The sequence below is a fragment of the Serratia sp. EWG9 genome (assembly GCF_019913725.1).
In the GTDB taxonomy this organism is placed as follows: Bacteria; Pseudomonadota; Gammaproteobacteria; order Enterobacterales; family Enterobacteriaceae; genus Serratia; species Serratia ureilytica.
In genome coordinates this window covers 230,687-442,416 of record NZ_JADNRO010000004.1, presented here as the reverse complement: position 1 = coordinate 442,416, position 211,730 = coordinate 230,687, and the positions used below count along the sequence as shown (strand labels likewise).

Here is a 211,730-nt window from a genome sequence, read left to right as displayed (position 1 = left end):
GTCCGCCATGCCCATAGGGGCCCCCGGGTGGCCGGAATTTGCTTTTTGTACGGCGTCCATGCTGAGTGCGCGGATGGCGTTGGCAAGCTCTTTACGAGAGGACATGTTTTACTCCAGGTCGGATAAAAAAAGCAGTCAAGTTCCCTATTTTCTCAGACTCCACATCACAACGGCAATCCCTAATGCCAAATGAGAGCGAGTTCACCACTTATTAGCACGATTGGACGCTTTTTCGGAATAACACTATTCTCGCCCCGTCTGGCGTACACTAGGCTCTTGCGGCAAGATAGCCTCAAAGCAAAATGACTCTTTTACCTTGTTACCTTCACAGGAAGATGGCGTTATGAAGATCCGTACCTCTTTGATTGCGTTGGGCATTGCCACCTTGGCAACCGGCTGTCAAAACCTGAATACCGAAACCCTGATGCAGTCCGGCGCGCAGGCGTTCCAGGCGGCGACCCTGAGCAACAACGACGTTAAGGCCCTGAGTGATAAATCCTGCGCCGAGATGGACAGCAAGGCACAAATCGCGCCGGCCGACAGCACCTATGCCAAGCGTCTCAACAAAATCGCTGCGGCGCTGGGCGACAACATCAACGGCACCCCGGCCAACTACAAGGTCTACGTGACCAAAGACGTCAACGCCTGGGCGATGGCCAACGGCTGTATCCGCGTTTACAGCGGCCTGATGGACATCATGAACGACAACGAAGTAGAAGGCGTGCTGGGCCACGAAATGGGCCACGTGGCGCTGGGCCACACCCGTAAAGCGATGCAGGTGGCTTACGGCACCGTGGCGCTGCGCACCGCGGCGTCCTCCGCCGGCGGCGTTATCGGCTCGCTGTCGCAGTCGCAGCTGGCGGACATCGGCGAGAAGCTGGTCAGCGCCCAGTTCTCGCAGAAGCAGGAAAGCGAAGCGGATGATTACTCGTTCGATCTGCTGAAAAAGCGCGGCATCGATCCGAACGGCCTGGCCACCAGCTTCGAAAAACTGGCCCAAATGGAAGCCGGCCGTCAGAGCAGCATGTTCGACGATCACCCGTCTTCCCAAGCGCGCGCGCAGCACATTCGCGATCGCATCGCGGCAGAGAAGTAACAACGAGAACGCCCGGCAACCGCCGGGCGTTTTTTATCGTCTCAATACAGGGTTTTCTGCGGCGGCCCGGCGAAGGTCAGCGGCCCGACCTGCTTCATGTCCACCTCGACCACCGACGGCCCCGGGTAGTTGATCGCTTCGGCCAGCACGCCGTTGAACTGCGCCGCCGCCTCGACCTTCCAGGCTTTCAGCCCCATCGCTTCGGCTATTTGAGTAAAGGCCGGCGTATGCAGCTCGTTGTAATACTGGCGCCCGGCGAAATACTTGTCCTGAATGCCGCGCATCACGCCATAACCGCCGTCGTTCATGATCAGCAGGGTGATGTTCACCTGTTCCTGCGCCATGGTCGCCAGTTCCCCCAGGCCCAGCGCCAAACCGCCATCGCCCACCAGCCCCACCACCTTGCGCTGCGGGTTGGCGATCGCGGTGCCGATCGCCATCGGCAGCCCCATGCCGATAGCACCGGCCAGCGAGTGAATGTTGCACAGCGGCGAGATCGCGCGGAACAAACGGCTGCCCCAGACGCTGCCGGATACGGTGATATCGCGCACCAGCAATCCGTCCTGCGGCAGCGCGGCGTCGATGGCGTCGTTGAGTTTGGCGTATTCACCGGACTGCTGACGCAACGCGCTCTCCGCCTGCTGCACCGCCCCCGCGATCTCGACATCCCACTCGGCGTTGACCTTCTCGCCGGGGCTCAGCCGCGCCGCCAGCGCGGCCAGCAGCGCCGCACAGTCGCCATTGATCTGCTCATCGGCCAGGTAGTTGCGGTTGGCCGCCGCCGGATCGATATCAATCTGCACCAGCGGGCGCGGCAGCGGCAGCGTCCAGGTGCGGGTCTCATTACTGCGCAGCCGTGAACCGGCCACCAGCGTCAGGTCGCACTGCGTCAGGATAGCCTCGATGCTCGGCGAGTTGTGGAACGCCCGCAGGCTGCGCGGATGGCTGTCCGGCAGAATGCCACGCCCGTGGGTGCTGGAGATCACCGCCACGCCGGCGTCCGCCAGCTTGCGCACCGCATCGCCGCAGGCCAACGCGCCGCCGCCCAGCCACAGCAACGGGCGCTTGGCCTGTTTCAGCCGCTGATGCAGCCGCTCCACCGCCGCATCGTCCGCCTTCGGCAGCGGCGCCGGCGCCAACGCTTCGGTCAGCACCGAGCGGGAAACCAGGCTGCTTTGGATATCGATCGGGATCTCGACCGCCACCGGGCCGCAGGGCACGGTTTGCGCATCCAGGATCGCTCGCTGGATCACCGCCACCGCCTGTTCCGGCGAATTGACCCGGTAGGCGCGCTTGGAGCAGGCGCGCAGAAAACCGAGCTGATCCCGGGTTTCATGAATAAACCCGGCGTCGGCGTCCAGATAGGCTTTTTCTACCTGGCCGGTGATATGCAACAGCGGCGTGTTGGCGTTAAGCGCTTCAATCATCGCCCCCACCGCGTTGCCCGCGCCGGCGCCGGTGCTGGTCAACGCCACGCCCAGGCCGGAGAAGCGCCCATGCGCATCGGCCATGGTGACCGCGCCCGCTTCGCCGCGCGCCGGCACGAAACGAATTTTATCGCGCTGCCCCACCGCATCGGCGATCGGCAGATTATGAATCGAAATGATGCCGTACATCGCCGACACCGCGTACTGTTCCAGAGTCCGGGCTATCGCCTCGCCAACCGTGATTTTATCGCTCATCATCTGCCTTCTTAGGGTAGTCGTTATTAGGGTTATGCGTAGAGGTGTCGGCCTAGTCGCTCCAGCGGTTCACCTGATGGCTCAGCGCCAGATACACGCTTTTCTGCTGCATGTAGGCCTTGATGCCGTTCAGGCCCTTTTCGCGGCCCAGCCCGCTTTCCTTGAAACCGCCGAACGGCGTGGAAATCGAGAACGTTTTGTAGGTGTTGACCCAGACGGTGCCGGTTTCCAGCCGCTCCGCCAGCGCCATCGCCCGTGGGAAATCGCGGCTCCAGATGCCGGCCGCCAGGCCGTACACCGAGTCGTTGGCCTGTTCGATCAGCTGTCGCTCGTCGTCGAACGGCAGCGCCACCAGCACCGGCCCGAAGATCTCCTCCTGGCAGACGCGGGCGTCGTTGTTTAAACCTTCAATAATGGTCGGCAGGTAATAGCTGCCGCTCGCCAGTTGCGGATCGGCCGGCGCTTCACCGCCGATGACCACCCGGCCGCCCTCCTGCCGCGCCAGCGCCACGTAGTCCGCCACGCTTTGCCGGTGTTTGGCGCTGATCAGCGGGCCGAGATGCACGCCCGGCACCAGCGGGTTGCTGATGCGCAGCCCCGCCGTCAGTTCGGTCAAGCGCGCCAGCAGCGGCTGATACAGCGAACGATGCACGAACAACCGCGAGCCGGCGATGCAGGCCTGCCCGGCGGAGCTGAAAATGCCGTAGCAGATGCCGCGCGCCGCCTGCTCAAGATCGGCGTCCTCCAGCACGATGGTCGGCGATTTGCCCCCCAATTCCAGCGAGGTGGAGATCAGCTTGTCGGCGGCGATGTGCGCCAAATGGCGCCCGGTGCTGGTCCCGCCGGTAAAGGCGATCTTTTTCACCAGCGGATGGCGCGCCAACGCCTCGCCGATCACCGAACCTTTGCCCGGCAGCACGCTGAGCAGCCCGGCAGGAAGCCCCGCCTGTTCGAACAGCTCGGCCAGCTTTAGCGCCATCAGCGGCGTGGCTTCGGCCGGTTTGAGCACCACCGCGTTGCCCGCCGCCAGCGCCGGCGCCACCTTCTGCATTTCGCTGGCGATCGGTGAGTTCCACGGCGTGATGGCGGCGATCACCCCCATCGGTTGATACTGACTGAGCGTCATCACTTCGGCGCTGCGCGGGGTCGGCAGCTCGCCCTCCAGCACCTCGCAAGCGGCGGCGAAGTAACGCGCGGTCGCCGCCGCGCTGGCCACCAGGCCGCGGGTTTCCGCCAGCGGTTTGCCGTTGTCGCGCGTCTGCAACTCGGCCAGCTGTTCCTGCTGCGCCAGGATCAGGTTGCTCACGCGGTAGAGAATTGAGGCGCGTTGGTGCGGCACCAGCCCACGCCATTCCGGCGCGCGCCAGGCCTTTTCCGCCGCCTCAACCGCCTCGTTGACATCCTCGACGTTAGCGGCGCGCAGCCGCGCGTTGACGCTGCCGTCGGCCGGAAATACCGAAGCCATCTCTTCGCCGCGCCCTTCACGCCAGCGCCCGGCGACAAAAATATTCAATCGTTCCATGCTCCGCTCCTGCCGTTCAGGCAATAAAACCGCCGTCCACCAGACGGCGGCAGGCTTGTACCGCGCTCAGCGCCGCCAGGGTTGATGTTTTGGGATTGCTCGCCAGCGGGGTGCCGCTCAGCTCGATGTGAAACTCGCCAAAGTCGCCGCATACCTGCAGCCGATGGGTATTGCGCCGGGTGGCGGGATCGACCTGCAGGCGTACCCGAGTGGCGTCCATCCCCAAGCCGTTGAGCGCAATGGTGGCCGCCACGTTGGCGTTGGCCGGGAATAAACGCGCCGCTTCACGCGCCGACCCTTCAAAAAACACCTGGGCTTCACGCACCGCATCGAGATCGATCAGCTGCTCCGCCGGGCTGCCCCGCCAGCTGGCCGGACTTTTGCTGGCCTGATAGGTCACGCTTTCCAGCCCGCCTTCGCGCGCCGACGCCAGCCCGTCCATGCCCGCCACCGCGCCGGACAGCACGATCAGTTGCCCGTGATGGCTGCGGCAGGCCTGCTGCAACCGCTGTTGCAATGCGGCATCCGCCAGCGCGCCGGTTGAAATCAGCGCCAGCGGCCAGCCGCACTGCAGCACCGCTTCGCCAAACTCCGCCACCGCCTGCTGGCTGGCGCACTCCAACACCAGATCCGGCCGCTGCGAACACTGCTCCGGATGGGTCAGCGCCTGCACCCGCCCGCCAAAAGCCTCATCGATCGCCGCATGATGAGCTGCGCGCGCCAGGATCCAGCCGACCTCCACGCCTTCAGGCAAACGGGCGATCACTTCCTTCGCCATCGCGCCATAGCCAATCATCATGATCTTCTTCATCTTTTTCGGCCCCTGTTACACATGGCGGTTAAAGCCGCCGGAAACGTCCAGCGCCGCGCCGGTGGTAAAGGAAGCCAGCGGCGAAGCGAGGAACAGCAGCGCCTGCGCCGGTTCCTGCGGCTTGCCGAGGCGCTTCATCGGGATGCCGCGGCGTTCGGCGATCGCCGCCGTCCACTGCTCCCAGCTTTGATCTTTATCGCTGCGATCGTCGAAACGGCGGCGCCATTGGCCCGACTCCACCATCCCCAGCAAGATCGAGTTAACCCGAATGCCTTTGCCCACCAGCTCTTTCGACAGCGTCAACGTCATATTGAGCAGCGCGGCGCGCGCCGCCGAGGTGGCGATCATGTGTTCTTCCGGCTGCAGCGCCAGCAGCGAGTTCACGCAGGTGATAGACGCGATGTCCGATCGTTCCAGCGCCGGTAAAAACGCCTGCACCGGGTTGATCACGCCGAACAGCTTCAGCTCTGCCTCATGCAGCCAGGCTTCGCGCGGCGTCTGGTCAAAGTGGGCGACGAAGCCCTGACCGGCGTTGTTGATCAGCAGATCCACGCCGCCGAAACGCGCCGTCACCTGAGCGGCGAACTGCGCCACCTGCTGCGCATCCAGCACGTCGCAGCGCAGCGCCAGGATCTCCGCCTGCGGGAAGTCCGCGCGCAGGCTGGCCTCCGCGCCGGCCAGTTTGTCCGGATCGCGGCCGCAGAACGCCACCTTCGCCCCTTCGGCCAGCAGCAGTTTCAGGGTTTCTAAACCGATGCCCGACGAGCCGCCGGTCACCACCGCCACCCGATCCTCAAGCTGAAAATTCATCGTTGGATTGCTCCCGTAAAATCCCGCAGATAGCGGTTGAAACACGCCGGCGCATCGAGGTAGCTGGCGTGACCGGCGGCGGCAATCAGACGCAGCGTCGCGTCTTGCTCACGCGCCAGCTCGGCCGCCTTCTCCGGCGGCGTAATGCGATCCAGTTCACCGCACCACACCTCCAGCGGGCCGCGATAGCGCGCCAGATAGCGGCCAATATCATCGTTGGCCAGCATCCAGGCGGCACTCAGAAAACCGTCGGGATCGAGCTGCTGCATGCCGTTGCGCACCCAGGCGATATCCTGCGGATCCGCCCCTTCGCGCAGCAAGGCCGCCGCCCGCTGCTCGCCGTAGCCCACCGGCCCCAGCGTCTCCATCATCTGTTGGCGCTGGCCGTACACCTGTCGGCGTTTTTCCTCCGGCGCCGCGGCATAGCCCTGCGCCGGATCCGCCAACACCAGCCCACATAGCCCATCCGGATAGCCGGCGGCGTAGGCGCTGCCGATCAGCGCTCCCAGCGAATGGCCGACGATCAGCGGCTGCCCCAGCTGCAGCTCATCAATCAGCGCCGCCAACGCCGCTGCATAACCGGCGGCGTCAGCCTGCGGATCCGCCAACGGCAGGCTGCCGCCGTAACCCGGCGCATCCCACGCCAACAGACGATGACCGTCTGTCAGGCCGCTGTCGTTAAACTGCTTGATCCACGAGGCGGATCCGGAACTGATGCCGTGCAGCAACACCACCGGCCGCCCCTGCCCGGCCTCGCGCCAGCTCAGGGTATACGCCCCGCAGCGCGCCCGTTGGCGTTGCGCCAAACCATTCATCAGTTACGCTTCACTTTAGACAGCGGGTGGTCCGCCGGATAAGTCGGGATCTCCGGCTTAGCGGTGCCGAGCATCACGCACATCAGCGCCTCTTCCTCGCCGTGATTGAACAGGCCGCGATACACGCCCGCCGGCACCGAGATCAAATCGCGCTCTTTCAGCCTGGTTTCGTAATACTCTTCCCCATCCTGAATCATCAGCGTGATGCTGCCTTTCAGCATGAAGAACACTTCTTCCACGTCGTCGTGCAGGTGCAACGGGCCCTCGCACTTCGACGGCAACACCATGGTGGAGAAGGTGAAATTGCCCGCCGGAATGGTGTTGGCGTCGCTGGCCACGCCGGTGGCGCCGGTGCCGATGTAGCGCATCTGCGCGCGGCGGTATTTCGGGTCGAAATCGGCCTGGAATTTCAGCGCGTTCCAGTCGTATTTGCGGCCTTCAAAACGGGCGATGCGCGACTCCACCCAGTTTTCCATCGACAGATCCTGCGGCTTGACGCCGGCTTTGTTCTCAACCTGAGACATGTTGTCACTCCTCTGTTGAAACGATTGATTAATCAGTACTTTATCAGCAACGGCAGCAGAATGAGGCAGCCGACGAACGCCATCACCACCAGGAACAGCAGGCCGTTATCCATATTGCCGGTGGCGGCGATCAACGCCCCCATCAGCACCGGCGCCAGCGCGCCGGCAAAATTGCCCAGTCCGTTGAAAATGCCGCCGGCGGTGGCGCTGACCTTGCTGCTGGTCGCCTTCGCCAACAGCGCGAAAATATTCGGCGCGCCGGCGCCCCACATAAAGGTGCTGAAAGCCATGGCGGCGATCACGCTGTAAGTGCCCTGCAGGTGCAGCACCACCGCCAGGCCAAGGCCGGCGCCGCACAGCGACAGGAAGCAGGCCAGCGCGCGCCGATCCAGCTTGTCCGACAGCCAGGCGCCCAGCACTTCGCCGAGCAGCATGGCGATGAACGGCAGCGAAGAGAGGTAACCGGCATGCTCCAGATGAATGCCTTTGCCCTTGATCAGATAGCTCGGCAACCAGCCGTTCATGCCCCACAGGTAGGTCAGGAAGGCGATATTGAACAGGCAAATCATCCAGAAATGCGGGCTGCGCAACAGCTCGCGGCGATGCTGTTGGCGTTCGGACACCGCCGGCTTGGCCGCCGCCGCCGGACGCGACACGTTCAGGTGGCGCATGCCGAACAGCACCAGCAACATCACCGGCAGCGTCAGAAACGCCATAAAGAAGAAGGTGGCCTGCCAGTCGAAGGTATTGAGGATGTACAGGGTGACCGGGAAGCCGAGCGCGGCCCCGAGCGGCGTGCCGAGCAGCCACAGCATGGTGGCGCGCGCCTGCAGCTGCGGCGGGAAGGCCTGACGAATAATGGCGTAGGCCATCGGCAGCAGCGGCCCTTCGGCGATGCCGAGCAGAATGCGCAGCGTCATCATGGCGTGATAGGAGCGCACCAGCCCCATCAACACCATCAGCACGCCCCACACCACCATCATGCCAATCAATACTTTGACCGGATTAAGCCGATCGCCGATGCCGCTGAGCAGCATCGAGGAGATGCCGTAGGAGAACAGAAACGCGCTCATCAGCAACCCCAGCCGCGCCGGGTCAAAACCGATGCCCAGCGCCTGCTGAAACTCGGCGTCGGAAAACAGCGCCGCGATGCTGATTTTGTCGAAAAACGCCAGCAGCACGCAGGCGAACAGCGCGATCGGCACCGACCAGCGCACCCGCTGCTGTGGATTTTCGGCAACGGTTTCCCCCGCCCGTCCAGCGCGGGCGTCAATGTCTTGCGTAGTCATAAAACGCTCCCGAGGTTCGGGCGTTATTTCAACGCCATCAAAGAAAACTCCGCATCCGCCAGCTGCTGCGGATCCAGCACCCGGCCGCTCGCCAGCCAACGCTTGCCGAGCTTGATGGTGCGCGCGTCGTTGAACGCCACCATCTGCACCAGCTGCCGATCGGCGTTCAGCGTGAAGAACACCTGCGACTGCGGCGTGCGGCGCACCACATGGTGCACGCCGCCGCTCGGCACGCCGAGGATCTGGATATTGACGTCGTATTGATCCGACCACAGCCAGGCCACGTCGTCATACGGAGCGGCGAAGGCGTCGAGCATTGCGCAGGCGGTGCTGATGGCCTGATTTTGCGCGTAGGCCCAGGACTGCAGGCACAGGCCGAGCGTCGGGTGGCGCGCCACATCGCCCGCGGCGAAGATCGCCGGATGGCTGGTGCGCCCCTGGCCGTCGACCACAATGCCGGACTCGATAGCCAGCCCGGCGCTGCGCGCCAGTTCGAGATTCAGCTCGACGCCGATCCCCACCACCACCAGATCGAAGGCCTGCGGATCGCTGACTTCGCTGCCGATCCAGGCGACGCCGTCGCGATCTTCCAGCGAGATCTCGCCGCAGCCGCACAACACCGTCACGCCCTGCCGGCGATGCAGTTCGAGCAACGCCTGTGAGACATCGGCGCCGACGCTGCGCATGCACAGCGCAGGCTGGCGCTCAAACACCGTCACCTCAACGCCGAGACGGCGCGCAGAAGCGGCGATCTCCAGCCCGATCCAACCGCCGCCGACGATCGCCAGGCGACGGCAACTCTGCAGGCCCTGCCGCAACCGGGCCGCATCATCCCAGGAACGCAGCGTCATCACGCGCGGGTGCTGCGCCCAGGCGGCGCCCGGCAAACGCGGCCGCCCGCCGGTGGCGATCAGCAACTGCTCGAACTGCAGCCGTCGCCCGTCGCTGAGCGTGACGATTTGCTGTTCGGCGTCGATAGACTCGGCGCGCAGCGGGCGACGCCAGTCGATGTTCAGCTCCGCCACCGCCTGTTCGCTGAACAGCCGGCTCAGGGGAGCCGCGGCATCCAGCAGCGCCGCTTTCGACAGCGGCGGCCGCTCGTAAAAATCGTAGGGTTCGTCGCTTATCACCGTCAGCCGGCCGCTGTAACCCCGGTCACGCAGCGTCTTGGCCGCCCAACCGCCGGCCTGGCCGCCGCCGACGATGACAATGCCCGCCTGTTCCGGCCGGTTCATAACGCTTGCGCCTTTTTATGCTGGCGGCGCGTGTCGTGATCGATGCCGCCTTCTACCGCCCATTCGGTGAAGGAGACCAGCGAATGTTCCAGCTCGCGCGGCTGCCAGTTTTCCGTCAGATAATCGTCGTTGGTGTAGTACTCGAACGCGCCGCCGGTCGGGCTGTTGACGTACCAGAAATACGCCGAGGAAATCGGGTGGCGGCCAGGGCCGATGAAGGTGCTCCACTGCTCTTTGTTCATGGCGATGCCGCCGCCGATCACTTCATGGATATCGCGCACGGTGAACGCCACATGGTTCAGGCCGCGTGGGCGGTTAGGCAGCTTCAGCAGGAACAGATTATGGTGGCCGCCGCGCGCCTGGGTGCGCAGGAAGACGGCTCGATCGATATAGCGATCGGAAACCTGGAAATCCAACAGCTCGCGGTAGAAACGCTCGGTCGCCGCCAGATCGTCAACGAAGAACACCACGTGGCCGATATTGATCGGCTGCGCCTGCGAATAGACCGGGCTGGGTTGATCGATGCGGCGCACGTCGCCCCACTGGTTGATCGGCGTGACCGGCACTTCGACCGCCTGCTGGCGGCTGACGACAAAGCGCAGCGTCATGCCGTTGGGATCGCGGCATTCCAGCTCTTCCCCCACCTGACGAAAACCGGGCATCAACGCCAAACGCGGCTGCAGGCGCGCCAGATCCGCGGGCGATGCCACGCCCCAGGTCATGCGGCGCAGGGTGGAACCGCCTTCAAACGCCGCAGGCAGCGCCGCGCTTTGCAACGGGTGCAGAACGACCCGCGCCCCGCTCAGGGTAGTGAATTCGCGCTGCGGTTCGCCCCAATGTTGCGTGGCGGGCTGCAGGCCAAAGTCATGCATGAATTTTTCGCAGGTTGGCAGATCTTCGACGCCAAACTCCAGTTTTTCGATTCCGATTACGCTCATTGCTCAGCCTCACGTTCTCGCTGTATACGGTTTTCAGGCATGACTGAACCCCGGCCCCTGTTTGCTGTGGGCCTTATCCCTGCCTGAGTGAAAGAGTCGGTCCTGTCGGTTAGCCGACGTTGGCCTGCGGCGGCGCGCCGAGGAAGCCGGAAATTTTCTCCGCCGCATCTCGCACTTCCATGCGCAGCCGCTCGCGATCCGCTTTCGGGATCTCATCGGACGGCACCATGATGCTGACCACCGCCTCGACCCGCTGCTCACGGTTGAAGATCGGGTAGACGATCGAGGAGATGCCGTGGCGGAAGAACGATTCGCCGATCACATAGCCGCGCGCCTTGTCTTGCTGCACCATCTGCCACAGCGTTTCGCGATCCGCCGGGGTGCCCGGCGCGTTGCCCGGCAGCTGCTCGTCCGGATAGAGTTGTTCGAACTCGCTGCGGGTGGCGCTGGTCAACAACATGCGGCCGAGCGAGGTTTGGTGCACCGGCAAACGGGTGCCGACGCTGACCTGATTGATCTGAGAACCGGCGGCGCTGACGCGGGCGATATAGATAACGTCGCGCCCGTCGCGGATCGCCAGATGGCTGCTGCACTGGCTGCGATCGCGCAGCTGTTCGATCACCGGCTGGCCGGCCTGCGCGACGTCCAGCGACGCGATGTATTCGAAGCCGAGACGCAGCACCTTGATGCCCAGCGCGAAGGTATTGGTGCGCGGATTGCGCTCCAGAAAGCCCAGGTGCTCGAGCGTCTGTACCACGCGGTAGGCGGTGGCCTTCGGCATATCGACCAGGCGATGCAACTCGGCAAAGGTCATTTCCTTATGCTGCTCGCCAAACGCCAGCAGCAACTGCAATCCGCGATCCAGTCCCGGGATCAGATACTTACATGCTTGCTCGTCCGCCATCTCTCGCTCCTGCGCTGTGCGCCTGCCCTGCGGGCCGTCAGTTGAATACGAAGCCGCCGTTGACCGGCAGCAGTTGGCCGGTGACGAAATCCGCCAGCGGCGACAGCAGATAAAGCACCGTGCCGTTCACATCGTCCGGATGCTGCGCCCCGGCCAGCGCGCGCCCCTGTTCATACAGCTGATGGCGCTCGGCGGGCACATACTCGGTGGCTTCCACCCGCGTCAGGCCAGGCGCAATAGCGTTGACGCATATGCCCTGCGGGCCCAGCTCGCGCGCCATCGATCTCGTCATCGCGATCACCGCGCCTTTGCTGGCGACATAGGCCATCAGGCGCGGCGCGCCCCACAGCGCGGTGTCCGACGCCACGTTGACGATCTTGGCATGCGGGTTGCGCGCCAGCAGCGGCACTGCCGCCTGGCTCACCAACCAGGTGCCGCGCACGTTGACCTGCATTACCCGATCCCACAGATCGATGTCGTATTCCATCATGGTTTTACCGCCGACGCCGGTCGCCAGCGCCGCGTTGTTCACCAGCCCGTCGATCCCGCCGCCTGTGGCGATCTTCTCGAACGCCGAACGGATCGAATCCGGTGAGGCCAGATCGATGATTTGCATTTCCACCTGAGCGCCCTGCTCGCGCAGCGCGGCGCCGCTCGCCGCCAGCTCATCCGCCAAAATGTCGCACATCACCACCTGCGCGCCGCCAGCGGCGATGGCGGCGGCGAAGCTGTAACCCAGGCCGCGCGCCGCACCGGTAACCACGATACGTTTACCGTTCAACAGGCCGTTCACTGCGCCGCCTCCCGCTCGCGCAGCGTCGCCAGCTGTTTCTGCGCCTCTTTCTGCATCAGGCGGCGCAGGCGTGAAAGACCGACGTCGTGCTGGTACAGGTATTCGCGGCCACGGGCGTTAGGCGCCATGTTTTCAAGCACGATGCGATCCTGCTCGAGGACGTCCCAATGCAATGATTCCAGGCGATTGCGATACATGAAGCGCCACATGTCGCGCTGCCAGTCTTTGACCTTACGGATGCGCCAGAAGAATACCCGGCAGTGATCCTTGTCTTCCGGCACCACCATGCCGATGATCCAGAAGTGGCCGCCCGGCCCGAAACGTTTCTTGTACGGGATCGACAGACGCATCCAATACGCGCCGCTGTTGCCGAACTCCACCCAGTCGAAATTGACGCCGATCTGGCCGTTTTTCTTGAAGATAAACCCGCTGTCGGTCGGCTCCAGCCCCATGTCCGCCTTGCGATCACCTTCCGCCATCGAGTGCGAGGAAGAGTGCAGGTAGGTGCCGTGCATCGGATCCATCACGTTTTCCAGGGCGTATTGGTAGTTGCAGTTCCAACTGGCGGTACACAAGAAGTGGCTGTACGACGCTTCGTCCGCCAGCTCTTGCGGGAAAGTCAGCTCCGCCGGCGCTTCATCCGCCGTCACGCCAAAATAGAGGAACACCGCGCCGTAGGCTTCTTTGGCCGGGTAAGCGCGCAGGCATTTTTGCCCCACCAGCGGGCAGCGATCCACCGCCGGCACGTCTTTCACCGTCCCGTCGCCGCCGACTTCCACCCCGTGATACCAGCAGGCGATGCGATCGCCGAGGTTCCACCCCATGGAAAGCCGCGCGCCGCGGTGCGGGCAGCGATCTTCCAACGCGTGGATCTGGCCTTCACCGTCGCGCCACACCACGATTTGTTGCTCAAGGCGGGTGATGCCGACCGGATTGTTGCCCACTTCCCAACTGGCCAGCACCGGATACCACATGCCGCGCAGCCCCTGGTCAAGATAGTCCTGCAAGCTCTGTTCGGAGGATGTTGTGTTTGCTGTCATTGTCTTCTCCCGGGTGTCGATCAGAAACCGTTAACGTGAAGGAATTCGCGGAACGTCGCTTCATTCCACGGCTGGCCGCTGCGATCGAACAGGCGGCGCTGATTCAACGCGCTGACGATCTGTTCCAGCTCTTCCGCGCCCTGATCGAAAATCGTTTCCAGCGCCGCCACCAACGCGGTTTCGAAACCGTCCGGCACCCGGGCGCGGTTTTGCCACACAACGTTGCGGAACTGGCCCGGCTGATGGATTTGACCGTTGCCGCCTTCGCGGGCCGGCGTCACCTGTTGGGTGTCCGGCAGCCAGGGATTGAAATCGGTGATGTGCTGCATGATTACTCCTCCGCGATAAAGGTGATCTGGATTTGGTTGTCGACCACCCGGGTGGGATAGGTTTGCAGATCGCGGCCGCCCGGCTCGCGCAGGCACTGGCCGGTACGCACGTCAAACAGCGCTTCGTGCAGTGGGCACTCAACCTTGCCGTCGTCAACAAACCCCTGGCTGAGCAAGGCGTAAGCATGCGGACAGACGTCTTCCAGCGCATAGTAGTTACCGTCGAGCAGGTAAACCCCGATCTCTTTGCCTTCCACTTTGCCGGAGAAAGGAAAATCTTCTTTCACCTGAGACACTTCGCACACATTCTTCCAGCTCATTGCTTTTATCCTCTATCTGATTGTTTCATATATGAAACTCAGTTTCTTATTTAATACAGTCACTATAAGTCTGGCGAAACTTTCGTCAAGCGAGCGGCGCGGCAAATGTTAATGAAAGGTTGTTTAAAAATGACAAATGCGGGAAGGATCACGAAATAATGCACCGATATGAAAAACCTATGTCAGTTGTGCGCTCTTCAGCTAATTTATGGCAAAAATTGCGTTGATCCTGGCGGCGCATTGCGCGTAAAAGAGTTCTCTCGCTGTCTTTTACATCCAATTTTATAACAATAAATTTACATAAATCGGCCTCATCCCAGCGTTTGCGCGTAATGGCATCCGCAGGTGAGTTTACTGCTGCCTGAATTCGTCAACCGCTCGCACTGAGGAACGCGCCGTGCAACAACGTCAACGCTGGTTTGGGGTGATCGCCCTGCTGTTTCTGATCGTTATCGCCTATGCGGATCGGGTTAATATCGCCGTGATGTTGGTCAATCCCGACTTCCTGCAACACTTTCAACTCGGCGGTGACCGCGCCCATCAGGGCACGCTGATGACGGTGTTTTTACTCGGTTACGGCCTGTCCGCCATGTTGCTGACGCCGTTTCTGGAAACGCTGATGGGTTACCGCCGCGCGCTGACGCTGAGCGTCGTGCTGTGGGCGCTGCTCACCGCCGCGTCGCCGCTGGCGGGATCGCTGCTGTTGCTGTGCGCGGTGCGCGCGCTGCTTGGCGTCAGCGAAGGACCGCTGTTCTCGCTCAAGACCATGTACATCAGCGGTCATTTCGCCGCCGACGAACGCGGCAAACCCAACGCGGTCAGCGCGCTGGGCGTCTCGTTGGGGCTGGTGATCGGCTTTCCGCTGGTGAGTTTTCTGATGGCGCACTTCGGGTGGGCGATGTCGTTTCACCTGCTGGCGCTGCTCAACCTGCTGTTGGGCCTGGCGCTGGTGCGGCTGTTCGTTCATCCGCTCGCCTTACCCTCATCTTCACGCCCCGCCGATCCTCAGCCGGTGTTGAGCCGCGTCTGGCACACCTTCACGCTGGCCTGGCGCACGCCGATGCTCGGTTGGATCCTGCTGATCGAGATCGCCACGCTCAGCTATCTGTGGGGGTCCAGCGCCTGGCTGCCGGCCTACCTGACCGATGAAAAAGGATTCTCCATCAAGCAGATGGGGTGGATGGCCGCACTGCCTTTCATCGTCAGCATCGCCTCAAAATACCTCGGCGGCGTGCTGCTCGATCGTATCCGCCCCTATCAGGCGCCGCTGATCTTCGTCTTTGGCGGTGCGGCGACCGCGCTGTGCATCTATGGCGTAATGAACAGCCATCAGCTTGGCTGGATCGCGTTCTTCCTGCTGGCGGCCAACGCCTGTTGGGGCGCGCAGGGCGCGGCGATCCCCACGCTGCTCCAGCATTATGCGCGGCCGGAGGCGGTCGGCAGCGCCTATGGGCTGATCAACGGCATCGGCAATCTGTTCTCGGCGTTTGTGCCGATGGCGATGGGCATGGTGATGGCCAGCCAGGGCAAGGTGTCCTCGGGCTTTGCGGTGCTGATCGCCTCGCAGCTGCTGACGCTGCTGGCGGGCGGCGCACTGTTTGGCCGCATGTTGCTGGCGCGCCAGGTGAAGCGGGCATAGCCTGTTCCCGCACCGTTGCGGCAGAGAAAGCCAATGGCCTTGAGAGGGTGCTCATGGATCTGGACGCCAACAACCAGCAGACGGGGGACATCCCCCGTCGCCGGGTTGCCTTACCGTTCGGATTCGTAAGCCAAAATGGCCGCAACCTCCGTAGTGCCCGATCGGATACGCAGCTCACACAGCGTGCTGCGGGTTATCCATGCCAGTGATATTACCGTGGCACAAATAACCACCAATCTTAACAGGCTCCGTTTGTTCGGCATCATGCCTTCTTCTCCTTGCCTCGCGGCGGGTAAGAGGCTAACTTAACGTTGTCTGGCGTTAGAGTTGGCCTCGGGTTGATGAATATCGACTCGGGGCTTTTCTCTTTGTACCTTTCACGCAGGCTCTAGATACAAAGATCCAGAGCACCCGCCCGTAGTATATTCATCCTCCCCGTTATCCCGGTTCCTTTTTACTGACTCCGTTTCATTTCTGCGCAAAATTGCGCAAAGGCGTTGCAACAGACTGAAAATCGCCGCACGGATGGCGACAAATGAAATAAAAAAAGCGGCCCCCATACGATGGGAGCCGCTTTTTCAGCGAGGCGTGGCCTGGCGTCAGGCGTGTTTCTTGGCCGCCTGCAGGTACAGCATCTCCAGACCCAACGTCGCCGCGGCCAGCGCGGTGATCTCGGACTGGTCATAGGCCGGCGCCACTTCCACTACGTCCATGCCGACGATGTTCAGCGACTGCATGCCGCGCACCAGTTTCAGCGCGCGATCGGAAGTCAGGCCGCCGATCACCGGCGTGCCGGTGCCCGGTGCGAACGCCGGATCCAGGCAGTCGATGTCGAAGGTCAGGTACACCGGCATATCGCCGACGATGCCTTTGATCTGGGTCAGCAGGTCGTCCACGCTGCGATCGTTCACCTGCGCGGCGTCCAGTACGGTAAAGCCATTGTCGTGATCGAACTCGGTGCGAATGCCGATCTGCACCGAGTGATGCGGGTCGATCAGGCCTTCGTTCGGCGCATGATAGAACATGGTGCCGTGGTCGAACTTGCTGCCGTTGGCGTAGGTATCGGTATGGGCGTCAAAGTGCACCAGCGCCAGCTTGCCGAAATGCTTGGCGTGCGCGCGCAGCAGCGGCAGGGTGACGAAGTGGTCGCCGCCGAACGAGAGCATGCGCTTACCGGCCTTCAGCAGTTTCTCCGCGTGCGCCTGCAGCTTGTCGCTCATGTCCTGCGCATCGCCGAAGTTGAACACGATGTCGCCGCAGTCAACCACGTTCAGGCGATCGCGCAGATCGAAGCTCCACGGCCAACGGTTGCCTTCCCAAGCCAGGTTGGTGGACACCTGGCGGATGGCCGCCGGGCCATGACGGCCGCCGGCGCGACCGGAGGTCGCCATGTCAAACGGAATGCCGGTGATGACCCACTCTGCATCGCTGTCGTAAGGCATGAAGTTCAGCGGAAAGCGCAGGAAACCAAAGGCGTTGGACACTAATGAATTATCGGACTGATGGCCTAAGGTGCTCATAGTAAACCCTCGTAGTTCAACAAGTTGCCGGGCGCAGACGCCGGGCCGTGACAAAAAAAATCCCTCCCGCGTCGTTAGCCCGACGAGAAAGGGATTTATTCGATGTGTGTTTCGGTGCTACCGATACGGCAGATTATGGCCGCATTTTGTTCATGCTTCAAGGGGGCCGATATAGCCCCCCTGAAGAAGGCGGTTACTCGTCTTCCAGATACGTGTAGCCGTACAAGCCAGCTTCAAACTCTTCCAGGAACTGCGCCTGCAGCTCGCTGTCCAGATCGGTTTCTTTGACTTGATCGCGGAACTTGGACAGCAGCGCGCTCGGATCGAGCTGCACGTACTCCAGCATGTCCGCCACGGTATCGCCCTCGTCGGACAGCTCGGTCTCGACGCTGCCGTCCGGGAACACGTACACGTCAACCGAGGCGGTGTCGCCGAACAGGTTGTGCATGTTGCCGAGGATCTCCTGGTACGCGCCGACCATGAAGAAGCCCAACGCCGGCGGGTTCTCCGGATCGTATGGCGGCATCGGCATGGTGGTCGCCACGCCGTCGCCGTCGACGTAATGGTCGATGGTGCCGTCGGAATCGCAGGTGATGTCGAGCAGCACCGCACGGCCTTCCGGCGGCTTATCCAACCCTTCCAGCGGCAGCACCGGGAACAGCTGATCGATTCCCCAGGCATCCGGCATCGACTGGAACAGCGAGAAGTTGACGTAGAACTTGTCCGCCATGCGCTCTTGCAGTTCGTCGATGATAGGACGGTGTGCGCGGTTGCTCGGATCGAGCTGCTGCTGGATCTTGTTGCAGATGTTCAGATACAGCTGCTCGGCCCAGGCGCGCTTAGTCAGGTCCAGCATGCCGTGCGCGTATTGGGTATGCACGTCGTGCAGATCCATCTGGCTGTCGTGCAGCCATTCGCGCAGCGAGCGGCGGTTTTCCGGCTCGTTCATTTCCAGCCAGGTTTCCCACATGCTTTCCAGCGCGCGCGGCGCGTCGGCTTCCGGCGGCTGCGGTTCGCTGAACTCGTTGCGCTCTACGCCGATCACGTTGGAGACCAGCACCGTGTGGTGCGCGGTCACGGCGCGACCGGACTCGGTGATCACCGTCGGGTGCGGCAGGCCGTGTTCGTTACAGGCGTCGCCGATGCCCCAAATCACGTTGTTGGCGTATTCGTTCAGGCCGTAGTTGACCGAGCAATCGGACTGCGAACGAGTGCCTTCGTAGTCGACGCCCAAGCCGCCGCCCACGTCGAAGCACTGAATGTTGACGCCCAGCTTGTGCAGCTCTACGTAGAAGCGCGCCGATTCGCGCACGCCGGTGGCGATGTCGCGAATATTGGCCAGCTGCGAGCCCAAATGGAAGTGCAGCAGCTGCAGGCTGTCGAGGCGGCCCGCTTCACGCAGGGTTTCCACCAGCTTCAGCACCTGCACCGCCGCCAGACCGAACTTGGATTTTTCGCCGCCGCTCGACTGCCATTTGCCGGAGCCTTGCGACGCCAGACGCGCACGCACGCCCAGGCGCGGTATGACGTTCAGCCGCTCGGCTTCTTCCAGCACCAGATTGATCTCGGACATCTTCTCGATCACCAGGTACACCTTGTGCCCCAGCTTTTCCCCGATCAGCGCCAGACGAATATATTCACGATCTTTATAACCATTACAGACGATCACCGAGCGGGTCATGCCGGCATGCGCCAGCACCGCCATCAGTTCGGCCTTGGAGCCGGCTTCCAGCCCCAGCGGTTCGCCGGAGTTCACCAGCGATTCAATCACGCGGCGATGTTGGTTCACCTTGATCGGATACACCAGGAAATAGCCGCCCTGGTAACCGAAGGACTCACGCGCGCGTTTGAACGCGGCGTTGATAGAGCGCAGGCGATGCTGAAGGATCTGCGGGAAGCAGAACAGTGCCGGCAGACGTTGGCCGTCTTTCTGGCGCGTTTTCACCAGTTCTGCCAGATCGACGCGCGCCTGCGGGACATCCGGATCCGGGCACACGCTGATATGGCCCAGCTCGTTGACGTCATAGTAATTGTTGCCCCAGTAGGCGACGTTATAAGTACGCAGCATCTTGCTGGCATTACGATCATTCATGGCAACCTCCTGCATGGAGCGCAAAGATAAAGACTCGCCCGCAACCGGCGGACGGTGAATCAACAGATCATCAGACATGGTTCGCCTCACATTCCGTACTGACGAAACCGTCAGCCACTATCGCAGCTACAACCCGCGAGAACAACCCAACAAGCCGCGCCGGCGGCAGCGAAGAGAACTGCCGTTCGCGGTCAGCGATCGGTTTATCACTCATATAATTGTAAGACACCCTGTTCAAACCTCGTGAATCGGGCCAAGAAACATCCCACAGGAAGGCTGCAGGCTACCCTTGTTCAGTTCTTCAGACGACCGTTAGCCGGCCCGAGAATCCTGAGTAGCGGCCAAGTGTTTATCGCACCTGGTAAGTGACAGAGAGACAAGACGGGAAATAGCAGAAGAATGTGCGCCAGAACGGCACTGCTGTTGAGAACCAACAACCGGTAGACAACGGATCATTAATCCAACCACCTCCACGCGCGCCGTTCGGAGTGAACGACCCAGCCTCTAAAATAGTGTAAGAACGTGACCGTTCGATGAAGCGGCGGCGCCACGGCGAACGCCCGCGACGGATAATAGCGCAATGCCGGCGAATGCAAAGCGGAAGTTTATCGTACCTTCCCCCACGCCAGACCGCCGTACTGTGCAGCAAATGAACCGCGCGCGCAGTTTATACCGGTAAGCAGGTGAAAAAGCAAAATGAAAATTCGCCGAAAACTGTTTCAAGCGATGAAAATGGCGCCAACCCGTTTGCGCAAAAGAGCGAAAGCGCAAAAAATTACTGGCAATCTGGCTAAACCCTGACCTAAAATAGACGTCCAGATGTTAATCCATCTATACTGGTTAACTGATAAACTGCTTAACGGCTTTGCCTGAGGGGCGTTGCAGGATGCATCTCGCGCCATCAGCGGAAGACCCTTCGCTTCGATGCCGGATCTCCAGCGCTGTGCAGTAATTTCTAACCCGTCTTATGCAAGGTAAAGAACACAATGGCTAAACACCTCTTCACGTCCGAATCCGTCTCCGAAGGACATCCAGATAAAATCGCCGACCAGATCTCCGATGCCGTCCTCGACGCCATCCTGGAACAAGATCCGAAAGCGCGCGTCGCCTGCGAAACTTACGTGAAAACCGGTATGGTGCTGGTCGGCGGTGAAATCACCACCAGCGCCTGGGTCGATATCGAAGAGATCACCCGCAAGACCGTGCGCGAGATCGGCTACGTTCATTCGGACATGGGCTTTGACGCCAACTCCTGCGCAGTGTTGAGCGCCATCGGCAAGCAATCCCCGGATATCAATCAGGGCGTTGACCGTACCGATCCTCTCGAGCAGGGCGCCGGCGATCAGGGCTTGATGTTTGGCTACGCCACCAATGAAACCGACGTGCTGATGCCTGCGCCTGTCACCTACGCGCACCGTCTGGTGCAGCGCCAATCCGAAGTGCGTAAGAACGGCACCCTGCCGTGGCTGCGCCCGGACGCGAAGAGCCAGGTGACCTTCCAATACGACGACGGCAAAATCGTCGGCATCGACGCCGTCGTTCTGTCCACCCAGCATTCAGAAGACATCTCGCTGAAAGATCTGCAAGAAGCGGTGATGGAAGAGATCATCAAGCCGATACTGCCGGCGGAATGGCTGACGGCGGGCACCAAATACCACATCAACCCGACCGGCCGTTTCGTTATCGGCGGCCCGATGGGCGACTGCGGCCTGACCGGCCGTAAGATCATCGTCGACACTTACGGCGGCATGGCTCGCCACGGCGGCGGCGCCTTCTCCGGTAAGGACCCGTCCAAGGTTGACCGTTCCGCGGCATACGCGGCGCGCTACGTGGCGAAAAACATCGTCGCCGCCGGCCTGGCCGATCGCTGCGAGATCCAGGTGTCTTACGCTATCGGCGTAGCGGAACCGACCTCCATCATGGTGGAAACCTTCGGTACCGAGAAAGTGCCAACCGAACAACTGACGCTGCTGGTGCGCGAATTCTTCGATCTGCGCCCATACGGCCTGATCCAGATGATGGATCTGCTGCAGCCGATCTACCGCGAAACCGCCGCCTACGGCCACTTCGGCCGCGAACACTTCCCATGGGAAGCGACCGACAAAGCTGCGCAGCTGCGCGATGCCGCCGGCCTGAAATAAGCCCCGACATCAACATGAAAAACGGCGAGCCAAGGCTCGCCGTTTTTTTTGAACGGATGGGTGCTCATGGATCAACGCATCGACTGCCGGCCAGCGGAGGCAAAGCCCCCGCCGCCGGGTTGCCTTACCGTTCGGATTCGTAAGCCAAAATGGCCGCAACCTCCGTAGTGCCCGATCGGATACGCAGCTCGCACAGCGTGCTGCGGGTTATCCATGCCAGTGATATTACCGTGGCACAAATAACCACCAATTTTAACAGGCTCCGTTTGTTCGGCATCATGCCTTCTTCTCCTTGCCTCGCGGCGGGTAAGAGGCTAACTTAACGTTGTCGTGCGTTAGAGTAGGCCTCGGGTTGATGGATATCGACTCGGGGCTTTTCTCTTTGTTCCTTTCACGCAAGCTCCAGAGACAAAGATCCAGAGCACCCGCCCGCAGTATATTCACCTCCCCCTCTCTTCCCGCGTTCCTTTTCACGTTAAATGTCTTTCTTGCGCAGCGACACGCAACGCCTTGCAAGGCGTTGAAAAAAGGCCCAGCAGCGCTGGGCCCTTGATGGCGGAGAAAGCAAAGTAGGGGAGGGGTGAAGCTTACGACGTCTGCTTACGCAACAGATAAACGAAGTACGGCGCGCGATAAAGGTCGCCAGTAACCCGCGGGATCTGATACGGAAACAGCAGCATCCGCCCGCACCAGTCGGCAAATACCATCAGCAAACCGCCCAACAGCGCGGCGATCACCATTTGCGGCAGCGCGCGGCGGAAGCCCAACATGCGCGCCATGTGCGGCGCCATCAGCCCGACAAAGCTCAGCGGCCCCACGGTCAGGGTCGCCATGGCGGTCAGCGTGGCGGCCAACAACAGGATGGTCAATCGCGCAGGCGTCAACGCAATCCCCACCGAACGGGCGGTGGCCCCGCCGAGCGGCAGAATGGTCAGCCAGCGGCGGCACAGCGGCGCCAATATCATCAATCCGGCGGCGATCAGCGCGGTGCGCAGCGCCTGCGCAGGCTCCACCGAATAGGTTGAACCGGAGAGCCAGGTCAGCAAGCCCCCCATACGCGGATCGCCGCTGGCCAGCAGCAGGAAGATGACGGTGGTAAAGGCGGTGCTGAGCGCGATGCCGGCGAGCAACATGCGTTCGGTCGAGAAACCGCCGCGGCCAGCGGCAATCATGATGATCAGCAGCGTAACGGCCGCCCCCAGACTGCCGGCGGGCAACAGCCAAACGAAGGCGTCGCCCGGCACCATAAACAGCATCATCACGACGCCAAAAGCGGCGCCGGAGCTGATGCCCAACACTTCCGGGCTGGCCATCGGGTTGCCGGTCAGCTTCTGGATCAGCGTGCCGGCGACCGCCAGCATCATGCCCGCCGCCAACGCCGACAGCACCCGCGGCCAGCGCCACGGCAGCAAGGCGTCCAGCTCCGCGCCCAGGCTCCAGTGCCAGCCGCCGGCGTTTTTGCCCAGCATCAGCGCCAGGGTCAGGCCGATCAACAGCACGGCACCGGCCAGCGCTGCCCAGCCAGGCAGATTCCCGCGCTCGGCAGGCACCTTGTCGCCAAGGTTCATCGGCGGCGGCGTGGCGGCGCTGCGCAAACGCGGCAGCAGCCACAGCAGCAGCGGCGCGCCGAACAGCGCGGTGGCCGCCCCGGTCGGGATCTCACGCCACACCTGCGCCACCCCAATCATCACCTGATCGGTCAGCCACAGCAGCAACGCCCCCAGCAACGGCGCCAACATCATGCGATGCGCCAGGCGGCGAGCGCCCAGCATCTTCGCCATCAGCGGCGCAAACAGGCCGATAAAGCCGATAACGCCCACCGCGCTCACCAACATGGCGCTGAAGATGATGGCCAGCCCCAGGGCGCAGAAGCGCGCCATCGACAGCCCCAACCCCAGGTTGCGCGCCACGCCGTCGTCCAGCCCCAGCAGCGTCAGCGGGCGCAGCAATAGCGCCGCCAGCGCACCGGCCACCAGCAAACGCGGCAGGATAAACTGCACCGCGCTCCAGTCCTGTTGGTTCAACGCGCCGGTGCCCCACAGGAACATGCCCTGCAGCTGATCGTAATTAAACAGCGCCAACAGGCTGTTGACTGCGCCGCAGTACAACCCCAGCACCAGCCCGGCCAGAATCAGCGTCACCGGCGACATCCGCTTGCCCCAGGCGACGCCGAACACCAGCCCGCCCACCGCGATCGCCCCCGCCATAGCGGCCAGTTGACGAGTGAACTCGCCCCCCGGCAGCACCCACAGCGTGGCGATGGTCAAGCCGAGCTGCGCGCCGGCGGCCACGCCGAGCGTCGACGGTTCCGCCAACGGATTGCGCAACACCTGCTGGAACAATACGCCGACCAATCCCAGACCGGCCCCGGCCAACAGCGACACCGTCAACCGCGGCAGCAGGCTGTAATGGAACAGCATTTGCCGCACGTCGTCGATGTCCGGCGCGCTCAGCGCCCGCGCCCATTGCGCCGGTGGCAGCTGCTGCGTCAGGTTGTATATCGTCAAACCGCCGGCCGCCGCCAGCAACAGCAGGATCAGCGTCAGCGGCAATTTCCGGATGCCAGCATTCATGCCGCACTCTCCTGAGCCTGCGCCAACAGGCGGCAAAACCGCATCGTCGACAGCGTAGCGCCATAGAACCACACCGCCGGCACCTGCCGCAGCTGGTTTTGCCGCACAAAAGGCAATGACTGCCACAGCGGCGTCGCGCTGACCTTGTTCATCATCGCCTGATTACCGTGATCGAGATAAATGACCCGGGCGTTACGCACCGTGGCCAACCGTTCAATCCCCACCACCGCCGTGCCCCAAAAGTCGGTTTGCTCCTGCCAGGCATTGCGGATGCCGAGCTGATCCATCGCTTCCTGGAACAGGCTTTTTTGACCGATGATCAACGCATGGCGGGTGTCTATCAGGGAAAACAGCAGCAACGGTTGCCGGGTGTAGCTTTGCAGGCGCTGGCGCGCATCCTGCATAAAGCTGTCGAACTGCGCCAGGTGGTTTATCGCCCGGCTTTCTATGCCTAATCGTTGCCCCAGCGCCAGCAGCGACTGGCGGGCGACGGTCAGCGGTTTGCCGCTGCCGTCGTTGAAGCCGAAGCTCATGGTTGGCGCGATGGGTTTGATTTTGCGCGGCGTCGGGCCATAGCCTTGCGACAGCAACACCAGCGAAGGCTGGAGCTGCTGCAGCAGTTCGAGATTCGGTTCAGTGCGCTGGCCGACGTCGACGACCGTCGTCGGCAGCTTCGGCTCCGCCACCCACAGGTTGTAGTTATGGACATCGGCCACCGCCAGCGGCGTCACGCCCAATGCCAACAGCAGCTCGATCGGCAGCCATTCCAGCGCCGCAACGCGCGCGATATCCGGCGGCGCATCCGCCGCTCGCCCGGGCAACGATCCCAACAGCGGCGACAGCGCCAGCGCCATCAACAGGCGGCGGCGCAGCGGATCGTGAGAAGAAGTGAATGCAGAGGACATCAGTAGACAAAACTCACCGGCGCGCCGCCGCTCGGGTGCGGCAACGTGCCCATAGGAATACCGTAAATTTGCTCCAGCACCGGCCCCTGCATCAGTTCCAGCGGGCCGCCCTGGGCGATCATGTCACCGCCGCGCAGCGCCACCAAATGGTCGCAGTAGCGCGCCGCCATATTGATGTCGTGCAGTACGGCGATCACCGTGAGATCGCGTTCGCGGCTCAGGCGCTGGATCAGCGCCAGCACCTCGACCTGGTGCGCGATGTCCAGCGCCGACGTCGGCTCGTCGAGCAACAGGCAGCGGCTGTCCTGCGCCACCATCATCGCCAGCCAGGCGCGTTGGCGCTCGCCGCCGGACAGGCTGTCCACCAGGCGGTGGGCGAACGGCTTCAGCCCCACCAGTGCGATGGCCTCTTCCACCTGTTGGCGATCGTTGGCGCCAAAACGCCCCAGCGCGCCATGCCACGGATAGCGGCCGACGGCCACCAGCTCGCGCACCGTCATGCCTTCCGCCGCCGGCAACTGCTGCGGCAGGTAGGCCACCTGGCGGGCGAAGGATTTGCTGTCCCACTGCGCCAACGGCTGCCGATTGAGCAAGACCTGACCGCCGCTGGGCGCATGGTGCCGCCCGAGCAGTTTCAACAGAGTGGATTTACCGGAACCGTTATGGCCGATCAGGCCGCAGACTTTGCCCTGAGGAAAACGGAGCGACAGCGGTTGCAACAGCACCCGGCCGGGAACGGCGAAGCTGGCGTTATCCAGTGCGAAAGTCGCGCCGGGATTAAGAAGTTTGTCCTGCATAGATCCTGCTTTTTCCGGGGCGACGCGCCGCCGCCCCGGCTATCCGGTTAGAAACGGAAGGTTGCGGTGGCGACCACCTGGCGTTCTGCGCCCCAGTAGCAGGCGTAGTCGCGGTAGCAGCTCGATACGTAAGTCTTGTCGAACAGGTTGTTGATGTTGACGCCCACGGACGAACCCGGCAGGCCAAAGCGCGCCAGATCGTATTTAATGGTGGCGTCCACCAGCGTGTAGTCCGGCACCTTGAAGGTGGTGTTATCGCTGTTGAAGCTCGAGCTGGAGCCAACGTAACGCACGCCGGAACCCAGCGTCAAACCGCTCACCGCTGTTTCGTGGAAGGTATAATCCGCCCACAGCGACGCCATGTGTTTCGGCACTTCGACGGTCGGTTTGCCCTGATAGGTGTTGTCCTTGGTGTACTTCGCATCGGTGTAGGTATAGGAGGCGATCAGGTTGACGTTGGCATTCAACGCCGCCTTGGCTTCCAGCTCCACGCCGCGCGAACGGATCTCGCCGCTCTGCACGCTGAACTGCGCGTTATCCGGATCCGGCGTCAGGTTGTTGTTCTTGGTCAGCTGATACAGCGCGCCGGTCAGCACGATTGGGCGATCCTTCGGTACGTATTTCACGCCGGCTTCATACTGCTTGCCGATCGAAGGTTTGAACGTACTGCCCCCTTGCGTCGTGCCCAAATTCGGCTCAAACGACTCGCTGTAGCTGAAATACGGCGTCACGCCGTTGTCGAACAGATAGTTCAGGCCGCCGCGCCAGGTGAACTGCCGGTCGGTCTGCTGGCTCGTCGAACTCGCATCACGGTTGTAAGCGGAGGTCTTCGCCCAGTCATAGCGCCCGCCCAGCGTCAACAGCCACTGATTCCACTCCCCTTGCTCCTGCACATACAGGCCGGTTTGCTCCTGACGGTTCAAGAAGTTGTAATAAGAACCCACCTCAATAGCATCATTGCCATACTGCGGATGAGTCATGCTCAGAGGGCTGGCGCTGCCATAAATAGCATTAATGTCGTTACGCATGCGTGAGTAATCCACCCCAAACAATAAGGTGTGATCGATCTGCCCCGTTTTCACCTTCGCTTGTGCCTGAGTATCTACAGAGAAGTTGTTCAGGTGTTCCTTCGATTGAACATAGAGGCGATTGATCGTCGTCGGTGATGACAAGCCGAATCCGTAGATGCTCTTCATGTCGGTGTCCACCTGCAGATAGCGCAGATTCTGGCGCACCGCCCAGGTATCGTTGAAGGCATGTTCGAAGCTGTAGCCGATCATCCGCTGCTTGTGCGCCATATAGTTGCTGGCTTCGCCTTCGTTGAAATCGGTCGGCAGCTTACCGCCGTTCGGCAGCGGGATCAGCGTGCCCTGCTTCGGCAGCCAGCCGTAATAACCGGTATAGGGATCGTTTTGAATGTTGGCCAACAGCGTGAAGTTGGTCTTGTCATCCGGGCGCCAGCTAAAGGACGGCGCGATCGCATAGCGCTTCTCTTTGCTCATGTTTTGCTGCGCATCGCTGTCTTTCGCCAGGCCGGTCAGGCGATAGGAATAGATGCCCTGATCGTCCAGCGCGTCGCTGAAATCGAAACCGGTTTGGAACAGGTTATCGGTGCCCATCTTGAACTGGATTTCGCGCAGCGGCTCGGTGGTTGGCCGCTTGCTGACCAGGGCGACCAGGCCGCCGGGGTTGCTTTTGCCGTACAGCACCGAGACCGGGCCGCGCAGCAGCTCGGCGCGCTCGAGGAAATAAGGATCGATGGACGCTTCGCTGTAGTTATCGCCCAGCAGCCGCAGGCCATCCAGATACTGAGTGGTGTTGGTGGCCGGGAAGCCGCGGATCGCCACCGCGTCATAGGTCGTGGAGCTGCCGCGGCTGGCGAATACGCCCGGCGCATAGGCCAGCGCGCCTTTCACCGTATCCGGCTGGCGCATGTCCATCTCTTCACGCGTTACCACGGAAACGGACTGCGGGTTCTTCTCGATCGGCGTATCGGTTTTGGTGCCGGTGGCGCTGCGCTTGGCGACATAGGTGCCGACCGGCCCCCAGGCGCTTTCCTGCTGGGCGGTGTTGCTGCTGCCCACAACGGTAATCGTGTCTTCCTTGGCCGCCGGCTTGGCGTCGGCGGAAAAAGCCGGCATCGCCAGCGTACCCAACGCCGCAGCGACGGTGATCGCTAACGCGCTGACGGGGAGACGGCCCTGCTTGGCCGCGGATGATGAAAGACGCTTGGTCAGCATGATTTATTTCTCTGATGAATTATTAAATGACGAATGTAAACGATAATAATTATTATAAGCGTCGCATTTTATGCAGAAGCCAAATTAAACTGCAAGCCGAATTCATAGGGCAAATAGGTTAAGGATCAGGCGATTAGCCTTGCGGTTAACAGGGAAATAAAACGAGCGGAAAAATAAAAAAGCCCGCAACCAAGGTTACGGGCTTAATAACAAAGCAAAAATTTTCGCCGGGGCCGACGCCCCGGCAGCGATTACTGACCGAACATATCCTTGATCCAGCCGGCGACGCCATCGCCATCTTTTTGCTCACCCGCCGCCGGTTGCTGCTGTTGCTGCACCGCCGCCTGGCTGGCCTGACACAGTCCCTGCGGATTGTCGGTCCAGACCGGGATGGTGCGCCAGCTGCCGCCGCCGCAGATAAAGTTGCCGGCGGAGTCGATGCTCATCTGGTTAATGCCTTCCGGCGGCTGCAGCATCAGCGGCAGCGGCGTCTGATTTTCCAGATAGCGGCGATACAGGGTCAACGCGCCGTTGGCGCCGGTCAGCTTGGCCGGGCCGTTGTTATCGCGCCCGACCCAGGCGATCGCCACTTCCTTGCCGTCGATGCCGGCGAACCAGCTGTCGCGCAGATCGTTGGTGGTACCGGTTTTCGCCGCCAGGTTGTAGTTCGGGAACTTCACCGACAGCGAGCGGGAGGTCCCGCGCGCCACGCCCTGCTGCATCGCGTACAGCGTCAGGTAAGCGGCCTGCGCCGGCACCATGCGCTCCGCCTGCGGGAAGCTCTGGTACAGCACCGTGCCGTCTTCGGCGATCACCGAACGCACCGCCGACAGCGGCGCACGGTTACCGCCGCTGGCGATGGTCTGGTATTCCTGCGCCACTTCCATCGGCGTCAGGCCGATCGCCCCCAGCAGCATCGAAGGCACCGGATTGATCTCCGCTTTCGGGATCCCCAGGCGTTGCAGCGTGGCGCTGATCTGATCCAGCCCGACCGACAGGCCGAGGTTCACCGTCGGCACGTTCAGCGAGTTGGCCAACGCATCCACCAGCATCACCTGACCGCGGAATTTGCGATCGTAGTTGTTCGGCTGCCAGACGGCGCCGTTCGGCTGTTTCAGCGACAGCGGCGCATCCGCCAGCCAGGTGTTGAGGCGGTATTTGTCCGGCTCGGACAGCGCGGTCAGGTACGTTGGCGGTTTGGCCAGCGAGCCGACCAGGCGTCGCGCCTGCATGGCGCGGTTGAAACCGGCGAACTGCGGGTTGGCGCCGCCGACCATGGCGCGTACTTCACCGCTGAAGCGATCGACGATCACCATCGCCGCTTCCAGATCCTGCAGGTGACGCGCAGCGCGCAGCGCCGGGATGCCGTCTTCGACCGCTTTTTCCGCCGCGTCTTGCGACACCGGATCCAGCGTGGTGAAGATCTTCACGCCGGACAGGTCATTCACCTTATCGCCCAGCTTGGTCTGCAGTTCCTGACGCACCATCTGCATAAACGCCGGCTGCGGCGTAATGACGCCGCCTTTCGGCTGCACGCCCAGCGGACGCGCGCTCAGCATGTCATACAGCTCGCCGTCGATCACGCCCTGGTTCTGCAGCAGTTTGAGCACCAAATTGCGGCGTTCCAGCGCCAGTTTCGGGTTACGCCACGGGTTGTACAGCGACGCGCCCTTGACCATGCCGACCAGCAACGCCTGTTGATCGAGGCTCAGCTCATCCACCGGGCGGCCGAAGTAATACAGGCTGGCCAGCGGGAAGCCGCGGATCTGGTCGCTGCCGCTCTGGCCGAGGTATACCTCGTTCAGATACAGCTCCAGGATGCGGTCTTTGCTGTAACGGTAATCCACCAACAGCGCCATATAGGCTTCGTTGGCCTTACGCCACAGCGAACGTTCGTTGGTCAGGAACAGGTTCTTCACCAACTGCTGCGTCAGGGTGCTGCCGCCCTGCACCGCGCGGCCGGCGGTCAGGTTGGCCAGCACCGCGCGGCCGATGGAGTACGGGCTGATGCCGTCATGCTCATAGAAGTGGCGGTCTTCCGTGGCGATCAACGTATCCACCAACAGATCCGGGAAACCGGAGCGCGGCACGAACAGCCGCTGTTCGCCGTTCGGCGACTGCAGCATGGTGATCAGACGCGGGTCGAGGCGGAAGAAGCCGAAGCTGCGGCCGCTGTCCAGGTTTTCGATCTTCGCCAGGCGGTTATTCTGGAAATCGAGGCGGGCGCGGATCTGCCCTTCTTTACCATCCGGGAAATCGAACGGGCGGCGCAGCATCTCGATGCTGTTGGCCTGCACGGTAAACTCGCCCGGACGCGTCATGCGGCTGACCTGGCGGTACTGCATGCCTTCCAGCAGGTTAACCATCTCCTTCTTGCTGTACGGCATGCCCGGTTCCAGGTTGACCATGCGGCCGTACACCGCCGCCGGCAGCTGCCAGACTTTGCCGTCGATGCGGCTGCGGATCTGCGAGTCCAGGTAGACGCCATAGATCGCCAACAGGACGGCGAGCACCAGGATCAGTTTGATAAACAGGCCGAGCCAGCGGCGTTTTTTACGCGGCGGAGTCGCTTTCACCTTACGCGGCATGCGTTCCTCCTCCTCTTCATACTCGTCATCGTCATACTCGTCTTCTTCGTAATCGTCATAATCGTCGTCTCGGCGACGGCGCGGCGGCTTGCGCGACGCGGTGCTTTTTGGTTGTTTTCCTTTGCGCCCGATGGGCTCGCGGTCATCCCCAGCCATGGCTGTTGTTCTCCGAGCTTGCCGACACTGCCGGCCATAATGAGTCGCTTAATCTGTGCCGACGCCGTGGCGCTGAACAGAAGAAACATCTGAATTCCAAACCTTAAACGCTCGCGGCCTACTGATATTTCTTCGTTCGGCGCGTCGGGGCCGCCGTGGCCGGATCGTCCGGCCATACGTGTTTCGGGTAGCGGCCCTTCATCTCTTTTTGCACCTCGCGGTAGGCGCCTTGCCAGAAGGCCGCCAGATCGCCGGTGATTTGCAACGGCCGGTGCGCCGGTGAGAGTAACTCAAGCACTACCGGGATGCGACCCTCAGCCAACATCGGGCTGCGCTGCTCGCCGAACATTTCCTGCAAACGCACCGCCAGCGCCGGCGGTTTGCCGGCCTCATAACGGATCGGCAGGCGGCTGCCGGTCGGCACAGTGTAATGAGTGGGTAATGCATTATCCAGCCGCTGTTTTTGCTGCCAGTCCAACAGCCGGGACAACGCCTCGGCGAGGTTGACCTGCTTCAATCCGCGCAGATCGCGCACGCCGTTCAGCGACGGCAGCAGCCACTGCTCCAGCGCCGCCAGCAGCGGTTCTTCGTCCATCGCCGGCCACTCCGCCTCCGGCAGCCAGGCTTGCGCGCACTGCAGGCGCACCCGCAGTTGTTCAGCTGCGCCCTCCCAGTTGAGCACCGCCAGCCCCTGCGCGCGCACCCAGTCGAGCAGCGCCTGCTGCAGCTCTTCGTCCGCCGGCTTGGCCAGCGGCTGCGCGCGCAGCGTCAGACGGCCGATCTGCTGGCGTTTCCAGGCGCGCAGCGTCCCCTTCTCTTCATCCCACTCCACCGCCGTGCGTTGCATGACCATCGCCGGCAGCTGCGCCGCCAACGCCTCGATATCGACCGGCAACGCCAACAAAATACGCGCATCCGGGCTGTTGTGGCCCTGCAACAGGTTGGGGACAATCAACCAGGGCGCGCGCGACAGCGCCTCGTCCTGGTTCATCGCCGCGCCCAGGCCGTTGGCCAGCAGGTAGCGGCCATCCTGACCGCGACGCTGGGCGATGCGATCGGTAAATGCCAGCGCCAACAGCCGCGGCGCCAAATCGGCGTCAACTTGCCCCGCACGTTGCGGCAGACGTTTGGCCAACTGCGCGGCGCGCTGCCGCCAGTTCGGCTGCGGGCGGCTCAGCCAATAACCGATATCCATCTGTCCGCCGCGCGGCGGTTCTTCCAGCAATGCCGCCAGCAACGCGGCCGTCGCCAGGCCGTCGGCGCTCAGCGCCGCGCCGGCGACCAGCATCGCCGCCAGCCGCGGTTCACATCCCAGAGCGGCCATTTGGCGCCCCGGCGCGGTGAGTTTGTCGCCGTCATCCGTGGCCCCCAGCCGGTGCAGCAACGCCCTGGCCGCCGCCAATGCCGCTGCCGGAGGCGCGTCAAGCCAGATCAGCTGCGCCGGATCATGGCACCCCCACTGCAGCAGCTCGAGCCAGAAGCCGGTGAGATCGCTCTGTAAAATTTCCGGCTCAGCATGTTCCACAGCGCGCTCCGCCTGCTCTTTGGCGAACAGATGCCAGCAAATGCCCGTTTCCAGACGCCCGGCACGCCCGGCGCGCTGCACCATCGAGGCCTGACTGATGCGCTGCGTCGCCAGCCTCGTCAAACCGTTGCGCACGTCGTAACGCGCCACGCGCTCCAGGCCGCTGTCCACCACCAGCCGAATGCCCTCGATCGTCAGGCTGGTCTCGGCGATGTTGGTCGCCAACACCACTTTGCGGCGGCCCGGCGCCGCCGGCTGAATCGCTTTTTGCTGTTGCGCCAGAGGCAAAGCGCCATACAGCGGGCAAAGATCGGTATCACTCGCCACTTCGCCGGTCAAACGCTCCAACACCCGGTTGATCTCCGCTACGCCCGGCAGGAACAGCAGCAAAGACCCCGGCTGTTCGGCCAGCATGCGCTTCACCGCCGCCGCTACGCCATCCTCCAGCCGCTGATGGCTGGCCAACGGCTGATACAGGCGTTCAACCGGGAAACTGCGCCCCTCGGACACTACCACCGGCGCCTGCGGCAGCAGCTGCGTCATACGGGCGTTATCCAGCGTGGCCGACATGATCAGCAGTTTCAGATCGTCGCGCAGCCCTTGCTGCACGTCGAGCAGCAGCGCCAGCGCCAAATCGGCCTGCAGACTGCGTTCGTGAAATTCATCGAGGATCACCAGCGACACGCCCTGCAGCTCGGCATCCTGCTGCAGCATGCGGGTGAGAATGCCTTCCGTCACCACTTCCAGCCGGGTCTGCGGCCCGCTTTTGCTTTCGGCGCGCATGCGATAGCCCACGGTCTGGCCGGGCTCCTCCCCCAGTTGCTGTGCCAGGCGGTAAGCGACGTTTTTCGCCGCCAGCCGCCGCGGCTCCAGCATGATAATGCGCCCCGGCAACCCGGCCTTCGCCAGGAGCTGCAGCGGCAGCCAGGTGGATTTACCGGCGCCGGTCGGGGCGTGCAACAGCACCTGCGGGGCAGACTGCAGCGCAGCCAGCAACTCATCGAGCACTGCGCTGACGGGCAATGAAGACACTGAATTCTCCGTAGTGGTTAGCGTTAAACGGCGTACAGTGTAGCATTAGCTTTATACCCGTAACCTTTCAAACTGTTGCGGCGTTAGCTATAGTACGGAGCTCATTCGTGCGCCGCGCCCCTCGCGGGGCCGCTGCCAGTAACGTTTACCGCTGTTCCCGACCGTATTGTCATGCATTTGCCGAGCCTTTATGTCCAATTCGCGCCGCCTGTTTTTCGCCCTGTCCTTGCCTGACGCCCTGCAACAGCAGGTGGTCCGCTGGCGCGCCGAGGCGTTTGCACCGGAGGCCGGTCGGCCGGTGGCGGCGGCCAATTTACACCTGACGCTGGCGTTTCTCGGTGAAGTCAGCGCACAGAAAGAACTGGCGCTGCGTAAGTTGGCCGGCCGCATCGCTCAACCCGGCTTCAGCATGCGGCTCGACGATCTCGGCCATTGGCCGCGCCCCGGCGTGGTCTGGCTCGGCACCCGCCGCGCGCCGCGCGGGTTGCTGCAGCTGGCCGAGCTGCTGCGTTCGCAGGCCGCACGCAGCGGCTGCCATCAAAGCGCGCTGCCGTTCCATCCGCACATCACGCTGCTGCGCGCCGCCACCCAGCCGGTGGCGATCCCGCCGGCGACGCCGGGCTGGGCGTTCAGCGCCGACGCCTTTTCCTTGTATGAATCGGTGTTCGAAAACGGCCGCACCCGTTACCAACACCTTGAACAGTGGCCGCTGGCCAAGCAGGCATCCCCATGATTTTTTCTCCACCGCTGCGCTCCGCCACGCTGATCAAACGTTACAAACGCTTTCTGGCTGACGTGATCACCCCGGAAGGGGAAACCTTTACGCTGCACTGCGCCAATACCGGCGCCATGACCGGCTGCGCCACGCCCGGCGACACCGTGTGGTACTCCACCTCGGACAACCCCAAACGCAAATACGCCCACAGTTGGGAGCTGACCCATACCCAACAGGGGCACTGGATCTGCGTCAACACCCTGCGCGCCAACGCGCTGGTGCGCGAGGCGATCGAACACAATTTAATCAATGAATTATCCGGTTACAGTAAAATTAGCGGCGAAGTGAAATACGGCGGTGAAAACAGCCGTATCGATTTGTTATTACAGGCAGAAAATCGGGTTAACTGCTATATTGAAGTTAAGTCAGTCACATTACTGCAACAACAACGTGGTTACTTTCCTGATGCGGTAACGCTCAGAGGGCAAAAGCACCTGCGTGAGTTGCTCAGCGTGGTTGAAAGCGGGCAACGGGCGGTATTGTTCTTTGCCGTGTTACACAGCGGTATTGAGCAGGTCGCACCGGCACATCATATAGATGAGCGCTATGCGGCGCTGTTGGCACAGGTCCGGCAGTTGGGAGTGGAAGTGGTTTGCTATGGGGCAAAATTATCACCTGACGGTATTTATCTCTGCGATAAGCTGCCGTTTTTTATCGATTAGCGCAGCCGGGTCCCTATAAATAGACAACCGGCCAGCACGATCGCCAAATACGCCTTCCTTCACACGATTGTCAAGCGGGCGACAGGAATAATTGCCAACCTACCTTCCTTCTGTTATTTATAGCGGCCTGTTTTTCCCCCGCATTGGGGATTCGATAGTGCGTGTGTATGTAGGAGAAGCAACATGCAAGAAGGGCAAAACCGTAAAACCTCGTCCTTGAGCATTCTCGCCATCGCTGGGGTGGAGCCGTACCAAGAGAAGCCGGGCGAAGAGTACATGAACGACGCCCAGTTGTCGCATTTCAAGCGCATTCTTGAAGCGTGGCGCAACCAGCTCAGGGACGAAGTGGACCGTACTGTATCGCATATGCAAGAAGAGGCAGCCAACTTCCCTGATCCGGCCGACCGCGCTACTCAGGAAGAAGAGTTCAGCCTTGAACTGCGTAACCGTGACCGTGAACGCAAACTGATCAAAAAGATCGAGAAAACGCTGAAGAAAGTGGAAGACGATGATTTCGGCTACTGCGAATCTTGTGGCGTGGAGATCGGTATTCGTCGCCTCGAAGCGCGTCCGACCGCCGATCTGTGCATCGACTGCAAGACGCTGGCTGAGATCCGCGAAAAGCAGATGGCCGGCTAATACCGCTACTCTACATGATTGGAGCTGCATCAAGGCGGCAAGAATGCGCATCCCGATGAGCTTACTCAAGTAAGTGATTCGGGTAAGCAGGCGCAGCTAACACAGATGCAGTTTCAAGCATAACGAGTATGTTACCGCTGCGGCGTGCGCATCCGCGTGCGCCGCACAGAGAAAAGGGAACCCCTCCCCTCTGATATGCAAGAAAGTCATTATGTGGGGCGCTTTGCCCCATCGCCTTCCGGGGATCTGCATTTCGGCTCGCTGATTGCCGCTCTGGGAAGCTACCTTCAGGCTCGCGCCCAACGCGGGCAGTGGCTGGTTCGCATCGAAGATATCGACCCGCCGCGCGAAGTCCCCGGCGCCGCCGCTCGCATCCTGTCCGCGCTGGAACATTATGGTCTCCACTGGGACGGCCAGGTCATCTATCAATCCCAACGTCACGACGCCTATCGCGCCGCGCTGGATCTGTTGCAGCGCCAGGGGCTCAGCTATTACTGCACCTGCACCCGCAGCCGCATCCAGCAAATCGGCGGATTGTACGACGGCCACTGCCGCGATTTGCAGCTCGGCCCGCAGGGCGCCGCCATCCGCTTGCGTCAGACCGCCCCCGTTTACCGGTTCCACGATCGCCTGCAGGGAGAATTGCACGCCGATCCGGCGCTGGCGGGTGAAGACTTTATCATTCGCCGCCGCGACGGGCTGTTCGCTTACAACCTGGCGGTGGTGATCGACGACCATTTTCAGGGCGTGACCGAGATTGTCCGCGGCGCCGATCTGATCGAACCGACGGTGCGCCAAATTGCCCTTTACCGCCAGCTGCAGGCGCCGGTGCCCGCCTATGTGCATCTGCCGCTGGCGCTGGGCGCCAACGGCATCAAACTGTCGAAGCAAAACCATGCGCCGGCGTTGCCCGCCGGCGATCCGCGGCCGGTGCTGATCGCCGCGCTGAAATTTCTGCGCCAACCGCTGCCGGAAAGCTGGCAAGATCTTGACCTGCCATTATTATTGAGCTGGGCGATCGAACACTGGCGGTTGGAAAACGTGCCGCGTCAGGAGGCTATCCCTCTGGATGAAAACACGCCGGCATTCTCAAAGGAGCCATGGTGAGCTATGATTAGCCGCTATTTTTTGTTAGCTCCATTTTTATCAGTCACTATCGAGGTGTACCATTTTTACCCGAGTAGCCAACTTCTGTCGTAAGGTACTGACCCGCGATGACAAGCTGCCCCGCGACGACGCGGCGGCCGGCGATAAAAACGTAGTCCGCGAAGAGCGTGCCGCGGCGCCAAGCCGCCCTGCGCCGCAGCCGCGCGCCGCCGATAACGGCAGCAACGCCCCTGCCCGCCGCTCAACGCCGCGCAAGCGTCCGCCTTTCCCCCTCGCCGAGAGCAACGACTCGATGACCGTGATCCCGCGCGAACAGCACTCGATTTCGCGCAAAGACATCAGCGAGAATGCGCTGAAAGTGCTTTATCGCCTGAACAAGTCAGGCTACGAGGCTTATCTGGTCGGCGGCGGGGTGCGCGATCTGTTGCTCGGCAAAAAGCCGAAAGACTTCGACATCACCACCAACGCCACGCCGGAGCAAGTGCGCAAGCTGTTCCGCAACTGCCGCCTGGTCGGCCGCCGCTTCCGTCTGGCGCACGTGATGTTCGGGCCGGAGATCATCGAAGTGGCCACCTTCCGCGGTCACCACGAACAGAATCAGGAATCCGACAAGAATTCCTCCCAGCAGGCGCAAAACGGCATGCTGCTGCGCGACAACATCTTCGGTTCGATCGAGGAAGACGCCCAGCGCCGTGATTTCACCATCAACAGCCTGTACTACGGCGTGGCGGATTTCACCCTGCGCGATTACGTCGGCGGCCTGAACGATCTGAAACAAGGCGTCATCCGCCTGATCGGCGATCCGGAAACCCGTTACCGCGAAGATCCGGTGCGCATGCTGCGCGCGGTGCGCTTCGCCGCCAAGCTGGATATGCGCATCAGTGAAGAGACCGCCGAGCCGATCCCGCGTCTGGCTTCGCTGCTGCATGAGATCCCACCGGCGCGTCTGTTCGAAGAATCCCTCAAGCTGCTGCAGGCGGGTTACGGTTTCCAGACCTATCTGAAGCTGTGCGAATATCAGCTATTCCAACCGCTGTTCCCGCTGATCGCCCGCAACTTCACGCCGAACCACGATACGCCGATGGAGCGCATTCTGGTGCAGGTGCTGAAGAACACCGATCATCGCCTGCAGAACGACATGCGCGTCAACCCGGCCTTCCTGTTTGCCGCCATGCTGTGGTACCCGCTGCTGGAGCACGCGCAGAAACTGGCGCAGGAAAGTGGTCTGGCGTACTACGACGCCTTCGCGCTGGCGATGAACGATGTGCTCGACGAGCAGTGCCGCTCGCTGGCGATCCCGAAACGCATTACCACGCTGGTGCGCGATATCTGGCAGCTGCAGCTGCGCCTGTCTCGTCGTCAGGGCAAACGCGCGCACAAACTGATGGAACATCCGAAATTCCGTGCCGCCTATGATTTGCTGGCGCTGCGTGCGGAAGTGGAAGACAATCAGGAGATGCTGCGTCTGGCCGAGTGGTGGGGTGAGTTCCAGGACGCCACGCCGGCGCGGCAGAAAGCCATGTTGAGCACCCTGGGTGACGATCCGGCGCCGCGTCGCGCGCGTCAACGCCGTCCTCGTCGCCGGGCACCGCGTAAAGAAGGGGCATAATGATCCGCGTTTATATCGCGCTGGGCAGCAACCTGGCGCAGCCGCTGCAACAGGTTAACGCCGCGCTGGAGGCGCTGGAGCATCTCCCGCGCACCCGGCTGGTCACCTGTTCTTCGTTTTACCGCACCAAGCCGCTGGGGCCGCAAAACCAGCCGGACTTTCTCAACGCGGTGGTGGCGCTGGATACCCTGTTGCCGCCCGAACAGCTGCTCGACCATACCCAGGCGATAGAACGCAATCAGGGGCGCGTGCGCAAGGATGAACGTTGGGGGCCGCGCACGCTCGATTTAGACATCATGCTGTACGGTGACAAGGTGATCCATACCGATCGCCTGACCGTACCGCATTACGGCCTGAAAGAGCGCGAATTCATGCTCTACCCGCTGGCGGAAATCGCCCCCGATCTGATTTTCCCCGATGGCGAACCGCTCGCCAGCTGCCTCAAGCGCGTGCCGGAAAACGGCATGGCGCTGTGGCACTCGTCAAAACCGAAATCCTGACCCGCCTACAGCGCCAGCCGCGCGACGAACCCGCCTGTCGGGCGATTGGCGAAACTGACCTGTAAACCATGCAAGCCGGCGATACGCTGCACGATCGATAACCCCAGCCCGCTGCCGGTTTGCTCCTGTCCCGGCGGGCGATAGAAGCGTTCCCCCAACCGCGCCAGATGCTCTGTCGTCACCCCCGGCCCCTCATCCTCTACCGTCAGCGAGCGCTCGCTCAACGTCACGGTGACCGCGCCGCCCTGCGGGGTGTAACGCACCGCGTTGTCCAGCAAGTTGCGCAATAACAGTGACAGCAGCAAGGTCTGCCCCTGACGCACCGGCGGCGTTCCCTGCTGTTCATAACGCAGCGTCACGCCCGCCGCATGAGCCAGCCGATCCTGTTCCGCCAGGGTCATCATCACCAGTTCGTTCCAGTCAATGGGCGCCAGCTCGGCCAGATCCGACAGCGAATCCAGCCGCGACAGCGTCAACAGCTGATCCACCAGCCGGGTGGCGCGATCGATGCCGACCGTCAGATTGTCCAGCGCGTGCTCGCGCATCGGCGCATCGTCCCCCGCCAACTGCACCACTTCGGTCTGCACCCGCAATGCCGCCAGCGGGCTGCGCAATTCGTGCGCGGCATCGGAGGTGAAACGCCGCTCCCGCACCAGCAGCGCATTGATGCGGGCGAACAGCGCGTTGAGCGCATCCACCAGCGGGCGCACCTCGGTTGGCACCTGGCGCGCATCCAGCGGCGTGGCGTCATCGGGCGCGCGCCGGCGCAAACCGGCGGCTACCGCACGCAGTGGCCGCAGCTCGCGCCCAACCATCAGCGCGATCAGCAGCATCAGCACCGGCAGCGTCGCCAGCCAGGGCACCAGCTGGCCAGTCACCATGCCCAGCGCCATATCGCGCCGGTAATCCCACTCCTGGCCGACCACGATGCGGTAGCGCCCGTCGGGGCTGGTCAACCATACCAGGCGCCAACTGTCGTCATCGCCTTTGCGTTCGCCGTCGGTAAAACCTTCACGCTCCCCGTCAAACAGGAAGTCGGCACCGTTCTCGCCGTCGTTGAGCAGCATCTTGCCTTGGCGATCGAAGATGGCGAACGCCAGCGCGTCATCATCTTGCTCACCCCGTTTGCCATGATGCACCAGCTTCTTGGTTTTCGGCAGGCTGCGCGCGCTTTCATCGGCCAGCAGATCGCCGAGGTTAGCGGTCGCCAGCCGCTTGGCGAACAGCATCTGCTGGGTGTCGAACACTTCGTTGATGGTATTGCGCGACATCACCCAGGCCACCACGCTGGCAGTGCACCAGGTCAGCAGCGCCAGCAGGCTGAAAATCAGGATCAGACGCAGCCGCAGGCTGAGGCGCTTCACGGAGCATCCCCCAGCGTATAGCCCACGCCGTGGATGGTGCGGATGAAGCCGTTGCCCAGCTTGCGCCGCAGGTGGTGAATATGCACCTCCACCGCGTTGCTGCTCACCTCGTCGTCCCAGTTGTACAGCTTCTCCTGGATCAACGGCCGCGCCAACACGCGCCCTTTGTTGTGCAGAAACAGCTCCAGCACCGCCAATTCGCGCGGCGTCAGCGTCACCGGTTCGCCGTTGCAGCTCACGCTGCGGGTGGCGCTGTCGAACACCACGTTGCCGTGCGTCAGCTGTGGCATCAGTTGGCCGTGACGACGGCGGATCAGCGCCTGCAGGCGCGCCGCCACTTCGGCCAGCGCGAACGGTTTGCACAGATAGTCGTCGGCGCCGCTTTGCAACCCGCTGACCCGTTGCTCCAACGCATCGCGGGCGGTAAGGATCAGCACCGGCACATCCTGCCCGGCCTGGCGCCACTGGCGCAGGAGATCCAGTCCATCGAGGCCCGGCAGGCTGAGATCGAGGATCACCGCGTCATACGGCGCGCTGCCCAGGGCGTTTTTACCAACCGCGCCGTCGGTGAACCAGTCCAGATTGAAGCCGAGTTTGGTCAGCCCGGCCTTGATGCCGTCCCCGATCAGTTTGTCATCTTCGATCAGCAGAATTCGCATGAGTATCCCTTTTGAGTCATGACGCCATTGCACCACAAGGTTCTTAAGAACCGCTTAAGCATGGCGATCCGCGCTACCCACCCCGATAGGGTTACAGTAGAATGGCTGCACTTTTTTGCAGCCTGGGCCTGCGTAAGCCGCACGGCCCGTTTCAGGAGACGTTGTGATGAAACCCACCACCGTGACCCATTTGCGCCAGTGGAAACAGGAGCAACGCAAGTTTGCTACCCTTACCGCCTACGATGCCAGCTTTGCCAAGCTGTTTGAAGAGCAAGGCATTAAAGTCCTGTTGGTGGGCGATTCGCTGGGCATGACGCTGCAGGGCCACGACTCCACGCTGCCGGTCACCGTCGCCGACGTCGCCTACCACACGCGCGCCGTGCGCCGCGGCGCGCCGGCCTGCCTGTTGCTGGCCGATTTGCCGTTCATGAGTTACGCCACCCCGGAACAGACCTTCGCCAACGCCGCCGAGCTGATGCGCGCCGGCGCCAACATGGTGAAACTGGAAGGCGGCAGCTGGCTGTGCGACACGGTGAAAATGCTCGCCGAACGCGCGGTGCCGGTATGCGGCCACCTGGGGCTGACGCCGCAGTCGGTCAACGTGTTCGGCGGTTATAAGGTGCAAGGGCGCGACGAACTGGCCGCCAAACAGCTGCTGCAGGACGCGCGGAATCTGGAGCTGGCCGGCATTCAGCTGCTGGTGCTGGAGTGCGTGCCGACCGAGCTGGCACGCCAGATCACCGAAGCGCTCTCCATTCCGGTCATCGGCATCGGCGCCGGCAACGGCACCGACGGCCAAATCCTGGTGATGCACGACGCCTTCGGCATCACCGGCGGCCACACGCCAAAATTCGCCAAGAACTTCCTGGCGCAAAGCGGCGATATCCGCACGGCGGTGCAACACTACATTCAGGAAGTGGAGCAAGGCCTCTATCCGGCGGCTGAACACTCTTTTAACTAAGCGATGGTTCCAGGAGTCACCCAATGATTATTATCGAAACCCTGCCGCTGCTGCGTCAGCAGATCCGCCGCTGGCGCCAGGAAGGCAAGCGCATCGCACTGGTGCCGACCATGGGCAACCTGCACGACGGCCATATGACGCTGGTCGATGAAGCGCGCGCCCGCGCCGACGTGGTGGTGGTGAGCGTCTTCGTCAACCCGATGCAGTTCGATCGCCCGGACGATCTGGCGCGCTACCCGCGCACGCTGCAGGAAGACAGCGAGAAGCTGACCCGCCGCGGCGTCGATCTGGTGTTCGCGCCGGCCCCGGCCGCGGTCTATCCGCACGGGCTGGAGCAGCAAACCTATGTCGACGTGCCGGGCATCTCCACCATTCTGGAAGGCGCAAGCCGGCCGGGCCACTTCCGCGGCGTTTCCACCATCGTCAGCAAGCTGTTCAACCTGGTGCAGCCTGATTTGGCCTGTTTCGGCGAGAAGGACTACCAGCAATTGGCGCTGATCCGCAAAATGGTGGCGGACATGGGTTACGACATCGACATCGTCGGCGTGCCGACCGTGCGCGCCAAAGACGGCCTGGCCCTCAGTTCACGCAACGGTTACCTGACCGCCGAAGAGCGCAAGGTTGCGCCGCAGCTGAGCAAAATCATGAACGCGCTGGCGCAGCAGCTGGCCAATGGCGAGCGCCATGTCGAAACGCTGTTGGAACAGACCGCCGAGCAACTGCGCGCCGCCGGCTTTACGCCGGATGAGCTGTTTATTCGCGATGCCGACAGCCTGCAGCCGCTGACGGTGGACAGCCAACGGGCGGTGGTGCTGATGGCCGCCTGGCTGGGCAAAGCGCGGCTTATCGACAACCAGCAGGTTGACCTGACGCTGTAAGTCATTTTTTATACTGTCGTCATCCTGCCGCCCTGACCATAGGTAGACAATGGCGGAACGATCGGTGACGATAGAGATTGCAGGGATGCAGGAGAGATGTTCAACCCCAACGCCTGTGAAGGCCGATATTCAGTTAGGTAAAGCTATGATACGTACTATGCTGCAAGGCAAGCTGCATCGCGTCAAAGTCACTCAGGCTGACTTGCACTATGAAGGATCCTGCGCCATCGATCAGGACTTCCTGGAAGCGGCCGGCATTCTGGAATATGAAGCGATCGATATCTACAACGTGGATAACGGCCAGCGCTTCTCCACCTACGCCATCGCCGCCGAGCGCGGTTCGCGCATTATTTCGGTCAACGGCGCCGCCGCGCGCTGCGCCTGCGTGGGCGACAAACTGATCATCTGCTCCTATGTGCAAATGACCGACGCCGACGCCCGCCAACATCACCCGAAGGTCGCCTATTTCGAGGGTGACAACAACCTGCAGCGCAAGGCGAAAGCCGTGCCGGTTCAGGTCGCCTGACGGTAAAACGGGCGCCTCGCGCGCCCGTTCTTTTCCTTACTGCACCACCGTGCCCGGCTTGTTGGCTATCCGATCCGCCATGGTCTGGATCGAGTCGGTGCGCAGAATATACAGCCGCTTCAACGTATAGGGATTATCCCCCGGCTTCACCTTGCCCTGCACCGTGGTCACCGCCAGATGGAAACCGGCGTCCTGTGCCGCCTGGATAGCCCGCTGGTTATAGCCGCCGAACGGGTAGGACAGATACAGCACGTGCGGGTTGAACTGCGACAGCGCGCGGCGCGAGCGCTCAAAATCGAACTCGATATTATGCAGCGAACGGCTCAGCAAAATCGGCTGGCGATTGCCGTCGGTGCGGTGCAGGAAGTGGGTGTGCGACTGCACGTCGAACACGTCCTGAATCTGCTTCAGCTCCGAGACGCTCATAAACTGCAGCGAGTCCGGGTTCCATTTCTGCGGATGGCGCTTGATGCGCGAAGAGATGATGAACGCCGTCGCGCGGAAACCGTAATCCTTCAGCACCGGGTAAGCGTAGCGATAAACCGACTTCAGCCCGTCGTCGAAGGTCAGCACGATCGCCTTGCCCGGCAGGTTGATCTGGTTCTTCAGGTAGGCTTCCAGCTGATACAGCGAAATGGTGTCGTAACCCGCCTGCTTCAGGTAGGTCATCTGGTTGCTGAACGCCACGTCTGAGGTGGTGGTCGAGGTGTGGCGGAAGCGTTTATTCTCTTCGTTTTTCAGCAGGTGGTGGTAAGTCAGCACCGGGATGCCGTTATCGATCTCACAGTCCAGCTCATTGACGAACCCCAGCCGATCGCCGATGTTGACCTCGTACCAGGTATTGTTCAGCCGATCCTTCAGCTTGCCGATGATCGGATAACGCAGATTGCCTTCCAGCGTGCCGAAGACCTCGCTGTCCTTGTCCGCCGCGGTGTATACGTCGATCGCCTTTTGGGTGATCAGATTCTGGTTGGTCAGCGGCTTGTTCAGCTCGCCCAGATCGTCTTGCACCTTGCGCGACTTCTTCAGCTCGCGCACGTCGTCTTTATCGATAAAGCCGGTGCCGTGCCCGAATTTGAATTCGTAGTATTCCGCATCCGCCGGGAACACCTGGATCAGTTGCCCGCGCTTCACTTCCCCTACCGGGATCACATGCTCGCCCACCAGCGAATAGACTTCGCTGTCGCGCTGCGCTTCCATGTATTCAGATTTAACCGCGCCGTCTTCCGACAGCAGATTCGCCAGGCTCACAGGGGAAACCAACGACATCAGAATGCCGAGTAACCCAGTCGCCAACTTGTATTGAGGCCGCATGATGATGTTCTGCTTACGAGTGCGTAATGACAAAAATGAAGGAAATGTGGAGCGCCAGCATAGCACGATTTGAACAGCGGGGAACTAGCGGTTATTTGAGCGATTCTATTGATTTACGCGCCGCCTGCGCCAAATCGGGAAAAGCGCCCCCGCCGGGAAAACGAGGGCGCATCAGGATCAGCTGCGCAGGCCGCGGCCGCGTTCGATCAGGTACCAGGACAGCAGGTAGAACACCGTGATAAACGCCACCAGCACCGCCATGGTGAACGCCAGCGGCACGTCGTTGATGCCGAGGAAACCGTAGCGGAAACCGCTGATCATATAGACGATCGGATTCAGCTTGGACACCGCCTGCCAGAATGGCGGCAGCAGCGACAGCGAGTAGAACACCCCGCCCAGGTAAGTGAGCGGCGTCAGCACGAAGGTCGGGATCAGGCTGATGTCGTCGAAAGTGGTGGCGAACACCGCGTTGATCAGCCCCGCCAGCGAGAACAGGATCGCCGTCAGCAACAGCGTCAGCGCAATCACCCACCAGGCGTGCACCTGCAGCGGCACGAAGAACAGCGAGATGATGGTCACCAGCACGCCGACGCAGATACCGCGCGCTACGCCGCCGCCGACATAGCCGGCGATCACCACATGGGTCGGCACCGGCGCCACCAGCAGTTCCTCAATATTGCGCTGGAATTTGGCGCTGAAGAACGACGACGCGACGTTGGCGTAGGAGTTGGTGATCACCGCCATCATGATAAGGCCGGGCACGATGAACTGCATGTAGCTGAAGCCGTGCATATCGCCGATGCGCGACCCGATCAGGTTGCCGAAGATGATGAAGTACAGCGTCATGGTGATCACCGGCGGCACCAGGGTCTGGATCCAGATGCGCGCGAAGCGGTTCACCTCTTTGGCCCAGATGCTCTGTAAGGCCACCCAATACAAACGCGTCATGCTTTCTCTCCATTACCGTTAACCAGGGTGACAAACAGCTCTTCCAGGCGGTTCGCCTTGTTGCGCATGCTCAGCACCTGCACGCCCTGTGCGCTCAGCTGGGCGAACAGGCCGTTCAGCCCCTGTTCACGCATCACCTCCACTTCCAGCGTCGAGGTATCCGTCAGGCGGCTGCGGTAACCGTCCAGCTTCGGCAGCGGGCTTTTCGCCGCCAGATCGAGGATAAAGGTTTCCGACTTGAGCTTGGCCAGCAGCCCCTTCATCGAGGTGTTTTCCACCAGCTCCCCGTTCTGGATGATGCCGATGTTGCGGCACAGCATCTCCGCCTCTTCCAAATAGTGGGTGGTGAGGATGATGGTGGTGCCCTGGGCGTTCAGCTCTTTCAGAAAGCCCCACATCGAGCGGCGCAGCTCGATATCCACCCCGGCGGTCGGTTCATCGAGGATCAACAGCTTTGGTTGGTGCATCAACGCGCGGGCGATCATCAGACGGCGCTTCATGCCGCCGGACAGCATGCGAGCACGCTCGTTGCGCTTGCCCCACAGGTCCAGCTGATTGAGGTACTTTTCGGCGCGCGCCATCGCTTCACGCCGCGTGACGCCATAGTAACCCGCCTGGTTCACCACGATCTGCAATACGGTCTCAAACGGGTTGAAGTTGAACTCCTGCGGCACCAGGCCAAGCTGGCGCTTGGCGTTGACGATGTCTTTATCGATGTCGTAACCGAACACCCGCACGCTGCCGGCGGTTTTATTCACCAGCGAGCTGATGATGCCGATGGTGGTGGACTTTCCGGCGCCGTTTGGCCCCAGCAGGGCATAAAAATCCCCCGCCTCGACGCTCAGGTCGATGCCGCGCAGCGCCTTGACGCCACCGGCGTAAGTCTTGGTCAGCTGCGCTAATTCCAGTGCATAATTCATATGTAAAATAGTACCTTATAACGATGAGTATGCCGCCGCGCCCCCTGTTTGCGAGGCTTGAAACAATAACAATAATCCTAGCATCGACGGCGTTTTCACTGAGTCGAATCCGTGCGGTAAATGAGGTTGCACCACTGTTCCGATTTCCAAATTGTGACGCTTACCCTATATTACCCCAACGCAATCTGTTCGTTACGGGTCAATCACCTCCATGAAAGAAATCGAAGAGCTTATCGCCAACAACCAGGCCTGGTCGGCCAATATCAGTCAGGAAGACCCGGATTTTTTTGAACGTTTAGCCCAGGCGCAAAAGCCCCGCTTCTTATGGATTGGTTGCTCTGACAGCCGCGTTCCCGCAGAACGCCTGACCGGCCTCGAGCCGGGTGAACTGTTCGTCCATCGCAACGTGGCGAACCTCGTTATCCACACCGATCTTAACTGCCTGTCGGTGGTGCAGTATGCGGTAGATGTGCTGGAGGTCGAACACATCATCATCTGCGGCCACCTGGGCTGCGGCGGCGTGCAGGCCGCGGTGGAAAACCCGGAGCTGGGGCTGATCGACAACTGGCTGCTGCACATTCGCGATCTGTGGTACAAGCACAGTTCGCTGCTGGGCGAGCTGCCGCCGGAACAGCGTTTCGACATGCTGTGCGAGATCAACGTCATTGAGCAGGTATACAACCTGGGCCACTCCACCATCATGCAATCGGCCTGGAAACGCGGCCAGAAGGTGATGATCCACGGCTGGGTGTACGGCATTCAGGACGGCCGTCTGCGCGATATGGAAGTGCTGGCGACCAGCCGCGAGAGCCTGGAGATGGGCTACCGCAAAGCGATAGCCAAACTGAAGCAGGATAAAGGCGTATAATCCCGCCGCGGGCGCGGCAGGCCGCGCCCCACATCAATTACTCGTCCAGCAGCACCACTTTGCCGACGTACGGCAGGTGACGGTAGCGCTGGGCGTAGTCGATGCCATACCCCACCACGAACTCATCCGGGATCGAGAAGCCGACATATTCGACCGGCACCTGCACTTCACGGCGCTCAGGCTTGTCCAGCAAGGTGCAAATCGCCAGCGATTTCGGCCCACGCAGCGCCAAAATCTCGCGCACTTTGTTCAGCGTGTTGCCGGAATCATGATGTCTTCCACGATCAGCACGTCTTTGCCGCGAATGTCTTCGTCCAGATCCTTGAGGATCTTCACGTCGCGAGTGGTGGACATGCCGCTGCCGTAGCTGGAAGCCGTCATGAAGTCGACTTCATGCGGCACGTCAATCGCGCGGCACAGATCGGCCATGAACATGAAGGAGCCGCGCAGCAGCCCGACCAGCACCATGTCACTGCCGCTGTCGCGGTAATGTTCGGTGATCTGGCTGCCAAGTTCGGCGATACGGGTCTTAACTTCCTGCTCGGAAATCATTACGTCTACAGTGTGTTTCATAGTATTCAGGTCAGTTGCCGGAAGAAAGGCGCAGAGTTTAGCATAGCCTTTCGCCGGTGGCGACGCGAGCGCACCGCCACCTGAGCGATAGGCCGCGATCAATCGGCGACGGTAAAGCCCATCATCATGCCGGTATCTTCGTGTTCCAACAGGTGGCAGTGGGCCATATACGCATGTTCGCTGCTTGCCGGATGATCGAAACGCACCAGCACTTCGCTGCGCCAACCTTCGACGCGCACCGTGTCCTTCCAGCCGCTGCGATGCGCCGCCGGCGGTTTGCCGTTTTCCGACAGGATACGGAACTGGGTGCCGTGAATGTGGAACGGGTGCAGCATCATGTCGCCCTCGCCGGAAATGGTCCATTTTTCATACTGGCCCCGTTTGGCGGCGAACATCGGTTTGTTCATGTCGAAGGCCTTGCCGTTGATCATGTTGCCGTGGCTGAAGTCGAACGGTTTGGCGTTGCCCTGCGCGCCGCCATGATCCATCCCTGCCATCTTGCCATGATCCATGCCTTTCATGCTGCTCATGTCGCCGTGGTCCATGCCCTGCATGCCGCCCTTCTCCATGCCCTTCATGTTACCGTGGTCCATACCTTTCATGTCTCCAGCGCCCGTCGCGCCATGATTCATGCTCATGCCGGCCATCGCCTGATGACCATAACGATCCATCAGCGCCTGCATGCCGAGCATATCCAGCTGCGGATCCATCATCAGCTGCAGCCAACGCTCCTGGATGCCGGCGGTGGCAGGCAATGTCGGCAGCTTCACCAGGCTGTCCGGCATGGTTTTGATGCCCTGCGCCAACGACGGCTGAATGCGCAACACCGGCAGCGGCCGATCGAATGGCGCCAGCGTCATGCCCATCTGTTTCACCGGCAACGTCACGATGTCGAATGCTTTCCCGTCGGAGGCATCGACCAGCACTTCAAAGCGCTCGCCCATCAGCATCGGCAGCTCGGTCAGCTTCACCGGCTCCGCCAGAAAACCGCCGTCGCTGGCGATGACGTACAGCGGGCGGTTGTCACTGGCCGCCAGATTCAGCGAGCGGGCGTTGCAACCGTTGAGGAAACGCAAACGCAGCCAACCGCGCGGCGCCAGATGTTGCGGGTACTGCGCGCCGTTGGTAAACATGCGATCGCCAAACCAACCCACCGCCGCGCTCATCACGTCCAGCCGATATTCGATCTGGGCATCTTTGCCCAAGCGCTTATCCTGCAGGATCACCGGAATGTCATCCTGCCCCCAGGTTTTCGGCAGCGGCAGTTTGGCGCTTTCATCGTCTTCCAGCAGCACCAGCCCCGCCAGCCCCATCATCACCTGGCTGCCGGTTTTACCGTGGGTATGCGGGTGGAACCAGCAGGTGGCCGCCGGTTGATCGACGGTGAAATTCACCGTGCGCGTTGCGCCGGGATGGATCAACGCCTGCGGGCCGCCATCGACGTCGCCGGGGATTTCCAGGCCGTGCCAGTGGACGGTACTGGCTTCCGCCAGGCTGTTTTTGATATCGACCGTCACCGGCTGACCCCGCTGCAGCTTCACCGCCGGCCCGAGCAGCGCGCCGTTGAATCCCCAGGTTTTGGTGGCGGCGCCGGGCAACCAGCGGGTTTCCCCCGCCTGCAGCGCCAGCGCAATCTTTCCCTGCGCGTCGGGCGTTAACAACGGGGGCACCGGCAGAGCCGGCCGCTCGGCCGCTAAGGCGGCCCGGCTCCATAACGGCAATGCGCTCGCGGCGCCCAATGCAGCGGTCAATTTAATAAAATCACGGCGTAACATCGCTGACTCCCTTTTCTCAGTGACATAACTCAACGCAGCCAGCCTAAACCTTCCCCCAGGCGGAAGGTCAAGCCTTTCCTGGCGGTATTTTAAGCTATGCCTCACAATCAAGAGCGCGCCGTGGGTGAGCGCTATGGCAGCGCCCGTCAGCAATAAAATTTGGTGCCTTTACAGGCAAGTGTGGTAACGTCTGCAGACGACAAACAGGCCTATTTCATGATGAAAAAAACAACGTTAACGATGCTGTTGCTGGCGATGCTGGGCTTCTCCAACGCCAGTCTGGCGCTGAATGAATCCGAGGCGGAAGATCTGGCCGATCTGACGGCGGTATTTATTTATTTGAAAAATGATTGCGGCTACAACGATTTGCCAAATGCGCAAATCAAGCGCGCCATCGTCTATTTCGCGCAACAAAACCGCTGGGATTTGAGCAACTACAACAGCTTTAACATGAAGGCGCTGGGCGAAGACAGCTATCGCGATCTGAGCGGCATCGCCATTCCAACGCCCAAGAAGTGCAAATCGCTGGCGCGCGACTCCCTGAGCCTGCTGGCCTACGCCAATTAATCTTCCCCCTCGCCCGTCCGCCCTCCGCTCTCTCTGTCTGAAATTCAACCGTGCATCGCCAGGCAGAGTTAGCTATGATGTTGCGCCGATTTTTCATGGCTGTTATTACGGAGTTTCCCGCACATGACCCAGAAAGAAATTTGGTACGAAACGCTGCATACGGGCTTCGGCCAGTACTTTTCGGTAGAGAAGGTGCTGTACCGCGAGAAGACCGATCATCAGGATCTGGTGATCTTCGAGAACCCGGTGCTGGGGCGCGTGATGGCGCTCGACGGCGTGGTGCAAACCACCGAGCGTGACGAGTTCATCTATCACGAAATGCTGACCCACGTGCCGCTGTTGGCGCACGGCCAGGCGAAGAAAGTGCTGATCATCGGCGGCGGCGACGGCGGCATGCTGCGCGAAGTCAGCCGGCATCCTGGCGTTGAGCAGATCACCATGGTCGAAATCGACGCCGGCGTCGTCGAGTTCTGCCGCCAGTACCTGCCCAACCACAGCGCCGGCGCCTATGACGATCCGCGCTTCAAGCTGGTGATCGACGACGGCGTCAACTTCGTGAATCAAACCGACGAAACGTTCGATGTGATCATCTCCGACTGCACCGATCCGATCGGCCCCGGCGAAAGCCTGTTCACCTCGGCGTTTTATGAAGGCTGCGCCCGCTGCCTGAATGAGGGCGGCATTTTCGTCGCGCAAAACGGCGTCTGTTTCCTGCAGCAGGACGAGGCGGTCAACAGCCACGCCAAACTGAGCCGCTACTTTAGCGACGTCAGCTTCTATCAGGCGGCGATCCCGACCTATTACGGCGGCATCATGACCTTCGCCTGGGCGAGCCAGAACCCGGCGCTGCGCCAGCGCGATCTGCCAACCCTGCAACAGCGCTTTAACCAAAGCGGCCTACACTGCCGTTATTACAACCCGGCAATTCACGTCGGCAGCTTTGCCCTGCCGCAATATTTGCTCAATGCCCTGAACGTAACACGTTAAGCGAGAAGATAAAGGAGGTGGCCCAAATTGCATAAGCTAAAACTGCACGGCTTCAACAACCTGACCAAGAGCCTGAGTTTTTGTATTTACGATATTTGTTACGCCAAAACCGCGGACGATCGCGACGGCTATATCGCCTACATAGACGAACAATATAACGCCAACCGGCTGACCGAGATCCTGAGCGAAACCTGCTCGATCATCGGCGCCAATATTCTGAACATCGCGCGTCAGGACTACGAGCCGCAGGGCGCCAGCGTCACCATCCTGGTCAGCGAAGAGCCGATCGATCCGAAAGACGTCGATACGTCGGAACACCCCGGTCCGCTGCCGAATACGGTCGTCGCGCACCTGGACAAGAGCCATATCTGCGTGCACACCTACCCGGAAAGCCATCCGGAAGGCGGGCTGTGCACCTTCCGCGCCGATATCGAGGTCTCGACCTGCGGCGTCATTTCGCCCCTCAAGGCGCTGAACTACTTAATTCACCAGCTGGAATCCGACATCGTCACCATGGACTATCGCGTGCGCGGTTTTACCCGCGACGTGAACGGCGTGAAACATTACATCGATCATGAGATCAATTCGATCCAGAACTTTATGTCGGAAGACATCAAGGCGCTGTACCACATGATGGACGTGAACGTTTACCAGGAAAATATCTTCCATACCAAGATGTTGCTGAAGGATTTCGATCTGAAGCACTACCTGTTTAACGCGGAGCCGGAGGCGTTGAGCGCAGCCGAACGCAAGCAGATCACCGATCTGTTATGGAAAGAGATGCAGGAAATCTATTACGGCCGCAATATTCCGCATCTGTGATGGAAAGGGCGCGGCGCGCCGCGCCCTGATGCTTAGTACTTCAGCATGAAAGAACGATAGGCCTTCAACACCAGCAGGAAATCCTCAACGCCGCAGAATGAGAGGCTTTCTTCGTCGTAGTAGTTCATCCCCTCTTCCATTTCGTCGCCCTCGAACTCCAGCTGATTGGCGCGGATCATCACTTCTTCACCATCCATCAGCAGCGTATATTCATGGCCTTCCAGCTGCCATTGGCGCTCGCTGCCTTTGACCTCGGCCGCGCCGGCTTCAATGCGGTCCAGCAGGTTGAAATCGCCTTTGACTTCTTCGTTGATCCAGTGGCCAATCGCTTCATGCCCCATCGAAAATCTGACGATCACCTGACCGGTGACGTCACGCAGAAATTCGTAATCCATAGCATGCCCTCCTGAGCCCTTTTTCTTAGTGTAAACATAAATGGCGGACTAACTCAGTGAGCGCTCGCAAAGTTGGCAACTGAGCAAAATAAAACGGGAGGCCAAGGCCTCCCGTTAAACAGTTGCGCAATATAGCGGCTTACACGGCGGTTTGGAAGATCACGCCGTCGGCTTTTTCGGTGTACTGGCCCAGCTGGTCAAAGTTCAGGTAGCGGTAGGTATCCGCCGCCGTCTTATCGACCTGCGCCATATAGGTCTGGTACTCGTCCGGCGTCGGCAGGCGGCCCAGCAGGGACGCTACCGCGGCCAGTTCGGCAGACGCCAGATAGACGTTGGCGCCGGTGCCCAGACGGTTCGGGAAGTTACGGGTTGAGGTGGAAACCACCGTCGCGCCGTCCGCCACGCGCGCCTGGTTGCCCATGCACAGCGAGCAGCCCGGGATCTCGATACGCGCGCCGCTCTTGCCGAAGACGCTGTAGTAGCCTTCTTCAGTCAGCTGAGCCGCATCCATCTTGGTTGGCGGCGCCACCCACAGACGAGTCGGCAGCTGGCCCTTGTGCTGATCCAGCAGCTTGCCCGCCGCGCGGAAATGGCCGATGTTGGTCATGCAAGAACCGATGAACACTTCATCGATTTTGCTGTTGGCCACGTCAGACAGCAGGCGCGCATCGTCAGGATCGTTCGGCGCACACAGGATCGGCTCTTTGATCTCGTTCAGATCGATGTCGATCACCGCTGCGTATTCCGCATCCGCATCGCCTTCCAGCAGTTGCGGATCCGCCAGCCATTTTTCCATGCCCTGAATACGGCGCTCCAGCGTACGGCGATCGCCGTAGCCTTCGGAGATCATCCACTTCAGCAGCACGATGTTGGAGTTCAGGTACTCTTCAATCGGCGCCTTGTCCAGCTTGATGGTACAACCGGCGGCGGAACGTTCGGCGGACGCATCGGTCAGCTCAAACGCCTGCTCGACCTTCAGATCCGGCAGGCCTTCGATCTCCAGAATGCGGCCGGAGAAGATGTTTTTCTTGCCCTTCTTCTCGACGGTCAGCAGACCCTGCTGGATCGCGTAGTAAGGGATGGCGTGCACCAGATCGCGCAGGGTGATGCCCGGCTGCATTTTGCCTTTGAAGCGCACCAGCACCGACTCAGGCATATCCAGCGGCATCACGCCGGTCGCGGCGGCAAACGCCACCAGGCCGGAACCGGCCGGGAAGGAGATGCCGATCGGGAAGCGGGTGTGGGAATCGCCGCCGGTGCCGACGGTGTCAGGCAGCAGCATGCGGTTCAGCCAGGAGTGGATCACGCCGTCGCCCGGGCGCAGCGAGACGCCGCCGCGGTTCATGATGAAGTCAGGCAGCGTGTGGTGCGTGGTCACGTCGACCGGTTTCGGGTACGCAGCGGTGTGGCAGAACGACTGCATGACGAGATCGGCGGAGAAGCCGAGGCAGGCCAGGTCTTTCAGCTCATCGCGGGTCATCGGGCCGGTGGTGTCCTGAGAGCCGACGGAGGTCATCTTCGGCTCGCAGTATTCGCCAGGGCGAATGCCGGCGACGCCGCAGGCGCGGCCGACCATTTTCTGCGCCAGCGAGAAGCCTTTGTTGCTGGCGGCTACCGGTTTGGCGATGCGGAACACGTCGCTGTGCGGCAGACCCAGCGCTTCGCGCGCCTTGGTGGTCAGGCCGCGGCCGATGATCAGCGGGATACGGCCGCCGGCGCGCACTTCATCCAGCAGCACGTCGGTTTTCAGCTCGAAGTTGGCGATCAGCGCGCCGGTTTCGTGGTTGCGCACTTCACCTTTGTACGGGTAAACGTCGATCACGTCGCCCATGTTCAGCTCGGACACGTCCACTTCGATCGGCAAGGCGCCGGCATCTTCCATGGTGTTGAAGAAGATAGGCGCAATCTTGCCGCCCAGCACCACGCCACCGCCGCGCTTGTTCGGCACGTGCGGGATGTCGTCGCCCATGAACCACAGCACCGAGTTGGTGGCGGATTTACGGGAGGAACCGGTGCCGACCACGTCGCCGACGTAGGCCAGCGGGAAGCCTTTCTTGTTCAGCAGCTCGATCTGTTTGATCGGGCCGACGCTGCCCGGCTGATCCGGCACGATGCCTTCACGTTCGTTTTTCAGCATCGCCAGCGCGTGCAGCGGGATATCCGGGCGCGACCAGGCGTCCGGCGCCGGAGACAGGTCATCGGTGTTGGTTTCGCCGGTCACTTTGAACACGGTGACGGTGATCTTTTCCGCCAGCTCCGGGCGCGACAGGTACCATTCGGCATCGGCCCAGGACTGCATGATCTGCTTGGCGTGCGCGTTGCCGGCTTTCGCCTTCTCTTCCACATCGTAGAAGTTGTCGAACATCAGCAGCGTGTGGGACAGCGCTTTGGCGGCGATCGGCGCCAGCTTTTCGTTGTCCAGGGCTTCGATCAGCGGATGAATGTTATAGCCGCCCTGCATGGTGCCTAACAGTTCAATGGCTTTCTCGGGGGTAACCAGGGGGGATGTCGCTTCACCTTTGGCGATGGCCGCCAGGAAACCTGCTTTGACGTAGGCGGCTTCGTCGACGCCCGGTGGAACACGGTTAATCAGCAGGTCTAACAGGAATTCTTCTTCGCCTTTTGGCGGATTCTTCAGTAGTTCGACCAGCGCGGCCATTTGGGTGGCGTCTAGCGGCTTAGGGGCGATGCCCTCAGCAGCACGCTCGGCTACGTGCTTACGGTATTCTTCTAGCACGACGTTCTCCTCGCTCTCATTGTCATTTATTGTGCCTGGCGTATATGCAAACCGGGTTTATACCCTTTGGGTTTCACTCTGTGGCTAGGCGATCGGCCCGTAAAGGCCCCGAAACGGTGATTGGGGCAAACAAGCACGGTCAAACAGCGTTACAGCATGAAAGACTGATGGGTAGAGCGCACGGCGATATTGATGCCATCTATCCTGACGGGGCACTGCTGTCGATGTCCTGGACTGTAAGGTACAGTGCCCGGTTCCGCTCAGCCAGCATATCAGGATTTGAAACGGTTGTTAATTCGTTCACATAAAAGCAACATTAAATCTTTGCTGAATCGTTGAGCGCAGCGTAATCGGCTGCCGGACAAACAGGGCATTATATCCACATAATTAAAATGGATATAAGCATGAGGATCGGAATTTGGCGCAGCGGCCACAAAAAACCGCGTTCTGCATCTGAGCAAAAAAAAAGCGGCCCCTTCTCAGGAGCCGCTTGTTAACCGGTCAAACCAGCAGAATTACTTCTTCTTGGCTTTCGGGTTAGGCAGGTCGGTGATGCTGCCTTCGTAGATTTCCGCCGCCAGGCCCACGGATTCGTGCAGGGTCGGGTGAGCGTGGATGGTCAGCGCGATGTCTTCCGCGTCGCAGCCCATCTCGATAGCCAGACCGATTTCACCCAGCAGCTCGCCGCCGTTGGTGCCGACAATCGCGCCACCGATGATGCGGTGAGTTTCTTTGTCGAAGATCAGTTTGGTCATGCCGTCTGCACAGTCGGAAGCGATCGCACGGCCGGAAGCCGCCCACGGGAAGGTGGAGGTTTCGTAGCTGATGCCTTTCTCTTTCGCTTCTTTCTCGGTCAGACCCACCCACGCCACTTCCGGCTCGGTGTAAGCGATGGATGGGATCACTTTCGGATCGAAGTAGTGCTTCATGCCGGCGATAACTTCTGCGGCGACGTGGCCTTCGTGCACGCCTTTGTGCGCCAGCATCGGCTGACCGACGATGTCGCCGATGGCGAAGATGTGTGGCACGTTGGTGCGCAGCTGTTTGTCGACGTTGATGAAGCCACGCTCGTCAACTTCAACACCGGCTTTGCCGGCATCCAGCAGTTTACCGTTCGGCACGCGGCCGATCGCCACCAGCACCGCGTCGTAACGCTGTGGTTCTGCCGGCGCTTTTTTACCTTCCATCGTGACGTAAATGCCGTCTTCTTTGGCTTCTACCGCGGTCACTTTGGTTTCCAGCATCAGGTTGAACTGCTTGCTGATACGTTTGGTGAAGACTTTCACCACGTCTTTATCTGCCGCCGGGATAACCTGATCGAACATTTCAACGACGTCGATCTGTGAACCCAGCGCATGGTATACGGTGCCCATTTCCAGGCCGATGATGCCGCCGCCCATAACCAGCAGACGCTCAGGGACGGTTTTCAGCGCCAGCGCATCGGTAGAATCCCACACGCGTGGATCTTCATGAGGAATGAATGGCAGTTGGATCGGACGAGAACCTGCAGCGATGATGGCGTTGTCGAAGTTGATGGTGGTTGGGCCGTTTTCGCCTTCAACAACCAGGGTGTTAGCGCCGGTGAACTTGCCCAGGCCGTTGACCACTTTCACTTTACGGCCTTTCGCCATGCCAGCCAGACCGCCGGTCAGCTGAGTGATGACTTTTTCTTTCCAGACGCGCACTTTGTCGATGTCGGTTTTCGGCTCGCCGAAAACGATGCCGTGTTCGGCCAACGCTTTGGCTTCTTCGATCACTTTGGCAACGTGCAGCAGTGCTTTGGAAGGGATACATCCCACGTTCAGGCAAACCCCGCCCAGAGTGGAATAACGTTCAACCAGAACGGTTTCAAGACCTAAGTCAGCGCAACGAAAGGCTGCAGAGTAACCTGCCGGGCCCGCCCCAAGTACCACGACCTGAGTTTTAATTTCAGTACTCATCATGACCTCTTAATTGATTGTCCGGCGGGTCAGACGTCATTTTTATTGCTAATCGATCTCATAACGCCCTTCATCCACCGGGACGCTTACACCGCGAGCAGTTTACAGAATTGTTAATAATCTGCAAAGCGTGTTCGAGTGACCCGTGTCTCAACAATTTTGTCGAGTTATGCAAAATCCGACAAAACTGCTACAGAATCGTCAGGGGCGCAGCATGCTGCGCCCCTTTTGCATTACATCACCAGACGGCGAATGTCGGACAACATGTTGTTGATGATGGTGATGAAGCGCGCACCATCGGCACCGTCGATAACGCGGTGGTCGAAGGACAGCGACATCGGCATCATCAGGCGCGGCATGAACTCTTTACCGTTCCAGACCGGCTCCATCGCAGACTTGGAGACACCCAGGATAGCCACTTCCGGCGCGTTGACGATCGGCGCGAAGTGAGTTGTCCCGATGCCGCCCAGGCTGGAGATGGTGAAGCAGCCGCCCTGCATCTCGCCCGCGGTCAGCTTGCCGTCGCGCGCTTTCTTGGAGATGGTCATCAGCTCGCGAGACAGCTCGGTGATGCTCTTCTTGTTCACGTCCTTGAACACCGGAACCACCAGGCCGTTCGGGGTATCTACCGCCACGCCGATGTTGATGTATTTCTTCAGCGTCAGCTTCTGACCGTCTTCGGACAGCGAGCTGTTGAAGCGCGGCATCTGCTCCAGAGCGGCAGCGACAGCTTTCATGATGAACACGACAGGCGTGAACTTCACGTCCAGCTTGCGCTTGGCCGCTTCTTCGTTCTGCTGCTTGCGGAACGCTTCCAGATCGGTGATGTCGGTTTTGTCGAAGTGAGTCACGTGCGGGATCATCACCCAGTTGCGGCTCAGGTTCGCGCCAGAGATCTTCTGGATGCGGCCCATTTCGACTTCTTCGATCTCGCCGAACTTGCTGAAGTCCACTTTCGGCCATGGCAGCATGCCTGGCAGACCGCCGCCGGCAGCAGCCGGGGCCGCTTCAGCGCGTTTCACCGCGTCTTTCACGTAAGCCTGAACGTCTTCGCGCAGGATGCGGCCTTTACGACCGGTGCCTTTCACTTTCGCCAGGTTAACGCCGAATTCACGCGCCAGACGACGAATGACCGGAGTCGCGTGCACGTAGGCCGCGTTCTCGGCGAACTCGCCTTTGTCTTCAGCTTTCGCAGCCGGAGCGGCGGCTTTAGCGGCGGCCGGCGCCGGAGCAGCGTCCGCTTTAGCGGCTGGAGCGGCGGCAGCGGCAGGCGCAGCGCCTTCCACTTCGAACACCATGATCAGGGAGCCGGTTTTCACTTTGTCGCCGGTCGCGATCTTGATCTCTTTCACGGTGCCCGCGAACGGCGCTGGCACTTCCATGGAGGCCTTGTCGCCTTCCACGGTGATCAGAGACTGCTCGGCGGCAACCTTGTCGCCCACCTTGACCATCACCTCGGTCACTTCGACTTCGTCACCGCCGATATCCGGCACGGCGACGTCTTTAGCCGCCGAGGCCGCAGGCGCTGCGGCGGCAGCCGGTGCTTGCGCCGCAGCCGGGGCCGCAGCGGAAGCGGCGCCGGCCACTTCAAACACCATGATCAGGGAACCGGTTTTCACTTTGTCGCCGGTCGCGATCTTGATCTCTTTCACGGTGCCCGCGAACGGCGCAGGGACTTCCATGGAAGCCTTGTCGCCTTCCACAGTGATCAGGGACTGCTCGGCTTCCACCTTATCGCCCACTTTCACCAGGATCTCGGTCACTTCGACTTCGTCGGCGCCGATATCCGGCACGGCAACGTCTTTGGCCGCAGCGGCAGCCGGGGCAGCTGCTGCCGCCGCCGGTTTTTCTTCCGCTTTCGCCGCCGGTGCAGCTTCCGCTGCGCCTGCCGCTTCGAAGATCATGATCAGTTTGCCGGTTTCGGTTTTATCGCCGACCGCCACTTTGATCTCTTTCACCACGCCCGCCTGCGGGGAGGGCACTTCCATGGAAGCCTTGTCGCCTTCCACGGTGATCAGCGATTGTTCCGCTTCAACTTTATCGCCGACCTTCACCAGAATCTCGGTGATTTCGACTTCATCTGCACCGATGTCCGGTACGTTGATTTCGATAGACATTATTCAGTACCTCTTAGGCCAGACGCGGGTTAACTTTTTCCGGGTTGATGTCGAATTTCTTGATTGCATCAGCAACCACGGAAGCTTCGATCTCACCGCGTTTAGCCAGTTCACCCAGAGCAGCAACCACCACGTAGGACGCATCGACTTCGAAGTGGTGACGCAGGTTTTCGCGGCTGTCCGAACGACCGAAGCCGTCGGTGCCCAGTACGCGATAATCGCTGGCCGGCACATAAGTACGAACCTGTTCGGCGAACAGTTTCATGTAGTCGGTAGAGGCTACCGCCGGCGCGTCGTTCATCACCTGAGCGATGTAAGGCACGCGTGGCGCTTCGGTTGGGTGCAGCATGTTCCAACGCTCGCAATCCTGGCCGTCGCGCGCCAGTTCGGTGAACGAGGTCACGCTGTAGGTGTCGGAACCCACGCCGTAGTCCTTCGCCAGGATCTGCGCAGCTTCGCGCACGTGGCGCAGGATGGCGCCGGAGCCCAGCAGCTGCACCTTGCCTTTGCTGCCTTCCAGCGTTTCCAGCTTGTAGATACCCTTGCGGATACCTTCTTCCGCACCCTGCGGCATCGCAGGCATGTGGTAGTTTTCGTTCAGCGTGGTCAGGTAGTAGTACACGTTTTCCGGGTTGTCGCCATACATGCGCACCAGACCGTCGTGCATGATGACCGCCACTTCGTACGCGTAAGCCGGATCGTAAGAGATGCAGTTAGGGATGGTCAGAGACTGAATGTGGCTGTGGCCATCTTCGTGCTGCAGACCTTCGCCGTTCAGGGTAGTACGGCCCGAGGTCCCGCCGATCAGGAAGCCGCGCGCCTGTTGGTCGCCCGCTGCCCAGCACAGGTCGCCGATACGTTGGAAACCGAACATCGAGTAGTAGATGTAGAACGGAATCATCGGCAGATCGTTGGTGCTGTAGGAGGTCGCTGCGGCCAGCCAGGAAGAGGCTGCGCCCAGTTCGTTGATGCCTTCCTGCAGGATTTGGCCTTTCTCGTCTTCTTTGTAGTAAGCAACCTGCTCACGGTCCTGCGGGGTGTACTGCTGGCCGTTCGGGCTGTAGATACCGATCTGACGGAACAGACCTTCCATACCGAAGGTACGCGCTTCGTCGGCGATGATTGGCACCAGGCGATCTTTGATCGACTTGTTCTTCAGCATCACGTTCAGGGCACGCACGAAAGCGATAGTGGTGGAGATCTCTTTGTTCTGCTCTTCCAGCAGCGAGCTGAAATCTTCCAGCGCCGGCATTTCCAGCTTCTGGGTGAACTCCGGCAGACGGGTAGGCACGTAGCCTTTCAGCGCCTGGCGACGTTCGTGCAGGTATTTGTACTCTTCGGAATCTTTCTCGAAGGTGATGTACGGCAGTTTTTCGATGTCAGCATCGGCAACCGGCACGTTGAAACGATCGCGGAAGTGGTGAACCCCTTCCATGTTCATTTTTTTCACCTGGTGAGCGATGTTTTTACCTTCCGCGGTTTCACCCATGCCGTAACCTTTGATGGTGTGGGCCAGGATAACGGTCGGTTTGCCTTTGGTGTCCTGCGCTTTTTTCAGTGCAGCGAAGATTTTCTTCGGATCGTGACCACCACGGTTCAGCGCCCAGATTTCGTCGTCGGTCATGTCTTTGACCAGCGCCGCGGTTTCCGGGTAACGGCCGAAGAAGTGCTCGCGCACGTAAGCGCCGTCTTTGGATTTGAAGGTCTGGTAGTCGCCGTCCAGGGTCTCGTTCATCAGCTGAACCAGTTTACCGCTGGTGTCTTTGCGCAGCAGCTCATCCCAACGGCCGCCCCAGATCACTTTCAGCACCTGCCAGCCTGCGCCGGAGAAGATGCCTTCCAGTTCGTTGATGATCTTGCCGTTACCGGTGACCGGGCCGTCCAGGCGCTGCAGGTTGCAGTTGATGACGAACACCAGGTTGTCCAGCTTCTCGCGGGTGGCGATGGTGATGGCGCCTTTGGATTCCGGCTCATCCATCTCACCGTCGCCCAGGAAGGCGTAAACGGTCTGCTCAGAGGTGTCTTTCAGGCCGCGGTGTTCCAGGTATTTCAGGAACTTCGCCTGATAGATGGCGCTGATTGGGCCCAGGCCCATGGATACGGTCGGGAACTGCCAGAATTCCGGCATCAACTTAGGATGCGGGTAAGAGGACAGGCCGTTGCCGTGCACTTCCTGACGGAAGTTGTTCATCTGTTCTTCGGTCAGGCGGCCTTCAAGGAAGGCGCGCGCGTAAACGCCCGGAGAGATGTGGCCCTGGAAGTAGACCAGGTCGCCGCCGTCTTTCTCGTTGCGTGCGCGGAAGAAGTGGTTAAAGCAGACTTCATAGAAGGTCGCGGAAGACTGGAAGGAAGCCATGTGGCCGCCCAGCTCCAGGTCTTTCTTGGATGCGCGCAGAACGGTCATGATCGCGTTCCAACGGATCGCAGAGCGAATGCGGCGTTCCAGATCCAGGTTGCCTGGGTAAGCCGGTTCGTCTTCTACCGCGATGGTGTTGACGTAGTTGTGCGCTGCAGCGCCGGCCGCAACGTTAACGCCGCCTTTGCGGGCTTCTCCCAATACCTGATCAATCAGAAACTGAGCTCGCTCAACACCCTCTTCACGGATGACCGATTCGATCGCCTGCAGCCAGTCGCGGGTTTCGATCGGATCCACGTCATTGTTTAAACGTTCTGACATGGTGGTATTCCTTATCTGTCTAATGGTTTGTTTGGAGCCTGTCTTCCTGTGCTCTGTGAAAAAACACACGAAGACAGGCCCATCAGTTTAGTTGCCGCTTAAGTACTTAACTAAGTACCTCGAACTTAACCCCCCCAGGCTGGTGTACCCTGAAGAGGACAGCTCTTAATCCTTGCGTTGCTGGAGACGCCGCAGCGATCTCTCGCGCCGAGTATGCTCCCGGCTGAGATCCAGCAAGATTTCCTCGATAAACGCCAAGTGGCGATGCGAGGCTTCACGGGCCTTTTCCGGCTCGCGTGCCACAATCGCCTCAAAAATTCCGGCGCGGTGGCTGCTCACTTTTGCCAACATCTCACGGCGCGAGTAGAGCAATTCAAAGTTCTGACGCACGTTCTGTTCCAGCATCGGCCCCATGCAGCGTAGCAGGTGAAGTAACACAACGTTGTGAGCGGCTTCAGTCACGGCGATTTGATACTGCATGACCGCATCGGCTTCGGCGTCGAGATCGCCGCTGTCTTGAGCCTGTTGAATCACGATGTGGCAGTCGCGGATGCGCGCCAGATCTTCATCGGTGCCGCGCAGCGCCGCGTAATAGGCGGCAATGCCTTCCAGCGCGTGACGGGTTTCCAGCAGATCGAACTGTGATTCGGGATGGTCGGCCAGCAGCTCGGCCAGCGGATCGCTGAAGCTCTGCCACAGATTAGTTTGCACGAAGGTGCCGCCGCCCTGACGGCGCAGGAGCAGCCCTTTCGCTTCAAGGCGCTGAATGGCCTCTCTCAGAGAAGGACGGGAGACATCAAATTGTTTCGCCAGCTCGCGCTCCGGAGGCAGTTTTTCGCCTGGGCGCAGTGTCCCCTCGAGGATCAGGTATTCGAGCTGTTGCTCGATAACATCTGACAACTTGGGTTGGCGGATTTTGCTGTAGGCCATGAGTGAATTCTTCTCTGCGAATGGCGCGGAGTCAATTGGTAATACCAATTTCAAAAACGTGACGGTAAAGTAACAAAGTATTCACCTCCTGTCCATACGGGCCTTGATCGAAATCAGGTTACCCGCACATTTTAACACCCCGCTGAAAACCCCGCTGCAAACCGGTAACGCCGTGATGGTATTACCATTTACGCGGCGGGTTGGGGATTTAACTTTTACCAAACCTTACGCAAGGCAGAGTGCAAACTTTTTGCCCGAGTTTTATTGCATGGTTATTACGCTTTAATGAATGGCTATTTGGCGAACAGCGCAACGGCGGTTCGTTCATTATTTGAACGCGGCCCACCGTTCAGATCTACGTTATTTTTGCGCATTATGTGATTTGTTGCTTATTTCATGCACTGAATCCCCCCTGCCGTCACACAACCCGCATTTTGTTTCCTAAACTGCTGCAATCTTAATCACTCACACGACAAAGCAGGTGCAAACCGACGCGCATAACATTATTCTCTGCCAAACGGTAGCGGCGCCGTGGAATTAATAGCTATAACGCCGTAAATAAAACAAAACACACATCGTAACCACTGCTTTACAGGCAGGTGGGCATTCACAACGACAGAGGGTTAGATTGATGGATGGTCAACAGCATGGTGACCAGCTGAAGCGCGGCCTGAAAAACCGCCATATTCAGCTCATCGCCTTAGGTGGCGCAATCGGCACCGGGTTATTTCTCGGTATCGCTCAAACAATAAAAATGGCCGGCCCGTCAGTGCTCCTCGGCTACGCCATCGGCGGCTTCATCGCGTTTCTGATCATGCGCCAGCTGGGGGAAATGGTGGTGGAAGAGCCGGTCGCCGGCTCCTTCAGCCACTTCGCCTACAAATACTGGGGCAACTTCGCCGGCTTCGCCTCCGGCTGGAACTACTGGGTGCTGTATGTCCTGGTGGCGATGGCGGAGCTGACCGCGGTCGGCATCTACGTGCAGTACTGGTGGCCGGAGATCCCCACCTGGGTTTCCGCCGCGGTATTCTTCCTGGCGATCAACGCCATCAACCTGGCCAACGTGAAAGTTTACGGCGAGATGGAGTTCTGGTTCGCCATCATCAAAGTGGTGGCGATTATCGGCATGATCGTGTTCGGCGCCTACCTGCTGTTCAGCGGCATGGGCGGCCCGGAAGCCACCGTCACCAACCTGTGGGCGCAGGGCGGGTTCTTCCCGAACGGCGTCATGGGCCTGGTGATGGCGATGGCGGTGATCATGTTCTCCTTCGGCGGCCTCGAGCTGGTCGGCATCACCGCCGCCGAAGCCGACAACCCGCAAAAAAGCATTCCGAAAGCCACCAATCAGGTGATCTACCGCATCCTGATCTTCTATATCGGTTCACTGGCCATTCTGCTGTCGCTGTACCCGTGGGGCAAAGTGGTCGAAGGCGGCAGCCCGTTCGTGCTGATCTTCCACGCGCTGAACAGCAACCTGGTGGCGACCGTGCTGAACATCGTGGTGCTCACCGCCGCGCTGTCGGTCTACAACAGCTGCGTCTACTGCAACAGCCGCATGCTGTACGGCCTGGCGCAGCAGGGCAACGGCCCGAAAAGCCTGCTGAAGGTCGACGGCCGCGGCGTGCCGGTGGTGGCCATCGGCATTTCCGCCCTCGCCACCGCGCTGTGCGTACTGATTAACTACCTGATCCCGGGCCGCGCCTTCGAACTGCTGATGGCGTTAGTGGTATCGGCGCTGGTGATCAACTGGGCGATGATCAGCCTGGCGCACCTGAAATTCCGCGCCGCCAAAAACCGCGAAGGCGTGGTGCCGAAGTTCAAAGCGTTCTGGTACCCGTTCAGCAACTACCTGTGCCTGCTGTTCATGGCCGGCATCCTGGTGATCATGTACCTGACGCCGGGCATTCAAATCTCGGTGCTGCTGATCCCGGTATGGGTGGCGATCCTGGCCGTCGGTTACGCCATCAAACAGCGCAGCCAACGTGTCGCCGGCGTCACCAGCCGTTGAATCGCGTGACCGCGCAATAAAATGGCCCGCAGATGCGGGCCATTTTTTTCGTCTGAACGCCGCTTACTTGCGCAGCGCTTTCACCTGCTCGGCGGTGACGTCCGCCGGCAAACCGCCCCAGGTCACCCGCAGGTAGTTTACCAGTTCCGCCACGTCGGCATCGCTCAGACGCTCGCCGAAGCCCGGCATGCTCTGCATGCTTTCACCGTTCGGGAACTGCTGGGCCGGCAGGCCGTCCAGCACCGACACGATCAGGTTCTTGCCGTCCGCCTGGCGCAGCGTGGCGTTATCGCGCATCGCCGGTGCGACGTGCGGTTTGCCTTCGCCTTCGCGCGCATGGCAGCCGGCGCACTGATCCAGATAGGTCATGCGCCCGGCATCGCTGCCCTGCCCCATTTTCACCGGCACTGCCGCCGGCGGCTGCTCGCCCATCAGATACAGCGCCAGCGCCTGATGGTCTTCCGGCGTCAAATGACGGGTGCTGAGATCCACCACCATATGCATCTCACTGAAGGCCGAACCCTGCGGCGCGAGGCCGGTGCCGAGGAAGCGGCTGACGTCCTGCGGCGTCCAGCCGCGCTGCGCCAGGCCGTGCGGCGTAATGTCCGGCGCCATGAAGCGGCCGAGATCGCCGCCCTGCATCGGCTTGCCGAGATCCATCTGCCCCAGCGCGCCGCGCGGCGTGTGGCATTCGCCACAGTGGCCCAGCACGTCGGCCAGATAGCGGCCGCGCTGCCATTGCGGCGAGCTGCCCTGCGAACTGGCCGGCAGCGGATCCTGGCTGCGGAACAGCAGATTCCAGCCGATCAGCGCCATGCGCTGGTTGAACGGGAACGGCATCTCGTTGGCCGGAATGGCCACGTCCACCGCCGGGCGCGTCATCAGGTAAGCGTAGATGTCATCGGCGTCCTGACGCGAAATGCCCTTGTACGAGGTGTAAGGCATCGCCGGGTACAGATGCCGCCCGCCCGGCGCCACGCCCTGCGTCAGCGCCAGGAAGAAGTCGTCCTTGCTCCAGCGCCCGATGCCGTGGTCGGCCGACGGCGTCAGGTTGCTGCCGTAAATCGTGCCGAACGGCGTGTCCAGCGGATAGCCGCCGGCCAACGGCGCCCCGCCGCTGGCGGTATGGCAGGCGGCGCAGTCGGCGGCCTGCGCCAGATAGCGGCCGCGCGCGATCTGTTCGGCGCTGGCGGTCACCTGCTGCACCGGGCCGTCGTAACGGCGGTTTTCCCGCCACCACAACAGCGCAATCACCACGATCGCCACCAGCACAATCAACACTGCGAGACGTTTTTTCATTGCGCCGTCTCCTTCAGCAGGCCCGGCGTTTTCAGCACCACGTCGCGCACCGCTTCGTAGTAGCGCACGTAGCCGGTGCAGCGGCAGATGTGGCTGTCCAGCGCCTGCTCGATGGCGTTCTCCAGCTGATCGCGGGCGATCGGCTCACGCTTGAGCTTTTCCACGAAGATGGTGGCGGCGTTGACGAAACCTGGCGTGCAGTAGCCGCACTGGAAGCTGTAGTGCTCCAGAAACGCCTGCTGGATCGGCGACAGCTCAACCACCTCCCCCTGTTCGTCCACCCTGGCGTGGCCTTCGACGGTGCGCACTTTCTTGCCGTTGAAGAAATGCGCGCCGGTGATGCAGGTGCGCACCTCTTCGCTGGTGCCGCTCGGGTGATCGACAATAGCCACGCAGGCGTGGCAAATGCCCTGCCCGCAGCCGAGGCGCGAACCGGTCAAATCGAGATACTCGTGCAGGAAATCGATCATCATCAAGCCTTCCGGCACCTCGATCGGGCCGTACTGTTTCTCGTTGATGGTCAGGGAAATCGGCTGGGTTTTAATGCTCATTGTAATACCTCACGAATATTTTCTGCACGAACGGGCAAATCACGGAAACGGTGGCCGGTGGCGTCGGCAATGGCGTTGACCAGCGCGGCCACGATCGGGATCATCACCACTTCCGCCATGCCTTTCGGCGGATCGGTTTCCGACAGCGCCGGCAGGATGTCGCCGCTCTGTTTCCATACCGCCACGTCGCTGGCGCGCGGCAGGTGGTAACGGTTGAAGTTCCAGGTGCCGTTGCCCGGGCCGTCTTCGTACAGCGGTAAATATTCGTGCAGCGCATGGCCAATGCCCATCGCCAGCCCGCCCTGCAGTTGGCCGGAAACCAGTTCCGGCACGATCAGGTTGCCACACTCCATGATCGAGTGGTGATTCAGCAACTCCACCTGGCCGGTGGCGATATCCACCGCCACTTCCGCCAACGTGCCGACGGCGCTGTAGTAGGTCACCGCCGCATTGTTGCGCTGGGTCGGCGGGTAGTAGACCTGCCCGCGCGCCAACGGTTTGAATTCGCCGCCGGCGTTGCGCAGCGCCATGCCGTCGATCGGCAGGCGTTCGCTTTTGCCGTTCAACGTGAAATCGGCCTCCGCCCACTGCCAGCGGTTGAACACATGCACCGCCGCGCCGGTGACGCCGCCCATCTGATAAGCCGTCTTGGCCAGCAGCTCGAGGCTCAGCACCGACATGCCCGCCGCCGTCAGGCCGCCTTCGACCCAACGCGCATCTTCGCGCCGCACCACCAGCGGCGCCGCCTGGCCGCCGCCGATACCAGCCTGCCACAGCGCCATCGCCGCCGGCCACAGGCCGTGATCGAAGATCAGGCGCGCCGCTTCGCGGGTGCTGTGCGAGAAGTAATAGGCCGAGTTGCTGGCGCTCGACGGCGAACAGTAGCTCGGCGTCCAGTTGGGGTTGGTTTGCAGCTTATCCTGCTCTTCCTGCGACATCAGGTAAGGATCGCCGCTGGTGACCATCGGCAATACCGACCAGTCGGTGACCGAGAAGTGCGCTTCGTCGGCCGGTTTGCCCAGCCACTGCGCGCACAATACCGACTGCGAGGTCGACATGCCGGTGCCCATCTCCGCGCCGCTGTGATGCAGGGTGATGCGGCCGTCTTCGCTCAGCTCCACCCGGGCGAACGAGGTTTCCGCCCCGGTGCCGAAGTCTTTCTGCACGCAGCCGAAGCCGACGCCATAGCGCTTGCCGGGATGGCGGCTCTCAAACTCGGCCTTGCGTTCGGCGCGCTTAAGCCATATCTCATGCTTCGCCGCCTTTTCCAGCACTTCATCGGCGCGGATCGCACCGGCCGGGATCGCCCCCTGGGTGTTTTTCATGCCGGATTTCAGCACGTTGCGCAGGCGGAACTCGATCGGGTCAATCTTCAGCTCGGCGGCCAACTCATCCACCATCATCTCGGTGGCGGCCATGCTCTGCAGCGTGCCGTAACCGCGCGCCGAACCGGCGTCGATGGCGCGTGAAGCCAGCCCGACCGACGACAGATCGCTTTTCGGGAAGTAGTAAATCGACTGGGCGGCGGTTGCGCCGACCATCACCACTGAAGGGGTAAAGTTGCTGCGGCCGCCGCCGTCCGCGGTCATGTCACCGAGGAACGACTGCATGACGCCGGTCTGCTTATTCACCGCGATGCGGTAGTTCATGTCGAACGCGTGGCGCTTCAACGCCGTCTGGAACTGTTCGAAGCGATCGTTGGCCAGGCGCACCGGGTGGCCGTCGCCATACATCGCCGCCACCGCGCCGTAATACGGGAAGTTGTAGTGGTCTTTCGAGCCGTAGCCCACGGTATAGCACGGGTGCAGGATCAGCTGTTTCACCGGCGGATTGCGCTTGGCCAGCATGCGCGGCATCTCGTCGGCCACTTCCTGCGGCGACTGAGTCGGCACCACCAGATGCAAGGTTTGCGTCTGCGCGTCGAACCAGCCGTTGGCGTTGTCCGGCTCCAGCGCCGAGGTGTCGATCGACTGCGTGGTGTAGCGGCGCGACATTACCAACCAGTCGGCCGGCGGATTCGCCAACTCGTCGGCGATCATCCCTGCATAGCGCATGCCTTCCTGATCCAGCTTGCCGCCCTCGCGCCCTTCCGGCCACACCGGCAGGTGTTTTTTCATCGACACCGGGAAGATCGGCGTGTCCTTCAGGCTGGAGAAGCGATCGTCGTCGAACGGCTGTTCTCCCCCCACCCGCACATAGCGGAAGCTGCCCCAGGGATCGCGCTCGAGCGGGCCGGTCACCGCGCCGTATTTGATGGTTTCTTCGCGGAATTTCAGCTTGTCCTTGGCGAAGCGGAAACGGGCGAAGTCGTGATAGATCAGGATCGCCACCGCCTGGCCGAGGTAGGCCGGAGTTTTGCCGCTCGGCAGCAGCATGTCGTCACCGTAGAACGCCGGAAAGGCCAGGCCGTCGCGCGCCAGATCTTCCGCCGTCACCAGGCGATCCGGCTGCAGATCGTCCCCCAACAGCGACAGATCGACCCCTTCGAACAACCGGTCGGCCTTGGTCACGCGCAGAATGAAGGCGTGCGCCTGTTTCTGCGGCCAGTGCGGCATGTCCACCGCGCGGATATCGCGCGCGAACACCTTCTGCCCCATGACCTTGGCGCGGCCGTCGATACGGAAACGCACGCGCTTGGCCTGCGGATCCCAATTGGGCGGCTGGAGGATTTTTTGCTCGAACAGCGCGGCGTAGGCGCGGCTGTACAGGGGGGCGAGGTACACGGATACCCCCGCAATCACGGCGCTTTTGATAAAGCGACGCCGCGACGGGTTGAAATTGCTCATAAATAAGTCCTTCACGTCTTTCTTGTAATTGGTTTTTGTTCGCGGTGTTGTTGCGCAAACGCTGACGACCTTGCCGTAGACGTCATAAGCATATGCTTATAACTAAAATTATGTGATGATTAACAGGCTGTTTTCAACAAAAAAACATTTGCAAAACACATAAGGTTTGTACGCTAATAAATAATTTGCGCAAACGCGGGCTTGAACCATGATCACGGGCATCATTATTACCGCCGCCGGACGCGGGGAGCGCTTTATTCGGGCCGGCGGCCAGGGCAACAAACTGAATGCCGGGTTTGCCGATGCGGCGGGCGAGCGGCGTTCGCTGTTCGAACACACCCTGCGCCAGGCGCTGGCTTCCGAGCTGCCGGTGCAGGTGGTGACCCGTCCGGATAATCTGCCGGTGCTGGCAGCCTGCGCCGCCAATCAGGTGCCGGTTACCCTGCTCGCCAGCGCGGGCCTCGGCGACTCGATCGCCGCAGGCGTTGCGGCCACGCCGCACTGGCAAGGCTGGCTAATCCATCTGGCCGATATGCCGTTCGTCGGCGCCGACGTTTTCCGGCAGGTGGCGAGCGCCTTACGGCAACACGCGATCGTACGCCCCAGCTATGCGCAACAGCCCGGTCACCCGGTCGGCTTTTCCGCCCTATTGCGCAAACAACTTTGCCAACTGCGCGGCGATAATGGCGCCCGTGGGCTGCTGCAAGGCGCAGCGGTGCACCTGTTGCCGCTTGAGCACCCCGGCGTCGTGCAGGATATTGATCTTCCATCGCAACTTCCGGCCAGCGAGTAAATTCACCTATGCAACATCTTGATGTCACCGTGGTCAGCCAGGCGATAAGCTGGCTGCAACACCAGCCGGTCTGGTTATGCACCGTCCTCAGCACCTATGGTTCTTCGCCGCGCTCGCCGGGCGCGTTGATGGCGGCGACCCGCGACGGCCGCTACAGCGGTTCGTTGTCGGGCGGGTGCGTGGAGGAGGACTTCCTGCGCCGCGTGGCCGCCGGGGAGTATCAGGCGGCCAGCCAGGTGATCCGTTACGGCGAAGGCGGTATGACGCCCAACGTGGCGCTGCCGTGCGGCGGCGTGCTGGACGTGCTGATCGAGTATCTGCCGGCGGGAGAAGCCAGCGTCGCTTACCTGCGACGCATCGCCGGCGCGCTGGAAGGGCATCACGCGTTGATCAAACGCCTGACGCTGCCCCACGCCTGCCACAGCCTCGAGCAGAGTCATTTCACCAGCGCCACCCAGGTGGAACGCCGGCTCGAACAGATTACCCTGCATATCGCGGCCGCGCCGCGCCTGCTGATCGCCGGGCTGTCCAGCGTGGCGCTGTACTGCGCCGATTTCGCCGTGGCGCTGGGGTTTGAGGTGCTGGTTTGCGAGAATCGCCCGGAGGCGCTGGATAACTTCGCCGCCGAGTTAAAACCGGGCGTGACGCTGCTGCGCCAGTTTCCGGCCAAGTTCATTGAGGACGGCGGTTGCCACGCCAATACCGCCGTCGTGGCGCTGACCCACGATCCGCGTATGGACGATCTGACGCTGATGGAAGCGATCCACACGCCGGCGTTTTACATCGGCGCCATGGGATCGCTGAGAAACAGCGCGCGGCGGCGCCAGCGGTTGCAGCAGATTGCCGAATTCACGCCGCAGGAGTTGGAACGCATCCATGCGCCGATCGGCCTGCCGCTGGGCAGCAAAACGCCGGCGGAGATCGCCCTGGCGGTGATGGCGGCGATCGTGCAGCAGAAAAACCGGCGGCCGGCCGCCGACGGGATCAGTGCAGCGGCACCACCGGCACCAGATGCTGCAGCTCCAGATGCAGCTCCTCTTTCCCGCTCAGCGAATAGCTGAACACCGTCATGTCCGGCCCGTCACCGCGGGCCAGCCCCATTTCGGGCAGCACCTGCGTGTAAATTTTAATGATGTGATCATTGAGCGCCACCGGCTTGCCGGAATAGCGAAAACGGCAAAACTCGCCGTGGATCTCCGGCAGCGGCTCCAGCGCCACGCCTTCACGCAGCGGATAGTCCGTCGTCACGCCCAGGGTATAGTCGACCCTGACCCGCTCGCCGTCCGGCACCAGTTGGGTAAACGAATAGGTTTGCGTCGGGCGCTCGCCCAACAAGGTGTAAAACTGCGCCCGCAGCGCGCTGCGCTGCGGCAGATGCGACTTATCCAACCTCTCTATGTCCAGGTGGTAAGCGTACTGCTTGCCGTGAAAAGCGTATTGCCCTCTGGCGATGCTGACGCGTTCGACCTCAATATCGCCGGGCTGGCTGGCCGCGAGTGAACGCACCAGATTGCTGAAGTCCTGTTTGCGGGCATGACGATAAACGCTGGGCGACTCGGCGAAGTGTTTCTTGAAACAGCGCGAGAACGTCTGCTGATTATCGAATTGATATTCAACCGAAATGTCCAGAATGCTCTTCTGCGTGAAGCGCAAGGCGAAGGCGGCGAGGTAGAGGCGACGAGCGCGGATGTAGGAGGCTAACGATAATCCGGTCTGCTTCTTGAACATGCGCTGCAGGTACCATTTCGTATAGCCTGACTTGGCGGAAACGATATCCAACGACAGCGGATTGGTCAGGTTATCTTCAATCCAGACCAGCAATTCCCTGATGTGACTTTCCTGCGTACCCATGTGCTTGCCGAACCTTATGTTACCGATATTCCATTAGTCGAATTTTAGTGCTATCCGCGTAGGGTATACAGGTTAAAACTCGCCGTCCAGCAAGCTACAGGACTTTACACAGTCCCCCTTCACCGCCCGCGAGCGGTGGAGGGGGAGCAGCGATTATTTCAGGCAGCTGGCGCATTGGCCGGCCTGGATCTTCTGGAAGAAGTCATTGCCTTTGTCATCCACCAGGATAAACGCCGGGAAATCTTCCACTTCGATTTTCCAGATCGCTTCCATGCCCAATTCAGGGTACTCCACGCACTCCAGGCTCTTGATGCTCTGCTGCGCCAGCACCGCCGCCGGGCCGCCGATGCTGCCGAGGTAGAAGCCGCCGTGCTTGTGGCAGGCATCCGTCACCTGCTGGCTGCGGTTGCCTTTCGCCAGCATGATCATGCTGCCGCCGTGAGATTGCAGCAGGTCGACGTAGGAATCCATACGCCCGGCGGTGGTCGGCCCCAAGGAACCGGACGCATAGCCTTCCGGCGTTTTAGCCGGGCCGGCGTAGTAGATCGGGTGATCCTTGACGTACTGCGGCAGGCCCTCACCGCGATCCAGGCGCTCTTTCAGCTTGGCGTGCGCGATATCGCGGCCGACGATGATGGTGCCGCTCAGCGACAGGCGGGTGGAAACCGGATACTGCGACAGCTGTTTGAGGATCTCGGCCATCGGACGGTTGAGATCGACCTTGATCGCCTCGCCTTCCCCGGCCTGGCGCAGCTCCTGAGGAATGAATTTGCCCGGATTGTGCTCCAGTTTTTCCAGCCAGATGCCGTCGCGGTTAATCTTGCCTTTGATGTTGCGGTCCGCCGAACAGGAAACGCCCATGCCGACCGGGCAGGAGGCGCCGTGGCGCGGCAGACGCACGACGCGGATATCGTGCGCGAAGTATTTGCCGCCGAACTGCGCGCCCAGCCCCAGGTTCTGCGCTTCTTGCAGCAGTTCCGCTTCGAGTTCCAGATCGCGGAACGCCTGACCATGCTCGTTGCCTTCGGTCGGCAGGCCATCGTAATACTTGGTCGAGGCCAGTTTGACGGTTTTCAGCGTCGCTTCCGCCGAGGTGCCGCCGATGACGAACGCCACGTGGTACGGCGGGCAGGCCGCAGTGCCCAGCGTGCGCATCTTGTCGACCAGGTAGTTTTTCAGCTTGCCCGGCGACAGCAGCGCCTTGGTTTCCTGATACAGATATGTTTTGTTGGCGGAACCGCCGCCCTTGGCGATGCACAAGAACTTGTATTCTTCGCCGTCAACGCTGTAGAGATCGATCTGCGCCGGCAGGTTGCTGCCGGTATTGACCTCTTTGTACATATCCAGCGCGGCGTTCTGCGAATAGCGCAGGTTCTCTTCGATGTAGGTGTTGTACACCCCACGCGACAACGCTTCTTCATCGCCGCCGCCGGTCCAGACGCGCTGGCCCTTTTTGCCGACGATGATCGCCGTGCCGGTGTCCTGGCAGGTCGGTAAAATACCCTTGGCGGCGATTTCTGAGTTACGCAGAAATTGCAGCGCAACGTACTTGTCGTTTTCGCTGGCGTCCGGATCTTTGAGGATATCGGCCACCTGCTGTTGGTGCGCCGGGCGCAGCATGAAGACGCGTCGTGGAACGCATGCTGGGCAAGCAGGGTTAACGCTTCAGGGGCAACTTTCAGTATTTCCTGGCCTTCAAACTCGCTCACGGAAACGTGGTCGCGGCTCAGCAGGTAATATTCGGTATCGTCTTTCTTCAGCGGGAACGGATCTTGATAGTGGAACGGTTTATTCGACATTGATCTCTCACTTGCAACATCAGCTGCGTTAAATTCACACTTGCGGCGCGCGAGGCGGCGCCTTGTCAAAAAACTGCCTTCACCTTACGTATTTTTAATCAGTCAGTTATTGCGCCAAATCGCAAAATAACCGCTCTTTGCGTAAGGGATTGCCACAGGCGGCGTTTCAACCTTGCTCGGTGAGAACTGCGGGTACAGGCTCATCATGCACGCTTTATTATCCCGCAGTTAACACATTGATTACAATCCATCGGTGGCGATCGCTTTATCAATGTGGCGAAAAAGCGCCGGATGCGATTTGCGCCGGTGCGTATTGTCAGCCGCCGCGCCATTGCTTAAGCTAGCCGCAATGAACAAACCGAGAATCCCCATCGCGCTGCAACAAGCGGTGATGCGCTGCCTGCGAGAAAAGCTGCAGTTGGCCCGCCGGCATTTTGCCGTCGAGTTCCCCGAACCCAGCATCGTCTATCAGCAACGCGGCACCAGCGCGGGCACCGCCTGGCTGCAAAGCTGGGAAATCCGCCTGAACCCGGTGCTGCTGCTGGAAAACCAACAGCAGTTTATCGATGAAGTGGTGCCGCACGAACTGGCGCACCTGCTGGTGTTTCGCCAATTCGGCCGGGTGGCGCCGCACGGCCGCGAATGGCGCTGGATGATGGAAAGCGTGCTGCTGACGCCCGCCAGCCGCACTCACCGTTTCGAAACCGCCTCGGTGCAAAGCAAGACCTTCCCCTACCGCTGCGCCTGTGGGCAGCACCCGCTCACCATTCGCCGCCATAACCGCGTGCTGCGCGGCGAAAGCGAATACCGCTGCCGCCGGTGCGGCGAAAAACTGAAATTTCTTGCTAGCGAGAACCTTTAGTTAAACGATTTATACGTTAAAACAAGCAAATATCGCCATTTGCCACTGCCGGCAAGTTCCGTTACCCTGCCTGCTTTTCCAATTTTGAGCTGTTTTGGAATATGCTTCGCAGAATTTTGTTTATGGCGGTTTTCGCCGCAGGTGCCGTACAGGCGCACGGCATCAATAACTTCTCTCAGGCCAAAGCGGCGGCGGCCAAGATTAACCGGGATGCGCCGGGCAGCTTTTACTGCGGCTGCCGCATCGACTGGCAAGGCAAGAAGGGCATCCCGGATCTCGCCGGCTGCGGCTATCAGGTGCGTAAAAACGCCCAGCGCGCGCAGCGCATCGAGTGGGAACACGTGGTGCCGGCCTGGCAGTTCGGCCACCAACTGCAGTGCTGGCAAGACGGCGGACGCAAAAACTGCAATAAGGACGCCACCTATCGCCAGATAGAAACCGATCTGCACAACCTGCAGCCGGCGATCGGCGAAGTGAACGGCGACCGCAACAACTTCATGTACAGCCAATGGAACGGCGGCGCAGGCCAATACGGGCAGTGCCCAATGAAGGTGGACTTCAAGAATAAACAGGCGGAGCCGCCCGCCCGCGCCCGCGGCGCCATTGCCCGCACCTACTTCTACATGCGCGATCGCTACCAGCTGCGGCTGTCACGCCAGCAAACCCAACTGTTCGAGGTGTGGAACCGGCAATATCCGGTGAGCCAATGGGAATGTCAGCGTGAAGCACGTATCGCCAAGGTGCAGGGCAACCACAACCCCTATATTCAACAGGCTTGTCAGCAGCGGAAAAGCTAACCTACTATAGCCTTTATCTTTCATGGCGCCGCCAACCCGCGGCGCCGTTTCGTCAGGATCAGACTACCCATGCGCATACCCCGCATTTACCATCCGCAGCCGTTGACCGACCGGGCGGAGATCGCCCTCAGCGAGGACGCCGCCAACCACGTCGGGCGCGTGCTGCGCATGAGCGCCGGCCAGGCGCTGCAGCTGTTCGACGGCAGCAACCAGGTGTTCGACGCCGAGATAGTCCGGGTGGACAAAAAGAGCGTGCTGGTGCGCCTTGGCGACGGCCGCGTGGAGGACATCGAATCGCCGCTCAACCTGCATCTGGGCCAGGTGATCTCGCGCGGCGAGAAGATGGAGTTCACCATCCAGAAATCCATCGAGCTGGGCGTCAACGTCATCACCCCGCTGTTTTCCGAGCGCTGCGGCGTCAAGTTGGACGGCGAGCGTCTGGCGAAGAAAATCCAACAATGGCAGAAGATCGCCATCGCCGCCTGCGAACAGTGCGGCCGCAACCGCATTCCCGAAATCCGCGAGGCGATGTCGCTGGAGGCCTGGTGCGCCGAGCAGGACGGCAGCCTGAAACTCAACCTGCACCCGCGCGCCAGCCACAGCATCAACACGCTGCCGCAGCCGGTAGACCGCGTTCGCCTGCTGATCGGCCCGGAAGGCGGTTTGTCCGCCGACGAAATCGCCATGACCACCGACCACGGATTTACTGATATTCTGCTGGGACCACGCGTTCTGCGTACCGAAACCACAGCGCTCACCGCCATTACCGCTCTGCAGGTCCGCTTCGGCGACCTGGGTTAAAGGAGAAAAGATGATTAAGCTCGGCATCGTGATGGATCCTATCGATTCCATCAACATCAAGAAAGACACCAGCTTCGCCATGCTGCTCGAAGCGCAGCGCCGCGGTTACGAATTGCACTACATGGAGATGAACGATCTCTATCTGCACGCCGGTGACGGGCGCGCCCGCACCCGCCTGCTGAGCGTGAAGGAAGACAAGGAGAGCTGGTTCAGCTTCGGCGCCGAGCAGGATCTGGCGCTGCACGATCTGGACGTGATCCTGATGCGCAAGGATCCGCCGTTCGATACCGAATACATCTACGCGACCTACATTCTGGAACGCGCCGAAGTCAAAGGCACGCTGGTGGTCAACAAGCCGCAAAGCCTGCGCGACTGCAACGAGAAGCTGTTCACCGCCTGGTTCTCGGAACTGACGCCGGATACGCTGGTCAGCCGCAGCGCCGCGCACATCCGCAAATTCCACCAGCAGCACGGCGACATCATCCTGAAACCGCTGGACGGCATGGGCGGCGCGTCTATCTTCCGCGTGAAGCAGGACGATCCTAACCTGTCGGTGATCATCGAAACCCTGACCGAACACGGCAGCCGTTTCTGCATGGCGCAGAACTTCCTGCCGGCGATCAAGGACGGCGACAAGCGCATCCTGGTGGTGGACGGCGAGCCGGTGCCTTACTGCCTGGCGCGCATTCCGGCGCAGGGTGAGACCCGCGGCAACCTGGCGGCCGGCGGCCGCGGCGAAGCGCGCCCGCTGAGCGAAAGCGACTGGAAAATCGCCCGCGCCGTCGCCCCGACGCTGAAAGAGAAAGGGCTGATCTTCGTCGGCCTGGACGTGATCGGCGATCGCCTGACCGAAATCAACGTCACCAGCCCAACCTGCGCGCGCGAGATCGAGGCGGCATTCCCGATTTCGATTACCGGCATGCTGATGGACGCCATTGAAAAGCGCCTGGCGGCGAAGTAATGCGTCATGCGGGCGGCATGCCGCCCGCTATCCTGTATCGCGCCCGCCAAAGCCCGCCTTTCCGGCAGCGGCTTGAAAGGCGGCGGGTATAGCCGCATACTGGCGGCTGTTTATTTTCTCACCCATTGATTACCTTATACTAACGCCATGAATTTACAGCACCATTTTCTGATCGCCATGCCAACGCTGCAGGATCCTCGCTTCAAGCGCTCGGTGATTTACATTTGCGAGCACAATGAAGAAGGCGCCATGGGTTTGGTGATCAATAAACCGGTGGAGCAGTTCACGGTAGCCACGGTGCTGAGCAAGCTGAAGATCATGCCGCCTGCGCGCGATCCGGCCATCAGCCTGGACAAGCCGGTGTTCGCCGGCGGCCCCCTGGCGGACGATCGCGGATTTATCCTGCATACGCCGCGCCACGGCTTTGGCGCCAGCATTCAAATTTCCCCCAACACCATGATCACCACCTCGAAAGACGTGCTGGAAACGCTCGGCACGCCGGAGCAACCGGACGACGTGCTGGTGGCGCTGGGTTATGCGGGTTGGGAGAAGGGCCAGTTGGAGCAGGAAGTATTGGAAAACGCCTGGCTGACCATCGAAGCCAACACCGACATTTTGTTCCGCACGCCGATCGCCAGCCGCTGGCGCGAGGCGGGGAACCTTTTGGGTATCGACATTCGCAGCATCGCCAACCACGCAGGACACGCCTGATGAGTAACCGCACCATTATCGCCTTCGACTTTGGCACCAAAAGCATCGGCGCGGCCGTCGGCCAGGAGTTGACCGGCAGCGCCCGCGCCCTGCCGGCTTTCAAAGCGCAGGACGGTTCGCCGGACTGGCTGAAAATCGAAAAACTGCTGAAGGAGTGGCAGCCGGATTTGGTGGTGGTCGGCCTGCCGCTGAACATGGACGGCACCGAACAGCCCGTTACCGCCCAGGCGCGCAAGTTCGCCAACCGCCTGCACGGCCGCTTCGGCATCCAGATCGATCTGCATGACGAGCGTCTGAGCACCGTGGAGGCGCGCGCCAACCTGTTCGATCGCGGCGGCTTCCGCGCGCTTGATAAAGGCAGCGTGGATTCCGCCTCCGCGGTGGTTATCCTCGAAAGCTGGTTCGAACGGCAGCTGGGCTAAACGCCCGTTCCCTCCCCCGCGCAGTCCCCCAACACACCGGCGTCGATCCGCTGCTGCAAACCTTGCTCAAAGGTTTGCATGCCGGACTGCGCGCCGGTTTGCAACACGCTCGCCAACTGATGCGTTTTCCCTTCACGGATCAGGTTGCTGACCGCCGCCGTCGCCGTCAGCACTTCAAAGATCGCCACTCGTCCGCCGCCGGGGCGCCTCATCAGCTTTTGCGCGATCACCGCTTGCAGGCTGCCCGCCAGCTGGGCGCGCACATAGGGTTTCTCTTCCGCCGGAAACACGTCCACCAGCCGTTCTACCGCCTGCGGCGCGCTGCGGGTATGCAGCGTCGTCAGCACCAGGTGGCCGGTCTCCGCCGCAGTGAGCGCCAGCCGGATGGTGGCGGTATCGCGCAGCTCGCCCAGCAGGATCACATCCGGATCTTCGCGCAGCGCGGCGCGCAACGCCGCATCGAAGCTGTGGCTGTCGCGGCCGATCTCCCGCTGCTGGATCAGCGATCGCCGGCTGCGATGCAGGAACTCGATCGGATCTTCCAGCGTCAAAATATGCCGCTGCTGGTGCCGGTTGATCTCGTCGATCATCGCCGCCAGCGTGGTGGACTTGCCGCTGCCGGTGGCGCCGGTGATCAGGATCAATCCGTCGGCGCGCCGCAGCAGCGCCGGGACGATGGCCGGCGCCGCCAGCTCGGCAAGCGAAGGCGATTGCCCGGCGATACGCCGCAACGCGAGAGAAATCCCCGCGCTTTGTTGAAAAACGTTGGCGCGCAACCGCTCCCCGCCCGGCCTGTGCAACGCCAGATCGACCTGCCCCAGCCGCCGCAGGCTCTCGCGCTGTTGCGCATTCAGCAATCCATCGCAGAGGGCCTGCGCGCCTTGCGCCGTCAGCGTTTGCGCCGCCGCCAGCGGTTGCAGTTCACCGTCGATGCGCAACATCGGCGGATGACCGGCACAAAGGTGCAGATCGGAAGCATTATGCTTTACACTAAGGGCCACGAATTCATCGATATCCATATCACTCTCCCGGGTCAATAATGAGCACTATCCAACAGAACCTGCAGGATGTCAGAAACCGCATCGCGGCCGCCGCGCAAAACTGCGCGCGGGCGCCGGAAGACGTTGCTCTGCTTGCAGTCAGCAAAACCAAACCTGTGGCGGCGATCGAAGAAGCCATCGCCGCCGGCCAGCGCGCCTTCGGCGAGAACTACGTGCAGGAAGGGGTAGACAAGATCCGGCATTTCGCCGAGTCGCCGCAGGGCGGTGAGTTGGTGTGGCACTTTATCGGCCCGCTGCAATCCAATAAGAGTCGGCTGGTGGCGGAACATTTCGCCTGGTGTCATACCGTGGATCGGCTGCGCATCGCCCAGCGCCTGAGCGATCAGCGCCCGGCCGACATGCCGCCGCTCAACGTGTTGATTCAAATCAACATCAGCGATGAGCAGAGCAAATCCGGCATCGCGTTGAACGAACTACCGGCGTTGGCCGACGCGATCGCGGCGCTGCCGAATCTGGCGCTGCGCGGCCTGATGGCCATCCCGGCGCCGGAAACGGATTATCAGCGGCAGTTGGCGGTATTCAGCCGGATGAACGACGCATTTCTCGCCCTGCGTCAGCGTTATCCGCAGGCCGATACGCTGTCGATGGGCATGACGGACGATATGGCGGCGGCGATCGCCGCAGGCAGCACCCTGGTGCGCATCGGCACCGCAATTTTTGGCGCCCGCGACTACTCGCAGGCCTGACAAACAGACGAGGGATTTGATGCAACATCGCAAGATTACCTTTATCGGCGCCGGCAACATGGCGCGTGCAATCATCGCCGGCCTGGTCGCGGGCGGCTATCCGGCCAAATCCATCAGCGTCTGCGCCCCTTCGCCGAAAAACCGTGACGCGCTGGCGGCGGACTACGGCATCGTCAGCAGCGGCGACAACGTCGCCTGCGCGCGTGAAGCCGACGTCGTGGTGCTGGCGGTCAAACCGCAAATGATGGCCGACGTGTGTCAGCCGCTGCGCGAACAGGTCGATTTCGGCGGCAAACTGGTGCTGTCGATCGCCGCCGGCATTCAGGTCAGCCGTTTCTATCAGTTGCTCGGCGACCAACTGGACATCGTGCGCATCATGCCCAACACCCCGTCGCTGGTCGGCAAGGGCATGAGCGGGCTGTACGCGCCGGCGCAGGTCAGCCAACAGGATCGCGACTACACCGGCGATTTAATGGCCTCAGTCGGTAAAGTTTGCTGGGTAGATGACGAAAATGGCATCAACGGCGTGATCGCCGCTGCGGGCAGCGCCCCGGCTTATTTCTTCCTGTTTATGGAAGCGATGCAAAAAGAGGCCGAACGCATGGGCTTCGACAGCCAGACCGCGCGCGATCTGGTGCAGCAGGCCGCTTCCGGCGCCGCCGCGCTGGTTGAAGCCAACCCGGATACGCCGCTGGGCACGCTGCGCGAGCAGGTGACCTCCAAAGGCGGCACCACCGCCGAAGCGCTGCGGGTGTTCAACGAACGCCAACTGCCGGAAACCGTGGCGCAAGCGATGCAGGCCGCCGTTTCCCGTGCGCAAGAAATGGAAAAATTATTTTAAATAACCACGAGTTAAGGAGAAGGACCACTTCATGCTAACGCTGACTTTCCTGGTCAAGACCGTTATTGATCTGTACGTGATGGTGCTGTTGCTGCGCATTTGGATGCAATGGACGCGCACCGATTTTTACAACCCGTTCTCGCAGTTTGTGGTGAAGATCACCCAACCGGTGGTCGGCCCGCTGCGCCGCATCATCCCATCGCTTGGGCCTATCGACAGCGCTTCGCTGCTGCTGGCGTTCCTGCTGATGACCATCAAGTACCCACTGCTGCTGCTGATACAAAGCCACGCGCTGTCGCTTAGTCCGTATAACCTGCTGTTCGGCCTGATCTCGCTGGTCAAGTCCGCCGGCTACCTGATCTTCTGGGTGATGATCATTCGTGCGCTGATGAGCTGGGTAAGCCAAGGCCGCAGCCCGATCGACTACGTGATGTACCAACTGACCGAACCGTTGATGGCGCCGATCCGTCGCATCATCCCGGCGATGGGCGGCATCGATTTTTCCGCCATGGTAGTGATCCTGATCCTCTATCTGATCAACTACCTGGGCATGGATGTGTTCGGCGAGATCTGGTTCCTGCTGTGAGTGCAGTCACTCCCGTGCTGGACGGGCTGGCGATCAGGCTATATATTCAGCCGAAAGCCAGCCGCGACCAAATTATCGGCTTGCATGGCGACGAACTGAAAGTCGCCATCACCGCCCCGCCGGTCGACGGTCAAGCCAACGCCCATTTGATCAAGTTTATCGCCAAGCAGTTCAAAGTGGCGAAAAGCAACGTCACCATCGAGAAAGGCGAACTGGGGCGGCATAAACAGTTACGCATCGTGAATCCGCAACAGATCCCCGCCGTGGTCGCGGCGCTCATCGAATAATTTTCAAGGTAGTCATTATGCAAAAAGTCGTTCTTGCCACCGGTAACCCGGGCAAAGTGCGCGAACTCGCCGACCTGTTGGCCGATTTCGGCCTGGACGTGGTCGCGCAAACCGATCTGGGCGTGGAGTCCGCCGAAGAGACCGGCCTGACGTTTATCGAAAACGCCATTCTGAAAGCGCGCCATGCGGCACAGGTCACCGGCCTGCCGGCGATCGCCGACGACTCCGGTCTGGCGGTAGATGCGCTGGGCGGCGCGCCGGGCATCTACTCCGCGCGCTACGCCGGTGAAGACGCCGACGATCGGCAGAACCTCGACAAGCTGCTGGCGGCGATGAAAGACGTGGCGCCGGGCCGGCGCGGCGCACAATTTCACTGCGTGCTGGTCTATCTGCGCCATGCGCAAGATCCGACGCCGCTGGTGTTCCACGGCAGCTGGGCCGGCGAAATCACCGAACAGGCCGCCGGTGAAGGCGGTTTCGGTTACGATCCGGTCTTCTACGTGCCGGAGCTGGGCCGCACCGCCGCCGAGCTGAGCCGCGACGAGAAGCGGGCGATTTCGCACCGCGGCAAGGCGCTGAAGCTGATGTTGGAAGCCATGCGCAATGCTTAAGCTGCCCCCGCTGAGTCTCTACATCCATATCCCGTGGTGCGTGCAGAAATGCCCGTACTGCGACTTCAACTCCCATGCGCTGAAGGGTGACGTGCCGCATCAGGAGTATGTCGATCATCTGTTGGCGGATCTGGATGCCGACCTGCCGCTGGCCGGCGGCCGGGAAATCAGCACTATCTTTATCGGCGGCGGCACCCCCAGCCTGCTGAGCGCCGAGGCGATGCAAGCCTTGCTGGACGGCGTGCGGGCGCGCATTCGCGTCGCCGACGACGCCGAAATCACCATGGAAGCCAATCCCGGCACCGTGGAGGCCGATCGCTTCAGCGGCTACCAGCGCGCCGGCGTCAACCGCATCTCCATCGGGGTGCAAAGCTTCAGCGCCGAGAAGCTGAACCGTCTGGGGCGCATCCACGGCCCGGAAGAAGCCAAACGCGCGGCGACGCTGGCGACCGGCCTCGGCCTGCGCAGCTTCAACCTCGATCTGATGCACGGCCTGCCGGATCAGTCGCTGGAAGAGGCGCTGGACGATCTGCGCCAGGCTATCGCCCTCAATCCGCCGCACCTGTCGTGGTATCAGCTGACCATCGAGCCGAACACCCTGTTCAGCTCGCGCCCGCCGGTTTTGCCGGACGACGATGCGCTGTGGGACATCTTCGAGCGCGGCCACCAGTTGCTGAGCGCCGCCGGCTATCAGCAGTATGAAACCTCGGCCTACGCCAAGCCGGGCTACCAATGCCAGCACAATCTCAACTACTGGCGCTTCGGCGACTATCTGGGGATCGGCTGCGGCGCGCACGGCAAGGTGACCTTCAGCGACGGACGCATCCTGCGCACCGCCAAGACCAAGCACCCGCGCGGCTTTATGCGCGGCGACTACATGGACAAGCAGCATGAGGTGGCGGCGGCGGATCGGCCGTTCGAATTCTTCATGAACCGCTTCCGCTTGCTGGAAGCCGCGCCGCGCGCCGACTTCGCCAACTACACCGGGCTGGCGGAAAGCGTCATTCGCCCGCAGCTGGACGAAGCGCTGGCCAAAGGCTATCTGGAAGAAACCGCGGAGCACTGGCAGATCACCGAGAAGGGCAAACTGTTCCTCAACTCGCTGCTGGAACTGTTCCTGGCGGACGACGAGTAAAAAAAAGCGCTGAATGATCAGCGCTTTTTTTCATGTTCAGGCGGCATTATGAGGGCGATGCGTCACGTCGCCACGCCCCTTCAGCAATCCCTCAACGGAAACATCCTCGTCCAACGCGTCCCAATGGATGCCGCGAGCGCTGAGCTCATACCCCGCCCGCTGTTCTTCCGTCGCGTTCAACAAACGGGGAAACCAGGCCAGCGGCACGCCAATAATTCTGGCGTCACTTAGTTCGACCCACATCGTCGTATCGTCAAAGCTGACGCGTTTAGCCGAAATACTCATGCCAAGCCTCCAAAAACAATGCCTGATAGGTATCAACCAGACCAGCCAACTCTTTTAGCGTTCTGGCGTTAAAGCCATCATTACGCGCCAACTGCACGCCAGGAACCAACCAAAATTTCGCTTCAGCCTCAGCGTCTCTGATATGAACATGCGGCGGCTCAAGCGGGTCACCCTCATTCGAATAAAAAAAGAACCTATAGCCTTTATAACGGAATATCACTGGCATCAATGCAAAATCCTTTTGCCGATTGATTATAGTTTAGCCAGTTTCTCAGATAGCCGTCGTGAGGTCAAAGAACGCACGGCGGCTATGCCTATCCGTTACTTCAACGCCTTCAGCAGATCCTTGCGCTGGGTTTCCAGTGCGGTGACGCGGTTGCACACGTCATGACCGAAGTTCTGGAAGTCCTGTTCCTGGTTGTTCCATTCGTTCTGGATCGCCTTCTGCAAGCCGCCCAAATTGCCCATGATCGCCTGCAGCGGGTTGCCGCCGCTGTTGGCGGCCTGTTTGACGCCCATCTCGTTCAGGCTGTCCTGCAGCACGCCGCCCATGCTCTGCTGCACGATGTTGCGGCCGTCCTGCTCCACCTGGTCGATCGCCTTGTGGTGGAAGGTCAGGCCGTCGCTGCGGTGCTCGATGATGCGGTTCATCTGCTGTTTCAGTTGGCCATTCAGGGTGGTCAGCCGGTTGCGCACGTTACTGTTGCTGCCCAGCTCTTTAACGATCACTTTATCCAGCGCTGCGCGGGCTTTCTCCAGGTGTTTCTGCGCGCCGTCGTCGATCCACGGCAGCTGTTTGCGCAAGGCGCTCTGGTAACTGAAGGCTTTCTGCCGCTGGCTGTCGTTCAAGCTCAGCGCCTGGCCGTTGCGGATCACGTCGCCATCCGGCGATATTTGCAGATCGCCGCTGGCGCCTTTCACCTGCACGCTCTGCGGGCTGATGATCACATCGTCCTGGGGTTTAACGCTGCACTGGTACTCGGCGTGGGCCTGCGCGGCAGTCGCCGCCAGCAGCAGTAAGGCTAACCCGGTTTTCTTCAACATAGCTTCTCCTGACTCCCATCCAGACTGGGATTAAAAAATCGAACGACCGATACGTTGAGACAACAGTTCCAGCGCCGCAGTTCCCGCCAGCGAGTTGCCGGAAGCATCCAGCTCCGGCGACCAAACGACGATCGACAGTTCGTCCGGCACGATGGCCACGATGCCGCCGCCCACGCCGGACTTGCCCGGCATCCCCACCCGATAGGCGAATTCGCCGGCGCCGTCGTACATGCCGCTGGTCATCATCAGGGCGTTGATCTGCCGCGCCTGCAGCGGGCTGATCACCACCTCGCCGCTGAGATCGCGACCGTGATTGGCCAGATAGACGAAGCTGCGCGCCAGTTCCACGCAGCTCATGCGCAGCGCGCAGTAGTGGAAATAGGTTTGCAGCACGGTGATGACGTCGTTTTCGAAGTTGCCGAACGATTTCATCAGATAGGCGATGGCCGCATTGCGATCGGAGTGTTCGAACTCGGAGCGCGCCACCCGCAGATCATAGGCCAGGTCGTCTTCACCGGCCAACTGACGCACCACCTCCAGCATACGCTGTTTGGGGGCGCTGAGCCGGGTTTGCAGCATGTCGCACACCACCAGCGCGCCGGGGTTGATAAACGGATTGCGCGGTTTGCCCTGCTCCATCTCCAGCTGCAGCAGCGAATTGAACGGCAGGCCGGAAGGCTCTTTGCCGACGCGCCGCCAGATCTCATGCTCCTGATAGCGCGTCAGCGCCAGCGTCAGACTCAGCACTTTGGAGATCGACTGGATGGAGAAGCGCTCCGCGGCGTCGCCGGCCTGGAACAGTTCGCCATCCACCGTACACACGGCGATCGCCAGCCGATCGGCGGGCACTTCCGCCAACGCCGGGATGTAGTCGGCCACTTTTCCCTGGCCAATCAGCGGGCGCACCTGTTGCAGGATCTCTTCCAGCAACGCGTTATCCAATGTTGTTACCACCTCGGTCACACTCCGGGCAAAACAAAGGCGCCGTTAAGGCACCTTAAATCCATCCCCGTCATACTTGAATCCGCATCTGTGTTGGCTGCGAGCGCTCACCCCAGTCACTTACTGAAGTAAGCTCCTGGGGACTCACCCTCTTGCCGCCGTGATGCGAATCCAATTATTTAGGGGGAAATAAGCGGCGCGAAGCCGCGCTCATCGGGCAAGCGCGATCAATCCCACCAGATATCGAACAGATCGCTGACCTTAACGTCGGTCAGTTTGCGCGCTTCCAGCCAGTTTTTCACCAGTTCGCGATGCTCGTCGGTGCAGTGGCCGATCTTCTGCAGGCAGATCAGACCTTCCCACTGCAGGTAGCCGCTGCCGTCAAACGCCAGACCGTTCGGCTCGATCACTTCATCGATGAAGGTATCCAGCGTGCTGTCGATATCTTCCACCGACGTGCCTTCGGCGAAGCGCCAGGCTACGGAGAAACCCAACTCCTGAAATTCTTCAATGTGCAACTTTTTACGTAAACGACGACTGCGGTTCTTAGCCATTATTCTTTCCTCTCAAACATCAAGTCCCAAACGCCATGTCCCAGGCGCTGGCCGCGTAATTCAAATTTCGTCAGTGGGCGCGAATCCGGACGCGGCACATAATCATTATCGCTGGAAAGATTACGGTAGCCTGCGACCCCGTTCATAACCTCTAACATATGTTCCGCATAAGGTTGCCAATCGGTGGCCATGTGGAAGACGCCGCCGGTCTTCAGCTTGCGCAGCACCAGTTCGACAAACGGCGTTTGCACGATGCGGCGCTTGTTGTGGCGCGCCTTGTGCCAAGGATCGGGGAAGAACAGCTGCACCATGTCCAGCGAGCCGTCCGGGATCATGTTTTCCAGCACTTCAACCGCATCGTGGCACATTACGCGCAGGTTGCTCAGCTTCGCCTCGTGGGCGTCGGCCAGGCAGGCGCCCACGCCCGGCGAGTGTACTTCGATCCCTAAAAAGTTCTGCTGCGGGTTGTTGCCCGCCATGGTCACCAGCGAGGCGCCCATGCCAAAACCGATCTCCAGCACCGTCGGCGCTTCGCGGCCGAACAGCGCGGCGAGATCGACAGCGTCAGCCTGATACTCCACGCCCATCACCGGCCAATAGTTCTCCAGCGCGTGCTGCTGGCCTTTGGTCAGCCGCCCCTGGCGGCGGACAAAACTGCGGATACGGCGCATCGCGCGGCCGTTCTCATCAAATTCCGGGGAGATGACGTCATTAATCATAGTGCTTTCTGTCTGTTTGGCTGCCAATTAGGGAAACGCGCATTATGCAAAGATACATTGGTTTAGCAAGTGTTCATCTTCTGTACCCGCCGTGCGGCGTCGGAAAGTTCCGGTTTACAGCATCATGACTCTATGCTGCAATCTCGCTTCATTTTCTGCCGGATAACGACTCTTCATGATGCAAGCACAACAATTCGCACAGGTGGTGCTTGACTGGTACCAGCGCTACGGCCGCAAAACCCTGCCATGGCAGCTGGAGAAAACCGCCTATCAAGTATGGCTCTCCGAAGTGATGTTGCAACAGACCCAGGTTGCCACCGTCATTCCTTATTTTCAGCGCTTTATGGCCCGTTTTCCCAACGTGCGCGCGCTGGCGGAGGCCCCGCTGGACGAAGTGCTGCATCTGTGGACCGGCCTCGGCTATTACGCCCGCGCCCGTAACTTGCACAAAGCGGCGCAGACCATTGTCGCACAGCACGGCGGCGAGTTCCCGACAACCTTCGCAGAAATCGCCGATTTACCGGGCGTCGGCCGTTCCACCGCCGGCGCGGTGCTGTCGTTGGCGCTGGGCCAACACTATCCGATCCTCGACGGCAACGTGAAGCGCGTGCTGGCTCGCTGCTACGCGGTGGAAGGCTGGCCGGGCAAAAAAGAGGTCGAAAACCGGCTGTGGAAAATCAGCGAAGAAGTCACCCCGGCCCAGGGCGTCGGCCAGTTCAACCAGGCGATGATGGATCTGGGCGCCATGGTCTGCACCCGCTCCAAGCCCAAGTGTGAGCTCTGCCCGCTCAACGTCGGCTGCCTGTCTTACGCCAACCACAGCTGGGCCAACTACCCCGGCAAGAAGCCCAAGCAGACCCTGCCGGAAAAAACCGCCTACTTCTTATTGCTGCAGCACGGCGACCGCGTGTGGCTGGAGCAGCGCCCGGCGGTGGGCCTGTGGGGCGGCCTGTTCTGCTTCCCGCAGTTCAGCGCGCGCGTGGATTTGGAACTCTGGCTGCAGCAGCGCGGTCTGAAAGGCAAGCGCCTGGAACAGCTGACCGCGTTTCGCCACACGTTCAGCCATTTCCATCTCGATATCGTGCCGATGTGGCTGTCGCTCGACGCGGCGGGCAGCGGCATGGATGAGGGCGCGGGTCTCTGGTATAACTTAGCGCAGCCGCCGTCGGTCGGGCTGGCAGCGCCGGTGGACCGCCTGTTGCAACAGCTGGCGAAGCAGCCCCCGATCCAACAAAACTTATATGGCGATAGCGCCATCGATGAGGAATTAGCATGAGCCGCACCATTTTTTGTACTTTCCTTCAACGCGACGCCGAAGGCCAGGACTTCCAGCTTTATCCCGGCGACGTCGGCAAGCGCATCTACAACGAGATCTCCAAGGAAGCCTGGGGCGAGTGGATGAAGAAGCAGACCATGCTGATCAACGAGAAGAAGCTGAACATGATGAACGTGGATGACCGCAAACTGCTGGAAGAGGAAATGATCAAATTCCTGTTCGAAGGGCACGACGTGCACATCGAAGGCTATACGCCGCCGAGCGAATAACGCTGTTGGGGCCAGGCGCTGGCCCGCTTCAATCCTCTTATACTTCTTCCAAACGGCTTTAAGATGAAGAAAATTTTAGCTTTGCTCGTAATAGCGCCTTTGCTGATCTCCTGTTCCGGCAAAAAAAGTGAAGAAATCAACGAAGCCTGGATCAAAGACACCAACGGCTTCGACATTCTGATGGGCCAATTCGCCCACAACATCGAGAACATCTGGGGTCTGAACGAAGTTCTGATCGCCGGGCCGAAAGACTACGTCAAGTACACCGACCAATACCAAACCCGCAGCCACATCAACTTCGACACCGGCGCCATCACCGTCGAGACCATCGCCACCACCGATCCGGCCGCGCACCTGCGCCAGGCGATCATCAGCACGCTGCTGATGGGTGACGATCCGGGTTCGATCGACCTCTATTCCGACGCCAACGATATCCAGATCAGCAAAGAGCCGTTCCTGTACGGCCAGGTGCTGGATAACAAAGGGGCGCCGATCCGCTGGGAATGGCGCGCGGCGCACTTCGCCGATTACCTGCTGCAGACCAAGCTGCAAAAACGCACCTCCGGCCTGCACGTCATCTACTCGGTCACCATCCAACTGGTGCCGAACCACCTGGACAAACGTGCGCATAAATATCTGCCGATGGTGCGCAAGGCGTCGGAAAAATATGGTGTGGACGAGTCGCTGATCCTGGCTATCATGCAGACCGAATCGAGCTTCAACCCGTATGCGGTGAGCGGTTCGGACGCGCTGGGCCTGATGCAGGTGGTGCAGCACACCGCCGGTAAGGATGTGTTCCAGATGCGCGGCAAATGGGGCACCCCGAGCCGCAGCTACCTGTTCGATCCGGAGAACAACATCGATACCGGCACCGCCTACCTGGCGATCCTGCAGAACAACTACCTGGGCGGCATTCAGAACCCGACCTCGCGCCGCTATGCGGTGATCACCGCTTACAACGGCGGCGCCGGCAGCGTGCTGCGGGTGTTCTCCAGCGACAGAACGCGCGCGGTGGGCATCATCAACGGCATGCAGCCGGGCGACGTGTATCAAACGCTGACCACCAAGCACCCGGCCGCCGAGTCGCGCCGCTATCTGGTGAAAGTGAATACCGCGCAGAAGAGCTACCGCAGAAAGTAGCGCTTCCCGCGTGGATAGAAGAAGGGCCGGTGCGAACCGGCCCTTTTTTCATGGCTTGATCATATAGCCGAAGATGCGCTTCCAGCCGTGATCTTTTTTCTCGATGTAGACCCCCTGCAGCTCCGGCGAGAAGCCCGGCAGGCGGTTGATGCCCTCCTCGAGCGCCAGGAAGTAGCGCTGCACCGCGCCGCCCCACACTTCGCCCGGCACCACGCACAGCACGCCCGGCGGATACGGCAGGGCCCCTTCCGCCGCGATGCGCCCTTCCGCCTGGCCGATCGGCACCAGCTCGACGTTGTCGCGGATAAACTCCACGTTGGCGTCCTGCGGGTTCATCACCACCGGCGGGAAATGATCCTGACGGAACATCTCCTTTTGCAGCTGCTTAACGTCAAAGCTGACGTACAGATCGTGCATCTCCTGGCACAGCCGGCGAATGCTGTAGCCGCGGTAACGCTGCTCGTTCTTGCGGTACACCGTCGGCAGCACCACGCTCAGCGGCGCATCCTCTTCGACATAGCGTTCGAACTGCGCCAGCATCTCCACCAGCTGTTCCATCTTGGCCGGGTTCTCCGCCGGGGTCAGCAGGAACAGGATCGAGTTGAGATCGCACTTCTCCGGCACGATGCCGTTCTCGCGCAGGAAGTTGGCCAGAATGGTGGCCGGCACGCCGAACTCGGTGTATTGGCCGGTCGCGGCGTCAATCCCCGGCGTGGTCAGCAGCAGCTTGCACGGATCCACCAGATACTGATCCTGGGCATAGCCTTCGAAGCCGTGCCACGTCTCCCCCGGTACGAAGGTGAAGAAGCGCGCGTCGTTGGCGATCAGATCGGTATCGTAATCCTGCCAGTCCTTGCCCGCCACCTGCAGCGGAATAAACGGCTTCAGCTGCGAGCAGCGCGTGAGCAGCTGTTTGCGCGTCTCGATGCCCAGCTTGACGCAGTCCATCCACATGCGGCGCCCGGCGGGGCCGGCATGCATCTTGGCGTTGACGTCCAGCGCGGCGAACAGCGGATAGAACGGGCTGGTCGACGCATGCAGCATGAACGCATTGTTCAGATGCTTATGGTTGCAGTGGCGCTTTTGCCCTTTGATATGGTCGTCTTTCTTATGGATCTGCGACGTCTGCGAGAACCCCGCCTGCTGTTTATGCACCGACTGGGTGACGAAGATGCCCGGATCGTGCTCGTCCAGCTCCAGCAGCAGCGGCGAACACTCTTTCAGCATCGGGATAAAACCTTCGTAGCCCACCCAGGCGGAGTCGAACAGGATGTAATCGCACAGGTGGCCGATGGTGTCGATCACCTGGCGAGCGTTGTAAATCGTGCCGTCGTAGGTGCCAAGCTGAATGATCGCCAGCCGGAACGGCCGCGCCGCCGCGGCTTTCTCCGGCGCCACCTCGCGGATCTGCTCGCGCAGGTAGCGCTCGTCGAAGCAGCGCGCATCGATGCCGCCGATAAAGCCGAACGGGTTGCGGGCGGTTTCCAGATACACCGGCGTGGCGCCGGCCTGGATCAGCGCCCCGTGGTGATTGGATTTGTGGTTGTTGCGATCGAACAGCACCAGATCGCCACGGGTCAGCAGCGCGTTGGTCACCACCTTGTTGGCCGCCGAGGTGCCGTTGAGCACGAAGTAGGTTTTATCGGCGTTGAACACCCGCGCCGCATGCTTTTGCGCATCCTTGGCCGAGCCTTCGTGGATCAGCAGATCGCCCAGCTTAACGTCGGCGTTGCACATGTCGGAACGGAAAAGGGTTTCACCGTAGAAATCGAAAAACTGCCGGCCGGCCGGGTGCTTGCGGAAGAACTCGCCGCCCTGATGTCCTGGACACGCAAAGGTCGAATTCTCCATCTCGACGTAGGTCTTCAGCGTTTTGAAGAACGGCGGCAGCAGCGCCTGCTCGTAGGCGTCGGCGGCGGCCTCCAACTGCGCCATGTAGAATGGCTTGCTGGCGCCGGCCAGCAGCGCAAAGACCCCGCTGACAAACGGCAGATAATCCGGGGAAAGATGCTCGTCCCCTTCCACCGCCACGAAGGTCGGAATATCGAACCCCGTCGCCTGCAAGCGCGCCAGAATGCCGGCGTCCACGTCGGCGACCGACACCACCACCGCCGCCACGTCGGTGTAGTCCGTCTGCTCTACGCGCACGATCTGGCGCAGCGTCTCAATGGTGGCGACCAGGCTGGCGCTGGTTGCGATTTTCAATTCTTTCATCATGCTGACTCTCAAACGGTGAAGGATGAGGGTGTGCCACCGGCACGGTAATGAGATAACGCGGTTATCCCGGTAAAAGCGATACCCGGGCACGGCAGCATAAGCGGCGTGCGTGACCGCCTCATGATCGGGGACCATCAGGCAGCTATCGGGGGGAACTGGTCTTGGCAGCGTCCGACAGGCATCAGTAAAATCAGGGCCGCAGCGCTGGCTTTACGCATGCCTAACAGCGAGCATCAGGCGGCCTTACCGCATGATCGGCAGGCGTATTCGGACGGATGGCGTTCGGAGCAAGCAGAGACGGAACGGTGGCGGCGTCAGAGGTCTGGTGCGCGACAGCGCTTGAGCGACAAAACCAGTCATGCCAATAACCCTCTGACTTATAAGAAGCGGGAACACCGTCAGGGAACGGAGAGTGCTAAAATTTGCGCAATGATTGCATGATTCGTTACGAGGTTCAAGCGAGAATCACCTGGATTGAGCTTGCATTAATGCAAAGGTAACATTTTGTTATTTAAAAATAAATATGAAACACGGCCTTGATAAGGTGGTATAAATACACGTTTTTTATGCATATTTATTGGGTGGCGATATCGCCACAGGTTCTAGCGCTTCGGATTCGCTGCCTGAAAATAGAGCAACCGATCGGCTTTGTGACAGAAAGCGATTGACGCCATCCGGCCAATACGGTTTAATGCGCCCCGTTGCCCGGATAGCTCAGTCGGTAGAGCAGGGGATTGAAAATCCCCGTGTCCTTGGTTCGATTCCGAGTCCGGGCACCATATTTAGAGAACCCAGCCTATGGCTGGGTTTTTGCTTTTCAGGGACAGGACTCTCCATCGAACTGCGTTCGATTATTCGGCCAAAGGCCTCACCCTGCGGGCCAGCGCTGAGACCTTGAATACCGAGCAGAAGTGCTCCTGTTCCTATCTCTTTAACCTAAATCTCGGCCTTTATATTCGCAGTCTTAATTGATGCCAGCCGCCTGCCCTGTGTTTACGGCACTGTATTATTTCCATTTGCGCCATAACCCGACCTTACTTATTTTCGCCGTCATTTGAATTAATACGCAAACACGGGTTACGCAACAATGCCATTAATGTTTTCATTCTGCGCCTGATAAAAACCCACAGTCACAAACCGATAAAAACATTAAATAACAATCAATTAAACAGAGCCACACCACATAATCCCCTGCCGTTATTAAAAATAAACCAAAAATGCGGTCGGCACTCACCTTGTGATTTTTTGATAAATACCGTCCGTTGCCGCTGCTAATTTACCGACAGGCGTTCTTAAAACATCACATCGGTGAAGATCGTCATATCACCGTAATAGAACGCTTAATTTAGCCTGCTCACCCACTGATATTTTGGCCTTTTTTGGCTCTGGCATTAAACACCCGTTGAGAAAAAACATATGGAATATGGTTTATCAGACAATGGCGAACAGCCGGATCAACATGGCAAGGGCGTCAGCCGCAGAAATGTCTTGCTCGGCCTGGCGTCAACGCTTGTCGCCACCGCATTGGCCGGCGCCCCATTCCTCACGCTGGCGGAACAGCATACCGCCGCGCAAAACCCCCTGCTTTTTGCCCATTTCTTCGCGCTCTCCCGGCAATTGACAGAACGTCAGGATATTGACCCTGGCATTTCGGCTCGTATTTTCACTGCGTTGAGCCTCGCAAACCCGCAATTCTCATCACAGGTTGAGCGATTAAGCGCACGCGTGAAGGCCGGACAAAGCGCCGGGCAACTTCAGCAAATCGCCGGCCAACTGGGGCTCTCGGTATTGGTCTCGGCCATCGTCACCGCCTGGTATACCGGTACCGTGGGCCAGGGGGCAAACGCCAGTCTCATCGCTTATAAAGATGCCCTGATGTATCGCCCGGTTAAAGACGCCTTGATTGTGCCCACCTATTGCGGCAACGGCCCGCTTTGGTGGACCGCCGCCCCGCCTGAGGTTAACGCCTTACTGCCCTCTGAGAGCTGAATCATGAAAAAACCGGTATTCACGGCTGATGGCGATGCCTCGGCCGATATTGTCATCGTCGGCTCGGGGATCGTCGGCGGCATGATGGCGGACCAGTTGGCCGGCCAAGGCTATTCCGTGCTGGTATTGGAGGCGGGCCTGCGTATCGATCGCGCGCAGGCCGTCGAAAACTGGCGCAATATGCCGTTTGATAACCGTGCGGGCTCCGATTTTCAAGGCTTGTACCCGCAATCAGCCTACGCCACCGCGCCGCTCTATTTTCCGCCAAACGATTATGTCGCGTTAAGTGGCCCAAGCGCGGACAGCTTTAAGCAGGGCTATTTACGCACCGTGGGCGGCACGACCTGGCACTGGGCGGCCTCCTGCTGGCGCCATCTGCCAAACGATTTCAAAATGAAAACGCTGTACGGGGTTGGCCGCGACTGGCCCATCGCCTATGACGATCTGGAGCCCTACTACTGCCGCGCGGAGGAGGCGATTGGCGTCGCCGGCCCAAACGATCCGGCCAAACAATCGCCTTCAGCGCGCAGCAAGCCTTATCCCATGGATATGGTGCCCTGGGCCCACGGAGATACGCGCTTCGCCGAAGTGGTCAACCCGCACGGTTATCGCTCCGTACCGATCCCCCAAGGGCGCAGCACGCGACCATGGCAGGGGCGGCCCACCTGCTGCGGCAACAATAACTGCCAACCTATCTGCCCGATTGGCGCCATGTATAACGGCATCCATCACATCGAACGCGCCGAAATGAAAGGAGCGCTCGTGCTGGCGGAAGCGGTGGCGTACAAAATCGATACCGATGGACAAAATCAGGTTACCGCCGTGCATTGGCTGGACAACCAAAAGCGGTCGCACAAAGCCAGCGCCAGCGCGTTCGTCCTGGCATGCAATGGCATCGAAACCCCGCGCCTGCTGTTGATGGCCGCCAATGCGCAAAACCCGAATGGGATCGCCAACAGCTCCGATCAGGTTGGCCGCAATATGATGGATCACTCCGGCTTTCACTGCACCTTCCTGGCGAAAGAGCCGCTGTGGCCTGGACGCGGCCCGGCGCAGAGCAGCTGTTTAGTCGGCCCGCGCGATGGGGATTTCCGCAAGCATTACTCAGCCAACAAGATGATCCTCAATAACATCAACCGCGTTTTGCCGGCTACGCGCCAGGCCCTGGCGCAGGGCCTGGTGGGGAAAGCGCTGGATGACGAGATCCGCCGCCGCGCGGCGCACGGCGTCGATTTGTCCATCAGTCTGGAACCGCTGCCCGATCCCAATAACCGTCTGACGTTGAACGCAACGCGCAAAGACGCCCACGGTTTGCCTTGCCCGGACATTTACTATGACGTGGGGGACTATGTGCGAAAAGGGGCTGAAGCGGCGCACCGGCAGCTCAAGCATATTGGCCAATTGTTTGATGCCGATGAATTCACCATCACCACCAGCCTGAATGCCAATAATCACATTATGGGCGGCACCATCATGGGCAACGATGAGAAAAATTCCGTGGTGAACGGCGATTGCCGTGCGCACGATCATCCGAACCTGTGGCTGCCCGGCGGTGGCGCCATCCCTTCAGCCAGCGTGGTGAACAGCACGCTGACGATGGCGGCCCTGGGCCTTAAAGCGGCGGACGACATTGCCCGCAAACTGGCGGTGAAATCATGAGAAAACCTGCAAGGATAGCCTGGCTGGCGCTGCTCCTCGCGGCGGGCGGCGGCTCGGCGTTCGCCGCCGACGAAGGACCGTATTTCAGCGCCGAGCTGATTGAAAAAGGCGAGCGGCTCGCGGTAGCGGCGGACTGCCAGGCCTGCCACACCCAAACGGGAGGCGGCGAGCGATTTGCCGGCGGTTACAGCATCGCCACGCCGGTAGGCGTGATTTACACCACCAACATCACCCCCGACCAGGAAACCGGCATTGGCCGCTACAGCGAAGCGCAATTCGCCCGCGCCGTGCGTGAAGGCATTCGCGCGGATGGCACCCCGCTGTACCCGGCAATGCCTTATACGTCATACGTCAAATTGAACGACGAGGACATTCACGCGCTGTACGCCTACTTTATGAACGGCGTCGCCCCCGTCGTTCAGCACAACAGGCGAACCGAACTGCCCTTCCCCTTTAACCTGCGCTTTATCATGCCGGCCTGGAACAGTTTGTTTCTGGAAGAGGGGCATTTCAGCGCCGACAGCAGCGAAGATGCGCAATGGAACCGCGGCGCCTACCTGGTCAACGGCCCTGGACACTGCGATACCTGCCATACGCCGCGCAACGTGTTACTGGCTGAATACAGCGGGCAACCGCTTTCCGGCGCCATGGTCGGCAGTTGGTATGCGCCCAATATTACTTCCGACCCGATCAGCGGCATTGGCGGATGGAGCCAGGCTGAGCTAATCCAGTATTTGAAAACCGGGCGCGCGGCGGGAAAAAACCAGGCGGCGGGGGGCATGGCGGAAGCGATAGAAAACAGCCTGCAATATTTGTCGGACGACGATCTGGCCGCGATTGCCGCTTACCTGAAAAACAGTCCGCCGATCAGAGATCGACGCGATACGCGGCCGGCAGACAGCTTTGGCAAGCCGTTCAACGTTGAACCCGAGCTGCGCGGCGCGCATCCGCCGACCGCCAACGAGACGGTGATTGACGGCGCCGCCTTGTTCAGCGGCAACTGCGCCAGCTGCCACCAACCCGACGGCAGCGGCAGTCAAAACCAGGCCTATCCATCGCTGTTCAACAACACGGCGACGGGCTCGCGCAATCCCTCCAATCTGATCTCGGCCATTTTGTTCGGCGTCGAGCGCCGCGTCGGGGATCAACATATCCTGATGCCGAATTTCGGCCCGCAATCCTATGTCAATCCCTTGAACGACCAACAGATTGCGGCGATCGGCAACTATGTCTTGCAACATTACGGCAACCCCGCGGCGCACGTCACCGCCGAAGACGTTGCGATCCTCAGACGAGGGGGCCCGGCGCCCTTGCTGGCCGAGATGCAGCCCTATATGGCACCGGGGTTGGGCGGCGGCGCGCTGGCGCTACTGGCCGCCATCGCGTGGCGGGTGCGCAAACGCCGCGGCGCGTGATTCACGCCAATTAAAGCTCCCTACGCTGGCGGCCGCAGGGAGCTTGTCTGCCGGCGCGCAAGGCTCTGATGCCATACGCCAATGATGTGCTAAAAATAGGCCCCGCCGGCGTTTTGCACTATTTTGGTTATGTCTGCCTGTTCATTCTGGGCGGTGCCTCGCTACGACGATAAACCCTGTACACCGTTCGCCTCGGTCACAAAACACAGTCAATCACGCCAGGAGCCCGACCATGAAAAACGCAACGTTCCCCAGCATCGCCAAGTTTTCCTTTCTGTCTTTATTATTGCCGGCCTGGATCACCCAGGCCGCTCCCCCGCAGCCGCAGCCGGGCAGCACCGCGCAAATCGTTTTGATTGGCACCTGGACAGGGGAAAGAGACGGCGATCGGGTTCAGCCGCCCGTTTATCCCAGCCAGGGGATGTATCGGTTGGCGCTCAACGAAGACGGCAGCCTGCTGCCATTGAATCGCATAAAAATGGACAGCCCTTCCTGGATAGTTCTGAGCAAAAATCGCCAATTTGCCTATACCACCAATGAAACTCAGCAAGGCCAAATCAGCACGCTCAGGCTCGGCAAAGGCGGCGACCCGCAACGCATCAGCGGCATCGACTCGCAGGGACAAGAGCCGACGCATGCCGCCATCAGTCCAGACGGGCGCTACTTATTGGCCGCCAATTACTCCAACGCCCCCGGGCATGCCAGCGTCATCGTGGCCCCCATTCTCCAGAACGGTGAACTCGGCGAGGTGCTGCAGCGCTTTCCCTTCACCAAGGGCTCAGAGGCCGTTGCCGAACGGCAAGCCAGCGCCCATATTCACTCCGTCAACTTCACCCCCGACGGGCGCATGATGTACGCCGCCGATTTGGGCGGCGACATCATTCATGCCTTCTTCTACGACGCGGCAAATAAGGCCGCGCCGTTCAGGCTCGCGCCGGATTACGATTTGTCGTTTCCGCCGGGCACCGGCCCGCGACATATGATCTTTTCCGCAAATGGCAGATTCGCCTACGTGATCAGCGAAATGTCGGCGAATATTTTTGCCTACCAGATTAATAACGATCGGTTGGAGAACATCCAGACATTAGCGCTGACGGAAAGCGCCCGCGCGGATGCAAAGGGCGGCGGCGGGCTGGCGTTTTCCCCTGACGGAAAATACCTCTATGCGAGCAATCGCCAAAAAACCAACGAAATCGTGGGTTATAAAATTAACCCGGAGAATGGCAAACTCACGCTGATTGGCCGCACGCTTTCCGGCGGAATCGAACCGCGCGCTTTCGCCTTCGATAAAAGCGGAAAGTTTCTGCTAATCGCCAATGTGTTTAGTAATAACGTTACCGTATTACAACGCGATCTGGATACCGGCGAATTATATGGCAACGGCGTAAGCGTCCAGATAGGTACGCCAACTGACGTTAAATTTATCCACGAGTAAATTATTGCTGCGGCAATCCGTTTGTCGCAGCGCCAACATCGATTCTCTTGCCCACGAGCGCCATACTTTACCCCATTCCCATGGCGTTTAACGTTCAGGTAATGAGAATCATCATCAGCGGCAAAGGAATTATAAAAGAGAAACGCCAAAACAATTCAAACCGGGTTGATATAATGGCGGCTACATTCAGGCAAGTTCCGGCGGCACACGGATATCCTTGCACGTCACGCCGTCGCTGAACCTAAACGAACCTAAACGTCGAACTGTCGGCCAATCGGTTTTTAATTGGCGCTTTTCCAACGTCAACAGGCGCCTCTGTATATAACATGAACATTCACTCATTGAAATTAATGCATATAGGGATAATTTCCCGCCATACAGGCCCGCAAACAACAAAACTGGGCGCATTGGCCGATGTGAAAGCGGATACCCCCATGCCGCCCAGACGCAATAGCTCTCGCATCCAAAAGATAATAACACATTGAATACAATGATAAAAATACCATCAAAACGGCCTAATTTCATAATTTCACTTTAATTTCATCTTTTCAAAAAGCGCTCAACGCCTAATATCATGTTATTTCACCTTCCCAGAATCCCTTTTAACGCTATTCTAAGCAGCGAATACCTGATTCAAGAAACACAAGCCGAACGCAGAACGGCGTATACACGTTAACAGTCAATAGTCGATGCCAATCCCATGCGGCTTATCCTCTTTGCGGAGTGTCGTTTACATGGAATGATGAACGCGGTTTCTAAGATTATTGCTTAAGAATATTAATTAAACACACACGCAAGCTTTCGCAGGGACTTTCATGGAAAGAAATACACCCGTAGCCTTTACCTGATGTGCTACCGAATTCTAAACGGGCATTTAAAAATGACGCATTTTTAACCCGCATATCTTTTAATTATTTTTAATTCATGTCGTTTACTTATAAGAAAAAGGCAGCCTGGTTGCTATAAGCCAACCCCTTTGCAGCCGTATTTCTGGGTATTATTCTCATTATACTGGAGCTTATTAATGAATCAGCGTTTCGATATCATCGGTATTGGCCTTGGCCCGTCGAATCTTAGCCTGGCGGCCTTAGGGAGCGAAATCGAGGGATTTACGGGGCAATTCCTTGAGCGCAAACCTCATTTCTCCTGGCACCCGGGCATGATTTTGGCTGACTGCAACATGCAAACCAACTTTTTAAAGGATTTGGTGAGCGCGGTTGCCCCAACCAATCCCTACAGCTTTCTCAACTATCTGGTAAAAAACCGAAAATTCTACCGTTTCCTGACGACCGAACAGCGTACCGCATCGCGTGAAGAGTTCGCCGATTACCTCACCTGGGCCGCAAGCGGGATGGGATCGTTGGCGTTCAATCAAGACGTTCAGCGAGTCGAGTTTGACGATCGGCAACGCCAGTTCGTGGTGACCACCTCACGGGAGGTCTTCCACGCCAGACACGTAAGTATCGGTATTGGCAAGAAAATAAAGTTACCGGATTGCGTGACGGCGCAAAACGATCGCTGTTTCCACGCCAGCGAAATGATGCTGCGCAACCCTAATCTGGCAGGCAAACGCGTGGCGATCGTCGGCGGCGGCCAGAGCGGCGCCGATCTGTTCCTGAATATTTTTAAAGGGGAATGGGGGCAGCCGGAACAACTCGACTGGATATCGCGGCGCAACAATTACAACGCGCTTGATGAGGCGGCCTTTGCCAATGAATATTTCACGCCAGATTACGTCGAGAGTTTCTACTCACTGGACAGCGCGGCCAAGCGGCATATGCTGGCCGAACAAAAGATGACCTCAGACGGCATCACCAGCGAGTCGCTGCTGGCCATCTATCGCGCCATGTACCACCGCTTCGACGTACTGCGCGAGAAATTATGGGTGCGCCTGCTGCCCAGCCGTTCGCTGACGGCCGTAAAACACACGCTGGATAACGCCTACCAACTCGAAACGCGTCATCATCTCGATCACGGCGAGGAAACCTTCAAGGCGGACGTGGTGATCTTTGCTACCGGTTATCAATCGGCGACGCCTGAGTTCCTTGCGCCTCTGGCCCACCGACTGTTGACCACGGCGGACGGCGAGTACCGCATAGCCCCGGACTTTACCTTTGAGTGGGAAGGCCCGGCGGAGAACTGCTTATTTGCGATGAACGCCAGTATGCACAATCACGGCATCGCCGATCCGCAGCTGAGCCTGATGGCGTGGCGTTCGGCCCGCATTCTTAATCGGGCGTTAGACCACCAGCCATTTGATCTGGGAACAACACCGACAGCCATTCAATGGCGCAGTGAAGGCGCGCCACCCGCGTTTTAAGTACAAGAACGTCTTAATCATTGTCACTATGCTTTGATGGAATTACGTATATGAAAAGACAAATAAATAAGTTCATTATGAATCAATTGGCCGTATTGGCCCCCGAATTCAAGGCCAGATTGATCTACAAAAGGGCATTTGGCAAACCGCTGAACTTGCAGGCGCCATCGACCTGGAATGAAAAAATCAATCACCTTAAGTTGAATGACTACAGTAAAAATGCCTTAGTCACTCAATGCGCAGATAAATATGCGGTTAGAGAGTACATCAAGGCACAAGGATGTGAAGAGATCCTTAATGAGCTGTACTTTGCCTGTGATTCGGTACAGGAGATCCCATGGGAAACGCTGCCTGAGAAATTTGTCATCAAGGGAAATCACGGCTCAGGATATAATTTAATTTGCCAGAATAAACAATCGTTGAACATTAAAAGCGCCTCCCAGCTGATCGATGGCTGGATGAAAGACGATTACTGGAAAACCTATGTAGAACTCAACTACAAAGGGATACAAAAAAAGATCATTGGAGAAAAGTATATCGAATCGGCCAATGGTCACGGGCCTGAAGACTACAAAATTTATTGTTTTCGCGGCGTGCCTTACTGCACCTTGCTGTGCGTCGGCAGGGATACCGGGACGCCGAAATATTACTTCTTCGACAAAGATTTCAAGTTCCTTTGCTATAGCGAGGACTGCCTGGCGTTGAGCCAGGAGGAGATAGACGCCTTCGTGAAACCGGAGGGATACGATGAGCTGTTTGAGTATGCCGCTCGCTTGTCGGCGCCCTTCGAGTTCGTGCGCGTTGATTTCTACATCTCTCAGGGCCAAATCATTTTCGGTGAGCTGACCTTTACCCCCTCGGCCGGGCTGGATACGGATATTCTGCCACCGACCGATGTTTTGCTTGGCAAGATGCTGACGCTGCAACAGCACTGATTATCATCAACAAAAGGCGGCGCAATTCCCCTGCGCATCCATCAAACAGGAGATACCGGCCGGCGTTTTCGCAGGCCGCCCGCCGGCATCTCACTGTGGGGCGGCGGGCCGGCACCGCCCCGCCACCTGCGCTTTATCCACAGCGGAGTGGCTTGCACCGCCATCGGGAACGTTCCCCTTTGGGCGACATAACCCCTTGAAAAACAATGGCATTAGAACATTAATAAGAATCGTTTACATATTTATAATAAAATGTTCTATATGTATAGGAAGCTATAATATAAGATACCGGAAAGTTTCCCTGGTGTTGTTGTGTGTCTTTGCCCTATTTTATAGGGCTTTTTTTTCGCTAACACCCATTGATGATTGAGTGTTTTTGCGCCCATCAGCAGATTATCCCTCTAAAAAAACATAATCATTTCTAATTAATCGTAACCCTTCTTATTCCTGACTTGCCAATAATAACAATGAGTTGCTATTAACCCTGCGAAGCATCAGGCAGCCACCGCCTGACCCCGGCCGCACTTCGCTACTGAAATACCCGCCCGAAGGAGAGGTTTTTACTGGGCGCGTACCGATGCTAATATCGGCCTTTTTCGAGGACGCTGCCCCGCATGTTATTGTCTCACCGGCATTTTATCTGCACGCTTCTGGCGCTCGCCATCGGCTTTTGGTTGCCGACTGCCGTGCAGGCCAGGCCCGATCTGGAACGCAGGATCGGCGTGACCGTCGCCGATAGCGACTCTGCGGATTACCGCTTCAGCGATCTGCGCTTCACCTCCGCCGATGGTCAACGGCGTTACCGCGTCCGTATCGCCCAGCCGCGTCGGGCGCCTGCGCCTGACGGCTATCCGACGATTTATTTCCTCGACGGCAATGCGGTGCTGATGGAGCTGAACGCCAGCTTACTGGCCAGATTGGCGACGGCGAAGCGGCCACCGGTGCTGGTGATGATCGGCTATGACAACGATCTGCGCATCGATGCCTCCGGCCGCGCCTACGACTATACGCTGCCTCTGCCGACGGGCATGAAGAAACCGCCGCAGGGGGGCGGGGGCGCGGAGGCCTTCCTGCAATTGATGGAAACGCGGATCAAACCGGCGATCGCCGCCAAACTGGCGGTCGATCCGCAGCGGCAAACGCTGTGGGGCCATTCCTACGGCGGGCTCTTCGTTCTGCATACGTTATTCGCCCATCCCGCCGCCTTCCAGCATTATATCGCCGTGGAACCCTCGCTGTGGTGGGGCAACGGCATGATCCTGCAAGAGGCGCAGCAGTGGGCGGAACGGCATCCGACGCCGGCGGCAAGGCTGCAGTTGTGGGTGGGTCTGGCGGAGCGCGATCGCGCGGCCCCGCCCGGCGTGAAGAGCCCTGCACTGCCGGCGAACGCGGCGCAAATGCTGGCGGAACGCCTGGCAAAGCTCGACGGTCTTACCGTCGGCTATCGGGAGTGGCCCGGCTTGGGACACGGCGCCATGCTGGGTGCCGCCATCGAGCCGGCACTGAACAGCGTGGCATATGAAGACTAAAGGAGGGTATCGACCGCATTTTCATCGGCGGCTCATATCTTCTGATAAGAAGAGCGTTTAATATCTGAGACAGCGCGCAGTCATCGCGGAACGGATGCGCAAAAACAAAGTGGCTCCCCCGTCGGCAAGTTAGCTTGCTCTATCCGGTGGAGCCATACAGTACTGCAGTTTTCCCTGTGGGGCCCTGGTGAGGCGCAAGTAGGAAAAGATGGTGTTGGCAGGGCATTTCAGCGTTTTAATACTGCCTGTTTCGCTATTTTCTTCACCCTGTGATGCTTACTATAAGCGCCCGCCTGCACGGCGGAAAAGGGTGAAAACCACCCTTGAAATACATTAATAAAAGTGATAATAGAAGCGGTTGGGGCGAAAGCGTCTAGTTCATATTTGAATAATTAAATCAGGGAATTATATTAAAAATGAATATTAATATCACCGACAAACCCAACCCGCAGGATGAAGAGTTCGTTATCGACAGCCTCTGGGCGCACAACCATAAAACCCAGCCCGTAGACATTCACCCGCTGTTCCTGACCGTCACCGACGACAACCAGCAGATCGTCGGCGGTCTGGTCGCACGTACCTGGTGGGGCGGCCTGGAAGTACAGTATCTTTGGGTCGGCGATCAATGCCGCAAAAGCGGTTACGGTCGCCAACTGATGCAGCTGGCCGAAGAAGAAGCCCGCAAGCGCGGTTGCCATATGGCCTACGTCGATACCTTCGATTTCCAGGCCAGAGGCTTCTACGAAAAACTGGGCTACCGGGTCTATGGCGAGCTGGGTGACTATGCGCATCGCCATACCCGCCATTACCTGGCTAAAAGCCTGTAACGCGGCCTGAGCGGCGCAGAGGTGGGTATGGGTTCATCGCATAAAAATAATGAATCTTATTTCAAGGGCCTCATCACCATGATGGAGCACCTGAGCGAGCCCTGGGGCATCAAAGACCAGCTGTCCCGCCACCTCTATATGAACCGCGCCGCTTATCTCTATACCAATACGCCGCTGAATTTCGACGTCGCCGGAAAATATGACCACGAATTCCCCGCCGACTGGGCCGATTCCGCCGCCGACTTTATCGAGCATGACAAGATGACCGAAGCGGCGCGCGATCGGGTCACGGTCATCGAGACGCACTACTGGTATGGCAAAGACAGCCTGACGCCGTTTATCAGCGAAAAGCTGCCGGTCTACAACGATGACAAACAGGTGATCGGCGTGATCTGGAACGCCAAGCCGATGAACAGCCTGTCGCCGCTGAAATACATCAATCAGCAAAAACCCAGCATCTTGACCACCGAAGTTAACAACGAGCTGTTCACCCGCGCCGAGCTCGATGTCATTTTCCTTATGCTGCAGCGATTTACGGTGAAAGAGATCGCCAAAATCTATAACGTCAGCAATAAGACCATCGAAAACCGCATTTATAATATTTACCAGAAGGCCAACGTGCATACTCAGCAACAGTTTGAAGAGTATTGCAAATACGCCAACCTGGATAACTACATTCCCGATCGCCTGATAACCAAGGGCATTCAGTTTATTTGAACCGCAAGGAAGATCTCACCGTGATAAAGATCGAAGATTATCCGCTCACCCGGGTGCCGCAGGATAAAAGAGTCTCGTTTTTAAGCGTGGCCATCGTGCATATGGGCATGCTGACCGCGTTGGACCAGTTCATGCTCGGCGCCGTGCTCGGCAACTCCATGACGCTGATTGACGCCTTCACCGCCATTTTCGTCGGCAGCCTGATCTTCGGCGTGGTGACCTATGGGCTTGGGATGGCGGGCATGCGCGAAGGGATTTCCGGCAGCCTGCTGGCGCGCTGGTGCGGCTTTGGCCGCCTGGGCTCGGTGCTGATCGGCGTGGTCGTGGCCGTCAGCCTGCTGGGTTGGTTCGGCATTCAAAACGCCATTTTCGCCAAGTCGCTCGATTTCGCGCTCGGCAATAAGCTGGGCTTTGGCCTGGCCGCCGGGCTCTCGGGCACGCTGTTGACCATCCTGGTGGCATTCGGCTTCAAGGCGTTGCGCATCGCCGCCCGTATCGCGGTGCCGATGTTCATTATTCTGGTGGCCTATATTTCAGTGGCCGCGCTTTCCGGCCATAACCTGCAGGAGATCATCCAGCTGGCGCCGCCGGGTGAACCATTGACCATCAGCGCCGGCATCACCATCGTCGTCGGCGGCGCCATCGTGGCCAGCCTGATGACGCCCGATCTGACCCGTTACTCCAAAAACGGCAAACACGTGCTCGGCGTTACGATCTTCACCATCGTCGCCGGCGAGTTCGTGGTGAATGGCCTGGCTATCCTGATCGCCAAAACCCTGGGCACTGCGGATGTGGTCACCATCATGTCGCAAGCGGCCGGCGGCGCCGGTTTGCTGGTGGTGGTGTTTTCCACCCTGCGCGTCAACGATCTCAACCTGTACTCCTCTTCGCTGGGCATCGTCAACGCGGTGGAAGGCATCACCGGCAAAAAGCTGAAGTACACCTACACCACGTTGGCGATCGGTATTCTGGGCACCACGCTGTCGGTGCTGGGCATTCTCGACCGCTTCGTCGACTTCCTGACGGTGCTTGGCGTGGTCTTCCCGCCCATTATCGGCATCATGCTGGTGGACTATTACCTGCTGCGCAGCCACCGCAAAATCCTGGACGAGAGCCGCCGTACGGGCCAGTTGCCGAACGAAACCCCAACCATCGGCTGGGCGGCGATCGTCGCCAGCATCGCCGGCGGCGCCGTTGGCCTGGCGACCGAATGGGGCGTACCGACCATCAACTCACTGGTGGCCGCCAGCCTGCTGTATTGGGTGCTCAAGCTGGCCTTCAGTCGGGCGCAAAAACCCCTGGCCTCGCAGAAGTCGCTCTGATTTTCGCACAGGCGTTAACGCACTCCTCCGATGACGGGGGAGTGTTTTATTGCTCGCAAAATGCGGAGTTCAGCGCAAAGGAATAGGCCGATCGCGCAGACAAACGGCCGTGGTGATGAGGGTCCCTGGTGTCGGTAGCAAGCTATCCATTATGCTCAGAGTGCGGGAACATCCCCCTCTGAGCTTTTTATTATAAAAGTCGTTAGCTTCAGTGTTTTGATCGTAAAGAAAAACTTCAGCTTGCATGAACAGTAGCCCATGAAATCGCCTTTGGTCAACATAAAAGTGAACATAAAATTGGCTTTTGTGTTCACTTTTTCATAAGCAAAAGCTAATCAATTGATTTGCACAGCTTTATCATTTCCCCAAACCGCCTTCCGCATCCACGTCGCCCGTCCCCCGCCAAGCCGCTGACAGAAAGCAATAATTAACGAAAATAATCAGTCTGTTATCCTATTCCCTGCGCCTTTTTATCTGGACAACGCCAACGCGTAAGATATAGTGAAGCCAGCGTAATGTTTGTAAGGACAGCCTATGAAAACCCCCAACGCACAGCGCAAAATCAACATCATTAAAAATATTGAATATCTAATGCGTACCCGCGGTGAAACCAAGGCTTCCTTTTCCAACCGCAGCGGCCTGACGCGCACTACCCTATACAAAATTCTTGATGGAAGAGTGAACAACGTTCAGCAATCCACCGTTAATCGGATTTCCGATTTTTTCGGTGTCTCCTGTGAAGAGATCGAAGACTACGATCTGGAAAAACTGGAGCTGCTCAACGAAACGTTGTCCACCGAAGGCAACAAGAACCCTTCCGCCATTCCGGTGATCCCGCAGTCGCGCTATCTGGCCGTCTCGCAGCGCAAGATCGGGCAACTGGTCACCGAGTTTCCTTTGACTTATTTCTTCGGCGATGAGTCGAACATGTTGGCAATGAAAATAGAGACCGAAATTAAAGGGTCATTCATTCCGGGCGAAGTCATTATCATTAAACGTCCGCCGGTACTGATTTGCGATTCACCTTTGCTGTATCACTCGGGAAAAAGCGGCTTCTTTGTGGTTGACGACAAAGACAGCGAAAGCATGGACAAACGCCTTCAGGAGACGGTGCAATTCCTGGGTTATATCGTTGGAGAAAGGTTATAAATGGAACCGAATCAGAAGTTCAAGCTGTTGGGCTTCACCCGACATGGCACCATCGCGGCCAATGTCATGGTATTGGCCACCGGCAAAACCATTACCATGGGGCTCAATGAGCTGGCCGACAGCGAAATATCGGAAGATCTGAGCCGGCACGAGCTGCAGGCGCTGTACCGTAAACTCTACGGCGACAATCAACAAAAAACCGCCTATGAGCTCAGCGATCGCCATGAACGTTCCTGGTACGCCTACCTGATTATTACCGTGGCGCTCAGCGTGATTTATATCTTCTCGACGCTGTGCGGCGTCAAGCCGATCCAAATTCCGGTGCTGAATCTCATCACGCCGCCGGCGATCTTCATCTATCCGCTCACGTTCATCCTGGTGGACATTCTCAACGAGTTCTATGGGTTGCGGCTGGCCAGACGCACCATCATCATCTCGTTCATCGCCAACCTGACCTTCGTTCTCGGCGTCTGGGTGACGACGCTGGTGCCGAGCATTCCACAGTGGGAGTACAGCGAGACCTACAACGGCATCGTGCACAGCATCATGGCGGTGCTGGTGGCCTCTTCGGCGGCCTATCTGATCTCCGAGAACGTCAACTCCTATCTGCTTTGCAAGATCAAAGAGTTGACCAACTCCCGCTACCTGTTCGTGCGCGTGATCACCAGCACCGTAATCGCATCGGCCATCGACAGCGTGGTGTTCTGTACGCTGGCGTTCTACAACGTGCTGAGCTGGGACATCATCAAAACCATGATCCTGTCTCAGTTCCTGATCAAGGTGGTTTACGCCCTGCTGGGCGTCGGGCCGATTTACGCCACCCGCAGTCTGTTTAACCGCTACATCAATACCGAACAAGCAAAGGGCAATGAATATGCATATCCAAAAGCAAGATAAGATCACCCATCTTGGCGCGAACTCCGATTATCCGGACCAATATGCTCCCGCATTGCTCGAAGCCTTGCCGCGCGCACGCGGCCGCGATCTGATCGGCGTGGACGAACGGCAGCTGCCGTTCAGCGGCTTTGATCTGTGGACCGCCTTCGAGTTGTCGTGGCTCAACGGCAAGGGCAAACCGGTGGTGGGCATCGGCGAATTTACCTTCCCGCACTCCTCTTCCAACCTGATCGAATCCAAATCGTTCAAGCTGTATCTCAACAGCTTCAACCAAACGCGCTTCGACAGCGTGGAACAGGTGAGCGCCGCCATGCAGAAGGATCTGTCGCAGGCGGCCAATGGCCAGGTCACCGTCAAGCTCTATCCGGGTCTGGAAGGTTATCCGGCGCAGATCGATCGTCTGCCGGGCATCAACATCGACGATCTGGATATCGCGGTCGACGACTTCGCCTTCAAACCGGAATACCTGAGCGGCGCGGCCGATCAAGGGGAGCACGTAGCGGAGACGCTGTCTTCCAATCTGCTGAAATCCAACTGCCTGGTCACCAACCAGCCGGACTGGGGCAGCGTGGTGATCCACTATGAAGGCCGCAAAATCGATCGCGAAAGCCTGCTGCGCTACCTGATCTCCTTCCGCCAGCACAACGAATTCCACGAGCAGTGCGTCGAGCGCATTTTCAACGACATCAAGCAGAGCTGCCGCCCGGAAAAACTCAGCGTGTTCGCGCGTTACACCCGCCGCGGCGGCCTGGACATCAACCCCTTCCGCAGCGATTTCGAAACGGCGCCGACGCTCGGCCGCCTGATCAGACAGTAAGCCCCATCCCCCAATGCTCCCGCCAGGGAGCATTGTTTCTCTCGCTTTCATCTCCCTGTTATTTTTCGCCATTATCGTCGTCAGCGGCTATCTTCAAAGCACACTGACGGAGATTAACGACGCATGCCTGACCTTTCTCGCAGAGACATCCTGCGGGCTGCCGCCATCGGATCGGCGTTCTCGCTGTTGCCCGCCTCGATTCGCAAAGCGCTGGCCATTCCCGCCAATAACCGCACCGGCACCCTGCGCGACGTCGAACACGTGGTGATCCTGATGCAGGAGAACCGCTCTTTCGATCACTACTTCGGCACCTTGCCGGGCGTGCGCGGCTTCAGCGATCGATTTACCATTCCACTGCCCGGCGATCGCCTGGTCTGGCAGCAACAGGGCGCCGAACGGCTGGTGCTGCCCTACCATCTGGACAGCAAACGCGGCAACGCCCAGCGCGTCACCGGCACGCCGCACTCGTGGGTGGATGAGCAAGCCGCCTGGGATCACGGCCGCATGAGCGCCTGGCCCACCTACAAAACGCCGGCCTCGATGGGCTACTACCGCCAGCAGGAGCTGCCGTTCCAGTTCGCGCTGGCCAACGCCTTCACCCTGTGCGATGCCTATCACTGCTCCATCCACGCCGGCACCAACACCAATCGGCTGTTCCACTGGACCGGCACCAACGGCCCGTCCGCCGCCGACGTGGCGGTAGTGGTCAACGAATGGGACAGCCCCGGCCCGGCAGAGATCGGCTACCGGTGGACCACCTATCCGGAACGGCTGGAGGCGAGCGGCGTCAGTTGGAAGGTGTACCAATTCCTGCCGGACAACTTTACCGACAACCCGCTGGCGGGCTTTCGCCAATACCGCGCCGCCAGCATTCAGGTGGGCAACCCGGCTCGGCCGCCAAAAGACTTCAACGCCTTCGTGCCTTATCGCGACGAGCTCAACGCGACCGCGCCGCTGTACAAAGGCAACGGCAACACCCTGCCGGCCGCCGACGGCAACGATCTGGACGCCATGCTGGCCGGATTCCGCACCGACGTGCAGCAGGGCAAACTGCCGCAGGTCAGTTGGATCATCGCGCCGGCGGCCTATTCGGAACATCCCGATCCCTCCAGCCCGGTGCAAGGCGGCTGGTTCACGCAAGAGATCCTCAACGCGCTGACCGACAACCCGGAGGTGTGGAGTAAAACCGTGCTGCTGGTCAACTACGACGAAAACGACGGCTTTTTCGATCATATGCCTTCGCCTTCCGCGCCGTCGCTGCGCGAAGACGGCAGCTTCGCCGGTAAATCGACGGTGCCGTTCGATACCGAGATCTTCCAGCACGTGGCGCCGCCCGGCTCGCAGGACCAGCCGCCGCCGGACGGCCGCATCTACGGCCCCGGCCCGCGGGTGCCGATGCTGGTGCTGTCGCCCTGGAGCCGCGGCGGCTGGGTCAATTCGCAGGTCTTCGATCACACCTCGGTGCTGCAATTCCTGGAAAAGCGCTTTCAGGTGCATGAACCCAACATCAGCGCCTGGCGCCGCGCGGTGTGTGGCGATCTCACCTCGGCGTTCAACTTTGTCGATCCTAACGGCGAAGCATTGCCGAGCCTGCCCGCCACCAGCCGCCACGCCGCCGACGGTCTGCGTCAACGCCAGGAGCAGCTGCCGCAGGTGCCGCTGCCGCCGCCCGCCCGCCAGCGTTTGCCACACCAACGCCGCCTGGCGCGCCCTTCTCGCGCACTGCCCTATCAACTGCACGTCGAGGCCAGCGTCGCGGCCGAGCAGCGGCGCGTAACGCTGAACCTGCTCAATACCGGCGAGCAAGGAGCGGTGTTTCACGTCTACGACCGGCGAGATCTGACGCAGATCCCGCGCCGCTATACCGTCGAGGCCGGCAAGGCGGTCAGCGACGACTGGCAGACGGAGGACGAGTACCATCTGTGGCTGCTCGGCCCCAACGGTTTTCATCGTGAAATGCGCGGCGCGTTGAGCCGGCCGCAGCCGGAAGTGCGTTTGCGCCCGACGGGCCGCAGCCTGCTGCTGCAGTTGGATAACCCGGGTGCCGAAACGGTGACGGTCACTCTCGACCGCTGCCCTTACTCGCAACAAGGCCCGTGGCCCATCACGCTGCCTGCGGGCGGCAGCCACCGCCAAACGCTTGACGCCCGCGCCAGCGGCGGTTGGTATGATCTTGCGCTGCACAGCGCCGGAGGCTGGCGCCGCCGCCTGGCGGGCCGACTGGAGGATGGCGAACACAGCGTCAGCGACCCGCTGATGGGCCAGGAGTAGCCTATCGACAGCGAAGAGGTTCAAAAAGCGAAAGGATATCGCTTATCATTGCGTTCTCGTTCCTAGCCGATTACTCAAGGATCTCCATGTCCGCTGTTCTTATCGCCAAAGCCGGCCGCTGGCTGGCCGCCTGCGTTTTGCTGTTGGCCGGCGCCGCTCAAGCCGCGCCGATCGTCGTTACCGATGTCGCCGGCCGTCAGGTTACGCTGCCGCAACCGGCCAAGCGCGTTATCCTGGCCGACGCCCGCGCGCTGTTGGCGCTGAATATTCTGCATCCGCAGGAGCCGCTGAAAAACATCATCGCCTGGGACAACTCGCTGAAGGTCAAAGCCCCGGATCTGGTTGAGGCCTATGCGAAAAAATTCCCGCAGGTCATGCAAATCCCCACCTTCGACAACCCCTACACCAGTGACTTCAGCGTGGAGAGCGCGGTGGTGCGCCAACCGGATCTGATCATTTTCGACATCGGTCTGCTGAGCAAATTGAAGGACAGCGGCGTACTGACCCAGCTGGAAAAAGTCGGCATCCCGGTGCTGATCATCGATTTCCGCCAGCAGCCGCTGACCAACACCGTCGCCAGCATGGCGCTGTTGGGCAAAGTGTTTGACGAGCAGCCCAACGCCGACGCCTTTATCCGTTTCTATCAGCAACGCCTCGAGCTGGTGCGCCAGCGCGTCGCCACGCTGAAACCGGAGCAGCGCCCCAGCGTCTTCATCGAACGCAGCGCCGGCATCAAAGGCGAGCAGTGCTGCAATACCTTCGGCAAAGGCAGCTTCGGGCAGTTTATCGATACCGCCGGCGGCGACAATATCGGCAGCAAACTGTTTTCAGACATGGGCGGTGAAGTGAACGTCGAACAGGTGATCGCCAGCAATCCGGATTTCTATCTGCTGACCGGCGCCGACTGGAGCCGTGGCCATCGCGGTACGCTGGCCGTGCCGCTGGGCTACACCACCGATATGGCCACCAGCCAAAAGAAACTGGCGCATCTGCTGGATCGCACCGGCATTAACGTGTTGAAAGCGGTGAAAGAAAAACGCGTGATGGCGATTTATCATCAATTTTACGACACGCCGCTCAACTTTATCGCGGTCGAGGCGATCGCCAAATTCCTGCACCCGGCGCTGTTTAAAGATATTGATCCGCAAGCGGATATCGAAAGCGTGCACCAGAAATTCACCGCGCTGGATTACAGCGGGGTCTTCTGGCTTACGCCGCAATAATCCCCGCCAGGGCCCGCCAACCGGGCCCTGCTACCGGCATCCTTCATGTAGTTACCCGCTTAACTATTCCATAACAATTCTATTTACTTGCCAATAATTATCATTAAGATTGTCGTTTCTAAAAAAACACATCCGGGTCTGAAACTTCTAAGGCATTATTATGTCAATTCTTTTTCGCCTCTCCCTGCTGGCGACCTCTATCGCCGTTGCTTTCCCCATCCTTGCTGCTGATAACTCATCTCAAAACGATGCCGATACGGTAACCGTCGTCGGCAACTGGCTGGACAACCCTGATACCAGTTCGGTGCTGCTCAACCATCCGGGCGCGCGATCCATCGTCACTCAGCAGCAGATGCATGAGCAAGGCGACCAAACCATCGCCGACAGCCTGCGCGGTGTGCCCGGCGTGCAGGTGCGCGACAGCAACGGCACCGGCGGCAGCGACATTTCGCTCAACGTCGGCGTGCGCGGCCTGACCTCACGCCTTTCTCCGCGCTCCACCATTCTGATGGACGGCGTTCCGTTGGCCGTCGCGCCTTACGGCCAGCCACAGCTGTCGATGGCGCCGCTGTCGATCGGCAACCTGCAATCGGTTGACGTGGTGCGCGGCGGCGGCGCGGTGCGTTACGGGCCACAAAACGTCGGCGGCGTGATCAACTTCGTCACCCGCGACATTCCAAAAGCGTTTGGCGGCACCGCCGGCGTGCAAACTCAGGGCGCCAGCCACGGCGGCCTGAAGACCCTGACCAGCGCCTCGGTGGGCGGCACCGCAGATAACGGCTTCGGCGCCGAGCTGCTTTACTCCGGCCTGCACGGCCAGGGCTACCGCGACAACAACGACAACACCGACATCGACGATTTCATGCTGAAAACGCGTTATGCGTTCACCGATCGCGACGAACTGCTGGCCAATTTCCACTACTACGACGCCAAAGCCGGCATGCCGGCGGGCTGAGCAGCGCGCAATACGCGCAGAACCCGTTCCAGTCCACGCGTCCCTGGGACCAGTTCGAAGGCCGCCGCAAGGATATGTCGTTCAAATACAAACATCAGGAAGACGACAAACAGTTCGAAGTGTTGACCTACTTCACCGACAGCTACCGCGGCAGCAACATCGAGTCGGAAGGCACCGGCAAAAATGCCGGGTTGCGGCGCATGGTGTCCTATCCGCGCCACTATTCGACCTGGGCGATCGAACCAAGCTATTCGCAGCTGTTTCGCTTCTGGGATATGGCGCACGAGATCACCCTCGGTTACCGCTACCTGAATGAAACCATGGATGAAAAGGCGTCGCGTTCGGCCTGGTATAACCCGGCGAATGTCGGCGCCACGCCGGATACCCCGGACTATTACCAGCACACCTCCGGCGGCACCGCAGCCAACGCGTTCTATATCGACGATACCATTAACGTCGGCAACTGGACGGTCACGCCGGGCCTGCGTTATGAAAGCATTCGCACCCACGTGGACGATTCATTCAACAACATCAGCCGCGAGAAAAGCTACAGCGAACCGCTGCCGTCATTGAACGTGATGTACCACCTGTCCGACGCCTGGAAACTGTTCGCCAACGCCAACACCTCGTTCGGCAGCATGCAGTATTTCCAGCTGACCAAAGGCGGCAACGGCAACCAGCCTGCGCCGGGGCTGACGGCGGAAAAAGCGCATACCTATGAGTTCGGCACCCGCTACGACGACACCGTGGTCAAGGCCGAAGCCACGCTGTTCTATATCGACTTCGATAATCAGCTGCAATACATCAGCAACGATGTGGGCTGGACCAACATGGGCGCCACCAAGCACAAAGGCATCGAGTTGGCGCTCAGCTACGATCTCAGCGAGCTGAACCGCGCGCTGGACGGCGCCAGCGTCTACACCAGCTATACCTACACCAAGGCCAGCACCGACAAGGGCGACTTCGCCGGTAAAGACCTGCCGTTCTACTCGCGCCAGGTCTATACCGTCGGCACGCGCTACGCCACCGGCAACTGGGTATGGAATCTGGACGGTTACGCGCAGTCCAAACAGCATTCGCCGGGCACCGGGCCGGAGTACGTCACGCAGGAAAGCGCCGATGGTCAATTCGGCAATATCGCCGGTTACATGGTGTGGAACATGCGCGGGGAATATAATTTCGGGCCGCAGCTATCGAACCTGACGCTGGGCGCCGGGGTGAAAAACCTGTTCGATCAGCGCTACTTTACCCGCTCCAACGACAATAACTTCGGCAAGTACGTCGGTGAACCGCGCACCTTCTTCGTGCAGGGTTCCGTCGCATTCTGACACCACAGGCGCTTCGCTCATCCATACCGCCCGCTCGCATCGCGGGCGGTATTTCCTGCGCCTGACCCGCCCTATTTTTTGATCTTCCTCACTCCCCAAACGCCTGACGCATTATTTCATTGCTTTGCTAAACCGGTTCTTCTATTTTAGCCACCCATCAGACATCGGTAGAAACAGGGATTAAGCATGGCGAATCGCGTATGGGTGCTGGGCGACGCAGTGGTCGATTTGGTGCCAGAAAATTCAAACAGTTATCTTAAATGCCCCGGCGGCGCGCCGGCTAACGTGGCGGTGGGCGTCGCCCGCTTGGGCGGCGACAGCGCCTTTATCGGCCGAGTGGGGCAAGACAGCTTCGGCGCCTTTCTGCAGCAGGTGCTGAGCGAAGAAGGGGTGGATATTGACCATATGCTTTCGGATCCCGAACACCACACCTCCACGGTAGTGGTGGATCTCGATCAGCACGGTGAACGCTCATTCACTTTCATGGTACAGCCCAGTGCCGATCTGTTTTTACAGCCTGACGATCTGCCGGCCTTCCAACGCGGCGAGTGGCTGCATCTCTGCTCCATCGCGCTGTCGCAGGAGCCCAGCCGCAGCGCGGCCTTTACGGCAATGGAAAACATTCGGGCGGCCGGCGGGCGGGTCAGTTTCGATCCCAATATCCGCGAAGAGATCTGGCGCCAACCGGAAGCGCTGCGCCCCTGCCTGCAAAAGGCGTTGCTGCTGGCGGACGTGGTGAAACTGTCGCGCGAAGAGCTGGTTTTCATCAGCCATCTTGACGATGTGGAGAACGGCATCCGCTGGATGATGCAAACCTACCCGTTGCGCCTGTTGCTGGTCACGCTGGGCGGCGACGGCGTCTACGTGCATGACGGCCAACGGCTGCGTCATTTCCGCGCGGCGCCTGTCGTGCCGGTCGATACCACCGGTGCCGGCGACGCGTTTGTCGCCGGGCTGTTAGCGGCGCTGGCGCGCCTTCACGCATTGCCGCAAGAAGCGCAATGGCCGGCGATTATCGCCCAGGCTCAGGCCTGCGGCGCGTTGGCCACCACCGCCAAAGGCGCCATGACCGCCCTGCCCCGCGCCGAAGAGCTCGCCGCTTTTCTGCGCTGATCCTCTGCATCCACGGCGACCCCCTGGGCGCCGTGGTCTTTTAACCCCACGATTTGCGCACTCGATCACAATAGCTGAATCGGGTTAGCAAACTTGATTGCCAGTCCGCTTCTCGATCGTTATCTTTCGCCATGAAAAACCGGTTTAGCAATTTAGCAAAAAATAATAACAACCCTTCCCGGATGATAGACGATGATGAAAAAACTCAGCTATTTGGCGATAACAACAGGGCTTTTCCTCTCCACTTCTGCCGCTGCGGCCTCCGGCGACGGCAGTATCGAGGCGCGTCTTAACGCGCTGGAACAACGTCTGGCGCAGGCGGAACAGCGCGCCGCTCAGGCTGAAACCCGCGCCACGGCGGCGGAACGCCGGGCGCAACAGCTGGAGCAGCGCACCGCCAGCACCGAGCGGCAAACCGCGCGGGTCGCGCAACGCGCCGCCGCGCTGGAAACGCAATCCCCCGCAACCGGCGCGCTGAAACTGAACGGCTTCAACGATCTGAAGCTCTACGGCGACGTGGAGTTCAATCTGGACGGCGCCAGCCGCAGCGGCCAACTGACGTCGTTGAAAGGCAGCGATCACAAGGATTGGAAACCCGGCAACAAAGAGCGCTGGGACATCAACGGCCGCATTCTGGTGGGGCTGGACGGCTATCGCCGCAATCCGGACGGCAACTTCTCCGGTTTCAGCGTCCAGCCGCTGGCGGACATGACCGGCAAAATGAACCTGGACGACGCCGCTTTCTTCTTCGGCAATGAAAAGAACTGGCAAACCAAAATCGGCCGCTTCGAAGCCTACGACATGTTCCCGCTGAATCAGGACACTTTCATTCAGTATTCAGGCAACACCGCCAACGATCTTTACGCTGACGGCTTTGGCTATATCTATATGATGAAAGAAGGCCGTGGCCGCAGCAGCAGCGGCGGAAACCTGATGTTGAGCAAATACGCCGGGGATGTCTATTTCGAACTGAACACGCTGGTGGAAGACGGCACCTCACTGTTCCAGGACAACAGCTACCACGGCAATGCGCTGAACAATAAGAAAAACGTCGCCTATTTGCGCCCGGTGATCGCCTGGAAGAAAGAGGCCTTCAGCATCGCGGCGGCGATGGAAAGCAACGTGGTGAATAATGCCTACGGCTATCAGGACAGCCAGGGCCGCTTCGTCGATCAATCCAAGCGCAACGGCTACGGCATGACCATGAGCTGGAACACCAACGCGGCCGATCCGGATAACGGCGTGGTGGCCAACCTGAGCACCGCCTACCTGGACGCCGCCGGCGAGCAGGACTTGACCGCCGGCGTCAACGTGCTGTGGCGGCGCTTCGAACTGGGTTATATCTATGCGCACAACAACATCAAAGAGTTCAATACCGCCGGGATCGCCGCCGATATCCACAATCCGCTCAGCGAGCCGGGCAACTACGACATCCACACCGTTCACGCGTCGTATCAGATACCTAACATTATGAATATGAAGAATTTCAATGTGTATTTAGGCGCCTATGTTTCGCTGCTGGAAGCCAACGCCGAGAACAAGATCGCCAACGGCGACAACGACCAGCGTTACGGCGTGCGCGCCAGATTCAAGTATTTCTTCTGACATCGATGAACGTATTTCCGCCGCGCAGAGCGCGGCGGCATTTTAATTCAGCAAGGGGACAACATGGACATTACCGCAACCGCCAACGCGCTGTTGCCGCTGCTCGGCGGTAAAGAGAACATCGCCAGCGCCGCCCACTGCGCCACGCGCCTGCGCCTGGTGCTGGTGGACGACAGCAAGGTGGACAAAGAGGCCATCGGCAAACTGGACGGCGTCAAAGGCTGCTTCAGCAACGCCGGTCAGATCCAGGTGATCTTCGGCACCGGGCTGGTCAACAAGGTGCATGCGGAATTCATCAAGGCGGCGGGCGTCAGCGAATCCAGCAAGGCCGAAGCCGCCGATATCGCGGCGAAAAAGCTCAACCCGCTGCAGCGCATCGCCCGCCTGCTGTCGAACATCTTCGTGCCGATCATCCCGGCCATCGTCGCCTCCGGCCTGCTGATGGGGCTGCTCGGCATGGTGAAAACCTATGGCTGGGCGGATGCCGACAGCGCGCTGTTCGTGATGCTGAACATGTTCAGCTCGGCGGCGTTCATTATCTTGCCGATTCTGATCGGTTTCACCGCCGCCCGCGAATTCGGCGGCAACCCCTATCTGGGCGCCACGCTCGGCGGCATTCTGACGCACCCGGCGCTGACCAACGCCTGGGGCGTCGCCGGAGGGTTCCATACCATGAACTTCTTCGGTCTGGAGATCGCCATGATCGGCTATCAGGGCACGGTATTTCCGGTGCTGCTGACGGTGTGGTTCATGAGCCTGTTGGAAAAACGCCTGCGCAAGGTGATCCCCAACGCGCTGGATTTGATCCTGACGCCGTTCCTGACGGTCGTGATCTCCGGGTTTGTCGCCCTGCTGTTTATCGGCCCCGCCGGCCGGGCGCTGGGCGACGGCATCTCCTTCGTGCTCAGCACGCTGATCGCCCATGCCGGTTGGTTCGCCGGCCTGCTGTTCGGCGGCCTCTATTCCGCCATTGTCATCACCGGCATCCATCACAGCTTCCACGCGGTGGAGGCCGGGCTGCTCGGCAACCCCAACATCGGCATCAACTTCCTGCTGCCGATTTGGTCGATGGCCAACATCGCTCAGGGCGGCGCCTGCCTGGCGGTGTATTTCAAAACGCGCGACGCCAAAATCAAAGCCATCGCGGTGCCTTCAGCCTTTTCCGCCATGCTCGGCATCACCGAGGCGGCGCTGTTCGGCATCAACCTGCGCTTCGTGAAACCGTTCCTGGCGGCGCTGGCGGGCGGCGCACTCGGCGGCGCCTGGGTGGTGGCCAATCATGTCGGCATGAACGCGGTCGGGCTGACGGCGATCCCCGGCATGGCGATCGTGCAGGCCAGTTCGCTGGTCAGCTATATCATCGGCCTGGCGATCGCGTTTGGCAGCGCCTTCGCCCTCTCCCTGCTGCTGAAATATAAAACGGACGCGCAATGATGGAGGAGCTCAGCCTAATCAAACAGGCAATGCGGGCGGTCATGAACGGCCTGCCACTCGCGCTGCGCGATCCGCACCGCCCGGCCTGGCATCTGGCGCCCAGCGTTGGCCTGCTGAACGATCCCAACGGCTTCATTCAGCACAACGGCGTTTATCATCTGTTCTATCAATGGAATCCGCTGGGCTGCGACCATCGCAACAAGTGCTGGGGACATTGGCAGTCAACCGACTTGCTGCGTTGGGCGCATCAGCCGATCGCCCTGGCGCCGGGCGCCTGTTACGACAGCCACGGCTGTTACTCCGGCTCGGCGGTGGTGGCGGAAGACAAAATCACGCTGATCTACACCGGCAACGTGAAATTCCCCGACGGCTCACGCACCGCTTACCAGTGCCTGGCTCAGGAAAGCGATCGGGGCGAGTACCGCAAATTCGGGCCGGTGCTGCCGCTGCCGGCGGGCTACAGCGGGCACGTACGCGATCCGAAAGTGTGGCGTCATCAGAATGCGTGGTACATGGTGCTCGGCGCGCGGGACTTGCAGGATCGCGGCAAGGTGCTGTTACTGCGCTCCGCCGATCTGCGCGGCTGGCAACCGCTGGGCGAGATCGCCGGTTCCGGCCTGAACGGCTTAGGCGAATTCGGCTACATGTGGGAGTGCCCGGATCTGTTCTCGCTGGACGACGCTGACGTGTTGATCTGCTGCCCGCAGGGGCTGGCGCCGCAGCCGGAACGCTACCTCAATCGCTATCAGGCCGGTTATCTGATCGGCAAGCTGGATTACCGCCAGGCGGCCTTCCGTCACGGCGAATTCCGCGAACTGGACGCCGGCTTCGAGTTTTATGCGCCGCAGACGACGCTGGCGGAAGATGGCCGCCGCTTGCTGTTCGGCTGGATGGGCGTGCCCGAGCAAGATGAAGAAGCCCATCCGACGCGCCGCTACGGCTGGATCCACACCATGACCTGCCCGCGCGAGCTGTCGCTGCGGCATGGCCGCCTCCAGCAGCGTCCGGCGCGCGAGCTGCAACAGCTGCGCGGCGAACGAACATGCTGGCAGGGCCGAGCCGATGACGCCCCCGCCTGCGCGCTGGGGGCCGCGGAGCTGCAGTTGGCGCCGCAGGGCGCGTTCAACGCCGCCTTTGGCGACGCCATGACGCTGAACTGGGACGGCGAAAGGCTGCGGCTGACGCGTGCTTCCCTGGCCGACGGCCAGCCGGAGCACCGTTACTGGCGCGGCCCGGTCACGCATCTGCAGCTGCTGTTCGATCGTTCCAGCGTGGAGATCTTCATCAACCGCGGCGAGGCCGTGATGAGCGCGCGCTACTTCCCGGCCATTGAGCCGCAACTGCGGCTGTCCGGAAACGCGCCGCTGGCGTTGGAATACTGGCCGCTGACGCCATGCATGCTAGAATGACGCATCCTCCGATGACTTCAGATGGCGTCAGTGAAAAAAAATAAACGCATTACCATCAGTGACATCGCCACGCTGGCCGGGGTGTCGAAATCGACCGCCAGCCTGGTGCTGAACGGCCGCAGCAAGGAATACCGGGTGTCCGACGACACCCGCGACCGCATTCTGGCGCTGGCGCACGAGCACCATTATCAGCCCAGCATCCACGCCCGCTCCCTGCGCTCCAACCGCAGCCACACGTTGGGGCTGGTGGTGCCGGAGATGACCAACTACGGCTTTGCGGTGATTTCACGCGAGCTGGAAACGCTGTGCCGCGAAGCCGGCCTGCAGCTGTTGATCGCCTGCACCGATGAAAACCCGGCGCAGGAGATGATGGCGGTGAACAGTCTGGTACAGCGGCAGGTGGACGGCTTGATCGTCGCCTCCAGCCAGTTGAACGACGCAGAATACCAGAAGATCAACGCCGGGCTGCCGGTGGTGCAGATGGATCGCCTGATCGCCGGCTCCGAACTGCCGCTGGTGATCACCGATTCGGTCAATTCGACCGCCGACCTGGTGGAAACGGTCGCGCGCCAACATCCGGATGAGATCTATTTTCTCGGCGGGCAGCCGCGCATTTCGCCGACCCGCGATCGCCTGGCCGGCTTCCAGCTTGGCCTGGAGCGCGCCGGCGTAACGTGCAAACCGGAATGGATCATCAACGGCAACTATCACCCCAGCTCAGGTTACGAGATGTTCGCTCAGCTGTGCGCACAGTTAGGGCGTCCGCCCAAAGCGCTGTTTACCGCCGCCTGCGGCCTGCTGGAAGGCGTATTGCGTTATCTGACTCAGCATCAGCTGATGGAGAGCGACATTCACCTGTGCAGCTTCGACGATCACTACCTGTTCGACTGCATGACGCTGAAGATAGACACGGTCGCGCAAGACTGCCTGGCACTGGCGCAACATAGCTTCGACAACGTCACCGCGCTTATCGACGAGCGGCCGCTGGAACAGAACGCGCTGTATCTGCCGGGCCGCATCCACTGGCGCCATGCCGGTTCCAGGGATTTATTGGCAAAGGCGTGACATCTCTTTAGCCGTAAAAAAAGGGCGCCTGAGCGCCCTTTATCGTTTTGCTGCCGCTACTTGGCGGCGCCTTCCATGCCCACCAGCCCCACTTTCAGGTAACCGGCTTTACGCAGGGTGTCCATCACGCTCATCAGCGTTTCATAGTCCACGCTCTTGTCCGCCTGGAAGAAGATGGTGGTTTCTTTGTTCGCCTGAGTGCGTTGATCCAGCACCGAGGTCAGCTGATCGGCATTCACCGGCTGATCGCCGACGTAGAGCTGCTTGTCGGCCTTCACCGACAGGAAGACCGGTTTTTCCGGCCGCGGCTGCGGCTTGGCGGAAGAAGCCGGCAGATCGACGCGGATATCTACCGTTGCCAGCGGCGCGGCCACCATAAAGATGATCAACAGCACCAACATGACGTCGATAAACGGCGTCACGTTGATTTCATGCAGTTCGCCGCTGTCGTCCAGATCTTCATTTAAGCGCATCGCCATGACTCACCCCGCCCGCAGTTGATGTGCGTGCTGTGAGCGCTTGGCTTCCGCCGTTGCGGCCAGATCCAGATCGCGGCCCTGCAGCAGCAAGACCTGGGCCGCCACGTCGCCCACCTGGGCGCGATGGCCGCTGATGACGCGGGCGAAGATGTTGTAGATAACGACCGCCGGGATCGCCGCCACCAGGCCCATTGCGGTCGCCAGCAGCGCCTCGGCGATGCCCGGCGCCACGACCGCCAGGTTGGTGGTCTGCGAATGGGCGATGCCGATGAAGCTGTTCATGATGCCCCATACGGTACCGAACAGGCCGACGAACGGCGAGATGGCGCCGATGGTGGCCAGAAAGCCGTTGCCGCGGCCCATGTTGCGGCTGTAGGCCGCCACGCGGCGCTCGAGGCGGAAACCGGTGCGCTCTTTGATGCCGTTGTTGTCGTCAGACTCGGCGGACAGCTCCAGCTCGTTTTGCGCATCGTTCAGCAGCACCGCGCTGACGCTCTCCGGGGAGAAATTTTGCGCCAGCTCGGAAGCTTCATCCAACGAGCGCGCGTCGGCCAGCGCCGACTGCTCGCGGCGCAGACGGCGCTTGGCGCGCAGCAGTTCGCTGCCTTTGGCGAACAGAATGGTCCAGGTCACGATAGACGCCAGCACCAGGCCGATCATCACCGCTTTCACCACCGCGTCGGCGTGCTGGTACATGCCCCAAATGGACAAGTCCATACCGCGGGTTTCCGGCGGCTGGATCGTGGGCGCCGGGTTCACCGGCGTGATGCTTTCCGGCGCGGCGGCTGCAGGCGCAGGCGCGGCGGCTGGCGCAACGCTTTCGGCAACGGCCGGATGGGTCGCCGGCGCAGCCTGCGCGCTGCCGGCCAACCCTACGACCAGCACCATTGAAGCCATCAGGCTGCGGCCAAAGGCCTTGCCCCACTGCGCCCGGCCCTGGCCGAACGATCCTTGATTTAAATTCTTGCCAGCCGTTTTCACGCTGTGCCTCCACCCATTACCGATCAAAATTAAGGAATAATTCAGCGTGCGATCATATCAAACCAACCGGGGATTGATAGTAGTTCTCATTATTATTTACCAAATAAACGAGAAAATTTTAGACACCTCCGCAACCAAACGCCAATCCACGCCCGTTCACCGCTAAAAGCCCCTTTTATAGGGCGATTTCGTTACTTTTCTCCCACAACGGCGCAACAACGCCACGCTGCCGAACGGCGTCTCGACCGATGAATGGGCTTCTCTCTGGCCGCTCGGCAGAAGGATGACGCGAAAAATGCGCGGGCGGCAGCCAATTATAGCCGTTTCTATATCCAGAAGTTAAAACGTCTGGATGGCTATAATAACTCATGCTAACGTAAGGGCTATCGCAAACGGGCAGTGCAGAGCAACCAGAGGTGAGCCAGGTACCATGACGTCAAAACACATCGAAACCACGCTGATCGGCGCCGGCCGCGGCAAACGCTACACCCAGGGCTCCGTCAACCCCGTGACTCAACGCGCCTCTTCCCTGGTCTTCGACTCCGTCGCCGCCAAAAAACAGGCCACCGCGCAACGCGCCCACGGCGAGCTGTTTTATGGCCGACGCGGCACGCTGACCCACTTCGCGCTGCAGGATGCGATGGTGGAGCTCGAGGGCGGCGCCGGCTGCGTGCTGTACCCCTGCGGCGCGGCGGCGGTGGCCAATGCGATCCTGTCGTTCGTCGGCGCCGGCGATCACCTGCTGGTCACCGGCTCAGCGTATGAACCGACCCAGGACTTCTGCACCCACATCCTCGGCCGCATGAACGTCAGCACCACCTATTTCGATCCGCTGATCGGCGCCGACATCGCCACGCTTATCCAACCCAATACCCGCGTGGTGTTCCTTGAGTCCCCCGGCTCCATCACCCTGGAAGTGCAGGATATCCCGGCGATGGTGCAAGCCATTCGCGCCGTGGCGCCGGACGTGGTGATCATGATAGACAACACCTGGGCGGCGGGCGTGCTGTTCAAGGCGCTGGATTTCGACATCGACATTTCCATTCAGGCCGGCACCAAATACCTGATCGGCCATTCCGATTACATGCTCGGCACCGCCGTCGCCAACGCGCGCTGTTGGGAGCAACTGCGCGAGTACTCCTATCTGATGGGGCAGATGGTGGATGCCGACACCGCCTACATGGCGAGCCGCGGCCTGCGCACCCTGAGCGTGCGGCTCAAGCAGCACGAACGCAGCAGCATTGAGGTCGCCAACTGGCTGGCCGAACGGCCGGAGGTGGCGACGGTCAATCACCCGGCCCTGCCCAGCTGCAAGGGCCACGCGTTCTACCGCCGCGACTTCAGCGGCTGCAACGGGCTGTTCTCTTTCGTGCTGAAAGAGCGGCTGGATGAGGCGCAGCTGGCCGCTTACCTGGACAACTTCAGCCACTTCAGCATGGCCTACTCCTGGGGCGGCTTCGAGTCGCTGATCCTGGCCAATCAGCCGGAAGAACTGGAAGCGATCCGCCCGGCGGGCGGCGTCGATTTTTCCGGCACGCTGGTGCGGTTGCATATCGGTCTGGAGAACGTCGAAGACCTGATCGCCGATCTGGCGGCCGGCTTCGATCGCCTCAACGGCGTGCGCTAAGGCGGATTCCGGTAATTTTCTTCGTCTCGTTTAATGTCGGCTTAAGCTATTAGCGGTACACTAACCGGGTAACTGTCAGATACGGTAACCGCCGCATCCTGGAGAACGTGACCCCGGGCGCAACCGGCATGCAACAGGACATAAAATGGATGTATTACGAGAGATTATTCATGCGCTTTGGCAGCAGGACTTCATCGCCCTCGCCGATCCCAGCGTGATTTGGGTGGTTTACGCCGTACTTTTCACCACCTTGTTTTTGGAAAACGGACTGCTGCCCGCCTCCTTCCTCCCCGGTGATAGCCTGCTGTTGCTGTCGGGCGCGCTGATCGCCAAAGGCGTGATGGGCTTTGCCCCCACCCTGTTGATTCTGACCGCCGCCGCCGGCCTCGGCTGCTGGCTGAGCTATATCCAGGGCCGCTGGCTGGGCCACACCAGCCTGGTGAAAGGCTGGCTGCTGCAACTGCCGGCGCAATACCATCAGCGCGCGCATAACCTGTTCAACCGCCACGGGCTGACGGCGCTGCTGATCGGCCGCTTCCTCGGCTTCGTACGTACGCTGCTGCCGACCATGGCCGGCATTTCCGGGCTCAACAGCTCTCGTTTCCAGGTGTTCAACTGGCTGAGCGCAGCGATCTGGGTCTGCGCGCTGGTCGGCCTCGGCTACGCTTTCAGCCAAATTCCGCTGGTGAAACGCCACGAAAGCCAGGTGATGACCGGCCTGATGCTGCTGCCGCTGCTGCTGCTGTTCGTCGGCCTGCTCGGCGCCATGCTGGTGGTCTGGCGTAAAAAACGCGCCTCCTCTTCCTGATCCCGGCGCGCTACAGCGCTTTCTCGACCAACGCCAGGCGAGGCGGCAACTTGCTCACCAGCGTATCCACCGCCAGCCGCACCTTCAGCGGCAGGTGAGGCGTGTGCGGCCACACCGCATGCGCTTCAAAGGCGGCGCCGGGCCGATCGCGCAGCAGGCGCACCAGCGCCCCGCTCAACAGCTGCTCACGCACCAGCCAACACGGCAGCCAGGCGATGCCGAACCCGGCCGTCGCCGCATCCGCAATCGCCTGCAAATCGTCCATCTGCAATCGGTTATTCGGCATCACTTCCTGCGGCTCGCCGTTCTCGTCCAGCACCCGCCAACTGCGCCGCGCGCCGGCGCGCATATAGGTCACCGCCTCGTGCTGAGCCAGTTGCTCAATGCTGTGCGGTTCGCCGCACCGCTGCAGATAGGCCGGCGAGGCGCACAGCGTCATGCGGTGATCGCCGATGCGCCGCGCCACCAGCCCATTGCTGTTGGCCAGCGTGCCGTTGCGGATCGCCATATCGAAACCGTCCTCAATCAGATCCACCACCCGATCGCTGAACGACAGCTCCAGCTCCAGGCCGGGATGCTCACGCGTCAGCTCGGTCAGCAGCGGCGCGATGCACATGCGGCCAAACAACACCGGCATCGATACCCGCAGCCGGCCACTGACCTGCCGCTTGCCCGACTCCAGCAGCGTTTCCGCGCCGCGGATCTCCTCCAGCGCCCGCAGGCAACGCTCATAGAACAACGCGCCGTCGTCGGTCAGGCTCTGGCTGCGGGTGGTGCGATGAAACAGCCGCACGCCCAGCCGCTGTTCCAGCCGGGCGATCGTTTTCCCCACCGCCGAGCGCGACAGGTGCAGCCGACTGGCCGCCAACGCAAAACTGCCCGCCTCCACGGCGGTGACGAATACCGAAATGCCGCTCAATCGATCGCTCATGGTTTGTCGCTCTAAAAGAAACAATCTGCGGAAATCTTATCGCCACTGGCGAACCTTCATCAACGATATTATCGACAGGTCGTTAATCGCAGACTTTGGAGAACATCATGACCGACACGATGCAACGCTGGACGATGGACGCCCTCGGGCGTGAACACCTGCAGCTGACCACCGACGCGATCCCGCAGCCGGGGCCGCGCGAGATCAGAGTGAAAGTGAAGGCGGTAGCGCTCAACTACCGCGACAAAATGATGATTGAAAGCGGCATGGGGCTGACGCTGCCGCAGTCGTTCACCCCCGCCTCGGACATGGCCGGCGAGGTCGACGCCGTCGGGCCCGGCGTCAGCCGTTTCCAACCTGGCGCCCGGGTCATTTCTACCTTCAGCCCCGGCTGGATCGACGGCCGGCAAAAACCGTACGGCGATGCGCGCCAGGTGCCTTACCACACCCTTGGCGGCTTCTATCAGGGCGTGCTGGCGGAATATGTGATTTTGCATGAAGAGTGGCTGGTGGCGGCGCCGGCGTCGCTGGACGACGTACAGGCCAGCACCCTGCCTTGCGCCGGGCTGACCGCCTGGTTCGCGCTGGTGGAACAGGGCAAACTGCATGCCGGTGAGACGGTGCTGGTGCAAGGCACCGGCGGCGTGGCGCTGTTCGCGCTGCAGATCGCCAAAGCCCACGGCGCGGAGGTCTATGTCACCTCCGGCAGCGATGAAAAGCTGGCGCGAGCCCTGGCATTGGGCGCCAATCATGGCATCAACCGGCTGGACGGCGATTGGGTGGAGGCGATTTATGCGCTGACGCAGGATCGCGGCATCGATCATGTGATCGATACCGTCGGCGGCCCGAATTTGGGCAACTCGGTGCGCGCCGTGGCGGTGGGCGGCCGCATCTCAGTGATCGGCGTGCTGGCGGGCGCCGAGATCACCGCCCCCGCCGGCCTGCTGCTGCTGAAATCGGCGGCGATCCAGGGCATCGGCGTCGGCCACCGCCGCGCGCTGGAAGATCTGGTGCGCGCCGTGGACGCCGTCAACCTGCAGCCGGTGATCGACCAGGTATACCGGCTCGATCAACTGCCGCAGGCGTTGGATCACCTCGATCGCGGCCCGTTCGGCAAGATCGTGCTGACCCCATAGCCCGCCGCCCGGCGGCGGCTCACCCCTCCAGCATCAGCGGATTGGCGTCGCGCAGCCGGGCGACTTCATCCCCCGGCGTGACGCCAAACAGGCGTTTGAATTCACGGCTGAACTGCGACGCGCTCTCGTAGCCGACGCGGATCGCCGCGGTACTGGCCTTCAGGCCGTCATGCACCATCAGCAAACGCGCCTTGTGCAGCCGGTACGACTTCACGTACTGCAGCGGCGAGGTGTTGGTCACCGCCTTGAAGTTATGGTGAAACGCCGACACGCTCATGTTGACCTCGCCGGCCAACTGCTCGACGTTGAGGCTCTCGGCATACTGATTTTCTATGCGCCGCAGCGCCTTGGCGATCTGACTGAAATGGGTATGACGGTTGACCAGCTCCTGCAGCGACGCGCCGCAGGCGCCGCGCAGCACGTAGTAGAGGATCTCGCGCACGATCTGCGGCCCCAACACCCGAGCGTCGAGCGGCTTGGCCATCACGTCCAGCAGACGTTCGGTGGCGCACAACAGCTCTTCCGTCAGCTCGGCCAGGTTTACGCCGTTGCTCTCCGCGCGCGGCTGCATCAGGTAGTCGTCGTCGCCGATGTCGATCAGCAAGTCCTGCAGCATTTGGGTATCGATATTGACCGCCAATCCAACCAGCGGCAGCTCCGGGCTGGCGAAGGTTTCGCACTCGAACGGCAGCGGCACCGTCATCAGCAGGTAGTTGCGCGGATCGTACTGGAACACCTTGTTGCCGCAATAGCCGACCTTGTGCCCCTGAAAGATGATGACGATCCCCGGTTCGTACATCACCGGCTGGCGCGGGCAGTGGCGATCGACATACAGGATCTTCACCCGCGGCACCGGTGACGGCGTATAGCCGTTGCCGGTGGCGATAGCCATCGCCTGGCGCGCCATGCGGCTGCGCAGCGCATCGATTTCAGTCACGGAAACACCCTCTTACAGTCAGAACGATTCGGCATAAATCATAATTTAAAACTCTCTATTTCTACAGTCATCTGTAGAAATAGGCAAGAACCAAACAGGAATGTGCATTGTGCGTTACCGCCAGGTTGCTGACAATACGGGCCAGAAACCTTTGCGCCGCTTTGGCGCCCGCCTGACAGAAAGAGAGAAATCAGCCATGCAAAACTTCATTCTGCATACCCCAACCAAAATCCTGTTCGGCAAGCAGCAAATCGCCGAAGTGGCCGGCCAGATCCCGGCGGACGCGCGCATTCTGATCACCTACGGTGGCGGCAGCGTGAAGAAAAACGGCGTGCTCGACCAGGTGTATAGCGCGCTGGCCGGCCGCGACGTGCGGGAATTCTCCGGCATCGAACCTAACCCGACCTACGAAACCCTGATGAAAGCGGTCGAGGTGGTGAAAACGGAAAACATCGATTTCCTGCTGGCGGTCGGCGGCGGTTCGGTGGTTGACGGCACCAAGTTCATCGCCGCCGCGGCTCGTTATACGGCCGACAGCGATGCCTGGCATATTCTGCAGACCGTCGGCAGCCACATCACTGACGCGGTGCCGATGGGCTGCGTGCTGACGCTGCCGGCCACCGGTTCAGAATCCAACAGCGGCGCGGTGATCACCCGGAAGAGCAGCGGCGACAAGCAGCACTTCTTCTCACCGCTGGTGCAGCCGCGCTTCGCCGTACTGGATCCGGTGGTGACCTACTCGCTGCCGCCGCGCCAGGTAGCCAACGGCGTGGTCGACGCCTTCGTACACACCCTGGAACAGTATCTGACCTACCCGGTCGACGCCAAGGTGCAGGATCGCTTCGCCGAAGGCCTGCTGTTGACCCTGCTGGAAGACGGCCCGCGCGCGCTGGCCGAGCCGGAGAACTATGCGGTGCGCGCCAACGTGATGTGGAGCGCCACCATGGCGCTGAACGGCCTGATCGGCGCCGGCGTGCCGCAGGACTGGGCGACCCACATGCTGGGTCATGAGCTGACCGCCATGCACGACCTCGACCACGCGCAAACGCTGGCCATCGTGCTGCCGGCGCTGCTGCACGAGAAGAAAGCGCAGAAACGCGAAAAGCTGCTGCAGTACGCTGAACGCGTCTGGGGCCTGCGCGAAGGCAGCGAAGACAGCCGCATCGACGACGCGATCGCCGCCACCCGCGCCTTCTTCGAGCAGATGGGCGTGCCGACCCGCATGGCGGATTATCAGCTCGACGGCAGCAGCATTCCCGCGCTGCTCGACAAGCTGCAGCAGCACGGCATGACCGCCCTGGGCGAGCATCAGGACATCACCCTGGACGTCAGCCGCCGCATTTATGAAGCGGCGCGTTAATCGCAAAACGGCGATTTTTTGCTAGGCTTTAGTCTTCGCCAGCCATTTTTCGCCGCATTCTGCGCTCGGCCGATCGCCGGGCGCAGTCGGGCGCCTCAGCGCGCCGCCGCTCGTTTCGCACCCTTCGTCTTACCGCTCATTCGCAGGGAGAGCGGGGAGAAAATCGCCCTCCCGCCACCGCTGAAATTAGGCTGGCAAACCCGGCAACCGCCCATTTTGCCAACTAGAATTTATCTATAGCCGTTTCGGTGCCGCAGGCGCCGCAATCCGTACACAAGGAGATGCGCATGACAACGCAACAACCCATCATCAAACTCCACGATGGTAATCTGATGCCGCAGTTGGGTCTCGGCGTTTGGCAGGCGAGTATTGAAGAGACCACCCGCGCGGTCAGCAAAGCGCTGGAGATCGGTTACCGCTCCATCGACACCGCCGCGATCTACAAGAACGAGGAAGGCGTCGGCGCCGCGCTGCAGTCCAGCGCGCTGCCGCGCAGCGACCTGTTCATCACCACCAAGCTGTGGAACGACGATCAGGGCGATCCGCTGGCGGCGCTGGAAACCAGTCTGGAAAAGCTCAAGCTGGACTACGTGGATCTGTATCTGATCCACTGGCCGCGCCCGCAGCAGGATCAATACGTCTCCGCCTGGCGCGAGCTGATCAAACTGCGCGAACAAGGCCTGGTGAAAAGCATCGGCGTGTGCAACTTCCATACGCCGCACCTGCAGCGTCTGTTGGATGAAACCAACGTGGCGCCGGTCGTCAACCAGATCGAGCTGCACCCGTTGCTGCAACAGCGCCAGCTGCGCGCCTGGAACGCCACGCACCATATCGCCACCGAATCCTGGAGCCCGCTGGCGCAGGGCGGTGAAGGGGTATTCGACCAGCCGCTGATCAAGGCGCTGGCCGAGAAATATGAGAAGACTCCGGCGCAGATCGTGGTGCGCTGGCACCTGGACAGCGGCCTTATCGTGATCCCGAAATCGGTCACGCCGTCGCGCATCCGCGAAAACTTCGAGGTGTTTGATTTCAAACTCGATAAGGACGAACTGGGCGAGATCGCCAAGCTGGACGTCGGCAACCGCCTGGGGCCGGATCCGGATACCCTGTAACCCCCCTCAAGCCCTCTCCCGCCGGAGGGGGCTTTTCCTTCCTGCACATTGCTCCTTTGCGCCGCCTGACGTTATGATGACGACGCCGGAGGCTCCGGCCACCGGTTAACGCCGTTAAAAAAACAGACAAGCACGGAGCACCATGAAATTCTCTTTCTCACACGGGTCACGGCTGGGCATGCTTTGCATCATGCTGGTGCTGGCGGGTTGCGCCGGCAAGAAACAGCGCGTCAGCTACGATCGCCACGCCTTCGATAGCGCCATTCAAGACGCCGCCAGCGAATACGGCGTGGACGCCAAGCTGATCACCGCCATGATCCAGGTGGAGTCCGGCTTCAACCCTTCCGCAGTGAGCAGATCCAATGCGATCGGTCTGATGCAGCTGAAAGCCGATACCGCCGGCTGCGACGCCTACCGCTACAAAGGCAAACGCGGCTGCCCGGACGACGATGACCTGCGGGATCCCGACACCAATATCGATCTCGGCGCCGCCTATCTGGCCACCTTGCAAAAACAACAGCTTAAAGGGATCGCCAATCCCGTCACGCTGCGCTACGCCACCATCATCGCCTACGTCAACGGCACCGGGGCGCTGCTGCGCACCTTCTCCAGCAACCGCCAGCAGGCGATCGCGATGATTAACAACCTGTCGCCGGAAGCCTTTAACTGGCACGTGCGCAAATACCATCCCGCCCCGCAGGCGCCGCGCCATTTGATGAAAGTAGAAGCCGCTTACGAACGGTTGTAATTAGCCAAAGTAAAAAGGAGAACCCGAGGGTTCTCCTTTTTGTTTGCGCGCGGGCCTCGTCGTTACGGCTTGGCCCTGCGAATCGGTTTGCGCGGCGGTCGGTTGGACGGCGTGCGCTGCCGATTGATGTCGGTATGCTTGGTCAACGCCGGTCGGGTGTGGCGCTGCAGCCGTTTCGCTTCGCGCTGCTCGTCGATGCTCGGCGCCGGCACCAGACACTCGCGGCGGCTGCCGATCAGGTGCTTCAGCCCCATCTCTTCCAGCGCGGTGCGGATCAGCGCCCAGTTGGCCGGATCGTGGTAACGCAGCAGCGCCTTATGCAGGCGACGCTGGCGCTCGCCGCGCGGCACCACCACGTCTTCACTCTTGTACCCCACCTTGCTCAGCGGGTTTTTGCCGCTGTAATACATGGTGGTGGAGTTGGCCATCGGCGAAGGATAGAAGTTCTGCACCTGATCGAGGCGGAAACGGTTCTTCTTCAGCCACAGCGCCAGGTTCACCATGTCTTCATCGCGGGTGCCCGGGTGCGAAGAGATGAAGTACGGGATCAGGTACTGCTCTTTGCCCGCCTGCTTCGAATAGTGATCAAACAGCTGTTTGAAGCGATCGTAGCTGCCCATGCCCGGTTTCATCATTTTCGACAGCGGGCCTTCTTCGGTGTGCTCCGGCGCGATCTTCAGGTAGCCGCCGACGTGGTGGGTCGCCAGTTCCTTGATATAGCGCGGATCTTCCACCGCCAGATCGTAACGTACCCCGGAGGCGATCAGGATCTTCTTGATGCCCTCCAGCGAACGCGCGCGGCGGTAAAGCTTGATGGTCGGCTCGTGGTTGGTATCCATATAAGTGCAGATCTCCGGATACACGCACGAGGCGCGGCGGCAGGTCTGCTCGGCGCGCGGGTTGGTGCAGCGCAGCATATACATGTTGGCGGTCGGGCCGCCCAGATCGGAGATCACGCCGGTAAAGCCCGGCACTTTGTCGCGGATCTCTTCGATTTCGCGAACGATCGAATCTTCCGAACGGCTCTGGATGATGCGCCCTTCGTGCTCGGTGATCGAACAGAACGAACAGCCGCCGTAGCAACCGCGCATGATGTTCACCGAGAAGCGGATCATGTCGTAGGCAGGAATGCGCTCCTGACCGTAGGACGGGTGCGGCACGCGCTGGTAAGGCAGGGCGAAGACGCTGTCCATCTCCGGCGTGGTCAGCGGGATCGCCGGCGGGTTGATCCACACGTAGCGATCGCCGTGTTTTTGCATCAGCGCGCGGGCGCAGCCGGGGTTGGTTTCATGGTGCAAAATGCGCGAGGTGTGCGCATACAGCACCTTGTCGCCCTTCACTTTCTCGAAGGACGGCAGCAGCACGTAGGTCTTCTCCCACGGCTTCGGCTTGGCGGCGCGCACCGTGACAGGCTTGGCTTCCGGCTCCTTCGGTTTGGCGCCGTCGGCGCACGGCAGATCCTCGCCGTACGGGTTCGGGATAGGTTCGATGCGGCCCGGCTTGTCGAGGCGGGTGGAATCCACGCCGCTCCAGCCCGGCAGCGCTTCTTTACGCATCACCGCGGTATTGCGAATATCGTGGATATCGCCGATCTTCTCGCCGGCGGCCAGACGGTGCGCCACTTCCACCAGCGGGCGTTCGCCGTTGCCGTAGATCAGCATGTCGGCTTTGGAGTCCACCAGCACCGAGCGGCGCACGGTATCCGACCAATAGTCGTAATGGGCGATGCGACGCAGGCTGGCTTCGATGCCGCCCAGCACGATCGGCACGTCTTTATAGGCTTCTTTGCAGCGCTGGCTGTAGACCAGGGTGGCGCGATCCGGGCGCTTGCCACCGACGTTGCCGGCGGTGTAGGCGTCGTCGTGGCGCAGTTTGCGATCGGCGGTATAGCGGTTGATCATCGAATCCATGTTGCCGGCGGTGATGCCGAAGAACAGATTCGGTTTCCCCAACCGCATGAAGTCTTCTTTGTTGCTCCAGTCCGGCTGCGCGATGATGCCGACGCGGAAGCCCTGCGCTTCCAGCATGCGGCCGATGATCGCCATGCCGAAGCTCGGGTGATCGACATAGGCGTCGCCGCTGATGATGATCACGTCGCAGCTGTCCCAGCCCAGTTGATCCATCTCTGCTCGCGACATCGGTAAAAACGGCGCGGTGCCATAACATTCCGCCCAATAAGGCTTATAAGAAAACAGTTCACGATCGGGTTGGATCAGGCTGGTGGTGCTCATTCTGCTGCTCTTTTTACAGGTTAATTAATCGCCGGGCGGCGATTATACGCACTAGTGGCAAAAAGAGCATGGTTATTTCGCTAACCATTCACCTCGAATTCATAAACGTCGCTGCGGCACAAGATATCGCTGAACTCCAGCGCCTCGCCCCGGGCGTTGCGGCTGGTTTGGAGGATGTGCAACAACGGCGCGCCGCACGGTACGTTGAGCAGCTCGGCGACCTCGCCGCTGCAGGACACCGCCTTCAACAAAAAGTGTTTATCTTCAGGCACGATGCCGCGCGATTGCCATAACGCATACAGCGAATGCTCCAGCTGCGCCGGTTCAGGCAGGAAGCGCAGCGGAATATAGGTGGTTTCCAGCGAGACCGGGCTGCCGTTCAGCAAGCGTAAACGCCGCAGTTTGACCACCTCATCCCCTTCCGCGATCCCCAGCGCCGCCGCTGCCTTGGCCGGCGCGCCGACCCGCGCGCGCAGCAGCCATCGGTTGCTGACGCTGCTGCCGTGACGCAGCGCCTGAGCGGTAAAACCGCTGTCCTTATCGAGGGAATAGCCGATACGCATCGCCACGCGGGTGCCAACGCCCTGCTGCCGCGAAATCAGCCCCTTCTCCTCCAGCAGTTTCATCGCCTTGCTGACGGTGACGCGCGACAGCGCCAAACCTTCCGCCATGTGTCGCTCCGGCGGCAGAAATGCCTCCGCCGCCAGCACCTGCTGCCTGATCGCGGTTTCTATCGCCGTCGCCAGCTGAATATAGCGCGGCGCCGCCGCCCCCTGCGCCAGATGTTCACGCAGCCAGGCCATAAAATCCGTCATTCGCCCGCCCTCTTGTTCCGCCCTATGCCCAAACTTCGCTTTCTCCTATCGCCGATCCTGCGATAAAGCCTCTCACCATAACTAAAATATTGCTAATGTTTTCAGAGGGGCATCACAATTTTTATTCAATGGACTTTCATTGGATCTAGATCGCGCGTAATCTGTGCTTATTGATGTTGAAACATCAATGGCACCAACACCAGGGATCCACCTTTAAAACAACTAAAAATCCGCTGCCGACCAGACAGGACGCACCTGATGGTCAGGCAGCGGGCATACGCTGTCCGCATCCCGTTCGCTGAAGCGGATGGACGACCCTTTGGGATGAATTGCCCGCTTCTCGCCGTACCCGATGGGTCACGTTGCCCAAGACGCCACTACAAATGACAAATAATAAGCAACGGTGCTAATGGATAGCTTGCTCACGGCTCATCATCCCCTCGCGCGATCCCCCTTGCGCCGGGTGAAACGGACTGATGCCTGCAAATAAAAACGTTCTCTCTCTTCCAAACTCCGCTGCAGACCCACTCTTTGTCTACACTCATTGGCGCCGTGCGGTCGGCAAGCCTCATCCGAGGCGGCGGCCGCAGCGCCAACAAAATCGCTTTTCAGTTAACTGCGGCGGCCCTCAAGGCCCTGCGCAACAGGGATCAATTGCTATGACCGATATCAATCGCAATGAAGCATGGAAGGTAGAGAGCACCGGTATCGACCGGGTGCCGGATGCGGAACAGACCGGGCGGCCCATCGAGCTGTTTTGGATCTGGTCTGCAGCCAATATCGGCATTCTCGGCGTGGTGTATGGCGCCATCATCGTCGGCTTCGGCTTATCCTTCCTGCAATCGGTGCTCGCCGCCTTGTTCGGCGTCGCCAGCTTCGTGCTGGTTGGCCTCACCAGCTTCGCCGGCAAGCGCGGGCGCACCTCTACGCTGACGCTGTCGCGAGTGATTTTCGGGCTGAAGGGCAACGTGGCGCCTACCCTGTTCAGTTGGATCAATCTGATGGGCTGGGAAGCGGTCAACGTGATCACCGGCGCCCTGACGCTGGCGGCGCTGTTCGAGGCCTTCGGGCTGGGGGCCAGCCATCTGCTGACCGCGCTCAGCCTGTTGCTGTTCGCCGGGCTCACTATCGTCGTCAGCCTGCTGGGGCAGAATACCGTAGTCTGGATGCAAAGCTGGTTCAGCCGCATCTTCGGCACCATGACGCTGATCGTGGTGCTCTATATCCTGTTCAACACCGAGTGGAGCCAGGTGCTGGAGCTGCCTTCCGGCAGCTGGCTGACCGGCTTCCTGCCGGCGGTCTCGGTGATCGCCGCCGGTACCGGCATCAGTTGGGCGATCGCCGGCGCCGATTACAGCCGCTATCAAAGCCCGAATTCGTCGAGCAAAAGCATTTTCGCCGCGGTGATGGGCGGCGCCTGTTTGCCGCTGATGCTGCTGATGCTGGCCGGCATTCTGCTTTCCGTGCAGCTGCCCGATCTGGCCAACGCCGCCAATCCCATCGCGCTGATAGGCTCAGTGCTGCCCGCCTGGATGGCGATCCCTTATCTGCTGGCCGCCACCGCCGGCATCGTCACCATCGCGGTGCTCAGCCTGTATTCCGCCAGCCTTAACCTGCTGACCATCGGCGTGCAGGTCAAACAGTGGTTGGCGGTATCGATCGACGCCGTGGTGGTGCTGGGTATCGCCCTGTATGTGCTGTTCATCTCCGGTGACTTTATGGGGCCGTTCATCTCCTTCCTGGTGTTCTGCGGGGTGTTCCTGGCGGCCTGGGAGGCGATTTTCCTGCTCGATTACCTGTGCCTGCGCCGCCGCCACGGGTATGATGGCAACGCTTTGTACGGCCTGCATGGCCAGAACCGCGGCGTGCGCAAAGCCCCGCTGTTCTGCTGGTTCCTCGGCGCCCTGTGCGGCCTGCTGGTCACCAAAACCGGTTTTATCGACGGCCCGCTGGCTAAAGGCTTGTTTGCCGACTCCAGTCTGGGGCTGTTTGTGTCGTTTGCGGTTAGTCTGATCGCTTACGGTCTGTACCTGACCCAACGCAGAGAACATCAATGAATGAATGGGAAGCTGTAACGCCTGTCCTGGTGATGGGGGGCGCGGTCGGCGATCTGGTGATGGCGCTGCCGCGCCTGCCGACCAGCGGCGAAGATATCGAAGCCCAGCCGCAGGCGCGGCAAATCGGCGGTTGCGCGTTCAACGTGGCGCGCGCGCTGACGCGCCTTAAAGTGCCGGTGATCAACGGTATGCCGGTCGGCAACGGCGAATGGGGCGCGGCGATCGAAGCCGCCATGGGCGAACTGGGGCTGGAGGTGCTGCTGCGCCACGGCCAGATGGACAATGGCTGGTGCCTGGCGCTGGTGGAGCCGAACGGCGAACGCACCTTCATCACGGTTTCCGGTTGCGAAAGCCAATGGAATAAAGCGCAGCTGGCCACGCTGCCGCTGACGGAACACACCCTGATCTACGCCAGCGGCTACGAGCTGGCGGGCGAAAACGGCGAAGCGCTGCGCGAGTGGCTGACGCGCATGCCGTTCGACCAACCGCGTCTGATCGATCCTGGCCCGCGCATCGCCCAGCTCAGCGAAGATTTCTTCGCCATGCTCAGCGACAGCCACACCCTGCTGACGCTCAACCGCGACGAAGTGGCCGCGCTGTGCGGCGCCGGCGACGCAGTGGATGCCGCGCAGCGCTATGCCGCCGCCCGTAACCTGACGCTGATCTGCCGCCTGGATCGCGACGGCGCCTGGATCTGCGACGGCCGCACGCCGCCGCTGCACGTTCCCGCCTATCCGGTGGACGTCATCGATACCATCGGCGCGGGCGATGCCCACTGCGCCGGTTTGCTGGCGGGGCTGTCCGCCGGCTGGCCGCTGCCGCGGGCGGTCGATCTGGCCAACCGGCTCGCCGCCTGCGTGGTGGCCAGCCTCGGCGCCGCCAATCCGCCGGACCGGCATCAACTGCAACAACGCTTCCCGCAGGCCTGACGTTTCAGGGGCGCCGCCATCCAGCGCCCTCAGCCTTACTGCGCCGCCGCCGCACTCTCCTGCGGCGAGTGGCGATAGTTGAAGCTCAACGCGAACACAATCCCCAGCACCAGCGTATACAGCGCAAACACCAGCCAGATGCTCTGCCAGTCTTTCACGCCGTCACGGCTGAAGAAATCCACCACTTCGCCGCTGGCGAGCGCCCCCACATAGGCGCCCAGACCGTTGACCATGGTCATGAACAGCCCCTGCGCGCTGGCTCGGATGCGGTGATCGGCCTCCTTCTCGACGAAAATGGCGCCGGAAATATTAAAGAAGTCGAACGCGCAACCGTAAACGATCATCGACAACAGCAGCAGCACGAAACCAAAACCAACCGGCGTGCCGTAGGCCAGGAACAGGAAACGCAGCGTCCAGGCCGCCATGCTGATCAGCATCACCTGCTTGATGCCGTAACGGCGCAGGAAAAAGGGAATGGTGAGGATAAAGAACACTTCAGAGATCTGCGACAGCGACAGCAGCACCGCCGGATACCGGACGCTGAGGCTGTCCTGATATAGCGGATTGAGCGACAGATCGTGCAGGAACGGGTTGCCGAAGGTGTTGGTTATCTGCAGCGCCGCGCCGAGCAACATGGCGAACAGGAAAAACAGCGCCATGCGCCGCTGGCGAAACAGCACCAGCGCATCCAGCCCCAGCACGCTCACCCAGCGCTTCGACTCGGCCGCGCGGTTGGTCGGGCAGCGCGGCAGCGTCAGCGAATAGGCGGACAGCAGCAGCGACGCCGCAGAAGCCAGATACAGCTGCAGATTACTGAGCTCGATTTGGCTGAAACCGACCAGCCACATTGCCAGAATGAATCCCACGGTGCCGTACACCCGCACCGGCGGAAAGTCCTTTACCGTGTCAAAGCCGTGCTTCTCCAGGCAAAAATAGGAAATGGCGTTGGAGAGCGCGATGGTCGGCATATAGACCATGGCGTTGAACAGCATTACCCAGAACATCAGCATCGGTTGCTCAACCTGCGCCGCACAGTACAGCGCCAGCGCCCCGAGCAGGTGGCAAAGCGCATACAGGTAGTTGGCCCTCATCCAACGGTCGGCGATGATGCCCGCCAGGCCCGGCATGATCAGCGCCGCGATCCCCTTGGCGCTGTAAACCATTCCCACCTGCATGCCGCTGAAATGCAGCGTGTTGATCATATAGGAGCCCAGCGTCACCAGCCAGGCGCCCCAGATAAAGAACTGCAGGAAAATCATCACCTTCAATCGTGTTTTTATCGCCATCGCCATCACCTTGTTATTATGCTTTCAACGATGATTGGTGCGGCGGGCCCCCTGCAGCCCGCCGCCGGTTTGCTTACGGTGTCACAGCGTTTTGAACAGCTCGCGGATAAGGCGCATGAAATCGTCCGCCGCCAGCGCCGCGCAGCTGAGCGTTTGTTCGTGAGAAAGAGGCGTATCCGACAGCCCTTCGGCGTAGTTGGTCATCGCGGACACCACCAGCACCTTGAGGCCGCAGTGGCGCGCCGTCAGGACTTCCGGCACGATCGACATGCCCACGACGTCGCAGCCGAGGGTCTGCATCATGCGGATCTCCGCCGGCGTTTCGAAGTTCGGCCCGGTGTAAGCGGCGAACACCCCTTCCGCCAGCGGGATGCCCGCGCTTTCGGCCACCGCCGCCAGTTGGGCGCGCAGATCGCGATCGTAGGCGTTCGCCAGGCTGAAGAAGCGCGGCCCGAAGCGCTCGTCGTTGGCACCGACCAGCGGCGATTCCGGCATGAAATTGATATGATCGGTAATGGCCACCAGGCTGCCCGGCGCTACCGAGCGGCGCAGCGAACCGGCGGCGTTGGTCGCCAACAGGAATTCGCAGCCCAGCAGTTTGAAGGTGCGCACTGCGGTGGTCATCACCTGCATGCCGCGCCCTTCATAGAAGTGGCCGCGCCCTTTCATGCACAAGACCGGCACGCCCTCCAGCTTGCCGGCGACCAGTTGCCCGGCGTGGCCGGCGACGCCGCTCACCGGGAAGCCCGGCAGCGCCGCGTAATCGAGGGTGACGGTTTCGGTCATCACCTCCGCCAGAGCGCCGAGACCGGAGCCGAGAATCAAGGCCGCTTTCGGCTGAAAACCCGGCAGACGTGCGCGGACAACATCGGCGCAGATAAAAGCATCTTCTTGATTAAACATCGTATTCTCTCTTTAAGCGGGGGACAATAAGCCCCATAGTAGAGAGCGAGGCGCGGCCGAGACCAATACATTCTTGGCGGCCGATTTATTCCATTTATCTATAAGTTGAGCTGCGTCACAGGAGTCGATACCCCGGATGAACCCGCCCCATGCCCTGCCCGATCCCGGTCGGATTAACTTCCGCCTGCTGCACTATTTCCGCGTGGTGGCGGAAGAGATGAATTTCACTCAGGCGGCGCGGCGGTTGAATATGTCACAGCCGCCGCTCAGCAAGCACATCAAAGAGCTGGAGAACCAGCTCGGCGTGATGCTGTTCAAACGCACCACCCGCTCCATGACGCTGACGCCGGCCGGCCGCACGCTGCTGCGCAACGTCGAGCGGCTGCTGGATCAGGCCGACAGCGCGCTGCATCAGGTGCAACAAATGGGGCGCGGCGAAGGCGGCCACATGGTGGTCGGCATGGTCGGCACCTCGGCCTGGGGCGGCTTGATTGCGGCGCTGCGGCGGTTCAGCGAGCAGAGCGTCGGCGCTACCTGGTCGTTGAATGAGCTGACGCCCAGCCAGCAAATCGCCGCGCTGCAAAAGCGGCATATCGATATCGGGGTATGGCGAGAGGCGCAGCAGCAGACGCTGCCGGGATTGAGCTGCCAACGGCTGGCGCGCGAAAGCATCGCCGTGGTGCTGCCGCTTGATCATCCGCTGGCGCAGCAGGAAAACATTCCGCTGGCGGCGCTGCAGAACGACAGCTTCATCGTGCTGCCGCCGCATGAGGCCAGCCTGGGGCTGTATCTGCACAATCTGTGTCTGCAGCAGGGATTTTTGCCGGACGTCGCTTATCAGGTCAATGAACCGCAAACCCTGCTGGCGCTGGTGGCGGAAGGCTGCGGCATTACGCTGCTGCCGGACAGCTACGGCCGCATCCCGTGGCCCGGCGTGCGGTTTTGCTCGCTGCAGCAGGCGCCCCCGGCGGATCTGTATGCGGTATACCGTACCGACAGCGTCACGCCGGTGGTGCAGGCTTTTTTGGCGATGCTGCGGGCGCCCTAAGCGGCCCGCAGAGCGGGTTACATCGTCGGCTGCACCATCAGCTGGCCGGCGGTGCCGCGATCGGCCATCTCCAGCGTCTGGCTGTAATACAGGAACGGGAAGTGTTCGGAGGTGGATTGGTTGAAATACACCAGCAGCTCGACGTCGCCATCGACCCAGACGGTATCCTTCCAGCCGCGATCTTCCGCCATCGGCTGCGCGCCGTTGACGCGTTTGATCAGGAACTGCACGCCCTGAATATGGAACGACTGCGGCGTATCCGCATGAATGTTCCAGCGTTCCCAGGTGCCTTGCTGCGCCTGTACGTCGATGCGGTTCATGTCCCAAATTGCGCCGTTGATGCCGACGCCGCCGTCGCCCAGGCGGAAATCGCGGGTGCGGCTGGCGCTGCCGTCCAACAGCTGATCCGCCAGCAGGCGCATCGGCAGGTTGTCGGTTACCAGCGGCAGCAGGCCGGTCGGGCGCAGCGTCAGCACCTGGGTGGACACCAGAATGCTCGACGGCTCGAACAGGCCGCGCAGGCGATCCATGATGCCCGCCGCTTCACCGGCGGTGATGGTCACCTCGTCGCCCTTCGACATGTCGATCAGCACTTCCCGGCGCTCGCCCGGCGCCAGCGACAGCTGCTGCACCGCAACCGGCGCAGGCAGGAAGCCCTGATCGCTGGCGATCACGTTGAACGGCCGCCCGTCGCTGAGCTGCAGGGTATAACGCCGCGCGTTGGAGGCGTTGAGCAAACGCAAACGCACCCAGCCGCGCGACACGTCGACATACGGGTTTTGCACGCCGTTGACCAACAGCGTATCGCCGACGAAGCCGCCCTGCGACGGCGCATCGTATTGCGGCGTGCCGAAGTTATCGAAGCGTTTGTCCTGAATGATCAGCGGGAAATCGTCGACGCCGTAGTGGTTGGGCAGCGGCAGCGCTTTGCTGACGGCATCCTCCACCAGCCACAATCCGGCCAGCCCGTTGTACACGTGCGGCGCCATGCGGTTTGGCGTGTTGGCGTGGTACCAGCAGGTAGCCGCCGCCTGACGAATGGGCAGCACCGGCGACCAGTCGACGTTGGGCGACATCATGCGCGGCGCGCCGCCCATCAGCGTGCCCGGCACCTGCAAACCGCTGATGGTCATCGCCACCGGCTCCTGCAGGCGGTTGCTGTAGATCAGTTTGACGTCGTCGCCGCTGTAAACCCGCACCGTCGGCCCCAGGTACATGCCGTTGATGCCCCACACCGCCGCTTTGCGGTTATCCATAAACGCCCAGTGGGCGCGCTGCAAGGTCAGGAACAGCGGCTGACCGCGGCGAGACTCCAGCAGCGGGGGAATGGGTAATGGGGTCTGCGTTCCGCTCGCCTCAGCCCTCAGCGGCACGGCGCCCGCGCACAGCGCCAGGCCCGATGCCTGTAAAAACTGACGTCGACTGAGTGACATATTTTCTCCATGAAAAGCAATAACTAAACCGTGTGCAAAACCCAAACGCCCGCCAATCAAGATTAGCAGGCGCTCAGGCGTTAACGGCGCTGAACGCCAATTAAAAAACTCTTCTTTGAAGCCGGTAGACTCTTATTTTTTGGCGGCGTTGCGCTGGGCGACTTCGGCGTCCAATTCGGCGATTTTCGCCTCCATCAGCTCGCGGCAATGGGCCGCCAGCTCGCGCACGTTTTCTTTGCCGTATTTGCTGGTATCCACCGGCGCCAACATCTCGACGATCACATGGCCGTTATTCCAGCGATTAAGATTTATATTACCGCTGGTGGTGGATACGCAGATAGGCACAATCGGCACGCCGGCGGCGATGGCCGCGTGGAACGCGCCGGTTTTAAACGGCATCAGCCCACGGCCGCGGCTGCGGGTCCCTTCCGGGAACATCCAGATCGAAATGTCTTTCTTCTTGAACTGCTCCGCCACCTGGGCGATGGTGCCGTGCGCCTTGGCGCGATTATCACGATCTATCAGCAGATTACCGGTCAGCCAATACAGCGGGCCGAAAAACGGGATCCACACCAGACTTTTTTTACCGACCGTCACGGTGCGCGGCTGCACGATATTAGAGGCCGTCACCATGTCGTAGTTATTTTGGTGGTTGGCGATATAGATGCAGTTGCCGTTGTTGGCCGCATCGGCCGGCACGCGGGTTTCAACCTTGATGCCGAACAGCGTCGACAGACGGCCGAAAAGATGACCGAAGGTCGCCACATGGCGAGGATTACGCGGACTGAACAAGCAATAAACCGAACCGAAAATACACACCAGAATACAGAAAAGAGTGGCGAGAACGGCACGCAAAATCAATAACATAACAACCTCATTAGCACACTGCCAACGCAGTTTACTTCGCTGCGCAGATTCCTTTACTCATTATTTGCCGACCAGGCGGAAAGCACGCCTATGTCGCCTGCATTTCTCGCTATTTTCCCGCCAGGCGGCAGTACGCACAATAATTTTATGCGCAGAAATGTTAACTATTTGGAAAATAAACGCCAGCAAAAATAAATAAGGCGGCCACAGCATGCTGCGACCGCCCGTTAACGCTGGTGCCAACGCTTACTCTTCGCTGTCGCCACCCGACGCCCGCACCGGCGCATCCACTTCGACGCGATCGATGCGCTGCAGGCCGCGCGGCAGTTGGGTGCCCTTGCGGCCGCGTTCCGCACGGAACTTCTGCAGATCTTCCGGACGCAGCGTCAGCTTGCGTTTGCCGACGTGCAGCGTGACGGACGCCTGCGGCGGCAGCACGAACAGCCAGGCCAGCTTGTCTTCACCGGCGGCGGCCTGCGCCGCCGGAATGGAGACGATCTTGTTGCCCTTGCCCTTCGACAGCTGCGGCAGATCGGCGACCGGGAACATCAGCATGCGCCCGGCGGCGGTGATCGACAGCAGCATATCGTCTGCGCCGTGGATCTCCATCGGCGGCAGCGCTCTGGCGTTGTCCGGCAGCGTGATCATCACCTTGCCGGCGCGGTTGCGCGCCACCAGGTCGTTAAAGGTGCAGACGAAACCGTAACCGGCGTCGGACGCCATCAGCAGCTTCTGATCGTCGGCCGCCATCAGCACCTGCTCGATGGTGGCGCCCGGCGGCGGCGTCAGCTTGCCGGTCAGCGGCTCGCCCTGCCCGCGCGCCGAAGGCAGCGTCATCGGATCGAGCGCATAGCTGCGCCCGGTAGAGTCGATAAATACCACCGGCTGATTGCTCTTGCCGCGCGCCGCGCCGCGGAAGCTGTCGCCGGCCTTGTAGCTCAACCCGGTCGGATCGATGTCATGGCCCTTGGCGCTGCGCACCCATCCCATTTCAGACAGCACGATGGTCACCGGTTCGGACGGCACGAAGTCGTGCTCGCTCATCGCCTTGGCTTCCGCGCGCTCGGTCAGCGGCGAACGGCGATCGTCGCCGTAGGTCTGCGCATCGGCTTGGATCTCTTTCTTAATCAGCGTATTCAGCTTGCGTTCGGACGCCAGCAGCGCCTGCAGCTGATCGCGCTCTTTCGCCAGTTCGTCCTGCTCGCCGCGGATCTTGACCTCTTCCAGCTTGGCCAGGTGACGCAGTTTCAGCTCGAGGATCGCTTCCGCCTGGGTATCGGAGATGCCGAAACGCTGCATCAGCACCGGCTTCGGCTCATCCTCGCTGCGGATGATGTGGATCACCTCGTCGATGTTGAGGAACGCCACCAGCAAACCTTCGAGGATATGCAGGCGCTTGAGCACCTTCTCGAGGCGGTAGTTCAGGCGGCGACGCACCGTATCGCGACGGTAGGCCAGCCATTCGGTGAGGATCTCCACCAGCCCTTTCACCTGCGGGCGGTTGTCCAGACCGATCATGTTCATGTTGATGCGGTAGCTGCGCTCCAGATCGGTGGTGGCGAACAGGTGATTCATCACCTGCTCCAGATCGATGCGGTTGGAACGTGGCACGATCACCAGACGCGTCGGGTTCTCGTGATCGGATTCGTCGCGCAGGTCTTCGACCATCGGCAGCTTCTTGGCGCGCATCTGGCTGGCTATCTGCTCCAGCACCTTGGCGCCGGAAACCTGATGCGGCAAGGCGGTGATCACCGCGCTGCCATCCTCTTTCTTCCACACGGCGCGCATGCGCACCGAGCCGCGGCCGCTCTGGTAAATTTTGCGAATTTCATCGCGCGGGGTGATGATCTCGGCTTCGGTCGGGAAGTCCGGCCCCTGCACGAACTCGAGCAGGTCATCGAGCGAAGCGCCCGGCTTGTCGAGCAGCGCCACCGCGGCGGCGGCGACTTCGCGCACGTTGTGCGGCGGAATGTCGGTCGCCATGCCGACCGCGATGCCGGTGGTGCCGTTCAGCAGGATGTTCGGCAGGCGCGCCGGCAACATCTTCGGCTCTTGCAGCGTGCCGTCAAAGTTCGGGATCCAGTCGACCGTGCCCTGGCCCAGTTCGGCCAGCAAGACCTCGGCGTATTTGGACAGGCGCGATTCGGTATAACGCATCGCCGCGAACGACTTGGGATCGTCCGGCGCACCCCAGTTCCCCTGGCCGTCCACCAGCGGATAGCGATACGAGAACGGCTGCGCCATCAGCACCATGGCTTCATAACACGCGCTGTCGCCGTGCGGGTGATATTTACCCAGCACGTCGCCCACGGTGCGGGCGGACTTCTTGAATTTGGCGCTGTTGGTCAGCCCCAGTTCAGACATGGCGTAGATGATGCGGCGTTGTACCGGCTTCAAACCGTCGCCAATGTACGGCAACGCCCGATCCATGATGACGTACATGGAATAGTTCAGATAGGCGTTTTCAGTGAATGTGTGCAGCGGTAAACGCTCTACACCGTCATGAGTCAGATCACTCATTACTCAATTATCCTCAGACCGTGGCTTGGCAATCCCTTGGACGACAAAAGGCATCGCTTGTCGATTCTGCCCGCGATAGTAACCCATCTGCAGGGTGGCTGTCACAGTTGGCGCAAGGATCGCCGGCGGCGGCCGGTTGCGCGCTGCGGTTTATGCAAAATTTCGCTGTCTGGCGGCCCGTTTATTGACTGGCAGTCAACACTGTTGTGCGCTGGATCGCATTTTTACTTGCCTGCCTAACGATTACACTCGTCGCCAGCGAGCTGGTTTCCGCCTTTTCGGCGGGAAGCATGCCATATCTTAACTCTGACGGGAGCCGCGAAAGATGAGCAATATCCTGATTATCAACGCTAAAAAACAATTCGGCCATTCTAACGGCGAACTCAACCAAACCCTGAGCGACGTGGCGGAAAGCTTCCTGCGCGATCTGCAGCACGATGTGCAGGTCACCGTGGTCGACGACGGTTATGACATCGAAGCAGAGGTAAAGAAATACCTGTGGGCCGACGCGGTCATCTACCAGATGCCGGGCTGGTGGATGGGCGAACCCTGGATCCTGAAAAAATACATCGATGAAGTGTTCACCGCCGGTCACGGCAGCCTGTATGCCAACGACGGCCGCTCTCGTTCTGACGAAAGCAAAAAATATGGCTCCGGCGGCCTGATCCAGGGCAAAAAATACCTGCTGAGCCTGACCTGGAACGCCCCGCTGGAGGCCTTCACCGATCCCGATCAGTTCTTCCACGGCGTCGGCGTCGACGGCGTTTACCTGCACTTCCACAAGGCCAACCAGTTCCTGGGAATGGAAGCGCTGCCGACCTTTATCTGCAATGACGTGATAAAACAACCGGATATCGAAGCGGACATCGCACGTTATCGCGAGCATCTGGCGATAATTTTTGCTTAACTGACGCAGAACATACTCATCAACGAGGTAAGCATGATCACCGTAATCGCAGAAATCAAAGTGAAACCCGGCCACCGCGCCACCGTACTGCAAGCCATTGAAAAGCTGGTGCCGCTGGTGCTGGCGGAAGAGGGTTGCGGCGAATACACGCCGATGGTCGACAGCAATACCCAGGCGCCGTGGCAGAAGCGGTCGCCGGATTCGGTGTTCATGCTGGAGAAATGGGAAAGCATGGCGCATCTGGAAAAACATCTGGCCATCGAGCACATGCTCAAACACCGCGACACCCTCAAAGACAGCGTGCTGGACACCGAGATCTACATCCTGGAAAACGCCCTGTAAGCTCCGCCTTATAACGTCTGCGCGTCGATGTGCGCGCTGACGTAGTCAAGAAAACAGGTGATGCGCGCCGCCAATTGCGTATTGCGGTAATACACCGCATTAATCGGCTGGCGCACGTCCAGCGTCTCCTGCTCCAGCAACGTCACCAACTTGCCCGCTTCCCGATCGCGTCGGGTCATAAAGTCTGCCAGCTGTACGATCCCCTCGCCCCGCAGCGCCAATTGCCGCAGCGTTTCACCGCTGGACGCCGAGATCGTCGGCGTGATGGTGAAATGCGGCGCCTGGCGATAGCGCAACGGCCACTGGTTCAGCGATTCCGGCTGGGTAAAACCGAGCAGACAATGCCGGTGCAACGCCTCCACGCTCTGCGGCGTGCCGTGCTTCTGCAGATAAGCCGGGCTGGCGAGGATGCGCAACCGGCTGGCGCCCAGCGCGCGCGCATGAATGGTCGAATCGCGCAACGCGCCGATGCGAATGGCGATATCCGTGCGTTTTTCCAGCAGATCGATGATCAGATTGTCGGTGTTCAGCTCGAGCGAAATTTGCGGATAACGTTCCCTGAACCCCGCCACCAGCGGCACGATGACGTGCTCCATAAAAGGCGCAGCCGCATTGATCCGCAGTCGCCCGGCCGGCATCTGCCGGCGCACCGCCATTTGTTCTTCGGCATTTTCCACCGAGTTGATGATCGTACGCGCATGGCTCAGGAAGCTTTGCCCCTCTTCGGTCAGCTCCAGGCGACGCGTAGTGCGGCGCATCAGGGTGGTATCGAGCTTATTCTCCAGGCGGCTGAGCGCGCGGCTGATGCCGGAAGTCGTCTGGCCGAGCTGATCGGCGGCGGCGGTGATGGAACCGCTGTCGACCACCGAAGTGAACGCCAGCAATTCTTCGAGCGTGATCTTCATGCATTCCGGCCCAGGTTATCGGGCGCCGCATGAACGCCCTGCGGGAAAGCCGGCCCGGCGTTTCACCGGGCCAGGGTCAGGCTCAGACCGCCAATTCGGCCATGTCGCCCTTGTCTTGCAGCCAGTTGCGGCGATCTTCCGAACGCTTCTTGGCCAACAGCATGTCCATCACCGCCAGCGTCTGATCGACATCATCTTCCGCGACCGTCAATTGCACCAGACGGCGGGTGTTCGGATCGAGGGTGGTTTCGCGCAGCTGCAGCGGGTTCATCTCGCCCAGCCCTTTAAAGCGCTGGACGTTCGGCTTGCCTTTCTTCCGCTTCAGCTGTTCCAGCACGCCGGCTTTCTCTTCTTCATCCAGCGCGTAGAACACCTCTTTACCGAGATCGATGCGGTACAGCGGCGGCATGGCCACATAAACGTGCCCGCCTTTCACCAGCGAACGGAAGTGGCGCACGAACAGCGCGCACAGCAGCGTAGCGATGTGCAGACCGTCGGAGTCCGCATCCGCCAGGATGCAGATTTTGCCGTAGCGCAACTGGCTGAGATCTTCGCTGTCCGGATCGATGCCGATCGCCACGGAAATGTCATGCACTTCCTGCGAGGCCAGCACTTCGTCCGAGGAGACTTCCCAGGTATTCAGGATCTTGCCCTTCAGCGGCATGATCGCCTGATATTCGCGATCGCGCGCCTGCTTGGCCGATCCGCCCGCCGAGTCCCCTTCCACCAGGAACAGTTCGGTCATGGCCAGATCCTGCGAGGTGCAGTCCGCCAGCTTGCCCGGCAGCGCCGGCCCGCTGGTCAGCTTCTTGCGCACCACTTTCTTGGCGGCACGCAGACGGCGTTGGGCGCTGGAAATCGCCAGCTCGGCCAGCTGTTCCGCCGCCTGAACGTTCTGGTTCAGCCACAGGCTGAAGGCATCTTTCACCACGCCGGAAACGAAGGCCGCGCACTGACGCGAAGAGAGACGCTCTTTGGTCTGCCCGGCGAACTGCGGATCCTGCATCTTCACCGACAGCACGTAAGCGCAGCGATCCCAAATATCCTCCGCCGACAGCTTCACGCCGCGCGGCAGGATGTTGCGGAATTCGCAGAACTCGCGCATCGCGTCCAGCAGCCCCTGACGCAGGCCGTTGACATGGGTGCCACCCTGCATGGTCGGGATCAGGTTGACGTAGCTTTCGGTCAGCAGCTCGCCGCCTTCCGGCAGCCACAGCAGCGCCCAGTCCACCGCTTCGGTATCACCGGCGAAATTGCCGACGAACGGCGCTTCCGGCAGGGTGATCAGGCCGTTAACCGCTTCCATCAGGTAGTCGGTCAGGCCGTCCTGGTAGCACCAGCGCTGCTCGGTGTTGTTCACCTTGTCGATGAAATAGATCTCAACGCCGGGGCACAGCACCGCTTTGGCTTTCAGCAGGTGAGTGAGGCGCGATACCGAGAAACGCGGGCTGTCGAAGAACTGTTCGTCCGGCCAGAAGTGCACGCTGGTGCCGGTGTTGCGTTTGCCGCAGGTGCCGGTCACCGTCAGGTCTTGCACTTTGTCGCCGTTTTCGAAGGCGATGCCGTAAACGTTGCCGTCGCGGCGCACGTTGACTTCCACCCGCTTCGACAGGGCGTTGACCACCGAGATCCCAACGCCGTGCAGGCCGCCGGAGAACTGGTAGTTTTTATTCGAGAATTTACCGCCGGCGTGCAGTCGGCACAGGATCAACTCAACCGCCGGCACGCCCTCTTCCGGGTGGATGTCCACCGGCATGCCGCGGCCGTCGTCGATCACTTCCAGCGACTGATCGGCGTGCAGGATCACGTCGATACGCTTGGCATGTCCGGCCAACGCTTCGTCGACGCTGTTATCGATCACCTCTTGGCCGAGGTGGTTTGGGCGCGTCGTGTCGGTATACATGCCGGGACGACGGCGCACTGGTTCTAGACCGCTGAGTACTTCAATGGCATCAGCGTTATAGCTGGATTGAGTCATCGTTGATTATTTTTTCGTGGTTAAAGGGAGGTGCCGGAACGGTCCGTCAGACCGCGTTTAGCCCTAAAAAATCCACAATCTGGGGGAAGTAGTGCTCGAAACCGACGAAGGCGTGGTTTCCACCCGACTCCACCGTTTGCCGACACGCGGTGTAATACGCCACTGCCTGGCCGTAATCGAGAATTTCATCGCCCGTTTGCTGCAGCAGCCAGATTAAATCCGGCGACTCCAAAGGATCGATCTGCATCACTTTCAGATCGTAAACGTGACGAGACTCTAACACATATTGCTGGCCGGTGTAGGGGTTCTCGTTGGCGCCGAGATAGTCGACCAGCAGCTCAAACGGCTTGACCGCCGGGTTGACCACCACCGCCGGCAGCGAAAAACACTGCGACAGCCAGGTGGCGTAATAGCCGCCCAGCGAGGACCCCACCAATCCGAGCGTTTGTCCGGCGCGTTCCAGCACCAGATTTTCCAGCATCTCGGCGGCCTCCGCCGGAAAGGCCGGCAGCTGCGGCACCAGCATCTCGATAGCGGGATGGTGTTCGGCCAGCCAGGCCTTGAAGGCCACCGCCTTGGCCGACTGCGGCGAGCTGTTGAAACCGTGCAGGTAGAGCAGTGTCGAAGGCATCAGTATCCATCCGAGTCCATATCGGGGCGGAAATCGTCGTTTTCCAGGCGGAACACCTGCGTCTCGACGCGGCCGTCCGGCAGCAGATCGAGGTAACGCCAGCCGGGGGAGACGTCGTCGATGGTAAAGTTAGTGCAGTGCGGCTTGAATTGCACGCAGGTGGACGGCGTCGCCAACAGACGCCGGCCCTGCCATTCCAGATCCAGATCCTGGTGAATATGACCGCACACCACGGTATTCACCTTCGGGTAGCGCAACAGGATCGCGCCCAGCATATGCGGGTTGCGCAGGCTGTGCTGATCGAGCCAGGTGCAGCCGGAAGGCAGCGGATGGTGGTGCAGCAGCAACAGCGTGTAACGCTCGGGGTGCGCCTGCAGGCAGCGCTCCATCCACTCGAGCTGGTATTCGCTCAGCTCGCCGTGCGGTACGCCGAACACCTGGCTGTCCAACATCAGCACCTGCCAGTTATCGCCCAGCAGCACCTGCTTGGAAGGGGCGATGCCGGCGGCGGCCAACGCGTCGACCATCGCCGGTTGGAAATCGTGGTTGCCCGGCAGCCACACGCACGGGGCCGGCAGTTGCGCGATGCCGGCGGCGAAGTGGCGGTACGCCTCCTGCGAATGATCCTGCGCCAAATCTCCCGTGGCGACGATCAAATCGACATCGCGGCGCTGCGCCTGAATGGCGTCCAGCACCGCGTGATAGCTGCGATAGGTATTGATGCCGAGCAACGTCTCGTGTTCGCCGGCAAAAAGGTGGGTATCTGTTATTTGTAGAATCCTGACCGCGGCCCCACTCGCCACGGGCAGTTTAAACAGGCTTTCCAAATGGTGTCCTTTGTTATTTCAGTCTGTCTAACAAACCGGAACCGCCATCGCTCCATGCGCCAAACAGTAGCGCAGCCAATCAGCAAGAAACTGGTTAATTTGATGCTTTTCGTCGCGTTGATGCAACTTTTTATTAGGATAATCATAACGCGCTTTAAAGCGGTAGATCTGCTGACTGGAACACACTTCCGCAACCATGGCGTCATGGTATAACCGCACCGTCATCGCGGGCAGGCTCCAGTAGCTGACCGCCGGAAAGATCTGCTCGATCTCCACCAGCGACGTGTAACGCGTGGACTCAACAATGGTCAAACGATAGCTAGCGCCGTTCACCTGATAAGTCACCGTTTCGCCCGCTTCGTCGTTGCGCGGCAGCAAGCGGCGCAATTGCGCGAAGTTGGTTTCGCACAATCTCATCATTTCGGGGAAATCAGGGGTATAGCGCTGTTTCATTAGTTGGCCCACTCTTTTCTCAACGATTCATGGTGCAACGCCAGCCATTGCAATGCAATCACTGATGCGGCGTTATCGATCGCGCCCTCTTCCACCCAGCGGTAAGCCTGCTCACGGCTGACCACATGGACGCGAATATCTTCATGCTCTTCCGCCAGGCCGTGGATGCCTTCGGCGGTGCCGGCGTCCACCTCGCCGACCATGATCGACAAGCGTTCGCTGGTGCCACCGGGGCTGGCCAGATAGCTCAGCACCGGCTTGCAGCGCCCGACCACCACGCCGGCTTCTTCCTGCGCTTCGCGGCGGCACACGTCTTCGACGCTTTCGCCGGTTTCGATCATACCCGCCACCATTTCAAGCAGCCAGGGCGAATTACTGGTATCGACCGCGGCGATGCGCAGTTGTTCAATCAGCACCACTTCATCGCGCACCGGGTCGTAGGGCAGCAGCACCGCCGCATGGCCGCGCTCGAAAATTTCACGCGTGATTTCAGGACTCATTTCGCCATTGAACAAGCGATGGCGAAACCGGTATAAATTGAGTGAAAAAAAACCACGGTACAGCGTCTCGCGTGCAATAATTTCTACATCTTTTTTATCGAAGGTGACGGGTGACGGCTGCGAACGGTTCATGCGCGAATTCTCCTGCGTGAGTATGCCGATAAAATAAACGGTTTTGATGACAGAAACAGCGGGTCTCACCACCGCCGCTTTATGTTAGGCTGTTTTTCGCCGCCGGACGCGGCGCGTTTGTGCGCTCGCGGGTAATAGCGGGAAACAATCCTGATTGTCAGCCATAATATCAGCTGCAGTCGGCCCGGGCAGTACGCCAAGGTAAATGGGCGGTCTGAAAGGTAAAAGTTACGTGAGATGGCACATTCAGCCACCTGATGCGTACCGCAGACTCTGCTAGAATCGGCAACTATTTCGTCTATCGTCAGCGCTAACATAGCAATATTGCTGCACAACAAGGAATGCAAATGAAGAAACTGCTCCCCCTTCTTATCGGACTGAGCCTGGGCGGCTTCAGTGCAATGAGCCAGGCAGAGAACCTGCTGCAGGTCTACAAACAGGCCAGGGAAAGTAACCCGGATCTGCGCAAAAGTGCTGCTGACCGCGACGCCGCATTCGAAAAGATCAATGAAGCGCGCAGCCCGCTGCTGCCGCAGCTCGGCCTGACCGCCGGTTATACCCATACCAATGGCTATCGTGACCAGCGCGATCAGAACAGCAACGCAACCAGCGGCTCGCTGGCGCTGACGCAAACTATCTTCGACATGTCGAAATGGCGCCAGCTGACGCTGCAGGAAAAGACCGCCGGCATCTCCGACGTCACCTTCCAGACCGCTGAGCAACAGCTTATTCTCAACACCGCCACCGCCTACTTCAACGTGCTGAAGGCGATCGACACGCTGTCGTACACCCAGGCGCAGAAAGACGCGGTGTACCGCACGCTGGATCAAACCACTCAGCGCTTCAACGTGGGCCTGGTGGCGATCACCGACGTGCAGAACGCGCGCTCGAACTATGACACCGTGCTGGCGGCGGAAGTCTCCGCCCGCAACGATCTGGACAATGCGCTGGAAACGCTGCGTCAGGTCACCGGCAGCTTCTACCCTGAGCTGGCCTCGCTGAACACCGATCGCTTCAGCACCCAGCGCCCGGAAGCGGTGAACAACCTGCTGAAAGAAGCGGAAGCGCGCAACCTGAGCCTGCTGTCCGCCCGCCTGAGCCAGGATCTGGCGCGCGAGCAAATCCGCGCCGCACAGACCGGCTATATGCCGACCATAGATCTCAGCGCGTCCACAGCGATTTCAAATACCAAGAACAATGGCTCGCGCAATACCACTCCTGACGCCGATATCGGTCAGAACAAAGTCGGTCTGAGCTTCAACCTGCCGCTGTACAGCGGCGGCGCGACTAACTCGCAGGTTAAACAAGCGCAGTACGGCTTTGTCGGCGCCAGCGAGCAGCTGGAAAGCGCTCACCGCAGCGTGGTGCAGACCGTGCGTTCATCGTTCAACAACGTTAACGCTTCGATCAGCAGCATCAACGCCTACAAACAGGCGGTGATCTCCGCACAGAGCTCCCTGGACGCGATGGAAGCCGGTTATCAGGTCGGTACCCGCACCATCGTCGATGTGCTGGACGCCACCACCACGCTGTATAACGCCAAACGTCAGCTGTCCGACGCGCGTTATACCTATTTGATCAACCAGCTGAACATCAAGTCGGCGCTCGGCACGCTGAACCAGAACGATCTGCTGCTGCTGAACGGCGCGTTGGGCAAGCCGGTATCGACCGCGCCTGACGCCGTCGCACCGCAAAACCGCGCGCAGGACGCCTATGCGGACGGTTATCAGGACAATGCGCCGATGCAACAGACTGCGGCGCCGGCACCGGCGGCCACTCGCGCATCCGCGCCGGCCGTTACCACCAGCCAACCGGCTCGCCACAGCGGCAACCCATTCCGCAACTGATGTCCGCACGCTGATAAACACGGGGTCCGGCCTGCGCCGCGCCCCGTTTTTTTTGTCCCGATTTTCCCCGCTTCTGCCCGCCGCCTCACAGCCGCCGCTGCGCCAGGTGATATCATCGTCACTCTCGTTTTCGCAGTTGGATGAGGTTCGATGGACAACGATTCACGTTGGCAGCAACTGATTAACGACGGCGAACTGCCGCCGCCGCTGCGCCCGACGCCGGCGGTGTACGCCTCCTGGCTGCGTTGCCGCAGCCTGATGCAGCCCGATGTCTGGCAAGCGCCGCACCGTGCGCAGGGCGCCACCTTCGAATCGATTTGCCGCCGCAAGAACGATCTGCTGACGCTCGGCCAGGCGGCGCTGGAAGACGCCTGTGAATACATGGAGCCGCGGCGTTGCCTGCTGATGATCCTCGACGAGAGCGGCTGCATGCTGTGGCGCTGCGGCGACGCCCAAACCTGGGAGCATCTGCAGCAACTGGGATTCGCCCCCGGCGCTTACTGGGCCGAAGGGCAGATAGGCACCAATGCCCCGGCGCTGGCGGCGGCGGAAGGCCACCCGGTGCGGGTGAGCGGTAAAGAACACGTGCGCCGAGCGCTGCACGGCTGGTCGTTCTGCGCCACGCCGGTCTACGACAACAGCGGCCGCCAGCGCGGCTCGATCGCGCTGGGCTGCCTGCTGGCCGACTGTGCCGCCGGCGATCTGTCGCTGACGCTGGCCATCGCCCGCGAAATCGGCAACTCGCTGAACGCCGACGGCCTGCTGGCGGAATCCAACCGCCATCTGAATCAGCTTTACGGCCTGCTGGACGGCGTGGACGACGGCGTCATGGCCTGGGATCACCGCGGCTACCTGCAATACATCAACCAGCGCGCCGCCGGCCTGCTGAAGCTGGACGAACAGCAGAGCCAGGGCAAACCGTTGGCGCAGCTGTTGACGCTGCCCGCGCTGCTCAAGCGCGCCATCGCCGATCGCCAACCGCTGCAACACGTCGAAGTCACCTTCGAAAGCCAGCGGCAGTTTATCGCCGCCTTGCTGACGCTCAAGCCGATTTTCGACGGCGATCGCTGCAGTTTCATCGCCCTGCTGCACCCGCTCGAACGGCTGCGCCAGTATGTCAGCAGCCAGCTGGGGCGCGTCAGCCACAGCTTCGAACAGATGCCCTCCACCTCGCTGGAAATGCGGCGACTGATCCGTTACGGGCAGCAGGCGGCCAAAGGCCAGCATCCGATCCTGTTGCGTGGGGAAGAAGGCGTTGGCAAAGAGCTGCTCAGCCAGGCTATCCACAACGCCGGCGAGCGCGCCGCCGGGCCGTATATCGCCCTCAACTGCCAACTGCTGCCGCAGGCGCAGGGGCTGCGTGAGCTGCTGGGCAGCGACGCCAGCGAAGAAGAGGCGGGCCAGCTCAGTAAATTCGAATTGGCTAACGGCGGCACGCTGTACCTGGAACAGATCGAATACCTGCCGGCGGAGATGCAGTCGGCGCTGCTGCAGGTGCTGAAAACCGGCGTGGTGATCCGCCTCAATTCCAGCCGGGTGATCCCGGTCGATGTGCGGGTGATCGCCGGCAGCGCCGCCGACCTGCCGCTGCTGGTGCAGCAAAACCGCTTCCGCCGCCAGCTGTTTTACAGCCTGCAGGCGTTCGAGATCCAAATCCCGCCGCTGCGTCAGCGGCTGAGCGATATTCCGCTGCTGGTCAAACATCATCTGCGCACGCTGGAGCAACATTTTCAGTGTCGCTTCCAGGTGGATGACGAGGTGATGGCTCAGCTGGCGCTCTATCTGTGGCCGGGCAACGATTTGGAACTGAAAGGGGTGGTGGAGCGCGCGGCAATGATTTGCCACGGCCACCACATCCAGCTGGCGGACCTGCCGGCGCACCTGCTCGGCCAACCGTCGCTGCTGGAAAGCGATCCGCAGCCCGGCGCGCCGCTGTTGACGCTGACGGACATGGAGCGCCAGGCGATCCTGCGGGCGGCGACCGTCAGCCGCGGCCAACTGACGGAAATGGCGCAGTTGCTGGGCATCGGCCGCACCACGCTGTGGCGGAAGATCAAACAGCACGGGATCGACATCCGCCAGTTCAAGCTGCGCGCCTAGTGGCTGAGCTGCAACACCCCGCGCGCGGCGTCCAGCATCGCCTTCTGGCCGCTGCGGGTTTTGCTCAGGCAATCCTGCATGCCGACCACCATCGGAATGCCCATCGCCTTCGCCAGAATGGCGCTGTGCGAGAGGGCATTGCCGCCGCTCAGGCAGATGCCGAGCACCAGTCGGCGATCCAGCATCACGACCTCTGAGGGCATCAGCTCATCCATCACCAGTATTGACGGCTCTGCGAGCGCAATGGTCGGCAGCGGCTGCCCCTGCAGGTGGCACAGCGTACGGCGCAGCATGTCGCGCACGTCCAGTTCGCGCGCCCGCATGTAGTCGTCATCCAACTCGCGGTACTCTTCGGCGATCGCCTCCAGCACCTGCCGCCAGGCCTGCTCGGCGCTGCACAACTGCTGCGCAATACGGGTGTAAGCCGCCTGCTGCAGATCCGGATCGTCCAGCAGCATGCTGTGGGCGCCGAAGATAGCCGCCTGCGGCTTGCCGATCAGCGTGCCGGTGCGCTCCGCCAGCCGGTTGAGATCGCTCAACGTGTGCTGCAGCGCCTCCCGCAGGCGTTGCTGTTCGCCCAACACCTCGTCCGCGCCGATCCGGCGCTCGGCGGCTGACGGCCAGACACTGCGGGCCTGGAACACCGGCCCGCTGGTGACGCTTTCCGCCACCGGAATGCCGTGCAGCGAAGGCTGCTGCCGCTCGGAGACCGTCTCGCCGAAATGCTGCTCCGCCAGCGTTTTGAACGCCGCCAGCGCCTCGTCCGCCTGCGCGCCGTCGGCGATCAAACGGATGGTGTCGCCGTGGCGCACCTGCAGCAGCGCCAGCTGATTGAGGCTGCGCGGATCGACGCACTGCCCCTGTTTTTCCAGCACCAGCTCAGCCTTGAACGGCGCCAGCGCTTCGACCAGCCGCGCCGCCGGGCGCGCGTGCAGTCCGTGCGGGTTCTGCACCGTCCAGGTTGCGCTTTTGCCCTGCACCAGCGGCAAGGCCGCACGCTTCGCGGCCGGTGAAGCCTCGCCCAGCTGCGCTTGCTTGGCCTGCAGCGCCCCCTGCGCCTCCGCCACCACCTGCTCCAGCGAAGCGCCGGAGTTGGCGGCCACCACCGCCGCCAGCGTGCCTTCGATCAGCGGCGCGGCGCACAGCCGCACCTTGGCGGCCAACTCCGGATCCAGCAGATCGAGCGCGGTTTCGGCACTGAGCAGCGCGCTGCCCAGATCCATCAGCACCAGAATGCCATCGCCGTCGGCGACCGCTTCGATCGCCTCCATGACGTTGACCGCGTCGGTACCGATCGGGTGCTCCTCGTCATCCACGCCCGCCGCCAGCGCCAGCTTGCAGCCGTCGCCGCGCATCATCTGCCGCGCCAGTTGCTCAACGCCGCGCGCCAGCAACGCGCTGTGCGACACCACCACGATATTAATCATCTCGCCTCCTGCTAACTGCCGGCGACCTCGGCCAGCGTTTTCATCATCAGCATCACCGAAGTGGCGCCGGGATCCTGGTGGCCGATGCTGCGCTCGCCCAGGTAACTGGCCCGCCCCTTGCGCGCCTGCATGGTGATGGTGCTCTCCACCGCCCGCTCGGCGCTGTCGGCGGCGCGCTGCAGCGCCTCCGCCACGCTCAGGTTCTGCTGCGCGGACTGGCCGAGGCTTTCCACCACCGGCCACCAGGCATCGCACATGGTCTTGTCGCCCGGCTCCGCCTTGCCGCGCATCACCACGCCTTCCACCCCTTCCTGCATCATTTGATGCAGCTCCGCCAGATCCAGGCTTTGCTTGGCGTTCGCCGCCTGCGCCGCGCGGATGAAGAAGGTGCCGAACAGCGGACCGCTGGCGCCGCCTACGCTCGACAGCAGCGTCATGCCGGTGTTTTTCAGGATAAAGCCGATATCCTTGTCCGCCACCGACGGCAGCTTTTCCACCACCTTATTGAAACCGCGATTCATGTTCAGGCCGTGGTCGGCATCGCCGATCTCGGTGTCCAGTTGGGTAAGAAAATCGCGCTCTCGGCTGAACACTTCGCCGCAACGCATCAGCCAATCGACGACCTGTTGTTTGGTCAACGCCATAATTCCTCCTCAGCAACCCCAACGCAGCGCAGGCGTTTTCACCGGCGCATCCCACAAGGACAACAGTTCGTCGTCCACGTTCAACAACGTGATGGACACGCCCTGCATATCGAGCGAAGTGCAATACGCGCCCACCAGGTTGCGTTCGATGATGATGCCCGCTTCGGCGCAGCGCTCCGCCAGCCGATGGTACACGCCGTACAGCTCGGACAGCGGCGTGGCGCCCAGGTTGTTGACCAACGCGATCACCCGATCGCCGCGCGTCAGCGGCTGCTTGGTCTGCATCTCGTCGCGCCACTCGCCCTGTTGGCGATCCCAAACGCGGATCGTGCGCTGATAGTGGCCGTGGTCGATCAGCGTATGGAACATGTCATCCACCGCCGCGTTGAGCGTGGTGAACGGACGGCGCGCAATGCCCGGTTCGCCGTGAATGCCGACGCCGAACTCCATCTCATTCTCCGCCAGGGTGAACGACGGTTTGCCGGCGGCGGGGACGGTACAGGCGCCCAGCGCGATACCGATCGAATGCCCGTGGTTGTTGATGCGATGCCCCAGCGTCACCACGCTGTCCAGATCGTCGCCGCGCGCCGCGGCGGCGCCCAGCAATTTCTCCATCAGCACGGTGTTGGCCACCCCGCGCCGCCCGGCGGTGAACAGGCTGTCCTTGACCGCCACGTCGTCATCTACCAGCACCGTCGCCACCGCGACGCCGCTGTCGTGCAGCAGCTCGGTGGCGGTTTCGAAGTTGAGCACGTCGCCGGTGTAGTTCTTGATCAGCAGCAGCACCCCGGCGCCGCCGTCGATCGCCTGACCGCACTCGTACATTTTATCCGGCGTCGGCGAGGTGAAAATCTCGCCCGGACAGGCGCCGTCGAGCATCCCTTCACCGACGAAACCGCAGTGCATCGGCTCGTGGCCGCTGCCGCCGCCGGACAGGATCGCCACTTTGCCCGCTACCGGCGCGTCGGCGCGGGTGACGAACGCCGGATCCGCATGCACCAGCAACTCGGGATGAGCCTCCGCCAGCCCCTGCAACTGCTCTTCCAACACCGACTCGACCTGATTAATCAGTTTTTTCACGATGGTTTCCTCTGTAAGCCAGGGGCGCGGCGCACCGCGCCCCAACGGTATCAATGACGCAGCAGCCAGGCGGCGCCGAGCCGATCCGCCGTCAGGATCGCCGCCTGCACGCCGGCAGGGGTGACCTTGAACGGCATGTTGTGAATGGTTTCGCCGGCGGCGCAGCTGGCCTCGGCCACCGCCATCGCCTTCGTCGCCGCGTCGCCGGTAACGCCCATCTGCGCCAGCGTGATCGGCAAGCCGATGCCATGACAAAACGCCAGCACGGTTTCAATCTGCGCCATCGGGCTGTTCTGCAGCACCAGCTGCGCCAGGGTGCCGAACGCCACTTTTTCGCCGTGATAGAGGTGGTGACACTCCTCCAGCACGGTGAAACCGTTGTGAATGGCGTGCGCCGCCGCCAGCCCGCTGCTCTCGAAGCCGATGCCGCTCAGATACGTATTGGCCTCAATGATGCGTTCCACCGCTTCCGTCACCACGCCGGCCTCGACCGCCAGCTTGGCCTTCACCCCTTCGGCCAGCAGCGTGTCGTAGCACAGCCGCGCCAGACTGAGCGCCGCCAGCGTCGATTTGCCGCCGGCCATGCTGGTGGCCTGAGCGTCGAAGCAGGCCTGGGCTTCGAAATAGGTGGAGAGCGCGTCGCCCATGCCGGCTACCAGCAGGCGCACCGGCGCTTTGGCGATGATGGCGCTGTCCATCACTACCATGTCCGGGTTGCGCGGGTAGATCAGGTATTCGGCGAATTCGCCCTGTTCGGTGTAGATAACCGACAGCGCGCTGGTCGGCGCATCGGTGGAGGCGATGGTGGGAATGAGCACCACCGGCAGCCGTTGGTAGTGGGCGACGGCCTTGGCGGTGTCGAGCGTCTTGCCGCCGCCGACGCCGATTACCCCGCGGCAGCCGTGGGTCTGCAGCTCGTGGCCAAGTCGGTCTATCTCTTTACGGCAGCACTCGCCGTTGAAGCGGGCCGCATGATGTTTCACGCCGTGCTGCTGCAGGCTGCCCATCAGGGTGTCTCCCGCCAACTGCATCACGAAGTCGTCGGCGATCACGAAATAATGGTCGGCGAGGGATTTGGCGTATTCGCCGACGGCGGCCAGCGCATTGGCGCCCTGAATGTATTTGCCTGGTGACTGGATGATTCTCAACATAACCGGATCCTTGTAGGGAGTTGGCGATGGTAACGTTCAGATATCAGGTGATGACGCGCCGACTTCGCCGCCGGCTTGTTGTTGTGCTTCGACTATGAGCGTCTGCCGCCCGCCTGGCGAGCCACGCGATTTTTGTTCCATTATGGAACATCATCATAGCGATAACGTTTCATGATGAAACGCCAATGCGCGTTTTTTCGCCGCGAAAGCGAACTGGCACACACCCCAACGTATAACTGCGTAAAGAGTGGATTCTGCGGGCGTTTCAGCTTTAATTTTGACCATGTTTCCCCTATCCTTAGCGCCACTACTGGGAAAGGGCGAAAACAGCCCGCATGATGGGATTGATAACGATGAAACGGACAAAAAACATCAACCAAGAGACGTTCCGCAAATCCTGGCGCAGCTACCGTGTCGCGCCCGTGGCCTTGGCGATCAGCGCCGTCTTTATGCTGGCCGGCTGCGAGAAGAGCGATGAAACGGTCTCCCTGTATCAGAATGCCGATGACTGTTCGCGCGCCAACCCTTCGATGAGCGAGCAGTGCACCACCGCCTACAACAACGCCCTGAAAGAAGCGGCGAAAACCGCGCCGAAATACGCCACCCGCGAAGACTGCGTCGCCGAGTTCGGCGAAGCGCAGTGCACCCAGGCGCCGGCTCCGGCGCAGGCTGGCATGGCGGCGGAATCGCAAAACAGCGGCAGCTTCTGGATGCCGCTGATGGCGGGCTACATGATGGGCCGCCTGATGGGCGGTTCCGGCTTCGCGCAGCAGCCGCTGTTCACCTCCAAGAACGCCGCCAGCCCGGCGAACGGCAAGTTTGTCGACGCCAGCGGCAAGAGCTACGGCCCGGCCACCGCCGGCGGCCGCACCATGACGGTGCCGAAAACCGCCATGGCGCCGAAGCCTGCGGTCACCAACACCGTGACCCGCGGCGGTTTCGGCGAGACCGTGGCCAAGCAGACCAGCATGCAGCGCAGCAGCGCCACCTCCAACTCCGGCTCTCGCAGCATGGGCGGTTGATGCATGAAACGTATTGCCATTACCGAGCGCCCGGACTGGCGCGAAAAAGCAACCGAGTTCGGCTTCCGTTTCCACACCATGTACGGCGAGCCGTACTGGTGCGAAGACGCCTATTACCAGTTCACGCTGGCGCAGATTGAAGAGATCGAAAACGCCACCGCCGAGCTGCATCAGATGTGCCTGCAGGTGGTGGAGAAAGTGGTCGCCAGCGACGAGCTGATGGCCAAGTTCTGCATCCCGAAACACACCTGGGAATTCGTGCGCAGCTCCTGGCGCACCAACCAGCCGTCGCTGTATTCGCGTCTCGATCTGGCCTACGACGGCGTCAATCCGCCGAAGCTGCTGGAGAACAACGCCGATACGCCCACCTCACTGTATGAAGCGGCCTTCTTCCAATGGCTGTGGCTGGAAGACCAGATCAACGCCGGCAAGCTGGATCCGGAATCGGATCAGTACAACAGCCTGCAGGAGAAACTGATCGAGCGTTTCGCCGAGCTGAAAGCGCATCACGGCTTCGGCCTGTTGCACCTGGCCTGCTGCCAGGACAGCGAAGAAGATCGCGGCACGGTGCAATACCTGCAGGACTGCGCGCAGGAAGCCGGTCTGCCGACCGAGTTCCTGTTCATGGAAGAGATCGGCCTCGGCGAGAAAGGCCAGTTCACCGATCTGCAGGATCAGGTGATCGGCAACCTGTTCAAGCTCTATCCGTGGGAATTCATGCTGCGCGAGATGTTCTCCACCAAGCTGGAAGACGCCGGCGTGCGCTGGCTGGAGCCGGCCTGGAAAAGCATCATCTCCAACAAGGCGCTGCTGCCGCTGCTGTGGGAAATGTTCCCGAATCACCCTAACCTGCTGCCGGCTTATTTCGCGCAAGACGATCATCCGCCGATGGATCATTACGTCACCAAACCGCTGTTCTCACGCGAAGGCGCCAATATCCAGATCGTCGAAAACGGTCAGGAAGTGGCGCGCGTCGATGGGCCGTACGGCGAAGAAGGCATGATCGTGCAGCAGTTCCATCCGCTGCCGAAGTTCGAAGACAGCTACACGCTGATCGGCAGCTGGCTGGTGAACGATCAACCCTGCGGCATCGGCCTGCGCGAAGATCGCGAACTGATCACGCAGGATCTGTCGCGCTTCTATCCGCACACCATCCTCGGCTGATCGCCCCGCTGAAGGCAAAAACGCCAGTCTCTGACTGGCGTTTTTCTCTAGCCCACCTGCACCGACAGCATGCTCAGCGCTCCCATTTCGATACCGTCGATCGGCACGCTGATGGCCTCTTTTCCATCCCAGCCGCCGAGCACATACAGCAATGGCAGATAGTGTTCCGGCGTCGGGTTCGACAGCGCCGCGCCCTCATGACGCATGAAATCCACCAGCGGGTGGTTATCGCCCCGATAACGCAGGTTATCCCGGACAAAGTTATTGAAAGACTCCGCCCACGGATAGGCGCTGGTATCGCCCTGCCATTTCACCATGCGCAGGTTGTGCACCACGTTGCCGCTGGCGACGATCATCACGCCCTCATCGCGCAGCGCCGCGAGTTTGCGGCCCAGCTCATAGTGGTAAGCCGCCGGCTGAGTGCCGTCGACGCTGAGCTGCACCACCGGGATATCGGCATTGGGATACATCTTGATCAAGACGCCCCAGGTGCCGTGATCCAACCCCCACTCGCCGAGATCCGCCGTTACCGGCACCGGCGCCAGAATGTGCTGCAGCTGCGCAGCCAGCGCGGGGGAACCCGGCGCAGGGTAGCGGGTATCAAACAGCGCCTGCGGGAACCCGCCGAAGTCGTGAATGGTTTTGGGTTTTTCCATCGCGGTGACCGCAGTGCCGCGGGTATACCAATGCGCAGAAACCGCCACGATCGCCTTCGGACGCGGCAATGACTCACCCAACGCACGCCATGCCTGGGTGTAGCGGTTGTCTTCCAGCACGTTCATCGGGCTACCGTGGCCAAGAAACAGTGCCGGCATACGAGAGGTGTTCATAGAGCGATCCTTAGTTCAAATTGTGCTATGGCGTTACATTACGCGCTTTGCCGCAGCAACACAGCCGGATAACCGTGATGAAGATATTCAATAAATTTGAATTAAAAATCGCAAAAATGCACTGGCAAACAAAAAGTTAAAAAATGCATGATTTTCAAATGATTAATAAAAATCATGAATACCATGCATTACTGCCACACAGATCTAAATTGTGAACAATTTATGTATTTTTTGTTAACACAATCGATACACTCCTCCTTCCGTCGACAGGGTGTTGGCAGCCCGTCGGCGCTACGGGAATCACGTCTCACCAAGGAGGAATTCATGTTCAGACTCACACTGGCAACCCGCCTGGCGCTTTCCATGTCCTTGTTAGCCACCGGGGCGGCAGCCGCCAAAGCGACGGACAACGCGCCGCTGACGCAGCGCGAAGACCCTTACTTCCTTCAGGCGCAAGCTCAGCTGCAACAGCGACTGAAACAGACCCCAAACATCAACCGCGCTAAAAACGTCATTCTGGTGGTCGGTGACGGCATGGGGTTTTCCACCGTGACCGCCGCCCGTATTTTTGAAGGACAGCAGCGCGGCGTAGACGGCGAATCCAACGTGCTGGCCTGGGAGGCCTTCCCCTATCTGGCGGCGGCCAAAACCTACTCCGCCGACGCCCAAATCACCGACTCTGCGCCCAGCGCGGTGGCGATGACCACCGGCGTCAAAACCATCAACGATCTGATGGGCCTCAACCATACGGCCGCCCTCAACAACTGCGAGGATCAGCAAACCAAGGCCGTCACCACGCTGTGGGAGATGGCCGCAACGCTCGGCATGTCCACCGGCGCCGTGACGACCGCGACCATTACCCACGCCACGCCGGGCGCCACCTATGCCCATATCGCCAACCGCGACTGGGAGTCTGACGCCAAAATGCCGGCGGATGCCCTGGCCGCAGGCTGCCGCGACATCGCGCGCCAGCTGGTGGAAATGAAATACGGCAACGGCCTGAACGTGGCGATGGGCGGCGGGCGCGCCAACTTCCTGCCCGACAGCGTGAGCGATCCTGAATATCCCGGCAAGAAAGGCGCCAGAAAGGACGGCCGTGACCTGACGCAGGCCTGGCTGCAACGCTACGGCGAGCGCGGACAATACGTCTGGAATCAGGCCCAGTTCGACAAAATCGAACCGGGCAACGTCGACCATTTGCTGGCCCTGTTCGAGCCGTCGCACATGAACTTCGAGCACGACCGGCGGCAAGACGCAGCGGGAGAGCCTTCGCTGGCGGAAATGACCGGCAAGGCCATCGATATTCTGGCCAGGAATCCCGAAGGCTATCTGCTGCTGGTGGAAGGCGGGCGCGTCGATCACGGCAGCCATAACGGCAACGCCTACCGCACGCTGAGCGACGCGGTCGCCCTGAACGAGGCGGTGAAAACCATTGTCGGCAAGGTCAACCTGGACGAAACGCTGGTGATCGTGACCGGCGATCACAGCCACACGCTGACCATCGCCGGCTATGCCAAGCGCGGCAATCCTATCCTCGGCATTTCCATCGGCGTCGACGGTAAACCTCGGCTGGGCAGCGACGGCAAGCCCTACACCACCCTCGGTTTCGCCAACGGCCCCGGCGGCGCGATCCCGCTGACCGAGCGCCCGGCATTGACCATGGAGCAAACCACCGCGCCCGACTTTATTCAGCCGGCGCTGGTGCCGCTGAAAAGCGAGACGCACGGCGGGGAAGATCTCGGCATCTACGCCATCGGCCCCTGGGCACATCTGTTCCAGGGTACGGTTGAGGAGAACTACACCTTCCACGTGATGAATTACGCCAGCCGCATCGGCGAACGCCTGTCAGAACGGTAGATACAAAAAAGCCGCATTACGCGGCTTTTTTATCGTTGAAAGCGGCCGGCTATCAGCTGGCTTTTTTCTCGTGCGCCTGGCGGTAGGCCACCAGATCTTCGATGGTCAGCACCACCATGTCGTGCTGTTTGGCGAAGGCGATCACTTCCGGCGCATGCGCCATGCTGCCATCGTCGTTGGTCAGTTCACACAGCACGCCGGCAGGTTTGAAACCGGCCATGGAGACCAGATCGATGGTCGCTTCGGTGTGACCGCGACGGCTCAGCACGCCGCCCGGCTGCGCGCGCAGCGGGAACACGTGGCCCGGACGGTTCAGGTCGCTCGGCTTGGCGCTGTCTGCCACCGCCGCACGGATGGTGGTCAGGCGATCGGAAGCGGAAACCCCGGTGGTCACGCCCTGCGCCGCTTCGATGGTCACGGTGAAGGCGGTCTGGAACTGGCTGGAGTTGTTGGTCACCATCATCGGCAGCTCAAGCTGCTGACGACGTTCTTCGGTGATGCACAGGCACACGATGCCGCTACCGTGGCGAATGGTCAGCGCCATCTGCTCAACGGTCATGGTTTCCGCGGCGAAGATCATGTCACCTTCGTTTTCACGGTTTTCATCATCGAGCACCATCACGCCGCGCCCGTTGCGCAGTGCGTCGATCGCGCGTTCAACGCGTTCTGTCGGCGTGCCGAAGTCTGAAAGTAGCGTCTGATTCATGGTAAAAAACCTCATTAAAAATTATGGATTACCAGAACCAGGGCGATCTTGAGGAGTAGCTAGCAATAGCTAAAAAAATAACGCAAGCGGGCGCATGCCCGGCAGATACCGTTACTCTCTCCCATCCGGACTATAACCGTCGGCCCCGGAATTACACCGGATCTGCTGACCTCTAACCGGCCTTTACAGGCTGGCTGAGCGCTCGCGGGCTTTCACCGTAGAAGGTGATTTACCGCCGGTGGGGACTTTCACCCCGCCCTGAGAATAAGCAAGATGACTATAACGCTAATGGATAGACAGGGCAATTGGCAAAAGCACAATTCGGCCACGCGCGGCGAATGCGCTTAATGGTGTTTATCCGGCGGGCAACTCGCATTACACTAAGCGGCAGCTATTAAACTCTGAAAGGGATACGCCATGATTGACCCGAAAAAAATCGAACAAATCGCACGCCAGGTTCATGAGTCCATGCCTAAAGGCGTTCGTGAATTCGGGGAAGACGTTGAGAAAAAAATCCGTCAGGTGCTGCAGTCGCAGTTGACCCGCCTGGATTTGGTTAACCGCGAAGAGTTCGACGTGCAGACTCAGGTGCTGTTGCGCACCCGCGAAAAGCTGGCGCTGTTGGAACAGCGCATGGCCGAGCTGGAAAGCAAGCTGAGCGCGGCGCCGGCCGCCAAACAGGAAGACGAATAATTCCCGCCAAGGGCGCGCACCGCGCGCCCTTGTTCTTTACGTCGCCCGGCGTTAGCCGCGCCCGTCTTTGATCGCTTTGATGATGTTGGTGGTCGACAGGCCGTCTTCAAAGTTCAGCACTTTGACATCGCCGCCGTTGGCCCACACTTCCGCACTGCCGGCAATCTCTTCCGGCTTGTAATCGCCGCCTTTCACCAGCAGATCCGGCAAGATGTCGGCGATCAAGCGCTGCGGCGTGTCCTCCTCGAACGGCACCACCCAATCCACCGCTTCCAGCGCGCCCAGCACAATCATGCGGTTCTCCAGCGCGTTGACCGGGCGTTTTTCCCCTTTCAGGCGTTTGGTCGACGCATCGCTGTTCACCGCCACGATCAGGCGATCGCCCAGCTTGCGAGCATTGGCCAGATAAGAGACGTGGCCGGCATGCAGAATGTCGAAGATGCCGTTGGTCATCACCACTTTTTCGCCGCGCTGACGCGCCTGCGCGACGGCCTGTTTCAGCTGCGCTTCGGTCATCACGCCAAAACCGGTCTCGGCGCGGCCGCGCACCGCGTTCTCCAGTTCGATCGGCGACACGGTGGAGGTACCGAGCTTGCCCACCACCACGCCGGCGGCGGCATTGGCCAGGAAACAGGACTCTTCCAGCGAGTTGCCGGCGGCCAGCGAGGCGGCCAGCACGCCGATCACGGTGTCGCCGGCCCCGGTCACATCGAACACTTCCTGCGCCTGGGTCGGCAAGTGCAGCGGCTCAACGCCCGGCTGCAGCAGCGTCATGCCGTGTTCGGAACGGGTAACCAGCAGCGCCGACAGCTCGAAATCCGCCACCAGCTTCATGCCGCGTTCCACCAGTTCCGCTTCATCCTTACAGTGGCCCACCACCGCTTCGAACTCGGACAGGTTCGGCGTCAGCAGCGTCGCGCCGCGATAGCGCTCGAAATCGGATCCTTTCGGATCGATCAGCACCGGCACCTTGGCGGCGCGCGCCAGTTGGATCATGCCCTGCACCTGGCTGAGCGCGCCCTTGGCGTAATCGGACAGCACCAGCGCGCCGATCTGCGGCAGCGCCTGCTGAATGCGCTCCAGCATCGGCTGCGGATCAACGTTGGAGAAGCCTTCTTCGAAGTCGAGACGGATCAGTTGCTGGTTGCGCGACAGCACGCGCAGCTTGGTAATGGTCGGATGGGTCGGCACCGAGACGAAGTCGCAGCGCACGTTGACTTCATTCAGCTTGGCGCTCAGCGCCCGCGCCGCATCGTCGATGCCGGTCAGGCCCACCAGACGGGAAGTGGCGCCCAGCGAAGCGATGTTCATCGCCACGTTAGCCGCGCCGCCGGGACGCTCTTCGATGGTATCGACCTTGACCACCGGCACCGGGGCTTCCGGTGAAATGCGGCTGGTCGGCCCATACCAATAGCGATCCAACATGACGTCACCGACCACCAGCACACCGGCGCGGCGAAAATCAGGCAGCGTAACTTTCATCCGATAACTCCAAAAAAGAACAAAATTTTAGTGGCGCAGATATTACCACAGACCGCCGGAATACCCGCAAAAAGGTATTAATCCAGCCATTTGGCCCAGCTGGCGCGCACCTGCTCGCGCTCGGCGGCAAACAGCTCGCTGCCGACCTTGCCGGAATGTTCCTGCAGCGCCAGGTGGTGGATCTCGTCGCGCATGGTGACATAGGCCTGGGTCAGCGCGCGCGCCTCCTCTTCCGGCATGATGTCATAATTGGCCATCAGCTCGAAGATGCGCACGTTGTCCGACCAACGCGTCAGGCGCGGTTCACCCGGCGCATAGCGTAAGACCAGATATTGGGCGATAAATTCGATGTCGGTAATGCCGCCCTCATCGGCCTTGATATCAAACAGATCGCGCTGCTTGTTGCCGAGATGGTTGCGCATCTTTTCGCGCATCTCGCGCACTTCGCGCTTCAGGGTCTGCGCATCGCGCGTTTTGCACAGGATCTCGCGCCGGATCGCGTCGAACTGCTGATGCAGCGCCGGATCGCCGTGCACGATGCGCGCGCGCACCAGGGCCTGATGCTCCCAGGTCCAGGCTTCGTTTTGCTGGTAGTCGGCGAACGCCTCGACGGTGCTGACCAGCATCCCCGCAGCGCCGGAAGGCCGCAGGCGCGCGTCCACCTCATACAGAATGCCCGAGGACGTGCGGGTGCTGAACAGATGCATCACTCGCTGCGCCAGCCGCAGGTAGAACTGGCGGCCGTCGATGCAGCGATCGCCGTCGGTCATCACCTCCGGCGGGCAATCCAGCAGGAACACCAGATCGAGATCGGAACTGTAACCCAGCTCCCAGCCGCCCAGCTTGCCGTAGCCGATCACCGCAAAGCCGCGCCCTTCGCGCTCCTGCAGATGGGTGGGCTGGCCGTAGCGCGCCACCATATCGCTCCAGGCCTGCTGCACCACCGCGTCGATGATCGCCTCCGCCAGATAAGTCAGGTGATCGCTCACTTTCATCACCGGCAGCGCGCCGGCGATATCCGCAGCCGCGATGCGCAGCTGCTGCGCCTGTTTGAACTGACGCAGCGCCTCCAGCTTTTGCTCTTCGTCGTCTTCCGGCACCCGCAGCAGATACTGCCGCAGCTCGCTGCGGTAGGCGTCCAGCGCCACCGGCTGATACAGCGTGGCCGGATCCAGCAGCTCGTCCAGCAGCAGCGGGTAACGCGACAGCTGGTTGGCGACCATCGGCGACGCGGCGCACAGGCGGATCAGATGGCTGAGCGCCGCATGGTACTCCACCAGCAACTCGAGATAGGTAGTGCGGGTGACGATGCTCAGCAGCAGCTGCGCCAGCCGCACCAGCGCGGTCGGCGCGTCTTGCCGCGGGCATACCTCCGCCAGCAGGCGCGGCATCAGCTGATCGAGCACGTCGCGGCCGCGCGGGCCGATGGTGCGCTTGTCGACGTCGTGACGAAAATCGGCGATGGTGCGCAGCATCTGTCGACGCGCCTCTTCGTCCAGGTGCGGCGTCAGCGGCGCCAGCTCGTTCTCCTCCAGTGCGTCTTGCCACAGGCTGTGATAGTGCTGGTAATCGGGATCTTCGCCGACATCCGGGCTATCGTCGCCGATCAGGTCGTCGAACACCGCGCGCACCGCCTGCATGTGCACGTCCAGCGCCGCCATCAGCGCCAGCCAATCCGCCAACCCCATGCCGTAGGCCAACCGCGCCTGATCGAGCGCCTCCTGCGGCAGCGTCTGGGTTTGCTGATCGCCGATCGCCTGCAGCAGGTTCTCCAGCCGCCGCAGGAACAGGTAGGCGGCGCTCAGCGCCCGCACCTGCTCGCTTTCCAGCAGCCCCAGCTCGCCCACCGCCTGCAGCGTCGGCAGCAGCGAACGCCCCTGCAGCGCCGGTTCACGGCCGCCGCGGATCAGCTGGAATACCTGAGTGATGAATTCGATTTCGCGAATGCCGCCGGCGCCCAGCTTGATGTTGTCCTTCAGACCGCGCCGCCGCACTTCGCGGGCGATCATGCCCTTCATGTTGCGCAGAGACTGAATGACGCTGAAATCAATGTAACGACGGAACACGAACGGCCGCAGCGTTTTACGCAGCTCCTGGCTGTAGGCGTCTTCCGCCCCGCCCATCAGGCGCGCCTTCACCATCGCATAGCGTTCCCAGTCGCGCCCCTGTTCCTGGTAGTAATCCTCCAGCGCCGCAAAGCTCATCACCAACGGGCCGCTGTCGCCGAACGGCCGCAGCCGCATGTCCACACGATAGACGAAGCCATCGATGGTCTGTTGATCCAGCGCCTTGATCAGCCGCTGGCCGAGACGGGTGAAGAACTGGGCGTTATCCAGCTCGCGCCGCCCACCCTGGGTTTGACCATTTTCCGGGTAAGCGAAGATCAGATCGATGTCCGACGAGAAGTTCAGTTCGCCGCCGCCCAGCTTGCCCATGCCGAGGACCAGCAGCGGCTGCGGTTCGCCGTCGGCATTGCACGGCGTGCCCCACTCGCGGCAACAGGTTTGGTACAGCCAGTCGCGCGCGCTGACGATCAGCGTCTCCGCCAGCCCGCTCAGCTGCAGCAACGTTTCTTCGGTCGAACACAGCCCCTGCGCCTGCGCCCAGGCGATGCGCACCAGCGTTTCGCGGCGAAACAGACGCAGCGTGCGCATCAGTTGCGCCTCATCGCGCACCTCTTCCAGCTCGTCCTGCAACCAGGCGGCGTAGTGTTGCCACTCGCCGGGCGCCGGCGGCTGTTCGCGCAGCGTCGCCAGCCAGGCCGGCTGGGCGAGCAGCGCGTCGCTGACGAAGTCGCTCGACGCCAGCACCCACTGCTCTTGCTCGCTAAAGGCGCAGTCCGCGCCGTGAACTTCCTGAAAACGCTGCACAACCTGCTGTGCCTGAGCCTGTAACGCGGCTGAAAGTGGCGACATAGTGTATGACCCGTTCTGCGGCCCACGGCTGGCGGGCCGGCTGGATTAACGAAGCGCGCCGTTTAACCAGAATGGCGCATGCGATAAGGCCTGTTTGCGGCTGGCTTCATACCAGCCCTGGCGGCGCTCGCTCAGCGCCGCCAGCAGCTCGCGCCAGGCGTCGATATAAGACCCGGTCTGCTCGTCGGGGTAAGCACCCGACAGCAGGACCAGTGCCGAAATCTGACGCGTCAGGCGCGGCAATTGTTCCTGATATTCATCTTCGTTCAGCGTACGGCTGAAGGCTTCTTTCAGCTCCGCGCCGCTGCGCCCCAGCATGATGTCGCTGAAGCGTTTGAAAGAACCGTCCAGTTTGGCCTGCCCTTTGGCGTCGATAAACGGCCGCCAGGCGCCGCGCACCAGCCATGATGTGAGCGCCAACTTACATTGCAGATAGGCCGCGCTGTAGCACAGGCTTTCCGGTTGCGCGGCTTTGTCCGCCAACAGCGGTTCGAGCTCGGTCAGGCGGGCGCGCAGATCGGCGCTGGCCTTGCGCGGCACCAGGCCGCCGAAGATCACCAGCGCCTGGCGGATAGTGCCGACCGCTTCGAGGACCGCCCCGCGCGCCTGAGCATCGCCGCGCAGCCACAGCTCCTCATGGTACTGCCAATGGTTGAGCGCCAGCTCGAAGGCGGCGATCATCCCCTGCTCCACGGTCGCCTTCGCCGCCGGCTTCAGCACCCGCAGCGGGCGCACCTCGCGCGGCGGATTGCCCTGCGCCAGGTGGTAGCCGCGCGCCGCCTTGCTCAGGCTGCCCTGACGCAGCCCGCCATGGGCCGCCAGCTCGCCGGCCAACGCCAGCAGATCGGCGGTGTTGCCTTTCAGCAGCTCCAGTTCGATCTCGCTCAGGGCTTCGCTGAGGTCACCGGCGCGCACCTCTCCCTGATCCAAACCAATCTCGATCTCGCTTTGGCCGTAAGTGACCACCCACTTTTCACGCGCAAAGTCGGTACGGAACAGCGGCTGCAACGCCTGCTGCAGCGCCGCGATATCACAATCCTGTGGCCAGATGTCGGCAGGAAACTGCGCCAGCGCCAGCTGCGGCTCGGCGATAGCGACGTTGTATTCCGGACGTTGGTGCAGGCCGGCCACCACTTTACCGGCGGTTTTGATGGTCATCTCATAACGATCGTCGAAACCGCGAATGCGCAGCCCCATGTCGTGATTGCGCAGGAAGTTATCGGCCGTTTCGAAGTAAATGTTGGTCAGTTTTTGCGGCGCGGAATGCTGATGCGGCCAGGCGGCAAGCCATTGCGGCAGAGCGGCCACCGCTTGCGGCGCGGCGATGAATTTCAGTTCAATTTCAACGGTCATAATTCTTTAACACCAATAAGTTATGCATTCACGTCTGTTTCAGCGCGGCGCGTTCGGCCGCCGCATACTGCCCAATGACGCACAGTTGCCGTTATCTTACCGCGATTCCCGGCGCCTTAACCCTGCTAACTGTAGAAAAAACCTGTTACGTTATAAAACGCCGCGCAACTCACAGAATCAGCCACAGTAAGATAGTTCTCATTCCGGTTTTGGCGTTGCGTCGTCAGACTGAACGCTCTACTATCGTTCCATAAATTCACCAAGAAACGATGAACTAATGCAGAAATTACGCCTGATTTGCCTTGCCGCGCTGAGCTTCAGCATCACTTGGGGCGCACATGCCGAAGATAAACGCTATATCTCCGATGAGTTAAGCACTTACGTCCATAGCGGCCCAGGTAATCAGTACCGTATTGTCGGCACTCTGAACGCCGGTGAAGAAGTCACCCTGCTGAGCGTCAACGACAGCACCAACTACGGCCAGATCCGCGATCCGAAAGGCCGCACCACCTGGATCCCACTCGATCAGCTCAGCCAGACGCCGAGCCTGCGCACCCGCGTGCCCGAGCTGGAACAGCAGGTGAAAACCCTGACCGACAAGCTGGCCAACATCGATAACACCTGGAACCAGCGCACGGCGGAAATGCAGGAAAAAGTCGCGGGCAGCGACAGCACCATCAGCAGCCTGCAGAAGGAAAACCAGGATCTGAAAAACCAGCTGGTGGTCGCGCAGAAGAAGGTTAACGCCGTTAACCTGCAGCTCGACGACAAACAGCGCACCATTATTCTGCAGTGGTTCATGTACGGCGGCGGCGTCGCCGGCGTCGGCTTGCTGCTGGGCCTGCTGTTGCCGCACCTGATCCCGCGCCGCAAGAACAACAATCGCTGGATGAACTGATCTCAGTATCGTTCAGTTTGAGTATGGGCGCCTGCGGGCGCCCTTTTCATTGGCGCCGACATCCCGCGGCCAATTCATGTAATCTGATAGACAGAGCCTTACACGATATTCAGGAGTCAACAGTGCAGATTTATCTGGTCGGCGGCGCCGTTCGCGACAGCCTGCTCGACATTCCGGTGGTCGATCATGATTGGGTGGTGGTGGGCGCCACGCCGGCCGAGCTGCTGGCATTGGGCTACCAGCAGGTCGGCAAAGACTTTCCGGTATTCCTCAATCCCGACACCCACGAGGAGTACGCGCTGGCGCGCACCGAGCGCAAATCCGGCCAGGGATACACCGGTTTTACCTGCTATGCCGCGCCGGACGTCACGCTGGAGGAGGATCTGCTGCGGCGCGATCTGACCATCAACGCCATCGCCCGTTCCGCCGAGGGGGAGCTGATTGATCCTTACGGCGGCGTGGCCGATCTGCAGGCGCGCGTGCTGCGCCACGTTTCCGACGCCTTCGGCGAAGATCCGCTGCGCGTACTGCGCGTGGCGCGCTTCACCGCCCGCTTCGCCCACCTGGGTTTTCGCATCGCCGACGAAACGCTCGCCCTAATGCGCCGGATGGCGCACAGCGGTGAACTGGCCGCGCTGACCGCCGAACGCGTCTGGAAAGAAACGGAAAAGGCGCTGCAAAGCCAGAGCCCGCAGGTCTATTTTCAGGTGCTGCGCGACTGCGATGCGCTGGCGGTGCTGTTCCCGGAAATCGACGCGCTGTTCGGCGTGCCGGCTCCCGCCAAGTGGCACCCGGAAATCGACACCGGCGTGCACACGCTGATGGCGTTGGCGATCGCCGCCCGCCTCACGCCGGAGGTGGACGTGCGCTTCGCCACCCTGTGCCATGACCTCGGCAAGGGATTGACGCCAAAAGCGTTCTGGCCGCATCACCATGGCCACGGCCCGGCCGGCGTGCGGCTGGTTGAGGCGCTGTGCCAGCGGCTGCGGGTGCCCAACCCGGTGCGCGATCTGAGCAAGCTGGTGGCCGAGTACCATGATCTGATCCACACCGTGAACAAGCTGCGGCCGGAGACCCTATTGAAGCTGTTCGACGCCATCGACGTCTGGCGCAAGCCGCACCGGCTGGAGCAAATGATCCTGACCAGCGAGGCGGACGCGCGCGCCGTACCGGCTTTGAGGAGAATCCCTATCCACAGGGCGACTATCTGCGCCAGGCGTATCAGGTGGCGAACGCGGTATCTATTAAAGAGGTGGTGGCCAGCGGGCTGCAGGGCACCGCGATCCGCGACGAGCTCAAACGCCGCCGCCAGCAGGCGCTGGCCGAGTGGAAGCTCACCCAAACTATCATCAACGATCAGGCATAAAAAAACCCCGCGGAGCGGGGTTTTTTCTTGGCGTGAAGGCTTACAGGAACACCATGTAAACCACGGCCGCCACGATAAAGCGATAGATAGCGAACGGCACGAACGAGATGCGTTTGATCAGCGACAGGAAGGTCTTGATCGCAACCAGCGCCACCACGAAGGCGGTGACGAAACCGACGGCGAACATCGGCAGGTCGCCCCAGGTCAGGAAGTGCAGGCTCTTATACAGATCCAGGCCGCTGGCGCCAATCATCATCGGCACAGCCAGAATGAAGGAGAACTCGGACGCCGCATAGCGGTTCACGCCCACCAGCATGCCGCCGGCGATAGTGGAACCCGAACGGGAGAAGCCCGGCCACAGCGCCAGACACTGGAAGCAGCCGATCATGAACGCCTGACGGTAAGTGATGTCATCCAACCCTTCCGCGCTAGGCTTCTTCGGCTTCAGCCATTCCGCCGCCAGCAGCAGCAGGCCGCCGACCACCAACGCGTACATCACGTTTTTCGGCGCAAACAGCGACTTGATGAAATCATGGAAGGCCAGCCCCAGCACCACCGCCGGGATCATCGCCAGCAGGATGTGCCCCAGCTTCAGCTGGCCGCTGGTTTTGCCTTCGTGCTCCACCGGCTTGCCGCCGAAATGGATGCCGATCAGACCGAACAACCGGCGCCAGAACATCACGACGACGGCCAGGATCGACCCCAGCTGGATAATGACTTCAAAGGTTTTGGCTTTGTCGCCGGTAAAGCCCAGCCACTCGCCGACGATGATCATATGCCCGGTGGAAGAAACCGGCAAAAATTCGGTTAATCCCTCGACAACCCCAAGAACAAACGCAATAAACAGTGAATGCATGTCTGCCATGTGCTTCGCTCACCCCATAAAATAACGGCTATCACATAAAAAAGCGGCAATGCTTAAAGACAATGCCGCTAAAACAATTCTCAGGATTAAGACCAGGTTAACGGTCTTTCGTTGCAAGCAGATGACATAAAATCATGCGGGACGGGTGCCGCGCTCAATGATCACGCCGACCCGATTGGCATGTGCTACAGCGCCCGGTTTGCTGACCTTAATACGGACCCAGGGGGAATTGAAGCGCTGGAGCAAAATTTCAGATATTTCCTCCGCCACGCGCTCCACCAGCGCGAACCGGTTCGACTCCACGTGTTGGATCACGGCATCGCTGACGTCGGCATAGCTCAGACAGTCATTTACGTCGTCGCTGGCGGCGCCGGCCGGTTATCCCAGCCCATTTCGATATCGAACACCAGCTTCTGACGAATGCCCTGTTCCCACTCATAAACGCCAATGGTGGTAATTACGGTAAGCTCTTCAATAAATACGATATCCATCACGTCATTCTCTGTTTTTGGCCTTGCCGGATACCACTTCCAGCGGAATGTGCGTATTATCCATAGATGTTGCGAGTAAAACGACCATTATTAAACGGAACCGCGTTATGAGTGCTACCGCGCTTGGCATGATTATCTTCGCGTATCTGTGCGGCTCGATTTCGAGCGCGATCCTGGTTTGCCGGATCGCCAGGCTGCCGGACCCGCGTGAACATGGCTCAGGAAACCCCGGGGCGACCAACGTCCTGCGCATCGGCGGCCGGCTGGCGGCGGCGGCGGTGCTGGTGTTCGATATTCTGAAAGGGATGTTGCCGGTCTGGCTGGCCTACAAACTCAATGTGCCGCCGCTGTATCTGGGCCTGACGGCGATCGCCGCCTGTCTTGGGCACATCTATCCGGTGTTCTTCCACTTCCGCGGCGGTAAAGGCGTGGCGACGGCGTTTGGCGCCATCGCGCCTATCGGCTGGGATCTGACCGGCCTGATGACCGGCACCTGGCTGCTGACGGTGTTGCTCAGCGGCTACTCTTCGCTCGGCGCCATCGTCAGCGCGCTGATCGCCCCGTTCTACGTCTGGTGGTTCAAACCGCAGTTCACCTTCCCGGTGGCGATGCTCTCCTGCCTGATCCTGATGCGGCATCACGACAATATTCAGCGCCTGTGGCGCGGCCAGGAAGGCAAGATTTGGGGCAAGTTCCGCAAGAAGAAAAACGACGCGGATGAGGATAACGGCGACCAGCCGAAAGACGAATAACGTAAGGGCCGGATAATCCGGCCCTTTGTTTTATACCGCAGGCAGTTCCGCCAGCGGCCAGCGCGGCCGCACCGACACGCTCAGCTCCGGGTTGGCGCCGCTCTTCAGCCGCACCATGCCGGCATAGGCGATCATCGCGCCGTTGTCGGTGCAAAATTCCGGGCGGGCATAGAACACTTCCCCGCCGCGTTTCTGCATCATCTCCGCCAGTTTGGCGCGCAGCGTACGGTTAGCGCTCACGCCGCCGGCCATCACCAGGCGTTTGAAGCCGGTTTGCTCCAGCGCGCGTTTGCATTTGATCGCCAGCGTATCCACCACCGCATCCTCGAAGGCGCGGGCGATGTCGGCACGCGTCTGATCGTCGTTGCCGTTGGAGCGGATGGTGTTGGCGGCGAAGGTTTTCAGGCCGGAGAAGCTGAAGTCCAGCCCCGGACGATCGGTCATCGGCCGCGGGAAGGTGAAACGCCCCGCCGTGCCCTGCTGCGCCATCTTCGACAGCATCGGCCCGCCGGGATAATCCAGGCCGAGCAGCTTGGCGGTTTTGTCGAACGCTTCGCCGGCGGCATCGTCGATCGACTCGCCCAGCAGTTCATATTCACCGATGCCGGTGACGCTGATCAGCTGAGTGTGGCCGCCGGAGACCAGCAGCGCGACGAACGGGAACGCCGGCGGGTTATCTTCCAGCATCGGCGCCAGCAGGTGGCCTTCCATGTGGTGCACCGGTACCGCCGGCACGTTCCAGGCGAACGCCAGCGCACGCCCGACGGTAGCGCCGACCAACAGCGCGCCTACCAGGCCCGGCCCGGCGGTATAAGCCACGCCGTCGATATCGGCCGGGGTCAGGTTGGCCTCTTTCAGCGCCGCCTGAATCAGCGGCACGGTTTTGCGCACGTGATCGCGGGAGGCCAGTTCCGGCACCACGCCGCCATAGTCGGCGTGCAGCTTCACCTGGCTGTATAATTGGTTGGCCAACAAACCGGTTTGATCGTCATACACTGCAATTCCGGTTTCATCGCAGGACGTTTCTATACCCAGTACTCGCATTACATTTCCCATCATTCACGTGCGGCCGCCAGTCTACCACATTCCGCCGCATTTACCGCCGATGCGGCGCATCTTGTCACCGGCTTGCGCCTATGTCGATGATTCATCCAGAAAATGCCCGAGCGATTAAACACGAGCATTTTTTTCTGATTAGTCTATAATCAGCGCCCGGTGCAAAATTGCGCACGTTGCGGCAGAGCGACGCGGGTTTCAATTTGCGGTGATGCTTTACAAAGCAGCATCCATTGGAGTAAAATTCCGCACCATTTTGAAAAGGCTGGCGCTTGGCCAGCAGCAAACCGAATTTTATTGAGGTGAGAGGCACATGCCGGTAATTAAAGTACGTGAAAACGAGCCATTTGACGTTGCTCTGCGTCGTTTCAAACGCTCTTGCGAAAAAGCGGGTGTTTTAGCTGAAGTTCGTCGTCGTGAGTTTTATGAAAAACCAACTACCGAACGTAAACGCGCTAAAGCTTCTGCTGTGAAACGTCACGCGAAGAAACTGGCTCGCGAAAACGCACGCCGCACTCGTCTGTATTAATTCTTCGGGGGCAACCCCACCGCGTGAATTTCTGATTTTCAAAATCGCGCAGACCGAGTAGTTGCATACGAAGGCCGTGCTTTCCGAAAGGAATGCGCGGCTTGTTCTCGTTTATAGGCTAATGAAGTAAGGGCTTATGGCTGGACGAATTCCGCGCGTATTTATCAATGACTTGCTGGCTCGCACCGACATCGTCGATTTGATCGACGCCCGCGTGAAGCTCAAGAAGCAAGGCAAGAACTACCACGCGTGCTGTCCGTTCCACCACGAAAAGACGCCTTCATTTACCGTTAATGGCGAAAAGCAGTTTTATCACTGTTTTGGGTGTGGTGCGCACGGCAACGCCGTCGACTTTTTGATGAATTACGACCGACTCGAGTTTGTCGAAACCATCGAAGAGCTGGCGACCATGCACGGGTTGGAAGTGCCTTACGAAGCGGGCACCGGGCCGACCCAGATCGAACGCCATCAGCGCCAGAGCCTATACCAACTGATGGAACAGCTCAGCGCGTTCTATCAACAGTCACTGCAGCAGTCCTCCGGGGCACCGGCGCGCAGCTATTTGCAGCAGCGCGGATTAAGTGACGACGTTATTCGCCATTTCGCCATCGGCTTCGCGCCGGCGGGATGGGACAACGCCCTGAAGCGTTTCGGCCGCGACGCCGACTCGCGCCGCGCATTGAACGATGCCGGCATGCTGGTGACTAACGATCAGGGGCGTTCGTACGACCGTTTCCGCGAACGGGTGATGTTCCCCATCCGCGACAAGCGCGGGCGCGTCATCGCCTTCGGCGGCCGCGTGCTGGGCGACGGCATGCCCAAGTACCTGAACTCGCCGGAAACCGAAGTTTTCCATAAGGGCCGCCAGCTGTATGGCCTGTATGAAGCACAGCAGAATCACCCTACCCTGCAGCGGCTGCTGGTGGTGGAAGGGTATATGGACGTGGTGGCGTTGGCGCAATTCGGCATCGATTATGCCGTCGCCTCGCTCGGAACCTCGACGACGGCTGAACACATTCAGCTGCTGTTCCGCGCCACCGACAACGTCGTCTGCTGTTACGACGGCGACCGCGCCGGCCGCGAAGCGGCCTGGCGGGCGCTGGAAACCGCGCTGCCGTACCTGAACGACGGGCGCCAACTGCGGTTCATGTTTTTGCCCGATGGCGAAGACCCGGACACCCTGGTGCGCAAGGAAGGCAAAGAAGCCTTCGAACAGCGAATGGAGCAGGCGCAGCCGCTGTCCACTTTCCTGTTCGAAAGCCTGCTGCCGCAGGTGGATTTGAGCAGCCCGGACGGGCGCGCCAAGCTGAGCACGCTGGCGCTGCCGCTGATTACTCAGGTGCCGGGCGAAACGTTGCGCTTGTACCTGCGTCAGGAGCTCGGCAACAAGCTGGGGCTGCTGGACGACAGCCAGCTCGACAAGCTGATGCCCAAGCAGGCTGAAAATGCGAATCCTTATCAGGCGCCCCAGCTAAAACGCACAACCATGCGTATACTGATAGGGTTACTGGTGCAAAATCCGCAGTTGGCTACACTTATCCCTTCGCTGGAAGGGTTGGAGCAGACCAAACAGGCGGGATTGCCGCTGTTCGTCGAACTGGTGCAGACCTGTTTGGCGCAGCCGGGCCTGACAACCGGGCAATTGCTGGAGCTGTATCGCGACAACAAATTCAGCCAGCAGCTTGAAACCTTGGCGACCTGGAACCATATGATCGTTGAGGACATGGTCGAACAGACCTTTTTGGATACGTTGGCCAGCCTGTACGACTCGGTGCTCGAGCAACGGCTGGAAACGCTGATCGCGCAGGCCAGAACGCGCGGCCTGAGCCCGGAGGAACGTGAAGAAGTCCGTTCCCTCAACCAGGTTTTAGCGAAGAAAAACTGAATACCAAACGGCTTAAGTGCCGATAATTGCGAGGGCAGAGCCCTGCACAGTGCCGCCATAGTGGGCCGCGGCGATAACGAAAACGCCCCAAATGCTATTGTTGGCGGTTTCGCCGACCGACACCAACCTAAATACTCTGAAGTGTGGATACCGTCTTATGGAGCAAAACCCGCAGTCACAGCTGAAGCTACTTGTCACCCGTGGTAAGGAGCAAGGCTATCTGACCTATGCTGAGGTCAATGACCATCTGCCGGAAGATATCGTCGACTCCGATCAGATCGAAGACATCATCCAGATGATTAACGACATGGGCATCCAGGTGATGGAAGAAGCACCGGACGCCGATGACCTGCTGCTCGCCGAAAACTCGAACAGCACGGACGAAGATGCGGAAGAAGCCGCCGCACAGGTTCTGTCCAGCGTGGAATCCGAAATCGGCCGCACCACCGACCCGGTGCGCATGTACATGCGCGAAATGGGTACCGTCGAACTGCTGACGCGCGAAGGCGAAATCGACATCGCCAAGCGCATCGAAGACGGCATCAACCAGGTGCAGTGCTCGGTTGCCGAATACCCGGAAGCCATCACCTACCTGCTTGAGCAGTACGATCGCGTCGAAGCGGGCGAAGCGCGCCTGTCCGATCTGATCACCGGCTTCGTCGATCCTAACGCGGAAGAGGACATCGCCCCAACCGCGACCCACATCGGTTCCGAACTGTCGAGCGAAGAGCAAGACGACGACGAAGAAGATGAGGATGCCGAAGACGACGACACCGAAGACGACAACAGCATCGATCCTGAGCTGGCGCGTCAGAAGTTCGCCGAACTGCGCGATCAGTATGAAGCGACGCGTCTGGTGATCAAAAAGAACGGCCGCAGCCACGCCAGCGCCGCGGACGAGATCCTGAAGCTGTCTGAAGTGTTCAAGCAGTTCCGCCTGGTGCCGAAACAGTTCGACTTCCTGGTCAACAGCATGCGCACCATGATGGACCGCGTTCGCACCCAAGAACGCATCATCATGAAGCTGTGCGTTGAACAGTGCAAAATGCCGAAGAAAAACTTCGTCACCCTGTTCGCCGGCAACGAAACCAGCGATTCCTGGTTCGAAGCCGCACTGGCGATGGCCAAGCCATGGTCGGAAAAGCTGAAAGACGTGGCTGAAGACGTGCAGCGCAGCCTGCAGAAACTGCGTCAGATCGAAGAAGAAACCGGCCTGACCATCGAGCAGGTCAAAGACATCAACCGTCGCATGTCGATCGGTGAAGCGAAAGCCCGCCGCGCGAAGAAAGAGATGGTTGAGGCCAACCTGCGTCTGGTTATTTCCATCGCCAAGAAATACACCAACCGCGGCCTGCAGTTCCTGGATCTGATCCAGGAAGGCAACATCGGCCTGATGAAAGCGGTAGACAAGTTCGAATACCGCCGCGGCTACAAGTTCTCGACGTACGCCACCTGGTGGATCCGTCAGGCTATCACCCGCTCCATCGCCGACCAGGCGCGCACCATCCGTATCCCGGTGCATATGATTGAGACCATCAACAAGCTCAACCGTATTTCGCGCCAGATGCTGCAAGAGATGGGCCGCGAGCCGACGCCGGAAGAGCTGGCCGAGCGCATGCTGATGCCGGAAGACAAGATCCGCAAGGTGCTGAAGATCGCCAAAGAGCCAATCTCGATGGAAACGCCGATCGGCGACGACGAAGATTCGCATCTGGGCGACTTCATCGAGGATACCACCCTCGAGCTGCCGCTGGATTCCGCGACTTCGGAAAGCCTGCGTTCCGCCACCCACGACGTGCTGGCCGGCCTGACCGCGCGCGAAGCGAAAGTGCTGCGCATGCGTTTCGGCATCGACATGAACACCGACCACACGCTGGAAGAGGTTGGCAAGCAGTTTGACGTTACCCGTGAGCGTATTCGTCAGATCGAAGCCAAGGCGCTGCGCAAGCTGCGTCACCCAAGCCGCTCCGAAGTGCTGCGCAGCTTCCTGGACGACTAAGTCCGGCGGTTGCACTCAAAACAAAAACCCCGGCCTGCCGGGGTTTTTTTATGCCTCAGAACATGCTGTTGCCGCTGGCGGTCTTCTCCGGCACCGGCTGCGTCACGTCCCAGTGCTCGACGATTTTTCCGGCGCTGTCGAGACGGAAGATATCGATGATCGCCGCTGTCTTGCCGGCCTCGCGCCCGCTGACTTCCACATGCAGAATCACGTAGTCGCCGTCGACGAACGCCTGTTTTACCTCACTGTGCGAGTTGGGGTAACGCGTTTTCAGCAGCTCGACAAATTGACGAAAACCCGCCACGCCGTCTTTGGCGTTGGGGTTATGCTGCTTGTACTGTTCCCCCAAAAACGGCCGCGCCGCCGCAAAATCCTTGTTGTTCAGCCCCTGCCGATAAAACTCCAGCACGTTCTGCTTGTTGCGCGCTTCCTGTGGTGAATGCCCCGCCTGTGCAGCGCCGGTCACCAATAACAGCGCCATCACACAGCCTTTCATTATCGATGTCATCGCATACTCCCTTATGTCATTGCAGCGCCAGGAACAGCTCGCGATAGCTGGCGGTAAGCTGCTCCAACGTGGCGCGGTTCAAGCCGCTGGGGTTGGGCAATACCCACACCTCGGTTTGCCCCAGCATCATCGCCTGCTTTCCCCAGGGCGCGTTTTTCACCCCGAAGGCGGTGGTGAACGCCTGCTTGCCTAAAATCGCCAGCGCGCGCGGCTGGTAGCGCAGGATCTTCTCTTGCAGCGCCTCACCGCCGCTGCGCAACTCGTCGCGCGACAGCTCGCTGGCCGCCACCGTCGGGCGCGCCACCAGCGCGGTAATGCCGCAGCCGTTATCCTTCAGCTGCTGCCACTGCTCCGGCGCCAACTGGCTCTCGGTAAAGCCGGCCTGATGGATCACCTTCCAGAAACGGTTGCTGCCGTTGGCGAAAGGGTAGCCCTGATGGGCGGAAGAAAGGCCGGGGTTGATGCCGCAAAACACCACCCGCAGGCCAGGTGCCAGAAGTTCCATGAGTATCGTGAGTCCATTGCAGGGATTTACTGCGGTTATCGCAAAATCCGCCAGCAATTACAACAGGCTAGAACTGTGCAGAAAAGCAACATACGGGCGGGTAACAGTAGACCGCCGCTTAAGGATTCCCTATAATCTCGCGGCTTGGCCCCTTAGCTCAGTGGTTAGAGCAGGCGACTCATAATCGCTTGGTCGTTGGTTCAAACCCAACAGGGGCCACCAGATATATCAAGGACTTAGATGAGAAATTATCTAAGTCCTTTTTCTTTGCATCAAATTTGGGTCAGGTAATGGGTCAGGTAATGGGTCAGGTAACGTTTTGGCTTCGAACCTGAAATGCCAACTTCCAGACTAAAGGTTTACATGAACACTTTTGCTTCGGACATCCATGCTCTGCTGCAACGACTCGTCAGTGAAGAAACCCCAAACCTGAGTAAGTACGATAAGGATTTGCTATCACATCTTGAGGTGGCGCTATATAACTTGCTGGAGGCTGAAAATGGATTGGAGCCAGTTTACAAGGTCCGTTTCGAAGACAGCGGCCATTTGTTAAAGCAACAAATTGCAGGAATGGGTCCGGGCTCAGTTACTGATTTAAAGGCCGATTTTCAGGTACTGGCTCCTCGCTTTATTTTAAACCATTTGAACATCTTACGACTCGATAACGTAAAGCGTTACCTTTCTGACCGATTCAACAAAATCGCGCTTGTAGAGTCAGGCCATGTTGTAAACAGCATGAGAAAAGATGAAAACCAGCGAGAAACTAAAAAACGGAAAAATGGTGGTCAAAAGAGCCATGAACGCATGGAGACAGTCAAGAATCATATTCATAATCTTGCAATGGCCTTTTTGGAAGCTCACTCTCCCAGACCTTCAGATGCTTCATTTACGTTGAAAGAAGTAAATGCTGCCATACATGAAGATGTCATCAATTTCTTTAAAGAAAATCCTGAGTTACCCCAGAGCAAAAAAATCCTCTTAAATCCCGATAACTCGCCTAAAGACGGACCTGACGCCACGCGTGCTATTGAAGATAAACTACGTTTGCTTAAAAAGAAGGTCGGCTTAGACCATTTTTTGAGCCGTCAACACCGAACCAGTAAGTGGTTCGGTATACGTCCCCTGTCGTACGAACCAGAATGCCTCCTACCCATTAAAACCAAGAGAGGCATTATCAATGTTTGAAGTTTCACCAGAACAACGCCTTAGCATTCTCAAAACCTATGGTCTGACTGTCGACAGATTGGTACGTGAAGATGAGCGCAAATCGATTACCAGCATCTCTCGTTCTCGTACGTGGGAGCTAGAAAATCAGGGCAAATTTCCCCCGCGCAAAAAACTGGGTTCTCACAGTTGCGCATGGCTGCTTTCTGATTTGTTAATCTGGAGCCACCAGCGTTAGGGAGCCCGATATGGATATTTTCTCTCACAATAATATGGCACCGGTTTCTTTTCGCCGTTACCTCAACAAAGTTGAGGTGTGCCTTTTTCTTCGCATCAGCTTACCGACGCTTAACTGCTGGATACGTAATGGCGATTTCCCCCCCCACCCCATAAATTTGGTCAGTGCATTGTGGGCTGGCCGCCAGAAATAGTTAAACGCTAAAGGATATAACGAAAATCAGCAGACTCCCGGAGCCTGCGGGTTTTATTTATCACAAGCATGAACCTGAATGGCGTAATTTTTACAGACAATAAGCCATCAGAGCTACAGGCCTCATGGCCATATTGCCAAAACTAACTCAGGATTATTTATAATATATGTCCACCAGCACACCCATGAATCCGTTTCAGATATCAAGAAAAAAGCTTGGTGTCTTTATCTATCAAGGTTATGCCTTACCCGTGTATGAATGGTCTCAGCGTGCGGTATATCCTGAACCTAAAATCATGCGTGCGATGATGGACTGCCTTACTGAGATATTCAGCCAATCGACTAAAGTGCTGGTGCTACGTTTTGACTTGCATGTCAAAGAACACAGCGAGTCTAATCAAGTCATCAGCCAGTTCAGTCAGACACTGGCAAGCACACTGAAGAAACAATGTCCTGGTACCTAGTTTCATCTGATGTGGGTCCGTGAGCATGGTCGCAGCCCGAAACAGCATTATCACTGTGTGTTAATGGCTAACGGCCAGAAGATACAGCATCCGGCGAAACTCATCCCAATGATAGACGAGTGCTGGCAGACCTCCTCCGGGGGTAGTTTAAGCCTGCCATCTAACTGTTATTACTTTTGGAAACGTGGCGAAAGCCATTTACTCGGACTGATTATTTATAGACTGAGCTATCTGGCGAAAAACATCACTAAAAAACGTTTCAATACCAAAACCAGACGTTACGGCAATCGTTGTCTCTCTGCCAGCAGCCAACTGCCCACGCAAACTTTGAACGTACTGTCAGGCCGGTAAGATTAACGTTAAGGCACTTCAGAACTGTAATAACATGGTGCTCAGTGAATCGCTCTTAACATACGACTATCTCCTCAAGGGACATAATCAGAGTGAGGATAATCACTGAACCCTTGCCTGTTTTAGTTAACTGGTGGACATCAAGGTCTTGCAGCTAGCAATTATTTACTGGCTGCAGAACCCTTGAATAATAACAACGATAAAAGGCCATAGGTAGGCGAATCAGCTTTCTCAGCTATTCGAGCAACAATTTTTACCCCACCTTGCCCCACAATTACTGCATGGCTGATAACGAACAAATTCGGTTCTTTGTTGTTCAGTAAGAGTTTTCCTCAGAAACGGATGTTCGTCATTGTAAGCTTTCAAAAGTTCCCCTGGGACAAGCTCCCAGTCTTCTTTATCAGGCGTCACATTTGCTCTGATCATCAAGCCATAAGGAAGCTTTTTCTCGCCTTTTAACTTAAGCCGTTTTTTTTTGATTCCGGCTGAACTGTCATCGTTGCAAGACCGAATTCAAGATCATAAAACTCTGTCGAGCGCGGGATCTGCATATCCCCGCCAACACCAGAAACATGAACAATCAGATTTTCATCGATGCTAATTTCCAGCTCAATTCTCTCTTCCAGAGGGGGAAAATCCGGGTTAATCGGGATAACCAATTCACCATAGTTGGTGCGCGGATCTGCGGCAGCTGTTTTACCTACCATTTGTGGTCGTTTAAACGACGCAAGTGCATTCCCATCTCGAGGTCTGTGCAATACATGGATTGTGGATACCTGATCGAATTTCCACGGGTCGGTAGCAATGTCCCCTCAGGAATGATAGTCAGCATCGAATTGCGTGCTTCGAGTAGTTCAAAAGGCTTTGATAATGTCAGCTTCAACTCATCCGACGCGATCCAGGCTGCGCCCTCAGAAATAATACGGTCTCCCTTTTTTGAAATCTCAAGCGAAGCAATACCAAACAACTCACTCAACTGCCGTTTGATAAGGGGCATGTTAACCATGCCACCAGTAGCCAGACACAAAGCGATCGTCTGCCTATCAATATCGGCCTGATTATCAGCTAACAACGCATCGATTTCATTAATCCCTTGGCTAATTAATCGCTTAGAAATAGTCTCAAGCTCTTCTCGAGTTAACCAGTAATCAATTTCCGACTCTTCCCCTTCACCAAGGTAGTAGTCAGGCACAAAGATAGAAGTCTTGTCGTGGGTTGAAAGCGTGATTTTTGCACGCTCACAGGCCGCCTGTAATTTGGCTAGCATCCCAGGACTACGCTCTAGCTGGCTCTCTTCGTCCCAGTTGTGCTGCTCTGCATGCTTTTGCTCAACATACTTCTGAATAGCATCATCAAGATAGTCTCCTCCCACAGAGTTATTACCGCGGTTCAGAATTTGCAGGATATTGCCATTAACGACCTTGCATAACGTTAGATCAAGGGTACCGCCCCCCCAGTCAAATACCAATAACATCTTGCCTTCGAATCGTCTTAGAGCCCCTTTAGGGTCTTCCTGATCACGAAAATAGCCATAGAGGGCTGCAAGAGGCTCGTGTACAAAGCTCTCAACATAGACACCAGCGTTTAGCAATGCCTCACGAAGTACCTGCCGCTCGCGGCCTCCCATCGCGACAGGAATAGTTACCACTGCATTCTTCAAATCGGCACTTTCTTCGTCATCTTCATCTCGGGCGTGTTCAATAAGATATCGGATATACTCCGTCACCACTTCGCCAGGACTGAGTAAACGCCCATCAACATTGATATCAGAACAACCCAACAGCTTTTTAGGGCCACGAACGGTATTTCCTAAAACACCGATTCCATGTTGATCGAGTTTATCTTTTGCTTTTTTACCGCAGATGGTTTTATCGCTCTCATAGCGAACAACTGAGGGGTGAGGCCGTCCTAAGTCATCAAATGATTTAATTTTCCCTGCACGCGTCACCACTGAAATCAGACTGTTTGTTGTTCCAAAATCGATACCTATTTTCTGAACCATGATAATTCTCTCTCAATGCTTTCAAGGACCAACTCGACATAATGTGTCGCAATTTCCACCTTCGGCTTTTCTCTCTGCAATGCATTAAGAGATAATTTAAGTGGTTCCATAACATCTTCATTTAACAGGTTGAACGCGCGTGATTTTGTCTTACTGACGTCATCTTTTAGGTGTACGCGTAGAGCTTTATCATCAAGCACTTGCTCTTCCGACTGAGTTTTAACCTCATTAAGGCTAACTTTTAGCAGCTCAATTTCCTGCTGCAACGTACACACTTGCTGTGTCAGTTGCATCTTTTCTACGTCTATTTTATGCAGATTTATTCTGAGCTTTTCATTGATAGCCTCAGCACCTCGCTGTCTGTCACGAGCGCCGTTCAATAATGCTTCGTAATATCTAATCGTGTCTGCGATACCACTTCGCGACTCGCTTAGTTGAGAGGCGAGATAACCACAAACTTTCTTCTCATTGATTGTGCCATCGCCGCGTTCTACGATGCGATTTTCGAATGCCTGAATACCTATTTTTACATCACATTTGCCTGTTTCTACCGCCCATAAATAACAGATAGTCAGCAAATTTTCGCATTGCTGGCGAAGATGCTCCGGAGTTAGTGAGCGGAGCGAAGAAGATGAATCTGAGCCCTCTTTCTGCTTAAGCTGCTCCTTAATCGACGTAATTCTTGCTTCATAGCGTTCACTAAAGCTACGGGTTAAGTGCGCTAGAATCCCAGGATTACTCAAACTCAGAGGTTCAGCCTCCGACAGAAAAAGATTTGAGTACCCCAGGTGTTTGCCCACCCAATGCTCACTTAATGCCTTTACGGCAAAATCGAGGACTACCTTGCTAACCTCATGATTCGATTGAGTGAGAATTACTACTTGCGACAGTTTGTTGAACTCAGGATCTGTCACCCCGACAGATGCAACCAGTTTCTTGAGTACCTCGTTAGGTATTCTTCCGGGCTGCTGTATGCGCTTTAAATCCGACTGTAATGCCTGAGTTAGCGCACTTGCACGCACCTTGCCGCCCTTATTCGTCACAGGAATAAACAGCTGGTTTAAAATACTCTCTAGTGTTTTTATTTTTTCCGCATCATTCGCTTTGCTGCTGCTCGCAGCTACTTCTGACGACGCTTTGTCTGAAAAACGTTCTGCCTTGTCAAACTCGGCCTGGTATTCGGCAATCACTGATTCAGTTTCAGTGGCAGCTGGATTAACTTGGGGTTCCGCATGATCCTTGTTTCGTTTCAAGGATAAGGTCCCTGTCATTTTTTCTTTATTTTCAGACATCTGAAGCCTCTGATTCTGGAACTGTAACGTTAAAAACTTCACTATATTTCAATTTTATACCGTAGTTACGCTGAGCTTTAAGATTACCTTCTTCAGTCGCCTTGAGATAACGAAGGTAATTCAGTTTTTGGCGATCCTGATTAACCAGTTTAGAGGTGTTAATCTGGTCGATAGCCAGCTCGAGGCTTTCCAGTGTATAGCGCAAAAAATGGGCAACATAATCATTCAGAATGCGGCTGGTAATATGGTCTGTCGGTAATTTTAAAATGGCATTCTTGTCGCCAGCATTGGTCGAAATAGTATCCCCACGGAAGAGCATCAACGCGTCATCCAAACGAGAAATAGACGATCGCCCATGGAAATCCGAAAAATCATTAAATGAGAATTTAATGAGTTGAGACAGTGAATACGATAACGCCGTGGGATACTGCACAAGCAACTGATGTGAACGATTAAAACACTTTGCAAAGTCTTCAGTGGTTAATCGTTCAGCGCGCTGATCCTTCGCCATCACACCATGTAAATAACGAATAAGCCCATCTCTGTACCAGATAACTTCATCGCAGCCCTCTGTTTCACTTATAAAATGAGATATCGTATCGCCATCGAAATCATCCCGGCCAAACAGGCGCAAGAAACTCTGATCGACCAGTTCAAGCTGAGTCAGAGAGGCCACCAGCAAATCAATCTTAATGCGCTTAGGGCGTATCCCCCGGCGCGATAGCTTGATATCAAAAAAGCCTTTCTTCGCTGAACAGAGTTGTTTCAATAACTCGTCCGGGTGTCCGAGAACATCACCGTTCAGTTCAATTTCATCAACACAACTTAATACAATGTCTCCCGGACCCACCGCTCGAGTAAGCTTGAAGTTATCTCCCATGACCTCTCGTCCATCGATGGTAAGCATAGGATTCGCAACAGGATGAAGGCGTTCATGTTGGCTACGCTCTGCTATAGAAGAAAATTCCATTGGGCATTCACGACATTTAAATTTGGTCGTAGACCCTTTTTCTTGCGGTGAAAAACCTCGTTCAAGAAAGAGGTCAATGGCCGTCTCCTGAATCCAACCTACGGTAGGCATAGCTTGCTCCTGTAAATGAACGCAACTAACTCAAGAAGTCAGAAGGAACCAAGCAGGCGCATCACCCGTTCTCGGTGATTTCCTGCCCTATTGCTCCCAATCAGTGCAACAATTAAGCCCCTTTCAACATATCAAACACCACGCGGGCAAAGCCCTTCGCCAGTTCAGGATTAGAGAGATATTGCACCATCATCTCCTGCTGGGCTTCGTTGCTGTCCATGACGGCATCATCAATCGCCTTCGGGAAATCGCCCAGCATCGCCTGTTCGCGCGTATTGTTCGCGATCTGGGTCATCACCGCCTGATTTTCTGACAGCTTGTCGCGCACCGCAAAGGCATAATTGATCATGTCTTTATCGGTCAGATTATCGGTGACAAAAAGCTCATTCAGACGAGCCAGGATATTTGAAAGAAACTCCTCTTTCTTGTCCTTTGGTTTCGCCGTTCCGACATCATTACCCGGTTTGATTTTGTATTCTTCAGCATCCTCTTGCAGCTTCAGGTGCTGTTCGTGGAGTTTGGACAGGCGGTAATGGCTCATCTCCACGTTGCTTAAATCAATTTCATCTTCTTCAATACGCTGTTCATGCAGTAACGGACGCAAATGGCGAGCAAAGAGACTCAGCTTTTCAAGGTTCTTGTCGTCATAATCGACGATTTGCGACATAAACTCGTAAAAGCGGACAAAGCTGCCGAGATCTTTCTTGAAGATATCCAGCTTACTTTTTTCTTTCTCGCAGTCCTTAAAGGTGTTTTCCGCATTGGTGATCAGCACAACATCACCGGTCTTCTTGGTGCGTTCAAACATCTCTTTAGCCAGCACATAGGCATCTATTGCCGAAGTGTAGCGATGCTTCCAGCGCTCCACCGCAGGTTTGCAGATATTGCTGATGGCAGCGTTGGATCTGTTTTTGCTGAAGAACGCCTCACAGAACTGCTCTACTTCGTTCCACAGGAAAATACCGCTGGTGCGCAGCTTTTCATAAAGCTCAAAGACCAACTGCGGATCGCTAACATCCGTCAGTTCCGCTGTCTGATAGTACGGCTGGAAAGCCCCCAAAATTTCGTCAGGTTCGTTGTAGAAATCGAGCACAAACGTGCCGGACTGTGCCTTCCCAGGATAGGTACGGTTCAGGCGCGAAAGCGTCTGTACGCATTCCACGCCGCCCAGCTTTTTATCCACATACATGGCACAGAGCTTAGGCTGATCAAAACCGGTCTGGAATTTGTTGGCCACCAGCATCACCTGGTAGTCGTCGGTATCAAACGCTGTACGCATATCCCGGCCTTTCAGGCCTGGATTCATATTGATCTCGGTGAATTTCTGGTTGAGCAGCGCAAGGCTGTTGTGGTCATCCTCATGGAATTCCACTTGCCCGGAGAACGCCACCATCGCGCTGATCTTGTCGTACTTTTGCTCGGCGATGTATTTATCGAACGCCAGCTTGTAGCGTACCGCCGCTTTACGCGAACTCGTCACCACCATCGCTTTTGCCTGACCGGCCAGTAAGTGCATCACATGCTTGCGGAAGTGCTCTACGATCACCTTCACTTTCTGCGACACGTTATGATCGTGCAGCGACACCCACTGGTTTAGTTTGATTTTCGCTTTCTTGCTGTCCACTTCCCGATCAGGATCGTCCAGTTTTTGCAGCAGCTTGTACGCCACTTTGTAGTTGGTGTAGTTCTTCAGCACATCAAGAATAAAGCCTTCTTCGATGGCCTGACGCATGGAATAAACGTGGAACGCTTCCGGTTTGTTCGTTTTCGATGCCGGTTCCTGCGGGTTAGGACGACGGCCAAACAGCTCCAGCGTTTTGGCCTTCGGCGTGGCGGTGAAGGCGTAATAGTTGAGATTGCTGCTGCCTTTACGCGCCGCGACGGTAGCATCCAGAATATCTTCTGAAGACATCTCCACATCATCATCCGCCTCTTCGGTCATCAGCACTTCTTTCAGCTGACGCGCCGTAGAACCGCTCTGCGAGGAGTGCGCTTCATCGGCAATCACCGCATATTTACGCTGCTTGAGGCTGACGCTGTTTTCAATCGCCTTCAGGACAAACGGGAATGTCTGGATGGTAACGATAATGATCGGCTGCGAGTTTTCCAGCGCGCTCGCCAGCTTCTCCGATTTAGAGCCGTCGCCCTCTTTATTATTGATACGCCCGACCACGCCGTCCTGATGTTCAAACTGATAGATGGTGTCCTGCAGCTGATCGTCAAGCACGGTGCGATCCGTCACCACAATCACCGAGTGAAACTGCTTCTCGCCATTTTCATCGTACAGTCGGGAAAGTTGGTGGGCCGTCCATGCGATAGAGTTCGATTTGCCCGACCCCGCGCTGTGCTGGATCAGATATTTATTGCCGGTCCCCTCCACCGTGGCAGCGGTGATCAGTTTGTTCACCACGTCCCACTGGTGATAGCGTGGGAAAATCAGGCTCTCGCTTTTGTACTTCAGGCCAATGGCATTTTCTTTTTCGACGATTTGCAGGTGCACAAAGCTCGCAAGAATTTTCAGCAGATTGTCCGGCAGCAGCACCTCATTCCACAGGTAGCTGGTGGCGTAGTCGTTGGCATCTTCCGGGATGCCGTTCCCCGCACCGCCGTCATGGGTACCTTTGTTAAACGGCAGGAAGAAGGTTTTATCGCCCTCGAGCTTGGTCGCCATAAACACTTCGTACTGGCTGACGGCAAAGTGCACCAGCGCGCCGCGTTTGAAAGTCAGCAGCGGCTCAGGCTTATTGGTGCCGGGATCTTTCGGCAGACGCGTTTTCTTGTATTGCGTAATGGCGTTTTGTACCGCCTGCTTAAATTCAGACTTCAGTTCCAGCGTCGCCACTGGCAGGCCATTGACGAACAGCACCAGGTCGATACGCCATTTCTTTGCCTTAACACCCGTTTCTTCAAATGCAGCGTTCGACGCATGAGGGCTGTAAACCAGCTCCGGCACGATGCGGCAGATATTCTGTTTGTAACGCGTCAGGGTTTCTGGATTGAGATTATGCTCCGGCTTAAACTGGCACAGGGAAAAACGTGCATTATGGCTTTTGATACCGTGACGCAGCACGCCGAGGATGCCATAAGTGCGCGAAAGCATATTGGTAGCGTTGATGTCCGCTTTTTTCAGCTGTGCCACCAGCGCATCGAGGAAATGACGTTCGGTGTCGGTAGGATAAATTTTGGCAAACTTCTCCCACTCCTGCGGCTGCGTGGTCTGCACAAAGGCCAGTGCATCCTGCGAGTACAGCGCACGTTCGCGATCGTAGCCGTCGGTTTTGCCACATATCCAGCCTTTGGCCTCCATCTGAGCAATCATCTCATTCTGAAAAATCAGCTCTTTGGTGCTGTCCATGCTCATGCGGTGACCTCCTGAGGTACCTCTGCGTCGTTAAGGGCGGGTGCGACCCAGTCGCGGACGTCAATTTTTCCTGTGACAGCGGCGGAGATCAGGGCGGTGCGGCGTTCTTGTAATAGGGCAATAACCGAATCGGCCCTTTCTACAAGCATTTCTATTTGAGGTAGATGGCAATCTAAATAACTTACAATTTCTTTTTGCTCAGATAGTGGTGGTACCAGTATTTTAAATTTTCTAACAATATCTGCATTTAAGTTCATTTGGCTTGTTTCATTACCACCGTCACGAATTGCATGATAGCCAGCAATAAAAAACAATCTTAAATATACATTCAGGAGTGTTTCACTTGGGGAAATTGCAACACATGCCTGATTGTAAGTCGCACTAATATCTAATATTGCAACCCTTCCCCTTGTAATTCCTTGCCCATACATGGCCATTAATAATGTCCCAGGAGGAGAAAGGCGAACAGAAGTATTTTTTACAGCCTCCCAGGTTATTTTCTCTTCGGAAGAACATATGTTATTGTAATTAACCTCTCCGGTTTTAATCCAAGCAATCTCTCCGTTCCAGTATTTAGAATTTGAACGGTCAGGAGTTGCTCCCGTATTGAGTGAGCTATAGTAACCAAGGCTAGATACTTTCCAGTGTTCCGGTACTTCCCCCAACCACTCAACACCAGAATCTTTCATCGGCACATCAGGATTTAACCCTTTTGTGACGGCATAACTAATCACCGCCTGACGTTTTTCTTTCAGTAGTTCAATCAGTTGCTGTTGCTTCTCGATCAGGTTATCGATTTTTGCGGTTTCGTGATCGAGGAAATCTACTATTATTGATTGCTCTTTTTTACTTGGAAGCCCAAATTTAAAATTATTTAGAACTTCTGAAGGTACCCTCTTCAATCCACCAGCACCGGTCATAGCACCTTCAGCTATGGACATGAAGTTATCTTCCTGAAGACGATAAAATAAAAAATCATTGTCTATAATATCATTGCAACGTAAAACATAAATTTCAGAAGAGCCAAATCCTATGCCATTGTTCAAATCATGCGCAACGACCATGTTTTTATTTTCGAAGCATGGTGTGACTTTTGCAATTAGGATGTCTTCATTTTCAAAATATGTATATCCATTATATACATCGGTAACATCTTTTATTTCATCTAAACATAAGGAATTGAATTTGAGCTTTTCCATCGGAATGAAGCTACACATCCCTTTCATTTTTTCTACGCTAATGTATGATTTAGAAGGATTTAATTGAGCAACATGTTTTATTGCTAGCGTTGTCCAATGAGCTGGAAGTTCCCCCAACCACTCAACCCCAGACTCCTTATACTCCGGATACGCCTTATACTTAGCCATCAGGAATGTACCTCCTGCAGCAGCTTCATAATCTCGGCGCTGACCGCGTCCAGATCGGCATCAATCTCTTCTAACGGGCGCGGTGGCTGATAGACGTAGAAATGGCGGTTAAACGGGATCTCGTAACCGACAATCCCTACCTCGCCATCTTTCGCATCGCGCTTATCGGCGTTGATCCACGCGTCATTCACGTGTGGCAGCACTTCAGACTCGAAATAGTTTTCAATCAGGTCGCTGGTAGATACTGCTGGATTCAGCGGCACATTCTCGTTATCGCGCAGCTCCCCGTCCTGCTCAAACTCAACAACCTTGCCTTTGTATTCAAACGCACCGTACAGCGGCTGAGCCGCTTCTTTCAGCGCCTTTTTCACCACCGGCTCGGCATCCCGGTTTTTGATGGTGATGGCCTCGATAAACTGCTTATTCTCTTTCGCGTCCAGCTTCACGCCAGCCGCTTTGATGGCCCCTTTCAGGGTTAGCTGGAACTGGTTAAAGTCATTGCTTACCAGCGTTTTGCCACCCGCCTGCGTACCCAGAGCCGTCTGAATCTGCTGTGCCTTTTCCATTAACTCACGCTGCGCCAGCCACAGTTTGCTGTCGAGCAGGTCTTTGATCTGCTTCTCTTTCAGCTCGGCAAATTCGGCTTTGATGATGGCGCGCGCTTCTGCTTCCAGTTCGGAGAAATCACCGTAGTTATCCGCCTGCCACTGGGATGCGAACTCTTCATACAGACGTTCCATCGGCGCGTTAAACGGCTTCGGCGCAAAGCGCAGAGCCGCAATCGCTTCATCTGTCACCTGAGCGGATAACCGCAGCGGACGTTCAATGGTCAGGCGACGATAGCCAAAGTCGGTACTGTTAAAGATTTTACTGGCGAAGGTTTTCGGCGCTTCGGTTTTGGCGGTGGCAGGTTGGCGGCCACGGTTAGACTTTTGCTCGGCGGCTTTTTCCAGACCCAGTTCTTCCAGTGTTGTGACATCCACCATCTTAAAATCGCCAAAGGTCTGGGTGATCAGTTTAATATCGTCTTCGCCCATCAGGTTACGCTTGGAACCCAGTGATTTACGCATTTTGCCGCACAGGTTGGTGCCATCAATCAGTTGTACTTTTCCTTTACGCTCAGGCGCTTTCTTGTTGGAGAGGATCCAGACGTAGGTGGCAATGCCGGTGTTGTAGAACATGTCCGTTGGTAGCGCGACGATGCCTTCCAGCAAATCGGCTTCCAGAATGTAGCGTCGAATTTCACTCTCACCGCTGCCCGCACCACCGGTAAACAGTGGCGAGCCGTTAAGGATAACCCCGATACGCCCACCGTTGCTCACGGTGCCATCCACATTATGGCTATCGCGCATTTTGCTGATCAGGTGCATCAGGAACAGCAGCGAACCGTCGGAAACACGCGGCAGGCCCGGGCCAAATCGACCATTAAAGCCTTTCTGCGTATGTTCGTCGTTAATCTCGCCCTCGATCTTCTTCCAGTCGACGCCAAACGGTGGGTTAGAGAGCATGTAGTCGAACTGGTCCTGCGGTAACTGGTCGTTAGAGAGGGTGTTACCCAGCTTAATGCGGCTGACGTCCTGACCTTTGATAAGCATATCGGCTTTACAGATAGCGTAAGACTCTGGGTTCAGCTCCTGGCCAAAGGCACGCATGACCGCGTTAGGGTTCAGCTCATGCACATATTCCATGCCCGCAGAAAGGAAGCCGCCTGTCCCGGCCGTCGGGTCATAAATGGTGCGGATGATACCGGGCTGCGTCAGGGCTTCATCATCTTCCATAAACACCAGCGAGGTGGTCAGGCGCACGATATCGCGTGGGGTGAAGTGTTCACCAGCGGTCTCGTTAGAGCTTTCCGCAAAACGACGGATAAGTTCTTCAAACACCAGGCCCATTTCATAGTTGGAAATGGCCTTCGGGCTAAGGTCGGTAGTGGCGAATTTCTTCACCACTTTGAACAGCAGATTGGCGTCTTCCAGCAGGCCGACAAACTCACTGAATTTGAAGTGCTCGAAGATTTCACGTGCATCCGGTGAAAACGCCTGTACGTAGCTTTCCAGGTTGGCTTTGATGTCGTTCTGTCCCATCTTGCCCAGATCCATCTTCGAGGTATTGAAGAAGGAGAGCCCACTGGCGCGCAGCAGAAACTTCTCTTTGGCATCTACCGGCAGCGGGCTGGTTTTTAATTCATCATATTTCGCCACCACCGCATCTTTGGTCTCTGCCAGCACACATTCAAGGCGGCGCAGCAGCGTAAAGGGAAGGATCACGCGCCCGTACTGCGACTGTTTAAAATCACCGCGCAGCAAATCAGCTACCGACCAGATAAACGCAGCCGTTTGAGAAAAGTTAGTGTTAGTCATGAAGCCCTCGGAAGAGATCGCAGCCCTGGAGCAAAATGCTCAGGCAAAAATTCAGTTTTGGAATGCAATGCGCAAAATAATACCTGCTACAGGGACTATCGCAACCGATATGGGACAAAGAAATGAATACTGCTATTGAGAAACAGTTGAGGAGAGCGGTAGCTGTGCCGGGTTAATGTCCATCTACATTCAATGAGACTCATAAACGCCAAATGCCAGACAAAAAAGCCGCCCTGAAGCGACTTAATCTTGCAACTTAATTGCCGTAGAAGCTAATTTTTGGCAGGAATATAGGTTTTCTTGAGAGGCACCAGCAGCTTAGTATCAATATCGACCTGCTCATAGTTTTCGATAAGCGCTCTGACAAGGTCATCCAGCGTCCAGAGCGTCAGCGGTATCGTCGAGCGATCGGCTTCATATCGAGCATCCTTTGTAAAGCCGCCAGTACTAACATAAAGCCCACGATCGTCTTTATGACGGCCGCCAATAAAACTGCGGATTTGCTGACTTCCCATCTGTTCTCTGCGGTGCTTTACCTCAACGATAATACGCGGATTTTCAAAACCAAATCCATCAGGTGAAGCGATGATGTCTTTACCACGATCGGCTCCTGCGGGTGACATCTGAGTTTTATACCCCATACTGCGTAAGACTCCGGCGACAAGGTCCTGCATCTCATCCCAGTCGAGTGAGTTGATTCGATCTTTAATCCCCTCAAATGCAAGCATTTCCATATCACGAAGCGGATCTGAAACAACTTCATCCTCATCCATTGGAACTGAATTCTGAGTAATAACGTCAACTGTGGGTTTCTTATCCTGTAACAGCTCTACTAACGCATACTCTGGTAGCTGGAAAACCGTCAGCGTAGAGCCCAGTGTATTTTTAGTAGCAACAGACAATCGATCGCGGTCGATTTCTTCATTATTCCATTTAACCTGGCGAACGATTCCCATACCTTCTTCCACCCATTCAGGATGGTATTGAAAGTCGGAAGTAACTTTGCCTAACAGATAAGTACGATTGGCTGGCGAATAGGTAATAACCCAATCACCCTTTTGAATTTCATTCACAAAACGCCAGACCTGCGATGCACCAGAACGAGCGCTACCCAACTTAATCAAAGGGTCTGCTTCCTGATACAAGGTGAGTAACTGAGGTCGGGACAGGCCGGGTTTGACTAAAGGAGCCAGTTGAGACCAACCAATACCTACGATTTGTTTATCGCGAAAATCGTCGTAGAGTTTGCCGCCATCGCCGCGAATCATCCACATTCTGTTGCCCATACCTGTCCCTTATGCGGAAAAGAAATTTTGCTGGATCATAAGCTTGTTAGCTGCAGGCGTCAAAACTCATTACAGCGGATACCCAGACATCCAAGAATTTATACTAGAATAATTATTTTAAATGATTCACCCTAGGCTATCCGTAATAATATTTTGATCGAGAAATGTGTAAGTTGTCACATTAGGATAAGGACAAACAAAACGAATATTATCGTCAAAAATGTCACTATAGAAGTAAAAACCCATTATATCACTTTCGGGTAAAATTTCTCTCATGACCATTAAAGGAAACATTTTGGTTACGCTTATATTTTCATTGACTGCTAAATCACCATGTGCAAGATATAGCTCTCCAGAGATCATAGGTTCAGAAGTCTTGAATTGCGTAGTTTTACTCGGATTAATCCCTAACCCTTTAAGAATCTCAACTTCATTCAAAAACCCACTTCCATCGAATTTTGCTTGAATTGGTTTTATAAGAGTGGTCACTTCAAAAAACTCTCGACATTCAAGTTGCATACGATTAACTAAACGCTCAATAACCTCTTTCGTTGAATTTACAGCTGTAGCAGAGGGCAATCCTCTATGATAAATATCATTTCTTAGCTCAGTGGCTTCACGGAGAATGTTTACAATCTCGTCACTACATATCAAACTAACGTTACCATCACTTAAATCAAATCTATTTTTATAGTCTTTAATTCGATTATGACTAAAGGCCATTGTAATATCTGGCAAGTCTTTTTTCTTTTTACAAAAACATTCTTTTGACGGCTTTTTATGCCCAAAAACAAATGAAACAAAATACAAGCCAAGATATTCAAAAAACTTGATAAGAGACTCACATCGTTCTCTATTATTAAATTTTGACTCTACTAACTCCCACAGGATGGCTAAAGGTGTAGGCAACATCGCTGAGAATTCTTGTTCATATCTATGCACAACACTTTGATATGGTAGTAATTGTTGTTGTGCCGAGATAAAATTTGAAAAAACAGATTTTTTAAGTAACGAGACTCGAGCTAACACTGCCTCACACTCATTCCAAACCTCTATTAACCCTGACTGATTACCTACGGTTGGAAGCGAGAATCTCGCATTTAACCATGCAAACATTGATATATTTCTTGAATATATAGAAGATGCTTTGAAATTATTTTTAAGCCAATCCAAACCTTCTTCCTGTTGTAAAAATATATTATAAAACTCAGGAATGAGAGTTTCATTGTGAAAATCAAAGCGAATTGGATTGAGAGCAATTCTCTTTTCACTTAAGGAAGAAAATTCATTTACCCTTCCAGTTAATTGATCCAATACATAAAACCCAGAGTTGTTTATTTTCACTATTTCTTTTAAACGAACCGATTTTCCTTGAAGAAGCTTATCTCTGTAGTGTTTTCGTTGAAAACAGGAATGAAAGTTGATCTCATAACCAACTATTCCGACATTATTATCTTTATTATCTTGCTTTTCAGCATTAATCCAAGAATCAGCCACCAGTGGCAGCACTTCAGCTTTGAAGTAGTTTTCAATCAGGTCGATGGTGGATACCGCCGGGTTCAGCGGCACGTTCTCGTTATCACGCAGGTCTCCGTCCTGCTCAAACTCAACTACTTTACCTTTGTATTCAAACGCACCGTACAGCGGCTGAGCCGCTTCTTTCAGCATCTTCTTCACCACCGGTTCGGCATCCGGGTTTTTGGTGGTGATAGCGTCGATAAACTGCTTATTCTCTTTCGCATCCAGCTTCACGCCAGCCGTTTTGATAGCCCCTTTCAGGGTTAGCTGGAACTGGTTAAAGTCATTGCTCACCAGCGTTTTACCACCCGCCTGCGCACCCAACGCTGCCTGAATCTGCTGTGCCTTTTCCATCAATCCGCGATGTGCCAGCCACAGTTTGCTGTCGAGCAGGTCTTTAATCTGCTTCTCTTTCAGCTCGGAAAATTCAGCTTTGATGATGGCGCGCGCTTCGGCTTCCAGTTCGGAGAAATCACCATAGGTGTCATCCTGCCACTGGGATGCGAACTCTTCATACAGACGTTCCATCGGCGCGTTAAACGGCTTCGGTGCAAAGCGCAGAGTCGCAATCGCCTCATCTGTCACCTGTGCAGATAACCGTAGCGGGCGTTCAATGGTCAGGCGACGATAGCCAAAGTCGGTACTGTTGAAGATTTTGCTGGCGAAGGTTTTCGGCACTTCGGTTTTTGCGGTGGCAGGTTGGCGGCCACGACTGGATTTTTGCTCAGCGGCTTTTTCCAGACCAAGCTCTTCCAGAGTTGTTGCATCCACTACCTTAAAATCACCGAAGGTCTGGGTAATAAGCTTAATATCGTCTTCGCCCATCAGGTTACGCTTGGAACCCAGCGATTTACGCATTTTGCCGCACAAATTGGTGCCATCAATCAGCTGTACTTTGCCCTTACGCTCAGGCGCTTTCTTGTTGGAGAGGATCCAGACATAGGTGGCAATGCCGGTGTTGTAGAACATGTCCGTTGGTAGCGCGACGATGCCTTCCAGCAAATCGGCTTCCAGAATGTAGCGACGGATTTCACTTTCACCGCTGCCCGCACCGCCGGTAAACAGTGGCGAACCGTTAAGGATAATCCCGATACGCCCACCGTTGCTTACTGTGCCATCCACATTGTGGTTGTCGCGCATTTTGCTGATCAGGTGCATCAGGAACAGCAGCGAGCCGTCGGAGACGCGCGGCAGGCCCGGGCCAAATCGACCATTAAAGCCTTTCTGCGTATGTTCGTCGTTAATCTCGCCCTCGATCTTCTTCCAGTCGACGCCAAACGGTGGGTTAGAGAGCATGTAGTCGAACTGGTCCTGCGGTAACTGGTCGTTAGAGAGGGTGTTACCCAGCTTAATGCGGCTGACGTCCTGACCTTTGATAAGCATATCGGCTTTACAGATAGCGTAAGACTCTGGGTTCAGCTCCTGGCCAAAGGCACGCATGACCGCGTTAGGGTTCAGCTCATGCACATATTCCATGCCCGCAGAAAGGAAGCCGCCGGTTCCGGCCGTCGGGTCGTAAATGGTGCGGATGATACCGTCCTGCGTCAGCGCTTCATCATCTTCCATAAACACCAGCGAAGTGGTCAGACGCACGATATCGCGGGGGGTAAAGTGCTCACCAGCAGTCTCGTTGGAACCTTCCGCAAAACGACGGATAAGTTCTTCAAACACCAGGCCCATTTCATAGTTGGAAATGGCCTTCGGGCTGAGATCGGTAGTGGCGAATTTCTTCACCACTTTGAACAGCAGGTTGGCATCTTCCAGCAGGCCGACAAACTCACTGAATTTGAAGTGTTCGAAGATCTCACGCGCGTCTGGGGAAAATGCCTGTACGTAGCTTTCCAGGTTGGCTTTGATGTCGTTCTGTTCCATCTTGCCCAGATCCATCTTCGAGGTATTGAAGAAGGAGAGCCCACTGGCGCGCAGCAGAAACTTCTCTTTGGCATCTTCCGGCAGTGGGCTGGTTTTTAATTCATCATATTTCGCCACCACCGCATCTTTGGTCTCCGCTAACACACATTCAAGGCGGCGCAGCAGCGTAAAGGGAAGGATCACGCGCCCGTACTGCGACTGTTTGAAATCACTACGCAGCAAATCGGCCACCGACCAGATAAACGCAGCCGTTTGAGAAAAGTTAGTGTTCGTCATGAAACCCTCGGAGGAGATTGCAGCCATGGAGCAAAATGCTCGGATAAAAATTCAATTTTGGAATGCAGTGCGCAAAATAATACCTGCTACAGGGACTATCGCAAACGATACGGGACAAAGAAATGAACGGTGGCCAGAATGAGCGCGTTACCCACGTCCTGCACTCATCAGTTACAGGTTAGAATGGCGCAAAACCCCATTTCTGATGACCAGGCTGGGCACCAGAACACGCTTGTAAATGGAACCATCGTCATGCCAACTGATTATGCCTACGAACGGGCCCGCAAGGCTAAGCGCAGAGCACTACGCTCCTGCTCTCGCTGGATGCAAGGCTACGAAAATCTGCAAAGCCCTCTCCCTGCAGAAAGAATCAGAGGGATTCTTGCCCTGAATGAAATAACGCTGACCACTTTCGCCAGAGCGATGAACATGAGTCTTTCGGCCTGCCATTATCTGGTGTATGGCAGCTCGCGGATCACGCCAGAAACCGCTGTTCGGCTCAGCTATGTATTAGGCGGAACGCCCGAGCACTGGTTGAAAATGCAAAATGATTATGAATTGCTGCAGATCAAAGTGGATAAACGCTCACTGTCACGTCTAGTTGCAACGATATTTAATCCAAATAAATCATATAGTTGAAAGTAAATCACTGAGCAAAAACATGATGATCATTTTCCAAAGTGATCATCAAAAACCACCGAAAAAACCAATACAAAAAATGATCCCCACCTGCCAGCCCTTGCTGTGACTGGCTTTAGCCGTAGTGATCACGTTTCACCGGATGTGAAAGACGCGACCAGATGCATTTTTTTGCGAATGGCCAGGGTGATTGTATTAGTCAAACCACTACTGAGGGTTCTCTAATCCATCTACCATCCCCTCTTGTGGGTAGTATCAGGGCGAACTAGAATGTAGGCATCAACTACGAGGCTCTACCCATGACAAAGAAAACGGCACTTCCAGTCGTCACTAAAACGCAGCTCTTCCGCACCGTAGCCAGCTCTACTGCAATTGAAACCGGCGTTTCTGTGGAGAAAATCGAGAAGCAGCTCAAGCGCTTTCAGGCACAGGCCAAAGCGGTTGGCTTGGCTCGTTAATCAGGAAGAATATCGCTAACCAACCGGATCATGGGGGCAAAGTTACCTGATACACCAGCCTGAATCGCCTTGAAGTAAAATGCTTTATGCTCATCCCATAAGCTGTAATCCAGCACCCCAACACCCGCCTGAACCGCCAGTACATCAAAAAGTAAACGCGACAAACGCCCGTTACCTTCCCGAAAGGGATGGATCAAAATAAATTCCACGTGGCATTCCGCCAAAAAACCAGCCAGCTCGGCGCGAGGCAGTGTGTTCAATACCGCGAAGCGAGAAAGGTATTGTTTTTCAAAGCCAGCAATCAGCAATGGGATCCTGTCCGCAGCAGCAAACTGAAACCCATCTTTTGCAAGGTTCGCGTTACGGAACTTTCCAGCCCAGTCGTAGACATTACCTAACCATTTGCGGTGCCACTCGCGAATATGCTCAAACCTCAAGGTTGCTGGTGATCGCTGGCTGATAAATAGCTGCTCATACAACATGAGCAGCAGCCCTGATTCCAATGCATCCATTTCAGCCACGTCGATAATGTCCAGCTTGTTCGCTAAAACCAAATCGCCAGAGCCCGGCTGATACCGCTCTTCTGCTGAATTAAGCTCATATTTTGACAAGCATTACCTCCGCCCTAACAAGTTCACGACATTGTGTTCCTGCTGTCGTTGATAGGAATTGATCCTGTCTTCCCAAATCTCAAGCGCCCTGCGCTTTTCAGACAGATAATCATAACGGTCATAGTGTTTCGAGCTGACATCATTCAAAGCATGATTCTGGATACGGTCACGGATCTCTTTGCTGATTCCTGCTTCCCCCATCAGCGTTTTACAGGTACGACGCAAATCGCGGGCGGTGAAGACCTTAAACTCCGGATTGAACGCGCGGAAATACATGATGGAACGTGCCAGGCTATCAGTACGCACTGGCCGCTCACCGTTGGTTGATAGCGGGAAAATATAGGGACTATGACTTTCCTTAGTCAGCTCTTTCACCGAGGCTAATTCTTGTAATGCCGATTCAGTCAACGGGATCAGGTGCTCACGCTTGGTTTTCGATACATCAGCTATGACTAGTAACGTCTTTTGCTGCCAGTCGATCGCACTCCATTGACTGGCAATCATTTCGAATGGACGCTGACCACCAGCGTATACGCAGAAGCGAATCAGATGTTGCATCAATGGCCCAACATTGGTGGCCTGTGCGAACTCCTCCATGACAAAGCGCAGTTCTTCCAGCGATAGCCATGTATCACCCACTTTTTCCGCCGAAGACTGCTTCGGTATAGCCGAAACCGGGTTAACTTCAAGACCGAACGTGATACCCACACTGGTATTCATCGGATCGTTATCCGCTTTCAGACCATAATTAAACGCGGCCATCAGATACGAGCGGATACGGTTCGCGTGGACAACTGCATCTCGTTGAATGATGCCAGCCAGAATTTCTTTAACCTGTGAGGACGTGACATCCTTTGCTTTCATTTCTCGAGGGATAATTGAGTAGCACTCTTTCTCTAGCCGTTTCAACACATCAGCCCAGGTCCGCTTATTGTCGAGCTTCATCTTATTGACGTAACCATGCACCAGTTCTTCAAACGATCCCTGCGAACGATGCAGCTGCATGATGTGCTGCTCGGCCAGACGTTGTTGCTCAAGCTCTTGCTGCGGCTCTTTGCCCTCAATAAGCCATGCGCCATACTTTTTCACCAGCTCATTGGCCGTCACCAGTTTCATCTCGGGCCAGATACCCAACTGGATAAACTTCTCTTTCTTGCCTTTATCAACGTAATAGCGAAAGTAAAAAACTTTACGACCAGAAGGTTGCACTTTTACGCCAAGCCGCCCTGCGCCGCGTTGGCCGCTATTACTCCACTCATAGTAGGACGTGCTTTTAGGCTTAAGCCCGCGTATTGCCGTATCCGTTAAATGCGTTGCCACGTCATCACCTGTTCATTTTCGCTTACCTGACCCAATCAAATTTTGGGTCAGGTAATGGGTCAGGTAATGGGTCAGGTAACGATATTACTGCCGCGAACATTTACGGGCAAACAGAAACTACCACGAATAAATAACACCATGATTTATATCACATAAAATTACAAACACGCACAAATGAGAACATATAAGAAACCATGATTTTTATGACTCATAATCGCTTGGTCGTTGGTTCAAACCCAACAGGGGCCACCAAATTTTAGCTGTTTTCACAGCCTTACAAGCCATCCAGTCCGGGATGGCTTTTTTGTTTCCCGCCGCCGTGCCACACTTCCCTCTCGGCATACCTGATTTATTCCGACTCAAAAGGCCCCCGCATGATCGTCAACTGCGACCACGACAACCTCGATGCCTGGCTGGCTCTGCGCTCGGCGCTGTGGCCCACCTGCCCGCAGGAAGAACACCGCGCAGAAATGCGCGAAATATTGGCTTCGCCGCACCACACCGCGTTTATGGCGCGGGGGCTGGATGGCGTTTTTGTCGCCTTTGCCGAGGTCGCGCTACGCTACGATTATGTCAACGGCTGCGAATCGTCGCCGGTGGCGTTTTTGGAAGGGATTTATACCGTCGAACGCGCCCGCCGCCAGGGCTGGGCGGCGCGTTTGATCGCGCAGGTGCAAGAGTGGGCCAAGCAGCAGGGGTGCAGCGAGCTGGCGTCGGATACCGACATCGCCAATCTGGACTCCCAGCGCCTGCATGCGGCGCTGGGCTTTGCAGAAACGGAGCGGGTGGTGTTTTACCGCAAAACGCTGGGCTGATCAGGCGGCCTTGCTTTGCCGCTGATGCGCCAGCTGCTCGGCGCGCAGCAGGATCTCCTGCAGGTCGTCCTCGTCGATATCGAACAGATCTCCCTCCATCAGCGCCTCGTGCAGATCGGCTCGGGTGATGGCAACGGCATCGATCGGCAGATTGGCCGGCTTGGCCTCCGCCGGCGCCAGCGCGTGCGGGTAGCGTCGCCCGGCCAGGTTATTGAACAGAATGGCCAGCACCGCCAGCAGCACCGAGTTCAGCAGCACCGGGTAAAGCACAAAGTGATAGCCCATTTGGTGAATGCCGGGGCCGCCGAGGATGGCGGTCAGCGCCACCGCGCCGCCCGGCGGATGCAGGCAGCGCAGCTTGAACATCAGGCCGATGGCCACCGCCGCCGCCGCGCCGCAGGCCAGGCCCGGATCGGGGATCAGCAGACCGACGCTGACGCCCACCGTCGCCGCCAGCGCATTGCCGCCGACGATCGACCAAGGCTGCGCCAGCGGGCTGTTGGGCACGCCGAACAGCAGCACCGCCGAAGCGCCCATCGGCGCGATAAACCACAGGTTCACCTCACCCAAAATAAAGTGGCTGATCCAGCCGGCGAGCATCAGCCCCAAACCGGCACCGACGCTGGAAATCAGCATCTCTCGCTTGCCCACCGCCAGCGGGTGCGGCCACAGGCGCGCAACTCGCACTCTTACCCGTTCTATCCACTGCGTCTTCATGTTACCCGATACGGCTCAATTCACGTGTTGGCAACAAATATATCACGTCGCGCCAGCGCCGCCGTCCGCCGCGTCATAAAAGAACTTTTAGGCTAACAGATTGATTTTTAGCCTCCCCTCAACAATGATGAATGTTCCCCCCTTAACCCCGAGGAACCGCCGATGTCTCAACCGATCACCGAGCTTTATACCGACAGTGAATTTTTCAGCCCGTACGCCATGTCCGCCTTTGTCGTGCTGACGGAAAAAGGCATTCCGTTCACCGTGAAGCCGGTGGACCTGGCGAAAGAAGAGAACAAAGAGGCGGCCTACGCGGCGCTGTCGCTCACCCGCCGGGTGCCGACGCTGGCGATCGGCGAGTTCCAGCTCTCGGAGTCTTCGGCGATCGCCGAATACCTGGAAGACATCCACCCGGCCCACGCCGTATACCCGCGCGACGTGAAGCTGCGCGCCAAGGCGCGCGAGATCCAGGCCTGGCTGCGCAGCGATCTGCTGCCGATCCGCGCCGAGCGCTCGACCGAGGTGGTGTTCAACAACGGCAAGTTCCCGCCGCTGTCCGAAGCCGCGCAGGAGGCCGCGCGCAAGCTGATCGCCGCCGTAGAAAAACTGCTGAGCCACGGGCAGGACAATCTGTTCAGGGAGTGGTGCATCGCCGACACCGATCTGGCGCTGATGCTTAACCGGCTGGTGATGCACGGCGATCCGGTGCCGGAGCGAGTGCGCCACTATGCGCACAAGCAGTGGCAGCGCCCGTCGGTGCAGGCCTGGCTGGCATTGTCGGAAAAACGGCGCGCGTGAGAAAAAAATCGGCGGCCACGACGCCGCCGTTCTCAATGCCGAGAAACAACATCACTGCTTGAGGGAAGGCAAATCACCATCCAGAGGGCAGATAGCCTAACAATGAAGCGATGGCGTACACCGCGCTGGCCAGGTACAGCAACACAATGCTGATCTGCAGCAGCGGATGCGTGATCCAGTTACACTGCCAGCGTGGGGTTTGGTCGCCGTGTTTGCGCGCGCCGCGCAGGATCAGCATCGGCATGATCGACAGGATCACCCCGCTGAACACCCCGGCGAAGTAGAGCGCGTTGACGAACGACACCAGCCCGCTGTAGGCCAGCACGAACGGCGGCACCACCACCAGCAGCAGCACGCCGAAACGGCGCAGCGGCAGCTCGTCGTTGCCCAGCCTAAACTTGTCGAAAATATTGGTCAGAAAGCTGCCGCCCAATCCCCAGTACGAGGTCAGCATCGCGCACAGCGCAAAGATGTTGGCGGAGAAGAACGCCCACTGCCCCAGCGCCTGGCCCCAGGAAATGGTGGCCACGTCGGAGATGTCATCCAGCCCGCTGAGCGCAATCACCGACATCGGCACCGCCGCCAGCAAAATGAACGTCACCACCATGCCGACAATGATCGCCTTCGGCAGTTGCTCCGGTTTGTCGGCAAAGCCGCGCGCCATTTCCGGCACGATGTATTGCGCCGAGAAGCAGAACACCACCACGTTGAACACCGGCACCATATAGCGCCAGTCGCCGTCTAACAGGTTGCGCATCTGGGTGGTGTCTTTCAGCAGCGTCGCCGCCACCAGGGCGGTCAACATCACCACCATGCCGATGCTGATGAACTTCTCGCCGCGGCCAATCGCTTTCAAACCGAGGTACAGCACGCCGGCGGCGGGCACGAAGAACAGCAGGCTGCCCAGCGCCGGCGAGATGCCGAACAGCGATTGCAGCAGCTTGCCGCTGCCGGTCATATAGGCGGTGAGCGCCCCAACGCTGTTGACGCACACCGAAGCGAACATCAGCCAGGCGCCCAGGCCGCCGACGTAGCGCTTCGCCAGCCCGCTCAGCTGCAGATGCGCGCGGGTGCGCAGCGTGGATTCGGCAACGTACAGCATGGTGATGGTGGTCAGGCTTCCCACCAGCACCAGCCAGAACAGCAGCGGCAGAAAGCCGGCCTTGCTGGAGGCGTAGGCGATGGAGAGCACCCCGGCGCCGATGTTGGTGCCGACGATCATCGCCACCCCTTCGAGGAAACTTAACGATTTGGCGGGTGCAGGTGCTCGCACCCCGGCGGCAAGCGCCGGAGAAACAGAGATATTATCAGACATGCATCATCCTTTATCGCCCGGCGACGCTGGCCGCCGGGATGGGTTAACGTCCTGACGCTCAACAGCTCACATCGATACACAGGTATTTCAGCTCCAGATATTCTTCTATCCCGTAGCGCGATCCTTCACGCCCGAGCCCTGACTGTTTCACGCCGCCGAACGGCGCCACTTCGTTGGAAATCAGCCCGGTGTTGATGCCGACCATGCCGTACTCCAGCGCCTCCGGCACGCGCCACTGGCGCGCGGCGTTCTGCGTGAACAGGTAGGCGGCCAGGCCGAATTCGGTGTCGTTGGCCATGGCGATGGCTTCTGCCTCGTCATGGAAGCGGAACAGCGGCGCCACCGGCCCGAAGGTCTCTTCTTTGGCGAAGCGCATCTTCTGCGTCACGCCGGTCACCACCGTTGGCTGGAAGAAGGTGCCGCCCAGCGCGTGCGGCTGGCCACCGGTGGCGATCTGCGCCCCTTTGATCAGCGCGTCGTCGATATGGCTCTGCACCTTCGCCACCGCATCGCTGTCGATCAGCGGCCCCTGGGTGGTGCCTTCCTGGCTGCCGTCTCCCACTTTCAACTGCTCGACCGCCGCCACCAGTTTCTCCGCCAGCCGCTCGTAGATGCCGTCCTGCACGTAGATACGGTTGGCGCACACGCAGGTCTGGCCGCTGTTGCGGAATTTGGAGGCCATGATGCCCGCCACCGCCGCGTCCAGATTGGCGTCGTCAAACACGATGACCGGCGCATTGCCGCCCAGCTCCAGCGACAGTTTCTTGATGCTCGGCGCGCACTGCGCCATCAGGATGCGGCCGACCTCGGTCGAACCGGTAAAGCTCAGCTTGCGCACCACCGGGCTGTCGCACAGCACTCTGCCCACCTGCGCCGCTTCGCCGGTCACCACCTGCAACACGCCGGCGGGAATGCCGGCGTCCTGTGCCAGCTTGGCCAGCGCCAGCGCGGTCAGCGGCGTTTGCTCGGCCGGTTTGACGATGATGGCGCAACCGGCCGCCAGCGCCGGCGCCACCTTGCGGGTGATCATCGCCGCCGGGAAATTCCACGGGGTGATGGCCGCGCACACGCCGATCGGCTGCTTCACCACCACCAGACGCTGCGAAGCCTGCGGCGCCTGCAATACCGCGCCGTCCACCCGCTTGGCCTCTTCGGCGAACCAGGTGATGAACGACGCGGCGTACGCCACTTCGCCGCGCGCTTCCGCCAGCGATTTGCCCTGCTCGGCAGTCATCAGCTGCGCCAGATCTTCCTGTGCGGCCAGCACCTTGTCGGCCCAGGCCAACAGCAGCGCGGAACGCTGCTTGGCGGTCAGCTGTTTCCAGTCGTTTTGCGCCCGCTGCGCCGCCGCGATCGCCTGCTGGGTTTCCTCTTCGCTGACCAGCGGAATGCTGGCCAGTTCGACGCCGGTGGCCGGGTTGATCACCGCTTCACGTTTGCCGCTCAGGGCATCGCACCACTCGCCGTTGATCAGACACTGGCTGCGCAACAGCTCGGGATTATTCAATTTCATGCCGATCGCTCCTTAGTGGGCCAGCGCGCGGGACAGAATGCCCATCGCCTTGGTGAACTGATCGTCCGGGATGGTCAGCGGGTAGAGGAAGCGGATCACGTTGCCGTTCACGCCGCAGCTCAACAGCAGCAGCCCTTCCTCCATCGCCTTCTGCTGCACCTGACGGGTGATCTCCGCCGAAGGCTTGCCGGTAACCGGATCGTTGAACTCCACCGCCACCATCGATCCCTGCGCGCGCACATCGGCGATCGCCGGGCTGGTTTTGCGCGCCTGCTGGAGCACTTCCACCAGGTGCTGACCCAAGCGCTGAGCGCGCTGGCACAGCTGCTCTTCGTCGATCACGTCCAGCACCGCGTGCGCGGCGGCCACCGCCAGCGGGTTACCGGCATAGGTGCCGCCCAGCCCGCCCGGCGCCGGCGCGTCCATCACCTCGGCGCGGCCCGCCACCGCCGACAGCGGCATGCCGCCCGCCAGGCTTTTCGCCATAGTGATCAAATCGGGCTTAACGCTGTAGTGCTCCATGGCGAACAGCTTGCCGGTACGGGCGAAGCCGGTCTGCACTTCGTCGGCGATCAGCAGGATGCCGTGCTGGTCGCACAGCGTGCGCAGCGCCTGCATGAAATCGGCCGGCGCCACGTTGAAACCGCCCTCGCCCTGCACCGGCTCCAGTACAATAGCCGCCACCTGCTTGGGATCGATATCCGCTTTAAACAGGCGATCCAGGCTGTTCATCGCGTCTTCGGTGGTCACGCCGTACAGCGCGTTGGGGTACTGGCCGTGGAACACCGAGCCGGGGAATGGGCCAAAGCCCAGTTTGTAAGGCGCCACTTTGCCGGTCAGCGCCATGGTCATATAGGTGCGGCCGTGGAAGCCGCCGCCGAAGGTGATCAAGCCCGGACGGCCGGTGTAAGCGCGGGCGATCTTCACCGCGTTTTCCACCGCTTCCGCGCCGGTGGTGAAGAAAGCGGTTTTACACGGGCCGGCGATCGGCGCGCGCTGGTTGATGCGCTCCGCCAAAGAAACATAGCTTTCGTAAGGAACGATCTGATAGGCGGTGTGGGTGAAGGCCTGCAGCTGCTTTTCAATTGCGGCGATCACCTTCGGGTGACGGTGCCCGGTGTTCAGCACGGCGATCCCCGAAGCAAAGTCGATCACTTCTTTGCCTTCCACATCCCACAGCGTGGCGTTCTCTGCGCGCTCGGCGTAAAAACCACACATCACGCCCACTCCGCGCGGGGTGGCGTCCTGACGGCGTTGGTTCAATTCTGCGTTTTTCATGCTGTTCTCTCCGGTCGGTGCCAGTTACACGTTTCGTTCACATTCGTGAAACAATGCCGTTTATTTACACAGGATGTGGCCCTATAATCGAGTGCCAGTTACGAATAATTGAGGGATCCAATTGCGCTCATTGAGTGGTGATCTGTTGCTGCAGCGCCTC

At 59.2% G+C, this 211,730-nt stretch carries 178 protein-coding genes, 2 tRNA genes, 6 pseudogenes and 1 riboswitch (1 of these 187 cut by a window edge); of the genes and pseudogenes, 89 read left to right on the top strand and 97 right to left on the bottom strand.

The features are described 5' to 3' along the window. Nucleotides 1-105 (bottom strand): hypothetical protein (locus ITX55_RS12730; RefSeq protein ID WP_139281193.1); only part of this gene is annotated, 105 nt, incomplete at its 3' end. A 238-nt stretch (nt 106-343) separates the two neighbouring features. Between ITX55_RS12730 and ITX55_RS12725 the strand changes: the two genes are divergently transcribed. Continuing rightward, nucleotides 344-1,096, top strand: a complete 753-nt coding sequence (locus ITX55_RS12725) for a M48 family metallopeptidase (RefSeq protein WP_004937650.1) — start codon at nt 344-346, stop codon at nt 1,094-1,096. A 41-nt stretch (nt 1,097-1,137) separates the two neighbouring features. On the opposite strand, the gene ITX55_RS12720 is transcribed toward ITX55_RS12725, so the two are convergent. From ITX55_RS12720 to ITX55_RS12655, 14 genes are all read right to left on the bottom strand, one after another. Beyond that, complete coding sequence (locus ITX55_RS12720) at nt 1,138-2,778, bottom strand: thiamine pyrophosphate-binding protein (protein WP_033644932.1); 1,641 nt, start codon at nt 2,776-2,778, stop codon at nt 1,138-1,140. Nucleotides 2,779-2,830: 52 nt separating this feature from the next. Next, nucleotides 2,831-4,300 carry an aldehyde dehydrogenase gene (locus tag ITX55_RS12715; RefSeq protein WP_223085106.1) on the bottom strand — a complete coding sequence of 490 codons (1,470 nt, stop codon included), beginning with the start codon at nt 4,298-4,300 and terminating at the stop codon, nt 2,831-2,833. Nucleotides 4,301-4,316: 16 nt separating this feature from the next. After that, nucleotides 4,317-5,111, bottom strand: a complete 795-nt coding sequence (locus ITX55_RS12710) for an aspartate dehydrogenase (protein WP_108681951.1) — start codon at nt 5,109-5,111, stop codon at nt 4,317-4,319. A 15-nt stretch (nt 5,112-5,126) separates the two neighbouring features. Next, on the bottom strand, nt 5,127-5,921 hold the full coding sequence (locus ITX55_RS12705) for an SDR family oxidoreductase (protein ID WP_108681953.1): 795 nt from the start codon (nt 5,919-5,921) through the stop codon (nt 5,127-5,129). Then, entirely contained in the window at nt 5,918-6,736 is an 819-nt protein-coding gene (locus tag ITX55_RS12700) for an alpha/beta fold hydrolase (protein WP_072627020.1), read from the bottom strand. Before ITX55_RS12700 ends, ITX55_RS12705 begins: the two co-directional genes overlap by 4 nt. Beyond that, on the bottom strand, nt 6,736-7,260 hold the full coding sequence (locus ITX55_RS12695; protein ID WP_004937634.1) for a cupin domain-containing protein: 525 nt from the start codon (nt 7,258-7,260) through the stop codon (nt 6,736-6,738). The genes ITX55_RS12700 and ITX55_RS12695 overlap by 1 nt, the downstream gene beginning before the upstream one ends. A 32-nt stretch (nt 7,261-7,292) precedes the next feature. Further along, nucleotides 7,293-8,549, bottom strand: coding sequence for an MFS transporter (locus ITX55_RS12690; protein ID WP_072627019.1), 1,257 nt, complete (start codon nt 8,547-8,549; stop codon nt 7,293-7,295). A 23-nt stretch (nt 8,550-8,572) separates the two neighbouring features. Next, nucleotides 8,573-9,784 carry an NAD(P)/FAD-dependent oxidoreductase gene (locus ITX55_RS12685; protein WP_033644718.1) on the bottom strand — a complete coding sequence of 404 codons (1,212 nt, stop codon included), beginning with the start codon at nt 9,782-9,784 and terminating at the stop codon, nt 8,573-8,575. Then, the gene (locus ITX55_RS12680; protein ID WP_047573726.1) at nt 9,781-10,722 is read right to left on the bottom strand and encodes a VOC family protein; all 942 of its coding nucleotides are present in this window, start codon (nt 10,720-10,722) and stop codon (nt 9,781-9,783) included. The genes ITX55_RS12685 and ITX55_RS12680 overlap by 4 nt, the downstream gene beginning before the upstream one ends. Before the next feature lie 109 nt (nt 10,723-10,831). Next, on the bottom strand, nt 10,832-11,626 hold the full coding sequence (locus ITX55_RS12675) for an IclR family transcriptional regulator (protein ID WP_033639418.1): 795 nt from the start codon (nt 11,624-11,626) through the stop codon (nt 10,832-10,834). Between the two features lie 37 nt (nt 11,627-11,663). After that, nucleotides 11,664-12,419 carry an SDR family oxidoreductase gene (locus tag ITX55_RS12670; RefSeq protein ID WP_108681955.1) on the bottom strand — a complete coding sequence of 252 codons (756 nt, stop codon included), beginning with the start codon at nt 12,417-12,419 and terminating at the stop codon, nt 11,664-11,666. Further along, nucleotides 12,416-13,459, bottom strand: a complete 1,044-nt coding sequence (locus ITX55_RS12665) for an aromatic ring-hydroxylating dioxygenase subunit alpha (protein WP_033652735.1) — start codon at nt 13,457-13,459, stop codon at nt 12,416-12,418. Before ITX55_RS12665 ends, ITX55_RS12670 begins: the two co-directional genes overlap by 4 nt. Before the next feature lie 20 nt (nt 13,460-13,479). Continuing rightward, complete coding sequence (locus tag ITX55_RS12660) at nt 13,480-13,788, bottom strand: recombinase-like helix-turn-helix domain-containing protein (protein WP_019456046.1); 309 nt, start codon at nt 13,786-13,788, stop codon at nt 13,480-13,482. A 2-nt stretch (nt 13,789-13,790) separates the two neighbouring features. Beyond that, complete coding sequence (locus ITX55_RS12655) at nt 13,791-14,108, bottom strand: non-heme iron oxygenase ferredoxin subunit (protein ID WP_004937614.1); 318 nt, start codon at nt 14,106-14,108, stop codon at nt 13,791-13,793. Nucleotides 14,109-14,505: 397 nt separating this feature from the next. Here ITX55_RS12655 and ITX55_RS12650 point away from each other — a divergent pair, with 397 nt between their 5' ends. Next, nucleotides 14,506-15,747, top strand: a complete 1,242-nt coding sequence (locus tag ITX55_RS12650) for an MFS transporter (protein WP_108681957.1) — start codon at nt 14,506-14,508, stop codon at nt 15,745-15,747. A gap of 110 nt (nt 15,748-15,857) precedes the next feature. On the opposite strand, the gene ITX55_RS12645 is transcribed toward ITX55_RS12650, so the two are convergent. The 3 genes from ITX55_RS12645 to speA all read right to left on the bottom strand — a co-directional run bounded on the left by ITX55_RS12645 (nt 15,858) and on the right by speA (nt 19,437). Continuing rightward, complete coding sequence (locus ITX55_RS12645) at nt 15,858-16,010, bottom strand: Hok/Gef family protein (RefSeq protein WP_182073848.1); 153 nt, start codon at nt 16,008-16,010, stop codon at nt 15,858-15,860. A gap of 336 nt (nt 16,011-16,346) precedes the next feature. Further along, a complete protein-coding gene (speB, locus tag ITX55_RS12640; RefSeq protein ID WP_004937606.1) occupies nt 16,347-17,267 on the bottom strand; it encodes an agmatinase in 921 nt (306 codons plus the stop codon). 193 nt (nt 17,268-17,460) lie between these two features. Then, entirely contained in the window at nt 17,461-19,437 is a 1,977-nt protein-coding gene (speA, locus tag ITX55_RS12635; protein WP_028127388.1) for a biosynthetic arginine decarboxylase, read from the bottom strand. 908 nt (nt 19,438-20,345) lie between these two features. Between speA and metK the strand changes: the two genes are divergently transcribed. Then, nucleotides 20,346-21,500 carry a methionine adenosyltransferase gene (gene metK, locus ITX55_RS12625; protein WP_223085103.1) on the top strand — a complete coding sequence of 385 codons (1,155 nt, stop codon included), beginning with the start codon at nt 20,346-20,348 and terminating at the stop codon, nt 21,498-21,500. A gap of 124 nt (nt 21,501-21,624) precedes the next feature. Here metK and ITX55_RS12620 read toward each other — a convergent pair whose 3' ends face one another. The 7 genes from ITX55_RS12620 to hrpB form a co-directional block, all read right to left on the bottom strand. Then, complete coding sequence (locus ITX55_RS12620; protein ID WP_004937610.1) at nt 21,625-21,777, bottom strand: Hok/Gef family protein; 153 nt, start codon at nt 21,775-21,777, stop codon at nt 21,625-21,627. 310 nt (nt 21,778-22,087) lie between these two features. Continuing rightward, nucleotides 22,088-24,073, bottom strand: a complete 1,986-nt coding sequence (fhuB, locus tag ITX55_RS12615) for a Fe(3+)-hydroxamate ABC transporter permease FhuB (protein WP_223085101.1) — start codon at nt 24,071-24,073, stop codon at nt 22,088-22,090. Continuing rightward, on the bottom strand, nt 24,070-24,978 hold the full coding sequence (fhuD, locus tag ITX55_RS12610) for a Fe(3+)-hydroxamate ABC transporter substrate-binding protein FhuD (RefSeq protein WP_164106403.1): 909 nt from the start codon (nt 24,976-24,978) through the stop codon (nt 24,070-24,072). The genes fhuB and fhuD overlap by 4 nt, the downstream gene beginning before the upstream one ends. Beyond that, nucleotides 24,978-25,775, bottom strand: coding sequence for a Fe3+-hydroxamate ABC transporter ATP-binding protein FhuC (fhuC, locus tag ITX55_RS12605; RefSeq protein WP_033651341.1), 798 nt, complete (start codon nt 25,773-25,775; stop codon nt 24,978-24,980). The genes fhuD and fhuC overlap by 1 nt, the downstream gene beginning before the upstream one ends. Before the next feature lie 47 nt (nt 25,776-25,822). Further along, on the bottom strand, nt 25,823-28,015 hold the full coding sequence (gene fhuA, locus ITX55_RS12600; protein ID WP_033651340.1) for a ferrichrome porin FhuA: 2,193 nt from the start codon (nt 28,013-28,015) through the stop codon (nt 25,823-25,825). 251 nt (nt 28,016-28,266) lie between these two features. Next, a complete protein-coding gene (mrcB, locus tag ITX55_RS12595; protein ID WP_033644705.1) occupies nt 28,267-30,759 on the bottom strand; it encodes a bifunctional glycosyl transferase/transpeptidase in 2,493 nt (830 codons plus the stop codon). Nucleotides 30,760-30,877: 118 nt separating this feature from the next. Further along, entirely contained in the window at nt 30,878-33,316 is a 2,439-nt protein-coding gene (gene hrpB, locus ITX55_RS12590) for an ATP-dependent helicase HrpB (RefSeq protein ID WP_223085098.1), read from the bottom strand. A gap of 190 nt (nt 33,317-33,506) precedes the next feature. On the opposite strand from hrpB, the gene thpR reads away from it, so the two are divergent. The 6 genes from thpR to folK all read left to right on the top strand — a co-directional run bounded on the left by thpR (nt 33,507) and on the right by folK (nt 38,608). Further along, nucleotides 33,507-34,049 (top strand): RNA 2',3'-cyclic phosphodiesterase, encoded by a 543-nt coding sequence (thpR, locus tag ITX55_RS12585; protein ID WP_042785353.1) that lies wholly within the window; start codon nt 33,507-33,509, stop codon nt 34,047-34,049. After that, nucleotides 34,046-34,753: a DNA/RNA nuclease SfsA gene (sfsA, locus tag ITX55_RS12580; RefSeq protein ID WP_004937572.1), complete on the top strand. Its 708-nt coding sequence runs from the start codon at nt 34,046-34,048 to the stop codon at nt 34,751-34,753. The genes thpR and sfsA overlap by 4 nt, the downstream gene beginning before the upstream one ends. A gap of 183 nt (nt 34,754-34,936) precedes the next feature. Continuing rightward, nucleotides 34,937-35,392 carry an RNA polymerase-binding protein DksA gene (gene dksA / locus ITX55_RS12575; protein ID WP_004937569.1) on the top strand — a complete coding sequence of 152 codons (456 nt, stop codon included), beginning with the start codon at nt 34,937-34,939 and terminating at the stop codon, nt 35,390-35,392. 195 nt (nt 35,393-35,587) lie between these two features. Beyond that, the gene (gluQRS, locus tag ITX55_RS12570; RefSeq protein WP_033644703.1) at nt 35,588-36,499 is read left to right on the top strand and encodes a tRNA glutamyl-Q(34) synthetase GluQRS; all 912 of its coding nucleotides are present in this window, start codon (nt 35,588-35,590) and stop codon (nt 36,497-36,499) included. A gap of 61 nt (nt 36,500-36,560) precedes the next feature. Then, nucleotides 36,561-38,108 carry a polynucleotide adenylyltransferase PcnB gene (gene pcnB / locus ITX55_RS12565; RefSeq protein WP_071883579.1) on the top strand — a complete coding sequence of 516 codons (1,548 nt, stop codon included), beginning with the start codon at nt 36,561-36,563 and terminating at the stop codon, nt 38,106-38,108. Further along, nucleotides 38,108-38,608 (top strand): 2-amino-4-hydroxy-6-hydroxymethyldihydropteridine diphosphokinase, encoded by a 501-nt coding sequence (gene folK / locus ITX55_RS12560; RefSeq protein WP_060660258.1) that lies wholly within the window; start codon nt 38,108-38,110, stop codon nt 38,606-38,608. The genes pcnB and folK overlap by 1 nt, the downstream gene beginning before the upstream one ends. A gap of 5 nt (nt 38,609-38,613) precedes the next feature. Here the strand turns inward: folK and qseC are convergent, their stop codons facing one another. Together qseC and qseB are read right to left on the bottom strand one after the other, a co-directional pair. Further along, nucleotides 38,614-39,972: a quorum sensing histidine kinase QseC gene (qseC, locus tag ITX55_RS12555; protein WP_042785354.1), complete on the bottom strand. Its 1,359-nt coding sequence runs from the start codon at nt 39,970-39,972 to the stop codon at nt 38,614-38,616. Then, complete coding sequence (gene qseB, locus ITX55_RS12550; protein ID WP_033651337.1) at nt 39,969-40,631, bottom strand: quorum sensing response regulator transcription factor QseB; 663 nt, start codon at nt 40,629-40,631, stop codon at nt 39,969-39,971. The genes qseC and qseB overlap by 4 nt, the downstream gene beginning before the upstream one ends. 166 nt (nt 40,632-40,797) lie before the next feature. Here qseB and panB point away from each other — a divergent pair, with 166 nt between their 5' ends. The 3 genes from panB (at nt 40,798) to panD (ending at nt 42,996) form a co-directional block, all read left to right on the top strand. After that, a complete protein-coding gene (gene panB / locus ITX55_RS12545; protein WP_042785355.1) occupies nt 40,798-41,592 on the top strand; it encodes a 3-methyl-2-oxobutanoate hydroxymethyltransferase in 795 nt (264 codons plus the stop codon). 23 nt (nt 41,593-41,615) lie between these two features. Continuing rightward, nucleotides 41,616-42,470 (top strand): pantoate--beta-alanine ligase, encoded by an 855-nt coding sequence (gene panC / locus ITX55_RS12540; RefSeq protein WP_033651336.1) that lies wholly within the window; start codon nt 41,616-41,618, stop codon nt 42,468-42,470. A gap of 145 nt (nt 42,471-42,615) precedes the next feature. Beyond that, nucleotides 42,616-42,996: an aspartate 1-decarboxylase gene (panD, locus tag ITX55_RS12535; protein WP_004937544.1), complete on the top strand. Its 381-nt coding sequence runs from the start codon at nt 42,616-42,618 to the stop codon at nt 42,994-42,996. 36 nt (nt 42,997-43,032) lie between these two features. Here panD and ITX55_RS12530 read toward each other — a convergent pair whose 3' ends face one another. The 3 genes from ITX55_RS12530 to ITX55_RS12520 form a co-directional block, all read right to left on the bottom strand. Next, entirely contained in the window at nt 43,033-44,310 is a 1,278-nt protein-coding gene (locus tag ITX55_RS12530; RefSeq protein WP_033644697.1) for a polysaccharide deacetylase family protein, read from the bottom strand. Nucleotides 44,311-44,487: 177 nt separating this feature from the next. Next, nucleotides 44,488-45,258 (bottom strand): ABC transporter permease, encoded by a 771-nt coding sequence (locus ITX55_RS12525; RefSeq protein WP_033644696.1) that lies wholly within the window; start codon nt 45,256-45,258, stop codon nt 44,488-44,490. Next, nucleotides 45,255-46,178: an ABC transporter ATP-binding protein gene (locus ITX55_RS12520; RefSeq protein ID WP_033644695.1), complete on the bottom strand. Its 924-nt coding sequence runs from the start codon at nt 46,176-46,178 to the stop codon at nt 45,255-45,257. Before ITX55_RS12520 ends, ITX55_RS12525 begins: the two co-directional genes overlap by 4 nt. 211 nt (nt 46,179-46,389) lie before the next feature. On the opposite strand from ITX55_RS12520, the gene can reads away from it, so the two are divergent. Then, on the top strand, nt 46,390-47,046 hold the full coding sequence (gene can, locus ITX55_RS12515) for a carbonate dehydratase (protein WP_015379031.1): 657 nt from the start codon (nt 46,390-46,392) through the stop codon (nt 47,044-47,046). 37 nt (nt 47,047-47,083) lie between these two features. On the opposite strand, the pseudogene hpt reads toward can, so the two are convergent. Together hpt and cueO are read right to left on the bottom strand one after the other, a co-directional pair. Next, a pseudogene (gene hpt / locus ITX55_RS12510) lies at nt 47,084-47,619 on the bottom strand (hypoxanthine phosphoribosyltransferase). Nucleotides 47,620-47,717: 98 nt separating this feature from the next. Then, nucleotides 47,718-49,394, bottom strand: a complete 1,677-nt coding sequence (gene cueO / locus ITX55_RS12505) for a multicopper oxidase CueO (RefSeq protein WP_193160591.1) — start codon at nt 49,392-49,394, stop codon at nt 47,718-47,720. 219 nt (nt 49,395-49,613) lie between these two features. On the opposite strand from cueO, the gene ITX55_RS12500 reads away from it, so the two are divergent. The 3 genes from ITX55_RS12500 (at nt 49,614) to speD (ending at nt 51,770) form a co-directional block, all read left to right on the top strand. After that, complete coding sequence (locus ITX55_RS12500) at nt 49,614-49,961, top strand: YacC family pilotin-like protein (protein WP_033644927.1); 348 nt, start codon at nt 49,614-49,616, stop codon at nt 49,959-49,961. Between the two features lie 123 nt (nt 49,962-50,084). Continuing rightward, nucleotides 50,085-50,948, top strand: a complete 864-nt coding sequence (speE, locus tag ITX55_RS12495; protein WP_016930071.1) for a polyamine aminopropyltransferase — start codon at nt 50,085-50,087, stop codon at nt 50,946-50,948. 27 nt (nt 50,949-50,975) lie between these two features. Then, nucleotides 50,976-51,770 (top strand): adenosylmethionine decarboxylase, encoded by a 795-nt coding sequence (gene speD / locus ITX55_RS12490; protein WP_004937510.1) that lies wholly within the window; start codon nt 50,976-50,978, stop codon nt 51,768-51,770. Between the two features lie 32 nt (nt 51,771-51,802). Here the strand turns inward: speD and yacL are convergent, their stop codons facing one another. From yacL to pdhR, 6 genes are all read right to left on the bottom strand, one after another. Beyond that, nucleotides 51,803-52,165 carry a protein YacL gene (gene yacL, locus ITX55_RS12485; RefSeq protein WP_004937507.1) on the bottom strand — a complete coding sequence of 121 codons (363 nt, stop codon included), beginning with the start codon at nt 52,163-52,165 and terminating at the stop codon, nt 51,803-51,805. A 139-nt stretch (nt 52,166-52,304) separates the two neighbouring features. Further along, on the bottom strand, nt 52,305-54,902 hold the full coding sequence (gene acnB / locus ITX55_RS12480) for a bifunctional aconitate hydratase 2/2-methylisocitrate dehydratase (RefSeq protein WP_033644692.1): 2,598 nt from the start codon (nt 54,900-54,902) through the stop codon (nt 52,305-52,307). 515 nt (nt 54,903-55,417) lie between these two features. Further along, complete coding sequence (gene lpdA, locus ITX55_RS12475; RefSeq protein WP_033644926.1) at nt 55,418-56,842, bottom strand: dihydrolipoyl dehydrogenase; 1,425 nt, start codon at nt 56,840-56,842, stop codon at nt 55,418-55,420. A gap of 233 nt (nt 56,843-57,075) precedes the next feature. Then, entirely contained in the window at nt 57,076-58,959 is a 1,884-nt protein-coding gene (gene aceF, locus ITX55_RS12470) for a pyruvate dehydrogenase complex dihydrolipoyllysine-residue acetyltransferase (RefSeq protein WP_033632105.1), read from the bottom strand. Between the two features lie 13 nt (nt 58,960-58,972). Continuing rightward, nucleotides 58,973-61,636, bottom strand: coding sequence for a pyruvate dehydrogenase (acetyl-transferring), homodimeric type (gene aceE, locus ITX55_RS12465; protein WP_033632104.1), 2,664 nt, complete (start codon nt 61,634-61,636; stop codon nt 58,973-58,975). A gap of 165 nt (nt 61,637-61,801) precedes the next feature. Beyond that, complete coding sequence (gene pdhR / locus ITX55_RS12460) at nt 61,802-62,566, bottom strand: pyruvate dehydrogenase complex transcriptional repressor PdhR (protein WP_004937490.1); 765 nt, start codon at nt 62,564-62,566, stop codon at nt 61,802-61,804. A gap of 631 nt (nt 62,567-63,197) precedes the next feature. Between pdhR and ITX55_RS12455 the strand changes: the two genes are divergently transcribed. Beyond that, a complete protein-coding gene (locus ITX55_RS12455) occupies nt 63,198-64,574 on the top strand; it encodes an amino acid permease (RefSeq protein WP_042785360.1) in 1,377 nt (458 codons plus the stop codon). A gap of 63 nt (nt 64,575-64,637) precedes the next feature. Here the strand turns inward: ITX55_RS12455 and ITX55_RS12450 are convergent, their stop codons facing one another. Genes ITX55_RS12450 through ITX55_RS12440 form a run of 3 tightly spaced genes read right to left on the bottom strand, consistent with a single transcriptional unit; the run spans nt 64,638 to nt 69,210 of the window. Next, nucleotides 64,638-65,873 carry a cytochrome c gene (locus tag ITX55_RS12450; protein WP_042785361.1) on the bottom strand — a complete coding sequence of 412 codons (1,236 nt, stop codon included), beginning with the start codon at nt 65,871-65,873 and terminating at the stop codon, nt 64,638-64,640. Beyond that, nucleotides 65,870-66,424, bottom strand: a complete 555-nt coding sequence (locus ITX55_RS12445) for a (2Fe-2S)-binding protein (RefSeq protein ID WP_015379038.1) — start codon at nt 66,422-66,424, stop codon at nt 65,870-65,872. Before ITX55_RS12445 ends, ITX55_RS12450 begins: the two co-directional genes overlap by 4 nt. Next, complete coding sequence (locus ITX55_RS12440) at nt 66,421-69,210, bottom strand: xanthine dehydrogenase family protein molybdopterin-binding subunit (protein ID WP_223085096.1); 2,790 nt, start codon at nt 69,208-69,210, stop codon at nt 66,421-66,423. The genes ITX55_RS12445 and ITX55_RS12440 overlap by 4 nt, the downstream gene beginning before the upstream one ends. Nucleotides 69,211-69,418: 208 nt before the next feature. Here ITX55_RS12440 and ITX55_RS12435 point away from each other — a divergent pair, with 208 nt between their 5' ends. Both ITX55_RS12435 and ITX55_RS12430 read left to right on the top strand, forming a co-directional pair. Beyond that, a complete protein-coding gene (locus ITX55_RS12435) occupies nt 69,419-70,003 on the top strand; it encodes an NTP transferase domain-containing protein (protein WP_047573692.1) in 585 nt (194 codons plus the stop codon). An 8-nt stretch (nt 70,004-70,011) separates the two neighbouring features. Beyond that, nucleotides 70,012-71,064: an XdhC family protein gene (locus ITX55_RS12430; protein WP_047573689.1), complete on the top strand. Its 1,053-nt coding sequence runs from the start codon at nt 70,012-70,014 to the stop codon at nt 71,062-71,064. On the opposite strand, the gene ITX55_RS12425 is transcribed toward ITX55_RS12430, so the two are convergent. Further along, the gene (locus tag ITX55_RS12425; RefSeq protein ID WP_033644684.1) at nt 70,988-71,854 is read right to left on the bottom strand and encodes a helix-turn-helix domain-containing protein; all 867 of its coding nucleotides are present in this window, start codon (nt 71,852-71,854) and stop codon (nt 70,988-70,990) included. The two genes, ITX55_RS12430 and ITX55_RS12425, sit on opposite strands and share 77 nt — an antisense overlap. A gap of 153 nt (nt 71,855-72,007) precedes the next feature. Beyond that, nucleotides 72,008-73,653: pseudogene (gene fumA / locus ITX55_RS12420) on the bottom strand (class I fumarate hydratase FumA). Between the two features lie 349 nt (nt 73,654-74,002). Here fumA and ITX55_RS12415 point away from each other — a divergent pair. From ITX55_RS12415 to ruvX, 6 genes are all read left to right on the top strand, one after another. Then, nucleotides 74,003-74,515, top strand: coding sequence for a SprT family zinc-dependent metalloprotease (locus tag ITX55_RS12415; protein WP_047026451.1), 513 nt, complete (start codon nt 74,003-74,005; stop codon nt 74,513-74,515). Between the two features lie 101 nt (nt 74,516-74,616). After that, on the top strand, nt 74,617-75,312 hold the full coding sequence (endA, locus tag ITX55_RS12410; RefSeq protein WP_033644681.1) for a deoxyribonuclease I: 696 nt from the start codon (nt 74,617-74,619) through the stop codon (nt 75,310-75,312). Between the two features lie 69 nt (nt 75,313-75,381). Beyond that, nucleotides 75,382-76,113 (top strand): 16S rRNA (uracil(1498)-N(3))-methyltransferase, encoded by a 732-nt coding sequence (gene rsmE / locus ITX55_RS12405; RefSeq protein WP_025304244.1) that lies wholly within the window; start codon nt 75,382-75,384, stop codon nt 76,111-76,113. Nucleotides 76,114-76,123: 10 nt separating this feature from the next. After that, complete coding sequence (gene gshB, locus ITX55_RS12400) at nt 76,124-77,074, top strand: glutathione synthase (RefSeq protein ID WP_033651325.1); 951 nt, start codon at nt 76,124-76,126, stop codon at nt 77,072-77,074. Between the two features lie 147 nt (nt 77,075-77,221). Next, the gene (locus ITX55_RS12395; protein ID WP_004937452.1) at nt 77,222-77,785 is read left to right on the top strand and encodes a YqgE/AlgH family protein; all 564 of its coding nucleotides are present in this window, start codon (nt 77,222-77,224) and stop codon (nt 77,783-77,785) included. Beyond that, the gene (ruvX, locus tag ITX55_RS12390; RefSeq protein ID WP_015379046.1) at nt 77,785-78,207 is read left to right on the top strand and encodes a Holliday junction resolvase RuvX; all 423 of its coding nucleotides are present in this window, start codon (nt 77,785-77,787) and stop codon (nt 78,205-78,207) included. Before ITX55_RS12395 ends, ruvX begins: the two co-directional genes overlap by 1 nt. On the opposite strand, the gene ITX55_RS12385 is transcribed toward ruvX, so the two are convergent. Beyond that, nucleotides 78,204-79,226, bottom strand: a complete 1,023-nt coding sequence (locus ITX55_RS12385; RefSeq protein WP_108681987.1) for a type IV pilus twitching motility protein PilT — start codon at nt 79,224-79,226, stop codon at nt 78,204-78,206. The genes ruvX and ITX55_RS12385 overlap by 4 nt on opposite strands. 20 nt (nt 79,227-79,246) lie before the next feature. Here ITX55_RS12385 and ITX55_RS12380 point away from each other — a divergent pair, with 20 nt between their 5' ends. Genes ITX55_RS12380 through hemW form a run of 6 tightly spaced genes read left to right on the top strand, consistent with a single transcriptional unit; the run spans nt 79,247 to nt 83,414 of the window. Continuing rightward, the gene (locus ITX55_RS12380; RefSeq protein ID WP_042785369.1) at nt 79,247-79,954 is read left to right on the top strand and encodes a YggS family pyridoxal phosphate-dependent enzyme; all 708 of its coding nucleotides are present in this window, start codon (nt 79,247-79,249) and stop codon (nt 79,952-79,954) included. A 19-nt stretch (nt 79,955-79,973) separates the two neighbouring features. Continuing rightward, entirely contained in the window at nt 79,974-80,795 is an 822-nt protein-coding gene (proC, locus tag ITX55_RS12375) for a pyrroline-5-carboxylate reductase (RefSeq protein ID WP_033644672.1), read from the top strand. A 31-nt stretch (nt 80,796-80,826) separates the two neighbouring features. Then, nucleotides 80,827-81,381: a YggT family protein gene (locus ITX55_RS12370; RefSeq protein WP_042785370.1), complete on the top strand. Its 555-nt coding sequence runs from the start codon at nt 80,827-80,829 to the stop codon at nt 81,379-81,381. Beyond that, nucleotides 81,378-81,668 (top strand): DUF167 family protein YggU, encoded by a 291-nt coding sequence (yggU, locus tag ITX55_RS12365; protein WP_004948014.1) that lies wholly within the window; start codon nt 81,378-81,380, stop codon nt 81,666-81,668. Before ITX55_RS12370 ends, yggU begins: the two co-directional genes overlap by 4 nt. A 17-nt stretch (nt 81,669-81,685) precedes the next feature. After that, entirely contained in the window at nt 81,686-82,279 is a 594-nt protein-coding gene (locus ITX55_RS12360; protein WP_033651321.1) for an XTP/dITP diphosphatase, read from the top strand. Continuing rightward, entirely contained in the window at nt 82,272-83,414 is a 1,143-nt protein-coding gene (hemW, locus tag ITX55_RS12355; protein ID WP_089192250.1) for a radical SAM family heme chaperone HemW, read from the top strand. The genes ITX55_RS12360 and hemW overlap by 8 nt, the downstream gene beginning before the upstream one ends. A 36-nt stretch (nt 83,415-83,450) precedes the next feature. Here hemW and ITX55_RS12350 read toward each other — a convergent pair whose 3' ends face one another. The 6 genes from ITX55_RS12350 to trmB all read right to left on the bottom strand — a co-directional run bounded on the left by ITX55_RS12350 (nt 83,451) and on the right by trmB (nt 86,958). Continuing rightward, nucleotides 83,451-83,699, bottom strand: coding sequence for a DUF2442 domain-containing protein (locus tag ITX55_RS12350; protein WP_025304253.1), 249 nt, complete (start codon nt 83,697-83,699; stop codon nt 83,451-83,453). Then, nucleotides 83,683-83,925 (bottom strand): DUF4160 domain-containing protein, encoded by a 243-nt coding sequence (locus tag ITX55_RS12345; protein ID WP_004937418.1) that lies wholly within the window; start codon nt 83,923-83,925, stop codon nt 83,683-83,685. The genes ITX55_RS12350 and ITX55_RS12345 overlap by 17 nt, the downstream gene beginning before the upstream one ends. Before the next feature lie 95 nt (nt 83,926-84,020). Next, complete coding sequence (locus tag ITX55_RS12340; RefSeq protein ID WP_015379052.1) at nt 84,021-84,743, bottom strand: DUF2884 domain-containing protein; 723 nt, start codon at nt 84,741-84,743, stop codon at nt 84,021-84,023. Between the two features lie 30 nt (nt 84,744-84,773). Further along, nucleotides 84,774-85,697 (bottom strand): glutaminase B, encoded by a 924-nt coding sequence (gene glsB, locus ITX55_RS12335; protein WP_108682351.1) that lies wholly within the window; start codon nt 85,695-85,697, stop codon nt 84,774-84,776. A gap of 215 nt (nt 85,698-85,912) precedes the next feature. Further along, entirely contained in the window at nt 85,913-86,239 is a 327-nt protein-coding gene (locus tag ITX55_RS12330) for a YggL family protein (protein ID WP_004937412.1), read from the bottom strand. Continuing rightward, nucleotides 86,239-86,958 (bottom strand): tRNA (guanosine(46)-N7)-methyltransferase TrmB, encoded by a 720-nt coding sequence (gene trmB / locus ITX55_RS12325; protein ID WP_004937410.1) that lies wholly within the window; start codon nt 86,956-86,958, stop codon nt 86,239-86,241. The genes ITX55_RS12330 and trmB overlap by 1 nt, the downstream gene beginning before the upstream one ends. A gap of 175 nt (nt 86,959-87,133) precedes the next feature. On the opposite strand from trmB, the gene mutY reads away from it, so the two are divergent. The 3 genes from mutY (at nt 87,134) to mltC (ending at nt 89,643) form a co-directional block, all read left to right on the top strand. After that, a complete protein-coding gene (mutY, locus tag ITX55_RS12320) occupies nt 87,134-88,234 on the top strand; it encodes an A/G-specific adenine glycosylase (protein WP_004937408.1) in 1,101 nt (366 codons plus the stop codon). Next, a complete protein-coding gene (locus ITX55_RS12315; protein ID WP_004937404.1) occupies nt 88,231-88,503 on the top strand; it encodes an oxidative damage protection protein in 273 nt (90 codons plus the stop codon). The genes mutY and ITX55_RS12315 overlap by 4 nt, the downstream gene beginning before the upstream one ends. 63 nt (nt 88,504-88,566) lie before the next feature. Then, nucleotides 88,567-89,643, top strand: a complete 1,077-nt coding sequence (mltC, locus tag ITX55_RS12310) for a membrane-bound lytic murein transglycosylase MltC (RefSeq protein WP_033644661.1) — start codon at nt 88,567-88,569, stop codon at nt 89,641-89,643. Nucleotides 89,644-89,691: 48 nt separating this feature from the next. Here the strand turns inward: mltC and speF are convergent, their stop codons facing one another. Continuing rightward, complete coding sequence (gene speF, locus ITX55_RS12305; RefSeq protein ID WP_072626992.1) at nt 89,692-91,857, bottom strand: ornithine decarboxylase SpeF; 2,166 nt, start codon at nt 91,855-91,857, stop codon at nt 89,692-89,694. Nucleotides 91,858-92,563: 706 nt separating this feature from the next. On the opposite strand from speF, the gene ITX55_RS12300 reads away from it, so the two are divergent. The 22 genes and pseudogenes from ITX55_RS12300 to ITX55_RS12195 all read left to right on the top strand — a co-directional run bounded on the left by ITX55_RS12300 (nt 92,564) and on the right by ITX55_RS12195 (nt 121,274). Continuing rightward, nucleotides 92,564-92,639: transfer RNA gene (locus ITX55_RS12300), tRNA-Phe, on the top strand. A gap of 637 nt (nt 92,640-93,276) precedes the next feature. After that, nucleotides 93,277-93,849: a sorbitol dehydrogenase family protein gene (locus ITX55_RS12295; RefSeq protein WP_223085094.1), complete on the top strand. Its 573-nt coding sequence runs from the start codon at nt 93,277-93,279 to the stop codon at nt 93,847-93,849. Between the two features lie 3 nt (nt 93,850-93,852). Continuing rightward, nucleotides 93,853-95,508 carry a GMC family oxidoreductase gene (locus ITX55_RS12290; RefSeq protein WP_223085092.1) on the top strand — a complete coding sequence of 552 codons (1,656 nt, stop codon included), beginning with the start codon at nt 93,853-93,855 and terminating at the stop codon, nt 95,506-95,508. Then, on the top strand, nt 95,505-96,923 hold the full coding sequence (locus ITX55_RS12285; RefSeq protein WP_198809168.1) for a cytochrome c: 1,419 nt from the start codon (nt 95,505-95,507) through the stop codon (nt 96,921-96,923). The genes ITX55_RS12290 and ITX55_RS12285 overlap by 4 nt, the downstream gene beginning before the upstream one ends. Nucleotides 96,924-97,155: 232 nt before the next feature. Continuing rightward, nucleotides 97,156-98,358 (top strand): lactonase family protein, encoded by a 1,203-nt coding sequence (locus tag ITX55_RS12280; protein WP_052764909.1) that lies wholly within the window; start codon nt 97,156-97,158, stop codon nt 98,356-98,358. Between the two features lie 1,024 nt (nt 98,359-99,382). Beyond that, nucleotides 99,383-100,678: a lysine N(6)-hydroxylase/L-ornithine N(5)-oxygenase family protein gene (locus tag ITX55_RS12275; RefSeq protein ID WP_089195187.1), complete on the top strand. Its 1,296-nt coding sequence runs from the start codon at nt 99,383-99,385 to the stop codon at nt 100,676-100,678. A gap of 50 nt (nt 100,679-100,728) precedes the next feature. Then, complete coding sequence (locus ITX55_RS12270) at nt 100,729-101,613, top strand: ATP-grasp fold amidoligase family protein (RefSeq protein ID WP_182073830.1); 885 nt, start codon at nt 100,729-100,731, stop codon at nt 101,611-101,613. Between the two features lie 614 nt (nt 101,614-102,227). Beyond that, the gene (locus ITX55_RS12265) at nt 102,228-103,142 is read left to right on the top strand and encodes an alpha/beta hydrolase (RefSeq protein ID WP_223085091.1); all 915 of its coding nucleotides are present in this window, start codon (nt 102,228-102,230) and stop codon (nt 103,140-103,142) included. A 416-nt stretch (nt 103,143-103,558) separates the two neighbouring features. Further along, nucleotides 103,559-103,969: a GNAT family N-acetyltransferase gene (locus ITX55_RS12260; protein ID WP_019453029.1), complete on the top strand. Its 411-nt coding sequence runs from the start codon at nt 103,559-103,561 to the stop codon at nt 103,967-103,969. 27 nt (nt 103,970-103,996) lie between these two features. After that, nucleotides 103,997-104,686, top strand: coding sequence for a PAS and helix-turn-helix domain-containing protein (locus ITX55_RS12255; RefSeq protein WP_033644646.1), 690 nt, complete (start codon nt 103,997-103,999; stop codon nt 104,684-104,686). A gap of 20 nt (nt 104,687-104,706) precedes the next feature. Continuing rightward, nucleotides 104,707-106,008 carry a cytosine permease gene (locus ITX55_RS12250; RefSeq protein ID WP_089192636.1) on the top strand — a complete coding sequence of 434 codons (1,302 nt, stop codon included), beginning with the start codon at nt 104,707-104,709 and terminating at the stop codon, nt 106,006-106,008. 534 nt (nt 106,009-106,542) lie between these two features. Next, complete coding sequence (locus ITX55_RS12245) at nt 106,543-107,157, top strand: helix-turn-helix transcriptional regulator (RefSeq protein WP_033644644.1); 615 nt, start codon at nt 106,543-106,545, stop codon at nt 107,155-107,157. Next, complete coding sequence (locus ITX55_RS12240; RefSeq protein WP_033644642.1) at nt 107,158-108,054, top strand: queuosine precursor transporter; 897 nt, start codon at nt 107,158-107,160, stop codon at nt 108,052-108,054. Beyond that, nucleotides 108,032-108,871 (top strand): NADPH-dependent 7-cyano-7-deazaguanine reductase QueF, encoded by an 840-nt coding sequence (gene queF / locus ITX55_RS12235; protein ID WP_033644641.1) that lies wholly within the window; start codon nt 108,032-108,034, stop codon nt 108,869-108,871. The genes ITX55_RS12240 and queF overlap by 23 nt, the downstream gene beginning before the upstream one ends. Nucleotides 108,872-108,994: 123 nt before the next feature. Then, complete coding sequence (locus ITX55_RS12230; RefSeq protein WP_223085090.1) at nt 108,995-111,142, top strand: phosphocholine-specific phospholipase C; 2,148 nt, start codon at nt 108,995-108,997, stop codon at nt 111,140-111,142. A gap of 86 nt (nt 111,143-111,228) precedes the next feature. Beyond that, nucleotides 111,229-112,365 carry an ABC transporter substrate-binding protein gene (locus tag ITX55_RS12225; RefSeq protein WP_033644639.1) on the top strand — a complete coding sequence of 379 codons (1,137 nt, stop codon included), beginning with the start codon at nt 111,229-111,231 and terminating at the stop codon, nt 112,363-112,365. Between the two features lie 160 nt (nt 112,366-112,525). Continuing rightward, a pseudogene (locus tag ITX55_RS12220) lies at nt 112,526-114,648 on the top strand (TonB-dependent receptor family protein). Between the two features lie 186 nt (nt 114,649-114,834). Continuing rightward, entirely contained in the window at nt 114,835-115,761 is a 927-nt protein-coding gene (locus ITX55_RS12215) for an aminoimidazole riboside kinase (RefSeq protein WP_047573657.1), read from the top strand. Nucleotides 115,762-115,956: 195 nt separating this feature from the next. Beyond that, entirely contained in the window at nt 115,957-117,366 is a 1,410-nt protein-coding gene (locus ITX55_RS12210) for a carbohydrate porin (protein WP_033651352.1), read from the top strand. A 63-nt stretch (nt 117,367-117,429) separates the two neighbouring features. After that, complete coding sequence (locus tag ITX55_RS12205) at nt 117,430-118,800, top strand: sucrose-specific PTS transporter subunit IIBC (protein ID WP_108682001.1); 1,371 nt, start codon at nt 117,430-117,432, stop codon at nt 118,798-118,800. After that, nucleotides 118,800-120,209: a sucrose-6-phosphate hydrolase gene (locus ITX55_RS12200; protein ID WP_223085111.1), complete on the top strand. Its 1,410-nt coding sequence runs from the start codon at nt 118,800-118,802 to the stop codon at nt 120,207-120,209. Before ITX55_RS12205 ends, ITX55_RS12200 begins: the two co-directional genes overlap by 1 nt. A gap of 21 nt (nt 120,210-120,230) precedes the next feature. Further along, on the top strand, nt 120,231-121,274 hold the full coding sequence (locus ITX55_RS12195) for a LacI family DNA-binding transcriptional regulator (protein ID WP_033644632.1): 1,044 nt from the start codon (nt 120,231-120,233) through the stop codon (nt 121,272-121,274). Between the two features lie 56 nt (nt 121,275-121,330). Here the strand turns inward: ITX55_RS12195 and exbD are convergent, their stop codons facing one another. Together exbD and exbB are read right to left on the bottom strand one after the other, a co-directional pair. Beyond that, nucleotides 121,331-121,753 carry a TonB system transport protein ExbD gene (gene exbD / locus ITX55_RS12190; RefSeq protein ID WP_004937307.1) on the bottom strand — a complete coding sequence of 141 codons (423 nt, stop codon included), beginning with the start codon at nt 121,751-121,753 and terminating at the stop codon, nt 121,331-121,333. A gap of 3 nt (nt 121,754-121,756) precedes the next feature. Beyond that, nucleotides 121,757-122,734, bottom strand: coding sequence for a tol-pal system-associated acyl-CoA thioesterase (gene exbB, locus ITX55_RS12185; protein WP_072626976.1), 978 nt, complete (start codon nt 122,732-122,734; stop codon nt 121,757-121,759). A gap of 430 nt (nt 122,735-123,164) precedes the next feature. On the opposite strand from exbB, the gene metC reads away from it, so the two are divergent. Beyond that, on the top strand, nt 123,165-124,361 hold the full coding sequence (gene metC, locus ITX55_RS12180; RefSeq protein ID WP_033644631.1) for a cystathionine beta-lyase: 1,197 nt from the start codon (nt 123,165-123,167) through the stop codon (nt 124,359-124,361). 145 nt (nt 124,362-124,506) lie between these two features. Next, nucleotides 124,507-125,169 (top strand): DedA family protein, encoded by a 663-nt coding sequence (locus tag ITX55_RS12175; protein ID WP_033644630.1) that lies wholly within the window; start codon nt 124,507-124,509, stop codon nt 125,167-125,169. A 10-nt stretch (nt 125,170-125,179) separates the two neighbouring features. Here the strand turns inward: ITX55_RS12175 and ITX55_RS12170 are convergent, their stop codons facing one another. Further along, nucleotides 125,180-126,100, bottom strand: a complete 921-nt coding sequence (locus ITX55_RS12170) for a LysR family transcriptional regulator (protein WP_042785382.1) — start codon at nt 126,098-126,100, stop codon at nt 125,180-125,182. A gap of 107 nt (nt 126,101-126,207) precedes the next feature. Between ITX55_RS12170 and ITX55_RS12165 the strand changes: the two genes are divergently transcribed. Continuing rightward, entirely contained in the window at nt 126,208-127,236 is a 1,029-nt protein-coding gene (locus tag ITX55_RS12165; RefSeq protein ID WP_042785383.1) for an NAD(P)-dependent alcohol dehydrogenase, read from the top strand. 19 nt (nt 127,237-127,255) lie between these two features. Here ITX55_RS12165 and ITX55_RS12160 read toward each other — a convergent pair whose 3' ends face one another. Beyond that, nucleotides 127,256-128,143, bottom strand: coding sequence for an AraC family transcriptional regulator (locus tag ITX55_RS12160; protein WP_202396379.1), 888 nt, complete (start codon nt 128,141-128,143; stop codon nt 127,256-127,258). A 226-nt stretch (nt 128,144-128,369) separates the two neighbouring features. Between ITX55_RS12160 and yqhD the strand changes: the two genes are divergently transcribed. The 3 genes from yqhD (at nt 128,370) to ITX55_RS12145 (ending at nt 131,393) form a co-directional block, all read left to right on the top strand. After that, the gene (yqhD, locus tag ITX55_RS12155; protein WP_033644626.1) at nt 128,370-129,533 is read left to right on the top strand and encodes an alcohol dehydrogenase; all 1,164 of its coding nucleotides are present in this window, start codon (nt 128,370-128,372) and stop codon (nt 129,531-129,533) included. Between the two features lie 287 nt (nt 129,534-129,820). Next, on the top strand, nt 129,821-130,645 hold the full coding sequence (dkgA, locus tag ITX55_RS12150) for a 2,5-didehydrogluconate reductase DkgA (protein ID WP_016930128.1): 825 nt from the start codon (nt 129,821-129,823) through the stop codon (nt 130,643-130,645). Between the two features lie 142 nt (nt 130,646-130,787). Beyond that, complete coding sequence (locus ITX55_RS12145; RefSeq protein WP_033644624.1) at nt 130,788-131,393, top strand: transglycosylase SLT domain-containing protein; 606 nt, start codon at nt 130,788-130,790, stop codon at nt 131,391-131,393. A 62-nt stretch (nt 131,394-131,455) separates the two neighbouring features. Here ITX55_RS12145 and ITX55_RS12140 read toward each other — a convergent pair whose 3' ends face one another. Next, a complete protein-coding gene (locus tag ITX55_RS12140; protein WP_033644623.1) occupies nt 131,456-133,624 on the bottom strand; it encodes a YgiQ family radical SAM protein in 2,169 nt (722 codons plus the stop codon). An 80-nt stretch (nt 133,625-133,704) separates the two neighbouring features. Next, on the bottom strand, nt 133,705-134,439 hold the full coding sequence (locus tag ITX55_RS12135; RefSeq protein WP_149542313.1) for a GntR family transcriptional regulator: 735 nt from the start codon (nt 134,437-134,439) through the stop codon (nt 133,705-133,707). Nucleotides 134,440-135,098: 659 nt separating this feature from the next. Between ITX55_RS12135 and ITX55_RS12130 the strand changes: the two genes are divergently transcribed. Further along, nucleotides 135,099-136,496, top strand: a complete 1,398-nt coding sequence (locus ITX55_RS12130; protein WP_223085089.1) for a cytosine permease — start codon at nt 135,099-135,101, stop codon at nt 136,494-136,496. Beyond that, a complete protein-coding gene (locus ITX55_RS12125) occupies nt 136,493-137,425 on the top strand; it encodes a PfkB family carbohydrate kinase (RefSeq protein ID WP_223085088.1) in 933 nt (310 codons plus the stop codon). The genes ITX55_RS12130 and ITX55_RS12125 overlap by 4 nt, the downstream gene beginning before the upstream one ends. 35 nt (nt 137,426-137,460) lie before the next feature. On the opposite strand, the gene ITX55_RS12120 is transcribed toward ITX55_RS12125, so the two are convergent. Both ITX55_RS12120 and xapA read right to left on the bottom strand, forming a co-directional pair. Beyond that, nucleotides 137,461-138,711 (bottom strand): nucleoside permease, encoded by a 1,251-nt coding sequence (locus ITX55_RS12120; protein ID WP_089192639.1) that lies wholly within the window; start codon nt 138,709-138,711, stop codon nt 137,461-137,463. An 81-nt stretch (nt 138,712-138,792) separates the two neighbouring features. Beyond that, nucleotides 138,793-139,614 carry a xanthosine phosphorylase gene (gene xapA, locus ITX55_RS12115; protein ID WP_033651299.1) on the bottom strand — a complete coding sequence of 274 codons (822 nt, stop codon included), beginning with the start codon at nt 139,612-139,614 and terminating at the stop codon, nt 138,793-138,795. A 136-nt stretch (nt 139,615-139,750) separates the two neighbouring features. Here xapA and ITX55_RS12110 point away from each other — a divergent pair, with 136 nt between their 5' ends. Continuing rightward, nucleotides 139,751-140,662, top strand: coding sequence for a LysR family transcriptional regulator (locus ITX55_RS12110; RefSeq protein WP_206357830.1), 912 nt, complete (start codon nt 139,751-139,753; stop codon nt 140,660-140,662). Between the two features lie 17 nt (nt 140,663-140,679). Here ITX55_RS12110 and ftsP read toward each other — a convergent pair whose 3' ends face one another. From ftsP to parC, 3 genes are all read right to left on the bottom strand, one after another. Next, the gene (gene ftsP / locus ITX55_RS12105) at nt 140,680-142,095 is read right to left on the bottom strand and encodes a cell division protein FtsP (protein ID WP_033644615.1); all 1,416 of its coding nucleotides are present in this window, start codon (nt 142,093-142,095) and stop codon (nt 140,680-140,682) included. Between the two features lie 132 nt (nt 142,096-142,227). Further along, a complete protein-coding gene (locus tag ITX55_RS12100) occupies nt 142,228-142,962 on the bottom strand; it encodes a 1-acylglycerol-3-phosphate O-acyltransferase (protein WP_004937266.1) in 735 nt (244 codons plus the stop codon). Between the two features lie 246 nt (nt 142,963-143,208). Beyond that, nucleotides 143,209-145,482: a DNA topoisomerase IV subunit A gene (gene parC, locus ITX55_RS12095; RefSeq protein ID WP_004937261.1), complete on the bottom strand. Its 2,274-nt coding sequence runs from the start codon at nt 145,480-145,482 to the stop codon at nt 143,209-143,211. Nucleotides 145,483-145,807: 325 nt separating this feature from the next. On the opposite strand from parC, the gene ITX55_RS12090 reads away from it, so the two are divergent. Further along, complete coding sequence (locus ITX55_RS12090) at nt 145,808-146,389, top strand: NAD(P)H-dependent oxidoreductase (protein WP_164057063.1); 582 nt, start codon at nt 145,808-145,810, stop codon at nt 146,387-146,389. A gap of 33 nt (nt 146,390-146,422) precedes the next feature. Continuing rightward, entirely contained in the window at nt 146,423-146,731 is a 309-nt protein-coding gene (locus tag ITX55_RS12085; protein ID WP_033644613.1) for a putative quinol monooxygenase, read from the top strand. A gap of 8 nt (nt 146,732-146,739) precedes the next feature. Here the strand turns inward: ITX55_RS12085 and ITX55_RS12080 are convergent, their stop codons facing one another. From ITX55_RS12080 to nudF, 6 genes are all read right to left on the bottom strand, one after another. Further along, entirely contained in the window at nt 146,740-147,636 is an 897-nt protein-coding gene (locus ITX55_RS12080; protein WP_047026465.1) for a LysR substrate-binding domain-containing protein, read from the bottom strand. 82 nt (nt 147,637-147,718) lie between these two features. Continuing rightward, nucleotides 147,719-149,614, bottom strand: a complete 1,896-nt coding sequence (gene parE, locus ITX55_RS12075) for a DNA topoisomerase IV subunit B (RefSeq protein ID WP_025304305.1) — start codon at nt 149,612-149,614, stop codon at nt 147,719-147,721. A gap of 46 nt (nt 149,615-149,660) precedes the next feature. Further along, on the bottom strand, nt 149,661-150,245 hold the full coding sequence (gene yqiA, locus ITX55_RS12070; protein WP_004937252.1) for an esterase YqiA: 585 nt from the start codon (nt 150,243-150,245) through the stop codon (nt 149,661-149,663). Further along, nucleotides 150,245-151,072 carry a 3',5'-cyclic-AMP phosphodiesterase gene (cpdA, locus tag ITX55_RS12065; RefSeq protein WP_004937250.1) on the bottom strand — a complete coding sequence of 276 codons (828 nt, stop codon included), beginning with the start codon at nt 151,070-151,072 and terminating at the stop codon, nt 150,245-150,247. The genes yqiA and cpdA overlap by 1 nt, the downstream gene beginning before the upstream one ends. A gap of 27 nt (nt 151,073-151,099) precedes the next feature. Beyond that, nucleotides 151,100-151,525, bottom strand: coding sequence for a DUF1249 family protein (locus ITX55_RS12060; protein WP_033651295.1), 426 nt, complete (start codon nt 151,523-151,525; stop codon nt 151,100-151,102). Next, complete coding sequence (nudF, locus tag ITX55_RS12055) at nt 151,525-152,157, bottom strand: ADP-ribose diphosphatase (RefSeq protein WP_004937242.1); 633 nt, start codon at nt 152,155-152,157, stop codon at nt 151,525-151,527. Before nudF ends, ITX55_RS12060 begins: the two co-directional genes overlap by 1 nt. Before the next feature lie 347 nt (nt 152,158-152,504). On the opposite strand from nudF, the gene hasF reads away from it, so the two are divergent. Beyond that, on the top strand, nt 152,505-154,004 hold the full coding sequence (gene hasF, locus ITX55_RS12050) for a multidrug efflux transporter outer membrane subunit HasF (RefSeq protein ID WP_042785394.1): 1,500 nt from the start codon (nt 152,505-152,507) through the stop codon (nt 154,002-154,004). A gap of 150 nt (nt 154,005-154,154) precedes the next feature. Further along, nucleotides 154,155-156,104, top strand: a complete 1,950-nt coding sequence (gene dhaR, locus ITX55_RS12045; RefSeq protein ID WP_197815781.1) for a dihydroxyacetone kinase operon transcriptional regulator DhaR — start codon at nt 154,155-154,157, stop codon at nt 156,102-156,104. Here dhaR and dhaM read toward each other — a convergent pair. The 4 genes from dhaM to ITX55_RS12025 are packed head-to-tail and all read right to left on the bottom strand — an operon-like array spanning nt 156,101 to nt 160,406. After that, nucleotides 156,101-157,531: a dihydroxyacetone kinase phosphoryl donor subunit DhaM gene (gene dhaM, locus ITX55_RS12040; protein WP_164106456.1), complete on the bottom strand. Its 1,431-nt coding sequence runs from the start codon at nt 157,529-157,531 to the stop codon at nt 156,101-156,103. The genes dhaR and dhaM overlap by 4 nt on opposite strands. Nucleotides 157,532-157,542: 11 nt before the next feature. Then, nucleotides 157,543-158,175, bottom strand: coding sequence for a dihydroxyacetone kinase subunit DhaL (dhaL, locus tag ITX55_RS12035; protein WP_046897285.1), 633 nt, complete (start codon nt 158,173-158,175; stop codon nt 157,543-157,545). Nucleotides 158,176-158,184: 9 nt separating this feature from the next. Then, nucleotides 158,185-159,255: a dihydroxyacetone kinase subunit DhaK gene (gene dhaK / locus ITX55_RS12030; RefSeq protein ID WP_033644603.1), complete on the bottom strand. Its 1,071-nt coding sequence runs from the start codon at nt 159,253-159,255 to the stop codon at nt 158,185-158,187. A gap of 50 nt (nt 159,256-159,305) precedes the next feature. Continuing rightward, the gene (locus ITX55_RS12025) at nt 159,306-160,406 is read right to left on the bottom strand and encodes a glycerol dehydrogenase (RefSeq protein WP_223085086.1); all 1,101 of its coding nucleotides are present in this window, start codon (nt 160,404-160,406) and stop codon (nt 159,306-159,308) included. A 353-nt stretch (nt 160,407-160,759) separates the two neighbouring features. On the opposite strand from ITX55_RS12025, the gene ITX55_RS12020 reads away from it, so the two are divergent. Together ITX55_RS12020 and ITX55_RS12015 are read left to right on the top strand one after the other, a co-directional pair. Further along, nucleotides 160,760-161,428, top strand: coding sequence for a DUF1190 family protein (locus tag ITX55_RS12020; protein WP_042785399.1), 669 nt, complete (start codon nt 160,760-160,762; stop codon nt 161,426-161,428). A gap of 3 nt (nt 161,429-161,431) precedes the next feature. Then, complete coding sequence (locus tag ITX55_RS12015; RefSeq protein WP_033644600.1) at nt 161,432-162,592, top strand: glutathionylspermidine synthase family protein; 1,161 nt, start codon at nt 161,432-161,434, stop codon at nt 162,590-162,592. Nucleotides 162,593-162,639: 47 nt separating this feature from the next. Here ITX55_RS12015 and ygiD read toward each other — a convergent pair whose 3' ends face one another. Next, nucleotides 162,640-163,422, bottom strand: a complete 783-nt coding sequence (ygiD, locus tag ITX55_RS12010; protein ID WP_033644599.1) for a 4,5-DOPA dioxygenase extradiol — start codon at nt 163,420-163,422, stop codon at nt 162,640-162,642. A 324-nt stretch (nt 163,423-163,746) separates the two neighbouring features. Here ygiD and ITX55_RS12005 point away from each other — a divergent pair, with 324 nt between their 5' ends. After that, nucleotides 163,747-165,279, top strand: a complete 1,533-nt coding sequence (locus tag ITX55_RS12005; protein WP_197752206.1) for an alkaline phosphatase — start codon at nt 163,747-163,749, stop codon at nt 165,277-165,279. 52 nt (nt 165,280-165,331) lie between these two features. Here ITX55_RS12005 and ribB read toward each other — a convergent pair whose 3' ends face one another. After that, a complete protein-coding gene (gene ribB / locus ITX55_RS12000) occupies nt 165,332-165,985 on the bottom strand; it encodes a 3,4-dihydroxy-2-butanone-4-phosphate synthase (RefSeq protein WP_033636071.1) in 654 nt (217 codons plus the stop codon). Nucleotides 165,986-166,094: 109 nt separating this feature from the next. Continuing rightward, nucleotides 166,095-166,255: riboswitch (FMN riboswitch) on the bottom strand. A 147-nt stretch (nt 166,256-166,402) separates the two neighbouring features. Between ribB and ITX55_RS11995 the strand changes: the two genes are divergently transcribed. Next, nucleotides 166,403-166,678, top strand: coding sequence for an accessory factor UbiK family protein (locus ITX55_RS11995; protein WP_004937216.1), 276 nt, complete (start codon nt 166,403-166,405; stop codon nt 166,676-166,678). Between the two features lie 51 nt (nt 166,679-166,729). On the opposite strand, the gene hldE is transcribed toward ITX55_RS11995, so the two are convergent. The 3 genes from hldE to ITX55_RS11980 all read right to left on the bottom strand — a co-directional run bounded on the left by hldE (nt 166,730) and on the right by ITX55_RS11980 (nt 172,428). Then, nucleotides 166,730-168,160, bottom strand: a complete 1,431-nt coding sequence (hldE, locus tag ITX55_RS11990) for a bifunctional D-glycero-beta-D-manno-heptose-7-phosphate kinase/D-glycero-beta-D-manno-heptose 1-phosphate adenylyltransferase HldE (RefSeq protein WP_033644597.1) — start codon at nt 168,158-168,160, stop codon at nt 166,730-166,732. Nucleotides 168,161-168,237: 77 nt separating this feature from the next. Beyond that, entirely contained in the window at nt 168,238-171,075 is a 2,838-nt protein-coding gene (gene glnE, locus ITX55_RS11985) for a bifunctional [glutamate--ammonia ligase]-adenylyl-L-tyrosine phosphorylase/[glutamate--ammonia-ligase] adenylyltransferase (RefSeq protein WP_108682016.1), read from the bottom strand. A 45-nt stretch (nt 171,076-171,120) separates the two neighbouring features. After that, a complete protein-coding gene (locus ITX55_RS11980) occupies nt 171,121-172,428 on the bottom strand; it encodes an inorganic triphosphatase (RefSeq protein ID WP_108682018.1) in 1,308 nt (435 codons plus the stop codon). A 277-nt stretch (nt 172,429-172,705) separates the two neighbouring features. On the opposite strand from ITX55_RS11980, the gene ITX55_RS11975 reads away from it, so the two are divergent. After that, nucleotides 172,706-173,326: a TIGR04211 family SH3 domain-containing protein gene (locus ITX55_RS11975; RefSeq protein ID WP_033644594.1), complete on the top strand. Its 621-nt coding sequence runs from the start codon at nt 172,706-172,708 to the stop codon at nt 173,324-173,326. Nucleotides 173,327-173,448: 122 nt separating this feature from the next. Then, nucleotides 173,449-174,692: pseudogene (locus ITX55_RS11970) on the top strand (multifunctional CCA addition/repair protein). Between the two features lie 40 nt (nt 174,693-174,732). Here the strand turns inward: ITX55_RS11970 and bacA are convergent. Continuing rightward, nucleotides 174,733-175,557 carry an undecaprenyl-diphosphate phosphatase gene (bacA, locus tag ITX55_RS11965; protein WP_033644592.1) on the bottom strand — a complete coding sequence of 275 codons (825 nt, stop codon included), beginning with the start codon at nt 175,555-175,557 and terminating at the stop codon, nt 174,733-174,735. Between the two features lie 132 nt (nt 175,558-175,689). Beyond that, nucleotides 175,690-176,048, bottom strand: a pseudogene (folB, locus tag ITX55_RS11960) (bifunctional dihydroneopterin aldolase/7,8-dihydroneopterin epimerase). A 107-nt stretch (nt 176,049-176,155) separates the two neighbouring features. Here folB and plsY point away from each other — a divergent pair. Next, nucleotides 176,156-176,800: a glycerol-3-phosphate 1-O-acyltransferase PlsY gene (plsY, locus tag ITX55_RS11955; protein ID WP_033644590.1), complete on the top strand. Its 645-nt coding sequence runs from the start codon at nt 176,156-176,158 to the stop codon at nt 176,798-176,800. 30 nt (nt 176,801-176,830) lie between these two features. Here the strand turns inward: plsY and tsaD are convergent, their stop codons facing one another. Then, nucleotides 176,831-177,844: a tRNA (adenosine(37)-N6)-threonylcarbamoyltransferase complex transferase subunit TsaD gene (gene tsaD / locus ITX55_RS11950; RefSeq protein ID WP_004937199.1), complete on the bottom strand. Its 1,014-nt coding sequence runs from the start codon at nt 177,842-177,844 to the stop codon at nt 176,831-176,833. 325 nt (nt 177,845-178,169) lie between these two features. Here tsaD and rpsU point away from each other — a divergent pair, with 325 nt between their 5' ends. The 3 genes from rpsU (at nt 178,170) to rpoD (ending at nt 182,269) form a co-directional block, all read left to right on the top strand. After that, a complete protein-coding gene (gene rpsU, locus ITX55_RS11945; protein ID WP_001144069.1) occupies nt 178,170-178,385 on the top strand; it encodes a 30S ribosomal protein S21 in 216 nt (71 codons plus the stop codon). 136 nt (nt 178,386-178,521) lie between these two features. Beyond that, nucleotides 178,522-180,270, top strand: coding sequence for a DNA primase (dnaG, locus tag ITX55_RS11940; RefSeq protein ID WP_025304325.1), 1,749 nt, complete (start codon nt 178,522-178,524; stop codon nt 180,268-180,270). A gap of 157 nt (nt 180,271-180,427) precedes the next feature. Beyond that, nucleotides 180,428-182,269: an RNA polymerase sigma factor RpoD gene (gene rpoD / locus ITX55_RS11935; RefSeq protein WP_025304326.1), complete on the top strand. Its 1,842-nt coding sequence runs from the start codon at nt 180,428-180,430 to the stop codon at nt 182,267-182,269. 55 nt (nt 182,270-182,324) lie between these two features. Here rpoD and ITX55_RS11930 read toward each other — a convergent pair whose 3' ends face one another. Both ITX55_RS11930 and mug read right to left on the bottom strand, forming a co-directional pair. Further along, the gene (locus ITX55_RS11930; protein WP_033651285.1) at nt 182,325-182,777 is read right to left on the bottom strand and encodes an ester cyclase; all 453 of its coding nucleotides are present in this window, start codon (nt 182,775-182,777) and stop codon (nt 182,325-182,327) included. Between the two features lie 16 nt (nt 182,778-182,793). Further along, complete coding sequence (mug, locus tag ITX55_RS11925; RefSeq protein WP_033644588.1) at nt 182,794-183,282, bottom strand: G/U mismatch-specific DNA glycosylase; 489 nt, start codon at nt 183,280-183,282, stop codon at nt 182,794-182,796. A gap of 146 nt (nt 183,283-183,428) precedes the next feature. Here mug and ITX55_RS11920 point away from each other — a divergent pair. The 5 genes from ITX55_RS11920 (at nt 183,429) to ITX55_RS24210 (ending at nt 185,691) form a co-directional block, all read left to right on the top strand. After that, nucleotides 183,429-183,504 (top strand) — tRNA-Ile (locus ITX55_RS11920). A gap of 141 nt (nt 183,505-183,645) precedes the next feature. After that, nucleotides 183,646-184,467: a hypothetical protein gene (locus ITX55_RS11915; protein ID WP_197756136.1), complete on the top strand. Its 822-nt coding sequence runs from the start codon at nt 183,646-183,648 to the stop codon at nt 184,465-184,467. Beyond that, nucleotides 184,460-184,684: an AlpA family transcriptional regulator gene (locus tag ITX55_RS11910; protein WP_197756135.1), complete on the top strand. Its 225-nt coding sequence runs from the start codon at nt 184,460-184,462 to the stop codon at nt 184,682-184,684. The genes ITX55_RS11915 and ITX55_RS11910 overlap by 8 nt, the downstream gene beginning before the upstream one ends. A 359-nt stretch (nt 184,685-185,043) precedes the next feature. Next, nucleotides 185,044-185,340: a hypothetical protein gene (locus ITX55_RS11905; protein WP_197756134.1), complete on the top strand. Its 297-nt coding sequence runs from the start codon at nt 185,044-185,046 to the stop codon at nt 185,338-185,340. 9 nt (nt 185,341-185,349) lie between these two features. Further along, the gene (locus ITX55_RS24210) at nt 185,350-185,691 is read left to right on the top strand and encodes an inovirus-type Gp2 protein (protein WP_197756133.1); all 342 of its coding nucleotides are present in this window, start codon (nt 185,350-185,352) and stop codon (nt 185,689-185,691) included. 455 nt (nt 185,692-186,146) lie between these two features. Here the strand turns inward: ITX55_RS24210 and ITX55_RS11895 are convergent, their stop codons facing one another. The 9 genes and pseudogenes from ITX55_RS11895 to ITX55_RS24205 form a co-directional block, all read right to left on the bottom strand. Further along, the gene (locus tag ITX55_RS11895; RefSeq protein WP_223085083.1) at nt 186,147-186,398 is read right to left on the bottom strand and encodes a hypothetical protein; all 252 of its coding nucleotides are present in this window, start codon (nt 186,396-186,398) and stop codon (nt 186,147-186,149) included. Continuing rightward, the gene (locus ITX55_RS11890) at nt 186,392-187,693 is read right to left on the bottom strand and encodes an Hsp70 family protein (protein WP_223085080.1); all 1,302 of its coding nucleotides are present in this window, start codon (nt 187,691-187,693) and stop codon (nt 186,392-186,394) included. The genes ITX55_RS11895 and ITX55_RS11890 overlap by 7 nt, the downstream gene beginning before the upstream one ends. Next, on the bottom strand, nt 187,678-188,985 hold the full coding sequence (locus ITX55_RS11885) for a hypothetical protein (RefSeq protein ID WP_197756131.1): 1,308 nt from the start codon (nt 188,983-188,985) through the stop codon (nt 187,678-187,680). The genes ITX55_RS11890 and ITX55_RS11885 overlap by 16 nt, the downstream gene beginning before the upstream one ends. After that, nucleotides 188,978-190,066, bottom strand: coding sequence for a hypothetical protein (locus ITX55_RS11880; RefSeq protein WP_197756130.1), 1,089 nt, complete (start codon nt 190,064-190,066; stop codon nt 188,978-188,980). Before ITX55_RS11880 ends, ITX55_RS11885 begins: the two co-directional genes overlap by 8 nt. 112 nt (nt 190,067-190,178) lie before the next feature. Further along, the gene (locus ITX55_RS11875; RefSeq protein WP_197756129.1) at nt 190,179-193,427 is read right to left on the bottom strand and encodes a type I restriction endonuclease subunit R; all 3,249 of its coding nucleotides are present in this window, start codon (nt 193,425-193,427) and stop codon (nt 190,179-190,181) included. Next, a complete protein-coding gene (locus ITX55_RS11870; protein ID WP_197756128.1) occupies nt 193,424-194,794 on the bottom strand; it encodes a restriction endonuclease subunit S in 1,371 nt (456 codons plus the stop codon). Before ITX55_RS11870 ends, ITX55_RS11875 begins: the two co-directional genes overlap by 4 nt. Then, on the bottom strand, nt 194,794-197,154 hold the full coding sequence (locus ITX55_RS11865) for a class I SAM-dependent DNA methyltransferase (protein ID WP_197756127.1): 2,361 nt from the start codon (nt 197,152-197,154) through the stop codon (nt 194,794-194,796). The genes ITX55_RS11870 and ITX55_RS11865 overlap by 1 nt, the downstream gene beginning before the upstream one ends. Before the next feature lie 272 nt (nt 197,155-197,426). Beyond that, nucleotides 197,427-198,440 (bottom strand): restriction endonuclease, encoded by a 1,014-nt coding sequence (locus ITX55_RS11860; protein WP_197756126.1) that lies wholly within the window; start codon nt 198,438-198,440, stop codon nt 197,427-197,429. A 1,404-nt stretch (nt 198,441-199,844) separates the two neighbouring features. After that, nucleotides 199,845-202,106 (bottom strand): annotated as a pseudogene (locus ITX55_RS24205) (N-6 DNA methylase); the annotation flags it as partial. Nucleotides 202,107-202,244: 138 nt separating this feature from the next. Here ITX55_RS24205 and ITX55_RS11850 point away from each other — a divergent pair. Both ITX55_RS11850 and ITX55_RS11845 read left to right on the top strand, forming a co-directional pair. Further along, nucleotides 202,245-202,745 (top strand): HigA family addiction module antitoxin, encoded by a 501-nt coding sequence (locus ITX55_RS11850; RefSeq protein ID WP_197756125.1) that lies wholly within the window; start codon nt 202,245-202,247, stop codon nt 202,743-202,745. Nucleotides 202,746-203,044: 299 nt separating this feature from the next. Then, nucleotides 203,045-203,203 carry a hypothetical protein gene (locus tag ITX55_RS11845; protein WP_185667901.1) on the top strand — a complete coding sequence of 53 codons (159 nt, stop codon included), beginning with the start codon at nt 203,045-203,047 and terminating at the stop codon, nt 203,201-203,203. Here ITX55_RS11845 and ITX55_RS11840 read toward each other — a convergent pair. Both ITX55_RS11840 and ITX55_RS11835 read right to left on the bottom strand, forming a co-directional pair. Next, complete coding sequence (locus tag ITX55_RS11840; RefSeq protein ID WP_197756124.1) at nt 203,200-203,814, bottom strand: Fic family protein; 615 nt, start codon at nt 203,812-203,814, stop codon at nt 203,200-203,202. The two genes, ITX55_RS11845 and ITX55_RS11840, sit on opposite strands and share 4 nt — an antisense overlap. Nucleotides 203,815-203,817: 3 nt before the next feature. Beyond that, on the bottom strand, nt 203,818-205,134 hold the full coding sequence (locus ITX55_RS11835) for a site-specific integrase (RefSeq protein WP_197756123.1): 1,317 nt from the start codon (nt 205,132-205,134) through the stop codon (nt 203,818-203,820). Nucleotides 205,135-205,508: 374 nt separating this feature from the next. On the opposite strand from ITX55_RS11835, the gene aac(6') reads away from it, so the two are divergent. Beyond that, nucleotides 205,509-205,949, top strand: coding sequence for an aminoglycoside 6'-N-acetyltransferase (aac(6'), locus tag ITX55_RS11830; RefSeq protein ID WP_147838576.1), 441 nt, complete (start codon nt 205,509-205,511; stop codon nt 205,947-205,949). Here aac(6') and ITX55_RS11825 read toward each other — a convergent pair whose 3' ends face one another. Beyond that, complete coding sequence (locus tag ITX55_RS11825) at nt 205,950-206,666, bottom strand: HPP family protein (protein ID WP_223085078.1); 717 nt, start codon at nt 206,664-206,666, stop codon at nt 205,950-205,952. 162 nt (nt 206,667-206,828) lie between these two features. Between ITX55_RS11825 and yfcF the strand changes: the two genes are divergently transcribed. Further along, entirely contained in the window at nt 206,829-207,464 is a 636-nt protein-coding gene (gene yfcF, locus ITX55_RS11820) for a glutathione transferase (RefSeq protein ID WP_004937171.1), read from the top strand. Between the two features lie 73 nt (nt 207,465-207,537). Here the strand turns inward: yfcF and ITX55_RS11815 are convergent, their stop codons facing one another. From ITX55_RS11815 to ITX55_RS11805, 3 genes are read right to left on the bottom strand one after another with little or no spacing between them, the layout of a single operon-like run. Beyond that, nucleotides 207,538-208,779: an amino acid permease gene (locus ITX55_RS11815; protein WP_042785408.1), complete on the bottom strand. Its 1,242-nt coding sequence runs from the start codon at nt 208,777-208,779 to the stop codon at nt 207,538-207,540. Nucleotides 208,780-208,837: 58 nt separating this feature from the next. Further along, nucleotides 208,838-210,292, bottom strand: a complete 1,455-nt coding sequence (locus ITX55_RS11810) for an NAD-dependent succinate-semialdehyde dehydrogenase (RefSeq protein ID WP_123061982.1) — start codon at nt 210,290-210,292, stop codon at nt 208,838-208,840. 12 nt (nt 210,293-210,304) lie between these two features. Further along, a complete protein-coding gene (locus tag ITX55_RS11805; RefSeq protein ID WP_047026542.1) occupies nt 210,305-211,570 on the bottom strand; it encodes a 4-aminobutyrate--2-oxoglutarate transaminase in 1,266 nt (421 codons plus the stop codon). Between the two features lie 121 nt (nt 211,571-211,691). On the opposite strand from ITX55_RS11805, the gene ITX55_RS11800 reads away from it, so the two are divergent. Beyond that, a protein-coding gene (locus ITX55_RS11800) for a PLP-dependent aminotransferase family protein (protein ID WP_042785411.1) crosses the window boundary here: on the top strand, nt 211,692-211,730 show its 5' end (the start). Its footprint extends 1,434 nt past the window's final position; 39 of the gene's 1,473 nt are visible here — the first part of the coding sequence; the start codon lies at nt 211,692-211,694; its stop codon lies off the right edge, out of view.

Coding starts and splice junctions, on each gene's coding strand:
- ITX55_RS11825 (WP_223085078.1), bottom strand. CDS start 206,666: ATGAAGACGCAGTGGATAGAACGGGTAAGAGTGCGAGTTGCGCGCCTG.
- ITX55_RS12225 (WP_033644639.1), top strand. CDS start 111,229: ATGTCCGCTGTTCTTATCGCCAAAGCCGGCCGCTGGCTGGCCGCCTGC.
- ITX55_RS12100 (WP_004937266.1), bottom strand. CDS start 142,962: ATGTTATTGATTTTGCGTGCCGTTCTCGCCACTCTTTTCTGTATTCTG.
- ITX55_RS12270 (WP_182073830.1), top strand. CDS start 100,729: ATGAAAAGACAAATAAATAAGTTCATTATGAATCAATTGGCCGTATTG.
- ITX55_RS12175 (WP_033644630.1), top strand. CDS start 124,507: ATGGATGTATTACGAGAGATTATTCATGCGCTTTGGCAGCAGGACTTC.
- ITX55_RS12170 (WP_042785382.1), bottom strand. CDS start 126,100: ATGAGCGATCGATTGAGCGGCATTTCGGTATTCGTCACCGCCGTGGAG.
- ITX55_RS12140 (WP_033644623.1), bottom strand. CDS start 133,624: ATGAGCACCACCAGCCTGATCCAACCCGATCGTGAACTGTTTTCTTAT.
- plsY (WP_033644590.1), top strand. CDS start 176,156: ATGAGTGCTACCGCGCTTGGCATGATTATCTTCGCGTATCTGTGCGGC.
- trmB (WP_004937410.1), bottom strand. CDS start 86,958: ATGATTAATGACGTCATCTCCCCGGAATTTGATGAGAACGGCCGCGCG.
- ITX55_RS12675 (WP_033639418.1), bottom strand. CDS start 11,626: ATGGCGGACGAGCAAGCATGTAAGTATCTGATCCCGGGACTGGATCGC.
- ITX55_RS12695 (WP_004937634.1), bottom strand. CDS start 7,260: ATGTCTCAGGTTGAGAACAAAGCCGGCGTCAAGCCGCAGGATCTGTCG.
- ITX55_RS12085 (WP_033644613.1), top strand. CDS start 146,423: ATGATCACCGTAATCGCAGAAATCAAAGTGAAACCCGGCCACCGCGCC.
- ygiD (WP_033644599.1), bottom strand. CDS start 163,422: ATGAACACCTCTCGTATGCCGGCACTGTTTCTTGGCCACGGTAGCCCG.
- ITX55_RS11880 (WP_197756130.1), bottom strand. CDS start 190,066: ATGCCTACCGTAGGTTGGATTCAGGAGACGGCCATTGACCTCTTTCTT.
- ITX55_RS12715 (WP_223085106.1), bottom strand. CDS start 4,300: ATGGAACGATTGAATATTTTTGTCGCCGGGCGCTGGCGTGAAGGGCGC.
- ITX55_RS12425 (WP_033644684.1), bottom strand. CDS start 71,854: ATGGGTACGCAGGAAAGTCACATCAGGGAATTGCTGGTCTGGATTGAA.
- ITX55_RS12720 (WP_033644932.1), bottom strand. CDS start 2,778: ATGAGCGATAAAATCACGGTTGGCGAGGCGATAGCCCGGACTCTGGAA.
- ITX55_RS12525 (WP_033644696.1), bottom strand. CDS start 45,258: ATGACGCGTTTGTATTGGGTGGCCTTACAGAGCATCTGGGCCAAAGAG.
- ITX55_RS12710 (WP_108681951.1), bottom strand. CDS start 5,111: ATGAAGAAGATCATGATGATTGGCTATGGCGCGATGGCGAAGGAAGTG.
- ITX55_RS12120 (WP_089192639.1), bottom strand. CDS start 138,711: ATGGCGATAAAAACACGATTGAAGGTGATGATTTTCCTGCAGTTCTTT.
- exbD (WP_004937307.1), bottom strand. CDS start 121,753: ATGGCGATGCGCTTAAATGAAGATCTGGACGACAGCGGCGAACTGCAT.
- ITX55_RS12455 (WP_042785360.1), top strand. CDS start 63,198: ATGGATGGTCAACAGCATGGTGACCAGCTGAAGCGCGGCCTGAAAAAC.
- aceF (WP_033632105.1), bottom strand. CDS start 58,959: ATGTCTATCGAAATCAACGTACCGGACATCGGTGCAGATGAAGTCGAA.
- dhaL (WP_046897285.1), bottom strand. CDS start 158,175: ATGGCGTTGACCAAACAACAGGTCGTCGATTGGCTGATGCGTTGCGGC.
- ITX55_RS12725 (WP_004937650.1), top strand. CDS start 344: ATGAAGATCCGTACCTCTTTGATTGCGTTGGGCATTGCCACCTTGGCA.
- tsaD (WP_004937199.1), bottom strand. CDS start 177,844: ATGCGAGTACTGGGTATAGAAACGTCCTGCGATGAAACCGGAATTGCA.
- panC (WP_033651336.1), top strand. CDS start 41,616: ATGATTATTATCGAAACCCTGCCGCTGCTGCGTCAGCAGATCCGCCGC.
- can (WP_015379031.1), top strand. CDS start 46,390: ATGAAAGAAATCGAAGAGCTTATCGCCAACAACCAGGCCTGGTCGGCC.
- ITX55_RS12025 (WP_223085086.1), bottom strand. CDS start 160,406: ATGTTGAGAATCATCCAGTCACCAGGCAAATACATTCAGGGCGCCAAT.
- proC (WP_033644672.1), top strand. CDS start 79,974: ATGCAACATCGCAAGATTACCTTTATCGGCGCCGGCAACATGGCGCGT.
- ITX55_RS12500 (WP_033644927.1), top strand. CDS start 49,614: ATGAAAAAAACAACGTTAACGATGCTGTTGCTGGCGATGCTGGGCTTC.
- ITX55_RS12450 (WP_042785361.1), bottom strand. CDS start 65,873: ATGAAAAAACGTCTCGCAGTGTTGATTGTGCTGGTGGCGATCGTGGTG.
- qseB (WP_033651337.1), bottom strand. CDS start 40,631: ATGCGAATTCTGCTGATCGAAGATGACAAACTGATCGGGGACGGCATC.
- speF (WP_072626992.1), bottom strand. CDS start 91,857: ATGAAAGAATTGAAAATCGCAACCAGCGCCAGCCTGGTCGCCACCATT.
- xapA (WP_033651299.1), bottom strand. CDS start 139,614: ATGTTTAATCAAGAAGATGCTTTTATCTGCGCCGATGTTGTCCGCGCA.
- dkgA (WP_016930128.1), top strand. CDS start 129,821: ATGACAACGCAACAACCCATCATCAAACTCCACGATGGTAATCTGATG.
- ITX55_RS12445 (WP_015379038.1), bottom strand. CDS start 66,424: ATGAGCATTAAAACCCAGCCGATTTCCCTGACCATCAACGAGAAACAG.
- ITX55_RS12110 (WP_206357830.1), top strand. CDS start 139,751: ATGAACCCGCCCCATGCCCTGCCCGATCCCGGTCGGATTAACTTCCGC.
- rpsU (WP_001144069.1), top strand. CDS start 178,170: ATGCCGGTAATTAAAGTACGTGAAAACGAGCCATTTGACGTTGCTCTG.
- ITX55_RS12165 (WP_042785383.1), top strand. CDS start 126,208: ATGACCGACACGATGCAACGCTGGACGATGGACGCCCTCGGGCGTGAA.
- ITX55_RS11810 (WP_123061982.1), bottom strand. CDS start 210,292: ATGAAATTGAATAATCCCGAGCTGTTGCGCAGCCAGTGTCTGATCAAC.
- ITX55_RS12230 (WP_223085090.1), top strand. CDS start 108,995: ATGCCTGACCTTTCTCGCAGAGACATCCTGCGGGCTGCCGCCATCGGA.
- ITX55_RS12690 (WP_072627019.1), bottom strand. CDS start 8,549: ATGACTACGCAAGACATTGACGCCCGCGCTGGACGGGCGGGGGAAACC.
- nudF (WP_004937242.1), bottom strand. CDS start 152,157: ATGAACCGTTCGCAGCCGTCACCCGTCACCTTCGATAAAAAAGATGTA.
- cueO (WP_193160591.1), bottom strand. CDS start 49,394: ATGTTACGCCGTGATTTTATTAAATTGACCGCTGCATTGGGCGCCGCG.
- ITX55_RS11905 (WP_197756134.1), top strand. CDS start 185,044: ATGTCCACCAGCACACCCATGAATCCGTTTCAGATATCAAGAAAAAAG.
- ITX55_RS12645 (WP_182073848.1), bottom strand. CDS start 16,010: ATGCCGAACAAACGGAGCCTGTTAAGATTGGTGGTTATTTGTGCCACG.
- mltC (WP_033644661.1), top strand. CDS start 88,567: ATGAAGAAAATTTTAGCTTTGCTCGTAATAGCGCCTTTGCTGATCTCC.
- ITX55_RS12350 (WP_025304253.1), bottom strand. CDS start 83,699: ATGAGTATTTCGGCTAAACGCGTCAGCTTTGACGATACGACGATGTGG.
- ITX55_RS12060 (WP_033651295.1), bottom strand. CDS start 151,525: ATGAAACAGCGCTATACCCCTGATTTCCCCGAAATGATGAGATTGTGC.
- ITX55_RS11910 (WP_197756135.1), top strand. CDS start 184,460: ATGTTTGAAGTTTCACCAGAACAACGCCTTAGCATTCTCAAAACCTAT.
- ITX55_RS12340 (WP_015379052.1), bottom strand. CDS start 84,743: ATGTTGAAGAAAACCGGGTTAGCCTTACTGCTGCTGGCGGCGACTGCC.
- ITX55_RS12290 (WP_223085092.1), top strand. CDS start 93,853: ATGAAAAAACCGGTATTCACGGCTGATGGCGATGCCTCGGCCGATATT.
- ITX55_RS11915 (WP_197756136.1), top strand. CDS start 183,646: ATGAACACTTTTGCTTCGGACATCCATGCTCTGCTGCAACGACTCGTC.
- ITX55_RS12200 (WP_223085111.1), top strand. CDS start 118,800: ATGGAGGAGCTCAGCCTAATCAAACAGGCAATGCGGGCGGTCATGAAC.
- ITX55_RS12370 (WP_042785370.1), top strand. CDS start 80,827: ATGCTAACGCTGACTTTCCTGGTCAAGACCGTTATTGATCTGTACGTG.
- ITX55_RS12130 (WP_223085089.1), top strand. CDS start 135,099: ATGACCGATATCAATCGCAATGAAGCATGGAAGGTAGAGAGCACCGGT.
- ITX55_RS12530 (WP_033644697.1), bottom strand. CDS start 44,310: ATGCGGCCTCAATACAAGTTGGCGACTGGGTTACTCGGCATTCTGATG.
- ITX55_RS12125 (WP_223085088.1), top strand. CDS start 136,493: ATGAATGAATGGGAAGCTGTAACGCCTGTCCTGGTGATGGGGGGCGCG.
- ITX55_RS11890 (WP_223085080.1), bottom strand. CDS start 187,693: ATGGTTCAGAAAATAGGTATCGATTTTGGAACAACAAACAGTCTGATT.
- ITX55_RS12345 (WP_004937418.1), bottom strand. CDS start 83,925: ATGCCAGTGATATTCCGTTATAAAGGCTATAGGTTCTTTTTTTATTCG.
- parE (WP_025304305.1), bottom strand. CDS start 149,614: ATGACTCAATCCAGCTATAACGCTGATGCCATTGAAGTACTCAGCGGT.
- ITX55_RS12020 (WP_042785399.1), top strand. CDS start 160,760: ATGAAACGGACAAAAAACATCAACCAAGAGACGTTCCGCAAATCCTGG.
- yqhD (WP_033644626.1), top strand. CDS start 128,370: ATGCAAAACTTCATTCTGCATACCCCAACCAAAATCCTGTTCGGCAAG.
- ITX55_RS12195 (WP_033644632.1), top strand. CDS start 120,231: ATGGCGTCAGTGAAAAAAAATAAACGCATTACCATCAGTGACATCGCC.
- mrcB (WP_033644705.1), bottom strand. CDS start 30,759: ATGGCTGGGGATGACCGCGAGCCCATCGGGCGCAAAGGAAAACAACCA.
- ITX55_RS12330 (WP_004937412.1), bottom strand. CDS start 86,239: ATGGCTAAGAACCGCAGTCGTCGTTTACGTAAAAAGTTGCACATTGAA.
- hasF (WP_042785394.1), top strand. CDS start 152,505: ATGAAGAAACTGCTCCCCCTTCTTATCGGACTGAGCCTGGGCGGCTTC.
- fhuA (WP_033651340.1), bottom strand. CDS start 28,015: ATGCTGACCAAGCGTCTTTCATCATCCGCGGCCAAGCAGGGCCGTCTC.
- ITX55_RS12145 (WP_033644624.1), top strand. CDS start 130,788: ATGAAATTCTCTTTCTCACACGGGTCACGGCTGGGCATGCTTTGCATC.
- dksA (WP_004937569.1), top strand. CDS start 34,937: ATGCAAGAAGGGCAAAACCGTAAAACCTCGTCCTTGAGCATTCTCGCC.
- hldE (WP_033644597.1), bottom strand. CDS start 168,160: ATGAAAGTTACGCTGCCTGATTTTCGCCGCGCCGGTGTGCTGGTGGTC.
- metC (WP_033644631.1), top strand. CDS start 123,165: ATGACGTCAAAACACATCGAAACCACGCTGATCGGCGCCGGCCGCGGC.
- ITX55_RS11850 (WP_197756125.1), top strand. CDS start 202,245: ATGAGCGCGTTACCCACGTCCTGCACTCATCAGTTACAGGTTAGAATG.
- ITX55_RS12705 (WP_108681953.1), bottom strand. CDS start 5,921: ATGAATTTTCAGCTTGAGGATCGGGTGGCGGTGGTGACCGGCGGCTCG.
- hemW (WP_089192250.1), top strand. CDS start 82,272: ATGCTTAAGCTGCCCCCGCTGAGTCTCTACATCCATATCCCGTGGTGC.
- lpdA (WP_033644926.1), bottom strand. CDS start 56,842: ATGAGTACTGAAATTAAAACTCAGGTCGTGGTACTTGGGGCGGGCCCG.
- ITX55_RS12205 (WP_108682001.1), top strand. CDS start 117,430: ATGGACATTACCGCAACCGCCAACGCGCTGTTGCCGCTGCTCGGCGGT.
- ITX55_RS11930 (WP_033651285.1), bottom strand. CDS start 182,777: ATGACATCGATAATGAAAGGCTGTGTGATGGCGCTGTTATTGGTGACC.
- ITX55_RS12210 (WP_033651352.1), top strand. CDS start 115,957: ATGAAAAAACTCAGCTATTTGGCGATAACAACAGGGCTTTTCCTCTCC.
- ITX55_RS12415 (WP_047026451.1), top strand. CDS start 74,003: ATGAACAAACCGAGAATCCCCATCGCGCTGCAACAAGCGGTGATGCGC.
- ITX55_RS12215 (WP_047573657.1), top strand. CDS start 114,835: ATGGCGAATCGCGTATGGGTGCTGGGCGACGCAGTGGTCGATTTGGTG.
- rsmE (WP_025304244.1), top strand. CDS start 75,382: ATGCGCATACCCCGCATTTACCATCCGCAGCCGTTGACCGACCGGGCG.
- mutY (WP_004937408.1), top strand. CDS start 87,134: ATGATGCAAGCACAACAATTCGCACAGGTGGTGCTTGACTGGTACCAG.
- ITX55_RS12015 (WP_033644600.1), top strand. CDS start 161,432: ATGAAACGTATTGCCATTACCGAGCGCCCGGACTGGCGCGAAAAAGCA.
- ITX55_RS12385 (WP_108681987.1), bottom strand. CDS start 79,226: ATGGATATCGATGAATTCGTGGCCCTTAGTGTAAAGCATAATGCTTCC.
- parC (WP_004937261.1), bottom strand. CDS start 145,482: ATGAGTGATCTGACTCATGACGGTGTAGAGCGTTTACCGCTGCACACA.
- ITX55_RS12680 (WP_047573726.1), bottom strand. CDS start 10,722: ATGAGCGTAATCGGAATCGAAAAACTGGAGTTTGGCGTCGAAGATCTG.
- ITX55_RS12700 (WP_072627020.1), bottom strand. CDS start 6,736: ATGAATGGTTTGGCGCAACGCCAACGGGCGCGCTGCGGGGCGTATACC.
- fhuB (WP_223085101.1), bottom strand. CDS start 24,073: ATGAATGCTGGCATCCGGAAATTGCCGCTGACGCTGATCCTGCTGTTG.
- ITX55_RS11895 (WP_223085083.1), bottom strand. CDS start 186,398: ATGGTAGGTAAAACAGCTGCCGCAGATCCGCGCACCAACTATGGTGAA.
- ITX55_RS11975 (WP_033644594.1), top strand. CDS start 172,706: ATGCAGAAATTACGCCTGATTTGCCTTGCCGCGCTGAGCTTCAGCATC.
- ITX55_RS11815 (WP_042785408.1), bottom strand. CDS start 208,779: ATGTCTGATAATATCTCTGTTTCTCCGGCGCTTGCCGCCGGGGTGCGA.
- aceE (WP_033632104.1), bottom strand. CDS start 61,636: ATGTCAGAACGTTTAAACAATGACGTGGATCCGATCGAAACCCGCGAC.
- panB (WP_042785355.1), top strand. CDS start 40,798: ATGAAACCCACCACCGTGACCCATTTGCGCCAGTGGAAACAGGAGCAA.
- ITX55_RS12315 (WP_004937404.1), top strand. CDS start 88,231: ATGAGCCGCACCATTTTTTGTACTTTCCTTCAACGCGACGCCGAAGGC.
- metK (WP_223085103.1), top strand. CDS start 20,346: ATGGCTAAACACCTCTTCACGTCCGAATCCGTCTCCGAAGGACATCCA.
- ITX55_RS11805 (WP_047026542.1), bottom strand. CDS start 211,570: ATGAAAAACGCAGAATTGAACCAACGCCGTCAGGACGCCACCCCGCGC.
- ITX55_RS12430 (WP_047573689.1), top strand. CDS start 70,012: ATGCAACATCTTGATGTCACCGTGGTCAGCCAGGCGATAAGCTGGCTG.
- glnE (WP_108682016.1), bottom strand. CDS start 171,075: ATGTCGCCACTTTCAGCCGCGTTACAGGCTCAGGCACAGCAGGTTGTG.
- ITX55_RS11860 (WP_197756126.1), bottom strand. CDS start 198,440: ATGGGCAACAGAATGTGGATGATTCGCGGCGATGGCGGCAAACTCTAC.
- ITX55_RS12135 (WP_149542313.1), bottom strand. CDS start 134,439: ATGACGGATTTTATGGCCTGGCTGCGTGAACATCTGGCGCAGGGGGCG.
- ITX55_RS12295 (WP_223085094.1), top strand. CDS start 93,277: ATGGAATATGGTTTATCAGACAATGGCGAACAGCCGGATCAACATGGC.
- ITX55_RS12435 (WP_047573692.1), top strand. CDS start 69,419: ATGATCACGGGCATCATTATTACCGCCGCCGGACGCGGGGAGCGCTTT.
- dhaR (WP_197815781.1), top strand. CDS start 154,155: ATGGACAACGATTCACGTTGGCAGCAACTGATTAACGACGGCGAACTG.
- sfsA (WP_004937572.1), top strand. CDS start 34,046: ATGATTTTTTCTCCACCGCTGCGCTCCGCCACGCTGATCAAACGTTAC.
- ITX55_RS12655 (WP_004937614.1), bottom strand. CDS start 14,108: ATGAGCTGGAAGAATGTGTGCGAAGTGTCTCAGGTGAAAGAAGATTTT.
- panD (WP_004937544.1), top strand. CDS start 42,616: ATGATACGTACTATGCTGCAAGGCAAGCTGCATCGCGTCAAAGTCACT.
- gshB (WP_033651325.1), top strand. CDS start 76,124: ATGATTAAGCTCGGCATCGTGATGGATCCTATCGATTCCATCAACATC.
- dnaG (WP_025304325.1), top strand. CDS start 178,522: ATGGCTGGACGAATTCCGCGCGTATTTATCAATGACTTGCTGGCTCGC.
- speB (WP_004937606.1), bottom strand. CDS start 17,267: ATGAGCACCTTAGGCCATCAGTCCGATAATTCATTAGTGTCCAACGCC.
- ITX55_RS12395 (WP_004937452.1), top strand. CDS start 77,222: ATGAATTTACAGCACCATTTTCTGATCGCCATGCCAACGCTGCAGGAT.
- speE (WP_016930071.1), top strand. CDS start 50,085: ATGACCCAGAAAGAAATTTGGTACGAAACGCTGCATACGGGCTTCGGC.
- ITX55_RS12285 (WP_198809168.1), top strand. CDS start 95,505: ATGAGAAAACCTGCAAGGATAGCCTGGCTGGCGCTGCTCCTCGCGGCG.
- ITX55_RS11980 (WP_108682018.1), bottom strand. CDS start 172,428: ATGACCGTTGAAATTGAACTGAAATTCATCGCCGCGCCGCAAGCGGTG.
- ITX55_RS12080 (WP_047026465.1), bottom strand. CDS start 147,636: ATGAAGATCACGCTCGAAGAATTGCTGGCGTTCACTTCGGTGGTCGAC.
- ITX55_RS12440 (WP_223085096.1), bottom strand. CDS start 69,210: ATGAGCAATTTCAACCCGTCGCGGCGTCGCTTTATCAAAAGCGCCGTG.
- mug (WP_033644588.1), bottom strand. CDS start 183,282: ATGGAACTTCTGGCACCTGGCCTGCGGGTGGTGTTTTGCGGCATCAAC.
- ITX55_RS24210 (WP_197756133.1), top strand. CDS start 185,350: ATGTGGGTCCGTGAGCATGGTCGCAGCCCGAAACAGCATTATCACTGT.
- ITX55_RS11845 (WP_185667901.1), top strand. CDS start 203,045: ATGACAAAGAAAACGGCACTTCCAGTCGTCACTAAAACGCAGCTCTTC.
- fhuC (WP_033651341.1), bottom strand. CDS start 25,775: ATGCAGGACAAACTTCTTAATCCCGGCGCGACTTTCGCACTGGATAAC.
- ITX55_RS12260 (WP_019453029.1), top strand. CDS start 103,559: ATGAATATTAATATCACCGACAAACCCAACCCGCAGGATGAAGAGTTC.
- ITX55_RS12620 (WP_004937610.1), bottom strand. CDS start 21,777: ATGCCGAACAAACGGAGCCTGTTAAAATTGGTGGTTATTTGTGCCACG.
- endA (WP_033644681.1), top strand. CDS start 74,617: ATGCTTCGCAGAATTTTGTTTATGGCGGTTTTCGCCGCAGGTGCCGTA.
- ITX55_RS11875 (WP_197756129.1), bottom strand. CDS start 193,427: ATGAGCATGGACAGCACCAAAGAGCTGATTTTTCAGAATGAGATGATT.
- ITX55_RS12685 (WP_033644718.1), bottom strand. CDS start 9,784: ATGAACCGGCCGGAACAGGCGGGCATTGTCATCGTCGGCGGCGGCCAG.
- gluQRS (WP_033644703.1), top strand. CDS start 35,588: ATGCAAGAAAGTCATTATGTGGGGCGCTTTGCCCCATCGCCTTCCGGG.
- ribB (WP_033636071.1), bottom strand. CDS start 165,985: ATGAATCAGACGCTACTTTCAGACTTCGGCACGCCGACAGAACGCGTT.
- yqiA (WP_004937252.1), bottom strand. CDS start 150,245: ATGCCTTCGACACTGCTCTACCTGCACGGTTTCAACAGCTCGCCGCAG.
- ITX55_RS11865 (WP_197756127.1), bottom strand. CDS start 197,154: ATGACTAACACTAACTTTTCTCAAACGGCTGCGTTTATCTGGTCGGTA.
- ITX55_RS12265 (WP_223085091.1), top strand. CDS start 102,228: ATGTTATTGTCTCACCGGCATTTTATCTGCACGCTTCTGGCGCTCGCC.
- rpoD (WP_025304326.1), top strand. CDS start 180,428: ATGGAGCAAAACCCGCAGTCACAGCTGAAGCTACTTGTCACCCGTGGT.
- yacL (WP_004937507.1), bottom strand. CDS start 52,165: ATGGATTACGAATTTCTGCGTGACGTCACCGGTCAGGTGATCGTCAGA.
- ITX55_RS12380 (WP_042785369.1), top strand. CDS start 79,247: ATGAGCACTATCCAACAGAACCTGCAGGATGTCAGAAACCGCATCGCG.
- ITX55_RS11870 (WP_197756128.1), bottom strand. CDS start 194,794: ATGGCTAAGTATAAGGCGTATCCGGAGTATAAGGAGTCTGGGGTTGAG.
- ITX55_RS12255 (WP_033644646.1), top strand. CDS start 103,997: ATGGGTTCATCGCATAAAAATAATGAATCTTATTTCAAGGGCCTCATC.
- speA (WP_028127388.1), bottom strand. CDS start 19,437: ATGTCTGATGATCTGTTGATTCACCGTCCGCCGGTTGCGGGCGAGTCT.
- ITX55_RS12275 (WP_089195187.1), top strand. CDS start 99,383: ATGAATCAGCGTTTCGATATCATCGGTATTGGCCTTGGCCCGTCGAAT.
- ITX55_RS12090 (WP_164057063.1), top strand. CDS start 145,808: ATGAGCAATATCCTGATTATCAACGCTAAAAAACAATTCGGCCATTCT.
- ITX55_RS12240 (WP_033644642.1), top strand. CDS start 107,158: ATGGAACCGAATCAGAAGTTCAAGCTGTTGGGCTTCACCCGACATGGC.
- ITX55_RS12005 (WP_197752206.1), top strand. CDS start 163,747: ATGTTCAGACTCACACTGGCAACCCGCCTGGCGCTTTCCATGTCCTTG.
- ITX55_RS12160 (WP_202396379.1), bottom strand. CDS start 128,143: ATGGCGCGCCAGGCGATGGCTATCGCCACCGGCAACGGCTATACGCCG.
- ITX55_RS11885 (WP_197756131.1), bottom strand. CDS start 188,985: ATGTCTGAAAATAAAGAAAAAATGACAGGGACCTTATCCTTGAAACGA.
- ITX55_RS12665 (WP_033652735.1), bottom strand. CDS start 13,459: ATGACAGCAAACACAACATCCTCCGAACAGAGCTTGCAGGACTATCTT.
- bacA (WP_033644592.1), bottom strand. CDS start 175,557: ATGGCAGACATGCATTCACTGTTTATTGCGTTTGTTCTTGGGGTTGTC.
- ruvX (WP_015379046.1), top strand. CDS start 77,785: ATGAGTAACCGCACCATTATCGCCTTCGACTTTGGCACCAAAAGCATC.
- yfcF (WP_004937171.1), top strand. CDS start 206,829: ATGTCTCAACCGATCACCGAGCTTTATACCGACAGTGAATTTTTCAGC.
- dhaM (WP_164106456.1), bottom strand. CDS start 157,531: ATGATTAATATCGTGGTGGTGTCGCACAGCGCGTTGCTGGCGCGCGGC.
- fhuD (WP_164106403.1), bottom strand. CDS start 24,978: ATGTCCTCTGCATTCACTTCTTCTCACGATCCGCTGCGCCGCCGCCTG.
- ftsP (WP_033644615.1), bottom strand. CDS start 142,095: ATGTCACTCAGTCGACGTCAGTTTTTACAGGCATCGGGCCTGGCGCTG.
- ITX55_RS12660 (WP_019456046.1), bottom strand. CDS start 13,788: ATGCAGCACATCACCGATTTCAATCCCTGGCTGCCGGACACCCAACAG.
- ITX55_RS12360 (WP_033651321.1), top strand. CDS start 81,686: ATGCAAAAAGTCGTTCTTGCCACCGGTAACCCGGGCAAAGTGCGCGAA.
- ITX55_RS12245 (WP_033644644.1), top strand. CDS start 106,543: ATGAAAACCCCCAACGCACAGCGCAAAATCAACATCATTAAAAATATT.
- ITX55_RS12520 (WP_033644695.1), bottom strand. CDS start 46,178: ATGAATTATGCACTGGAATTAGCGCAGCTGACCAAGACTTACGCCGGT.
- queF (WP_033644641.1), top strand. CDS start 108,032: ATGCATATCCAAAAGCAAGATAAGATCACCCATCTTGGCGCGAACTCC.
- ITX55_RS11995 (WP_004937216.1), top strand. CDS start 166,403: ATGATTGACCCGAAAAAAATCGAACAAATCGCACGCCAGGTTCATGAG.
- thpR (WP_042785353.1), top strand. CDS start 33,507: ATGTCCAATTCGCGCCGCCTGTTTTTCGCCCTGTCCTTGCCTGACGCC.
- ITX55_RS12280 (WP_052764909.1), top strand. CDS start 97,156: ATGAAAAACGCAACGTTCCCCAGCATCGCCAAGTTTTCCTTTCTGTCT.
- pdhR (WP_004937490.1), bottom strand. CDS start 62,566: ATGGCCTACAGCAAAATCCGCCAACCCAAGTTGTCAGATGTTATCGAG.
- folK (WP_060660258.1), top strand. CDS start 38,108: ATGATCCGCGTTTATATCGCGCTGGGCAGCAACCTGGCGCAGCCGCTG.